At 60.3% G+C, this 224,726-nt stretch carries 190 protein-coding genes, 7 tRNA genes, 1 pseudogene and 2 riboswitches (1 of these 200 only partly in view); of the genes and pseudogenes, 55 read left to right on the forward strand and 143 right to left on the reverse strand.

The window, feature by feature from the left end:
* Window positions 1-1,575, reverse strand: partial view of a phosphogluconate dehydratase gene (edd, locus tag CLH61_RS04550; RefSeq protein ID WP_099613519.1) — the 5' portion only. The gene continues 246 nt to the left of window position 1, outside the view; 1,575 of the gene's 1,821 nt are visible here — the first part of the coding sequence; it begins with the start codon at window positions 1,573-1,575; the stop codon falls past the left edge of the window.
* Window positions 1,576-1,880: 305 nt separating this feature from the next.
* On the opposite strand from edd, the gene pyk reads away from it, so the two are divergent.
* The gene (gene pyk, locus CLH61_RS04555) at window positions 1,881-3,329 is read left to right on the forward strand and encodes a pyruvate kinase (protein WP_099613520.1); all 1,449 of its coding nucleotides are present in this window, start codon (window positions 1,881-1,883) and stop codon (window positions 3,327-3,329) included.
* 52 nt (window positions 3,330-3,381) lie between these two features.
* Here pyk and CLH61_RS04560 read toward each other — a convergent pair whose 3' ends face one another.
* From CLH61_RS04560 to zwf, 3 genes are read right to left on the reverse strand one after another with little or no spacing between them, the layout of a single operon-like run.
* Entirely contained in the window at window positions 3,382-4,029 is a 648-nt protein-coding gene (locus tag CLH61_RS04560; protein ID WP_099613521.1) for a bifunctional 4-hydroxy-2-oxoglutarate aldolase/2-dehydro-3-deoxy-phosphogluconate aldolase, read from the reverse strand.
* A 22-nt stretch (window positions 4,030-4,051) separates the two neighbouring features.
* On the reverse strand, window positions 4,052-4,771 hold the full coding sequence (gene pgl / locus CLH61_RS04565) for a 6-phosphogluconolactonase (protein WP_170003601.1): 720 nt from the start codon (window positions 4,769-4,771) through the stop codon (window positions 4,052-4,054).
* Entirely contained in the window at window positions 4,758-6,233 is a 1,476-nt protein-coding gene (zwf, locus tag CLH61_RS04570) for a glucose-6-phosphate dehydrogenase (RefSeq protein ID WP_099613523.1), read from the reverse strand. Before zwf ends, pgl begins: the two co-directional genes overlap by 14 nt.
* Window positions 6,234-6,444: 211 nt before the next feature.
* Between zwf and CLH61_RS04575 the strand changes: the two genes are divergently transcribed.
* Window positions 6,445-7,320: a MurR/RpiR family transcriptional regulator gene (locus tag CLH61_RS04575; RefSeq protein ID WP_099613524.1), complete on the forward strand. Its 876-nt coding sequence runs from the start codon at window positions 6,445-6,447 to the stop codon at window positions 7,318-7,320.
* Window positions 7,321-7,407: 87 nt separating this feature from the next.
* Here CLH61_RS04575 and CLH61_RS04580 read toward each other — a convergent pair whose 3' ends face one another.
* From CLH61_RS04580 to CLH61_RS04625, 10 genes are all read right to left on the reverse strand, one after another.
* Complete coding sequence (locus CLH61_RS04580) at window positions 7,408-9,267, reverse strand: SurA N-terminal domain-containing protein (protein ID WP_099613525.1); 1,860 nt, start codon at window positions 9,265-9,267, stop codon at window positions 7,408-7,410.
* 192 nt (window positions 9,268-9,459) lie between these two features.
* On the reverse strand, window positions 9,460-9,732 hold the full coding sequence (locus CLH61_RS04585; RefSeq protein ID WP_012135993.1) for an HU family DNA-binding protein: 273 nt from the start codon (window positions 9,730-9,732) through the stop codon (window positions 9,460-9,462).
* A gap of 237 nt (window positions 9,733-9,969) precedes the next feature.
* Entirely contained in the window at window positions 9,970-12,387 is a 2,418-nt protein-coding gene (lon, locus tag CLH61_RS04590; protein WP_099613526.1) for an endopeptidase La, read from the reverse strand.
* A gap of 174 nt (window positions 12,388-12,561) precedes the next feature.
* Entirely contained in the window at window positions 12,562-13,845 is a 1,284-nt protein-coding gene (gene clpX, locus CLH61_RS04595) for an ATP-dependent Clp protease ATP-binding subunit ClpX (protein WP_099613527.1), read from the reverse strand.
* A gap of 82 nt (window positions 13,846-13,927) precedes the next feature.
* On the reverse strand, window positions 13,928-14,563 hold the full coding sequence (gene clpP / locus CLH61_RS04600; protein WP_099613528.1) for an ATP-dependent Clp endopeptidase proteolytic subunit ClpP: 636 nt from the start codon (window positions 14,561-14,563) through the stop codon (window positions 13,928-13,930).
* A gap of 158 nt (window positions 14,564-14,721) precedes the next feature.
* Window positions 14,722-16,026 carry a trigger factor gene (tig, locus tag CLH61_RS04605; protein ID WP_099613529.1) on the reverse strand — a complete coding sequence of 435 codons (1,305 nt, stop codon included), beginning with the start codon at window positions 16,024-16,026 and terminating at the stop codon, window positions 14,722-14,724.
* Between the two features lie 214 nt (window positions 16,027-16,240).
* Window positions 16,241-16,325, reverse strand: a tRNA-Leu gene (locus tag CLH61_RS04610).
* Window positions 16,326-16,429: 104 nt separating this feature from the next.
* Window positions 16,430-16,505: transfer RNA gene (locus CLH61_RS04615), tRNA-His, on the reverse strand.
* A gap of 89 nt (window positions 16,506-16,594) precedes the next feature.
* A tRNA-Arg gene (locus tag CLH61_RS04620) sits at window positions 16,595-16,671 on the reverse strand.
* A 33-nt stretch (window positions 16,672-16,704) separates the two neighbouring features.
* A tRNA-Pro gene (locus CLH61_RS04625) sits at window positions 16,705-16,781 on the reverse strand.
* Window positions 16,782-16,950: 169 nt separating this feature from the next.
* On the opposite strand from CLH61_RS04625, the gene folD reads away from it, so the two are divergent.
* Window positions 16,951-17,808, forward strand: coding sequence for a bifunctional methylenetetrahydrofolate dehydrogenase/methenyltetrahydrofolate cyclohydrolase FolD (gene folD / locus CLH61_RS04630; RefSeq protein WP_099613530.1), 858 nt, complete (start codon window positions 16,951-16,953; stop codon window positions 17,806-17,808).
* Between the two features lie 91 nt (window positions 17,809-17,899).
* Here the strand turns inward: folD and CLH61_RS04635 are convergent, their stop codons facing one another.
* From CLH61_RS04635 to CLH61_RS04645, 3 genes are all read right to left on the reverse strand, one after another.
* Entirely contained in the window at window positions 17,900-20,080 is a 2,181-nt protein-coding gene (locus tag CLH61_RS04635) for a malate synthase G (protein WP_099613531.1), read from the reverse strand.
* Window positions 20,081-20,262: 182 nt separating this feature from the next.
* Window positions 20,263-21,645: a cysteine--tRNA ligase gene (gene cysS, locus CLH61_RS04640; protein ID WP_099613532.1), complete on the reverse strand. Its 1,383-nt coding sequence runs from the start codon at window positions 21,643-21,645 to the stop codon at window positions 20,263-20,265.
* Window positions 21,646-21,708: 63 nt separating this feature from the next.
* Window positions 21,709-23,388, reverse strand: coding sequence for a glutamine--tRNA ligase/YqeY domain fusion protein (locus tag CLH61_RS04645; RefSeq protein ID WP_099613533.1), 1,680 nt, complete (start codon window positions 23,386-23,388; stop codon window positions 21,709-21,711).
* A 147-nt stretch (window positions 23,389-23,535) separates the two neighbouring features.
* Between CLH61_RS04645 and CLH61_RS04650 the strand changes: the two genes are divergently transcribed.
* Both CLH61_RS04650 and lpxH read left to right on the forward strand, forming a co-directional pair.
* Window positions 23,536-24,045 carry a peptidylprolyl isomerase gene (locus tag CLH61_RS04650; protein WP_099613534.1) on the forward strand — a complete coding sequence of 170 codons (510 nt, stop codon included), beginning with the start codon at window positions 23,536-23,538 and terminating at the stop codon, window positions 24,043-24,045.
* Window positions 24,042-24,770, forward strand: a complete 729-nt coding sequence (gene lpxH, locus CLH61_RS04655; protein WP_099613535.1) for a UDP-2,3-diacylglucosamine diphosphatase — start codon at window positions 24,042-24,044, stop codon at window positions 24,768-24,770. Before CLH61_RS04650 ends, lpxH begins: the two co-directional genes overlap by 4 nt.
* Window positions 24,771-24,787: 17 nt before the next feature.
* On the opposite strand, the gene CLH61_RS04660 is transcribed toward lpxH, so the two are convergent.
* The 5 genes from CLH61_RS04660 to CLH61_RS04680 all read right to left on the reverse strand — a co-directional run bounded on the left by CLH61_RS04660 (window position 24,788) and on the right by CLH61_RS04680 (window position 30,440).
* A complete protein-coding gene (locus CLH61_RS04660) occupies window positions 24,788-25,663 on the reverse strand; it encodes a hypothetical protein (protein ID WP_228152528.1) in 876 nt (291 codons plus the stop codon).
* Window positions 25,660-27,153 carry a helicase HerA-like domain-containing protein gene (locus CLH61_RS04665; RefSeq protein ID WP_099613536.1) on the reverse strand — a complete coding sequence of 498 codons (1,494 nt, stop codon included), beginning with the start codon at window positions 27,151-27,153 and terminating at the stop codon, window positions 25,660-25,662. Before CLH61_RS04665 ends, CLH61_RS04660 begins: the two co-directional genes overlap by 4 nt.
* Before the next feature lie 88 nt (window positions 27,154-27,241).
* Window positions 27,242-28,450, reverse strand: a complete 1,209-nt coding sequence (locus CLH61_RS04670; RefSeq protein WP_099613537.1) for an ABC transporter permease — start codon at window positions 28,448-28,450, stop codon at window positions 27,242-27,244.
* Entirely contained in the window at window positions 28,447-29,193 is a 747-nt protein-coding gene (locus tag CLH61_RS04675; protein ID WP_228152529.1) for an ABC transporter ATP-binding protein, read from the reverse strand. The genes CLH61_RS04670 and CLH61_RS04675 overlap by 4 nt, the downstream gene beginning before the upstream one ends.
* Entirely contained in the window at window positions 29,190-30,440 is a 1,251-nt protein-coding gene (locus CLH61_RS04680; protein ID WP_170003604.1) for an efflux RND transporter periplasmic adaptor subunit, read from the reverse strand. The genes CLH61_RS04675 and CLH61_RS04680 overlap by 4 nt, the downstream gene beginning before the upstream one ends.
* Window positions 30,441-30,637: 197 nt before the next feature.
* On the opposite strand from CLH61_RS04680, the gene CLH61_RS04685 reads away from it, so the two are divergent.
* Window positions 30,638-33,661, forward strand: coding sequence for an LVIVD repeat-containing protein (locus CLH61_RS04685; RefSeq protein ID WP_143752082.1), 3,024 nt, complete (start codon window positions 30,638-30,640; stop codon window positions 33,659-33,661).
* 70 nt (window positions 33,662-33,731) lie between these two features.
* On the opposite strand, the gene CLH61_RS04690 is transcribed toward CLH61_RS04685, so the two are convergent.
* Window positions 33,732-34,385 carry an OmpW/AlkL family protein gene (locus tag CLH61_RS04690; protein ID WP_099613540.1) on the reverse strand — a complete coding sequence of 218 codons (654 nt, stop codon included), beginning with the start codon at window positions 34,383-34,385 and terminating at the stop codon, window positions 33,732-33,734.
* Window positions 34,386-34,484: 99 nt separating this feature from the next.
* On the opposite strand from CLH61_RS04690, the gene CLH61_RS04695 reads away from it, so the two are divergent.
* A complete protein-coding gene (locus CLH61_RS04695) occupies window positions 34,485-35,357 on the forward strand; it encodes an ion transporter (RefSeq protein WP_099613541.1) in 873 nt (290 codons plus the stop codon).
* Window positions 35,358-35,405: 48 nt separating this feature from the next.
* Here the strand turns inward: CLH61_RS04695 and CLH61_RS04700 are convergent, their stop codons facing one another.
* The gene (locus CLH61_RS04700; protein WP_099613542.1) at window positions 35,406-36,176 is read right to left on the reverse strand and encodes a ferredoxin--NADP reductase; all 771 of its coding nucleotides are present in this window, start codon (window positions 36,174-36,176) and stop codon (window positions 35,406-35,408) included.
* A gap of 125 nt (window positions 36,177-36,301) precedes the next feature.
* Here CLH61_RS04700 and CLH61_RS04705 point away from each other — a divergent pair, with 125 nt between their 5' ends.
* On the forward strand, window positions 36,302-37,183 hold the full coding sequence (locus CLH61_RS04705; RefSeq protein ID WP_099613714.1) for a LysR family transcriptional regulator: 882 nt from the start codon (window positions 36,302-36,304) through the stop codon (window positions 37,181-37,183).
* Window positions 37,184-37,193: 10 nt separating this feature from the next.
* Here the strand turns inward: CLH61_RS04705 and miaE are convergent, their stop codons facing one another.
* Window positions 37,194-37,799: a MiaE family protein gene (miaE, locus tag CLH61_RS04710; RefSeq protein ID WP_099613543.1), complete on the reverse strand. Its 606-nt coding sequence runs from the start codon at window positions 37,797-37,799 to the stop codon at window positions 37,194-37,196.
* A 256-nt stretch (window positions 37,800-38,055) separates the two neighbouring features.
* Between miaE and CLH61_RS04715 the strand changes: the two genes are divergently transcribed.
* Complete coding sequence (locus CLH61_RS04715; RefSeq protein ID WP_099613715.1) at window positions 38,056-40,650, forward strand: bifunctional aconitate hydratase 2/2-methylisocitrate dehydratase; 2,595 nt, start codon at window positions 38,056-38,058, stop codon at window positions 40,648-40,650.
* A 134-nt stretch (window positions 40,651-40,784) separates the two neighbouring features.
* Here the strand turns inward: CLH61_RS04715 and CLH61_RS04720 are convergent, their stop codons facing one another.
* From CLH61_RS04720 to CLH61_RS04790, 15 genes are all read right to left on the reverse strand, one after another.
* The gene (locus CLH61_RS04720; protein ID WP_099613544.1) at window positions 40,785-41,531 is read right to left on the reverse strand and encodes a sulfite exporter TauE/SafE family protein; all 747 of its coding nucleotides are present in this window, start codon (window positions 41,529-41,531) and stop codon (window positions 40,785-40,787) included.
* A gap of 13 nt (window positions 41,532-41,544) precedes the next feature.
* Complete coding sequence (locus tag CLH61_RS04725) at window positions 41,545-43,707, reverse strand: TRAP transporter permease (RefSeq protein ID WP_099613545.1); 2,163 nt, start codon at window positions 43,705-43,707, stop codon at window positions 41,545-41,547.
* Window positions 43,708-43,803: 96 nt separating this feature from the next.
* Window positions 43,804-44,811 carry a TAXI family TRAP transporter solute-binding subunit gene (locus CLH61_RS04730; RefSeq protein WP_099613546.1) on the reverse strand — a complete coding sequence of 336 codons (1,008 nt, stop codon included), beginning with the start codon at window positions 44,809-44,811 and terminating at the stop codon, window positions 43,804-43,806.
* Between the two features lie 232 nt (window positions 44,812-45,043).
* Entirely contained in the window at window positions 45,044-46,534 is a 1,491-nt protein-coding gene (gene putP, locus CLH61_RS04735; RefSeq protein ID WP_099613547.1) for a sodium/proline symporter PutP, read from the reverse strand.
* A gap of 411 nt (window positions 46,535-46,945) precedes the next feature.
* Window positions 46,946-47,734 carry a helix-turn-helix transcriptional regulator gene (locus CLH61_RS04740; RefSeq protein WP_099613548.1) on the reverse strand — a complete coding sequence of 263 codons (789 nt, stop codon included), beginning with the start codon at window positions 47,732-47,734 and terminating at the stop codon, window positions 46,946-46,948.
* A gap of 85 nt (window positions 47,735-47,819) precedes the next feature.
* Window positions 47,820-48,470 carry a dTMP kinase gene (gene tmk / locus CLH61_RS04745; protein ID WP_099613549.1) on the reverse strand — a complete coding sequence of 217 codons (651 nt, stop codon included), beginning with the start codon at window positions 48,468-48,470 and terminating at the stop codon, window positions 47,820-47,822.
* Window positions 48,467-49,522 carry an endolytic transglycosylase MltG gene (gene mltG / locus CLH61_RS04750; protein ID WP_170003607.1) on the reverse strand — a complete coding sequence of 352 codons (1,056 nt, stop codon included), beginning with the start codon at window positions 49,520-49,522 and terminating at the stop codon, window positions 48,467-48,469. The genes tmk and mltG overlap by 4 nt, the downstream gene beginning before the upstream one ends.
* Window positions 49,523-49,527: 5 nt before the next feature.
* Window positions 49,528-50,337: an aminotransferase class IV gene (locus tag CLH61_RS04755; protein ID WP_099613551.1), complete on the reverse strand. Its 810-nt coding sequence runs from the start codon at window positions 50,335-50,337 to the stop codon at window positions 49,528-49,530.
* A gap of 8 nt (window positions 50,338-50,345) precedes the next feature.
* Window positions 50,346-51,593, reverse strand: coding sequence for a beta-ketoacyl-ACP synthase II (fabF, locus tag CLH61_RS04760; RefSeq protein ID WP_099613552.1), 1,248 nt, complete (start codon window positions 51,591-51,593; stop codon window positions 50,346-50,348).
* A 118-nt stretch (window positions 51,594-51,711) separates the two neighbouring features.
* Window positions 51,712-51,945, reverse strand: a complete 234-nt coding sequence (acpP, locus tag CLH61_RS04765) for an acyl carrier protein (protein WP_008174976.1) — start codon at window positions 51,943-51,945, stop codon at window positions 51,712-51,714.
* A 155-nt stretch (window positions 51,946-52,100) separates the two neighbouring features.
* Complete coding sequence (fabG, locus tag CLH61_RS04770) at window positions 52,101-52,844, reverse strand: 3-oxoacyl-ACP reductase FabG (protein ID WP_099613553.1); 744 nt, start codon at window positions 52,842-52,844, stop codon at window positions 52,101-52,103.
* Window positions 52,845-52,858: 14 nt separating this feature from the next.
* Window positions 52,859-53,797: an ACP S-malonyltransferase gene (gene fabD, locus CLH61_RS04775; RefSeq protein ID WP_099613554.1), complete on the reverse strand. Its 939-nt coding sequence runs from the start codon at window positions 53,795-53,797 to the stop codon at window positions 52,859-52,861.
* A gap of 122 nt (window positions 53,798-53,919) precedes the next feature.
* Complete coding sequence (plsX, locus tag CLH61_RS04780; RefSeq protein ID WP_099613555.1) at window positions 53,920-54,921, reverse strand: phosphate acyltransferase PlsX; 1,002 nt, start codon at window positions 54,919-54,921, stop codon at window positions 53,920-53,922.
* 42 nt (window positions 54,922-54,963) lie between these two features.
* The gene (gene rpmF / locus CLH61_RS04785) at window positions 54,964-55,143 is read right to left on the reverse strand and encodes a 50S ribosomal protein L32 (protein ID WP_008174968.1); all 180 of its coding nucleotides are present in this window, start codon (window positions 55,141-55,143) and stop codon (window positions 54,964-54,966) included.
* A 60-nt stretch (window positions 55,144-55,203) separates the two neighbouring features.
* On the reverse strand, window positions 55,204-55,749 hold the full coding sequence (locus tag CLH61_RS04790) for a YceD family protein (protein ID WP_099613556.1): 546 nt from the start codon (window positions 55,747-55,749) through the stop codon (window positions 55,204-55,206).
* A gap of 162 nt (window positions 55,750-55,911) precedes the next feature.
* Here CLH61_RS04790 and CLH61_RS04795 point away from each other — a divergent pair, with 162 nt between their 5' ends.
* The gene (locus CLH61_RS04795) at window positions 55,912-56,520 is read left to right on the forward strand and encodes a Maf family protein (RefSeq protein ID WP_322868213.1); all 609 of its coding nucleotides are present in this window, start codon (window positions 55,912-55,914) and stop codon (window positions 56,518-56,520) included.
* On the opposite strand, the gene CLH61_RS04800 is transcribed toward CLH61_RS04795, so the two are convergent.
* The 3 genes from CLH61_RS04800 to rluC form a co-directional block, all read right to left on the reverse strand.
* Window positions 56,517-57,536, reverse strand: a complete 1,020-nt coding sequence (locus CLH61_RS04800; RefSeq protein WP_099613558.1) for a S49 family peptidase — start codon at window positions 57,534-57,536, stop codon at window positions 56,517-56,519. The genes CLH61_RS04795 and CLH61_RS04800 overlap by 4 nt on opposite strands.
* 103 nt (window positions 57,537-57,639) lie before the next feature.
* Window positions 57,640-58,287 carry an HAD family hydrolase gene (locus tag CLH61_RS04805; protein WP_099613559.1) on the reverse strand — a complete coding sequence of 216 codons (648 nt, stop codon included), beginning with the start codon at window positions 58,285-58,287 and terminating at the stop codon, window positions 57,640-57,642.
* Window positions 58,288-58,329: 42 nt separating this feature from the next.
* The gene (rluC, locus tag CLH61_RS04810) at window positions 58,330-59,379 is read right to left on the reverse strand and encodes a 23S rRNA pseudouridine(955/2504/2580) synthase RluC (RefSeq protein WP_099613560.1); all 1,050 of its coding nucleotides are present in this window, start codon (window positions 59,377-59,379) and stop codon (window positions 58,330-58,332) included.
* A 594-nt stretch (window positions 59,380-59,973) separates the two neighbouring features.
* On the opposite strand from rluC, the gene CLH61_RS04815 reads away from it, so the two are divergent.
* Together CLH61_RS04815 and CLH61_RS04820 are read left to right on the forward strand one after the other, a co-directional pair.
* A complete protein-coding gene (locus CLH61_RS04815) occupies window positions 59,974-63,195 on the forward strand; it encodes an Rne/Rng family ribonuclease (RefSeq protein ID WP_099613561.1) in 3,222 nt (1,073 codons plus the stop codon).
* On the forward strand, window positions 63,195-63,734 hold the full coding sequence (locus tag CLH61_RS04820; RefSeq protein ID WP_099613716.1) for a YecA/YgfB family protein: 540 nt from the start codon (window positions 63,195-63,197) through the stop codon (window positions 63,732-63,734). The genes CLH61_RS04815 and CLH61_RS04820 overlap by 1 nt, the downstream gene beginning before the upstream one ends.
* 14 nt (window positions 63,735-63,748) lie before the next feature.
* Here the strand turns inward: CLH61_RS04820 and CLH61_RS04825 are convergent, their stop codons facing one another.
* On the reverse strand, window positions 63,749-64,618 hold the full coding sequence (locus tag CLH61_RS04825; RefSeq protein WP_099613562.1) for a PHP domain-containing protein: 870 nt from the start codon (window positions 64,616-64,618) through the stop codon (window positions 63,749-63,751).
* A gap of 118 nt (window positions 64,619-64,736) precedes the next feature.
* On the opposite strand from CLH61_RS04825, the gene CLH61_RS04830 reads away from it, so the two are divergent.
* Complete coding sequence (locus CLH61_RS04830) at window positions 64,737-65,036, forward strand: YciI family protein (protein WP_099613563.1); 300 nt, start codon at window positions 64,737-64,739, stop codon at window positions 65,034-65,036.
* A gap of 97 nt (window positions 65,037-65,133) precedes the next feature.
* Entirely contained in the window at window positions 65,134-65,805 is a 672-nt protein-coding gene (locus CLH61_RS04835; protein WP_099613564.1) for a TIGR04211 family SH3 domain-containing protein, read from the forward strand.
* Between the two features lie 70 nt (window positions 65,806-65,875).
* Here the strand turns inward: CLH61_RS04835 and rraA are convergent, their stop codons facing one another.
* Window positions 65,876-66,358, reverse strand: coding sequence for a ribonuclease E activity regulator RraA (gene rraA, locus CLH61_RS04840; protein WP_099613565.1), 483 nt, complete (start codon window positions 66,356-66,358; stop codon window positions 65,876-65,878).
* 32 nt (window positions 66,359-66,390) lie between these two features.
* Window positions 66,391-68,763, reverse strand: a complete 2,373-nt coding sequence (ppsA, locus tag CLH61_RS04845; RefSeq protein WP_099613566.1) for a phosphoenolpyruvate synthase — start codon at window positions 68,761-68,763, stop codon at window positions 66,391-66,393.
* 167 nt (window positions 68,764-68,930) lie between these two features.
* On the opposite strand from ppsA, the gene ppsR reads away from it, so the two are divergent.
* Window positions 68,931-69,746, forward strand: coding sequence for a posphoenolpyruvate synthetase regulatory kinase/phosphorylase PpsR (ppsR, locus tag CLH61_RS04850; RefSeq protein WP_099613567.1), 816 nt, complete (start codon window positions 68,931-68,933; stop codon window positions 69,744-69,746).
* 29 nt (window positions 69,747-69,775) lie between these two features.
* Here the strand turns inward: ppsR and CLH61_RS04855 are convergent, their stop codons facing one another.
* Entirely contained in the window at window positions 69,776-72,700 is a 2,925-nt protein-coding gene (locus CLH61_RS04855) for an insulinase family protein (protein ID WP_099613568.1), read from the reverse strand.
* Between the two features lie 160 nt (window positions 72,701-72,860).
* Between CLH61_RS04855 and CLH61_RS04860 the strand changes: the two genes are divergently transcribed.
* The 3 genes from CLH61_RS04860 to CLH61_RS04870 all read left to right on the forward strand — a co-directional run bounded on the left by CLH61_RS04860 (window position 72,861) and on the right by CLH61_RS04870 (window position 75,825).
* On the forward strand, window positions 72,861-73,388 hold the full coding sequence (locus tag CLH61_RS04860) for a hypothetical protein (RefSeq protein ID WP_228152531.1): 528 nt from the start codon (window positions 72,861-72,863) through the stop codon (window positions 73,386-73,388).
* 98 nt (window positions 73,389-73,486) lie between these two features.
* Window positions 73,487-74,689, forward strand: a complete 1,203-nt coding sequence (locus CLH61_RS04865; protein ID WP_099613569.1) for an MORN repeat-containing protein — start codon at window positions 73,487-73,489, stop codon at window positions 74,687-74,689.
* 41 nt (window positions 74,690-74,730) lie between these two features.
* Window positions 74,731-75,825 (forward strand): response regulator, encoded by a 1,095-nt coding sequence (locus CLH61_RS04870; RefSeq protein WP_099613570.1) that lies wholly within the window; start codon window positions 74,731-74,733, stop codon window positions 75,823-75,825.
* On the opposite strand, the gene CLH61_RS04875 is transcribed toward CLH61_RS04870, so the two are convergent.
* Window positions 75,808-76,422: a nucleotidyltransferase family protein gene (locus CLH61_RS04875; protein ID WP_228152532.1), complete on the reverse strand. Its 615-nt coding sequence runs from the start codon at window positions 76,420-76,422 to the stop codon at window positions 75,808-75,810. The genes CLH61_RS04870 and CLH61_RS04875 overlap by 18 nt on opposite strands.
* A gap of 129 nt (window positions 76,423-76,551) precedes the next feature.
* Between CLH61_RS04875 and CLH61_RS04880 the strand changes: the two genes are divergently transcribed.
* Entirely contained in the window at window positions 76,552-77,403 is an 852-nt protein-coding gene (locus tag CLH61_RS04880) for a 6-pyruvoyl trahydropterin synthase family protein (RefSeq protein WP_099613572.1), read from the forward strand.
* A 126-nt stretch (window positions 77,404-77,529) separates the two neighbouring features.
* On the opposite strand, the gene CLH61_RS04885 is transcribed toward CLH61_RS04880, so the two are convergent.
* From CLH61_RS04885 to gltX, 3 genes are all read right to left on the reverse strand, one after another.
* Window positions 77,530-77,605 (reverse strand) — tRNA-Glu (locus CLH61_RS04885).
* Window positions 77,606-77,612: 7 nt separating this feature from the next.
* Window positions 77,613-77,688 (reverse strand) — tRNA-Ala (locus tag CLH61_RS04890).
* 112 nt (window positions 77,689-77,800) lie between these two features.
* The gene (gene gltX, locus CLH61_RS04895) at window positions 77,801-79,285 is read right to left on the reverse strand and encodes a glutamate--tRNA ligase (protein WP_099613573.1); all 1,485 of its coding nucleotides are present in this window, start codon (window positions 79,283-79,285) and stop codon (window positions 77,801-77,803) included.
* Between the two features lie 164 nt (window positions 79,286-79,449).
* On the opposite strand from gltX, the gene CLH61_RS04900 reads away from it, so the two are divergent.
* A complete protein-coding gene (locus CLH61_RS04900) occupies window positions 79,450-80,400 on the forward strand; it encodes a zinc ABC transporter substrate-binding protein (protein ID WP_099613574.1) in 951 nt (316 codons plus the stop codon).
* A gap of 25 nt (window positions 80,401-80,425) precedes the next feature.
* Here CLH61_RS04900 and CLH61_RS04905 read toward each other — a convergent pair whose 3' ends face one another.
* The 5 genes from CLH61_RS04905 to CLH61_RS04925 form a co-directional block, all read right to left on the reverse strand.
* On the reverse strand, window positions 80,426-81,454 hold the full coding sequence (locus CLH61_RS04905) for a response regulator (RefSeq protein WP_099613575.1): 1,029 nt from the start codon (window positions 81,452-81,454) through the stop codon (window positions 80,426-80,428).
* Window positions 81,444-86,954, reverse strand: coding sequence for a response regulator (locus CLH61_RS04910; protein WP_143752083.1), 5,511 nt, complete (start codon window positions 86,952-86,954; stop codon window positions 81,444-81,446). The genes CLH61_RS04905 and CLH61_RS04910 overlap by 11 nt, the downstream gene beginning before the upstream one ends.
* Before the next feature lie 108 nt (window positions 86,955-87,062).
* On the reverse strand, window positions 87,063-89,165 hold the full coding sequence (locus tag CLH61_RS04915; RefSeq protein ID WP_099613577.1) for a GGDEF domain-containing phosphodiesterase: 2,103 nt from the start codon (window positions 89,163-89,165) through the stop codon (window positions 87,063-87,065).
* Window positions 89,166-89,223: 58 nt separating this feature from the next.
* Window positions 89,224-89,856, reverse strand: a complete 633-nt coding sequence (locus CLH61_RS04920) for a hypothetical protein (protein ID WP_143752085.1) — start codon at window positions 89,854-89,856, stop codon at window positions 89,224-89,226.
* 295 nt (window positions 89,857-90,151) lie between these two features.
* Window positions 90,152-91,066 (reverse strand): AEC family transporter, encoded by a 915-nt coding sequence (locus CLH61_RS04925; RefSeq protein ID WP_099613579.1) that lies wholly within the window; start codon window positions 91,064-91,066, stop codon window positions 90,152-90,154.
* 439 nt (window positions 91,067-91,505) lie between these two features.
* Here CLH61_RS04925 and rnk point away from each other — a divergent pair, with 439 nt between their 5' ends.
* The 6 genes from rnk to CLH61_RS04955 all read left to right on the forward strand — a co-directional run bounded on the left by rnk (window position 91,506) and on the right by CLH61_RS04955 (window position 96,608).
* Window positions 91,506-91,904 carry a nucleoside diphosphate kinase regulator gene (gene rnk, locus CLH61_RS04930; RefSeq protein WP_099613580.1) on the forward strand — a complete coding sequence of 133 codons (399 nt, stop codon included), beginning with the start codon at window positions 91,506-91,508 and terminating at the stop codon, window positions 91,902-91,904.
* A gap of 120 nt (window positions 91,905-92,024) precedes the next feature.
* Window positions 92,025-93,071, forward strand: a complete 1,047-nt coding sequence (dusA, locus tag CLH61_RS04935; protein ID WP_099613581.1) for a tRNA dihydrouridine(20/20a) synthase DusA — start codon at window positions 92,025-92,027, stop codon at window positions 93,069-93,071.
* A 120-nt stretch (window positions 93,072-93,191) separates the two neighbouring features.
* On the forward strand, window positions 93,192-94,157 hold the full coding sequence (tal, locus tag CLH61_RS04940) for a transaldolase (RefSeq protein WP_099613582.1): 966 nt from the start codon (window positions 93,192-93,194) through the stop codon (window positions 94,155-94,157).
* Between the two features lie 42 nt (window positions 94,158-94,199).
* Window positions 94,200-94,649, forward strand: a complete 450-nt coding sequence (locus tag CLH61_RS04945) for a tellurite resistance TerB family protein (RefSeq protein ID WP_099613583.1) — start codon at window positions 94,200-94,202, stop codon at window positions 94,647-94,649.
* A gap of 31 nt (window positions 94,650-94,680) precedes the next feature.
* Window positions 94,681-95,808, forward strand: coding sequence for a 3-deoxy-7-phosphoheptulonate synthase (locus CLH61_RS04950; protein ID WP_099613584.1), 1,128 nt, complete (start codon window positions 94,681-94,683; stop codon window positions 95,806-95,808).
* Complete coding sequence (locus tag CLH61_RS04955; RefSeq protein ID WP_099613585.1) at window positions 95,805-96,608, forward strand: glycerophosphodiester phosphodiesterase; 804 nt, start codon at window positions 95,805-95,807, stop codon at window positions 96,606-96,608. Before CLH61_RS04950 ends, CLH61_RS04955 begins: the two co-directional genes overlap by 4 nt.
* Before the next feature lie 90 nt (window positions 96,609-96,698).
* Here CLH61_RS04955 and sthA read toward each other — a convergent pair whose 3' ends face one another.
* The 10 genes from sthA to CLH61_RS05005 form a co-directional block, all read right to left on the reverse strand.
* Window positions 96,699-98,090, reverse strand: a complete 1,392-nt coding sequence (gene sthA / locus CLH61_RS04960; protein WP_099613586.1) for a Si-specific NAD(P)(+) transhydrogenase — start codon at window positions 98,088-98,090, stop codon at window positions 96,699-96,701.
* A gap of 113 nt (window positions 98,091-98,203) precedes the next feature.
* Entirely contained in the window at window positions 98,204-98,452 is a 249-nt protein-coding gene (nqrM, locus tag CLH61_RS04965; protein ID WP_099613587.1) for a (Na+)-NQR maturation NqrM, read from the reverse strand.
* 11 nt (window positions 98,453-98,463) lie between these two features.
* Complete coding sequence (locus CLH61_RS04970; protein WP_099613588.1) at window positions 98,464-99,513, reverse strand: FAD:protein FMN transferase; 1,050 nt, start codon at window positions 99,511-99,513, stop codon at window positions 98,464-98,466.
* 9 nt (window positions 99,514-99,522) lie between these two features.
* Window positions 99,523-100,749: an NADH:ubiquinone reductase (Na(+)-transporting) subunit F gene (nqrF, locus tag CLH61_RS04975; protein ID WP_099613589.1), complete on the reverse strand. Its 1,227-nt coding sequence runs from the start codon at window positions 100,747-100,749 to the stop codon at window positions 99,523-99,525.
* Window positions 100,750-100,786: 37 nt separating this feature from the next.
* Window positions 100,787-101,395: an NADH:ubiquinone reductase (Na(+)-transporting) subunit E gene (nqrE, locus tag CLH61_RS04980; protein ID WP_099613590.1), complete on the reverse strand. Its 609-nt coding sequence runs from the start codon at window positions 101,393-101,395 to the stop codon at window positions 100,787-100,789.
* Window positions 101,395-102,060 carry an NADH:ubiquinone reductase (Na(+)-transporting) subunit D gene (locus CLH61_RS04985; protein WP_099613591.1) on the reverse strand — a complete coding sequence of 222 codons (666 nt, stop codon included), beginning with the start codon at window positions 102,058-102,060 and terminating at the stop codon, window positions 101,395-101,397. Before CLH61_RS04985 ends, nqrE begins: the two co-directional genes overlap by 1 nt.
* Before the next feature lie 2 nt (window positions 102,061-102,062).
* Window positions 102,063-102,863 carry a Na(+)-translocating NADH-quinone reductase subunit C gene (locus CLH61_RS04990; RefSeq protein ID WP_099613592.1) on the reverse strand — a complete coding sequence of 267 codons (801 nt, stop codon included), beginning with the start codon at window positions 102,861-102,863 and terminating at the stop codon, window positions 102,063-102,065.
* Window positions 102,856-104,064, reverse strand: coding sequence for an NADH:ubiquinone reductase (Na(+)-transporting) subunit B (locus CLH61_RS04995; RefSeq protein ID WP_099613593.1), 1,209 nt, complete (start codon window positions 104,062-104,064; stop codon window positions 102,856-102,858). The genes CLH61_RS04990 and CLH61_RS04995 overlap by 8 nt, the downstream gene beginning before the upstream one ends.
* Window positions 104,065-104,068: 4 nt before the next feature.
* Window positions 104,069-105,415: a Na(+)-translocating NADH-quinone reductase subunit A gene (locus tag CLH61_RS05000; RefSeq protein ID WP_099613594.1), complete on the reverse strand. Its 1,347-nt coding sequence runs from the start codon at window positions 105,413-105,415 to the stop codon at window positions 104,069-104,071.
* Between the two features lie 372 nt (window positions 105,416-105,787).
* Window positions 105,788-107,242, reverse strand: coding sequence for a glyceraldehyde-3-phosphate dehydrogenase (locus tag CLH61_RS05005; protein WP_456085551.1), 1,455 nt, complete (start codon window positions 107,240-107,242; stop codon window positions 105,788-105,790).
* A gap of 251 nt (window positions 107,243-107,493) precedes the next feature.
* On the opposite strand from CLH61_RS05005, the gene mfd reads away from it, so the two are divergent.
* Both mfd and CLH61_RS05015 read left to right on the forward strand, forming a co-directional pair.
* A complete protein-coding gene (gene mfd, locus CLH61_RS05010) occupies window positions 107,494-111,003 on the forward strand; it encodes a transcription-repair coupling factor (protein WP_099613596.1) in 3,510 nt (1,169 codons plus the stop codon).
* Between the two features lie 98 nt (window positions 111,004-111,101).
* Window positions 111,102-111,743, forward strand: a complete 642-nt coding sequence (locus tag CLH61_RS05015; RefSeq protein WP_099613597.1) for a CsiV family protein — start codon at window positions 111,102-111,104, stop codon at window positions 111,741-111,743.
* On the opposite strand, the gene CLH61_RS05020 is transcribed toward CLH61_RS05015, so the two are convergent.
* The 4 genes from CLH61_RS05020 to CLH61_RS05035 form a co-directional block, all read right to left on the reverse strand.
* The gene (locus CLH61_RS05020) at window positions 111,724-112,500 is read right to left on the reverse strand and encodes an S-methyl-5'-thioinosine phosphorylase (protein WP_099613598.1); all 777 of its coding nucleotides are present in this window, start codon (window positions 112,498-112,500) and stop codon (window positions 111,724-111,726) included. The two genes, CLH61_RS05015 and CLH61_RS05020, sit on opposite strands and share 20 nt — an antisense overlap.
* Window positions 112,497-113,672 carry a mechanosensitive ion channel family protein gene (locus CLH61_RS05025; RefSeq protein WP_099613599.1) on the reverse strand — a complete coding sequence of 392 codons (1,176 nt, stop codon included), beginning with the start codon at window positions 113,670-113,672 and terminating at the stop codon, window positions 112,497-112,499. Before CLH61_RS05025 ends, CLH61_RS05020 begins: the two co-directional genes overlap by 4 nt.
* A gap of 52 nt (window positions 113,673-113,724) precedes the next feature.
* Window positions 113,725-114,225: a L,D-transpeptidase gene (locus CLH61_RS05030; RefSeq protein ID WP_099613600.1), complete on the reverse strand. Its 501-nt coding sequence runs from the start codon at window positions 114,223-114,225 to the stop codon at window positions 113,725-113,727.
* Between the two features lie 75 nt (window positions 114,226-114,300).
* Window positions 114,301-114,975, reverse strand: a complete 675-nt coding sequence (locus CLH61_RS05035; RefSeq protein ID WP_099613601.1) for a TetR/AcrR family transcriptional regulator — start codon at window positions 114,973-114,975, stop codon at window positions 114,301-114,303.
* Window positions 114,976-115,172: 197 nt separating this feature from the next.
* On the opposite strand from CLH61_RS05035, the gene CLH61_RS05040 reads away from it, so the two are divergent.
* Window positions 115,173-115,787 (forward strand): riboflavin synthase subunit alpha, encoded by a 615-nt coding sequence (locus CLH61_RS05040; RefSeq protein WP_099613602.1) that lies wholly within the window; start codon window positions 115,173-115,175, stop codon window positions 115,785-115,787.
* Here CLH61_RS05040 and CLH61_RS05045 read toward each other — a convergent pair.
* Window positions 115,766-116,926, reverse strand: a complete 1,161-nt coding sequence (locus tag CLH61_RS05045; protein ID WP_099613603.1) for a class I SAM-dependent methyltransferase — start codon at window positions 116,924-116,926, stop codon at window positions 115,766-115,768. The two genes, CLH61_RS05040 and CLH61_RS05045, sit on opposite strands and share 22 nt — an antisense overlap.
* Window positions 116,927-117,080: 154 nt before the next feature.
* Between CLH61_RS05045 and CLH61_RS05050 the strand changes: the two genes are divergently transcribed.
* Complete coding sequence (locus CLH61_RS05050; protein WP_143752087.1) at window positions 117,081-117,533, forward strand: hypothetical protein; 453 nt, start codon at window positions 117,081-117,083, stop codon at window positions 117,531-117,533.
* A gap of 82 nt (window positions 117,534-117,615) precedes the next feature.
* Here CLH61_RS05050 and CLH61_RS05055 read toward each other — a convergent pair whose 3' ends face one another.
* The 4 genes from CLH61_RS05055 to CLH61_RS05070 form a co-directional block, all read right to left on the reverse strand.
* Window positions 117,616-118,467 (reverse strand): UDP-2,3-diacylglucosamine diphosphatase, encoded by an 852-nt coding sequence (locus CLH61_RS05055; protein ID WP_099613718.1) that lies wholly within the window; start codon window positions 118,465-118,467, stop codon window positions 117,616-117,618.
* Between the two features lie 84 nt (window positions 118,468-118,551).
* On the reverse strand, window positions 118,552-119,592 hold the full coding sequence (locus CLH61_RS05060) for a class I SAM-dependent methyltransferase (protein WP_099613605.1): 1,041 nt from the start codon (window positions 119,590-119,592) through the stop codon (window positions 118,552-118,554).
* Window positions 119,592-120,269, reverse strand: coding sequence for a carbonate dehydratase (can, locus tag CLH61_RS05065; protein ID WP_099613606.1), 678 nt, complete (start codon window positions 120,267-120,269; stop codon window positions 119,592-119,594). The genes CLH61_RS05060 and can overlap by 1 nt, the downstream gene beginning before the upstream one ends.
* Window positions 120,270-120,343: 74 nt before the next feature.
* Complete coding sequence (locus tag CLH61_RS05070) at window positions 120,344-125,230, reverse strand: NAD-glutamate dehydrogenase (RefSeq protein ID WP_099613607.1); 4,887 nt, start codon at window positions 125,228-125,230, stop codon at window positions 120,344-120,346.
* Between the two features lie 144 nt (window positions 125,231-125,374).
* On the opposite strand from CLH61_RS05070, the gene CLH61_RS05075 reads away from it, so the two are divergent.
* The 6 genes from CLH61_RS05075 to CLH61_RS05100 are packed head-to-tail and all read left to right on the forward strand — an operon-like array spanning window position 125,375 to window position 132,347.
* On the forward strand, window positions 125,375-126,337 hold the full coding sequence (locus CLH61_RS05075; RefSeq protein ID WP_099613608.1) for an AAA family ATPase: 963 nt from the start codon (window positions 125,375-125,377) through the stop codon (window positions 126,335-126,337).
* Between the two features lie 13 nt (window positions 126,338-126,350).
* On the forward strand, window positions 126,351-127,301 hold the full coding sequence (locus CLH61_RS05080; RefSeq protein ID WP_099613609.1) for a DUF58 domain-containing protein: 951 nt from the start codon (window positions 126,351-126,353) through the stop codon (window positions 127,299-127,301).
* Between the two features lie 13 nt (window positions 127,302-127,314).
* On the forward strand, window positions 127,315-127,785 hold the full coding sequence (locus CLH61_RS05085) for a DUF4381 domain-containing protein (RefSeq protein ID WP_099613610.1): 471 nt from the start codon (window positions 127,315-127,317) through the stop codon (window positions 127,783-127,785).
* The gene (locus tag CLH61_RS05090) at window positions 127,779-128,786 is read left to right on the forward strand and encodes a vWA domain-containing protein (protein WP_099613611.1); all 1,008 of its coding nucleotides are present in this window, start codon (window positions 127,779-127,781) and stop codon (window positions 128,784-128,786) included. The genes CLH61_RS05085 and CLH61_RS05090 overlap by 7 nt, the downstream gene beginning before the upstream one ends.
* A complete protein-coding gene (locus CLH61_RS05095) occupies window positions 128,779-130,608 on the forward strand; it encodes a VWA domain-containing protein (protein WP_228152533.1) in 1,830 nt (609 codons plus the stop codon). The genes CLH61_RS05090 and CLH61_RS05095 overlap by 8 nt, the downstream gene beginning before the upstream one ends.
* Window positions 130,602-132,347: a BatD family protein gene (locus tag CLH61_RS05100; protein ID WP_099613613.1), complete on the forward strand. Its 1,746-nt coding sequence runs from the start codon at window positions 130,602-130,604 to the stop codon at window positions 132,345-132,347. Before CLH61_RS05095 ends, CLH61_RS05100 begins: the two co-directional genes overlap by 7 nt.
* Window positions 132,348-132,362: 15 nt before the next feature.
* Here CLH61_RS05100 and ccmI read toward each other — a convergent pair whose 3' ends face one another.
* The 12 genes from ccmI to CLH61_RS05160 form a co-directional block, all read right to left on the reverse strand.
* Complete coding sequence (ccmI, locus tag CLH61_RS05105) at window positions 132,363-133,652, reverse strand: c-type cytochrome biogenesis protein CcmI (protein ID WP_099613614.1); 1,290 nt, start codon at window positions 133,650-133,652, stop codon at window positions 132,363-132,365.
* A 39-nt stretch (window positions 133,653-133,691) separates the two neighbouring features.
* Window positions 133,692-134,162, reverse strand: a complete 471-nt coding sequence (locus CLH61_RS05110) for a cytochrome c-type biogenesis protein (RefSeq protein ID WP_099613615.1) — start codon at window positions 134,160-134,162, stop codon at window positions 133,692-133,694.
* Window positions 134,162-134,698, reverse strand: a complete 537-nt coding sequence (locus tag CLH61_RS05115) for a DsbE family thiol:disulfide interchange protein (protein ID WP_099613616.1) — start codon at window positions 134,696-134,698, stop codon at window positions 134,162-134,164. Before CLH61_RS05115 ends, CLH61_RS05110 begins: the two co-directional genes overlap by 1 nt.
* Complete coding sequence (locus CLH61_RS05120) at window positions 134,695-136,704, reverse strand: heme lyase CcmF/NrfE family subunit (RefSeq protein WP_099613617.1); 2,010 nt, start codon at window positions 136,702-136,704, stop codon at window positions 134,695-134,697. The genes CLH61_RS05115 and CLH61_RS05120 overlap by 4 nt, the downstream gene beginning before the upstream one ends.
* A 38-nt stretch (window positions 136,705-136,742) precedes the next feature.
* Complete coding sequence (gene ccmE / locus CLH61_RS05125; RefSeq protein ID WP_099613719.1) at window positions 136,743-137,216, reverse strand: cytochrome c maturation protein CcmE; 474 nt, start codon at window positions 137,214-137,216, stop codon at window positions 136,743-136,745.
* A 21-nt stretch (window positions 137,217-137,237) separates the two neighbouring features.
* Entirely contained in the window at window positions 137,238-137,471 is a 234-nt protein-coding gene (ccmD, locus tag CLH61_RS05130) for a heme exporter protein CcmD (protein WP_228152534.1), read from the reverse strand.
* Window position 137,472: 1 nt separating this feature from the next.
* The gene (gene ccmC / locus CLH61_RS05135) at window positions 137,473-138,216 is read right to left on the reverse strand and encodes a heme ABC transporter permease CcmC (protein ID WP_099613618.1); all 744 of its coding nucleotides are present in this window, start codon (window positions 138,214-138,216) and stop codon (window positions 137,473-137,475) included.
* 24 nt (window positions 138,217-138,240) lie between these two features.
* Window positions 138,241-138,966 carry a heme exporter protein CcmB gene (gene ccmB / locus CLH61_RS05140; RefSeq protein WP_099613619.1) on the reverse strand — a complete coding sequence of 242 codons (726 nt, stop codon included), beginning with the start codon at window positions 138,964-138,966 and terminating at the stop codon, window positions 138,241-138,243.
* Complete coding sequence (ccmA, locus tag CLH61_RS05145) at window positions 138,956-139,636, reverse strand: cytochrome c biogenesis heme-transporting ATPase CcmA (RefSeq protein ID WP_099613620.1); 681 nt, start codon at window positions 139,634-139,636, stop codon at window positions 138,956-138,958. The genes ccmB and ccmA overlap by 11 nt, the downstream gene beginning before the upstream one ends.
* A gap of 147 nt (window positions 139,637-139,783) precedes the next feature.
* The gene (locus CLH61_RS05150; protein ID WP_099613621.1) at window positions 139,784-140,914 is read right to left on the reverse strand and encodes an ATP-binding protein; all 1,131 of its coding nucleotides are present in this window, start codon (window positions 140,912-140,914) and stop codon (window positions 139,784-139,786) included.
* On the reverse strand, window positions 140,911-143,175 hold the full coding sequence (locus CLH61_RS05155; RefSeq protein WP_099613622.1) for an ATPase, T2SS/T4P/T4SS family: 2,265 nt from the start codon (window positions 143,173-143,175) through the stop codon (window positions 140,911-140,913). The genes CLH61_RS05150 and CLH61_RS05155 overlap by 4 nt, the downstream gene beginning before the upstream one ends.
* A gap of 70 nt (window positions 143,176-143,245) precedes the next feature.
* Window positions 143,246-144,058: a MinD/ParA family protein gene (locus CLH61_RS05160; RefSeq protein WP_099613623.1), complete on the reverse strand. Its 813-nt coding sequence runs from the start codon at window positions 144,056-144,058 to the stop codon at window positions 143,246-143,248.
* A 212-nt stretch (window positions 144,059-144,270) separates the two neighbouring features.
* Between CLH61_RS05160 and upp the strand changes: the two genes are divergently transcribed.
* Genes upp through CLH61_RS05175 form a run of 3 tightly spaced genes read left to right on the forward strand, consistent with a single transcriptional unit; the run spans window position 144,271 to window position 147,009 of the window.
* On the forward strand, window positions 144,271-144,909 hold the full coding sequence (gene upp, locus CLH61_RS05165) for a uracil phosphoribosyltransferase (protein ID WP_099613624.1): 639 nt from the start codon (window positions 144,271-144,273) through the stop codon (window positions 144,907-144,909).
* Between the two features lie 2 nt (window positions 144,910-144,911).
* A complete protein-coding gene (locus CLH61_RS05170; protein ID WP_099613625.1) occupies window positions 144,912-146,168 on the forward strand; it encodes a uracil-xanthine permease family protein in 1,257 nt (418 codons plus the stop codon).
* Entirely contained in the window at window positions 146,149-147,009 is an 861-nt protein-coding gene (locus CLH61_RS05175) for a class I SAM-dependent methyltransferase (RefSeq protein WP_099613626.1), read from the forward strand. Before CLH61_RS05170 ends, CLH61_RS05175 begins: the two co-directional genes overlap by 20 nt.
* Here CLH61_RS05175 and CLH61_RS05180 read toward each other — a convergent pair.
* From CLH61_RS05180 to CLH61_RS05200, 5 genes are all read right to left on the reverse strand, one after another.
* Window positions 146,997-147,350, reverse strand: a complete 354-nt coding sequence (locus tag CLH61_RS05180) for an Hpt domain-containing protein (RefSeq protein WP_099613627.1) — start codon at window positions 147,348-147,350, stop codon at window positions 146,997-146,999. The genes CLH61_RS05175 and CLH61_RS05180 overlap by 13 nt on opposite strands.
* A gap of 26 nt (window positions 147,351-147,376) precedes the next feature.
* Entirely contained in the window at window positions 147,377-149,119 is a 1,743-nt protein-coding gene (locus CLH61_RS05185) for an ATP-binding SpoIIE family protein phosphatase (RefSeq protein WP_228152535.1), read from the reverse strand.
* Between the two features lie 37 nt (window positions 149,120-149,156).
* Window positions 149,157-149,462: an STAS domain-containing protein gene (locus CLH61_RS05190; protein WP_099613629.1), complete on the reverse strand. Its 306-nt coding sequence runs from the start codon at window positions 149,460-149,462 to the stop codon at window positions 149,157-149,159.
* Between the two features lie 111 nt (window positions 149,463-149,573).
* Entirely contained in the window at window positions 149,574-151,022 is a 1,449-nt protein-coding gene (locus tag CLH61_RS05195; protein WP_099613630.1) for a sigma-54 dependent transcriptional regulator, read from the reverse strand.
* A 216-nt stretch (window positions 151,023-151,238) separates the two neighbouring features.
* On the reverse strand, window positions 151,239-152,567 hold the full coding sequence (locus CLH61_RS05200) for a DUF1329 domain-containing protein (RefSeq protein ID WP_228152545.1): 1,329 nt from the start codon (window positions 152,565-152,567) through the stop codon (window positions 151,239-151,241).
* A 414-nt stretch (window positions 152,568-152,981) separates the two neighbouring features.
* Between CLH61_RS05200 and CLH61_RS05205 the strand changes: the two genes are divergently transcribed.
* Window positions 152,982-153,458 (forward strand): DUF6586 family protein, encoded by a 477-nt coding sequence (locus CLH61_RS05205; RefSeq protein ID WP_099613632.1) that lies wholly within the window; start codon window positions 152,982-152,984, stop codon window positions 153,456-153,458.
* 43 nt (window positions 153,459-153,501) lie between these two features.
* Entirely contained in the window at window positions 153,502-153,762 is a 261-nt protein-coding gene (locus tag CLH61_RS05210; RefSeq protein WP_099613633.1) for a hypothetical protein, read from the forward strand.
* Window positions 153,763-153,769: 7 nt separating this feature from the next.
* Here CLH61_RS05210 and CLH61_RS05215 read toward each other — a convergent pair whose 3' ends face one another.
* Both CLH61_RS05215 and lexA read right to left on the reverse strand, forming a co-directional pair.
* Window positions 153,770-154,273 carry a cell division inhibitor SulA gene (locus CLH61_RS05215; RefSeq protein ID WP_099613721.1) on the reverse strand — a complete coding sequence of 168 codons (504 nt, stop codon included), beginning with the start codon at window positions 154,271-154,273 and terminating at the stop codon, window positions 153,770-153,772.
* A gap of 95 nt (window positions 154,274-154,368) precedes the next feature.
* Window positions 154,369-154,980: a transcriptional repressor LexA gene (lexA, locus tag CLH61_RS05220; RefSeq protein WP_211289064.1), complete on the reverse strand. Its 612-nt coding sequence runs from the start codon at window positions 154,978-154,980 to the stop codon at window positions 154,369-154,371.
* A 113-nt stretch (window positions 154,981-155,093) separates the two neighbouring features.
* Here lexA and CLH61_RS05225 point away from each other — a divergent pair, with 113 nt between their 5' ends.
* On the forward strand, window positions 155,094-156,110 hold the full coding sequence (locus CLH61_RS05225) for an amidoligase family protein (protein WP_099613634.1): 1,017 nt from the start codon (window positions 155,094-155,096) through the stop codon (window positions 156,108-156,110).
* A 3-nt stretch (window positions 156,111-156,113) separates the two neighbouring features.
* On the forward strand, window positions 156,114-156,884 hold the full coding sequence (locus CLH61_RS05230; protein ID WP_099613635.1) for a gamma-glutamyl-gamma-aminobutyrate hydrolase family protein: 771 nt from the start codon (window positions 156,114-156,116) through the stop codon (window positions 156,882-156,884).
* On the opposite strand, the gene CLH61_RS18295 is transcribed toward CLH61_RS05230, so the two are convergent.
* Window positions 156,850-157,050 (reverse strand): hypothetical protein, encoded by a 201-nt coding sequence (locus CLH61_RS18295; RefSeq protein WP_143752089.1) that lies wholly within the window; start codon window positions 157,048-157,050, stop codon window positions 156,850-156,852. The genes CLH61_RS05230 and CLH61_RS18295 overlap by 35 nt on opposite strands.
* A gap of 12 nt (window positions 157,051-157,062) precedes the next feature.
* On the opposite strand from CLH61_RS18295, the gene CLH61_RS05235 reads away from it, so the two are divergent.
* Entirely contained in the window at window positions 157,063-157,773 is a 711-nt protein-coding gene (locus tag CLH61_RS05235; protein WP_099613636.1) for an SIMPL domain-containing protein, read from the forward strand.
* A 6-nt stretch (window positions 157,774-157,779) separates the two neighbouring features.
* On the opposite strand, the gene CLH61_RS05240 is transcribed toward CLH61_RS05235, so the two are convergent.
* Together CLH61_RS05240 and CLH61_RS05245 are read right to left on the reverse strand one after the other, a co-directional pair.
* Window positions 157,780-161,574, reverse strand: coding sequence for a translocation/assembly module TamB domain-containing protein (locus tag CLH61_RS05240; protein ID WP_228152537.1), 3,795 nt, complete (start codon window positions 161,572-161,574; stop codon window positions 157,780-157,782).
* Window positions 161,571-163,289 (reverse strand): autotransporter assembly complex protein TamA, encoded by a 1,719-nt coding sequence (locus tag CLH61_RS05245; RefSeq protein ID WP_211289065.1) that lies wholly within the window; start codon window positions 163,287-163,289, stop codon window positions 161,571-161,573. The genes CLH61_RS05240 and CLH61_RS05245 overlap by 4 nt, the downstream gene beginning before the upstream one ends.
* 251 nt (window positions 163,290-163,540) lie before the next feature.
* On the opposite strand from CLH61_RS05245, the gene CLH61_RS05250 reads away from it, so the two are divergent.
* The 4 genes from CLH61_RS05250 to CLH61_RS05265 are packed head-to-tail and all read left to right on the forward strand — an operon-like array spanning window position 163,541 to window position 168,610.
* On the forward strand, window positions 163,541-164,848 hold the full coding sequence (locus tag CLH61_RS05250) for an acyl-CoA dehydrogenase family protein (RefSeq protein ID WP_099613637.1): 1,308 nt from the start codon (window positions 163,541-163,543) through the stop codon (window positions 164,846-164,848).
* A gap of 19 nt (window positions 164,849-164,867) precedes the next feature.
* Window positions 164,868-166,076 (forward strand): acyl-CoA dehydrogenase family protein, encoded by a 1,209-nt coding sequence (locus CLH61_RS05255; protein WP_099613638.1) that lies wholly within the window; start codon window positions 164,868-164,870, stop codon window positions 166,074-166,076.
* 51 nt (window positions 166,077-166,127) lie between these two features.
* Window positions 166,128-167,132: a hypothetical protein gene (locus CLH61_RS05260; RefSeq protein ID WP_099613639.1), complete on the forward strand. Its 1,005-nt coding sequence runs from the start codon at window positions 166,128-166,130 to the stop codon at window positions 167,130-167,132.
* Window positions 167,129-168,610: an amidase gene (locus CLH61_RS05265; RefSeq protein ID WP_228152538.1), complete on the forward strand. Its 1,482-nt coding sequence runs from the start codon at window positions 167,129-167,131 to the stop codon at window positions 168,608-168,610. The genes CLH61_RS05260 and CLH61_RS05265 overlap by 4 nt, the downstream gene beginning before the upstream one ends.
* 17 nt (window positions 168,611-168,627) lie before the next feature.
* Here CLH61_RS05265 and CLH61_RS05270 read toward each other — a convergent pair whose 3' ends face one another.
* The 21 genes from CLH61_RS05270 to rpsB all read right to left on the reverse strand — a co-directional run bounded on the left by CLH61_RS05270 (window position 168,628) and on the right by rpsB (window position 186,975).
* A complete protein-coding gene (locus tag CLH61_RS05270) occupies window positions 168,628-169,245 on the reverse strand; it encodes a trimeric intracellular cation channel family protein (RefSeq protein WP_099613640.1) in 618 nt (205 codons plus the stop codon).
* 22 nt (window positions 169,246-169,267) lie between these two features.
* Window positions 169,268-169,365: riboswitch (glycine riboswitch) on the reverse strand.
* A gap of 1 nt (window position 169,366) precedes the next feature.
* A riboswitch (glycine riboswitch) is annotated at window positions 169,367-169,455 on the reverse strand.
* Between the two features lie 73 nt (window positions 169,456-169,528).
* Window positions 169,529-170,068 carry a GTP-binding protein gene (locus CLH61_RS05275; RefSeq protein WP_099613641.1) on the reverse strand — a complete coding sequence of 180 codons (540 nt, stop codon included), beginning with the start codon at window positions 170,066-170,068 and terminating at the stop codon, window positions 169,529-169,531.
* A gap of 22 nt (window positions 170,069-170,090) precedes the next feature.
* Window positions 170,091-171,035: a hypothetical protein gene (locus CLH61_RS05280; protein ID WP_099613642.1), complete on the reverse strand. Its 945-nt coding sequence runs from the start codon at window positions 171,033-171,035 to the stop codon at window positions 170,091-170,093.
* Between the two features lie 72 nt (window positions 171,036-171,107).
* Window positions 171,108-171,464, reverse strand: a complete 357-nt coding sequence (locus CLH61_RS05285; protein ID WP_099613643.1) for a roadblock/LC7 domain-containing protein — start codon at window positions 171,462-171,464, stop codon at window positions 171,108-171,110.
* Window positions 171,465-171,503: 39 nt separating this feature from the next.
* A complete protein-coding gene (locus CLH61_RS05290; RefSeq protein ID WP_143752090.1) occupies window positions 171,504-171,926 on the reverse strand; it encodes a roadblock/LC7 domain-containing protein in 423 nt (140 codons plus the stop codon).
* Between the two features lie 326 nt (window positions 171,927-172,252).
* A tRNA-Met gene (locus CLH61_RS05295) sits at window positions 172,253-172,329 on the reverse strand.
* Between the two features lie 71 nt (window positions 172,330-172,400).
* Window positions 172,401-173,081 (reverse strand): ribonuclease HII, encoded by a 681-nt coding sequence (rnhB, locus tag CLH61_RS05300; RefSeq protein ID WP_099613645.1) that lies wholly within the window; start codon window positions 173,079-173,081, stop codon window positions 172,401-172,403.
* Window positions 173,078-174,259 carry a lipid-A-disaccharide synthase gene (gene lpxB, locus CLH61_RS05305; RefSeq protein WP_099613646.1) on the reverse strand — a complete coding sequence of 394 codons (1,182 nt, stop codon included), beginning with the start codon at window positions 174,257-174,259 and terminating at the stop codon, window positions 173,078-173,080. Before lpxB ends, rnhB begins: the two co-directional genes overlap by 4 nt.
* Before the next feature lie 9 nt (window positions 174,260-174,268).
* Window positions 174,269-175,060 carry an acyl-ACP--UDP-N-acetylglucosamine O-acyltransferase gene (gene lpxA / locus CLH61_RS05310; protein ID WP_099613647.1) on the reverse strand — a complete coding sequence of 264 codons (792 nt, stop codon included), beginning with the start codon at window positions 175,058-175,060 and terminating at the stop codon, window positions 174,269-174,271.
* Window positions 175,060-175,497 carry a 3-hydroxyacyl-ACP dehydratase FabZ gene (fabZ, locus tag CLH61_RS05315; RefSeq protein ID WP_099613648.1) on the reverse strand — a complete coding sequence of 146 codons (438 nt, stop codon included), beginning with the start codon at window positions 175,495-175,497 and terminating at the stop codon, window positions 175,060-175,062. The genes lpxA and fabZ overlap by 1 nt, the downstream gene beginning before the upstream one ends.
* A 12-nt stretch (window positions 175,498-175,509) precedes the next feature.
* A complete protein-coding gene (gene lpxD / locus CLH61_RS05320) occupies window positions 175,510-176,535 on the reverse strand; it encodes a UDP-3-O-(3-hydroxymyristoyl)glucosamine N-acyltransferase (RefSeq protein ID WP_099613649.1) in 1,026 nt (341 codons plus the stop codon).
* Between the two features lie 54 nt (window positions 176,536-176,589).
* On the reverse strand, window positions 176,590-177,087 hold the full coding sequence (locus CLH61_RS05325) for an OmpH family outer membrane protein (RefSeq protein WP_099613650.1): 498 nt from the start codon (window positions 177,085-177,087) through the stop codon (window positions 176,590-176,592).
* A 43-nt stretch (window positions 177,088-177,130) separates the two neighbouring features.
* Entirely contained in the window at window positions 177,131-179,449 is a 2,319-nt protein-coding gene (bamA, locus tag CLH61_RS05330) for an outer membrane protein assembly factor BamA (protein WP_099613651.1), read from the reverse strand.
* Window positions 179,450-179,492: 43 nt separating this feature from the next.
* Complete coding sequence (gene rseP, locus CLH61_RS05335; RefSeq protein ID WP_099613652.1) at window positions 179,493-180,842, reverse strand: RIP metalloprotease RseP; 1,350 nt, start codon at window positions 180,840-180,842, stop codon at window positions 179,493-179,495.
* A gap of 48 nt (window positions 180,843-180,890) precedes the next feature.
* Window positions 180,891-182,078, reverse strand: a complete 1,188-nt coding sequence (gene ispC, locus CLH61_RS05340; RefSeq protein ID WP_099613653.1) for a 1-deoxy-D-xylulose-5-phosphate reductoisomerase — start codon at window positions 182,076-182,078, stop codon at window positions 180,891-180,893.
* Window positions 182,078-182,917 (reverse strand): phosphatidate cytidylyltransferase, encoded by an 840-nt coding sequence (locus CLH61_RS05345; RefSeq protein ID WP_099613654.1) that lies wholly within the window; start codon window positions 182,915-182,917, stop codon window positions 182,078-182,080. Before CLH61_RS05345 ends, ispC begins: the two co-directional genes overlap by 1 nt.
* A gap of 22 nt (window positions 182,918-182,939) precedes the next feature.
* Window positions 182,940-183,710 carry a polyprenyl diphosphate synthase gene (uppS, locus tag CLH61_RS05350; protein ID WP_099613655.1) on the reverse strand — a complete coding sequence of 257 codons (771 nt, stop codon included), beginning with the start codon at window positions 183,708-183,710 and terminating at the stop codon, window positions 182,940-182,942.
* Between the two features lie 70 nt (window positions 183,711-183,780).
* Window positions 183,781-184,338, reverse strand: coding sequence for a ribosome recycling factor (gene frr, locus CLH61_RS05355; RefSeq protein WP_099613656.1), 558 nt, complete (start codon window positions 184,336-184,338; stop codon window positions 183,781-183,783).
* Between the two features lie 32 nt (window positions 184,339-184,370).
* Window positions 184,371-185,099 (reverse strand): UMP kinase, encoded by a 729-nt coding sequence (gene pyrH, locus CLH61_RS05360; RefSeq protein WP_099613657.1) that lies wholly within the window; start codon window positions 185,097-185,099, stop codon window positions 184,371-184,373.
* Window positions 185,100-185,265: 166 nt separating this feature from the next.
* Window positions 185,266-186,135 carry a translation elongation factor Ts gene (tsf, locus tag CLH61_RS05365; RefSeq protein WP_099613658.1) on the reverse strand — a complete coding sequence of 290 codons (870 nt, stop codon included), beginning with the start codon at window positions 186,133-186,135 and terminating at the stop codon, window positions 185,266-185,268.
* A 93-nt stretch (window positions 186,136-186,228) separates the two neighbouring features.
* Window positions 186,229-186,975: a 30S ribosomal protein S2 gene (gene rpsB / locus CLH61_RS05370; RefSeq protein ID WP_099613659.1), complete on the reverse strand. Its 747-nt coding sequence runs from the start codon at window positions 186,973-186,975 to the stop codon at window positions 186,229-186,231.
* A 272-nt stretch (window positions 186,976-187,247) separates the two neighbouring features.
* On the opposite strand from rpsB, the gene map reads away from it, so the two are divergent.
* The 6 genes from map to dapE all read left to right on the forward strand — a co-directional run bounded on the left by map (window position 187,248) and on the right by dapE (window position 194,493).
* Window positions 187,248-188,018: a type I methionyl aminopeptidase gene (gene map, locus CLH61_RS05375; RefSeq protein WP_099613660.1), complete on the forward strand. Its 771-nt coding sequence runs from the start codon at window positions 187,248-187,250 to the stop codon at window positions 188,016-188,018.
* Entirely contained in the window at window positions 188,019-190,664 is a 2,646-nt protein-coding gene (locus CLH61_RS05380; RefSeq protein WP_099613661.1) for a [protein-PII] uridylyltransferase, read from the forward strand.
* Window positions 190,661-191,860, forward strand: coding sequence for a succinyldiaminopimelate transaminase (dapC, locus tag CLH61_RS05385; RefSeq protein WP_099613662.1), 1,200 nt, complete (start codon window positions 190,661-190,663; stop codon window positions 191,858-191,860). Before CLH61_RS05380 ends, dapC begins: the two co-directional genes overlap by 4 nt.
* Window positions 191,861-191,864: 4 nt before the next feature.
* Complete coding sequence (locus tag CLH61_RS05390) at window positions 191,865-192,218, forward strand: ArsC family reductase (RefSeq protein WP_099613663.1); 354 nt, start codon at window positions 191,865-191,867, stop codon at window positions 192,216-192,218.
* A 25-nt stretch (window positions 192,219-192,243) separates the two neighbouring features.
* Entirely contained in the window at window positions 192,244-193,272 is a 1,029-nt protein-coding gene (gene dapD / locus CLH61_RS05395) for a 2,3,4,5-tetrahydropyridine-2,6-dicarboxylate N-succinyltransferase (protein ID WP_099613664.1), read from the forward strand.
* A gap of 90 nt (window positions 193,273-193,362) precedes the next feature.
* The gene (gene dapE, locus CLH61_RS05400; RefSeq protein ID WP_099613726.1) at window positions 193,363-194,493 is read left to right on the forward strand and encodes a succinyl-diaminopimelate desuccinylase; all 1,131 of its coding nucleotides are present in this window, start codon (window positions 193,363-193,365) and stop codon (window positions 194,491-194,493) included.
* An 11-nt stretch (window positions 194,494-194,504) separates the two neighbouring features.
* On the opposite strand, the gene CLH61_RS05405 is transcribed toward dapE, so the two are convergent.
* The gene (locus tag CLH61_RS05405) at window positions 194,505-194,723 is read right to left on the reverse strand and encodes a SlyX family protein (protein ID WP_099613665.1); all 219 of its coding nucleotides are present in this window, start codon (window positions 194,721-194,723) and stop codon (window positions 194,505-194,507) included.
* A gap of 214 nt (window positions 194,724-194,937) precedes the next feature.
* On the opposite strand from CLH61_RS05405, the gene CLH61_RS18655 reads away from it, so the two are divergent.
* The gene (locus tag CLH61_RS18655; protein WP_099613666.1) at window positions 194,938-195,489 is read left to right on the forward strand and encodes a cold-shock protein; all 552 of its coding nucleotides are present in this window, start codon (window positions 194,938-194,940) and stop codon (window positions 195,487-195,489) included.
* Between the two features lie 138 nt (window positions 195,490-195,627).
* Here CLH61_RS18655 and CLH61_RS05415 read toward each other — a convergent pair whose 3' ends face one another.
* The 24 genes and pseudogenes from CLH61_RS05415 to CLH61_RS05530 all read right to left on the reverse strand — a co-directional run.
* Window positions 195,628-196,005, reverse strand: coding sequence for a hypothetical protein (locus CLH61_RS05415; protein ID WP_099613667.1), 378 nt, complete (start codon window positions 196,003-196,005; stop codon window positions 195,628-195,630).
* A 160-nt stretch (window positions 196,006-196,165) separates the two neighbouring features.
* Window positions 196,166-197,536 carry a hypothetical protein gene (locus CLH61_RS05420; RefSeq protein ID WP_099613668.1) on the reverse strand — a complete coding sequence of 457 codons (1,371 nt, stop codon included), beginning with the start codon at window positions 197,534-197,536 and terminating at the stop codon, window positions 196,166-196,168.
* A 78-nt stretch (window positions 197,537-197,614) separates the two neighbouring features.
* Window positions 197,615-199,021, reverse strand: coding sequence for a mannose-1-phosphate guanylyltransferase/mannose-6-phosphate isomerase (locus tag CLH61_RS05425; RefSeq protein WP_099613669.1), 1,407 nt, complete (start codon window positions 199,019-199,021; stop codon window positions 197,615-197,617).
* Between the two features lie 89 nt (window positions 199,022-199,110).
* A complete protein-coding gene (locus CLH61_RS05430) occupies window positions 199,111-199,551 on the reverse strand; it encodes a VOC family protein (protein WP_099613670.1) in 441 nt (146 codons plus the stop codon).
* 230 nt (window positions 199,552-199,781) lie between these two features.
* Window positions 199,782-200,384, reverse strand: a complete 603-nt coding sequence (locus CLH61_RS05435) for a DUF2931 family protein (RefSeq protein ID WP_099613671.1) — start codon at window positions 200,382-200,384, stop codon at window positions 199,782-199,784.
* Between the two features lie 3 nt (window positions 200,385-200,387).
* Window positions 200,388-202,424 (reverse strand): phospholipase effector Tle1 domain-containing protein, encoded by a 2,037-nt coding sequence (locus CLH61_RS05440; protein WP_228152539.1) that lies wholly within the window; start codon window positions 202,422-202,424, stop codon window positions 200,388-200,390.
* Window positions 202,425-202,613: 189 nt separating this feature from the next.
* Entirely contained in the window at window positions 202,614-203,138 is a 525-nt protein-coding gene (locus CLH61_RS05445) for a hypothetical protein (RefSeq protein ID WP_143752092.1), read from the reverse strand.
* Window positions 203,139-203,240: 102 nt separating this feature from the next.
* A complete protein-coding gene (locus CLH61_RS18300) occupies window positions 203,241-204,497 on the reverse strand; it encodes a hypothetical protein (protein WP_143752094.1) in 1,257 nt (418 codons plus the stop codon).
* Window positions 204,494-207,907, reverse strand: coding sequence for a toxin VasX (locus tag CLH61_RS05455; protein ID WP_099613674.1), 3,414 nt, complete (start codon window positions 207,905-207,907; stop codon window positions 204,494-204,496). The genes CLH61_RS18300 and CLH61_RS05455 overlap by 4 nt, the downstream gene beginning before the upstream one ends.
* 26 nt (window positions 207,908-207,933) lie before the next feature.
* Complete coding sequence (locus CLH61_RS05460) at window positions 207,934-208,812, reverse strand: DUF4123 domain-containing protein (RefSeq protein WP_099613675.1); 879 nt, start codon at window positions 208,810-208,812, stop codon at window positions 207,934-207,936.
* A gap of 12 nt (window positions 208,813-208,824) precedes the next feature.
* Window positions 208,825-210,909, reverse strand: a complete 2,085-nt coding sequence (locus tag CLH61_RS05465; RefSeq protein ID WP_099613676.1) for a type VI secretion system Vgr family protein — start codon at window positions 210,907-210,909, stop codon at window positions 208,825-208,827.
* A 228-nt stretch (window positions 210,910-211,137) separates the two neighbouring features.
* On the reverse strand, window positions 211,138-211,509 hold the full coding sequence (locus tag CLH61_RS05470; protein ID WP_099613677.1) for a histone-like nucleoid-structuring protein, MvaT/MvaU family: 372 nt from the start codon (window positions 211,507-211,509) through the stop codon (window positions 211,138-211,140).
* A gap of 209 nt (window positions 211,510-211,718) precedes the next feature.
* Window positions 211,719-212,981 carry a Vi polysaccharide biosynthesis UDP-N-acetylglucosamine C-6 dehydrogenase TviB gene (gene tviB / locus CLH61_RS05475; RefSeq protein ID WP_099613678.1) on the reverse strand — a complete coding sequence of 421 codons (1,263 nt, stop codon included), beginning with the start codon at window positions 212,979-212,981 and terminating at the stop codon, window positions 211,719-211,721.
* A 73-nt stretch (window positions 212,982-213,054) separates the two neighbouring features.
* Window positions 213,055-214,476: an MBL fold metallo-hydrolase RNA specificity domain-containing protein gene (locus tag CLH61_RS05480; protein WP_099613679.1), complete on the reverse strand. Its 1,422-nt coding sequence runs from the start codon at window positions 214,474-214,476 to the stop codon at window positions 213,055-213,057.
* 90 nt (window positions 214,477-214,566) lie between these two features.
* Window positions 214,567-216,381, reverse strand: a complete 1,815-nt coding sequence (locus tag CLH61_RS05485; RefSeq protein WP_407657554.1) for a polysaccharide biosynthesis protein — start codon at window positions 216,379-216,381, stop codon at window positions 214,567-214,569.
* A 152-nt stretch (window positions 216,382-216,533) separates the two neighbouring features.
* Window positions 216,534-217,709, reverse strand: a complete 1,176-nt coding sequence (locus CLH61_RS05490) for a DegT/DnrJ/EryC1/StrS family aminotransferase (RefSeq protein ID WP_099613681.1) — start codon at window positions 217,707-217,709, stop codon at window positions 216,534-216,536.
* A gap of 6 nt (window positions 217,710-217,715) precedes the next feature.
* The gene (locus CLH61_RS05495; RefSeq protein ID WP_099613682.1) at window positions 217,716-218,342 is read right to left on the reverse strand and encodes an acetyltransferase; all 627 of its coding nucleotides are present in this window, start codon (window positions 218,340-218,342) and stop codon (window positions 217,716-217,718) included.
* The gene (locus CLH61_RS05500; RefSeq protein WP_099613683.1) at window positions 218,342-218,938 is read right to left on the reverse strand and encodes a sugar transferase; all 597 of its coding nucleotides are present in this window, start codon (window positions 218,936-218,938) and stop codon (window positions 218,342-218,344) included. The genes CLH61_RS05495 and CLH61_RS05500 overlap by 1 nt, the downstream gene beginning before the upstream one ends.
* Window positions 218,935-220,059, reverse strand: coding sequence for a glycosyltransferase family 4 protein (locus CLH61_RS05505; protein ID WP_099613684.1), 1,125 nt, complete (start codon window positions 220,057-220,059; stop codon window positions 218,935-218,937). Before CLH61_RS05505 ends, CLH61_RS05500 begins: the two co-directional genes overlap by 4 nt.
* A gap of 42 nt (window positions 220,060-220,101) precedes the next feature.
* A complete protein-coding gene (locus CLH61_RS05510) occupies window positions 220,102-221,115 on the reverse strand; it encodes an NAD-dependent epimerase/dehydratase family protein (RefSeq protein WP_099613685.1) in 1,014 nt (337 codons plus the stop codon).
* Between the two features lie 5 nt (window positions 221,116-221,120).
* The gene (locus CLH61_RS05515; RefSeq protein WP_099613686.1) at window positions 221,121-222,284 is read right to left on the reverse strand and encodes a glycosyltransferase; all 1,164 of its coding nucleotides are present in this window, start codon (window positions 222,282-222,284) and stop codon (window positions 221,121-221,123) included.
* Window positions 222,277-223,410 carry a non-hydrolyzing UDP-N-acetylglucosamine 2-epimerase gene (gene wecB / locus CLH61_RS05520; protein ID WP_099613687.1) on the reverse strand — a complete coding sequence of 378 codons (1,134 nt, stop codon included), beginning with the start codon at window positions 223,408-223,410 and terminating at the stop codon, window positions 222,277-222,279. Before wecB ends, CLH61_RS05515 begins: the two co-directional genes overlap by 8 nt.
* A gap of 17 nt (window positions 223,411-223,427) precedes the next feature.
* Entirely contained in the window at window positions 223,428-224,546 is a 1,119-nt protein-coding gene (gene wbjC, locus CLH61_RS05525; protein WP_099613688.1) for a UDP-2-acetamido-2,6-beta-L-arabino-hexul-4-ose reductase, read from the reverse strand.
* Window positions 224,547-224,549: 3 nt separating this feature from the next.
* Window positions 224,550-224,726: pseudogene (locus tag CLH61_RS05530) on the reverse strand (UDP-glucose 4-epimerase); the annotation flags it as partial.

A 224,726-nucleotide genomic window follows, 5' to 3' on the forward strand; every position in this document is an offset into this window, starting at 1 on the left:
AACATGGATGGCCGCCGGCACCTTACCGGAGGCTCCGGACATACGGCCATCGGTAACCAGGGCCACCCGGAAGCCACGATCCTGTAATACCCCCAGATAGGGCGTCAGCTTGTGCAGTTCCGGCATGCCATTGGCTTTCGGGCCCTGGAAACGCACCACCACTACGCAATCCCTGTCCAGCTCGCCGGCATTGAAGGCCACCGCCAGTTCGTTCTGATCATTGAACACCACCGCGGGTGCTTCAACCCGGTGATGCTCTTTCGCGACGGCAGAGACCTTGATCACACCCCGCCCCAGGTTGCCCTCGAGCACCTTCAGGCCACCATCCGGCGCAAAGGGCTCGCTTGCACTGCTGAGAACCGCCGGGTTTGCCGTTTGTGTGGCGGCCGGTGTCCAAACCAGCCGATCACCGCTGAGCTCCGGCATCCGGGTGTATTGCTCAAGGCCGTGGCCAACTACCGTCTCCACATCATTGTGGAGGTAGCCACCGTTGAGCAGTTCCCGAACCAGGAATGGCGTGCCGCCGGCCTCGTGAAAGTCATTCACATCCGCCTGGCCATTGGGATAAATCCGGGCCATGGAGGGGACGGCCGACGACAGCTCCGCATAATCGTTCCAGTCGATGATGATCCCCGCCGCACGGGCAATGGCGACCCAGTGGATGGTATGGTTGGTGGAGCCGCCGGTTACCAGCAGGGCCACCAGGGCATTGACGATACTCTTCTCATCCACCATGTCAGCCAGGCCGAGGGTCCCGCCATTAGGCCTGGACAAACGGATCACCTGTTCCGTGGCAGCGCGGGTCAACGCATCACGCAACGGGGTACCGGGGTTGTGGAATGCCGCGCCCGGCAGGTGCAGCCCCATCACTTCCACCAGCAACTGGTTGCTGTTGGCCGTGCCATAAAACGTACATGTGCCGGGGCTATGGTAGGACCGGCTTTCGGCGTCCAGGAGCTCGTCCCTGCCCACCTTGCCTTCAGCATAGAGCTGGCGGACCCGCTGCTTCTCCTTGTTGGGCAATCCGGAAGGCATCGGGCCAGCCGGGACAAGAACCGTCGGCAGGTAACCGAAACTCAGCGAACCGATCAGCAGGCCCGGTACGATCTTGTCGCAGATACCCAGCAACAGGATGGCATCAAACATGTTATGGCTGAGCGCCACCGCGGTACTCATCGCGATGACATCGCGGGAAAACAGACTCAGTTCCATGCCTGGCTGGCCCTGGGTCACGCCATCACACATGGCGGGTGTGCCCCCGGCAAACTGGGCTACCGAGCCCATGCCATGGGCAGCCTGGCGAATGACATCGGGGAACGTCGCATAGGGCTGATGGGCGGAAAGCATATCGTTGTAAGCGGAAACTATGGCCACATTGGCCTTGTTCATCAGCTTGAGGGTGTCTTTGTCGCTCTGCTGACACGCCGCAAAGCCATGCGCCAGATTACCGCAGGACAAGGTCGCCCGCTGTGGCGAGATGGCCTTCAGTGCATTCATCCGGTTCAGGTAATCCTCGCGGGTGGCCCGGCTGCGCTGGATAATGCGCCGTGTCACCTTGTCAACCGTGGGGTGCATAACGGTTCTCCTCAGGACGATATCAATACCTGCTTGACGATAAACGAAAGTTTACATACATTTTTCAACCAAACCACCAGAAAACATTATGCTTCCGGGCTTTAATTGATATATTTACTACATTCACACGGCAACTCCGTCAACCGCGACCCCAAATCCGGGGCGGCCCGCATTGCCAGCAAGACGACAGCAGACAATAATCCTGTACATGACTATAACAGGAAGCCGGCCACTAACCCGAGCCGCCTCCGGACCGAACAACTGCCACCATCAGACTCTCAGACACTGCACAGAAGGATACAAGCATGCTAAGGCGCACCAAGATTGTCGCCACCCTCGGCCCCGCCACCGATACTCCGGAATCCCTTGCGGCCATCATTGCCGCCGGTGTTGACGTGACACGACTCAATTTTTCCCATGGCAGCGCCGAGGATCACCTGGAGCGCGCCCGCCGGGTGCGTGACATTGCCGCCGCCCAGGGCCGGTTCGTTGCCCTCCTCGCCGACCTGCAAGGCCCGAAACTCCGGGTTGCCCGCTTTGCCGACAACAAGGTAACCCTCAGGGCTGGCCAGACATTTACCCTTGATGCCACCATGGACAAAGAGGCCGGCAACGAGCACGCCGTTGGCATCGACTACGAACAACTGATCAATGACGTAAAGCCCGGCGACATCCTTGTCCTCGATGACGGCCGGATCGAGATGGAAGTGCAGTCGGTGGATGACCACTCGATCACCTCCCGGGTGCTGATCGGCGGCCCGCTCTCGAACAACAAGGGCCTCAACAAGCGCGGCGGCGGACTGTCCGCCAACGCACTGACCGACAAGGACCGGGAAGACATCAAAACGGCTGCCCGCCTCGGCGCAGATTATGTTGCAGTGTCATTTGTCCGTACCGCCGAAGACATGCACGTGGCCCGCGCCCTGTTGCGGGAAGCAGGCTCCGAGGCTGGCCTGGTAGCCAAGATCGAGCGCGCCGAACTGGCCCACGACACCGAAGCGCTGGATGCCGTCATTGAAGCCTCCGACGCGGTCATGGTCGCCCGCGGTGACCTGGCGGTGGAAATCGGCGATGCCGAGCTGGTTGGCGTGCAGAAACACATCATCGGGCGCGCCCGCGTCCTCAACAAGGTGGTGATCACCGCCACCCAGATGATGGAATCGATGATCGACAACCCGATGCCGACCCGGGCAGAGGTCTCCGATGTTGCCAACGCCGTGATGGACTACACCGATGCGGTGATGCTGTCGGCCGAAACCGCGGTCGGCGACTACCCGAAAGAAGCGGTCGAGGCCATGGTGCGGATCTGCCTGGGAGCCGAGCGACACCCCTCCATGCACCAGTCCAAGCACCGGATCCACGAAAGCATGTCACGGGTGGACGAGGCCATCGCACTGTCAGCGATGTATGCCGCCAACCATTTGCAAGGGGTAACCGCCATCATCTGCATGACCGAAACCGGCGCGACACCCTTGCTGATGTCGCGGATCAAATCAAGCCTGCCGATCTTTGCCTACTCCCGCCACCCCGCTACCCAGCACCGGGTGGCCCTGTACAGGGGGGTACAGACCGTGCCGTTTGATACCGCCACCATTCCCGCCGAGGAGACCAATGCCCGCGGGATCGGTGAGCTGATCCGGCGCGGCGTGGTCCAGGACGGCGACCTGGTGGTGGTCACCAAGGGGGACTATGGCAATGCCCAGGGTGGCACCAACACCATGAAGATCGTGCGGGTCGGGCAGGACATTCGCTGAGTCTGCGACCACCGGTACCACGGGGCAGGAATCAGGATCACCAGGCAAGCCCTCAGAGATCCTGCAGACTGCCCCGCACTTCCTCGGTGATGGCGCCCCAGTTCTTCGCCGCGACGGCTTCTTTGGGGGTCAGCCAGGTTCCGCCCACCGCTGCGACATTAGGCAAGGCCAGGTAATCTTTCGCGGTGTTGCGACGGACGCCCCCGGTCGGGCAGAAAGTTACATCACCAAAAGGCCCTGCAAATGCGTTCAGTGCGGCAATACCACCGGATACCGCCGCCGGGAAAAACTTGAACTCTCTATAGCCCAGCGCATACCCCATCATCAGCTCGGACACTGTTGCAATACCCGGCAGCAACGGCACCTCCGACGTCAGGCCAAACTCCAGGATCGCTCCGGTGACCCCCGGCGTGACAACAAACTGGGCACCCGCCGCCTCGACGGCACGATACTGTTCAACACCGGTCACCGTTCCGGCCCCCACCCAAACCTCCGGCAACGCCTCACGGAGCTGCCGGATCGCGGGCAAACCGTGCGGGGTTCTCAGGGTAATTTCCAGCACCCTGACTCCCCCTTCCACCAGCGCCCGACACAAGGGCAATGCTTCATCAGGATGATTGAGGGTGATCACCGGCACCAGCGGGCTGGCGCTGAGCACCGCGCGCACCCGGTCTCGATGAAAATCAGATAATGTCGTCATGGCAATCCTCCAGAACTTGGGCTCAGGGGCTCCAGAAAATCCGCAGTCCCGGTTTCAGGAAGGCGCGGACAGGCATGGACGCGATGTCGCCCGGGTGCTCACAGGCGGCTCTCAGGGTATCAAGCTTATCTTCACCACGGATGTGCAGCGCCACCGAACGAGCCGCAACCAGCACCGGCAGGGTCAGGGTTACCCGGGCCTGCCGCTGGGACGGCGGATGCACCGCACACACCCGCCTGCCGCCGCCCGGCGCCAGTGCTTCTGGCAGCTCCGGGGCGTCGGGAAACAGCGACGCGGTATGACCGTCAGCGCCCATGCCGAGGACCAGCATATCCAGCGGCCAGGCCACCTGCGCCAGCGCCGCCTCCACCGCGGCCAGCCCGGCCTCCGGACTGTCGCCCGACTGCTTCAGCGAGACATAGTTCGCCGACGCAGCCTGGTGTTGCAAAAGATGCGCCCGCACCAGCCGGGTATTGCTGGCATCATCCCGGACATCCACCCAACGCTCATCCGCCAGCAACACGTCTACCCGGTGCCAGTCCAGGGCCTTGCGTGACAGCGCCTCAAAAAATGGCCGCGGCGTGGCACCTCCGGAAACCGCCAGGCTGGCACGGCCTCGCCCGGCAAGAGCCTGCTCCAGCTCGCTCGCCACAGCGGCAGCCAGCCGCCCGGCCACTTCCTGCGCCGAATCCGCCACCACCAGGTCAACCCCGCGGGGCAGCGCCAGTTCAGGCATCCTCATACCAGCTTCTCCCGTCCCGGGTGATCATCGCAATGGCGGCCACCGGCCCCCAGGTCCCCGCGGCGTAACGCTTGGGATGAAGACCGAAGTCTTCCCAGTTGCGAATCACCTGGTCCACCCAGCGCCAGGCAAACTCCACTTCGTCACGGCGCACAAACAGGTACTGGTTGCCCTTCATGACTTCCCACAGCAAACGCTCGTAGGCATCCGGGATGCGTTCAGCGTCAAAGGTTTCTGAAAAGGTCAGCTCCAGCGGTCCCTGACGCAGCCGCATACCTTTATCAAGCCCCTGCTCCTTGGTAAGAATCTGCAAAGCCATACCTTCATCCGGCTGCAAGCGGATAATCAGCTTGTTATTGGCCAGGTGCTTCTGGTCCGGATCAAAGATGTAATGGGGGGCCGGCTTGAAGTGGATAATAATCTGGGACAGTTTCTCCGGCAGTCGCTTGCCGGTACGGATGTAAAATGGCACGCCGGACCAGCGCCAGTTCTCGATTTCCGCCTTGAGCGCCACAAAGGTCTCGGTGGTACTGCCCCTGACCGCCCCGTCCTCCTCCAGGTATCCTGGCACCGGCTGGCCGGCACTGGTGCCCGCAGTGTACTGGCCACGAACCAGGTGGGTTTCCATCAGATCCGGAGTGATCGGCCGCAGCGCCTTGAGCACCTTGACCTTTTCATTGCGGATACTGTCTGCCGACAGGTCCGAGGGTGGATCCATGGCGATCAGGCATAGCAGCTGCAAGAGGTGATTCTGGATCATGTCCCGCACCTGGCCCGCCTTGTCAAAGTATCCCCAGCGGCCCTCGATACCGACACTCTCCGCGACGGTGATCTCCACGTGAGAGATGTGGTTCTGATCCCACTGGGAAGCGAACAGGTTATTCGCAAAACGCAGGGCGATAAGATTCTGGACCGTTTCCTTGCCGAGATAGTGATCAATCCGGAACAACTGGTTCTCGTTGAACACCTCGGCCAGCTGGTCATTGATAACGCGAGACGTCTCAAGATCGTGACCGATCGGCTTCTCCACCACCACCCGGGTATGCTCGGTACAGCAACTGACGTCCCGCAAATTGCGGGCGATCACACCATACATCGACGGGAGTGTCGCCATGTATACAATGAGGCTGGCCGTACTGTCCTGCCGCCAGGTATTGAGGGATCGGTAACCGTCGGTATCGGTGAAGTCGAGACACAGATAATCGACCCGCGCGAGAAAGCGTGTCAGCACTGCAGCATCGAACTCCCCGGCGGGAACGTGCTTTTTGATCCGGTCGCCCAACCGCGCTCTGATGGCTGCCGTGTCGGCGTTGTCCCGGGCCAGCGCGAGGATCCTGCTGCCTGGCGCCAGCAGCCCGGACCGTTCCAGCTGGTACAGCGCCGGGAACAGCTTGCGTTGGGCCAGATCCCCTAGGGCACCAAACATCATCAGGTCACAGCGGGTATGAGGCTGACTGGCCATGGCATCCTTCACTCTGCAGTTTACGGCAACCGTGCCGGCTAAAGGGCTTGTAGTAATTTTATGAAAATGATGTCAGGTTTCCCGAAAAAAACCAAGACCATCGCGGACAATGTGACACTTTTACTACCGCACACCCCACGAAAACAAGGTATAATCCCGCCGGGAAACGCTATCCAGATCGACACCAGGCACTATCAGGGAGTACAACTTCATGGCTGCGAACCAGACGCACCGGGACGACAATCTGCTGGAGGACATTCAGGAGCGCCTTGACAACCTGAATAAATCCGAACGCAAAGTTGCCGAGGCCATCCTGCGAGATCCCAGCGCCGCCACCCGTTACAGCATTGCCGCCCTTGCGCGGGCCGCCGACGTCAGCGAGCCGACCGTCAATCGCTTCTGCCGCGGATTCTCCGCTACCGGCTTCCCGGACTTCAAGATCCGCCTGGCGCAGAGCATTGCCACCGGAACCCCGTACGTCGGCCAGAACATCGAACCCGACGACACTGTGGCGGAATTCGCTGACAAAATCATGCTCAGCACCATCGCGAACCTGGACAAGGCCCGCCAGGCCCTCAATCCGAAAGCACTGGCGACTGCCATCGACTACCTGATCCAGGCCAAACAGATCAATTTCTTCGGGATGGGCGGATCAGCTTCCGTGGCACTCGATGCCCAGCACAAGTTCTTCCGCTTCAACATCCCGGTGATGTCCTACGATGACGCCCTGATGCAGCGGATGGTGGCGGCAGGCTGCTCGACCGGCGATGTCATCGTGGTCATTTCCTATACCGGCCGCACTCTGGAAACCATCGACATCGCCCAACTGGCCCGCGCCAACGGCGCTACCGTGATTGGCATTACCATGCCGGACTCACCACTGGCCGAGGCCTGCACGGTTGTCGTCGAAGTCACTGCCAACGAAGACACCGAGGTTTACATGCCCATGGCCTCACGCATCATCCACCTGACGGTTATCGATATCCTGGCCACAGGTGTGACCCTGAAGCGGGGTGCCGACTTCCTGGGCCACCTGAAGAAGATCAAGGAAAGCCTGAAACCCACCCGGCTGCCGCCCCCCCAGTAAGCCGGCCAGAGACCTCCCCGGTCACTTGGGAGGCAACCACAAAAAAACCCGGGAAGCTCCCGGGTTTTTTTGTTCTTCGTCTGCCACCTATGGGCGATCGACTTCTGCCCGCTCCCGGAGGTACTGCTGGTAAGCCGTGTACTCCCGTTGTCCTTCCAGGCTGGCAAGGAAGTTCTGCAACTGCTGCAGATCTTCACCACCGGCAGCAACCTCACCTTCGGTCACCTTGTCCAGCGCGATCACCACCATGTCCTCTCCGGCTGCCGACATACCGTACACCGGCTGTCCCTCAACCGGACGCTGGAGGGAGAACACATCGTTCATCACTCCGGCACCCAGCTCGGCATTGTTGCGAGACTGGCCGGAAAACTCCTGCCAGTCGCCGGTTCCGACATTCAAATCAGCCAGCTCCTTACCATCCTGCAGGCCCGCAATCAGCTGCTCTGCCCGCTCACGCTGGGCCTCACGGACCTTCTGTTCCAGCAGTGCCGCGCGGATTTCCTCCCGGACCTCGTCCAGCGGCTGCTGCTCACGCTCGAAATATTCCTTGACCCGGGCAACCACCGATACACTGTCACCCACATCAATCAGCTCGGTATTGTAACCGTCCTTCAGCACGTCATCCGAGAACAGCTGACGCACCAGCCCCGGATGGTCAAACGGCGCCTCGCCACCGTCGCGGGTCACCCCGGCCTTTTCACGAACCTCCAGACCCAGTTCGCTGGCAGGATCGGCCAGATCATTGGCCGCGTAGGCCAGATCAGACAGCTGTGAGCGAACTTCGGCAAACTGCGCGGCAGCCTTATCGCTGGCCAGTTCCCGACGCAGCTGGTCACGAATTTCCTCCAGCGCCGGAACCTCGGACTTGCGGACATCCAGCAGCTTGATCAGATGGGTACCAAAACTGGTACTGACAGGCTCGGACACCTCACCCGCCTCCATGGCAAACAATACATCTTCGAACGCGTCTCCGTAGACACCACGACCGGCAAAGCCCAGGTCGCCACCCTGCTCTGCGGACACCGTATCCGTGGAGAACTCCTTCGCCAGACTGGCGAACTCTTCCCCTTCGGCCAGCCGGCGCTGAATCTCGGCGATAGTTTCGCCGGCACTGTCGTTATCCTCGATCAGGATGTGGGCAGCACGACGCTCCTCGTCCGCCAGTTCGGCCGCGCGGCTCTCATAATATGCGGCAATCTCTTCGTCACTGATCTCGACCGTATCGGCCAGTGCCTCAAGAGACAAGGCAATATATGCCGCATCGACCCGCTCCGGCAGCATGAACAACCCGGTGTTGTCCTCATAATAGGCGGCGACCTCCTCATCGGTCACCTCCACCTGACCGGCAACATCATCAGCCGACAGCCGTACCATGCGGAAGTCCCGGGTCTGGTTCTGGATCCGCAGCAGATGGGCCGCGTTTTCCTCGGCTACCACACCACTCTGCACCAGGCCGGCGCGAATCTGGCTGACCACATACTGGCGGCGCATGGCTTCACGGAACTCACCAACACCCATACCGAGATTACGTACCGTCGCAACGAACCGGTCCCGATTGAATTTGCCGTCGACCTGGAACTGGGGCATCTGGGTGATCAGCGAGTCGATATCGGCATCGGAAAGCTCAAGCCCCTGGTTGCTGGCATCCTGGATCAGGACCTGCTCCTGGATCAGTGATTCCAGCACTTCCCTGCGAATCTGGTCATCATCCAGCAGGGAAGGGTCGGGGTTGTTCATCGCCGCAAGACGGCGCTGGGTCTCCATCTGGACCACCCGCAGGAAGTCACGCTCGGTGATGTCTTCACCATTAACGGTCGCCACCTCAGGCTCACCGGAGAAGCCTCCGATAATCGCGTCCATCCCCCAGATGGACAGTGAAACTATCAAGACGCCAATAATGATTTTGGCAATCGTGCCCTGGGCATTATCCCGAATATCCTGAAGCATATTTCTTCCAGATCGATGATTTGGCAGTAAGGGGTTTTAACGCAATTTTTAACGTCGTGGTTAACGTAAAAAGGCGCACCCTGTTCGGAATGCGCCTTGAATTCGTGCGGAGCGGTTTAACCGCGGCTGTCACCGGGGTGAGCCGCTCCGGTGACTCCTTCTGACAGGCGTCACCAGGCGAAAAATTCCGTCTTACTTGACGGAATCCTTCAGGGCCTTACCTGCCTTGAACCCAGGCACCTTGGAGGCCGGAATCTTGATCTCGGCACCAGTCTGCGGGTTACGACCGGTACGGGCAGCACGCTCCTTTACGGAGAAGGTGCCGAAGCCAATCAGAGTTACCTGATCGCCTTTTTTCAGAGCACCGGTAATGGAGTTGGTCATTGCATCAAGAGCACGACCAGCAGCGGCCTTGGAGATATCAGCTGACTCGGCAATTGCATCGATAAGTTCGGACTTGTTCACACTAAACCCCTTCGATTTCAGGTTGAAGATGTTATAGGTTGGATTCTTCTTCTCGGACGTTCTCGACTATCGCATAAGCGGTCAGAGAATTCCATTCTTCAGTTTTTTTATTCCTTTCGGCATTAAACCGGTGATCGGAATAGGCACAGACTGCGCGGGAGCCCTTGGTATTGGCTGCTTCACGGCGGAACAGTTATACCAACGGGCTCTCGCGCGTGTCAACAACGCACGCCGTGTTTAATGAGTATTTATGCGCTCTGCGGACTCGCTCTCATCATCGCGCGGACTGCCGCCGGCCGAATCCGGTGACGCGTCCTCGGCACGGGGCTCTGGCGGATACGCCAGGGCGATGTCGAGAACCTCGTCGATCCACTTCACCGGCCGGATCTCCAGGGATTCCTTGATATTCTCAGGTATCTCCTTGAGATCACGGACATTTTCATCCGGTATGATCACCGTCTTGATACCACCGCGATGGGCTGCCAGTAATTTTTCCTTGAGCCCGCCAATGGCCAGTACGCGGCCCCGCAGGGTGATTTCGCCGGTCATCGCCACGTCCGCCCGTACCGGAATATGGGTCAGTGCGGACACCAGGGCCGTACACATCCCGATACCGGCACTGGGACCATCTTTCGGGGTTGCACCTTCCGGAACATGGATGTGCAGGTCGTGCTTTTCGTGGAAATCATCCGCCACACCCAGGCCCTTGGCCCGACTGCGAACCACCGTAAGTGCGGTCTGGATGGATTCCTGCATGACATCACCGAGTGAACCGGTCTTGACCACCCGCCCCTTACCCGGAGTCAGTGCGCACTCGATGGTCAGCAGTTCGCCGCCGACCTGGGTCCAGGCCAGACCGGTAACCTGACCCACCTGGTTCTTTTCTTCCGCCAGGCCGTACTTGAACTTCTGCACGCCCGAGTAGTCCTCGAGCATCTCGGCGGTAATGGTCACAGAGGCCTTTGAGCCGGCCTCCACGTGGTCCCTGACCACCTTGCGGCAGATCTTCGCAATCTCCCGCTCAAGACCCCGTACGCCCGCCTCACGGGTGTAGTAGCGAATCAGTGCCCGCAAGGTCTCTTCCGGCATTGCCAGCTCGTCCTTGCGCAGGCCGTTGGCCTTGATCTGCTTGGGCAGCAGGTAACGCAGCGCAATATTGACCTTCTCGTCTTCGGTGTATCCCGGGATACGGATGATTTCCATCCGGTCCAGCAGCGCCGGCGGGATGTTCATCGAGTTGGAGGTACACACGAACATCACGTCAGACAGATCGTAATCCACCTCGAGATAGTGGTCGTTGAAGGTATGGTTCTGTTCCGGATCGAGTACCTCGAGCAGCGCGGAGGCAGGGTCGCCCCTGTGGTCCATGCCCATCTTGTCGATTTCATCAAACAGGAACAGCGGGTTCTTCACGCCCACCTTGGCCAGCTTCTGCAGCAACTTGCCCGGCAGAGCGCCAATGTAGGTTTTACGATGGCCACGAATCTCGGCTTCGTCCCGCACTCCGCCGAGGGCCATCCGGGTGTACTTGCGGTTGGTCGCCCGCGCAATCGACTGACCAAGGGACGTCTTGCCGACCCCGGGAGGCCCTACCAGGCAGAGCACCGGCCCCTTGACCTTCTTCACCCGGCTCTGGACTGCCAGATATTCAAGAATACGCTTCTTCACCTCTTCCAGGCCGTAATGGTCACGGTCAAGGATCTCACGGGCCTTTTCAAGGTCGTGGCGAACCCGGCTACGCTGCTTCCAGGGCACCGCCAGCATCCAGTCGATATAGCCACGTACCACGGTCGCTTCCGCGGACATTGGCGACATCATCTTCAGCTTGTTGAGCTCGGCTTCGGTCTTCTTGCGGGCCTCTTCCGGCAGGCCGGCTTCCTCGAGCTTCTGCTCCAGCTCTTCAAAATCGTTATTGCCTTCCCCGAGCTGACCCATTTCTTTCTGGATCGCCTTCATTTGCTCGTTGAGGTAATACTCCCGCTGGCTCCGCTCCATCTGTTTCTTGACCCGGCCACGGATCCGCTTCTCCACCTCGATAAGGTCGATTTCGTTGTCCAGCTTACCCAGCAACAGGTCGACCCGTTTGCGGATGTCCAGAGCCTCGAGCAGTTCCTGCTTCTGCGGAATCTGCAATTCCAGGTGGGCGGCCATGGTGTCTGCAAGCCGCTCAAGATCGGTAATCCCGGCCAGTGCATTGGACACTTCAGAAGGCACCTTCTTGGAGAGTTTGACGTATTTCTCAAACTCTTCCGTCAGGGTCTTCACCAGCACCTCCTCCTCGCGGTCCGGCAGGCGCTGCTCATCGACCGGCTCCGCCGAACCGGTAAGGTACTCACCCTCGTTAATGGATTCGATGCGAACCCGGGCGTTACCTTCCACCAGCACTTTGACCGTGCCATCCGGCAGGCGCAGCATCTGCAGCACGGTCGCCAGAGTACCCATGTCAAAGACATCGACTGCACCAGGCTCATCGGTGGAGGCATCACGTTGTGCGACCAGCAGGATTTCCTTACTGCCCTCCATAGCGGCTTCAAGGGCCTGGATTGATCTTTCCCGCCCGACAAAGAGCGGAACCACCATGTGGGGGAACACCACGACATCCCGCAGCGGGAGCATGGGGTATTCGTTCATGGCTTCTTCAGGTATCAGGGTCATAAGGAATCCTCTGACGATGTTTTTTTCAGCATACCACCGTTAATTGGGGTGCTTTGGGAAATTGCAATCTTTTTACGAAATGAAACCGGAAAGGCCCCCAGGGCAATCTCCAGAGGAAAAAAAAGGGCGTTTCCGCCCTTTTTTGTAACCGTATCGCTCACCGCCCTGCCCGATTCAGTCCTCGGGCACGGCCTTGGCGTGATCACTGCTGGCGTAGATCTTGAACGGCTCGGAATCGCCGCGGATCACGCTCTCGTCTATCACCACCTTGGTTACGTCGTGCTCGGACGGAATCTGGTACATGGTGTCGAGCAGGGTCGCCTCCATGATGGACCGCAATCCCCGGGCACCGGTCTTGCGCTCCATCGCCTTGCGGGCAACGGCACGCAGCGCATCTTCACGGAAGTCGAGATCCACGCCTTCCATGTCAAACAGCTTCTGGTACTGCTTGGTCAGCGCATTCTTCGGCTCGGTGAGAATCTGTACCAGCGCCTCTTCGTCCAGCTCGGTCAGGGTCGCCACCACCGGCAAGCGGCCGACAAACTCCGGAATCAGGCCATACTTCACCAGGTCTTCAGTCTCGACATCCTTGATGATGTCACCGGTATTTTTGCTGTTGTCCTGGCTCACTACCGAAGCCGAGAAGCCTATGCTGCTGCGCTCGGAGCGATCCTGAATCACCTTGTCCAGGCCGGCAAAAGCGCCACCACAGATAAACAGGATATTACCGGTGTCCACCTGCAGAAACTCCTGCTGGGGATGCTTGCGGCCGCCCTGGGGCGGGACCGATGCCACGGTACCCTCAATCAGCTTGAGCAACGCCTGCTGCACACCCTCACCGGAAACATCACGGGTTATGGACGGGTTGTCAGACTTACGGGAAATCTTGTCGATCTCATCGATGTAAACAATGCCCCGCTGAGCCTTCTCCACATCGTAATCGCACTTCTGCAGCAGTTTCTGGATGATGTTCTCGACGTCCTCACCCACATAACCGGCTTCGGTCAGGGTGGTGGCATCGGCAATGGTAAACGGCACATTGAGCATCCGGGCCAGGGTTTCCGCGAGCAGGGTCTTACCGCTACCGGTAGGACCGATCAGCAGAATGTTACTCTTGCCCAGCTCCACATCACCCTTGCCCTCGCCATAGCGAAGACGCTTGTAGTGGTTATAGACCGCAACCGACAGAACCACCTTGGCCCGATCCTGGCCAATGACGTATTCGTTGAGGGTCTCGCGGATCTCTGCAGGCGTCGGCAGGCGATCGCTTGCTTCTTCCTGGGCATTTTCCTGGATCTCTTCCCGGATAATGTCGTTGCACAGGTCGACGCACTCGTCGCAGATGAACACCGAGGGCCCTGCAATGAGCTTCCGGACTTCATGCTGGCTCTTTCCGCAAAACGAGCAGTACAGCAACTTGCCGTTATCGTCGCCTCTGCCGTTTCTTTCATCTGCCATTGAAATACCTCTGTTCTTGGTTCACCGGCGCTCCAGATCAAAAGGGATACGCCGGCCATAGGTGATGCGATTGCAATCAGTATTATTTATTCGATACGCGCTTATCAAGTACAGAATCAATGAGGCCGTATTCCTTGGCCTGCAGCGGATCCATGAAGTAATCGCGATCGGTGTCCCTGGCAATGGTCTCGAGGTCCTGGCCGGTGTGGTGCGCCAGGATCGTATTCAGGGTGTTGCGGATCTTGAGAATCTCACGGGTGTGGATCTCGATATCACTCGCCTGACCCTGATAACCGCCGAGGGGCTGGTGAATCATGACCCGGGAGTTCGGCAGACACGCCCGCTTGCCCGCAGCACCTCCGGCCAGCAGAAATGCCCCCATGCTGGCAGCCTGACCAATACAGAGGGTGGCGACGTCCGGCTTGATAAACTGCATGGTGTCGTAGATTGACATGCCTGCAGTTACCGAGCCGCCCGGGCTGTTGATGTACAGGTGAATATCCTTGTCCGGGTTTTCGGACTCGAGAAACAGCAGCTGGGCAACAATCAGGTTGGCCATGTGATCCTCAACCTGACCCACCATGAAAATCACCCGCTCCTTGAGCAGCCGGGAGTAGATGTCAAACGAACGCTCGCCGCGCGCAGTCTGCTCAATAACAATCGGCACCAGACCTGAGCTGGTTACCATTGCGGGACCATCAATCGGTTTCTGCATCATGATGCGCCTGAACTCCTTGTAGACATTGTGGTGGCATGGGCCACTGTTTATCGGTTCTTACACGCCCTACTTTGCCAGCCCGGGGCCAAGATGAAAACAGCCGGACTTGCCGGCTGCTTTCACGGATCGGCTGACGGGGCCACAAGGCCCCTCAGGTATCAGCGCTGGGGCTGACCGGCCTGCACAGCCTCTTCGTACTTCACTTGCTTCTCTGTTACCTTAGCCTGTGACAGCACGAAGTCCACAACGGCATCTTCCAGAACGGAAGATTCGATCTGGGCCTTCTGCTCCGGGTTGCTGTTGAAGTGGGCAACCACTTCTTCCGGCTGTTCATACGTAGAAGCGATCTCCTGGATCTTTTCCTCTACCTTGGCCGCATCGGCTTTCAGGTCGTTCTTCTTGACCACTTCCTGGAACAGCAGGCCAGTCTTCACGCGGCGCTTGGCCTGCTCTTCGAAGATTTCCTTGGGCAGCTGCTTGAAATCAACCTGGCCACCGAAACGCTGTACCGCGTCCTGGCGCAGACGGTCGATTTCCTGGTCAATCAGGGCAGTCGGGATTTCCAGCTCGGTGTTGGCCAGCAGACCGTCAACCACGTCGTTCTTGACCTTGTTGGACAGCGCCTGCTTCAGCTCGCGCTCCATGTTCTTCTTCACTTCCTCACGGAAGGCGGCTTCGTCTTCGGCATCGATACCGAATTTCTTGAAGAACTCGGCATCCAGCTCAGGCAGCTGCGGCTCTTCAACGTCACTTACCTTGATCTCGAACTTGGCCGGCTTACCCTTCAGATCTTCGTTGTGGTAGTCCTCGGGGAAAGTCACCTCGATTTCAAGCTCTTCGCCAGCCTTGGCGCCAACGATGCCTTTTTCAAAGCCCGGAATCATCTGACCGGAACCGAGGGTCAGCTTGTGACCTTCAGCCGCACCACCTTCAAACTCTTCACCATCGATGAAGCCCTTGAAGTCGATAGTCACAACGTCCTTGTTCTTGGACTTGCGCTTGACGGACTTCATGGTGGCCTGCTGGCGACGCAGGTTATCGATCATGGTGTCGATATCCTTGTCGGTCACTTCCGAAGCCAGCTTCTCGACTTCGATCTTGCTCAGGTCGCCCAGCTCGATTTCCGGCAACACTTCGAAGGTGGCCACGAACTCGAGGTCCTTGCCCTCTTCCATGGTCTTCGGCTCGAAACTCGGCCAGCCAGCCGGATTGACGTCCTGCTCCTGCAGTGCCTTGATGTAGTTATCACGCATAACCTCGCCAACCACTTCCTGGCGGATGCTGGCACCGAAACGACGCTTCACCACGCTCATGGGCACCTTGCCAGGACGGAAGCCGTTCAGACGCACGGTACGCGCGGTTTCCTGCAGGCGTTTCTGGACCGCCTGGTCGATTTCCTGGGCGGGCACACCAATCGTCATGCGACGCTCGATGTTGGAGGTCGTTTCAACAGACACTTGCATGGAAGATCCTCAAATTACAGGTTCGGTATGTGAATGAAAAATCTACAAAAAGCCTTGAAAGGAGATTCTGCCCCCAAAGGCCCGAAAATTAAAAGCCGGTAGTTTATCACGGTTTCCCCCGCCGAGAGAATCACCTGACCGGACGAGACGCGACCAACGGGCAAAGTAAACGGAACACGGGACAGTCAGGAGGATAAAACCGGGAAGGGAAAGGTGGTGCGAAAGGAGAGACTCGAACTCTCACGGGTTACCCCACTGGAACCTAAATCCAGCGCGTCTACCAGTTCCGCCACTTTCGCACATCAGCCACAAAATGTCCGACAACCTTTTGCTTCTGACTGCCTCGGCAGCCAGCGGTCATCATAGAATCCTGCAACAGCGGAAATCAACCGGGAAAGAAAAGTGGGGTGGACGAAGGGGCTCGAACCCTCGACCGCAGGAGTCACAATCCTGAGCTCTACCAACTGAGCTACGTCCACCACATAGAGACGTACTTTCGTACTTCTGACAACTTTCGACAACTTTGCTGATTACGGTGGTGCGGGAACCTGTCTTACCGACGGCTGCATGGCACGCCCGGCAGGACTCGAACCTGCGACCCACGGCTTAGAAGGCCGTTGCTCTATCCAGCTGAGCTACGGGCGCATAACCTTTCGCCCACCTGAACATCCAGATTAATGGTCGGGGTAGAGAGATTCGAACTCCCGACATCCTGCTCCCAAAGCAGGCGCGCTACCAGACTGCGCTATACCCCGAATTCTGAACAACAAGTGCCTCAGCAAAGTTGGCGCGCATATTACCGGCGGCGACCGCGCCCGTCAATAACAGATTACGGTTTTTGTCCTCGGGGCGGCTAATTGGAGTTAACACGGAACCGTGAGACAATGCCGACCTCTTTGATGCCCAACCGAAATAAGTGAAGACATGACCGCCAAACTGATCAACGGAAAAGAGATTGCAGCCCGGGTTCGCCAGCAGGTCGCCGCGGGTGTCGAGGCCCGTCGCCAGAAGGGCCTCAGAGCCCCCGGGCTTGCGGTGGTACTGGTAGGAAACGACCCTGCATCCCAGGTATATGTCGGCAACAAGCGCAAGGCGTGCGAGGAAGCCGGCATTGTCTCCCTGTCCTACGACCTGCCGCAGGACACCTCCCAGCAAGCGCTCGAAGCCCTGGTGGATGAACTGAACGCAAATCCGGACGTTGACGGCATCCTGGTTCAGCTGCCGCTGCCCGCGCACCTCGATGCCGACCCCATCCTGGTCAAGATTCGCCCGGACAAGGACGTCGATGGCTTCCACCCCTATAACATCGGCCGCCTGATGCAACGCAAACCCGCGCTGCGGCCGTGCACGCCCGCCGGAGTCATCACCCTGCTCGACAGCGTTGACACCCCCTACAAGGGCCAGCACGCCGTCATCGTGGGCGCCTCCAACATTGTGGGCCGCCCGATGTCCATGGAACTGCTGCTCAAGGGCGCCACCACCACCGTGTGTCATCGCTTCACGCCGGATCTCGAGAAATTTGTCCGCGAAGCCGACATCCTGGTCGCCGCCGTTGGCAAACCCGGCCTGATCCGGGGCGAGTGGGTCAAACCCGGCGCCACGGTCATTGATGTGGGCATCAACCGGATGGCCGACGGCAAACTACGGGGCGACGTAGACTTTGAAGCAGCGGCAGAGCGCGCCGCCTTTATCACACCGGTACCGGGCGGCGTCGGACCGATGACCATCGCCACCCTGCTCCAGAACACCCTGTACGCCGCGGACGTCCTGCACGCCGGCTAACGCCCCGCGCGGACGGCCACCGCCATCGCAGGCGTGCCGTAACAACAAAAAACCCCGCTCGCGAGCGGGGTTTTTTATGCACTTCCGGCGCTTACTGGCCGTACTTGGCCTTCGCCTTCTGACGGTAGGCATGCAGCAGCGGCTCGGTGTAGCCGTTGGGCTGCTCACAACCCTTCAGAACCAGATCCAGGGCCGCCTGGAAGGCAACACTGTCATCAAAGTTCGGCGCCATGTTGCGGTACGCGGCATCACCGGCGTTCTGCTTGTCCACCACGGCGGCCATCCGCTCCATGGTTTCACGCACCTGGGCCTCAGTGCAGATGCCGTGACGCAGCCAGTTGGCCAGCAACTGGGAGGAAATCCGCAGGGTCGCCCGGTCTTCCATCAGGCCGATATCATTGATATCCGGTACCTTGGAGCAGCCCACACCCTGGTCAATCCAGCGGACCACGTAGCCGAGAATACCCTGGGCATTGTTGTCCAGCTCTTCCTGGATATCGGTGGCGGTCAGCGCGGAGGGATCCGCCATCACCGGAACCGTCAGGATGTCATCCAGGCTCGCCCGCGCGCGGCTTTCCAGCTGCTGCTGGATTTCCGCCACATTGACCTGGTGATAATGGGTCGCGTGGAGCGTTGCGGCCGTCGGTGACGGAACCCAGGCGGTATTCGCCCCGGCCTTCGGATGGCCGATCTTCTGCTCCAGCATGCCTGCCATCAGGTCAGGCATTGCCCACATACCCTTACCAATCTGGGCAACGCCGCGGAAACCGGTCTCCAGACCGATATCCACGTTCCAGTTCTCATACGCCTGGATCCAGGCGGCCTGCTTCATCGCACCCTTGCGAATGAACGGACCAAACTCCATAGAGGTGTGGATCTCGTCTCCGGTGCGGTCGAGGAAGCCGGTATTGATGAACACCGCACGGTCCTTCGCTGCGTGGATACACGCTTTCAGGTTAACGGTGGTGCGACGCTCCTCGTCCATGATGCCGACTTTCAGAGTAAAGCGCGGCAGACCCAGCAGATCTTCAACCCGGTTGAAGAACTCGTTGGTGAAGGCGACTTCTTCCGGGCCATGCATCTTTGGCTTGACGATATAAACAGAGCCGGTGGTGCTGTTCTGGACCTTGCTGTTGCCTTTCAGGTCGTGGATGGCAATCAGTGACGTCATCACCCCATCCATCAGGCCTTCCGGAATCTCACTGCCGTCGTTCAGCAGGATGGCCGGGTTGGTCATCAGGTGACCCACGTTACGCACGAACATCAGGCTGCGGCCCTTCAGTACGACTTCGCCACCATCGGGAGCCGTGTAAGAGCGATCAGCGTGCATCTTGCGCGTAATCATCTGGCCACCCTTCTCGAAGGATTCTTCCAGATTGCCCTGCATCAGGCCCAGCCAGTTGCGGTAAGCCAGCGCCTTGTCGTCCGCGTCAACCGCGGCAACCGAGTCTTCACAGTCCATGATGGTGGTCAGCGCGGACTCCATCAGCACGTCCTTGACGTTGGCACCATCGTCCTTGCCGATCGGATGGCCGGCATCGATCTGGATTTCGAAGTGCATGCCGTTCTTGACCAGCAGGATACCGGCAGGCGCGTCCGCGGCACCGGTATAACCCACAAAGCCGGCTTCGTCTTTCAGGCCAGTGGTTTCACCATTCTGCAGTTTGACGACCAGCTTGCCACCTTCAACCAGGTAGCGGGCCGCATCCTTGTGACTGCCGGAGGCCAACGGAGCGGAGTTGTCCAGCAGGTTGCGGGCGAACTCGATGACCCTGGCACCGCGAACCGGGTTGTAGCCCGGCCCCTTCTGGGCACCACCCTCTTCGGAAATGGCATCAGTGCCGTAGAGCGCGTCGTACAGGCTTCCCCAGCGCGCATTGGCAGCGTTCAGCGCAAAACGGGCATTCATGATCGGCACGACCAGCTGGGGGCCGGCCATGGTCGCGATTTCCGGATCCACATTGGAGGTGGAGATCTTGAACTCGCCGGGCTCCTGCACCAGGTAACCGATATCTGTCAGGAACGACTTGTACTCGTTCATGTCCAGCGGCTGGCCCTTGTGGTCACGGTACCAGCTATCCATCTTCTCCTGGATCGCATCGCGCTTGGCGAGCAGCTCCTTGTTGCGAGGTGCCAGCTCGTGGATGACCTTGTCAAATTCCGCCCAGAATTTGTCGGCATCAATGCCGGTTCCCGGAATGGCTTCATTGTTTACGAAATCAAACAGATTCTTTGCGACCTGAAGGCCGCCGACTTGTACGCGTTCTGTCATCGTTGTTTGCCTCAGTGGATTATCAACCCCTGCTCTCCGGCGGTTTGCGGCCAGTCAACAGGCCGCAGCCGGGAGTCGTTATAATTCGAGCGCGCTAGTTTACGGGAAATTGCTTATAAGGTCATTCCCCAACAAACAACACGCCTTTAGTCGGAGTGCCCGGAGAGGGGCACGCCATGCGCCTAGCCCCGGCGCCACGTGGTCCCTTCACGCGAATCATCCAGAATGATCCCTTTTGCCGCCAGCTCGTCGCGGATGCGGTCACCCTCGGCGAAATCCCGATTCTTGCGCGCCTCCGCCCGGGCCTGAATCAACGCCTCGATGTCTTCTGCGGTCAGCTCGCCGCCGGTGTCCGCCTGAAAGTAGGCTTCGGGGTCCTGCTGCAACAGGCCCAGAACCTTGCCAAGCCGCACCAGGACCGCCGCACTTTCCCGCGCCTCGGCATCCCGGCCGTCACGGCGATGCTGGTTGATCTCGTTTGCCACCGCATGCAACACGGCGATTGCCCCCGCAGTGTTGAAGTCGTCGTCCATCGCATCGGCAAAGCGCCGGTCGTAGTCGGTTTCCGCCACGTTCTTCGCCGGCACCAGGCCCCGCAAGGCGTGGTAGAGCCGGGTCAGGGTGCGACCAGCCTCTACCAGGTTATCCTCGGAATAATCCACCTGGCTGCGGTAATGGCTGGATACCAGGAAATAGCGCACCACTTCGGCCGGATAATTCTCCAGAATTTCCCGAATGGTGAAGAAGTTGCCCAGGGACTTGGACATCTTTTCCTTGTTGACCCGAATGGCACCGGCATGCATCCAGACATTGACGAACTTGTGTCCGGTGGCACACTCGGACTGGGCGATCTCGTTCTCATGGTGCGGGAACAGCAGGTCCGGCCCGCCGCCATGGATATCAAAGGTATCGCCAAGGCAACGGGTGGACATGGCTGAACACTCGATGTGCCAGCCCGGACGCCCCTCACCCCAGGGCGATGGCCAGCTCACCTCACCCGGTTTGGCAGCTTTCCAGAGTGCAAAATCGGCCGGGCTGCGCTTGGCTTCCTGAACATCGACACGGGCACCGGCCACCAGGTCTTCCAGCTTCTTTTTGCTGAGCTTGCCGTAATCCGCAAAGGAATCCACTGCAAAATAGACATCACCATTGTCGGCGGCATAGGCGTGCCCACCGGAAATCAGCCGGCGGATCATCGCGATGATCTCATCGATGTACGCGGTTGCACGCGGCTCCTCATTGGGCGAAAGCACCCCGAGGCGAGCCTCGTCCTCGTGCATGGCCTGGATCATGCGACCGGTCAGATCGGTATAGACCTCGCCGTTCTCGTCAGCGCGGCGCAGAATCTTGTCGTCGATATCGGTGATATTGCGCACGTAGTGCACATCGTAACCGCAATGCCGCAGATAGCGGGTGATCACATCAAAGGCCACCAGCACCCGGGCATGGCCCAGGTGACAGTAGTCATACACCGTCATGCCGCACACGTACATGCGCACTTTGCCCGGCTCGATGGGTTTGAACTCTTCCTTTTGCTGGCTGAGAGTGTTGTAGATTCTGATCACGCTGCGCTCGTTTGCCTGTGGGTTAACTGAAACGGCTAACTGAAAAGGGTTAGCAGAAAAAATTCAGCCGTTGCCCCCGGTCCAGGAGTCCCGGAGGGTGACGGTACGATTGAACACCGGGTGACCGGCGGCGTCAGACTGGCCCTGGTCACAGAAGAAGTAACCTTCCCGCTCGAACTGGTACGGCAGGTCGGTACGCGGCTGCGCCAGGCTCTTCTCCACCCGGGCACCTTCCAGGCGCACCAGGGAATCCGGGTTCAGGTGATCGATGAAATCACCTTCCTTGTCGCTGTCCGGGGACTCATGGTTGAACAGCCGGTCATACAGGTTGATATCCGCTTCTACGCTGTCGACCGCGGACACCCAGTGAATCACGCCATTCGCCTTGTAACCCTCCGGGTTGACACCCAGGGTCCGGGGATCGTATTCACACCGCAGCTCAACGATCTCGCCACTCTCATCACGAACAACTTCGCGACAGGTCATCACGTAGCCGCCACGCAGACGCACAGCCTGCGCCGGCGCCAGCCGCTTCCACTTGCGGGGAGGTTCTTCCACGAAGTCCTCGCGGTCGATGTACAGCACCTGGCTCCAGGTCACTTCGCGCTCGCCCATTTCCGGGTTCTGCGGATGAACCGGCAACGTGAGGGTTTCAGTCTGGTCCGCCGGATAGTTGGTCAGTGTCACACGCAGCGGACGCATCACACACATGGCACGCGGCGCACGCACGTTGAGGTCTTCGCGTATGGCGTGTTCCAGCATGCCCACGTCCACGGTACCACCGGCCTTGTTAACGCCGATCATGTCGCAGAAGTTGCGGATGGACTCGGGGGTGTAGCCGCGATGCCGCATGCCGGAAATTGTCGGCATCCGCGGATCATTCCAGCCGTCCACGTAGCCCTCGTCTACCAGGCGCTTGAGTTTGCGCTTGGACGTGATGGTGTAGTTCAGGTTCAACCGGGCGAATTCGATCTGGCGCGGGTGGCAGGGTGCCGAGATGTTGTCCAGCACCCAGTCGTACAACGGCCGGTGATCCTCGAACTCCAGGGTGCACAGGGAGTGGGTAATCCCCTCCATGGCATCGGAAATCGGGTGGGTGAAATCGTACATCGGGTAGATGCACCATTTGTCACCGGTCTGATGGTGCTCGGCATAGCGGATGCGATACAGAATCGGATCCCGCAGGTTGATATTGGGAGACGCCATATCAATTTTCGCCCGCAGCACCAGCTCGCCGTTCTGGTATTTGCCATCACGCATATCGCGAAACAGCTGCAGGTTCTCTTCCACCGGACGATCCCGGTATGGGCTGTTCCGACCCGGGGCTTTCAGCGAGCCACGGTACTCCGCCATCTGGTCGGCGGTCAGGGCACACACGTAAGCCTTGCCCTTCTCGATCAGCTCCACGGCAAAGTCATAAATGGCATCGAAATAGTCGGAGGCGTAGCGCACCTCGTCAGCCCACTCGTAGCCCAGCCACTCGACGTCCTGCTTGATTGCGTCGATATACTCCTGGGATTCCTTCTCCGGGTTGGTGTCATCAAACCGCAGGTTGCACTCGCCGCCGAAGGTCCGGGCAATGCCGAAGTTGAGGCAGATCGACTTGGCGTGGCCGACGTGCAGGTAACCGTTAGGCTCCGGCGGAAAACGGGTCACCACCTTGCCGGTGTGCTCACCCTTGGCGATGGCGTCTTCGATCAGGCTCTGGATAAAGTTATGGGCTTTCTTCGACTCGGCGCTCATACAGTCTCTTAAAAGGGAGTGAATCTGAAACCGCCTATTATACTCACAAATCTTTGCCGGACTCATGCACAGCGGGAAACTCTTCAGTACAATAGCGCTGTTTTCAACTCTGTTTTTGCACCCAAACTCTTCTGACAGGTAAACCGAATGATTCTGCTGAAAACCAATCACGGCGACATCAAGATTGAGCTGGACTACGACAAGGCGCCGGAAACCGCCAAAAACTTCGAACAGTACGTCCGTGACGGCTTCTTCGACGGCCTGATCTTTCACCGTGTGATCAGCAACTTCATGATCCAGGGCGGCGGCTTCGAGCCGGGCATGCAGCCCCGCAAAACCCGCGAGCCGATCAAGAACGAAGCCGATAACGGCCTCAGCAACATGCGCGGCACTGTTGCCATGGCCCGCACCATGGACCCGCACTCTGCCACTGCACAGTTCTTCATCAACGTCGAGGACAACGGATTTCTCGATCACTCCGCCAAGAATACCGAGGGCTGGGGTTACTGTGTTTTCGGCAAGGTAGTGGACGGCATGGACACGGTTAACAGCATTCGCGCCGTACGCACGACCATGCGCGCCGGCCATCAGGACGTTCCGGCTGACGACGTCATCATCGAGAAAGCGGAAGTGGTTGAGGATGGAGGCGCAGCGTGACCACGCTGTTCATCTCCGACCTGCACCTCGAGGAATCGCGTCCCGACATCACCCGGGCCTTGCTGACATTCCTCAAGGAGCGGGCGACGGGGGTCGACGCGCTCTACATCCTCGGTGACTTCTTTGAAGCCTGGATCGGAGACGACGAACGCACCCCTCTGCAGGAGGACGTTGCCAGCGCCCTGAAAGCCCTGAGCGACAGCGGGACAGCCGTGTACCTGATGCACGGCAACCGGGATTTCCTGATCGGAGAGGATTTCTGCAGTCGCGCCGGCGCCACCTTACTGGACGACCCGACCGTTGTGGATCTCTACGGTACTCCCACCCTGCTGATGCACGGTGACAGCCTGTGTACCGCAGACGTGGAATACCAGAAGTTCCGTGCCAACATGCGCAATCCCCAGTGGCAGCAGATGATCCTGCAACGCTCGCTGGCGGACCGCCAGCAGATGGCCCGCCAGTTGCGGGAAATCAGCATGGCGAAGAACCAGGGTAAGGCGGAGTCGATCATGGACGTCACCCCGGAAGAGGTGGTGAAGGCACTGGAGGCGCACGGCGTACAGCGTCTTATCCATGGCCACACGCATCGTCCGGCGATCCACGAACTCGAGGCCAACGGCGAGCCGGCCCGGCGCATCGTCCTGGGGGACTGGGACACCCATGTCTGGTGGCTGGAAGTGGCACCGGGCAAGACTCCGGATCTGAGCAAACTCGCCCTGGACTGATCCGGGGCGCACTCGGATCAGGCCGGTGGCTGACTGCTCCCGGCCAGAGTCCGCGGCGGCTCACGGTAGGTCTCCAACCGCTTGAGCCAGCCCGGCAACCAGCGTTCCCGCTCAATCGGATTGGCGGCATTTTCCGCCCGCCGGGTCAGCACCTCAGCGGCGGCCGCGCGGAACCGTGCCAGCGCCGGCAACTGGTCGTCAGCGGACATCGCCAGCAGCACCTGTAACAATCCCCAGCCTTCACCATTGTAGCGCTCGGTCGCCGCCAGGCCCTCGCCCTTGAAATTGACATAGTCCATCAGGGCATACACGCCTCCCGGGGTGGCACTGAGAGCCTGCAGACGGCTGCCCAGCGCAGCCCTTTCGGCTTGCGGCGCCGCGTCAATGATCTGCCGGAGCGAATCTGCCGCCCTGCGATAGATGAATTCCGCCTGGAGCCCCCGGGTTTGCTCGAGAAACCGCCGCAGTTCCTCGACTTCTGTCGAGCCCTCTGCCAGCAGAAAAGCGGCCTTATCCGGCCAGGGCGCCGCAAATGGTCTCAGGGTACGCAGCCAGGCCGGCACGTCGGCACCGCGCTCAATCAGGAAGGCCATCAGGGAAGGAAAGCTCTCAACAAAGCGCCCCTGCACATCCTGCGGATACCAGATGAAATGCCCGATGCCCAGCGACGGAAAGGCCTCGCCGTCGTTCCAGTGCACCAGGCAGTGCCGCCGTCCGGAACATTCGTTGTTGAAAACCTGTTCACCAACCCAGTCCAGTTCGGCCGACGTCAGGGTCAGCTGCGGCTCAGGTCGCGCACCCGGTTGTGAATCCGCGGCCACCCCTGGACGGGCGGAGTCGTCACAGCCGGTCAGCGCCAGCAGAACAAAAACCAGCAGTGCCAGGAACCTCAACGGCGGGAACCTCCCAGAATGCCACCAAGAATGCCCCGCAGGATCTGCCGGCCAAGCTGGCTCCCTGCGGTGCGCGCTGCCTGCTTGGCCAGGGTTTCCACCATGCCCTGGCGGCGCTTGGTGCCCCACAGCAGATCGCCGATGACACTGCGCTCCTGCTCTGCCACCTTCGCTCCCTGCTTGCCACCCACCGCCTCAGGAGTCGCCGCTGCCAGCTCTTGCGCCCGCCTGGTCAGGATTTCATGGGCGGATTCCCGGTTGACCGGGGTGTCATACTTGCCACTCAGCGGACTGCGGGATCTCACCATGGCCGACTCCTCGGGAGTTATCGGCCCCATGCGGCAGCGGGGTGGACAGATGAGCGTGCGTTCAACGGGAGCGGGCACGCCTTTCTCCTGCAGGGTGGACACCAGCGCCTCGCCGACGGCCAGCCGGGAAATTACCTCGGCAACATTGAGCTTCGGGTTGCTGGCAAAGGTTTCAGCCGCAGTCCGGACTGCTTTCTGATCCCGCGGGGTATAGGCGCGCAGCGCGTGCTGGATTCGATTACCCAGCTGACCGAGGATTTCATTGGGGACGTCGTCGGGAAACTGGGAACAGAAATAGATACCAACCCCCTTGGAACGGATCAGCCGTACCGCTTGCTCGACCTTGTCCCGCAGCGCCTTGGGGGCATCGTCAAACAGCAGATGGGCCTCATCAATAAACAGCACCAGCTTCGGCCGGGTCAGATCCCCCACTTCAGGCAGGTTCTCGAACAGCTCCGACACCAGCCACAGCAGCAGGGTGGAATACAGACGGGGGCTGAGAATCAGTTGATCAGCAGCCAGGATGCTGATGATGCCGCGGCCACTGAGATCGGTGCGCATCAGATCCCCCAGCTCCAGTGCCGGCTCACCAAAAAACGCCGCCGCACCGGCGTTTTCCAGGCCCAGCACCGCTCGCTGGATGGCGCCCACCGACTGCGCGCTGACCAGGCCATAACGGGCTGATACTTCCTTGCGACTCTCGGCAATGAACGCGAGCAACGAACGAAGATCCTCCAGATCCAGCAACAGCAGGCCCTGATCGTCGGCCACGCGGAATGCAATCTCCAGCACCCCGGACTGGGTGTCATTCAGTTCCAGCAACCGACCCATCAGGGTCGGGCCAACCTCGCTCACCGTGGTCCGGACCGGGTGCCCCAACTTGCCGAAAAGGTCCCAGAAGATCACCGGATTAGCCTCAGCCACATAATCCGTCATACCGATCTCGGCCACCCGCTGGTGGACCTTATCTGACGGCGCACCCGGCATGGCCAGGCCGGACACATCGCCCTTGACATCCGCCATGAACACCGGCACACCCATCCGGGAGAAACCTTCCGCCAGTACCATCAGTGACACCGTCTTGCCAGTTCCGGTGGCCCCCGCCACCAGGCCATGGCGGTTACCGTAGCGTGCCAGCAGATTGACCTGTGCCTCACCCTTGCCAATCAGTATCTGTTCCACCCAATCTCCCCCCAATTTCCCTTTGCCGGAGCGCACCTGCGCTTTAAGCCACCATAGCCCATGGCAACCCGCTTGTCACAGCCGGCGACTACTCATGGCGCAAGGCATCAATAGGGTTGAGCAGCGCGGCCTTGCGGGCCGGGAAGAAACCGAAAATGATCCCGATGGCTACGGAAAACGAAAAACCGGTCAGCATGACCGGCGGCGAAATCACCAAGGGCATATCCAGCTTCCAGGTCACCAGCCAGGTCCCACCCACCCCGAGGATCAGGCCAATAAAGCCGCCCAGGGTCGACAAGGCAATGGACTCCACCAGAAACTGGGTCAGCACATCCCGGGCCCGGGCACCAATGGCCAGCCGAATGCCGATTTCCCGGGTACGTTCGGTCACCGACACCAGCATGATGTTCATGATGCCAATGCCCCCTACCAGCAGGCTCACGGCGGCAATGGCACCCAGCAGGATGGTGAGGGTATTGGTGGTACTCTCCAGGGCCTGGGCAATGTCCTGGGTATCGCGGACATAAAAGTCATCGGCGGCACCCGTGGAGGCGCCCCGTCGCTGGCGCAGCAGGGATTCAATCTGGGCCTGCACGGTGCCGGTGGTCCCATCGGCGAGGGCGGACACGTAGATGGCGCTGACATCCAGCTCCCCCACCAACCTGCGCTGGACCGCCTTCACGGGCATGAGGATGGTTTTATCCCGGTCCTGGCCCATGGACTCGCCCTTTTCCTCCAGTACACCGATGACCCGGCAGGCTGTTCGCCCTACCCGGATGCTCGAACCCAACGGCTCCTGCCCCAGGAACATCTCGTCGATCAGGGTCTTGCCGATGATGCACACGGCCGCGCCGGAACTGAGTTCGGTGGCCTCGAACTCCCGCCCGTAAGCCAGATAATGATTGCGTACCGCAAAATACTGGTTGGTCGTGCCGATCACCGGAATCGTGTCGTTGGCGTTACCGATCACCACCGTAGCACTGGTAGTGAGCGCGGGGGCCACCAGGATGCCGTCGACCTCATTGCGGATTGCCTCCACATCGGCCAGTTCGAAATTCTCCGCATTGGTTCGGACGCCACCGGGACCGCGCTGGGCCGTGCCCGGCATAACGAACAGCAGATTCGAACCGATGCTGGCAATCTGCTCGGTCACACTACGGGTGGCGGACTGTCCCAGATGCACCATCGCCACCACGCTCGCCACCCCGATTATGATGCCGAGGGTAGTCAGGAACGAACGCAGCTTGTTTCGGGCAATGGCCTGCACCGACATCCCCATAGTATCCAGCGCCCTCATGGGATCACCTCCGCCGGCGTCCCGTCCCTGACCAGCTTGCCATCGGTAAAAAACAGCACCCGGTCGGCATACCTGGCGATATCGGGCTCATGGGTCACCATCAGAATCGTAATGCCCCGCTGCTCACGGATGGAGACCAGCTCCTTCATGATCTCCCCCGCCATTGCCGTATCAAGGTTCCCGGTGGGCTCGTCCGCCAGCAGCACTGGTGGTTCGGTCACCAGGGCGCGGGCAATCGCGATCCGCTGCTGCTGGCCGCCGGAGAGCTGGGCCGAGGTCGCATGGGCCCGCCCGGCAAGGCCAACCGTTGCCAGCGCCTGCATGGCCAGCTGATGGCGCCGGGCTGGCTTCACCCCTTCATAAATCAGGGGCAATTCGACATTACCCAGGGCACTGATTCGGGGTAGCAGATTGAAGCTCTGGAACACGAAACCCATGAAATTGCGGCGCAGCAGGGCCAGCTCATCCCGGTCCAGGCCACCCACTTCCACCCCCCGGAACCGGTATGCGCCGGAAGACGGCACATCGAGGCAACCGAGAATGTTCATGCAGGTGGATTTGCCGGAGCCGGATGGCCCCATGATGGCGACGAACTCGCCGGCTCGGATGGTCAGGCTCACACCGTCGAGCGCGCGTACCTCGGTCGCACCACTGCCATAAATCTTGTAGATGTCCTGCATCTCAACCACAGCGGGCGGGAGGTGCATCCGGTCCGGCGTAGCGGTGTTACCAGCTTCGTTCATTGGCTGACCGCCGTCTGTATGCCGGTAATCACCGCATCGCCCTCGGCCAACTCGTCGCCGGGCAGCTCGGTGTAGCGGCCATCGGAGGCCCCCGTCTGCACCACCACCCGGGCCGGCGCACCGTCACGCAGGACCCAGACCGTATTGCCGGGACCGGACCGGCTGCCACCGACCCGCGCACCAGGATGACCGAACAGCCCGCCACCACCGGTATCGCTCGCCGGTGGAGTGAAACGAAACGCCATGTTCGGCACCCGCAGCGCATCCTCGCGCCGGCCGGTTTCGATGGTGGCGGTGGCGGTCATCCCCGGTTTGAGCAAACCTTCGCTGTTGTCCACGGCCAGCACCGTGGTGTAGGTAACCACGTTGTTCTCGACTGCGGGGTAAAGATGAACCTTGAGCACTTCGGCGGAAAACTCCCGCCCGGACCAGGCATCGACGGTAAACGTCGCGGTCTGCCCGGCCTCTACCATGCCAACATCCGCCTCATCCATGGAGACATGAAGCTCCATCGCTGTCAGATCCTCTGCCAACAGGAACAGCACCGGCGTCTGGAAGCTGGCCGCCACCGTATTGCCGGGTTCGATGCTGCGCTGCAGAACCACGCCGTTGATCGGTGAGCTGATCACCGCCTTCTCCAATCGGGTCCGGGCCTGGGAAACCGAGGCCCCGGCCTGCCGCACCGACGCCCGCGCATAGGCCAGCTTGGCTTCCGCCCGCTTGCGGGCCGCCACGGCGGCATCCAGCTCCGCCTGGGCGGCGGTGCGTCGCTCGCGCAACTCGCTGACCCGCCGCTCATCGACCCGGGCTTCCTGCAAGGTAGCCTCGGCCTCCGCCACAGATGCCAGGGCCAGCGCACGTTGGGCCTCGGCCTGTTCCAGGGCTACTTCCAGCTCATCGGTTGCGAACAGCGCAAGCACCTGACCTTCGGTCACCTGGTCGTTCTCCTCCACCATCACCCGGGTAATCAACCCGGAGATCTCCGCGCCTACGGACACTTCGCTCTTTGGCTCCAGACTACCAGTGGCAGTAGCCGTCAGCACCATGTCACCCCGGTCCAGCAGGTGGGTCTGCCACTGCACCGCTCTGTTATCCGGCCACAGCCACCAGCCCGGGACGGCCACCGCGATCACCACAACCAACAGCCAGGCCAGCCTGCCAGTCATGCCGCGCTTGCGCTCCGAGCGGATCACACGGTTGACCTCGGCCGCCATGGCCTGCCGGGACCTTTCGTTCTCATCTTGCATCAACTTCTCCATGCGGGCCGGGGTTACATACGCCTCGAACTTGAGACACATCAATACCTGAATCGCTGTCCAGCTTCTATATTGGCTGTACAGAGCGTGTATTTCTTGGCCAATCTGCCGGTGCCACTAACGCATCTGCCCACAATATTTATCAAGGCTTGGCCACATGGCCAACAAAAGCCAGGGAGATTTGAATTATGGGTAGTAGATTTCCTGGATCCGTCATACCAGGCATCCTGGCTGCGGGCCTGCTAACAACATTGGCCGGCTGCAGTGGCAGCGACAACGACGCCTCGCTGGGTACGCCCCAGGGTGAGGCCATCGTCGAGGCATTCCTGACCGAAAAAGTCATCCAGATTGGCGGTGCCACTACGGCAGCAGCCCGCGCCGAGATGGGTGAGACTGACTGGGCGGTGTACAACATGGCCAATCGGTTGGCGATCACCCCCATCCAGACCACCGCCGGAGCGGTGCACGAGATTGAACTCGAGAGCTTCATCCAGGACGTTCTGGTAGTTCCCTATGGGGGGCGATTTTATGCGCTGGCTGCGGTCCGCGAATCAGGCATAGCCGTGGTGGACATCACCGATCCGGCTGCCATGCAGGTGTTGCACACCACCCCCGTCAATTATTACCAGGACAACATTGTTTACGCCGAGGGCGGCGGCGACCTGGTAACCGACGTGATCATCGAAGGTCACGGCTTCATCAAGTCTCTGGAAACCGACGGCACTGACCTGTGGATTGCCAACGAGAGTTACGGGATCCATCGGGTGCCGTTGGCAAACGTGATTACGGCCGCTCCCGTTCTCGAAGCGGACGGCACGCTCCAGATCGACCCCGCGGCGGAGGTTTATACCCTGCAGTACGCCGGCGAACATCCGTGGGGCGCACCGGCCGATCTACAACTGCATACAGACGTTGATGGCAATGTCCGATTGTATGCCGCCATCGGCTTCCTGGGGCTTGGCATCTACAACCCGGCCACTCTGGAGCGCGTGGGGTATTACAACCTGTATACCGACACCAGCGTTACCGAGGACTGGTTCCTCGCCATGGACGTGACAACAGAAGTGGTGGATCCGGCAACGCATATCGATCCCTTTACCGGCATGCCCAACTATAACCAGGCTTCCTTTGAAATCCAGGACGTCTGGCACGGCGGACTCGATGCACCCACCCCCTGGGCGGATTTTGACCGCTACGGCAAGTATTACTACAAGGCCAACAAGCTGGATGTTGAAACCTACACCTCCGGCAGCGGCGAGCGGACCACGGTTTACCTGGCCTATGGTCTTGGCGGCCTGGTCGCCGTTGATGTGGCCGCTCCGGACACGACCACGGGCCAAGTGGCCACCAGCTATCTGGGTTATGCCCCGGCAGTACCGGCCCATGGTCCGGACGAACCCACCGGCGAGCAATCGCAAAGCCTGTTCCCCTATTTCGGGGTGGGCATGCTCAAGGAGGCGGGTGTCATTGACGTTGAGGTCGATACCGCCAACAACCGGGTGTTCTACGCGGACCATTTCGCGGGCCTGGTCGCCCTGGACGGTGCCCAGACTCCGGAAGCCAGCTGGCAGCAAGGCGCCGGTGGTTTCGATAACGACCTTTTCCCCGACCGGCTGCACTGGCCAGACTACGAGTTCGTCACATCCTACGACATGGGCGCCTGGGATCCCGATGACAACGAATCCCTGCCCCTCTGGATGTACCAGGCGCCCAGCCTGCTGGTCACCGGTGAGGTCAGCGGCCACGGTAACGCCCTGTTTCTGATGCCCACACTCAGCGACACTACCGGCGCTGTGGATGTGGTCCAGGCCACCGGTGCCGGCGGACTCAATTTCATGGACCTGGGCGTTCTGGACCCGGCCGAGACTGATATGAGCACCAAGTTCACGGTTCCGGCCTATTTCGCCAGCACCAGTGAAACCTATGCCGCACCGGATGGCACGCCAACCAGCCCCCTGGCGGTGGGCCACACCCAGGGTGTGGCCACATCCCCGCAATATCTCTACATGGCTGACGGCCCCCACGGCATGAGCGTCTGGCAGATTGCGGACGCCGACGGAAATGCCCTGGATGAACCTCACGTGGTAGCCAACACCGTGGTGGACGAATACGCCGTGGATAATCCCGATGGCACCACCATTTACCCGACCCCTCACGCCTACAACGTGATCCTCGACGGCGAAGCTGGCCTGGCCTACGTCATGTCCCAGAGCCTGGGTCTGCGACGGGTGGATATCAGTGGTGCTGAGACCGGCCAGGGTGCCCCGGGTACCCCGCTGCTGCTGACACCGCAGCCGGCGGACTTCTTCGAACACAATCTGGATTCCGGTTCCTACGGCGGCATCAGCCGGCAGGATCACGCCTATGACGTGGACTTCCATGGCAACTACGCGGTGGTCGCCGATGGCAGTAACGGACTGACCGTGTACGACACAACCATGAATCCCGCCGATGGCAGCGGCGCCCACATGGTTGCCAACCTGGGTTCCGCAACCGGCAACCCGTTGCTGGGGCGGGCTTCCGGCGTCGAACTCTGGACCAACCCCGGAGGCGACAAGGTGTATGCGTTCGTCGCAGCCGGCCATTCCGGCATCGCGGTGGTCGACATGACCGGGCTACTGGTGGATGGCGTGACCCCGGGCATGGAACTGGTCAAGATCTTCCAGCCGATCAAGATTGAGGAGGAGCTGGACGGCAGCGTGCACATCGGCAAGGCGGACAGCCGCAGCGTGGATGTTGACGTGGTGGGCGAGCATGCCTATTTCAGCTACGGAGGCTTTGGTTTGCTTGCCTACCGCATTGACGACCTGCTGGCCCCCCTCCCCGCAGGTGTTGAGGCCAACAAAATCTGGACCATGGGCGGCGGCGGGTACGACTACCGCCCCGAGGCGGTCGCCCAGTACCGCCTTCAGGCCGAACCCGGCCTGGAAGATTCCGACCCGGAAGCACTGTACATGACGCCCCAGTATTTCCCGGCAGATACCCTGCTGGTCGACGGTGACGGCCAATGGTACACCCTCGACGAACCACGGCTGTTGTTCTACGTGGCCTACGGTGAAGCGGGGGTTGCCAAGCTGGACTGGAGCGAACCGGCCAACCCGGTGCTGATGGAGCACCAGCAAACCGTCGGCGAAGCGACAGGAACCGCAATTGCCCATGGCCGGGTCTATGTGGCTGACGGCGGCGGTGGCCTGGTGATCTTCCGCCAATAAATCCCCAACACAAGAATCAAGAAGGCCGGAGATTTCCGGCCTTCTTCATAGCAACTCCGGCAACTCCGGCTCAGAATCGGTAACCAACTCCCAGCGAGAAGACGACCGGATCAATCTCCATTTCGACGGTCTCATTTATGGCTCCGGAGAATTGGGCGTCCGTGTCCAGCAGGGTATAGCGAATATCGAAATTGACCAGCACCGGCGTACCGAAGTCCAGCTCCACACCCGCAAGGAAGGTGGGGTCGAACGTGCTGTCGAGATTGACGTCCAGGCCGGATAGCCGGGCGTTCTCATCATAGAACTTGTTGAACGCAACCCCGGCGCCCAGATAGGGCGTAACCGCCGAGGGATCCTGAATGTACAGGTTCAGGGTCAGGTAGGTGGGAACATATTTGACGTCGCCTATGTTGCCGATACCCAGATCTTTCAGCCGGGCGTTACCCTCAAGATTCGGTGAGTACGGCAGCGACGAACTGATTTCAGCCGCCGCATAATCCGTGAAAAACCAGGCCACCGAACCACTCAGGGTCACGTCGCTGTCCAGCCGGACAGCGCTGCGCGATATGCTGGAGAAGCTTTCACTCCCGGTGTCCGGGTCCATGGCACTGACGCCCGCCCGCACCAGCAGGTCACCCGCAGCCCCATGGGTCTGCGTGGCCAGCACCATGCCCAGCATAGAAATCCCGACGCGGAACACACCTTTTACTGAATATCCCTTCATAATGCCTCTCCAGGAGAAGGTCGGTTGACGGGTAAACACGCCGCTCTCTAGAGTTTAGACGAGTTCAGACCAACAACAGTGCAACGGAGACTTCGACGGATGCCAAACCTTGAGCCCGCACAGGTGGGGCTGCGGACCCGGCTGTTCAAACTGCTTTTTGAATCCGACAGCCGCGCGGCCAAGGCCTTCGATATTGGTCTGGTGACATTAATTTTCCTCAGCGTTGGCATCGTCATGCTGGACAGCATCGAACGTTACCACCAACGCTTTAGTGACCTGTTTTTCTATACGGAATGGGCCATCACCGTTCTTTTCACCATCGAGCTGGTCCTGCGGATTTACTGCCTGCAGAAGCCCTGGCTCTACCTGAAAAGCTTTTACGGCATCATCGATCTGCTGGCCATCCTGCCATCGTGGCTGACCTTGATCGTACCCGGCTCCCAGACACTGATCGTCGTCCGGTTGCTGCGGGCGTTGCGGCTGTTCCGGGTGCTGGACATGATGATTCTGGAGGGCGAGAAAAGGCTGCTGCTGGATGCCCTCATCAGGAGCCGACACCAGATACTGCTGTTTTTGTTCACGGTGCTGATGGTCGTAACCATCTTTTCCTCTGTCCTTTATCTGATTGAGCCGGCAGAAGCCGGCTTTACCAGTATCCCGACGGCCATTTACTGGGGCATTGTCACCCTGACAACCGTCGGTTACGGCGACATAACACCTGTCACCCCACTCGGCCAGTTTATCTCGGTAGCGATCATGCTGACCGGCTACTCGATCATCGCGCTACCCGTCGGTGTCTTCTCCGCGGAGGTCATCCGTGCCCTGCGTGAAGAGCGCTATTCCCGTGAAGCCTGTCCCGGCTGCGGCAGGGATCACCACGAACGGGATGCACGCTACTGCAAATTCTGCGGAACCTGGCTGGATGAAGACACCCTTGATCCCCGCCATAAAACAAAAAGCCCCGAAGCCTGAGGCTCCGGGGCTTTTTTGCCGGGCTATCCAGTGGCCCAAGAGCAATAATTACTGCTCGACAAACGCCCGCTCGATCACATAGTGCCCCATCTCGCCACCGCGGGCTTCCTTGAAACCGAACTTGTTGAGAATGGCGCAGGTATCCTTCAGCATGCTGGGACTGCCACAGATCATGAACCGGTCGTTGTCCAGGTCAAACTCCGGCAGGCCGAGGTCCCGGGTGATCTTGCCGCTTTCCATGGCATCCGTCAGACGACCCTGGTTGCGGAACGGCTCACGGGTCACAGTCGGGTAGTACAACAGCTTGCCATCGACCATTTCACCGAAAAACTCGTTATTGGGCAGCTCTTCAATGTCCTTCTGATAGGCCAGCTCGGACACGTAGCGCACACCGTGGGTCAGGATTACCTTGTCAAACGCTTCGTAGACTTCCGGATCCTTGATGATGCTCATGAACGGCGCCAGGCCGGTGCCGGTACTGATCAGCCACAGGTTCTTGCCGGGCAGCAGGTTGTCCAGCACCAGGGTGCCGGTGGGTTTGCGGCTCACCAGAATCTCGTCACCCACCTGGATTTTCTGCAGCCGGGAGGTCAGCGGGCCGTCGGGAACCTTGATGGAGAAGAACTCCAGCTCCTCCTCGTAATTGGCGCTGGCGATGCTGTAGGCGCGCATCAGCGGCTTGCCATCGGTTTCGAGGCCAATCATCACAAAATGACCGTTCTTGAAGCGCAGCCCCGGATCGCGGCTGGTCTTGAAGCTGAACAGGGTATCGTTCCAGTGGTGAACGCTGGTGACTTTTTCTTTGATCAGATTGCTCATGCCGTGCTCTCGCCTGTTCTGAAAACGTGTTTCAAGTTGCAGTAATGAATTGAATAAATTCTAACCCGCAGCTAACCTATCGACAAAATGGGATATTCTCATAACCTTATTCGGTTGGATCGATGATGAAATACAGCTTCCGTCAGCTGGAGGTCTTTCTCGCCGCGGCCCACTTCCAGAACATCACCCGTGCCGCCGAATCCCTCAGCATGTCCCAGTCCGCCGCCAGCAGCGCTCTTAAGGAGCTTGAAAACCAGTTTGACATCCAGTTGTTCGACCGCGTCGGCAAGCGTCTGCAGCTCAATGAGCTGGGCCGGTTGTACCGCCCCAAAGTCGAGTCACTGCTCGCCCAGGCCGGAGAACTGGAGCAGGCCTTCAGCAAACATTCCGAAATCGGTGCGCTGAAAGTCGGTGCCACGCTGACTATTGGTAACTATCTGGCCGTTGGCGTCATGGCCCAATACATGAATACCCCTACCCACCCCCGGGTGTCGCTGGAGGTGGCCAACACCAGCACCATCGCCAGGCGGGTACGGGACTTCGAGCTGGACATCGGGCTGATTGAAGGAGAGATCCAGGCCGCGGAGCTGGAGATGATTCCCTGGCGCGAGGACAACCTGGTGGCGTTCTGTGCGCCGCAACACCCGTTGGCCAAGCAGCGCTCGCTTACCGATGACGATCTGCGCGCGGCTACCTGGATCATGCGGGAGGAAGGTTCCGGCACCCGTCAGAGCTTTGAGCGGGGCATGCATGGCCTGCTGCCAGACCTCAACATCCTGCTGGAACTGGAGCACACCGAAGCGATCAAGCGGGCGGTGGAAGCCGGTCTGGGCATTGGCTGCCTGTCACAGGTCTGTCTTGCCGACGCCTTCAAACGGGGCAGCCTGGTACCCCTGACCGTACCGGAACACCGCAAGTTCGACCGGCAATTCTACTTTATCCTGCACAAACAGAAGTACCGCAGTGCCGGCATTGATCGCTGGATGGAACTGTGCCGGGCGTTATAACAACGGTTCGCTACAACAGTGGTCCACTGTGGAAGCGAAATTCCGCGTCCAGCGTTTCAACAAGTTGCTGTTCGATCGCGAGGAACTGTGCAACACGATCCGCCACCGGCCCACCGTTGGCCTGCTCAGCCAGGGTCAGGTAATCCTGGTAATGACGGGCCTCGGATTTCAGCAGGCTGCGATAGAAATCCGCCAACCCATCGTCGAGAAACGGCGCCAGTGCCGCAAAGCGTTCGCAGGAACGGGCTTCGATAATCGCACCCACGATCAGTACATCCACCAGCCGGCCCGGGTCATCTCCCCTCACCGGCTCCCGCAGGCCCGCAGCGTAACGGGCCGGAGTCAGGTGACGGTACTGCACGCCACGCTTTTTCATAATTGCCAGTACCTGCTCGAAGTGGCGCAACTCCTCCCGTGCCAGCCGGGACATCTTGTTCAGCAGATCGCTGTTGTCTACATAGCGGTACATCAGACTGAGTGCGGTCGACGCGGCTTTCTTCTCGCAGTGGGCATGATCGATCAGCATCAGATCCTGGTTATCGAGGGCGTTCTCGATCCAGCGTTGCGGCGTGCGGCAGGGCAGAAACTGGTGAATCTCTTGCAGGGCGTCAGTCATGGCTTTGTTCAGGTCAGAATCACGGGCCCGGCAGTATACACGACATAACAGAACCCTCCGACCTCTGTCCAACTTAACTTTATAAGGGCTTTCCTATAGAATGCAGCGCCAGATCAAGGAGTCTCTGAATAAATCCTGAAACCTCGTCAGTGATTTGAGGCGTTATTCAGAGGCTCCTGCGGCCTTTTCGCCACAAAACTCCCGCCAGGCATGATGCCGCATGCGCGGGACATTCCAACTGATGAGGGTCCATATCGTGTTAGAAGCCTATCGTGAACACGTTGCAGAACGCGCGGCTCTGGGAATCCCCCCCAAGCCCCTGAACGCTGAGCAGACAGCCGGACTGGTTGAACTGCTGAAGAACCCGCCGGCAGGTGAAGAAGAAACCCTGGTTGACCTGCTGGAAAACCGCATTCCGCCGGGCGTCGATGAAGCCGCTTACGTCAAGGCCGCTTTTCTCACTGCCATCATCAAGGGCGAAGCCAGCTCTCCGCTGGTTGACAGCAAAAAGGCCGTCCAGCTGCTGGGTATGATGCAGGGTGGCTACAACATTGCCACTCTCGTTGAGCTGCTGGATAACCCTGAACTGGCCGAGCTGGCCGGCAAAGAACTGAAGCACACCCTGCTGATGTTTGACGCGTTCAACGACGTGAAAGAAAAAATGGATGCCGGCAATGCCGTCGCCCGTGACGTCATGGAATCCTGGGCCAACGCCGAGTGGTTCACCAACCGCAACAAGGTAGCCGAAAGCACCAAGATGGTGGTGTTCAAGGTAACCGGCGAAACCAACACCGACGACCTGTCCCCGGCTCCCGACGCCTGGTCCCGCCCGGACATCCCGCTGCACGCCCGCGCTGCCTACAAAATGGAGCGTGACGGCCTGAAGCCGGAAGAGCCCGGCGTTACCGGCCCGATGAGCCAGATCGACGAAATCAAGGCCAAGGGCCTGCCGGTTGCCTTCGTGGGTGACGTGGTTGGAACCGGTTCTTCCCGTAAGTCGGCCACCAACTCGGTACTTTGGTTCTTCGGTGACGACATCCCCGGCGTGCCGAACAAGCGCGGCGGCGGTGTCTGCATCGGCAACAAGGTTGCTCCGATCTTCTTCAACACCATGGAAGACGCTGGCGCCCTGGTATTCGAAGCCCCGGTAGACAACATGAACATGGGCGACGTAATCGACATTCGTCCGTACGAAGGCAAGATCCTGAACGAAGCCGGCGACGTCATCTCCGAGTTCAAGTTCAAGTCCGACGTGATTCTGGACGAAGTGCAGGCCGGCGGCCGTATTCCGCTGATCATCGGTCGCGGCCTGACCAACAAGGCCCGCACTGCACTGGGTCTGGGCGCAACCGACCTGTTCCGTCTGCCGAAAGATCCGGAAGCGGGCACCAAGGGCTTCACCCTGGCCCAGAAGATGGTTGGCAAGGCCTGCGGCCTGGAAGAAGGCAAAGGCGTTCGTCCGGGTACCTACTGCGAGCCGCACATGACCACCGTGGGCTCCCAGGACACCACCGGCCCGATGACCCGTGATGAGCTGAAAGACCTGGCGTGCCTGGGCTTCCAGGCGGATCTGGTTATGCAGTCTTTCTGTCACACCGCGGCTTATCCGAAGCCGGTTGACGTCGAAATGCAGCACACCATGCCGGACTTCATCCGCACCCGTGGCGGTGTTTCCCTGCGTCCGGGCGACGGTATCATCCACTCCTGGCTGAACCGCATGCTGCTGCCGGACACCGTTGGTACCGGTGGTGACTCCCACACCCGCTTCCCGATGGGCATCTCCTTCCCGGCCGGTTCCGGTCTGGTTGCATTTGCCGCGGCCACTGGCGTTATGCCGCTGGATATGCCGGAATCTGTTCTGGTCCGCTTCAAGGGCGAAATGCAGCCGGGCATCACCCTGCGCGACCTGGTACATGCCATCCCGCTGTACGGCATCAAGCAGGGCATGCTGACCGTTGAGAAGAAGGGCAAGATCAACGAATTCTCCGGTCGTATCCTGGAAATCGAAGGCCTTGAGCACCTGACTGTCGAGCAGGCGTTTGAACTGTCCGACGCCTCTGCCGAGCGCTCTGCTGCCGGTTGTACCATCAACCTGTCTGAAGAGTCCGTGGCCGAGTACCTGCGCTCCAACATCGTGATGCTGCGCTGGATGATTGCCGAAGGCTATGGCGATCCGCGCACCCTGGAGCGTCGCGCCCAGCAAATGGAAGCGTGGCTGAAAGATCCGAAGCTGATGCGTGCCGACAAGGACGCCGAATACGCCCACGTGATCGAGATCGACCTGGCCGATATCAAAGAGCCGATCGTGTGCTGCCCGAACGACCCGGACGACGCCAAGTTCCTGTCCGAGGTGGCTGGCGACAAGGTGGACGAAGTGTTCATCGGTTCCTGCATGACCAACATCGGTCACTTCCGTGCCGCCGGCAAGCTGCTTGAGCAGCATAAAGGCGCCCTGACCACCCGTCTGTGGATGTCTCCACCCACCAAGATGGACCAGGCCCAGCTGATGGAAGAAGGCTACTTCAACACTTACGGTACCGCCGGTGTACGCACCGAGATGCCGGGCTGCTCCCTGTGCATGGGTAACCAGGCACGCGTGGCCGCCAAGTCGACCGTTCTGTCCACCTCAACCCGTAACTTCCCGAACCGCCTCGGCGATGGTGCCAACGTGTACCTGACCTCTGCGGAACTGGCAGCTGTGGGCGCGGTACTGGGCAAACTGCCGACTCCGGCGGAGTACATGGAGTACGCCAAGAACCTGAACAGCATGTCGAAAGAGATCTACAAGTATCTCAACTTCGACCAGATGGAGAACTACACCAAGAAGGCTGCCGAGGCGAACGTCGCCTAAGCACGAGCCTTCCGGGTTCAGCTCCACAAAAAACGCCAGCCTCCGGGCTGGCGTTTTTTTATTGCTTGCCGACGCTAGCTACAGTGATTCCGTGCCAGCCCTCCCTTCCCTTATCTGGGCCGCCAGCAGTGCTCTCAGTAGACGATCAGCCGGACCAGGATCGCCGCCACCATTACCAGGGTTATCCACTTCACCCACTGGGCACCGCGCTCGCTCAGGTTGACGCGAACGGCGAGGAATGCCCCGGTGATGTTACCGAGCGCCAGCACCAGGCCCATTCCCCAGCGAACCTGGTCATTGATGGCGAAGATCAGCAGCGCCGGCAAGGTGTAGATAAGCACGATTGCCACCTTGAAGACGTTCACCTGGGGCAGGTCGATTTTAAGCATGCGATAAAGCACGACAATGAACAGCGCACCGACGCCGACCTGAATGAAACCGCCATAAATGCCGATAGCAAACATCGCCAGGTAGATTACCGGTCCAAGGCGATCGGTGGTCAGCGGCCGGGTATCCAGTTTCGGCTGCGGCAACAGCATGAACACCGATGCGCCGATCATGGCGGTCACCAGCACCACTTCGAACACCGCATCGGCCACCCGGGTTGCCATCCAGGCTCCCAGCAGAGAGCCCAAAACGGCCGGTACCGCCAGATGCAGGCTGACCAGCAGGCTGCCATGCCCCATGCGGTGGAAGCTGCCCACCGCGGTGATGCTTTGCAGGGTGATGGCCACCCGGTTGGTGCCGTTAGCGACCTGGGGCGGTAGCCCGAGGAACATCAGCAGCGGCAGCGTCAGCATGGAGCCGCCCGCCGACAGCACGTTGATGAATCCGGCCACACCGCCGATCCCGACCAGCACCAGCAGTTCGATCACACTCATGGGCAGCAACCGCTCATGCGACAACCCGCGGGGTCAGGCGGGGCGCCTTGCGACTGCTCCAGATGAAGAAGCCGATAAAGATCACCAGGCCTGCCAGATCCAGCAAAAGCATCTGGTGTGGCCAAAGCATCAGGGCACCCACCGGGAACATCACCAGGCGGACAAACCAGCCCAGGCGATGCTCCAGAAAACCCTCCATACCGGCCACGATGGCGTAAATTCCGAACAGCGCAAAGGCGAACACCATGAGCATCTCGGTCAGGTCACCGCCAATCAATGGTGAGTAGGCAAACAGCAGCGGTACGATGTACAGCCCCTTCGCCAGTTTCCAGGCGGTAAAGCCGGTTCGCATCTGCGGTGTTCCGGCAATAGCGGCGGCGGCAAAAGCAGTCAGACACACCGGCGGCGTTACGTTGGAGTCCTGGGACAGCCAGAAGATGATCATGTGGGCCGCAACCAGGGCCATGGTCAGCGCCTGGGCTGACAGCGCCTGCTCCAGCAACTGCGAGCTGAAGGCTTCCGGCACCAGTGCCAGCATTTGTTGCGCGGTGGCCTTGTCCATGGGGGCATTGAGCAACTCGAACTTGTCCGGCGCCGCCAGCATGAAGATCGCCCTCGCCTGCTCCGGCAGATTGCCCGACATTAACAGGTCGAGCAACTGGCTCTGGGCGATCAGCCCGTAAAGCGCAGGCGCCGACAGGGTGGCCAGCACAATGTAGGCGGCGGTCACCGGCAGGCCCATACCGAGAATCAGCGACGCCAGGGCGACCAGCAGGATGGTAATGAGCAGACTGCCACCGGCCCAGTCGGTGATCATCAGTGAGAAGGTATTACCGATTCCGGTGGTGGAGACCACCATGACGATCAGGCCGACGGTAATCAGCAGGATCGCGGTGCTCATGATATTGCGGGTGCCCATCTCCAGGGCCTCCAGAATATCGCGGAAGCCCATGGGTTTCTTCGACAACCAGGAGGCCGCAATCACCGAAACAATCGCCAGACCCGCCGCGTAAGTGGGTGTAAAGCCATAGATCAGCGCCGCCACCAGGATCACCAATGGCAAAAGGTAGTGCCAGCCGTCCTTGAGGACCTCTTTCAGCGACGGCGTAGTGTCATCGTCCAGTCGGGTTGCATGGCTTCGCTTGGCCTCGATACGGACAAACATCGCCACAGAGAGGAAGTAAAGCAGGGCCGGAAGGGCCGCCACGCCAATGATCGTGAGGTAGGATACCTGGGTGTACGACGCCATGATGAAGGCCCCGGCCCCCATGACCGGAGGCATCAACTGGCCTCCGGTGGATGCCGCCGCTTCCACCCCTGCGGCAAACCGGGCCGGGAATCCCGCCTTGCGCATCAGCGGGATGGTAATCACCCCGGTAGACACGGTGTTGGCAACGCTGGAGCCGGACACAGACCCCATCAGCCCGGATGAAAAAACCGCTACAAACCCGGGACCACCGACAAAGCGCCCTGCGGCACAACGCGCCAGTTCGATAATGAAGTCTCCGGCGCCGGACTTGACCAGAAAGGCGCCGAACAGGATGAACATGAACACATAGGTCCAGGAGATCCGTGCAATCGAACCAAGCATGCCCTGCCCGCCAATGAACGCCCGATAGAGCACGGTTTCCCAGGACAACCCGGGGAAATTGAAAATACCGTCAACGTACTGGCCCCACCAGGCTACGTAGGTTAACGCGAAAATACACAGGGCCGGGATGAACCAGCCCACGGTGCGGCGGGCAAATTCCAGCACCAGGACCACAGCAGTAACCGAGACCACCCAGTCAGCGGTGGAGAAATTCACACCCCGCTGGTACAGGGCATCCTCGAAAAGAATCAGGTAGCACGCACAAGCCAGTGCCGCCAGGCCGAGAAAGATGTCCACGCCGAGGACCAGCCGCTTACTCCCTGCAGAACCGCCACGAAACAGCGGTGTAGTTAACGCACACAGCAACCCGAACATGCCAAAGTGCAAGGCCGAGATCCACAACTCCGACAGGGTGGACAGGGTATTGAAATAAAGGTGGCTCAGCGAAGTAATGATGGCGAGGGCGAAGATCACACGTCCGAGCAGCGGGTGGTCCAGCCGCTCACTGGCCTCACTGGCGCTTTCATCACGTATTTCATCCAGGGGAGCACCCGCGGGTGCAGGTTTGGGATCAGGCGTGGTCATAGATAATACCGATAAGACGGAAGCCGGACGAACCCGGCTTCCTCGTTGTTCCGCCCGCCGGCAGGGTTGCCGGCAGGACACCACCGTTGACAGGCGTTACTTTGCAACCAGGCGATCCGGAATGGTCAGGCCCTGCTCACGGAAAAACCGCTCCGCTCCGGGATGCAGTGGCATTGGCAGCCCGGCAATGGCCTTTTCCAGCGCCATTGCTTTGGTCGCCGGATGGATGTTGTTCAGGAATGGCAGGTTTTCATAGACGGTTTTGGTAATCTGGTAGACGTCTTCCTCGGGCACATCCGCACGTACTGCCAGAATGTTCGGCTGGGCAATGGTGTTGATGTCTTTCTCCTGGCTCGGGTAAGTGCCAGCCGGAATGGTGTACGGCGACCAGAGTTCGAACTCACTGTTGACCTTGGCCAGTTGCTCGGCGGTGAAATCCAGGGTGGTAATATCCTTGCCCATGTTGGCATAGGCGCGGGTGACCGCAGACGCCGGCACACCGGCAGGAATATTCATACCCTCGATGTTGTTGTTCTGCATGGCATCGGCGCTCGGGCCATAACCAAGGTAGGCCATTTCCAGCTTGTCGAGGTCGATCCCGGCATTACCGAGGATGTAGCGTCCCGAACCTTCGGTACCCGAGTTGCGGGCTCCGATGGAGAAGCTTTCACCATACAAGTTGGTCATGTCGTCTATGGTGCCGGTCTTCACGTACTTACTGTCCACCACGAAATGCTCTACGTTCTGCCACAGCATGGTGACGGAACGCATATCCTTGTAGGCCTTCGGCACGGGACCGCTGCCATTCCAGGCGTAAGCGCCATACAGGCCCTGCAGGATACCGAACTGGATCTGCCCCTCATCCATCAGTTTGAGGTTCTCACCGGAACCCGCGGAGCTGATGGCCGAGACAGAGATGTTGCTGGTGGGTTCCAGTTTGACCTTGACCAGAGTGGAGATGGCAACCCCGACAGGGTAGTAGGTGCCCCCGGTGGTCGCCGTACCCATCACGTAGTTACCCTCGGCGTGCACACCGGCAGAGAAGGTAAATACCGTCGCAGCCAGCGCACCGGTCACTGCTGTCAAAATTCGGTTCTTTTTCATAACCCGTTGTCCTCGCATCATTATTATGATTCGTTATCTGATATATGACTTTACTAAAGTAGCGGCTCGATCGACAACTTGCCAGCCCAAACGGCACACTGTCGATCCGGCTGGAGGTCTTACAACCTGAACGCCCCCGAAAAAAAACAAACCCCCACCCATAGGGTGAGGGTTTGTGCCAGCCTGTCCCGGAGCCCTGCTGGCTCAGATCGGGCAATACAGGCTCTCCGGATTACCGGCTAATTGCCTGGTACTCGCCCGCATCCGCCGTCGCGAGGCTCACGACCACGATGGCAATCCAGGATGCGATGAAGCCAGGAATGATTTCATAAACGCCAGGGCCACCCATGAACTCACCGTTCCAGCCCAGCGCGATCCATACCATGACCGTAAGCGCACCCACAATCAGGCCAGCAACCGCACCGGCACCATTGGTACGCGACCACATCAGGGACAGAATGATCAGCGGGCCAAATGCAGCGCCGAAGCCCGCCCAGGCGTTACTCACCAGCCCCAGAACCTGGGAGTTCGGGTCAGAAGCAATCAAGGCGGCGACCAGACCAACCAGCACAACACATACCCGACCGACGTTGACGCACTCACGGTCAGTTGCTTCCTTACGCAGGAACAGACGATAGAAATCCTCGGTCAGCGACGAGGAAGATACCAGCAACTGGCTGGAGATGGTGCTCATCACGGCTGCCAGCAACGCGGCATAGAGGAAGCCGGTGATCAACGGATGGAACAGCAGCTCGGACAGGATGATGAAGATGGTTTCCGGATCAGCGACGTCCATACCGTTGCGCACCGCATAGGCCCGGCCAAAAACCCCCAGCGAAATCGCACCAATCAGCGAGATTGCCATCCAGGACATACCGATGTTCCGGGCAGTCGGAACATCCTTGATGGAACGAATGGCCATAAAGCGCACGATAATGTGCGGCTGACCAAAATAGCCAAGCCCCCAGGTTACCGCCGACAGCCAGCCGATGAAGGTGAGCCCTTCGGTCCACGACAACAGAGTAGGATCAACTTCGTTAAGAGTCTGTGAGGCCTGCGCAAAGCCGCCGCCGCCTTCGCCAAAGAGCACCACCGCCGGCATGATCACCAGGGCCAGCATCATGATGCAGCCCTGGACAAAGTCGGTCATGCTCACCGCCAGGAAGCCACCCACAACGGTGTAGGCCAGCACCACACCCAGGGTGATGACGATACCGACAGCATAATCACTCATCCCGCCAACATTGATAATCTCGGCGAAGGCGCTTTCAAACAGCTTGCCGCCGGCGACCAGACCGGACGCCGTATAAACCGCGAAGAAGATGACAATGACAACCGCCGACACCGTTCGCAGGGACAACGCCTGTGTCGGGAAGCGGTTTGCCAGGAAGGAAGGGATAGTAATTGCATTACCGTAGTGAACGGTTTGCTCGCGGAGCCTGGGGGCAACCAGCACCCAGTTGAAAAAGGCCCCAACAAACAGACCGATACCAATCCAGGCGGAAGCCAGACCGGAAACGTAAAGCGCCCCCGGAAGACCCAGCAGCAACCACCCGCTCATGTCCGAGGCCCCGGCCGAAAGGGCCGCCACCTTTGGACTGAGCGCCCGCCCACCCAACATGTAGTCTTCAGATGAGGACGTGGATCTGCGCATCGCATAGATGCCGATGGCAATCATGAGCGCGAAGTAAGCAAAGAGACTGATCCAAACACCAATAGCCATGAAAATCCTCCAGTTCAACAGGGCGAAACCCGCTCCGCCCGTTCAGTGCGTTAACCGGGGTGATATCCGGTCGACGCACTCTTTATTGTTGTGTGTCTTAGCTGATACGAGTCCCTGCCCTGCTGCAAACCATTGATCAACCGGGCAACGTCATCCTGCTCAGGAACCTTTCCGTTAAGGTTAGTGGCAATATCAGTTACCGCAAGGTGCGTTGAAACATGATCCCGGATGCGGGGCATCAGCGCTTTCAGGCAGGCAGTCGCGTCGTCATCCCGCAGGCGTCGCTGTCAAATGCTCCTCAAACACCCGCGCAGGCGACCTTTGACCGACTCTGTAAGTTAGTATTACTACGGATCCGGCGCTTGCAGAATTCTACGATTATTTTGCAAATTCGTATTAAAGAGCGGGCTTTCAGACAATTTCGGCGGCATTTTGCCCCGAACGGAGCTGGGTCGGTGTCACCTTGCGGTGTTTGCGCAGGGCGTTGGTCAGGGCACTCTGGGAGGAGAACCCGGTCCGGTAGCTGATCTCCGCCACCGAGAGTGACGTCGCAGAAAGCAGGTGCGCGGCCTGCTCCAGACGGGTCTGCAAGAGGAACTGGTGGGGCGTTACCCCTGTCACCTTGCGGAACAACTCATGAAAGCGGCTCACACTCAGGCAGGCCAGGCCGGCAAGGTCATTGACGGTGATCTTGCGGTGGAGATGCGCCAGGATGTAGCGACGGATCGCATCCGGGCTGATGCTGTTCCGGCCAGAGGCAGCCGGTTGGCCATCATGGAGCCTTTCTGCCATGCAATGGAGAATGCCGGCTGCCAGGTGCCGCTTCAGGCCATCATTCCGCGGAGACCGGTCAAACTCCCCCGCTGCAAACTGCACCAGCCCCTGGAGCCGGCTATCCAGCGCCAGAGTACGGGGCCGCTCAAACATCGGCGCCAGCCGTTCATAATCGGCGTGCTCCGGGGTATTGAGGGCGGGAATATACGGATCCAGGTTGATGACCAGAACATGATTCTGCCGATCACCGCAGTAGTCATGACGCGCCTCGGTGGGCACCAGACAAGCGCGCCAGGTATCGAGGTGGGATCCGGCGCCTTCCACATTGAGGTCTGCTTCTCCCTGCACCCCGATCACGATCTGGTGATGTTCGTGTCGGTGCTGATGGGAGGCGTGTGGCAGCTTCAGCAGGCGCGCATTCAGCATACAGGCAACGGCTTGGTAATTGAGAATGAGCCTTAATTAAACCAGATAGCGGGTGAAAAAGCACCACCGCAAGCAAAAACCGGGCTTACCCTGCGCCGACCAAACCCCTGACCAGTGCGCTCACTTCAGCACTCACCACATCCAGCGGCCGGCCGGCATCGATGATGTGATAGCGTTCCGGGGCCAGGGCAGCTCGCTCGCGATAGCAGTGCCGAACCCGCTCGAAGAAGGCAACTGTCTCCTGCTCGAAGCGGTCCAGCGCGCCGCGCTTGCGCGCCCTTGCCATACCGGTTTCTACCGGGGCGTCCAGCAAAATCACATGATCCGGACGCACGTCGCCCTGCACCAGGTTCTCCAGCAAGGCGACACGCTCTGCCGGCACGCCGCGGCCGCCCCCCTGGTAAGCAAACGTGGCATCGGTAAAGCGATCGCACAATACCCAACGGCCCGCTGCCAGTTCCGGGAGGATGCGGGTATGCAGGTGCTGCGCCCGGGCGGCAAACATCAGCAACAGCTCGGTCATTTCGTGAACCGGTTCGTCGCGGGGTGTCAGCAGGAGGTCACGGATGGCCTCTGCCATTGGCGTCCCGCCAGGCTCCCGGGTCACCACGACCTCGAGCCCGCTTGACCTCAGGGTTTCTGCCACATTCGCCAACTGGGTGGACTTGCCTACACCTTCAGTACCCTCAAGTGTAATGAACTGGCCACGAACCACGAACGCGCCGCCGGCACTCATTGCGCAGCCTCCGCTTCCGCCGGCGCCGGTGAGGACCGGTAATCGGCGCGCCGGTTAAGCTGGAATTCCCGTACCGCGCGCTGATGCTCGGCCAGCGTGCGGGAAAACTTGTGGGAACCGTCACCCCGGGCGACAAAGTACAGGGCGTCACCGTCGTCGGGATGCAATGCCGCATGAATCGCCTCGCGCCCCGGCAGGGCAATCGGTGTCGGCGGCAATCCATCAATCCGGTAGGTGTTGTAGGGGGTGTACGCACGCAAGTCGCGACTGCCAATCTTACCCTTGTAGCGGTCACCCATTCCGTAGATCACCGTCGGATCCGTCTGCAGGCGCATGCCCTTTTGCAGGCGACGGACAAACACGCCGGCAACCTGCTCCCGCTCATAAGCCACGCCCGTCTCCCGTTCAACAATCGACGCCATGATCAGCGCTTCATAAGCGTTGGCGTACGGCAGGTTTTCGGCGCGATTTTCCCATTCTTCCGCGAGGGTTGTTTCCATCTTGCGGAACGCCCGCTTCAGCAGATCCAGGTCTGACTCTTTGCTGTTAAACAGGTAGGTGTCGGGAAAGAAGCGCCCTTCCGGGTGTTCTCCGGCCGCGCCCAGTTCCGTCATGATCTGCTCCGCGCTCCAGTCTGCGGTCACCTGCTCCAGCCTGGGGCTGGCAGCGAGCGCGGTTCGCATGTCGTTGAAGGTCCAGCCCTCGATGAACTGGATTGACCAGTGCTTGGTCTCACCCGCCACCATCCTGGCAATCATTTCCCGGGGACTCATGCCATCCGTAAACTCGTAGGTACCGGCCTTGATCGCAGTCTGCTCCGGATAGAGGCGACCCTGAAGGCGCACCCAAAGGCTGCGTTCCACCAGACCGGACGTCTCCATCTGCTGCGCAACGCTGCCGAATGCCGTGCCACGGGGCACTTCAAAAAGCATCGGCTCCTCCAGCGCCACCGGATTGGCCAGACTGGCCACACCCTGCCACAACCAGAGAGCGGTGCCCGCTGCCGCAAGCACACCCACACAGACAACAGCAATCAACAGAGATCTCAACAAACGAATTATTCCAGCTCTTCCAATGGACCGCAGATTGTCGCAAGCCCGTCATCCAGAGGCAAATCCCTTTCCCCAAGACTGCGAACCGCGACGTGGCCAACCACACTGTTCAGCAGATACAGGCCGCGGCAGTGCGGTGATGTCAGGAGGGACGGCACCAGCGGCCGCTCAACGACCGTCTCACCGCAGGCAATGAGCCTGTCGGTCACCCAGCCCAGCATGACACCGGCTACCGCCAGGCAGGACCGCGGCGGTACCAGCCACTGATCACCGTAACGCAGCAGCAGATTGGTACGGGTGCCCTCCACCAGATTGCCTGCGGGATCCGCCATGATGACTTCGTACAGGGAGTCGTCGAGGTCGCGACTGGCCATTACCTGGTCGAGTCGATTGAGGGTTTTCAGGCCTGCCAGCCGCGGATTGACCACAAGGGGGTAGTCCGTCATCCCGGCAGAGACACCGCTCTCCGGCAGCGCTGCTGGCAACGGATGGGCAGAAATGATCAGGCGGGGTCGACAGGATTCCGGCGGCCGGTATCCGCGGCCACCACTGCCACGGGTAAGTTGGAGCTTGAGCACCCACGCACCGGCGCGGCCATGGCGGACCAGGGCCTCCTCAAGCGCACCGCCCAGCGCCGCCTGATCGAGGGGAATGTCCAGGACCTCCGCGCCCCGGACCAGTCGTGCCAGATGGCGGGCCAGCAGCAGTGGGCGCCGGCCCTCGATCCGGATGGTCTCGAACAGGCCGTCACCATAGGCCAGCCCGCGGTCATCCGCCGGCACCGGCTCCTGATCCGCCCACAGCACGGTCAGCACGACAGACCTCAGGCTTCGTAACGGCGGAAAATAAGAGTTCCGTTGGTTCCGCCAAAGCCGAAGGAGTTGGACAAGGCGTAACGCAGGTCAGCGGAACGGCTCTGGTTGGCGACAAAGTCCAGGTCGCAGCCATCGTCCGGGTTATCCAGGTTGATGGTCGGCGGCAAGATGCCATCCCGTACCGCCAGTACCGAGAAAATGGCCTCAACCGCACCGGCCGCCCCGAGCAGATGCCCGGTCATGGACTTGGTACTGCTCATGGCCAGTTTGTAGGCGTGGTCACCGAACACCGCTTTCGCCGCGGCCACTTCCGCCACGTCACCGACCTGGGTAGAGGTGCCATGGGCGTTAATGTAATCAATGTCCTCAGGGCGGATACCGGCATCACGTATGGCATTCACCATGGCACGCTGGGCACCTTCGCCAGACTCGGGAGGCGCAGTGATGTGGTGGGCATCATCACTCATGCCAAAGCCTGCGACTTCGCCGTAGATCACAGCGCCACGGCGGCGGGCATGTTCGAGCTCTTCAAGGACCACCACGCCGGCGCCGTCGCTGAGCACAAAACCGTCACGGTCGCGATCCCAGGGCCGGCTGGCCTTTTCGGGTTCGTCGTTACGGGTGGACAAGGCCCGGGCCGCCGAGAACGCGGCAATTCCGGTGCGGGTGGTGGCCATCTCTGAACCGCCAGCCAGCATCACATCCGCATCGCCATAGGCAATGGTGCGGGCGGCATAGCCGATGTTATGGGTACCGGTGGTACAGGCGGTGGTGATGGCGATATTGGGCCCCTGGAAACCGAACCGGATAGCGACGTTGCCAGCGATCATATTAATCACCGATGCCGGCACAAAAAACGGAGAAACCTTGCGCGGGCCGCCCTTCTCCATCGTGATCACACTTTTCTCGATGAATTCCAGGCCCCCGATACCGGAACCGATGGCCACTCCCACACGGGTCCGGTCCAGCGCGTCATAACTTTCCAGCCCGCTGTCAGCCACGGCCTGGCAGGACGCGATCAGACCATAGTGGATAAAGGCATCGGTCTTGCGAGCATCCTTCGATGAAAGCCATGGCTCCATATCCAGATTACGGATAGCACCCCCGATCCGGGTATTGTATTCCGACGCATCAAAGCGGTCGATGGGACCGATGCCACTCTGCCCGCTCCGGATAGCTTGCCACGAGGAAGCCACATCATTTCCTAACGGGGAAAGCATACCCAGACCCGTGATCACAACACGTCGTTTAGCCATAACGTCCTTCGCTCAATCCTTTACTGTCTTTCAGAAACCAAAAACCGGCCAATAAAAAAGCCGCCCTTCTGCTACCAGCAAGGACGGCTTCTGCTTGGCCTTTCAGTCGAGCAGAGTATCAGGTGTGCGCGACGATGTAGTCGATCGCGTCCTGAACGCTTGTCAGCTTCTCGGCTTCTTCGTCAGGAATCTCTGTCTCGAATTCTTCTTCGAGTGCCATGACCAGCTCAACGGTGTCCAGTGAGTCAGCGCCAAGGTCCTCTACAAAAGAAGATGAGTTCTGAACTTCTGACTCTTTAACGCCGAGCTGTTCACAAACGATCTTCTTCACGCGCTCTTCAACTGTACTCATAATGTCCTCACTTTTGTGTCAACCAAGCAACTATTCGATTGCGATTGGGTTGCCAGTTTAGTTTAAACCCTACTTTCAGACAAGCAGGATATCTGTCTAACATCTTGTGCAACAAGGGCTTGCGCAAATGTTGCCCACGGGGTTAACCGAAACGGTTATCCCATGTACATGCCACCGTTAACGTGGATGGTATCGCCCGTCACATATCCTGCAGCATCCGAGGCCAGGAAGGCCACCACGGCTGCGACTTCCTTCGGGTCACCAAAGCGGCCAGCGGGTATGATTTCCATCATAGCGTTACGTTGGGCTTCGTCCAGTTTTCGGGTCATATCTGTGTCAATAAATCCGGGCGCAACACAGTTTGCCGTGATGCCCCGGTTTGACATTTCTTTAGCCAGGCTACGGGTAAAGCCTTCAACCCCGGCCTTGGCCGCGCAGTAGTTCGCCTGGCCCGGGTTACCCATGCCAGCCACGACTGAGCTGATGTTGATGATACGTCCCCAGCGGGCCTTCGCCATACCACGGAGTACCGCCTTGCTGGTGCGGTAAACACTGGCAAGATTGGTCTCGATCACATCTGCCCAGTCATCATCCTTCAGACGCATCAGAAGGTTATCACGGGTGATACCGGCATTGTTGACCAGAATCAACGGAGCGCCTGCCTTTTCGGTAACCTGCTTGAGGCCGGCATCGATACTGGCAGCCTCTGACACATTCATCACCAGACCAAAACCCTTCAGGCCGGCTTCTGCGAACATTGCGGAGATGGCTTCCGCGCCTTCGGCACTGGTGGCCGTGCCGGCAACCTCAGCACCCTGCTCAGCCAGAGCCAGCGCGATTGCCTTGCCAATACCACGTGTGGCCCCGGTCACCAGGGCAGTTTTACCTTCAAAAGACATGGAACGCTTCCTTTTTATGACTGCCCGAACGCGTCGATGGCCTTTGCCAGCGCATCCGGATCTTCAATTCCGTAGACCGTCAGCCCACGCTCAATTCGCTTGACCAGCCCCGCCAGCACTTTGCCGGCACCGCACTCAACGGCAACCGTGACACCCGCAGCGGAAAGCGCGCGAACCGAATCTGTCCACAATACCGGCGAGTACAACTGCTTGACGAGATTCGCCTTCAGAACATCGCGATCCTGTTCCGCGGTTGCCGACACATTCTGTACCACCGGGATGACAGCATCATTAAAGCTGACTTCATCCAGCGCCTTCGCCAGCTCCTCGGCAGCCCCCTTCATCAAGGCACAGTGGGACGGCACGCTGACCGGCAGCGGCATGGCCTTGCGCGCTCCCCTGGCCTTACAGGCCTCAATGGCGCGTTCAACGGCAGTCGTCGCACCGGCAATGACCACCTGCCCGGGAGCATTGAAATTGACCGCCGACACGACCTCGTCCTGACCGGCTTCGGCACAGGCGTCAATCACGTCCTGATCTTCGAGCCCGAGAATGGCTGCCATACTGCCCTGGCCGGCAGGAACCGCGTCCTGCATCAGCTCACCCCGCAGGCGCACCAGCTTAACGGCGTCAAAGAAGTTCAGGCTTTCCGCGGCAACCAGGGCACTGTACTCACCAAGACTGTGGCCGGCAAGAAAGTCTGGCCGGGTACCACCCGCCACAAACCACTGGCGCCACAGGGCAACACTGGCGGTCAGCAGGGCCGGTTGGGTCACGGTGGTCTGGTTCAGCTCTTCCGCAGGGCCTTTCTGGCACAGGTGCCAGAGATCATACCCCAGCACAGCGGAGGCCTCGGAGAAGGTCTGCTCAATGATGGGCCAATGGGTTGCCGCTTCTGCCAGCATGCCAACTGACTGGGAACCCTGACCTGGAAAAATAAACGCTGATTTCATAGTAGGAATCTTATCGTCATTGGGGATTACGGGAGATTAGCCAATAGTACAAGTTAACCCGAAGCAGTGTTCGTTTACCCGTTATTTACTGGCCGACTTTAGTCTCAGGAGGATAGCAGAGACTAAACCATAAGGTCGTCAAGGCGCTCATTGATACGACGGGGCACTTCCAGCTCAACCTCGCGGACCGCCTGCCGAATGGCCGACAGCATAGCGCGTTCATTGGCATTGCCATGACTTTTGATGACAACGCCCTGCAAACCGAGCAGGCTGGCGCCGTTATGGCGGGAAGGGTCCATCAGTGCCAGCAAGCGACCGACGATAGGCCGCGCCAGGAAGCCAACGAAGCGGCCGTAAAGACTGCGGGTGAAGGCCTGCTCGAGCACCTCAATCAGCATGCCGGCAACACCCTCGCCGGTCTTGAGGGCGATATTGCCCACAAATCCGTCACAAACCACCACATCCGCCACATCCCGGAACAGGTCACTGCCTTCCACATAGCCGATGTAGTTAAGGGTTTCGCACTGGGCCAGCATGTGCGATGCCAGGCGGACCTGCTCATTACCCTTGATCTCTTCCTCACCCACGTTGAGCAGCGCCACCCGCGGCTCGGACAAACTGCAGATCGCAGATGCCATCAGGGAGCCCATCAGGGCGTATTGATAGAGATTTTCGGCACTGGAATCGACATTGGCACCGAGATCAAGGACGTGACAACGACCGCGCAGGGACGGAATCAGCTTGGTGATGGCGGGTCGTTCGATCCCCGGGTACATGCGAATAATGGACCGACCGAAGGCCATCAGCGCACCGGTATTACCAGCGCTGACACACCCCTGGGCTTCACCATCGCGAACCAGGGTCAGCGCCACCGCCATCGAGGAATTCTGCTTATGCCGCAAGGCATGGGAGGGTCGCTCGTTCATCCGCACGACGTCGGCGGCTTCCATCACCCGGATCCGCGGATGCCCCGAATGCAACAAGGCCTCGAGCTCACTCCGGATTCCCACCAGAATGATACTCAAGGCCTCGTTTTCGCGTACCGCATCCAGCGCAGCAGCAACCACAACGGACGCGCCGCGGTCACCGCTCATGGCATCGATTGCTATGGTGACAGAGTTCACCGCTGCATCGCCCGCCAGGTTCTGGTGCTCAGGCGCAGCAACTTACTCGTCGCGCGCTTCGATTACCTGCTTGCCACGGTAGAAACCGTCCGGAGACACGTGGTGACGACGATGAACTTCACCGGTAGTCGCGTCGGTGGAGAGTGCTGCGGCGCTCAGGGCGTCGTGTGAACGGCGCATGCCGCGCTTAGAGCGGGTCTTACGATTCTGCTGTACAGCCATGATTATGCTCCTGACCTTTTTAAAACAATGTTCGTGTAATGTACCGGCAAGGGCACATCGTTAGTGCTTTTTCGTCTTCAGATCCGCCAGAACACTGAACGGGTTCTCGCGAGGCTCTGCTTCCGGCCGGGCTGACGCCTGCGTGCCCTCAAGGGCTTCAAGGGCCTCCCTGGCCGGACACTGGTCACGCTCATGCAGCGGGAACGGCGGAACCACGAGCAGCAACTCGTCCTCGACCATCGCCCACAGATCGGCATTAAAGCCTTCCGTCAGATAGGGCTCCAGGTCGCGTGGCAACTGCTGCGCCTGCGCATCACTGGTGACCAGTCCGAGACGGAACTCCGACACCAGCGTGGCCGCTTTCGGCCCCATGCACCGCTGACACTGCAACTCCACGTTCGCAGACAGCTTGCCAACAACAATGCGTCGACGCTCACCATCCATCGAAAACGACAGCGTAACCTGACAAACCCCGCCTTCTTCAAAGCCCGAGATGCATTCGTTAAAACGAGCCATGGCGCTGAGGGGAACGAATCCCTCCAGCACAGTGTTCTGCTCCGCGAGCCGGTAAGGATCGACGGACTTGGGCAATTCGGCGTTTGACATAGGCGCGCAATTTTAGGGACACCACCACCGTCTGTCAAAGACTTCGTCACGAATTCACGAAGGTTTGCCAGCAGCATAGGTGTATTTCACAATAAGGCCAGCGCATTCCGGACCGATTGCCGGCTTGCTGACCCGTTATCTGCAGGTTACGAGAGACTCCTGATGCCTTCTTTGCCACTGCCCGCCCCGCTCGTTCTCGCCTCCTCCTCACCTTATCGGCAGGAACTGCTTGCCCGCCTGGGACTGCCTTTCGAAACGGCCAGCCCGGAGATTGATGAGTCGCCTCGACACGGCGAAGCGCCGCAGGACCTCGCCCGCCGCCTCGCCGAGGAGAAAGCCCGCGCCCTGGCAAACCGCTTCCCGGCCCACTGGATCATCGGCTCAGACCAGGTGGCCGCACTGCCGGACGGCACCCGGCTCAACAAACCGGGATCCCACCAGCGCGCCCTGCAGCAATTACAGCTCAGCAGCGGCAAGACAGTCACGTTCCACACCGGATTGGCGCTTTACGATAGCCGCAATGATACCTGCGCCTGCGTGTGCGAGCCTTTCCGGGCCCACTTCCGCGAGCTGACCGAAACCGAGATCCGGCACTATCTGCTGACCGAGCAGCCCTACGACTGCGCTGGCAGCTTCAAGATGGAGGGGCTCGGCATCGCCCTGTTCAACCGCCTGGAGGGACGCGATCCCAACAGCCTGGTCGGCCTGCCCCTGATCGCCCTGAACGATCTGTTCAGGCAATGGGGCTTCAACCCCCTCACTGATCGCTAGCGCAATTCCAGGCGGGACTCGATCAGCTGACTGGCAAATCCGCTGCCTACGGACACACCCAACTGGTCAATCAGGTTCTCAAACGGGGAACGACGGCTGCTGTAATCCACCAACTCCTTGTAGCCGACAATTTCCCGGGCCACATAGGATGAACTGCCGAGACCATCCACCAACCCCAGCTCCAGAGCCTGCTCGCCGGTCCAGACCAGCCCGGAGAACAGGCGCTCGTCATCGGCCAGCCGGTCACCGCGGCCCGCGCGCACCTGTTCGATGAACTGCCGGTGCGTCGTCTCGAGAACATCCTGCCAGAAGGTCACCTCTTCAGGATTCTCGGGAGAAAAGGGGTCCAGAAAGGCCTTGTTTTCCCCGGCCGTATACAGCCGCCGCTCAACCCCCAGTTTGTCCATGGTTCCGGTAAAACCGAAACCACCCGCCACCACACCGATGGACCCCACCAGACTGGCCTTGTCCGCATAGATCTCGTCCGCCGCTGCGGCGATATAGTAGGCACCGGACGCGCCGATGTCTGAAATCACCGCATAGACCTTCTTGTCGGGGTATTCATTGCGCAGCCGGACAATCTCATCATACACATAGCCCGACTGCACCGGGCTGCCACCACCGCTGTTGATCCGCAGAATCACCGCCTTCGCTTCCGGATCCTCGAACGCCCGGCGCAGGGAACCCACGATATTGTCTGCACTCGCCAGCTCGTCGGCCGCGATGGTGCCGGTGATTTCGATCAGCGCGGTATGATCACCCACCGCGGACTGCAAACTTTCCCCCAAAGGGAACTTGAGCAGCAACAGAATCGCGAACAGATAGATAAAGGTCAGCAGCTTGAAAAAAATCCCCCAGCGCCTGCTCTTGCGCTGCTCGGACTGCAGGGACATCACCAGTTTCTCGATCAGCTTCCAGTCGCGACTGCTTTCCGGCCGGTCGCCGGCGTTGCGCGACGCAGCAGATACCGGTTCAGCGCCCCACCCCGGATTCTTGTCAGATTCCCAATCTGTCATCTGTTCTTCCTGTTTAGCGAATTAAATCCACAGCGCAGGCCCGGACCTCATCGACCAGTGCCGGTCACAGGCCGGTCGAAGCCCGATCCCAATCAAAGCCCAATCAAAGCCCGAGCACGTCCCGCAAATCTGCCACCGATTCGACAATGGCGTGGGGATCATACCGGCCAAGCACGTCGCGCTTGTGGACACCCCACTCCACGCCAATGGCCGGCATGCCGATCCGCTGCGCCATTTCCAGGTCATAGCGGGTATCGCCAATCATTACGGCCTCCTCGGGCCGGATCCCATAGACCCCGATCAACTCCTGCAACATGGCCGGATCCGGCTTGGAACGGGTCTCATCGGCACACCGGGTATGATCGAAATGCGCAGCCAGGCCACTGGAATGCAACGCGCCATCCAGGCCCCGCCGACTCTTGCCGGTTGCCACCGCACAGCCGCGACCGGCACGACGGAGGTCCGCCAGCACGTCCGCCATGCCATCGAAGACATTCTGGGGCGTCGTCACCTTGGCAAAGAAGTAGCGGGCGTAGCCATCGCGGATCGCATTCATCTCTTCGCGGCTGAGCCCCGGATAAAGTGCCTCCAGCGCCTCAACCATGCCAAGCCCGATAATATCCCGGTAGGCTTCCCGCTCCAGAGCCGGATACCCCAATTCGGTCGCCGCCTGGTGAAGGCTGTCGGCGATATGGTCCACCGAGTCAACCAGCGTTCCGTCCCAGTCAAAAATGACTACTTTAACCTGCATAGGATTATCCTGTTTCTGATCTGTTTCGGCCTCGCTACTGAACTACTGACCGCCGCCGGCACTGCTGCCTTTCACAGCGTCAAGCTTCGCAAGAAAGCCCCCGAACGCCTCATCATAGGGCGCCTCGAGACGAATACGCTCTCCGGGATTACCGTCACCGGCCGGCAAGGTAATTTCCAGCGCCCGGGCATGCAGCATCAGGCGCTGACCGCCCGCCGCGCGGAACGCCCGCAGACTGGCATCATCCATATACTTGTCGTCACCGGCGATAGGGTGCCCGGCCCACACACTGTGAACCCGGATCTGGTGGGTACGGCCAGTCACCGGTGACGCCTCAACCAGACTGTACCCCGGCCAGGAATCCAGCAGCCGGAAGGTTGTCAGCGACGCCTTGCCCTCGTTGTCCACCCGGACCCGGCGCTCACCGGATTTGAGTTCGAAACGCTGCAACGGCACATCCACCCGGTCGAGACCGGCGGGCCAGCTACCCACCACCAGGGCATGGTAATACTTACGCATACGGCGATGCCTCAGCTCATCCTGCAGGAACCGCAACGCCGAACGCTTTTTGGCCACCATCACCAGACCGGAAGTATCACGGTCGAGGCGGTGGACCAGCTCAAGAAATCTCTGCTCCGGACGGGCCGCCCGCAACACCTCGATCAGGCCGAAATCCAGCCCGCTACCACCGTGTACCGCAATACCCGATGGTTTGTTGACCACCAGCATCTGCTCATTCTCGAATACGATGGCTCCCTCCATCACACTCTGCACCCGCGAGCCCGGCACCACCGGCGCCTCCCTGACCTTCTGGGTGATCGGCGGAATACGCACTTCATCCCCCTGGCGCAGGCGGGTATCAGGCTTTACCCGCCCCTTGTTCACCCTTACCTCGCCTTTGCGGACAACGCGGTAGATCACACTTTTCGGGACTCCCCGCAACTGCGCCAGCAGGAAATTATCCACCCGCTGACCGTCATTATCCTCTCCCACAACCACCCGCTGCACACCCTTGCGCTCAGCGGCCGCGGCAGACGGCGCAGGAGACGCTTGCGAACCCGGGCGGCGGGGTTGTTTTCTGGTGACTGGCATAGGGTACGTCCGATAGGGAAGTGTGCGGGATTGATGGCCCCGATGATAACTGTTATATTCCGGCGTGCTTTACCGTTTGTCCACGGCATGGTAGGAACACCACAGGCCGGAGCGGCAGAAGTATACAGACACTACAAGCGAGTTTGAACGCCAGTTATCCGATCATTAAAGGACCTGGCGCTTGAAATGCTTCCGGAGAGAGCCCGCGGTGCCGAAACAGAAGGCACCTGCACAGCCCCCGGAAGAGAAGATGATAACCGTACGGAAAACCGACGGACGACATCACCGAAGAATCATTACCAGCACGCAGGGCCGGGCCGTCCAGCATACGAATACGACGTGAGACCCAGGTACCAGCGTGAACTTGAAAACGGATAACATGCGTCACCAGACAGTAACCCCAACCGACCTCCCCCTGCCCTCAGGCAGCCGGTACGTCTGCGGTTTGTTCAGGCCTACGGAAGCTGTATCCGTACTGATCTGATTCGTCTGGCCGCCGGCGACTCTATCGCCCGCGGAACGCCCGTTCTGCTTCGCTGATGCACTTCCCTCAGGTTTTCTGTCTCATTTACATGACAGGAAACAATTCTTTCCATGAAAAGAATGCTGATCAATGCAACTCACCCCGAAGAGTTGCGCGTTGCACTTGTTGACGGACAACGTCTGTTTGACCTTGATATCGAATCCAGCAGCCGGGAACAGAAAAAGGCCAACATCTACAAAGGCCGGATTACCCGCGTAGAACCCAGCCTGGAAGCCGCCTTTGTCGACTTCGGCGCCGAGCGTCACGGCTTCCTTCCGCTGAAAGAAATCTCCAAGGAATACTTCAAGAAATCCCCGGGCCAGATCGAAGGCAAGATCAACATCCGCGATGTGCTCTCCGAGGGCCAGGAAGTCATTGTCCAGGTCGACAAGGAAGAACGTGGCAACAAGGGCGCCGCCCTGACCACGTTCATCTCCCTGGCCGGCCGCTACCTTGTTCTGATGCCAAATAACGCCCGCGCCGGCGGCATTTCCCGCCGCATCGAGGGTGAGGAACGGGCCCAGCTCAAGGAAGCGATGAACCAGGTTCAGGTGCCCAAGACCATGGGCATCATCGTGCGTACTGCCGGCATCGGCCGTACCTCCGAGGAACTGCAGTGGGACCTGGACTACCTCGTCCAGTTCTGGGAAGCCATCACCCAGGCTGCCGGCGAGCGCAAGGCGCCGTTCCTGATCCACCAGGAAAGCAACGTCATTATCCGCGCCGTTCGCGACTACCTCCGCCAGGACATCGGTGAGGTGCTGATCGACTCCGAGGTGGTGTACGAGGACGTCCTCAACTTTGTTCGCGCCGTGATGCCCACCTTCGAGAACAAGATCAAGCTGTACAAGGACGAAATCCCCCTGTTCAGCCGTTATCAGATCGAAGGTCAGATCGAGACTGCATTCCAGCGGGAAGTGAAACTGCCATCCGGCGGCTCCATCGTCATCGACCCGACCGAAGCACTGGTATCCATCGACATCAACTCCTCGCGCGCCACCAAGGGCCATGACATCGAGGAAACCGCACTGCAGACCAACCTTGAAGCAGCGGACGAAATCGCCCGCCAGCTGCGTTTGCGGGATATGGGCGGCCTGATTGTCATCGATTTCATCGACATGACCCCGGCCAAGCACCAGCGCGAAGTGGAACAGCGTGTCCGCGAAGCACTGGAACTCGACCGGGCCCGCGTCCAGGTTGGCAAGATCTCCCGCTTCGGTTTGCTGGAAATGTCACGCCAGCGTCTGCGTCCCTCGCTGGGCGAGACCCGCAGCGAGGTGTGCCCACGCTGTAATGGCCAGGGCACCATCCGTGGCATCGAATCCCTCGCCCTGAGCATCATGCGCCTGATCTACGAGGAATCCTCGAAAGACAAGACCGGCGAAGTGCGCGCCATCGTACCGGTTACGGTTGCCACTTTCCTGCTCAACGAGAAACGCAAGGAACTGGCGGATATTGAAGCCCGCCAGGAAGTCAGTGTGGTGGTGGTACCCCAGCCGCACATGGAAACGCCCCAGTTCGAGATTCTTCGCCTCCGCGACGACGAGGCGGGCCAGGAGAAAGTCTCCAGCTACCAGGTAGCCCGCGAATACAGCGAGCGCGAGGAGGAAGCCCAGGAGCTGCTGCCAACCCAGGCACCGGTTCGCCAGGAAGCCGCGGTCAAGGCCATTCGTCCGGTTGCACCTGCGCCCAGCGCCGAACCGACCGAAGCCGCAGCCCCCGCCGAAATCCAGGAAGAAGGTGTTTTCCGTCGCATTGGCCGCAAGATTGCGTGCTTCTTCGGCGGCGGCACCGAGCAGGAAAGCGAGAGCACTGCCCGCAAGCAACAGGGTGACCGTCGTGGCCAACCGCGCCAGGACCGCCGCAAATCGCGGGTTGCCCGTGATGAGAGCCGCCCGGAGAACCGCGCGGGTGGCGATCGCCGCCAGCAAGGCGAACAGGGCCGCAGCGATACCGGCCGTAGTGACGATGCCCGCAGCCGCGGTGGACGGGGCGGTCGTGACAGCGCCCGGTCCGGTGGCCGCGGCCGTCAGGGCGAAAGCCAGGGGCGCCAGCAGCAGGGCGGAGAAGGCCGCAAGGACACCGGACGTAAGGAAGCAGACGAGCGCAGCCAACAGGCCCGTGGCCAGGGCGGACGCAACAAACCCCAGGAAACCCGGGACCAGCGCGAGCCGAAGGCCGAGCGCGAACCCCGTGGTGATCGCGAGCCGAAAGCCGATCGTCCGGAACGAGGTGATCGCCCGGAGCGCAGCGGCGGTGATGAAAAACGCCGCAAGCCACGCCGGCCGCGGAACCGTGACGGCTCGCCAGCCGAGGCACCGGCATCGACGCCGGCAGACCGCAAGGCCGCTCGTACCGAGCGACATCAGCAGGACACCCAGGTTGAAGCGGTAGCTGAGACGGCCAAGCCGGCTGCACAGCCGGCAGCCGGTCAGAAGGCGGCAGAACCGAAGGTAACAGAGCAGAAAGCCCAGGAGCAAAAGGCCCCCGAGCAGAAAGCAACTGCACCCAAGCCTGAAACGGCACCCTCTGCAGAACCAAAGACCGCCGAGCAGAAGACCGCTGAGCCGAAGACCGGGCAACCGAAAGAAGATGAGGCCAAGCCGGTCAGCAAGTCGGCAGGCACGCCGGAAGCCAGTGCGGCTCCCGAGAAGAAAGCAGCGGCTGATGAGCCGGCAAAGAAACCTGCCGACAAGCCTGAGAGCCAGGCCCGGCCAGAAGCAGCCGCAGCGACGGAAGCCGCTGACAAGCCAGCCACCAGCCGGGTGGTAAAGGCTGCCGAGTCCAAGCCAGCAGAAAAGGCACCGGCGGAATCCACCCGGGAGGCCGCAGCCAAATCCGAAGGCAAGACCGAAGGCAAGGCGCAGGCAAAAGCCGAGCCGAAAGCCGAAGGCCGGCCCGGGGACAAAGCTGCTGAGGGCCGGACCGCGGAAAAGTCGACAGCAAAAGTCGATGACAAATCGGAAGCCCGGGCCGAAGCAACGCCTGGCAAACAAGCCGGCGATGCGACGGAGGCAAAAACTGCCAAACCCGCGGAGACCAAGGCGGCAGCAACAACCGACGCGACAACGGATGCGAAGCCTGCCGAGAAACCGGCCAACGCAGTGAAAACTGAGAAACCGGCTGAGACCAAACCAGCGGCCGCCCCCGAAGCAGCCAAGGCAGCGGAAACCAGGCCAGCAACCGAGCCTCTGCCCCCGGTTACCCCCGGCAGGGCCTACAATGACCCGAGAGAAGTCCGCAAACGCCAGCGGGCTGCCGAAGCGGCGAAAAAAGCCGAGGGGAATGAATGATGCTGTCCAATGCGGATATTGAAGCGCTCGAAGACATTCTGTTTGCGGAGCCCTGGGGCGAGGACGCAGTAGACTTTTTCGGTCTTCACGGCGTGGTGTGTGCCAGCGTGGTTGGCCCGACCGAATTGAGCAGGGAGGATATCTTCCTGCTGGCGACTGGCCTCGACCAGTTGCCGGCAGAAGGCGTCCCCCTCGCCTTCAGTTCGGCAGTGGAGAAGCTGGCCAAAGGCATGGCTCACTCACTGGATATGGGGCAGGCGCTCGAGTTGCCGGAACCGGAGGACGGGGATCCAATGAATGCCCTGGAAAACTGGTGTGCCGGTTTTGTTGACACTTTCCTCGAGCACGAAGACGAGTGGCTTGGAGACAACGAGGACGAGGCAGCAGACCTGCTGGTGCCGATGTTGACCCTGTCGGGACTGTTTGATGACGAGGATTTCCGCAAGGTGCGGGAAAACGAGAAGTTGAGCCGGCAAATGGCGGAAGCCATTCCTGACTCACTGACAGACCTCTACCTGCTGTTTCACGCCCCTGACTGAACCGGTGAGGTGACTTACCCGGTCACCACCGGCTTACGAAAATGATGCCAGACCGGCTCCAGCCCGTCTGGCATTTTCATGATGTGCCCCAACTCACACCAGGGAGCCCCGGGAAAGTGAAAATCGCTACCCTGGGATGCCAGCAACTGTTCCCGCCGGCACAACTCGGCCAGGAACCCAAGATCACCACTGGACTGGCCGGACGTTGACACCTCGATGGCCCTGCCACCGGCACGGCGGAAATCACTGACCAACTGGCGCAGTCTGGTTGCCGTCATCTTGTATTTGCGGGGGTGGGCCAGCACGGCTATGCCGCCAGCCTGTACGATCCATGCCACCACCTCGTCCAGCTCCGGCCAGAACGCCCTGACGTCACCGGGCTTGCCTGCGCCCAGATGGCGGCGGAATGCCTGCCCGCTGTCCCGGACCACACCTTCATCGACCAGCACCCGGGCAAAATGCGGACGCCCAGGCACATCACCACCAGCCACGCTGGTTGCCTTCGTGAGCAGATCATCGACTTTCAGCCGCTCCAGCCGTTCTGCAATCATCCGGGCCCGGCGCCAGCGGTTATCAAGTTGAGTCGCCAGCGCAGCCCGGAACCCAGGGTCATCAACATCAAAATCCAGCGCCACGATATGAATGGTCTGGGTGCGCCAGAGGCAGGACAGCTCAACGCCATTGATCAGTTCAAGACCAACCTGACCGGCGGCCTGGCGCGCCTGCTCAAGGCCGGCAATGGTGTCATGGTCGGTGAGTGCCAGATGGGTCACCCCCTTGTCCCGGGCCCGTGCAATGAGGTCAGAGGGCGTCAGGGCGCCGTCTGAAACTGTACTGTGACAGTGCAGATCGATGCACAGGGACGTTGCTTGGGGTATAGTCACGGAATTACTCTTTTGCGTCAGTCGGGTAGCCTACCCGGCCAGTTTATCAGCCATCCGGGTCGATGTATCGTCAACCGGCAGGATGGGTCATTGTCTGATCTTTTCAAGGAGTCAAGCCATGCTCTACGCCGTCATCAGTGAAGATGTCGAAAACAGCCTGCCGATGCGCAAGGAAACCCGCCCTGCCCACCTGGCAAGGCTCGAAGCACTGAAAGCCGAAGGCCGTCTGCTGGTTGCCGGCCCCCACCCCGCCATCGACAGCCCCGATCCGGGTGAGGCAGGTTTCAGTGGTAGCCTGGTGGTGGCCGAATTCGATTCCCTCGAGGAAGCGAAAGCCTGGGCGGACGCCGACCCCTACATGGCGGCAGGCGTGTACCGCAAAGTTACGGTCAAGCCGTTCAAAGCTGTCCTGCCCTGATCCGGACACATGAGCATTTTGTAACCCGTGCCGCCTTGCATAGCCACACAGCTATGCCAAAATTGCGGCCTTCATCGTTCTTGTAGGGGCCTAATCAGTGACACCGTCTCGTCTTTTTATCAGCGTGCTGCTTTTGATGGCAGTGGGCATCTCCGCCCATGCCAAAACAGTGTATGTTGACGATACGTTCTATGCGCCGATTCGCAGTGGCGAGGGAACCCAGTTCCGCATCCTTCATCAGGGACTGCGCAGCGGGACGCCCATCGAACTGCTGGAACAGAAAGAGTCCGGTTACAGCCGTATTCGCACCCGCGACGGTATTGAGGGTTATATCCTCACCCGCTACCTGAGCAACACCCCCATCGCCCGTGATCGCCTGGAAGCCGCCAACAAAGACCTGGAACGCGCCCGCAGCGAGCTGGCCGAGGTTCGCCAGCAACTCCAGACCGTCACCCAGGAGCGCAGCAACCTGGCCTCGTCCGAGCAGAATCTGGAACAGCGTTCCAGCCAGCTTGCCGCGGAACTGGCCAGGGTCAAGGAAGTCTCTGCCAACGCCCTCAGCCTGGAGCGCCGCAACGATGAGCTGCAGGAAGAAAACCAGAAACTGCGCAACGACCTGGAAGTGCTGACGGCGGAAAAAGAGCGCCTGGAAGCCAAGAGCGAGTCCGATTTCATGCTGCTGGGCGCAGGCCTGGTGCTCGGAGGCGTGCTGCTGGCACTGGTCATCCCCATGCTTAAACCGAGTCGCAAAACCGACAACTGGGCCTGACGGGTCAACGCAAACAAAAAAGCCCGGAAGGGGTCACCTTCCGGACTTTTTTTGTTCTTCCTGCCGCAGTTCAGCCGAGCGCCAGTTCTTTCTCAGAGACCACAATGCCATTGTTGTCAGCGTAGACATAATGGCCCGGGTGGAAGGTCACACCACCAAAGGTCACCGGTACGTTCAGGTCACCAACACCGCGCTTCTCAGTCTTGCGCGGATGGGTCGCCAGAGCCTGAACCCCGAGCGCGGTCTCGCCGATAACGTCCACATCCCGGATGCAACCGTTAATCACCAGACCTGCCCAGCCGTTGCTGGCGGCCTGCTCGGCGAGCATGTCACCGAGCAGCGCAGCACGCCTGGAACCACCACCGTCTACCACCATAACGCGGCCGTTTCCGGGCTGGGCCACCTGCTCCTTGACGACCGAATTGTCTTCAAAGCACTTTACAGTGACGATTTCGCCACCAAAGGCCTTGATGGCGCCATAGTTACGAAAGCCGGGCTCAACCACCAGCACTTCCGGGTAATCATCACAAATGTCCGGGGTTACGATAGGCACTCAGTCATCCTCCTTGTCGTTGGATCAGCGAATCAGTCAATCTTCTCGTCAGCGAGGAAGAACCAGGTGTCGAGTACCGAATCCGGGTTCAGGGATACCGTGTCGATGCCCTCATCCATCAGCCACTTGGCGAGGTCCGGATGGTCCGATGGCCCCTGGCCGCAGATACCGATGTACTTGCCCGCCCTCTTGCACGCCTGGATAGCATTGGACAACAGCACCTTTACCGCATCGTTGCGCTCATCAAACAAGTGGGCAATGATGCCGGAATCACGATCCAGACCCAGAGTAAGCTGGGTCAGGTCGTTGGAGCCGATCGAGAAGCCGTCGAAATGCTCGAGGAACTGGTCCGCCAGCAGAGCGTTGGCGGGCAGCTCGCACATCATGATGACCCGCAGACCGTTCTCACCGCGCACCAGTCCGTTCTCCGCCAGCAGCTCCACCACCTGCTTGGCCTCTCCCACGGTGCGTACGAAAGGCACCATCACCTCAACGTTGGTCAGCCCCATTTCATTACGGACTTTCTTCAGCGCCCGACACTCCAGCTCGAAACAGTCACGGAAGGTTTCGGAGATGTACCGGGATGCGCCACGGAATCCCAGCATCGGGTTCTCTTCGTCCGGCTCGTACAGGGTACCGCCGATCAGGTTGGCGTATTCGTTGGATTTGAAATCCGACAGCCGCACAATCACCTTTTTGGGTGCAAAGGCCGCCGCCAGGGTGGAGATACCTTCCACCAGTTTCTCGACGTAGAAGTCCACCGGTGAGCTGTAACCCGAGATACGTTTTTCGACCGTCTGCTTGATGTCCCGCGGCAACCCGTCGAAGTTCAGCAGGGCCTTGGGATGAACACCGATCATCCGGTTGATGATGAACTCCAGACGGGCCAGGCCGACGCCTTCGTTGGGCAGGGCCTGGAAGTCAAAGGCGCGGTCCGGGTTACCCACGTTCATCATGATCTTGAACGGGATGTTGGGCATGGAGTCGACCGTGTTCTCCCGCAGCTCGAAATCGAGGGCGCCCTCATAGATCATGCCGGTATCGCCTTCCGCGCAGGATACCGTGACTTCCTGGCCGTCCTTCAGCACTTCGGTTGCGTCACCACAACCGACGACTGCCGGAATACCCAGCTCGCGGGCGATAATTGCCGCATGGCAAGTCCGGCCGCCGCGATCGGTTACGATGGCGGACGCACGCTTCATGACCGGCTCCCAGTCCGGGTCGGTCATGTCGGTTACCAGCACGTCACCTGGCTGGACCTTGTCCATTTCCTTGATGCTGGTGATCACCTTGACCGGACCACTACCGATCTTGTGGCCGATACTGCGCCCTTCCACCAGCACCTTGCCGGTTTCCTTGAGCAGGTACCGCTCCATCACATTGGCGGAGGCGCGGCTCTTTACGGTTTCCGGACGGGCCTGAACGATATAGATCCGGCCGTCATCGCCATCTTTCGCCCACTCGATGTCCATCGGACGCTGGTAGTGCTTTTCGATAATCATGGCCTGGCGGGCCAGCTCTTCCACTTCCGCATCGGAGATACAGAAGCGGCCACGGTCTTCAGCCTCGACCTTGATGGTCTGGACAAAATGCTCGCTGCTGTGATCGTCGGAGTAGACCATCTTGATGGCCTTGCTGCCGAGATTTCGACGCAGCACTGCCGGACGACCCGCTTCAAGGGTCGGTTTGTGAACGTAGAACTCATCCGGGTTGACCGCACCCTGCACCACGGTCTCACCCAGACCGTAGGAGCCGGTTACAAACACCACGTCACGGAAGCCGGATTCGGTATCGAGGGTGAACATGACGCCGCTGGCGGCCGTCTCACTGCGCACCATCTTCTGGATACCGGCGGACAAGGCAACCAGTTTGTGGTCGAAGCCGTGATGCACGCGGTAGGAAATGGCACGGTCATTGAACAGGGAAGCAAACACATCCTTGACGGACCGCTTGACCTGATCAAGGCCAACCACGTTGAGGAAGGTTTCCTGCTGGCCGGCAAAGGACGCGTCCGGCAGGTCTTCCGCCGTTGCCGAGGAGCGCACCGCCACCGCCATATGTTCGTTGCCATCACGCAGCTGGTTGTAGGCCTTTTCCAGCTCTTCCTCGAGTTTCGCCGGGAACGGTGTTTCGATGACCCACTGGCGGATCTGCGAGCCGACCCGTGCCAGCTCGTTGACGTCGTTAACGTCGAGGGCATCAAGGGCATTATCGATACGGTCGCGGAGGCCGTCTTTTGCGAGGAATTCATGGTAAGCATGGGCAGTCGTTGCAAAACCACCCGGAACGGTAACACCTGCGTTGGCGAGATTACTGATCATTTCACCGAGGGATGCGTTCTTGCCTCCCACCCGGTCTACATCAGACATTCCCAGGTTTTCAAACCAGATAATGTAATCTTCCAAAACGCGTCTCCCTTGAGTCTGAAAAGCGAAGAGCCAAAGCGGGCGAGTGGATTCGGGGGTACCAACCGCAGAAACTGCACCCAAGGCTCTCGAACTTGGCGTGTATGATACTGTAACCTGCGAGGATTACCTAGGGAACCTGCCAACACGGAGGCAGACAGTACACCATGAAAAGAACCGCCTTTTTTATTTCCGACGGCACCGGCCTGACCGCCGAGGGGCTTGGAAACGCGCTGCTCGCGCAGTTCGAGAAAATCGATTTCGAGCGGATTACCGTTCCGTATATCGATGACAGCGACAAGGCCAGGGAACTTGTGACCCGAATTAACAAGGCCGCAGAAACCGATGACGAGAAGCCGCTGGTGTTTGACACCATCGTCGACAGCGACATCCGCGAGATCATCTCCGAGGCCAATGGCTTCATGGTGGATATCTTCGGGACGTTTCTGCAACCCCTGGAACAGGAGCTGAAGGCGTCGTCCTCCTACTCGGTCGGCAAATCCCACGCCATCAATAACGAAGGCAGCTACGAGCGGCGGATCCACGCGGTGAACTTTGCCCTCGACAACGACGACGGCGCGCGCACCCGGCAATATGACGAGGCGGACCTTATCCTGGTCGGGGCCTCACGGAGCGGCAAGACGCCAACCTGCCTGTATCTGGCACTGCAGTATGGCATCAAGGCTGCCAACTACCCGATCACCGAGGAAGACCTCAACGACCAGCAGTTGCCGGAAGCGCTGCGACCGCACCGGGAGAAGATTTTCGGCCTGACCATCGAGCCGGAACGGCTGGCCACCATCCGCAACGAACGGCGCCCCAACTCGCGCTACTCGTCGCTCAAACAGTGCATGCATGAAATCGAGGAAATTGAACTGATGTATCGCCGGGAACGGATTCCCTACCTCAACACCACCGCCTACTCCGTCGAGGAGATCTCCACGCGGATCATGGTGGCTACAGGGCTCCGGCGCCACCGCTGATGCGGCAGCGCCGGAATTGCCGGCGTTTCTTAAAGCTCTTCGATGGCCAGCCCCAGGCCTTCGGCATCCTTGCGGTTGTCATGACTGGTGATGACCGCGGTGCTGGCGTTTTCCGGCACCAGCCAGCGGTCGGCAACCCGCTTCAGATCGTCCAGGGTGACGGCCAGCACCCGCTCCCGGAAACGGGCCTGCTGTTCGGGACTGCGACCAAATAGCCGGTTGTGGAAGGCATGGCGGGCAGCGCCTGCCGGTGACCGGGGCCGGTCAAGCTGGCCGATAACACCGAGGATGGATTCCTCCAGTGCCTGCGGATCGTGCTCGGCCTGGCGCAACCACGTCAGCGAGTTATCGAAGTCCTCCAGGGTTTCCCCCAGCCGCGGATCACGGTAGGAGAAGAAGCGGAAGCAACCGTTGACACTGTCCTGGCCGGCACCGCCGCCGTAGGCGCCGCCCTTCTCGCGGATGGCACGATGGAGGAACCCGTTGCGCAGGAAACCGCCCAACACCGTGAGCGCAGCGGCATCCGGATGGTCCACCGCCACCGTGCTGAAGGCCCGGGCACAGAAGTTAACCTGGGTGGACGTCAGCCACGCCTGACGGGTCTGGTAACTCACCGGCTGCAGTTTCCACGGCTCTCCGGTTGCATCCTGCACTGCCGGCCAGCACGCTTTCAGGCTGTCGACCATGGGATCCAGCTGGTCTTCTTCACCAATAACCAGATACTCCCGCGCCTGCTGCTGCATCCGCTCATGCAGCGCGGTCAACCGCTGGCACAACTGTGCCAGCTCATCAGGGCTCGCCAGTGCGTCATCCAGCGCCTTGATGCCCCGAATCGCCTCCAGGCCTCCAAGCCGGAACGCCAGCCAGGCACCACTGCTCAGTCCCTGGGACGCCGCTCCCATCGCCAGCGCGTGGCCGGCACCGGTTACCGACTGCTCGCGACGGGACCGCACCTGGGCGACCAGTTCGCGAATGCGACCCTGCTCATCAAAACGGGCGCCGGTGAACACATCTTTCAGCAACCGCGTCAGGGCATCCCGGTTACGGGCCAGCGCCTTGCCATTGACAATCAGGTAACCCGACAGGTCCTGCGCATCGTCAATTCGTCCCCGGGCGGATGAGAATGAAGAAATACCACCGGATTCGGCCGAGATCCGGTCCTGCATCTGCAGATAGTCCAGATCACCGCAACCCACCTCGGTCATGAAGGTGGTGTACAGCGGCAACAGCAGCAGTTCTTCCTCCGACATTGCCGGCAATGGCAGTACCAGCTGCTCATACACCAGCCCGTTGGTGCCGCGGGCGTACAGGGTCGCCGCAAAGTCCCCGGCAAAGCGGGCTTCCGGCTCCGGCAACTGCAGCGGCACATCGGTCAAGTCCACCTTGGGCAGGATCGAGTCGTCGTCCTTGCGCTGCTGCCGCTCCTCAAGGGCCGCCGCCCGGTCGATAATCTGCCGCTTCTCGTCGTCGCTCAAGGATGCCTTGCGGCGGGCCAGCGCCTCGCGGATGGCCTCCTGGCGACGATTTTCCAGATCGCTGTCCGGGCGCAGCGTCAGTGTCACCCGATGCGGGTTGTCGAGCAAGTGGCGACGGATCAGGCTGCGGATGTAGTCCGGGTCACGGATTTTTTCCCGCAGGTCCGCCAAAACCGGCTCCAGATCCAGCAGGGCAACCGGATCCCCTCCGTGTACCATCGGCGGGATAGCGCTCATGATCAGCTGCAGCCCGTAGGGGAACTGGTCACCGGCAATTTCACGCTGATGGAGCTCAAGCTGGTGCAGCACCGCTTCCAGGCGCTCCTGGCTGACCCCATCCTCAACCACCTTCTGCAGGGTTTGCTCGATCAGGGCTTCAAGTTCAGCCTGCCGCTCCGGCTCGCTGCCCTCAATACCACAGACAAAAGTCATTTCCCGGTTGGAATCCTCGAGCCCGCACACCGGTGACGGGGAATGCCCCAGATCGGTGGTTTCCAGGGCACGCATCAGCGGTGAGGCGCTGTTCTCCAAAAGCACATTGGCCAGCAGCTGGCATTCGAGGTTTTCCTGCAGGTCGAAACTGTGACCGAGCAGCCAGCCCATCACGATGTGGGTCTTCTGCGCGGTGCCCTCGCCTTCACTGACCGCATAGCTCTGGTCCACCCGCAACGGCGCAAACATGCGCTTCTCGTCCTTCACCGGCAGCTCGATGTCCAGTCGCTCAAACCGCTTGAGGGCCAGCTCCTCGAACCGCTCATGGTGTTCACGGGCCGGGATGTCACCGTAGGTGGCAAAAAACGCATTGCTGGGGTGGTAATGATGGCGGTAGAAACGCACCAGGTCGTCGTAGCTGAGGTCGACGATATGGTCCGGCTCACCTCCACTGTTGTAGTGGTAGGTGGTCGTCGGGAACAGATGGCTGGTGAGGTTTTGCCACAACTGGGACGTGGGCGCGCTCATGGCCCCCTTCATCTCGTTATACACCACCCCGCGATAAACCAGCTCGGACTCGGGATCGTCCGGCTTGTCAAACTCCAGGCGGTGACCTTCCTGGGCAAAATCCAGCGGATCCAGCTTCGAGAAGAATACCGAGTCCAGGTAGACAGACAGCAGGTTGTCGAAATCCTTGCGGTTTTTACTGGCGAACGGATAGGCGGTCCAGTCGCTGCTGGTGAACGCGTTCATGAAGGTGTTCAGGGAACGCCGGATCATCATGAAGAACGGATCGCGAACCGGGTATTTCTCGCTGCCGCACAGGGCCGTGTGCTCGAGAATGTGGGCGACCCCGGTGGAGTCCATCGGGAAGGTACGCAGGGCAACAAAAAACACATTCTCATCGTTGTCCGCCGCAAGGTGGAGATGGCTGGCACCGGTTTTGATGTGACGATACTCCTCAACCGTCAGGTTGAGGGTGTCAATCCGGTGACTGCGGAGCTTCTCAAAAGCCGGATGTGTCGCGCTTACGCTGGCTGCAGTCATTCAACTATCCTGTCATTAACATATTAAGACTTGTAGGGTATCACGTTGTATCGATTATCATGCACCTGTCAGGGCAAGCGCCACTGCCAGTCGCACCGGCCCGGCCCTGGATGGCCACGCACCCTGTAATTTACCGCACAGGAAGGAAAAACCGATCACCATGACCACCGATATCCGGCCTGATAACGCAGTACAGGTCCACGCCTCCCATGACGGCGACGATCCGACCGGTCCGGCGCCAGCCGATGCAGACCGGATCGCCGCCGCTGACGTTGCCGCCTACTGGGCCGAGCGCCGCCGTTACCTGGCCCAGCTTCGCAAAACCCCGGAGCTTCGTCAGCAATACTGGAAGGCCCTCGGCATCTACCTGCTGCGACGGGCCCTGTGGTCCTTCGGTTTCTTTCCGATACTGGTCGGCTTCTGGTTGCCGCTGGTGCTGGCCAGCTTCAATCCCGTTGTGATGGCCGCCGACCTGCTGCCGCTGCTGGAGGAGTTCGTGAACTCGAACCCCGAGATTCAGGCCAATACGATCAGCAGTCTGTTTATGGCATGGCTGTCCGTTGGCTTCTTTTTCCTGGTCTTCGACATGGTTCTGACGCCATTCCGGTCCCCCTACCAGTACGAAGCCGATGTGTACATGAAGGCGTGGGAGCAGCTCAATCATGACCAGCTTCCGGACAAAATGTGACCTGACCGGCAATCTCGTAAACTTCTGTCACGCTCTGTTACATAACCCTCACACAACTCGCTAAGATAAATTCGCTTAAGCAGGTGTGAGGTTTGCCCATGGTCGATGTGAGACCGCTACTTTTTGTCAATGCCCTGGCCGCCATGCTGTTGGTGACCGCCGGCTTTGCCTCTATGCGGGGCCAGGATTTGCCGGCCTCGGCGCCTCCGGCAGTGGCAGCGCGCAGTCCGGTATTTGCCGACGAATTGCCGGCACCGGAGCCTGCTCCCGCGCCACAACTGGCCAGGCTGGCTCCGACTGTGCCCGTTATCGTCAGCGAGAGCCCCGAGCCGGAAACCGCGCCCGTTCCTGAGCCGCCACCACCACCGACCACCGGACAGCTCACCCTGCGCTCGAACGTGGTGGGCGACACCGTCACCATCAACGGCAAGGCCTACGGTGCCACCCGCCTGGACGTTGAACTCGATCCGGGCCAGTACGACATTACCATCAGCAAAGACGGATTCAGGCCCTGGTCTCGCGCCGTCACCGTCCAGGCGGGTAACGAGCTGACGCTGATGGCGCGACTGGAAGCCTATACCCGGGTGAATTACCGCGACGGCCAATGGCTTGGCGGCGTCAAAACCGGCGATGGCCAGTATCAGGACAGCAACGGCCTGCGCTATGAAGGTCACTTCGTGAACGGCCGGTTCCACGGCGATGGCAAGGCCTGGTATGCCGAAGGCAGCCGCTATGAAGGCGAGTGGCACGAAGGCGCCCGCCAGGGCGAGGGCACCCTTCGCGGCCCGGATGGCTCCCGTTACACCGGCCAGTTCCATGCCGGCGAGTTTCATGGCCAGGGCACCCTGACCCGAGCCAACGGCGACATCCTGACCGGGCTGTGGGACGCCGGCCAACTCAACGGCCACGGCTCCCTTTCCACCACCACTGGCCTGCTTTACGTCGGAGGCTTCCGCAATAACCGATTTCATGGCGAAGGCACCCTCACCGAGCCGGACGGGCGCCATTATGAGGGCGGCTTCTCGAACGGGGACTTCCATGGCAAGGGGGCGGAAACCCTCGCCAGTGGCAAGCAATACCGCGGCCAATACATCGAGGGCAAATACCACGGCCAGGGGCTGCTGCTGAACCCCAACGGCAGCTCCATTGAGGCCACCTTCCGTCACGGCGAACCCTACGGCCAGGTACGGCTGACAACCGCCAGCGGCGAGGTATTTACCGCAAGAACCACCGAGCCCGGTGTCTGTTACCGGGAAAAAAGCTACCGGGCCACCCAGTGCCCTGCCCTCGAAGGCTGGTAAACCCGAAGAATAACAACGCAGTAACAGGATGAGGTTGGGACATGACGATCAAGAACGCACTGCTGGTGGACGACTCCAAGGTGGCCCGGTTTGCCCTGAGCAAACTGCTTGAAGGTCGCGACATGGAAGTGAACATGGCCGGCTCGGCCGAAGAGGCGCTGGACTTTCTCCGCTCCCACCAGCGTCCCGACGTCATCTTCATGGACCACCTGATGCCGGGCATGAATGGCGTCGAGGCCACCAAGGCAATCAAGGGCAACCCCGAGACCGCAGGCATCCCGATCATCATGTGCACCTCCCGCAAATCCCCGTCGTTTGTCGAGGAGGCCCGTAATTTCGGGGTTTACAACATCCTTACCAAACCTGCCCATACCGAGAAGCTGAACCTGGTGCTGGACCAGCTGGCCACAGATGTCAGCACAGGTACCCTGCCGGTCGAAGCCCTCAATGACGCCAGCCATACCCATGATGAAGAGGCGGAGGACCGCCCGGCGCTGCCGGATAATGCCGTTCTGGCGCCCACCAGCGGTAGCGCCACCGACAGCCAGCCGGATTCCTCGCAGGTGGTGCCACTGACCGCCGAACTGATCGAGCAGATTGCCCGCTCCGCGGTCAAGACCCACATCAACAACCGCCTGCACGAACTGCTCAGCTCATTGTTTGACGAACAGTTTGACCACCTCAAGCGCGCCCTCGACGAAGCCGGCAAGAAACAGGCAACGGCGCTGGAGGAGCGAATGGAGCAGATTGCCACCCTGGTAAGCGAGAGCACCATCGGGTTGCGGGATGACGTCGCCGCCGAGGTTAACCTGCACCTGGTGCGGGAACTGACCGATATCCGCAAGGAACTGGCCCGCCAGAAGGGCTTCACCAGCGAGCAAATGACCGAGTTGCAGGACCACATCACCAGCGTACAGACCATTGATACCGAATTCTGGCAAACACTGCAGGCCGAGGCGGTCCAGCAGGCTCACGACATTTCCCGCGAGGCGGCCGAGGAGATTGCCCAGCGCACCATCGAGCTGTATGTGGCGCGCCAGCGCGCGGCCAGCACCCGGGCCTACAGCCTGGCGCTGGCAGTCAGTCTGGGCGTGTTCGCTGCCGGCATTGCCTGGCTGTCAGGGGTGTTTGCCTGAATCCCTGAGCAGCGCCTGCCAGTCCTCTGGCGTGTCGATATCCCGGCTCGCCCCGCGAATCTCAATGCGCTCCGCACCTGCGCGGGCAAGTACCGGGGCCGCCCCGCGATCACCGTCCAGCGCCATGATAGCGGGCCACAGGCTGCGGGGAAGATAGGCCGGCACCCCCGGCCGGCCGGCATGATCAGCGGCAACGGCATGCCACGGCGCGGCCCTGGCATGCTGCCCCAGCAACCTCAGATCAGCCTCCCACAGAGCGGGCTGGTCCGCGAGCAAGACAAAACACCCCCTGACGCCGGGACCAAGGCTCGCCAAGCCCGCCTGCAGGGATGCCGACAGCCCCTGTTGCCAGTTTTCCGCCAGCAACCAGCGTACTGGCTGCCGGCGGGTCCGGAACCGCACTAACGGGTAGTGGCCACCCGCGACGACCGTCACCGGACCACCCAGCACCGCCGCCAGCTCCAACGCGCGATCAAGCAGGTTGCCGCCACCATACCGCAGCAGGGCCTTGGGCCGCCCCATTCGCCGCGATGCGCCGGCCGCCATTACCAGCACCGGGTAGCCCCCACCATCCGGGTTTCGTTCTGCTGTTGTCACCGCTCATACTCTCCGGAAGATGCCGCCAGGCCGGTCATTACAGGGCGACGTGTTTATACAGATTCCTGAGTTTGGCGGATTTTTGCTAGAATTTGCCAGTCATTCAAGCCCATCCCACCGGACGCCCCGATGAATCACCTGTTTGTAGACAACCTGACTGTTATCGACTTCGCCTACCTCGACGCCGACCGCGGCCTGGTCGGAGAAAGCTGGATCGTCGATGTCGTCCTTGGCGGCGAACTCGATGAACAGGGCATGGTATTCGACTTCAGCAATGTCAAACGCACCATCAAGCGGGTGATCGATGAGCGGGTGGACCATCGCCTGGTGGTTCCGGAGGACTATCCCGGGGTGAGCGTCGATGACGCCCAGCCGGACACCTTCACCTGGACCCTCCGGGATGGCTCATTCATCATCCATCGCTCGCCGGAAGAGGCCCTGGTGTGGATCCCGGGCTCACGGGTCATGCCATCTGCCGTTGCCGCCCTGCTCGAACACGAATTGCGAGCGGTGCTGCCGCCCAACGTCACCAGTATCGACATCGGGTTGCGGGAAGAAGTCATTGAAGGGGCTTACTACCACTACGTTCACGGCCTGAAGAAACATCTCGGCAACTGCCAGCGAATTGCCCACGGCCACCGCTCCCCCATCCGTATTGATCGCAACGGTTACCGGGACTACGAATTGGAAAGCCAGTGGGCAAAACGGTGGCAGGATATCTACGTGGGCTCGGAAGAGGATGTGTCTGACCGCTGGGTAACAGAAGACGGCACCCTGTATGTGCGCTTTGATTACGAGGCAAACCAGGGTGAATTCAGCCTGACCCTGCCGGAGTCCCGGGTTTACATGATGGAGACGGACACCACGGTGGAGCTGATTGCAGCCCATATCGCCGACCGGATCAAGGCCGCCCACCCCGATGACACCATCCGGGTCAAGGCCTACGAAGGGGTGGGCAAAGGCGCCATCGCTTCTCGCTAGACCCGCCTGCCCACAGCCGGCACCGTGCCCGGCTGTGGCGCCCGGCATTTTCCTGCAGACACAAAAAAACCGCCCGAAGGCGGTTTTTTTGATGGCTTTCCGGTGGACTAAACCGTCAAGCCGTATTGGCGTCCCCTAGGGGGTTCGAACCCCTGTTGCCGCCGTGAAAGGGCGGAGTCCTAGGCCACTAGACGAAGGGGACTAGAAATTGGTGGAGCCAAGCGGGATCGAACCGCTGACCTCAACACTGCCAGTGTTGCGCTCTCCCAGCTGAGCTATGGCCCCTCAACGGCTGCGTATATTAAGGATCCGACCCTGGGTCGTCAACAACTAATATTCATTTTTTTCAATTTTCTGAACATCCCTGTCCAGATCGGTCACTTCACAACCAAAGCGGTTATTCCGCGAACAATTCGGCGTACTCTTTCTCCACCCGCTTGGTTTCCTTCTTGGAAAAACCACCGAGAACCTCGAGGGCGTGGCGCAAACGGGAGCGGGTCATGTCCGGACCGAGCAGTGCCATGGAGTCCATCACCGACCAGGAGTTCGGCGTACCGGCAACGGCAACGAAGATGGCGAACATGAAGTCCCCCATCTTCATGTCCATGGCCTTGGCCAGGGCCTTGATGTCAGCAAAGATATTGTCCTTGCTCCAGTGCCGCTGGGCCTCCAGACGCCACAGGGTAAACTGCAGCACGCGCTTGACCTGGTCCTCGGCCACCTTGTTGTGGTGGAAGTGCTCCGGAGTCAGGTTAAGCATGCCGGAAAACATGAAGGCCGCCATCGGCGCAATGTCACTGAACACTTCCGCCCGGCCCTTGATATGGGGAATCAGCTCGCGCAGGGCATCTTCATTGAACCACCACTGCTTCAGACGCTCGATAAACTGGTCGTCCGAAACATCTTCCCGCAGCCACTGGCCGTTCAGCCAGCGCAGCTTCTCCACGTCAAACACCGGACCACCCAGTGATACCCGCTGGATATCGAAACTGGCAATCATTTCGTCGAGGCTGAACTTCTCGCGCTCATCCGGCATCGACCAGCCCATTCTTCCGAGGTAGTTGGTTACGGCCTCCGGCAGAAACCCCATGCGCTCATAGAAGGTGATGCTGGTGGGGTTCTTGCGCTTGGACAGCTTGCTCTTGTCCGGGTTGCGCAGCAGCGGCAGATGGCAGAGCACCGGCATTTCCCATCCGAAATACTGGTACAGCAGCTTGTGCTTGGGCGCCGAGTTGATCCACTCCTCCCCCCGCAGGACGTGGGTGATCCCCATGAGGTGATCGTCCACCACGTTGGCCAGGTGGTAGGTGGGCATGCCATCGGACTTCAGCAGGATCTGGCAGTCCACCTGCGCCCAGTCAATTTCAATGGTACCGCGCAGCATGTCGTCAATCTCGCAGATACCCTCGTCCGGCACCTTCATGCGGATAACATAGGGCTCGCCTGCGGCCAGACGACGCTGAACTTCCGCCTCCGGCAACTCCAGGTCGCCCTTGATGCCGGGGTTCAGGCCCTGGGCCTTGCGCTCCTCCCGGATCGCATCCAGCTCCTCCGGAGTCCGGAAGCAGTAATAGGCATGGCCTTTGTCCACCAGATCCAACGCATACTGGCGATAGGAATCCTTGCGCTCGGACTGGCGATAGGGGCCGAACGGGCCTCCCACGTCGGGGCCTTCGTCCCAGTTCAGCCCCAGCCAGCGCAGTGCCCGCAGGATATCCTGCTCGGATTCCGGGGTGCTGCGCGCCTGGTCGGTGTCTTCAATCCGGAGAATAAACTGGCCACCGTGCTGGCGGGCGAAACACAGGTTGAACAGGGCCACGTAGGCGGTGCCGACGTGTGGGTCACCGGTCGGTGATGGCGCAATTCGGGTACGTACAGTCATTGAAGAATCCTGTCAGAAAGCGACTTGGGTAGCCTGTGGCTGGAAAGCTCCGCATTATACCGGCCCGCGCGCCTTTTCGCATAAGCGTCGACACGGACCTTCTCCCCCGCTTTGTTTTGTTATATTATAACGTTTCAATTAAGTTGCTACAGGTCACTCACACCATGATCCTATCCCGCCTCGCCCGCAGGCTGGCACCGGCCACCCTGGTACTGTTCGCCGGCGCCACCCAGGCAGCACCGGAGGTTGTTGCATCCATCAAGCCCGTTGAACTGCTGGTGCGAGCCGTGGCTCCGGACAATGCCACCATTACGACCCTGGTGCCGCCTGGCGCCAGCCCCCATAACTATCAGCTCAAACCTTCCCAGCGACAGGACCTGGAAGGCGCGGACGCCATTTTCTGGATTGGTCCGGACATGGAAACGTTCCTCACCCGCCTGCTGTCCGGTCGGGACTTCTCAGAGCGCAGCCATGCCCTGACCCCAACCGACGACCAGGGCCATCACGAAGAGCACGACGGGCACGACGAACCTGACACGGAGCCGACACGGGCGGCTACCGGCCATGACGGTCACGATCACGGCGAAGGCGAGGACCCTCACCTGTGGCTGGACCCCATGCTGGCACTGGACATGGCCCGGGAGATTCACCGCCAACTGTCAGGCCTGCCGGACGTCGACCAGACCGCCCTGGATAACAACCTGGACCATTTTGAACAGCGCCTGCTGAGCACGGAAGTCGAGATCCGTACACGGCTGGAGGCGGCCCGCAGCATCAGCCTGTTTACCTATCACGATGCCTTCAGCCGGTTTGCCGAACATTACGGACTGCAGATAGCGGGCGTACTTACATTGAGCCCCGAGCGCTCCCCTGGTGCCCGCCACGTAGCGGAAGTCCAGCGGAAGCTCCGGCAGTCGGAGAATGCCTGCCTGCTGACAGAGCCCCAGTTTGAACGCCAGTGGTGGCGCTCGATCACCGAAGGTATCCCGGTGACCTTCAGCACCTGGGATCCGCTGGCCACGGATATCGTGGCCAACGCGGACGGCTATCTTGCGTTTCAGAGTGGGCTGGCAGACGCGGTACTGCGCTGCCTGGCGAACGGTACCGGAAACTGATTTCGGCTAATGGCAGACTTGTGGGTCAGGGCTCAGCATAGCGGGCCCTGATCTCCAGGACCTCAGGAAGCGAATCGACAAACCGCTGCACGAGGTCGGGGTCAAAATGCTCCCCGGCTTCATTTTCAATGTAGTGAACAGCGTCCTTAACCGTCCATGCTTTCTTGTAAGGGCGCTCGGAAGTCAACGCATCAAAGACATCGGCGATGGCAACGATCCGTCCCACTCGTGGGATCTCATCCCCCTTGAGGCCACAGGGGTAACCCTGTCCATTCCATTTCTCATGGTGCGTCATCGCAACGGTGCGGGCCAACCGCAACAGGTCAGAGTCATCGTCCCCGATGATCTCTGCGCCAATCTCACAATGCCGCTTCATCACCGACATTTCCTCGTCCGTCAGACGGCCGGGTTTCTGCAGGATCTGATCGGGAATGCCGATCTTGCCAATGTCATGCATGGGTGCTGCATTCATCAGCAGATCCGCTTCGGTTTCACCCATCCCCGCAGCCAATCCGAGGATGCGGGAGTAATGACTCATCCGGATAACATGAAGGCCGGTTTCGTTATCCTTGTATTCCGCTGCCCGGCCGAGCCGCTGAATGACCTGGAGCCGGGTTTCATGCAACAGGCGGGTCTGGTCTCGCACTTTCTGATCCAGCTCCCGGTTCTGGTCATGAAGCGCCATCTGCGTTCTGACCCGGGCCATCACGATCGGCGGATTGACGGGCTTGGTGATGTAGTCCACACCTCCGACCTCCAGCCCCCTCAGCTCATCATCAGCGCCAACTCTGGCGGTAACGAAAATAACCGGAATGTGGCGTGTGGTGTAATCGGCCTTGAGACGGCGACAGACTTCATAGCCGTCCATCCCCGGCATCATTACATCGAGCAGAATGAGGTCAGGCACTGACCGGGCAACAATTTTCAGCGCTGTTTCACCACTCGTCGCCGCCTGCACCCGGTAATAGGGTTTGAGGGTTTCCACCAGCACATCGATGTTATCGGTCCTGTCATCGACCACCAAGATGACTTTCCGGCTATCCTCAATGGCCATTCCTGCCCCCTACCCTGTGACTACCCGCAAGCTCGCGGCATAACTGTTCAACAACCCGCTCAGCGCCCTCGAAATCGTAAGCCTTCAGGGCTTGCTCCAATTGCTTGATCTCATCGCCGTAGCCGCGGCGCAGAAGCGCTTCCTGGAGGCCGGAAAACTGATCGACTGCTGCGACGTCGAAGGTCTGCAGCTGACCTAGCATTAGCTCCAGAGCCTCCTGCAGACCATCCTCCCCGCCACCGGGCTCCCGGTTCGCTCCCCGGTGTTCAGTAAGGCCCTGAATAAAACCAGATACACTGTCCAATACGGTCGCAAACTCCCATCGAAGGTTATCTAATGATCGCGGTTCCAAACGGTGTTCCTCCGCTACCGCAGCTTCAAGCATGGCGCATGTCTCCGCAAGTGCATCCGCTCCGATCGTGGCAGATATGCCTTTCATGGAATGAAGCAGGGCCTGCACCTTTGCCCATGCCGCCCGATGGGTCGCCGATGTGAGTTCCCGTGCAAAGTCTCGCTGGCCATCCGCAAACTTGCGCAACAGTCGAAGATATAACTCACTGTTACCCTGTAACCGGGCAAGGGCGGCAGCTGTATCGACGCCAACCAATTCCGGGATGGCAAGCCCCTCACTATCTGCTGTATTGGCTGACTCACTCGGTTCCGTAAAAACATCGGCATGCTCGCCGGAGGTAATCCACTTCGCCATCACCTGAAGCAGTTCATCGACTTTGATGGGCTTCGGTATGTGGTCATTCATACCGGCTCTAAGTACCTTTTCCCGGTCACCGGCCATCACATTAGCCGTCAGGGCTATGACCGGCAGGGATCTGAACCGTTCCTGCTGACGCAGTTTCCTGGTCGCAGTGTAGCCGTCCATGACCGGCATCTGACAATCCATCAGGATGCCATCAAAGGACTGCTCATCAAGCCGGTCAAGGGCCTCCTGGCCATTACCGGCCACCACAACCGCCATTCCGAAACCGGAAAGAAGCTCCACCGCCAGCTCTTGGTTAATGTCGTTGTCTTCAACCAGGAGAATCCGCGCGCCCTTCAGCCGCTGCAGGTTCCGATTTCGCTGCAAGGTGTGGGCCGCGCCCTGGTTTTCGCTAATCAAATTACGCCCAAGCGCCGAAGAGATCCCATCAAACAGTGACGACGGCGTCATGGGTTTGGCGATGACCGAGCGGATCGGTAATGTCTGGCGAAAATCCGCGGTCTCATCCCTGCCGAACGCCGTCATCATTATTACCAGTGGCATCGCCCTGATACCCAGACACCGGGTCATCGCGTGAACCATCTCCAGGCCGTCCTGGCCCGGCATTTTCCAGTCCACTAACACCAAACGAAAGCGATCATCACCGCTGGTGCGGGTCAGCAGATCCAGGCCAGCGGCAGCCGAAGCTACCGCCGACACACGCATCCCCATCGCAGTCAGCATTGAGACAATAGCCTCCCGCGCCGGCTCGCTGTCATCAACCACCAGAACCCGCAGTCCGTCAAAATCTGCTTCCGCGGCACCCGGCAACGGGCCACTCACCACTTGTTTTCGCAACTCAACGGAAAAATGAAAGGTACTACCCATCCTGGGTTCACTTACCAGCCAGATCTCGCCGCCCATCATCGCCGTAAGATCTTTCGAGATAGCCAACCCCAGTCCTGTGCCACCGTATTTACGAGTGGTGGAGGAGTCTGCCTGACTGAAGGGGCGGAACAACCGTTTCTGCTCCTCCGGAGTCATCCCGATACCGGTGTCTTTCACTGCAAAATGTAGCCGGCAGTGATCCCCAGACTCCTCAACAACCGCTGCGGAAACAATGATCGACCCGGTATCGGTGAATTTGACCGCATTGCTACTCAGGTTCAGCAAGATCTGTCCGAGCCTCAGCGGATCCCCTATCAGCGCAACAGGCAGGCCGGGAGCGAAGTCGAAAATCAGCTCGAGCCCCTTCTCTTCCGCCTTGAAGCCGATGACCGCAGAAAGGTGATTCAACACATGCTCAAGATTGAACGGCACTTCCTCTATCAGCAGCTTGCCCGCCTCAATTTTTGAAAAATCGAGAATATCGTTGACGAGCCCCAATAATGCGTCTGCCGATTTACCCGCCTTTTCGAGGTAATTGCGCTGACGGTTGTCGAGATCAGTCTGCAGGGCGAGATGGGTCATACCGATAATCGCGTTCATCGGCGTACGGAGTTCGTGTGACATATTAGCCAAAAAATCAGACTTCGCCCGCGTCGCCTCCTCTGCAGAATCACGAGCGGCAATAAGCTCACGTTGCATCTCTTTCTGCTGATGGACGTCGGAATGTATCCCCACTAAACGGATAGCCGATCCCTCAACGGTCCGTTCAATGGCCTGCCCGGCGGCCATAACCCATTTCCAGGAGCCATCCGCACACATCATTCGGTACTCAGCCCTGTACTGATCGCTTACGCCGTCCCGATGTTCATTGAAACGTTCTGTCACCGTTGCCAGGTCGTCAGGGTGAACCAGATTTTTCCACCCCTGAATACCGTTATTGAGCCGGAACCAGCTACCGCGCGGCTCCAGCAGCTCTTCCGGTCGATAGCCCAGCATGGATGCCCATCCGGCATTGACCAGTACCTCGTCAGATTCCGGGGAGTATTCCCACAGACCCAGTTTCGCAGCTTCTGCCGCGGCATGGAGGCGGGCCTCACTTTCCCGGACCCGCTCCTCGGCGCGCTTACGATCGGTGATGTCAGACAACCAGCCCAGGACGCCGTCCTCACCGTAGTAACGGATCGGAACATAACTGACAAAGATGTCGCGAACCTTGCGCTGACGGTCGAATACCTCGATTTCGTGGTTATCAACCCGGCCCGCAGACTGCAGCAATCGCAGCATCTCGGCACGTTGTTCCTGTTTGACGTAGATCTGATCCGCCGGATCTCCAATTCCGGCATTCACCATTGCAAGGAAGCGCGGGTTGGCGAATCGGAAGACGCCGCCCGCTGAGAACGCCACACCAATCGGGCTGGCGTCGAGAATCAACTGTAATTGCTCCCGTTCAAGGCTGATTGTGGATTGCATTTGCCTACGATCGTGGATATCCGTCAGCGATCCGGCTATACGATACGCCTTCCCAGCATCACCACGGAGCGATTTACCGCGAGCATTAAACCAGCGCCACTTCCCTCCCCGGGGTTTTAGCCGGAATTCCACATCGAACGGCTCGTCGTTTCCCAGATGCGCCTTCAATGCCTTGAGTACGCCCGGTTTGTCTTCAGGGTGAAGCCGATCCAGCCATTCACTGGCATCATGGGGGCCGCCCTGGTCGACTTCGAAACCAAGCAGTTCGCTGCACCTGGACGAAAACCAGGGCTTCCCGGTAATCAGATCCACGTCCCAGAGCCCATCCCCGCTCCCTGAGGTCGTCAGGGCAAATCGCTCCTCGCTGCGTCGGAGGTCCTCGGTCCGGGCGTCAACCAGATCCTCTAGCCGACCATTCGCGCGCTCCCCTAGCCTTATGATGATTAGCGTCAGCAACAGCACCAGGGCCATGGTTGCGGCCCCGCCGACAAGCACCTGGTTTCGGGTCACAAAGTAGGACGCGAGCGCTTCAGACACATCCATCTCGGTAAGTACTCCAATGCCAAACGCATCTGACCAGCTCCAGGCCCCCAAAACAGGCACGCCCCGGTAATCTGGATATCCCTGCCAATCGACGCCGGCTTCTTGCCGGAACAAGCCCAAAGCCATCGCGGAGACCGCGGCATCTTTCCCGTCACCGCCGGCCTGTGCTTCAAGCCCCTGTACCATTGGCGGCACAACAACCTGCCGCCCCGTTCGCAGAACATCCTTGAAGTCACCAAAGCGGGATTCGGAAATCATCCTGCCCTGAGTGTCCACGGCGTAAGTTTCACCACTTTCGGCTATCCGACCACTGGTCAGGTATGGTGCAAACAGGACTGCCGGATCGACGGCCAGAATCAGCGCAGTGCGGCCTCTACCATCACCACCCGCGATCGGCGTTCCCGCGAACATCCGGCTTGCACCCGATTCGGTCAGGTAAACGTGGGACCGAAACGAGCTGCCACCCATCTCCTGAACATCACGGAACACGTCGCTGACCACAGACAATTCAAATACCGGAACACCGGAGTCAGTTCCGGCGGCTGATGCCAGCACCGTGCCATCCGGAGTTACTACTGCAAGATCCATTGCACCCATCTCAGTCGCATGCAAACGCAGCACCGCCGTCAGGGCATTGCGGATGGTTTCAGGACCACTGGACTCGCCTCCCCGATCCAGGGCAACGACAAGGTCGTTCACCAGGGTATGAATCTCGCGGATATCGGCAAGGTGACGCAGATGTTGCGTCAGGTTATCTTCCAGCACTGTCAGGGACTGATTGACGGATCGATTGATGGCCTGCAGTACCTGCACACTCTCGATGCGCAGCTGGCTTTCCATGCGCTGGAGCACATACCAGACGGAAAGCGACATCGCGAGCATGACAAAAACCAGGAATCCGTAGCCGGCACGGCGCTGGCCTCTGCGCCCGATAAGAAGCCGCTCCATCGCAAACAACTTTAGCCGCGGAACCACCACAAACGTTACCGCGAGCACCAGAACCCCCAGAATGAAGCCGGTGATTATCCAGCCCTGCAACGTAGCCAATTCCTGGGAACGGGAAACGTCCAGACCATCCTTGGGGGCCGCAAACCAGCGTTCACGTAACGCGGCCATTTCGGCCTCCGTTACCGAGCCCATCGCCTTCGTTAGCGCGGAATGCAGCAGAGGCAAATCCTTGCGAATACCTAGGCGCAGATCAATAACGTCGCTGACTCCAGCGGTACCAGGTTCGCCGATCCGAAGGTTGGTCAGAAAATTCCGATTAATGAGGTATTGCATCAAGGTATGTTCACCAAGCGTCGCATCAGCCTTTCCTGAGGCGACGGCCCGCAACGCCCCCAGGGAATCCTCATAGAACGTGACACGGATTCCCGGGTACTGCCTCTCCAGCAGTTCCTTGTATGCACTACCTGCTGGACCCGCTGGCAAAGCCAGGTGGTAATTGCGAAGTTCATCCCCGGAGACAAACGATCGCTGCAGCGAACTCACCACTACGATCGGTGTCGACTCATAAGGTGGAGTAAACAGCAGGTAGTCTTGCCTGCCTGACAAACTCTCGATGTTCGGCAATACATCAAGCCGTCCGTGCTTTGCTTCACTAAGCAGTGATGGCAAATCAAGACCGGACAGATACGTTACTTCCAGCCCCAGCTTGCCGGCCAGCAGATTTACATAATCGACGGACAAGCCCCGAGGTTGGCGCGCATAGAAATTCAGGGGCGGCCAATCCATCCGGCTTCCCACCTGAATTACGGGATTTTCAGCCAACCAGGCCCGTTCCTCGACTGAAAGGCCAGCCACTCCCTGAGCGGCCGCCGCGGGAATGCCCAAGGGCGCAATCAATCCAATGACCAACGCACTCAAAAGCGCGAAAACGGGTGAAGAAAATTTTGAATGCGCCACGATTAGAGGGCTCCGCTGCCAGCTCGCCCAAGCATGACAAGCCTTCGGTTAGAGTTCTACACCAGCGGCGCCCGATTGGATCGCAGCGGTGTAAAACCTTGTCATATTTCAGCAGGCGGGATGCCGAAAACTATCGACCGTGCTGATTAGCTCGCTCAGCAGAAGGGCGCTCGCTTTCAGAAGATCAGGGTTGGGCGTACCGGCCCGCGGGCCGCCATCCACCTGCCGCTGGAGATCCTGCAGGCTCTCGTTTTGCTCCCGCAGACTGACTGGTCGCCGAGGCTGGCTCGGTGAAACGCCTTGGGCACTTTGGTAGCAGTGCAACAATTCTTGCAACATTCGAACACTATCCTGGTCACCGGGAAGTATCGTCTGACCGCAGACCGTTTCATCCAGCATCTTGCTGAACATCGTCCTGTGCTCGCTCAAGGTGCGGCCTAGTGCCACAAAACGGTGGTTTTCGTGCCGGGCAGTGTCGCCCGAGTTTCGTAACCGATGCTCCCGGCAGAATTCGATCAACGCCAACTCGCCCAAAGGTTCCGATATAAGGTTGCCCTGGACCTCGACACACCCAAGAGCTTGCAGTAGCTTCAGCTGGTCCTGCCGTTCCACGCCTTTGGCAGCTACCGGCAAGCCAAGTTCATTAGCCAGAACAATTATCCTCCGGACGATGAACATACTGGCCAGATCCTCCTCGAGATTTTCTACCAAATCGCTTTCGACCTTTACCCGGTCGAGCTCGGCACTGAAACGCTGCAAGGTGTCGAAACTGCCGTCGCCGGCATCGACCAGCGTCACCCTGACACCCAGTTTGCGCAGCGAACGGAGCGGCCCGCCAAGCGCCAGAACCTCGTCTGCCAGGCGCGATTCGACGATCTCCAGCTCCAGTCGGCTGACCACCTCCGCGTTGTGACGAGACAACATCGTTGTCAGTCGTTCGATGCAACCCGGTGTGGCCAGATGATCACCTGTAATATTGACACTCAGTGACAGCGGGATACCCCGGGCGGCCCAGCGCTCAAGGGTGACCAGGGCCCGGTTGACCAGCCATTCGCCTGCCTCTTCGTACAAGGCGGTGCCTTTGATGGCGTCAAGAAACTCAACCGGTTTCAGCACGTCCGATTCCGGATGCTGCCAGCGCAGAACCGCCTCTACCCGGTTAACTCTGTCATCCTGGAGCGAGACCACGGGCTGGAAGTGCAGGGAGAACTCCCCCTCATAGAAGGCGCGGCGGATCGTCTGGAGGTAGAGGTCCGCAAGGTCGGCTTTCCGGACACCCAGTTCACTGAAAAACAAGTAATGCCCGCCCCCTTCCAGGCGGGCGCGATCCAGCGCCTTACGGGCCTTGGACACCAGTACTTCAGGGGACAGGTCATCGCCTGGGCGCGACACATAGATGCCACCACTGACGGCAACCGAGAACAGCAGATCGTGAATGACAATCTTCGAGGACAACGCCTGGAACGCCAACTCCATTGCGTCATCCAGGCCCCGGGTGTTCTCGAACACCAACAGGTACTCATCCCTGGAATAGCGAAATACTGCGACATTGCCCGGAAGTGCAGCGTCTAGCCGGTCCGTGAGCGCCGTCAGCAAGCTGGTGGTCAACTGCTCGCCAAAGCCCGTCAGTTTGGCACGGCAGTCGTCAAGACTGAACATCGCCACCGCGAAATACTCGCCATCCCGCAACCGGGCTTTCGCAACTGTTTCCAGATTACGCCAGCAGGCACCGGCACCCGCCTGGTAGTCACCCGGGGCATATCCCGGGAATGCGGACAACCGGACAGGCTCGTGGTTCGCAGCCAGCACCAGCACGAGATAGCCACGGCCATCCTGGTCAACACGGAACCGGCCATCGACACAAAACATCTTGCTCCTGCCTGCCGGCTCGAACAGGAGCGAGAACGCTGCCGGGTTATCGGGATCAAACACATCCGCTAAAGCCAGCCCCGGGGCACGGCAGGTTTCAGCAAGTCCGAACAGGTCGTAAAAGTCAGCGCCCGAAACCTCCGACGGGAAACAATCGAGGGCTTCAAGGGCTCGATCGTTAACGTCCGCAACTTCCCTGGAAGCCAGGTCAATCACCAACGCCGGGTATGGGAGTGCGCAGAAAATCTTCGCATAGAGAAAGCTGCCGGAGGTCGGTAAACGATGGCAGGGCCGAGGCTCACCCGTTGCTGACTCACTCTTACCACCCTGAATCAATTTCATAAAACGACTTCCCGATAATTCAGACGACAAAAATAACTGACAGGCATCACGATGCCCCTCAGGCCGAAACCCTCAGTAACGTAAGATCTGCCGGTCCACCATGGAGTGTGAAGGGTAATGAGGCCAGGAAATTCATGTGCCATTCAGACGCAACACCGTCGAACATCAGGCAGGCCGCATTTTCATGGGCCAACCGCCGCAACTGCCGCGAGCGCGCCAGATAAAGCGGACGGTCGAAGTATGCTTCCGTGTCACCAATACCCAACCATTCCGGCGTTACGGCAATGATGGACGCCGCCCTGCGGATCATCCGTACGCCCAAGTGAACGCTGGCCAGGTCTTCAACAGGGTCGGAGATTACCGGCACGACTCCGGCATCAGACAACCGGAACAGAGCCCGCCGCAATTGCCGCAGACAACCGCTGTCGCCGAGTTCCCGGTCGCTCAAGAACACCGCAAGCCGGTAGCCGGAACGGCCCAGCGTCGAAGCAGTATCGATAATTTCGGCAAGGCTGAGTTCATTCAGTAACCGGATGGCCGCCACCCTGACCAGCAAGATTGTGTCACTGCCATGGCAGGATTTTGGCAACCGGGAAGCACTCAATGCGGGTGTGCTACAGGCACTCTGCGATAGCCACCCCAACTGAGCTAGCAGACTGGAATCCACGCCAGCGTTGGCCAGCGGTGCCATGAAATACCCGGCCACAGCGCCATAACGAGAAAACAAAGGCAACCAGTCAAACACCGGTTGCGAGTCCGGCTTTGTCGGTCTGCCTGCTGGCACCAATCCACTGTCACCGGAAAAAAAACCCACACCGAACATGACTTACTCCGAATGATGAAAACGGCAACCTCAAGGTGAAGCTTTGACGAAATTCTTAAACCGGATGGTAAGTGAGCGTCGGGGGGAGTCAATGGACCTATAGGGAGCCTTCCCTATGGCATTGCGAGGATTTCGTATGTTCAGGAGTGGCGGGGGTCACCTGTTACCAGAGCACTCCCAGCATCAACGGGATGGTGATCATCGCCAGCAGGGTCTGCCCACTGATGATGCCGGCCATCAGTGGTGCGTCGCCACCCAGTTGACGGGCCAGGATGTATGCGGATGTCGCCGTCGGCAAAGCCGCCAACAACACCACCACCTGCACCAGCAGGCCGTCGCCGCCCAGGCTCACCGCCAGGCCGAGGGCAACCAGCGGAAACAGCAGCAGCTTGATCACTGACGACACCAGGAACGGCATCGAACCACCCCGCAAGGCCCGGAGCTGGAGACCGGCGCCAACCGTCATCAGGCCAAGTGGTAACGCCAGATTGCTCAACGGTGCGAGGATACCGGCCAGCAGCGGGTGGAAACCGATCTGGAAATAACTCCAGACCACGCCCATCACCGAACCGACGATCAACGGGTTGGTAATGATGGCGCGCAGCAGGGGCATCAGGCGGAAGTTGCCGCGGCCGGCGACGAGCGAAAACATCAGGATACAGAGCAGGTTCAGCAGCGGCACCATCACCGCCACCGCTATGGCCGCCAGAGACAACCCTTCGTCACCCAGCATCATGCCGGCCGCAGCCAGCCCGACATAGGAATTGAAGCGCATCCCGCCCTGATAGACCGAGGAGAACACCGGCCCTGGCCAGCGCCAGACCAGCTGCACCAGAACCAGCACCAGGCTCATAACCAGCAGCAGGCTGGCAATGACCAGCGCGATCTCGCCATAAGCCGAGGGTGGCAACCGCGCCTGTCCAAGCTTGAACACCAGCATCACCGGGAACAACACGTAGTAGGTAAAGCGCTCCGCCTGGCCCCAGAAGTCCTCACTGGGGAAATTCCAGCGCCGGAACAGGTGACCCAGCACAATCAGTGCGAACACAGGCACCAGCGCCTGAACCATTACCGGCATGGACTCCAACTCCCCTGCAATCCTGGCATCGCAACCCCTGGACAACTCCAGGGGCCAAGTTTAGCAAGCTACAGAGGATAGCAAAGATGAGGAGAGCACGTCCCTGCGACCTCCGGACTATCTGCGCCATAAGCCCCGACAGCCACGTCCCGACAAAAGCCATTTGCGAGTTTCCCCGACACAAGGTAGATTCCATCAGGTACTGCCGGATATTTCCGCCTGTGCGGCTCACGCATGCACAGGCCAGACTCCTGGATGCTGTGTGACTCTGATTCCTCTTGAAAGCTTGCTCGTACCGAGCCGTTCTGCACTGCGGTCTTCTCCCCGGGAGATCACCGGCAGCGCGACCGCCTTTCTTTCTTCCCGCTGAATCCGCGCTGAGTAGCCCGCCGGGTTCAGCGAAAAATACCAATCCTTTAATCATTTCACGGAGATAGTTATGTCTGCGTTGCCTGCAATTACCGTTGCACAAGAAGACTACAACCGCCTGAGCACCCTGCTGGAGAAAGCCGCAGGCACCTCCGAAGTCGCCGAAGGGCTGGAAGAGGAACTCAGCCGGGCGAACCTGGTGGCCCTGACAGACATGCCCGCGGGCGTTGTCACCATGAACTCGGTGGTCCGGTTTCTGGACGAAGATTCCGGCAAGGAACACGAACTTGAACTGGTCTATCCCCACGAAGCAGCGGCCGGTGACAACCGGGTGTCCATTCTGGCGCCTGCCGGTGCCGCCCTGCTGGGACTCAGTATCGGCGATAGCATCGAATGGCCGGTTAAGGGCCGCAAGAGTCTGCACCTGAAAATCGTCATGGTGACTCGCAAGGACCAGCCCGCGGCGTGATCCTGCTTATGACCGCGCCGGCCCGAGGCCGGGACCGGCGCCGGCTTCGCCAACCCCTTACAACCTGCCCGCTGCTTTTTTGCTAAACTGGCGGGCCATTTTCAGCAGCCATCGTAAGCCATGACCAGCACAAGCCCCGCCCCAGCCAGCATCCGCAGTTACACTGTCAAACCCAGTCTTTCGCGGCGTTTCTGTGTGGCCCCGATGATGGACTGGACGACCAGCCACTACCGCTACCTGGCCCGCCTGCTGAGTCGCCACACCCTGCTCTACACGGAAATGGTCACCACCGGTGCGCTGATCCACGGCGACACCGACCGCTTTCTGCGTCACGATCCGGCGGAATACCCGCTGGCACTGCAGCTCGGTGGCAGCGATGCCGGCGAACTGGCCCATTGTGCAAAGCTGGCCGAGCAGTTCGGTTTCGATGAGGTCAACCTGAATGTGGGCTGTCCCAGTGACCGGGTACAGAACAACATGATCGGCGCCTGCCTGATGGCCCATCCGGACCGGGTGGCTGAGGGCGTGCGGGCGATGGCGGACGCCACCAGCCTGCCGGTTACCGTGAAGCACCGGATCGGCATTGATGGCAGGGACTCCTGGGATCAGCTGTGTGAATTTGTCGAGAAGGTCGCCGGGGCCGGTTGCCGGACGTTCATCGTGCATGCCCGGATTGCCATCCTGGAGGGCCTGAGCCCGAAGGAGAACCGCGAGATTCCGCCGCTGAAATACGACTGGGTGTACCAGCTGAAGCAGCGCTACCCCCACCTGGAAATCATCATCAACGGCGGCATCAAGACCTTTGCCGAGGTTCACCAGCACCTGGCGCACACCGATGGCGTGATGCTGGGCCGCGAAGCCTACCACAACCCCTGGCTGCTGGCCGGCGTTGACCCGGAGTTCTTTGGTGCGCCCGCGCCTTTCCATACCCCTCACGAGGCTTTACGGGCCATGTTGCCGTTTATTCGCAGCGAGCTCGAACGTGGCGTCTATCTTGGCCACATCTCCCGCCACCTGCTGGGGCTGTTTCACGGCATGCCCGGTGGCCGCCAGTTCCGCCGTTACATCAGTGAGAATGCCCACAAAGCGGGTGCCGGCCTCGAGGTCATCGAAGAGGCCCTGGCCCGGGTCCGGGAGCCTGAGGCATCCCCGATAGTCACTGCCTGAACAGATCATAACCTTTGGTTGTCTTGTTCCTGTCAGAGCGGGCCGTTATTGTAGGCGAATGACCTTCAGCACCCGCGGACCGGGTGCCGCAATAACAAACTGACCGGGACGACAGGACGAATGACCAGCAAGCTCGACCAACTCAAGACCATGACCACGGTAGTTGCCGACACCGGCGACCTGGATGCCATTGCCCAGTGGCGACCACAGGATGCCACGACCAATCCCTCCCTGCTGCTGAAGGCCGCTGCCTCCGATGCCTACCGTCCTATGCTGGACCGGGCGGTGGATGAAGCCCGCAGACAGGGTGGTTCGGATGCCGAGCAGCTGAACTATGCCACCGACATGCTGGCAGTGCTCGCCGGCAGGGAAATCCTCCAGCTGATTCCCGGTGTGGTATCCACCGAGGTGGACGCCCGCCTGTCGTTTGATACCCAGGCAACCCTGGAGCGTGCCCGCCGCCTGGTCGGGCTCTATGAAGAGCAAGGCGTGGATACCGGGCGGGTGCTGATCAAGATTGCCTCAACCTGGGAAGGTATCCGCGCGGCCGAACAGCTCGAGAAGGAAGGCATTCACTGCAACCTGACCCTGCTGTTCTCCTTCATCCAGGCAGCTGCCTGCGCCGATGCCGGCGCCTTCCTGATCTCGCCCTTCGTCGGCCGCATCCTGGACTGGCACCTGGCCAACAGCGGACGGGACGCCTTTGCGCCGGCAGAAGATCCGGGCGTACAATCGGTCACCCGCATCTATAATTACTACAAGGCCAACGGCTTCAACACCGTGGTGATGGGCGCGAGCTTCCGCAATGCGGGGGAGATCGAAATGCTCGCCGGCTGCGACCGTCTGACCATCAGCCCAGCCCTGCTGCAGGAACTGCGGGACGACCACCGTCCCCTCGACCGCCGCCTTTCGAAGGATAACGCGAAAAGCAGCGACCGCTTTGGCCAGATAGACGAAGGCCTGTTCCGTTGGGAGTCCAACGAAGATGCCATGGCCACCGAGAAGCTGGCCGATGGCATTCGCCGGTTTGCCGCCGACCAGGTGGAGCTGGAGTCCCGGGTCAGACGCCTGGCCAGCGCTGCCTGATACCGGATAATCGTAATCCGGGAACACCAGAGAGCCCGCACCATGATAGAACGCCTGAAGAAACTTTTTGCTGCACCCGGTGAGCACCGGGCCAGGCCCGCCCCCCACGAACTGGCTGTGGCGGCCACCGCACTCATGGTGCAGCTTTCCAGGGTGGACCACGACGAAGACGAACAGGAATTGCGCACCATCGTGGACTGCGCCGTGAAAGCCCATGCGGTCACCCATGAGGAAGCGCAGGAGATCCTGCAGGATGCCCTGGCCCATGCGGACGATGCGACGTCCCTGTACCAGTTTACCGGCCAGCTCAATGACAGTCTTGACCAGCCCCAGAAACAACAACTGCTGGAACACATCTGGCAGGTAGCCTTTGCCGACGGCCGTATCGACAAATACGAGGAACACCTTATTCGCCGCATGGCCGACCTGCTGCATCTTAACCACCGTGAATACATGCAGGCCCGCCACCGCGCCGAAGCAAGCCGGGACTGACGAACGATTCAGCGAATGAAAGGAGCTCACCATGCTTGCCATTCTTCATCCGGATACCTCGCTGGACAGCGAGGCGTGCCGCCAGACCCTGAACTTCCTTGAAAACCTTCCCGGGGTTTCTGTACGGGTCCACGAAATTCAGGGTTCGGCCCAGCGGCTGACCGAGATCTACCTGCTGGGCGACACCAAGTCACTCGACAAGGATGAAATTGAGGCGCTGCCCGCGGTGGAACGGGTTATCCGTATTTCCGACGACTACCGTATCCTCGGCCGCCATCACGACGACCGGCGCCAGAACGGCTTCACCTACAACGGCGTCACCTTCGACCAGAGCAACCTGAACATATTCGCCGGCCTGTGTGCAGTCGACGTACCCGAGCACGTCGAAATGATGCTGAAGGCACTGGAGGACAATGGCGAGGTCTGTACCCGCATGGGCGCCTACAAGCCCCGCACCAACCCCTACTCGTTTCAGGGCCACGGGGCCGGCTGCCTGCCGTGGGTATTCGAGAAGGCCGGCAAACACGGCATCCGGGTGGTTGCCATGGAGATCACCCATGAAAGCCACATCGAGGAAATCGACACCTGCCTTGAGAAACTGGGCCGCCCCACTGGCGTCATGCTCCAGGTGGGCACCCGCAACACCCAGAATTTTGAATTGCTGAAAGCCATCGGGCGCCAGAGCACCTACCCGGTCCTGCTGAAGCGCGGCTTTGGAATTACCCTGAATGAATCCCTCAACGCCGCGGAATACCTGGCCAGCGAGGGCAATGCCAATGTGATTTTCTGTCTGCGGGGAATGAAAACCGAGGCGGGCCAGCCCCATCGCAACATGGTGGATTTCGCCCATGTGCCAGCGGTCAAACGCCTCACCCGCATGCCGGTGTGCGTGGACCCCTCCCATTCCGTCGGCAGTCGCGACCAGGCCCCTGACGGCATCCTTGACGTCATGCATGCCACGGCGCAGGGAGTGATTGCCGGCGCCAACATGGTGCTGGTGGACTTCCATCCGAAACCGGAGAAAGCACTGGTGGACGGCCCGCAGGCCCTGCTGATGCACGAACTGCCTGCTTACCTGGAGGATATCCGCCTCTGCCATGAAACCTGGAAGAAGCGCCAGGAGATCTACCGCCGGATTCCGGGGCACAGTGCAGCATGATCATCTACGGACACCGCGGGGCCAAGGGAGAAGCCCCTGAGAACACCCTGGCGGGCTTCGATCACGCCTACCGGCATGGCATCCGCCACTTCGAGTTTGACCTGGTGCTGGCCAGCGATGGCGTTCCGGTCATCATCCACGACCTGACCGTCGATCGCACCACCGGACACAGCGGCAATGTTGCCAGCTTCACCGCCGGCGAGCTGGCCGTCATGGACGCCCGCCGCAATACGCCGCCGTGGTCAAAGGCGACCGGGGTACCAACCCTGGAGGAAGTACTGGCGATCATCCCGGACTTTGAACATCTCCAGCTTGAAGTGAAGTCCGACAACCGCCATCGGCTGAACATCCTGTGCAACCGCCTCACTGAAATCATTCAGCGGCGGGACCTGTTCCAGCGGGTGGCCATCACCTCATCGGACACCTGGTTCCTGCAGGAAACCCGCAGGCGCAATCGCAAGATTCGCATCGGGCTGGTCGCCGAGCGGCGCTTTCCCCGGCCCACCAGCACTGCGGCGCGCCTGGAGTGCGATTACCTGTGTCTGAACTGGAAGCTATGCACCAGGGAGCTGGTCGAGGAAGCCCACCGCCGGGACATGCACGTCTCTACCTGGACGGTCAACCGCATTCACGACATGCTGATGCTGGAGGAACTGGGGGTGGACAGCATTATCACCGACTTCCCGACCAGTACCCGGATGTACTTTGACAACCGGGCGGCCGCCGTACCCCAGCTGCCGCGGAGCACCCCTGGCCCGGAGGGCGAAGCACTCGGGCAGCGCTCCCTGCCGGCAGGATAACCGACCTGGACGGTACGGTACCATGCCGTCCCGTCACTGGCAGCCGGCAAGCAACGCGAATCGCATTACTCGCCGCCAGCAACCGGTCCATCAGAAGATCCGGTTCAGACCGTTGAGCGCAGCTACCCGGTAGGCCTCAGCCATGGTCGGGTAGTTGAAGGTGGTATTGATGAAGTAGTTCAGGGAGTTGGCTTCCCCGGGCTGGTTCATGATGGCCTGGCCGATGTGCACGATTTCGGCCGCCTGGTCACCAAAACAGTGGATACCCAGGATTTGACGGGTTTCCCGGTGGAACAGGATTTTCAGCATGCCCACTGCTTCACCGGTGATCTGGGCGCGGGCCAGATCCTTGAAGAACGCTTGGCCAACCTCGTAGGGCACCCTGGCTTCGGTAAGCTCACGCTCGGTCTTGCCGACCGAGCTGATTTCCGGAATGGTGTAGATGCCGGTCGGCACATCCGAGACATAACGGAAGTAATCATCCTGTACGATGTCCGACGACGCCGACCGCCCCTGGTCGTAGGCTGCACTGGCCAGACTCGGCCAGCCAATCACGTCACCCGCGGCATAGATGTGGGGAACGTCGGTACGGTAATGATCGTCCACCGCCAACTGACCGCGGCCGTTCGGCTCCAGGCCGACATTCTCCAAACCGAGACGGTCCGTGTTGCCGGTACGGCCATTGCACCACAGGAACGCATCGGCACGGATCTTCTTGCCGGACTGCAGGCTGAGCACCACGCCGTGATCATCACCTTCCACCGACTCATACTGCTCGTTGTGGCGAACCAGCACGCCGTTATTGCGCAGGTGGTAACTCAGGGCGTCGGAAATTTCATCGTCAAGAAACGACAGCAGCCGGTTACCCGGGTTGATCAGGTCCACTTTCACACCCAGCCCGGCAAAGATCGAGGCATACTCGGAACCGATTACACCGGCACCGTAGATAATCAGGGTACGCGGGGTGTGTGACAGATTCAGGATGGTATCGCTGTTGTAGATACGACGGTGACGGAAATTCACATCCGGCGGCAGGTACGGACGGGAACCGGTCGCAATGATCGCCTGTTTGAAGTGAAGCACTTCCGCGGTCTTGTTGCCACGAACCTCGATCCGGTTCGGGTCCAGGAAAAAAGCACGGCCATTGATCAGGTCGACCCGGTTACGGGAGTAGAACTGGGTCCGCAACTTGACCTGCTTGCCAATCACCTTCTGGGCGTTCTGCAACACCCGCGGAAACGAGAACCAGCGTGGTTCGCCGATATCACGGAACATCTGGTTGGTGTTGAAGGTGATGATCTGCTTGACGGAGTGTCGAAGAGCCTTGGAAGGAATGGTGCCCCAGTGGGTGCAGTTGCCGCCGACTGTGGGCTTGTCCTCGATGATCGCGACCCGCTTGCCGTGTTTCGTCGCATTCATAGCCGCGCCTTCACCGGAAGGACCAGCGCCGATAACGACGACGTCGTAATGATGTTCTGCCATGAGTGCAGTGACCCCTTATCTACGTCGCAAAATTTATAGTTATAAAATCAACCGCCTACCACTCTCTCACCGTGGAGATCAATCAGCAGCCGGGAAAACGGACAGTCCGGCGGTTATTGGCCGGACTTGTCGGTGGCATCGTACGCCAGTGCCTCGGCACTCTTGCCTTCGCTGGCCAGGCGCTCATTCTCTTCCGCACACTTGCGGGTATTGCCACCACAGATCTCGCAAGAACTGTCGATACCGAGCGCACCAATGCCGCCACAGGTTCCGCTGATCGGCTTGCGACCGAAGATCACCCCGACTGACATACCGGCAACCAGCAGGCCAACGATCAGTAACACCAACAGAAAGGTACCCATAACTCCTCCCCTTACCTGGTCAGGAACGACGAGAACGCGGGCGTATAGAACGACTCAAACCCGTTTTCTCCCCGCACGATAAAATAGGCGGCGATATTCTCACGCGTCGCCAACGCCTGAGCTTTGTCGTAGCCCATCACGTTGAAGGCTGTCGCCAGGGCGTCCGCCTTCATGCAGTTTTCGGCAATGACCGAGACCGAAGCCAGGTTGTGGCCAATCGGTCGTCCGGTTTCAGGGTCAATTGTATGTGAATAGCGCTGACCTTCCGATTCGTAATAGTTACGATAGTCGCCGGAGGTCGCCATGGCCTGGCCGTCCAGCGCCACTACACGGTTCACCTGGCGGCGTTCGGATACCGGTTCTTCGATGGCCAGGCGCCACGCATCACCGCCGGGTTTGCGACCCTTGACCCGGACCTCCCCACCAATTTCCACCAGGTAGGCTCTCACCCCCGCGGTATCGAGGTAACGGGCGACCGCATCCACTCCGTAACCCTTGGCAATGGCGGACAGGTCAATGTACTGCCGGCCGTTGGCACGCAATGCGGGAGGATTGGCACGGAGCTCCAGGTTTTCGTAACCGGTGGCATCCAGCACCTGCTGCAGCACTACCTGGTCAGGCACCGTGTCAGGACGGGCCTGCGGGCCAAACCCCCACAGGTTGACTACCGGTCCTACGGTAACGTCGAAGGCACCGGCACTTAACTCGGAAACCTCGACCGCGGCGGCCATGACCTCATAGAGGGGCGCGGAAATCGCCACCCACTCCGACTGATCTTCCCGCTGGTTGAAGCTGGACAACTCCGAATCCGGACGCCAGGTCGACATGGACGCATCCACATCATCGAGCACATCACGGATGCCGGCCGCCAGATTCTCCAGCTGCTGCGGATCCTCCGTCAATACCACGTTGATATGATAACTGGTGCCGAAAACCGGCCCGGCTATCTCCCAGATTTTTTCCTCGGACTGAAACGAACAACCCGCCAGCGCGGCAAGTGCCAGCGTCCAGAGGACGCTGGCAAGAACCACCCTGGCGGGTCGTAGCATGCGGGATGTCATGTGAGCTGATTAACCCCCAAAGTCATCCAGCATGATGTTTTCATCTTCGACACCCAGATCCTTCAGCATCTTGATGACCGAGGCGTTCATGATGGGTGGCCCACACATATAGAACTCACAGTCTTCCGGAGCCGGATGGTCCTTCAGGTAGTTCTCGTAGAGAACGTTGTGAATGAACCCGGTATAGCCGGTCCAGTTATCGGATGGCAGCGCATCCGACAAGGCCACGTGCCACTGGAAGTTCTCGTTTTCCTCGGCGAGGCCGTCGAAGTCTTCCACGTAGAACATCTCGCGGACACTCCGGGCACCGTACCAGAAGCTGATCTTGCGCTTGGAGTTCAGGCGCTTGAGCTGGTCGAAGATATGGGAGCGCATGGGCGCCATACCGGCACCACCGCCGATGAATACCATTTCGGCGTCGGTCTTCTTGGCGAAGAATTCGCCGAACGGTCCCATCACAGTAACCTTGTCACCCGGCTTCAGGTTGAACACGAAGCTGGACATGATGCCCGGCGGGTAATCGGTACCGGGAGGCGGCGTTGCGATCCGGATGTTGAACTTCAGCAGGCCTTTCTCCTCGGGATAGTTGGCCATGGAGTATGCCCGGATGGTGTTCTCCTTGTTCACCGCCTTGTAGCGCCAGATGTCGTGCTTGTCCCAGTCTTCGTGGAACTCTTCCTCGATTGCGAAATCCTTGAAGTTGATTTCGTAGGGCGGGCACTCCAGCTGAACATAACCACCAGCGCGGAAGTCCACTTCCTCGCCTTCCGGCAGCTTAAGGACCAGTTCTTTGATGAAGGTGGCAACGTTGTGGTTGGAAATAACCTCACACTCCCACTTCTTCACCCCGAAGAACTCTTCGGGAACCTCGATCTTCATGTCCTGCTTGACCGGAACCTGACAGGAAAGGCGCCAGCCTTCCTTTTCTTCCCGGTTGGTGAAGTGGGTCTTTTCCGTCGGCAGCATGGCGCCGCCGCCTTCGAGGACCTTGCACTTGCACTGGGCACAGGTACCGCCGCCGCCACAGGCGGAGGACAGGAAAATACCGCTGTTGGCCAGGGTGCCCAACAGCTTGCCACCGGCCTCGGTTTTCACCGTATGCTCGGGGTCATCATTGATTTCAATAGTCACATCACCGGTGCTAACCAGCTTCGAGCGTGCCACAAGTATGACTGCTACCAGGGACAGCACGATAACGGTGAACATGACCACGCCGAGAATAATTTCTGTATTCATGGTCTCGCCTTTTCGTTAAACCGAATCACCGGGTTGATTACAGTGAAATACCTGAGAACGACATGAAGCCCAGGGACATCAGACCAACCGTGACGAAGGTGATGCCCAGGCCCCGCAGGCCTTCCGGAACGTCGCTGTACTTCAGCTTCTCACGGATACCCGCCAGCGCCACGATGGCCAGGGCCCAGCCCAGACCGGCACCAAAGCCGTACACCACACTCTCGCCAAAGGTGTAGTCCCGCTCAACCATGAACAGGGCCGCACCCATGATGGCGCAGTTCACGGTGATCAGCGGCAGGAAAACCCCCAGCGCGGAGTAGAGGGCCGGAATGTACTTGTCCAGCACCATCTCCATGATCTGTACGATCGCGGCGATAACTCCGATGTAGGTAATCAGGCCGAGGAAGCTCAGGTCGGTGTTCGGCAGTCCCGCCCAGTCCAGCGCACCTTCACGCAGGATATTGTTGTAGATCAGGTTGTTCACCGGCACGGTGAGGGTCAAAACTACAACAACCGCAATACCCAGACCAATGGCCGCCTCGATCTTCTTGGAGATGGCCAGGAAGGTACACATACCGAGGAAGAACGCCAGCGCCATGTTCTCAACAAACACGGCCTTCAGCAGCAGACTGATATAGTGTTCCATCAGAACGCCTCCTTGGTCTTGTGACGGGACATTTTGTAATCAGGCTCTTCAACCTGCTCCGGTTTCCACACGCGCAGACCCCAGATGGCCAGACCGATAATGAAGAACGCGCTCGGCGGCAACAGCAGCAGACCGTTCGGGATGTACCAGCCACCTTCATTGACGGTCGGCAGCAGGGTGACACCGAACAGTGAGCCAGCGCCCAGCAGCTCGCGGAAGAACGCCACGAACAGCAGCATTACCGAGTAGCCCAGACCATTACCGATACCGTCAAGGAAGCTGAGCCAGGGGCCGTTCTTCATGGCGAAACCTTCGGCACGGCCCATAACGATACAGTTGGTGATAATCAGGCCAACGAATACCGAGAGCTGCTTGCTGATTTCATAGGCATAGGCCTTGAGGATCTGGTCAACCACGATAACCAGGGACGCAATGATGGTCATCTGCACGATGATCCGGATACTGCCCGGAATCTGGGTGCGCACCAGGGATACAGCCAGGTTGGAGAAGGCTGTTACCGCGATAACCGACAGACACATGACGATCGTCACGTTCAGGCTGGTGGTTACCGCCAGGGCGGAGCAGATCCCGAGGATCTGCAGCCCGATCGGGTTGTTACTGAAAATCGGTTCGAAGAGAACCTGCTTGGCGGTTACGTCTGACATGATCAGACCTCCCCTTGACGAAGTTTGTTCAGGAACGGCGCATAACCACGGTCACCCATCCAGTAGTTGACCAGGTTTTCCACACCGCGGCTTGTCAGGGTAGCACCGGACAGGGCATCCACTTTATGCTCCCTGCCTTCTGCATTGGCATCGACGCCGCCCTTGATCAGCCGGATTTGCGGCTCGCCCTGCTCACCGTAAACTTCCTTGCCAACCCACTGCTGTTTCCAGCGCGGGTTATCCACCTCACCACCCAGGCCGGGGGTCTCGGCGTGGGCATAGAAACCCAGGCCTTCGATGGTATTGGCATCGCCTTCCAGGGACACAAAGCCGTAGAGCGTCGACCACAGGCCATAACCGTGAACCGGCAGCACAACGCGCTTGAGTTCACCGTTTTCGCTCAGGGTATAGATCTTGGCAATGTTGGGCCGACGCTTGATACCGGCGCGGTCCTCACCGGAAGGGATCGACTCGGACATGGCCGGGTCGGAGGCCGCCTTGTACATGTCGTACTTCATCGGATCTTCAACACCGACAGCCGACGGCTCCACGTAGTCACCGGAGTCCAGGTCGAGCAGGCGGACGTCAAAACGGCCGAACGCTTCCTCGATTTCGGCGGCACTGGCGCCCTGCTGCAACATGCCGGCGGCTGCCAGGATGTTGGTCTTGATGTCGAGGTTCTGGTTCTTGATCTGCGCCGGACGGAGCATGACCGCCGCCGTGGAGACCACGACCGAGAACACAACACTCAATACCGCGGCGACGATCAGGGTTCTGGAGACAGTTTCTTTAGCTTTAGCCACGAGCGAGCCTCCGTTTGATGTTGGCCTGAACCACGTAGTGGTCCATCAGCGGGGCAAACAGGTTGGCGAACAGGATGGCCAGCATGATGCCTTCCGGAAACGCCGGGTTGATAACGCGGATCAGTACGGTCATGACGCCGACCAGGATACCGAAACACCAACGACCGGTGTTGGTCATCGAGGCGGATACCGGATCCGTGGCCATGAACATCATACCGAAGGCGAAGCCGCCCATGACCAGGTGCCAGTGGGCCGGCACGCCGAACATCGGGTTGGTGTCGGAGCCGACAACGTTCAGCAGCACCGACATGCCGATCATGCCGATCATCACACCACCGACAATCCGGTAGCTGGCGATCTTCATGCCCAGCAGGATCAGCCCGCCAATAAGCACCGCAATGGTGGAGGTCTCACCCATGGAACCCTGGATGTTACCGACAAAGGCGTTCATCCAGCCGATCTGGGCTTCGAGCGCTTCCAGGCCACCGCTGGCGGCCCAGCTCAGGGCTGTAGCGCCACTGAAGCCATCGACGGCGGTCCACACGGTGTCACCGGAGATCTGCGCCGGGTAGGCGAAGTACAGGAACGCGCGGCCGGTCAGGGCCGGGTTAAGGAAGTTCTTGCCGGTACCGCCAAACACTTCCTTACCGATCACCACACCGAAGCTGATACCCAGAGCCACCTGCCACAACGGGATGGTGGGCGGGCAGATCAGGGCGAACAGCACAGAGGTGACGAAGAAACCTTCGTTCACTTCGTGACGGCGCACGGTGGCAAACAACACTTCCCAGAAACCACCCACCACAAAGGTGACGAAGTACACGGGGACGAAGTAGGCCATGCCGTAGACAAAGTTGTCCCACCAGCCAGCACCGGCACCAGTCACCGCCAGCGCCTGGATGAAGGCTGCACGCAGGCCACCGTCGGCAATCATGGCGCCGGGATTGTCCGCCAGGAAGCTGTTGGCCTGGAAGCCGATGTTCCACATGCCGAAGAACATGGCCGGGAAGGTACACAACCACACCGTGATCATGATGCGCTTGAGGTCTACCCCGTCGCGAACATGGGACGTAGTGGATGCAACCTTGCCGGGCGTATAGAAAATCGTATCAACGGCTTCGTACAGCGCGTACCAGCGCTCGTACTTGCCGCCTTTTTCAAAATGATGCTCGATACCGTCGAGAAACTGTCGGATTGCCATCGTATTAGCCCTCGATCTCGATTCGGGTCAGGTTCTCACGGAGAATCGGACCGTATTCGTATTTACCCGGGCACACGAAGGTACACAGCGCCAGATCTTCTTCATCCAGTTCCAGTGCACCCAGTTTCTGTGCCATTTCAGTGTCACCGACAATCAGCGAACGCAGCAGCTGGGTAGGCAGGATATCCAGCGGCATGACCTGCTCATAGGCACCGACCGGTACCATGGCACGCTCACTGCCGTTGGTGGTGGTGGTGAAGTTGAACAGCTTGCCACCGGCGAGCTTGGACAGATAGATGTTCAGCACCGAGAACTTGTTGGCGCCCGGAGACAGCCAGCCCATGAACTCGCGCTTGTAGCCTTCTTCAAGCACAGATACCTGGTTGGCAAAACGACCGAGGTAGGCACAGGGGCCGGCACCACGACGACCGCCAAACACCGAACCGGAAATCATCCGGACCTCGCAGTCAGTGGCGACTTCGCCATCGAGCAGTTCGGTCAGGCTGGCACCGAGGCGCGTGCGCAACAGGCGCGGCTTCAGCGCCTTCGGACCAGCTACGGCAACAACCCGCTCCACCGGAAGTTCACCGGTTTCAAACAGGGTGCCGATGTCGATCACATCCTGGTAGCCAATGGTCCACACGGTTTTGCTGACGGAGACCGGATCCAGGTGATGGATATGGGTACCAACGTTACCGGCCGGGTGAACACCGTCAAACTGGTGCACTTCCACGGCATCGGACCGGGGTACCGGAACGTCTGCCCCCGGCTTGCCACATACGAAGACCTTGCCGTTGGTCAGGCGGGTCAGCAACTGCAGGCCCTGCTCGAAAGCCGCACGTTTCTCACCAATGATCACCATTGGATCCGCGGCAAGCGGGTTGGTGTCCATGACAGAAACAAAGATGGAGTGCGGGGCAGTATCGATGGCGGGGACTTTGCTGTAGGGGCGCGTGCGGAACGCAGTCCAGAGACCGGATTCAACCAGGTTGTCGACAACCTGTTGACGCTCCAGGCCGACAAAATCAGATACATTGTAGCGAGCAAAGGTCTCAGCCTCATCACCATCCACTTCGATGACGACTGACTGGAACACACGGCGCTCACCGCGATTGACTTCTTTCACCGTGCCGGCGGCAGGTGACGTATAGCGTACGCCTTCGGTCTTCTTGTCCGTAAACAGCAGCGTGCCGCGCTTGACGCGGTCCCCTTCTTTCACAGCCATGGTCGGCTTCATGCCGTTGTAGTCAAAACCGATCAACGCCACGTGGCGAACGGGTTTGCCGTCAGTAATGGTCTGTTCGGGAGCGCCGCTGATGGGAAGATCCAGGCCTTTTTTGATCTTGATCATTAGCCTCGTCCAATCATCAGAAACTTTTCGATGGATTTGCCACGCCCGACTCCAGCGACCCAGCCTCCCGCTTCGGCGACCCACCGGACGGTGATGCCAAAGTAACCAAGCCCGGCCCGCGCGGGGATCCGGAAGCTCTGCTAGCAGGAAAGGATTGAGAAACGGGTGCCAGACGTACCCAAAATCGCGCCAATTATAGAGACTCGGGGGCGGCATTTCCACCAGAACCGCGGAGACTTTAATACCCTTAGCAAAGCGACACGCCGGATTAACAGGCACAAAAAACCCCGGCGGACCAACCAACCGGGGTTTTCAGCAATCGCAGGCGAGGCCACGGCGTACCGCACCCTCACCGGCGATGGCCCGCAGCAATCAGTCGCGGGCGCGCTTCGGGAAGATCGGATAAGTCACACCAGCCATCTGGTTGACACAACGAACCACCTGGGCGCTGTAGCCGAACTCGTTGTCGTACCACACGTACAGGATCAGGCGCTTGCCATTGGCGATGGTGGCCTGGGCGTCGACGATACCGGCATGGCGGGAGCCCACGAAGTCGGTGGACACCACTTCCGGCGAGTTGACGAAATCGATCTGCTTCTGCAGCTCGGAATGCAGCGCCATATCCCGCAGGTATTCGTTGACGGACTCCGCATCAACCTCACTCTTCAAGTTCAGGTTGAGGATTGCCATGGACACGTTCGGTGTCGGCACCCGAATGGCATTACCGCTCAGCTTGCCCTTCAGCTCCGGCAGCGCCTTGGCCACCGCCTTGGCTGCACCGGTTTCGGTGATCACCATGTTCAGCGGCGCACTGCGGCCACGACGACTGCCCTTGTGGTAGTTGTCGATCAGGTTCTGGTCGTTGGTGTAGGAGTGAACTGTCTCGACGTGGCCGTCTTCGATGCCATATTCGTCGTTGATGGCCTTCAGCACCGGGGTAATGGCATTGGTGGTACAGGATGCTGCCGACAGGATCTTGTCCTCGTCAGTGATCCAGTCGTTGTTGATGCCATAAACGATGTTCTTGATGTCGCCCTTGCCCGGCGCCGTAAGGATGACCCGGCTGACGCCCTTGGACTTCAGGTGCAGACCCAGGCCGGCTTCATCACGCCACTTACCGGTGTTGTCGATCACGATGGCATTGTTGATACCGTACTCGGTGTAGTCCACCTTGTCCGGGCCGTCGGAATAGATCACCTTGATAAAATTACCGTTGGCGATCAGTGCCGAGTTTTCCTCATCAACGGTGATGGTGCCGTCAAACGGTCCATGCACGGAATCCCGACGCAGCAGGCTGGCACGCTTTTCCAGATCGTTGTCGGCGCCGCCCTGGCGAACCACGATGGCACGCAGGCGCAGGTTGTTACCACCGCCGGCCTTTTCGATCAGGATACGGGCCAGCAGACGACCGATACGGCCGAAGCCGTAGAGCACGATATCCTTGGTGCCGCCATTGGCGTTTTCTTCAGACTGCGCGGCATACTGCCCGACGATGGGGCCGATTTCACGCTTCAGGAACTCGGTCAGGTCGCCACCTTCGGCCTTGAACTTGACCGCCAGCTTGCCGATGTCTACATGAGCCCGCCCCAGGTCGAGTTCATCCATGGCCTGCAGGATCGGCAGGGTGTCATGAACGGACAGCTCGCTGTCCTCGACCTGACGAACAAACCGGTGCGCACGGATAATATCGATAACCGACTGGTTGATGATGGCGCGACCATAAACAGAAGTAACAACGTTGTTCTTCCGGTAGAGGCGACCGATAAGCGGAATCATGGCTTCCGCAGTGGATTCTCTGTCCGTCCAGTTAGACAGGTGCTGGTTGATCTGTTCGTGACTCACGCTTGAACCTCTGCAGTTGGCTCTGGGAATTTTGGGCGCATATTATCCAACGTAAAGCACGGGATCGCAAATACAGACGCCCCCTCCGTTCGTAGACACCGGCTTATCTGACGACATGGTAATACCGCGGCCATCATTTCCGGCCCGGGACAGCGCCATGACAGCGTCACAGCCGACCGGTAGAATAGCCGACCTCCCCGTCTCCGGACCCCTAACGCAGGAGAGCACTGACAGCCATGACCCAAGGCGCACCAACCCGCCAGCCCGCAACGGTGCTGCTGGCCCCGTCGTTCCCCGGCACCGCTCCGGACCACCGCATCTGGGGCCAGTTACACGGCAGCAGCGACGCCCTCGCCATTTGCGAGAGTACCCGCCAGCACCCGGGATTGACCCTGGTTGTCACCCGCAGCACCGATGAAGCCATCCGCCTGGAGCAGGCCATGCGCTTCTACCTGGGGCTGCCGGCGGAAGAAGATGGCCCGGCCATCAGTGCCGACGGCCTGGAACTGCTGTCGCTGCCGGACTGGGAAACCCTGCCCTATGACCTGTTTTCACCACACCAGGACATTACTTCGCGGCGAATCCGCACCCTGCACCGGTTACCCGCCACCCGCCACGGCGTGCTGGTGGTGCCGGCGCGGACGCTGATGCACCGGCTGCCTCCGGTGAGTTATCTGCAGGGCAACACCCTGTTACTGGAAACCGGCCAGGCCCTGGACATCGACAGCTGGCGCATGCATCTGGAAGCCGCTGGCTACCGTCATGCAGAGAATGTTTACGAGCACGGGGAATACGCCGTGCGGGGAGCGATTCTTGACATCTACCCCATGGGTGCCACGCTGCCCTATCGCATCGACCTGTTCGATGACGAAATAGAAACCCTGCGCACCTTCGATCCGGAGACCCAGCGCTCCATTGACCGGATCGAACGCATCGAACTGCTGCCCGCCAACGAATTCCCCTGGCACAAGGAAGCCCGCTCCGGCTTCCGTAACCGCTGGTTCGAACAGTTCCCCAATGCAGACAAAGATGCTCCGGTCTACCAGGACGTGAGCCACGGCATAACTCCACCGGGTATCGAGTACTACCTGCCGCTGTTTTTCGACGACACCGCCACCCTGTTCGATTATCTGCCGGCAACAACCCACGTGGTCACCGCTGCCGGCCTTAACGACGCCGTCGAACTGTTCGATGCCGATACCCGGGCCCGCTACGAGGAGCGACGCCATGACCGCCTGCGGCCCATCCTGCCGCCGGCCAGGCTATTTCTCCAGCAGGACGAACTGTTCGGCCAGCTCAAGCGCTTTCCGCGGGTCACCACCACCGCCGAAACCGCCAGTTCCGCGGGCGCCGTCAATTGTGCCACCGGCCAGCTGCCAGATGTTGCGATGGATGGCCGGGCCGCCGATCCGGCTGCGCGCCTCAAGCGCTTTCTCAACGAGTTCGGCGGCCGGGTGCTGATCTGCGCCGAGTCGTCCGGTCGTCGCGAGGCACTGCTTGAAAACCTGGCCGACCACAAGCTCCTGCCCCACACCTTCGACAGCTGGCACGCCTTCCTGGCCGACACCGACTGCTCACTTGGCATCACCATCGCGCCCATGGAACAGGGCCTGCTGCTGCCCGACCAGCACCTGGCGCTGATTACCGAAACGGCGCTGTTTGGTGAGCGGGTTCTGCAACGGCGCCGGCGGGAGAAGCCCACCGAAGTGGACGATTCCGGCTATCGCGACCTGTCCGAGCTGCGGATTGGTGCTCCAGTGGTGCATATTGACCACGGCGTGGGCCGCTACCAGGGTCTGGAAACCATCACCGTGGAAGGTGAAGCGAGTGAATTCCTGATGCTGGAATATGCCGGCGGCGCCAAGCTCTACGTGCCGGTCTCCAGCCTCCACCTGATTTCCCGTTACGCCGGTTCGGACCTGGAGCACGCCCCGCTGCACAAGCTCGGCACCGACCGCTGGAGCAACGCCAAGCAGAAGGCCCTGGAGAAGATCCGCGACACCGCGGCGGAGCTGCTGGACGTCTACGCCCGCCGCGAGGCAAAGAAGGGATTTGCCTTTGACGACCCGAAAGAGGCCTATCGCGCCTTCGCCGCGGGCTTCCCGTTCGAGGAAACCGCCGACCAGGAGGCCGCGATCGAGGCGGTTTTCGATGACATGACCAGCGACCGCCCGATGGACAGGCTAGTGTGTGGCGACGTCGGCTTCGGCAAGACCGAAGTGGCCATGCGCGCTGCATTCCTCGCATCCTGGTCCGGCAAACAGGTCGCGGTACTGGTGCCCACGACCCTGCTTGCCCAGCAGCACTATGAGTCCTTCCGCGACCGGTTCTCCGATACCCCGGTCACGGTCGAGCTGCTGAGCCGGTTCCGCAGCACCAGCCAGAGCAACAAGACCCTGGCCAATATCGAAAGCGGCAAGGCCGATATCGTCATCGGCACCCACAAACTGCTGCAGGGCGACATCCGCTTCAAGAACCTGGGCCTGGTCATCATTGACGAAGAGCACCGCTTCGGCGTCCAGCAGAAGGAACGACTGAAAACCCTGCGCGCCGAAGTCGACATGCTGACCCTGACCGCAACGCCGATTCCGCGAACCCTCAACATGGCCATGGGGCACCTGCGGGACCTGTCGATCATTGCCACGCCTCCGGCCCGCCGGCTGTCGGTCAAGACCTTCGTCCGCCAGCGCGACGACGCCATGGTCAAGGAAGCGATCCTGCGGGAGATCCTGCGGGGCGGCCAGGTATATTTCCTGCACAACGACGTGGCGACAATCCAGAAGACCGCCGAGGACCTGCGCCGGCTGATTCCGGAAGCCCGGGTCGGGGTGGCCCACGGTCAGATGCGGGAGCGGGAACTGGAGCAGATCATGTCGGACTTCTACCACAAACGGTTCAATGTGCTGGTCTGCACCACCATTATCGAGACCGGCATCGACATTCCGAGCGCCAACACCATCATCATAGAGCGCGCCGACAAGTTCGGCCTGGCACAGCTGCATCAGCTGCGCGGCCGGGTCGGTCGCTCCCATCACCAGGCATACGCCTACCTGCTGACGCCACCGCCCAAAACCATCACCGCCGATGCCAGAAAACGGCTCGACGCCATCTCCGAGGCCCAGGACCTGGGCGCCGGTTTCATGCTGGCCACCCACGACCTGGAAATCCGCGGTGCCGGTGAACTGCTTGGCGAGGAACAGAGCGGCCAGATCGAAAGCATCGGCTTCACCCTGTACATGCAACTGCTGGATGAAGCAGTCAAGGCTATCCGTGAGGGCCGCACCCCCAATGCCGACCTGCCCCTGAGCCATGGCACCGAGATCAACCTGCGCATTCCGGCCCTGATCCCGGACGACTACCTGCCGGACGTGCACAACCGGCTGATGCTTTACAAGCGCATCGCCAGTGTCCGATCGAAGGACGCATTAAAAGAACTTCAGGTGGAAATGATCGACCGCTTCGGTTTGTTACCGGAGCCCGCGAAGAACCTGGTCCGGCAAACCGAACTGCGGCTGCGGGCCGAAGCGCTCGGCATTACCAAGATCGATGCCGGCAAGGACTGGGCGCGCCTGGAGTTCGGCAGCTCCACCCCGGTGGACCCGCTGATCCTGGTTAAAAAAGTGCAACAGTCACCGGACCGCTTCCGCCTGGAGGGGGCCAACAGCTTCAGGTTCAGGCTGAAGGATGCCTCAACCGGTGGTAAACTCGACTGCGTTTCAGACATGCTCGGCGAACTGACGCCGTGAGGACACCGGCAACTGCCGGTTTGAATCAACCATTGTTGTACCTGGCGCCGCCGTGGCGTTGTGGCCAGGGATGACCCGGGACCTTGTGGAGAAGACTTTTGGGACTGCCAGCAATCAAGTCGTTGCCCGGGGCGTTAATCGCCTCTGCGCTGCTCGTTATCACTGCCCTGCCGGCATTGGCACAACAGGCCGGGGGCGCCCGGGAAGATTTCTACCGGGCCGAGATCGTGATTGTCGAACGCAAGGTCGACCCGCAATCGGTCAACGAACACATGGCCAGCCGTGACGTGGCGCCGGTGGCCGGGCTGGCAAAACAGATGTGGGTAGTGGACGCCGCCGGTAACCGGATCAGCTCACTCAACCTCACCCCCCGCAGCGAGCTCACCCTGAACACCGCTGCCAGCCGCCTCGAAAACAGTGGCCGCTTCCGGGTCGTGGCTGCCGCCGGCTGGTACCAGTCGTTCCCGCCGAACTACAACGGCGAAGCCATGCAGGTTGCGGTTGGCGACTGGCTCGCCGAAGCCGGCCACCGGGACATTGAAGGCCAGATCACCATCAACCGCCAGCGTTACCTGCACGTGGACGTGGAGCTCAACCACTGGCGGCCGTCAACTACGGCGGAAGGCGCGGAACTGATTACCTGGATCCGGGAAAACCGCCGCATGCGCAGCGAGGAAGTCCACTACCTGGACTCCCCCACCATCGGCGTGCTGGTGTTCTTCAACAAGGTTGGCGAGTAAACGCCCCGAGCTCGCGCACGGTGCGGCCAAGGATGGCCTTGACCCCTGACATACCCTGCTCGATGGCGGCGTCAATTTCCGCCATGGTAATGATGTGGTCGGACTTGCCAGCTGCCCAGTTCACCACCAGGCCAAGGCACACGTAATTCATCTCCAGCTCCGCAGCGAGCACCGCTTCCGGCATTCCGGTCATGCCCACCAGGTCACAGCCATCCCGCTCCATCCGGCTGATTTCCGCGGCCGTTTCCAGTCGCGGCCCCTGGGTGGCCCCGTAGACACCGAAACCGGAGAACGGAACCTGCTCCGCCTGTGCACCCCGAATCAGCACCTCACGGGCAGCTTCGGTGTAGGGGAAGGTGAAGTCGATATGGGTAACATGATCCAGCTCCCCTTCGAAGAACGTGCTGGCACGCCCCCAGGTGTAATCGATCAACTGGTGCGGAATCACGATGTGGGCCGGGCCCATGTCGGAATGAATCCCGCCAACCGCATTGACGCCGACAACCGTACGCACACCGGAAGCATGCAGAGCCCAGAGATTGGCGCGGTAATTGACCTGGTGGGGCGGAATCCGGTGCGGATTGCCATGGCGGGCGAGGAAAAAGACCTGCTGGCCATCGAGCTCGCCTTCCACCAGGGGCGCCGAGGGCTGCCCCCAGGGGGTTTCCACGTCCCGCTCGCCGATGATCTTCAGGCCCGACAGGGTTGTCAGGCCGGTGCCTCCGATAATGCCTACCGGTGCGGTCGTATGGGTCACTTGTCCTGGTCTCCGGATTCGGTTGTGGATTCGGTTGTGGATTCAGCTGCCGGCTCATCACTTCGGCCCGCCAACTGGATACCGTCGGGCAGATGGAGGGTACGGGTCGGGAATGCCACTTCAGCACCGTGATCCTCGATGATCTGGCTGATCTTCAGCAGCACATCCTGTTTGATTTCATGAAACTTCACCCACTCCGTAGTCTTGGTAAAGGTGTAGATCATGATGTCCAGCGAGGACGCATTGAACGCCAGGAAGTTCACGATCAGCGTCTGCTTGCTGTCAATCTCGTCGTGATTCTCCAGCATGCTGCGAATATCAGCGACAATGGTCGCCATCTGGCTGACATCGGCATAGCGGATGCCGACGGTCTCGGATATCCGCCGGTTACTCATCCGGGAGGGGTTTTCCACGGCAATCGTGGTGAACGCGGCATTGGGTACGTAGAGCGGGCGCTTGTCGAAGGTGCGAATGGTGGTCAGTCGCCAGCCAATGTGCTCAACCGTGCCTTCGATGTTGCGATCCGGCGAGCGGATCCAGTCCCCCACCTTGAACGGCCGGTCCAGATGGATGATGAAACCGCCGAAGAAGTTGGCAAGCAGATCCTTGGCGGCAAAACCAACGGCAATACCGCCGACGCCACCAAAGGCCAGCACACCGGAAATGCTGTAACCCAGGGACTGCAGCATGATCAGCACGGCGGTGATGATTACTACGGCCCGCGACAACTTGCTTACCGCATTGACCGTGGTGTAATCCATCGGTTTTTTCATCTTCAGGGGTGAAGTGAAGATTGCCTCCGCCCCTTTGATCAGCCCGAGCACCGTCCATACGATGACCCAGACAAATCCCACCTGCAGCAAGGTGTCGTTAACCGAGAAGATTTCCGCGTCGGAAAAATGATGGGCAACCTCGGCCGCCCAGTAGATGCCCTGCAACCAGACAAAGGCCACCAGCGGGCGGCGGGCCGCATGCAGCAGGGTGTCATCCCACAGGTTGCGGGTCGCCTCGAAGCGCTTCTCCAGGCCCACCACCACGCGACTGGCGATGTAGGCCACCGTTGCCGTGGCACACACCAGGGCAAAGATAATGATGCCTGCCCGCCAGCCACCCGACAGCAATCCCCAGCTATCAATCCAGCGGTTCAGCAGGCCCAGCCCTTGTTCGATCATCGGAGTCCTCAGCGTTAAGGTCGTTGTCAGCTGCCTTGCGGGCAGGGATTTGTCAGCGGATCAATACCGGGGTGCCGGGCCCGACCCGGGCAAACAGGTCAATGACGTCGGCGTTTCTCATGCGGACACAGCCATGAGATCGGGGGATCCCCATGGGCTCGCTGTCCGGGGTGCCGTGAATGTATATGAAGCGGCGGAAACTATCGACCCCCGGACCGCGGTTTCTGCCCCATTCGCGGCCACACAACCAGAGAATTCGAGAGAGGATCCAGTCCCGATCGGGATACTGCGCGGCCAGCGCGGGGGAGTAGATTTCACCGGTGGGTCGGCGCCCCCGGAATACCGCGTTTTCCGGCTCGCCGGCACCAATACAGGCGCGGATAAAATGCTGCCCCCGAGGTGTGCAGCCAGAGTCCTGGCGCTCGCCAGGGCCATGCAGGGCAGAGGAAATGGGGTATTGCAGCGGGGATTCATCGCCACCAGGGAACAACCACAGGGTCTGTTCCGCCAGGTCAATCTCTAGGCTTGGCGCCACAACCGCCTGTTTTCCCATAGCCGGACTCGCTCCCCGAAGGCTCGCTCACAATTGGTGGTGTGAAGAGCGGGAAGCGTAACCGACCGGACAGGGTCAGGCAACCGGGGCTTTGCGCTGGCCCGGCACCAGCAGGGTCTGTTCCGCCTGCATGCCGGCAGCGAGGAAGGGCACCAGACGCGCGGCGATCTCCTGCACCGAGGTTTCCACGCCGAGCTTGTTCTGCAGAATATCCCGCAACGCATCACTGCTGGACATGGTAAACGCGGTCGCCCCGAGCATGAACTGGATACGCCAGTAGCGGTCTACCGCCGACAATTGCGGGGTCGCCTCTTTCAGCAGCCGCATGAAGCGCCCGAACGGCTCGCTGTACTCCTGCTCGAGAAACTTGCGCAGGTGTCCCTGGGACTGGGTGTAGGCAAGGCCGAGCAGTCGCATGAAGATGGAGATGCCCTTGTCACTGCGCTGGGGCATCCGCGCGGCACTCTCGGTCAGCACCGCCAGGATATCCTGCAACTCGGGCCGCCGGCCGGCGTTTCGCGCTTCAAGATCATCAAACGATTTTCCGAGGGTGACGGAGAACGGTGTCAAAAAGCGGGCGAACACGGCCTGGATCAACGCGTTCTTGGAACCGAAGTGATAATTTACGGCCGCCAGATTCACCTTGGCCTTGCCGGTAATCATCCGCAGGGATGTTTCGGAAAATCCCCGTTCTGCGAACAATTCTTCGGCAGCATCGAGAATGCGGTCTACGGTATCGGATTGAGCCATGGAAATTATCGGAGCCTCTAGCAAACGTCTGTTTGAAACATACGTTTGAGATCCGGCTATGTCAAGTTTACTGCGTTGTGCCGGTCTTGGCCATGGCGCAACGCTTGGCAGCACCGCCCTGCCCCGCTATTCTTGCCACTGCCAGCCCGCCAGTCCGGGCTCCCTGGTTTATCGTCGTTCAGTTATGGGGTTCATGCATGTTTACCGGAATTGTTCAGGGTGTTGCCACCATCGAAGAAGCGCTGGCCCAACCGGGCCTGACGACGTTCAGGGTTCGTTTTCCTGCAGAAAACCTGGATGCCGTCACCATCGGTGCCTCCGTAGCCCTCAACGGTACCTGCCTGACCGTCACCCGCCAGCAGGATGACTGCCTGTTCTTTGATGCTATGCAGGAAACCCTGCGTCTTACCACCCTTGGCGACCTCAAGCCCGGCGACAAGGTCAACTTCGAGCGGGCTGCCCGTATCGGCGATGAGATCGGCGGCCACCTGCTGTCGGGTCACATCCACACCACCGCCACCATCGTCGAGATCGAGCGACCGGAAAACAATTGCACGCTGCACTTCGAAGTTCCGCAGGCCTGGGCCCGCTATATTTTTCCGAAGGGATACATCGCCATCAATGGCGCCAGCCTGACTATTGGCGATGTCCTAGGCAACCGCTTCAATGTGCATCTGATTCCGGAAACCCTGCGGGCTACCATTTTTTCCGCGGCCCGGGTCGGTGACCGGGTCAATATCGAGATCGACAGCCAGACCCAGACCATTGTCGACACCCTGGCCCGCCTGGGTTACGACCGACCGGCAGGCTGATTCGCCACCTCGAAGACCACAAACTTCGGATCCGCCGCCAGTTGCCGTACCTGCCCGAAGTAGCGCCGGAGACTGCGGTGGTAGCCGAGGTGACGGTTTCCCACCATCAGCATCCTGCCCCCCGGCGCCAGGTGGCGGGACGCTTCGGCGAACAGACGCAGGGCAATATGATCCCCGACCACACCACCTTCATGGAACGGCGGGTTAAGCAGGATCAGCTCGAATTGCCCGGCATCCCCGGGTATACCGTCGCTGTGACAGAAGCGGGCCTTGCCACCCGCAAACTGGCCTTCGACGTTGTGACGGGCGCTGGCCACCGCCTGGCTCGACACATCAGTAAATAACACTTCGCCGCCAAATCCTGCCGCCAGCGCAGTCAGCCCCAGCACGCCATTGCCGCAGGCCAGATCCAGCACCCGCGCCCGCTCGTCCAGCGCGGCCACGGCCCTGGCCACTTCCGGTAACAGCAGGCGGGTGCCGATATCCAGACTTTCCCGCGAAAATACGGCTGGCAGCGCGTCCACAGCGAGATCGTAATCGGCCAGCCGGTAGCCTTTCCAGTCGGCAGCCCCGGTTTCTTCCGTACCCGGACGACAGACAATCACCCGCGCCTTCTTGCGGGCCGGACTGACTTCGTCGGTCTGCACCAGTTGACCGAACACCGCCGCACTGCGATCGGGCAGGTGCTTGATCATTCCCCCCGCAAGCAGCAGCCCGTCCGGTTTCAGCACCCGGTTTACCCAGCGCAGCAGGCAGGCGAGATAATCCAGCTGACGGGGAATCCGCAGGACAATGGCGTCGAAGGGCTGCTCCCCGGCGGTCGGGGCGTTCAGCCAGCTGTACGGTGATACCGACTCGGCCCCGGACGGCGCATTGAGTGCCAGCGCTCCGGCCAGGGTGGCACTGTCTGCCACCGACACCGGCGCCAGCTTTCCCAAACCCAGGGTCAGGGCTCCGAACTGGTCATCCACCACGGCAACCCGCTGCCCCGGCGTCAACCGTGCCGCCGCCATTTCCAGCAGCAGCTCATCGGCGGCATCCCACGCCCGCAGGTTCTCGCCGCGGGCACCCGGGCGCTGCAGCCGGAGCGGGCCGGCAGGTGACTGAAGAAACTGGGGATTGGCATCCGTTTTTTTCATGGCGAATAAAGGCGTCCGTCTGGTCCGTTCTGTTTCAGCTCGCCATTCTAGGCTGATTACTCTAGAAATTAACCCTAAAGTGCTTGCCAACAGTGCAGAAAGTGCCTGCCAGGGCCCTTATCCGGCACGTATTGATGATTATCGGGAGTACCTCATGAACCAGCAAACACTCAAGCAGCGTCTTGAATCCGTCCAGGCCGCCAGCAAGCGCCTCGAAGAACAACTGCGCCCCGGCTTCGACCGGGCCTCGGTGGAGCTGAAGAAAGTCCTGCAGGAGCTTGGTGCAGACCTCAGCGAGCCCCGCAGCATGGCGGAAGTCGTATCCCAGATCCGCAGCCGCAACCCGTCCCTGCGCGCCTTTGCCCTGCACCTGGACGCGGCCACTTACGACCTGCGCAAAAAGCTGTGGTGGGATGCCAATATGATGACGGCCTACGTCACCGACAAGGCGGGCAAGACTTACCAGGCCGACGTCAGGCCCAGGCTCGCCCAGGCTCGCAGCCGTGCGGAGGCCGAAGCAAGGAAGGTCATGGTGCAGTTCCGTGAACTGACAGCCCGCCGCGCAGGCGCGGACGAGGCCTCTACGGAAGACCGCCCGCAAAACTGATTTCAGGTTGGCTCCCGTCTCTTGGAGCGCAAACCTTTTGCCCCTTACCCCAGGGGCTTTTTTATTCTCTGACTGGCCGCGGCTATTTTGGCGCGGCATTCACCTGTTCGATGAAGGAAGGACTGAGGACGTCGGCCACCGGCCGCACGCCCGCGCCAAACTCGGGCGAAGGAACCGCCGGCTCCTGGTGAATCACCCGCGGCTGCTCGGACCAGTGCAGGATTTCCAGCTTGCCGTCCTGACGTTCGACCAGGGCGGTGCAATGCTCCACCCAGTCACCATCATTGCAGTACAGTCCCTCTTCGCTGCGCAGAAAGCCCGCAGAGTGAATGTGACCGCAGATAAAACCGTCATAGTGGCCACGCTCGGCAGCCGTCAGGGCGGCCAACTCAAAGCGGCGGATAAAAGAGCGGGCCTTGCCAATGCGGGTCTTGATCCAGGCCGCCAGGGACCAGTAAGGCTTGCGGCGCACCCGCCGCCAGGCATTGAACCAGCGGTTCAGCCTGAGCAACAGACCGTGGGCCCGGTCACCCACCAGCAGCATCAGCGGACTGCACCTCACCACCTGGTCGAACTGGTCACCATGACAGACCACGAAACGGCGACCATCGGCGGTGGTATGAATGGCTTTCTGGCGCAATTCGATGCCAGCAAGGGTCTGGCCACAGAAATGGCGGAGGAACTCGTCATGGTTGCCCGGAACATAGATCACCCGGGTACCGTTGCGGGCAAGCTCCAGCAGTTTGCGGACCACCGCCTGGTGGGATTCAGGAAAATGGACCCGGCGTTGCATCGCGATAAGGTCGACAATATCACCCACCAGGTACAGCGTCTCGCACTGCACATGGGTCAGGAAATCCATCAGATATCCCGCCTGGCAGTCAGCTGACCCCAGGTGGACATCGGAAATGAACACACTCCGGTATTGATGCATCAGCTGTGCCTCCGCCCGCAATCCACAGAATTAACTGTAAGTTGGCGGAAACCTGTGACCGGTTTGTGACAGCGGCAGGACAGTTCAGTGACGTTTGGCGCTGTAAATCGTAAAGCGCTTGTCGCGGTGCAACACAGCAACCGGACCGACAAAGCGTTTCATGGGCTCCTCGTAAGGCAGGAAGGTGTTCGCTACCAGCCTCAGCTCGCCGCCGGGCAGCAGGTGGCGGGCGGCGTCCTGCAGAAAACGCGCCGTAATACCGGTATCGGTCCGCACGCCGGTATGGAAGGGCGGATTGGACAGGATGGTTCGGTAATGGCCTGTCACACCGGCGAGGCCGTCGGAGGCCCGGATGTCCCCTTCCACCCCCGCTTCCCGGTAGGTTTCCCGCGCGCACCAGACCGCCTGGGCCTGGACATCAACCCCGTCAACCGGAGCCGGCGTCTCACCCCGCTGGCGCTGCCACAGCTGCAGCCAGGTGCCAATAACGCCAGCACCACAAGCGAAATCCAGCACCGGTCCGCGAACCGGCGACCGGGCCAACGAATCCAGCAGCAGCGCAGTGCCGTCATCCAGCCGGCCGTCACTGAAGATTCCAGGCAACCCGCAGACCCGGAAACCCACACCGGCCCGTTCAACCGGGTGCCACTGGTGCCAGTCGGCCAGATCAAACGTGGTGGCAGGCTGCGGATGGCCGAGCCAGACCTGGCAGTGCCGTGCACTGTCCACCTTCACCGGGTCGTCAGCGATGTTCTTTAACAGGGTAACCGCACCGGCAATCCCTTCTTTTTTCTCGCCGACCACCACCACTTTGCCGCCCGGGGCCAGCAACCAGCGTGCCAGGCCAAGGCGCAGGGCAAGCTCCGCCTTGGCCTTGGGCATAAAAATCACCACCGTGTCTGCGATACCGGCCGCGAGGGCGTCGGCCGCGTAGCCGAACACCGGCTGCCAGTGGGGGTTACCGTCCAGCTGCTGGTAATCGCCCCAGCGTTCACTGACCGCGATACCGCCGGCAGGCAGCCGGGCGATCAATGCCGGTGACGACACCCCGAGCAACACCAGCCGGCCGGTGAGCAGGTCACGGTTACGTAACAGCGCTTCATGGGAATTGGGGAGGTCAGTCATCAGCGTTTCTTGCGTCCTGAGCGCACCGGACGGAGAATCAGCTCCTCGACACTGTTGCGGCGGATGCTTTCGACTTCGGCTTCGCCGGAAATGCTGAGGCCCATGTCCCGCAGGATACCGTCCGCCACATCGTAGACAAAGCCATGAACCGTCAGCGGCTGGTTGCGCCGCCAGGCTTCCTGCACGATGTTGTTCTGACAGACATGGCCAACCTGCTCCACGACGTTGAGCTCGCAAAGCCGGTCAACGCGGTCCGACACACCGGGAATCGCCGCCAGCACCTCGGTGTACTTGTCCCGCACATCCTGGACGTGGCGCAGCCAGTTGCTGATCAGGCCAAAGCCTTCGTTCAGCAGCGCCGCCTTGACCCCGCCGCAGCCATAATGGCCAACCACCAGGATATGTTTGACCCTGAGTACCTCGATGGCGAACTGCAGGACCGACAGGCAGTTGAAGTCGGTGTGAACCACCACGTTGGCCACATTTCGGTGCACGAACAGCTCGCCGGGCAGCAGGTCGACAATCTGGTTGGCCGGCACCCGGCTGTCGGCGCAACCAATCCACAGGTACTCCGGCGCCTGCTGGTTTGAGAGTCGGTGAAAGAAATCCGGGTCTTGCTGCTTGATACCATCGGCCCAAGCCTGGTTTTTCTCCAGCAAATGATCCAGCTCACTCATCAACTCTCTCCCGCTATTGAACACATCACCAAAGCCCGCGGAATTGAACGGGAAAAGCCGCCTGAAGGCAATACTCAGTTGGTCTGAGCGGAGCCTTCTTCGACCGGTGAATGCAGCGTCGCCTGGGCCAGATCCAGCAACTCCCGCAAGGCCACCGAGAACATCGCATACTCGGGCTCGCGAACCCCTTTAAGCTCCGCCAGCATCGCTTTCCAGCGACTGATCATCGGCTCATAACGCGCCATCCAGCTGTCGACGCAGGCATCAATCCGCGCCGGCTGCCCGGCGAGCTGAAGCACACCGGTGGTCAGCGCACGCTGCTGCCAGTCGAGATCTTCACGGAAGCTTTCCCGCGCCAGCGCCTGCCAGTGGGAGGCTGGCAGCAGGTCGGCAATCGCCGAGGCAAACCAGTTGAGGTCCAGCTTGTCGCCCAGGTTGTAGTACAGGTTAGCCACAACTTTCAGCGGCATGCCTGTGGTCTCATGGGCCTCGATAATTCCCAGGGCGGAATACAGGTAATCGGTTCCGGCAACCACCTGGGCCAGGTCTTGCGGCAGGCCGGCCACCACCAGCTCGTCATGACGCTTCTGCCAGCGTTCCCGGGCCTGGTCGCCGAGATACTGCGGCAGATTGTTGGTGATTTCGGCAATGCTGTCAGCAAACCGTTCCATATGGGACTGAATGTTCAGCTCGCTGCGGCGGTTGCGGAGCAACCAGCGGACCGCGCGGCGGATCAGCCGCATCAGATCGTTCATCAGCCCCATCTGCAATTGCGCCGGCACGGTGTAATCCAGCGCTTCGATGCGGTCCCACCACAGGTCGAGACGGAACACCTCGCGGGCGATAATCCATGCCAGTGCAATGGAGCTGGCATCCGCACCGGTGGATTGCATCAATCGCTCCACAAAGGTGATCCCCATGTGGTTGACCATGTCATTGGCAATCTGGGTTGCGATGATTTCCCGCCGCAACTGATGGGCATTCAGTTCGTTGCCGAACTTGCGGACCAGGGCCGCCGGGAACACCTTGTGCATTTCGCTGGCCAGCAGCGGTTCGTCCGGCAGGTCACTGTCAATCAGTGTCTGCTTGAGATCACCCTTGACGTAGGAGATCAGCACCGAGAGCTCGGGCCGGGTCAGCCCTTTGCCGTCGAGTTTACGCTCCGACAGGGTTTCATCGTCCGGCAGGAATTCCAGCGCCCGGTTCAGCTTGTCCTCGCTTTCCAGTGTATTCATCAGGCGACGGTATTCCTCAAGCCGGGTGGCCGCCTCGACACTGGCAATACTGAGCGCCTGGGTCTGCCGGTAATTGTTCTTGAGCACCAGCGCGGAGACATCATCGGTCATCTTCTCCAGCATCACGTTGCGCTGCTTCTCGGTCAGGTCACCGAGGGCAACCGCCCGGTTGAGCAGGATCTTCATGTTGACTTCATGGTCCGAGCAGTCAACACCACCGGAATTGTCGATGAAGTCGGTGTTCAGGCGGCCGCCGTTGAGCGCAAACTCGATGCGGCCAAGCTGGGTCATACCCAGGTTGCCGCCCTCACCAACCACCTTGCAGCGCAACTCGCCGCCGTCAACCCGCAGGCCGTCGTTGGCCTTGTCACCCACATCACCATGGGTCTCGCTCTTCGCCTTGACGTAAGTGCCGATGCCGCCAAACCACAGCAGGTCCACCGGCGCCTTCAGGATATGACTGATCAGCATGTTGGGCGGAACCCGGTCAGCCTTGATGCCCAGCAGCTTCTTCATTTCCGGACTGACCGGAATCGACTTGGCCGTGCGGCTGAATACTCCGCCACCTTTGGAGATCAGGCTGCTGTCGTAATCCGACCAGGCCGAGCGGGGCAACTCGAACAGCCGCTGGCGTTCAGCAAAGCTCTTTGCCGGATCCGGATCGGGATCAACGAAGATATGCAGGTGGTTGAACGCCGCCACCAACCGCGTCTTGTCCGAACGCAGCAGGCCGTTACCAAACACATCCCCCGCCATGTCGCCGATCCCGATGGCGGTAAACTCGTCGGTGACCGGGTTGATACCCATCTCGCGGAAGTGCCGTTCCACCGACACCCAGGCCCCCTTCGCGGTGATACCCATTTTCTTGTGGTCATAACCATGGCTGCCTCCGGATGCGAAGGCATCCCCCATCCAGAAACCGTATTCGGCCGCCAGGCCATTGGCGATGTCCGAGAAGGTAGCGGTGCCCTTGTCGGCCGCCACCACCAGGTAGTGATCGTCTTCGTCATGACGGACCACCCGCGCGGGTGGCTGTATCGCCGAATCCACCAGGTTATCGGTGATATCGAGCAGGCCACGGATAAACGTCTTGTACGCCTCCACGCCCTCCTTCTGGAACGCTTCACGGTCCGCAGGGTCCGGAAGCTGCTTGGCAACGAAGCCGCCCTTGGCACCGACCGGTACAATCACCGCGTTCTTCACCTGCTGGGCTTTGACCAGACCAAGAATCTCGGTGCGGTAGTCCTCGAAGCGATCGGACCAGCGCAGACCGCCGCGGGCCACCTTCCCACCACGCAAGTGGACACCTTCCACCCGGGCCGAATAGACGAAGATCTCGAACATCGGCAGCGGCAGCGGCATGTCCGGAATGCTACGCGGATCGAACTTGACGCTGATGTAGGATTTGCTCCTGCCCTCATCGTCCAGCTGGTAATAGTTGGTGCGCAGGGTGCACTGCATCAGCTCCAGGTACAGCCGCAGGACCCGGTCTTCACTGAGATTGTCCACCTGGTCAAGGCCGGCACTGAACTCGATTTCCAGTTTCTGCTGCGCGGCCTGGCTCTTGCCCTGGCTCTGGCTGCGGTCCGGGTTGAACCGCACATCGAAGAAATCAAGCAGCAACCGGGCCAGCTCAACGTGGTTCACCAGGGTATTGGAAATAAACGTCTGGCTGTTGGAGAAGCGGATTTGGCGCATGTAGCGGGCGTACGTCCGCAACAGGGCAATCTGTCGCCAGCTCATGTAGGACGTCAGCAGCAACCGGTTGAAGGCATCGTTCTCGGCTTCGCCGTACCATACCCGCCGGAACAGTTCCTCGAAGATCGGCTTGATGCGGTGGATATCCACCACGGTGCCGGAGTAAGCCTGCAGGCTGAAGTCATGAATCCAGGTCACCCGGCCATTGCGATCTGTCACTTCAAAGGGGTGCTCGCCGATCACCCGGAACCCCAGGTTATCGAAGATCGGCATTACATCCGACAACGGCAATGGCTCGTCCGGGTAAAACAGCTTGATGTGGAGGGTGCTTTCATCTTCTTCCAGCGCCCGGTAAAAACTCATGCACAGCCGGTTGTTGGTCGTCGCATCGCTGATATGGTCAAGATCGATTGCGGCCCGGCGCCCGGAAAACATGTCCTGGTAGCTGGGCGGGAAGGCAGCGCTGAACAGCCGGAACAGCTCGTTACCCCGCTCCTCGCCATAGGCCTCGGTCAATGACTCGGCAAGTCCGTCCCGCCAGGACTGGGCCAGCCCGATTACCTGGTCGCGGATCTCTGTCACCGGCAGCTGACGATTCTCCACCTGGGGCACCCGGATGGTGAACTGCACCCGGGCCAGCACTGACTCCGAAAAATGGGTGACAAACTCGATGTCCTCCGCTCCCAGCTTGTCCAGCAGCACCTGCTCTACCTTCAGCCGCAGCTCGGTGTTGTAGATATCCCTGGGGAAAAACGCTAGGCAGGTCACGAACTGGCCATAGACATCCTCCCGCATGAACAGCTGGATGCGGCGACGTTCCTGAATGTAGAGAATGTCCAGCGCGGTACGCAGCAGATCGTCACTTTCGATCTGGAACAGCTCGTCCCGGGGATACAGAATCAGGATCTGTTCAAGCTCCTTGCCGGCATAGTCCTCCCGCAGGAAGCCGGAGCGCTTCATCACCTTCTCAAACTTGCGGCGCAGCAACGGAATCTCGTCCGGGCGTTCGTTATAAGCCCGGGCGGTGTACAGGCCAAGGAAACGGCGCTCGCCGATCACCTCGCCCTTGTCATTGAATTTCTTCACCGCGATGTAGTCCGGATAGGCCGGGCGGTGTACCCGCGAACGCTGGGCAGACTTGGCGAAGATGAAGATATCGTCGGTCCGGGTCATTTCGTGACGGGTACGCTTGGGCAATTCATTGAGCCGCACCCGGTCCGGACGCTCGTTGTTGACCCGCAGGATACCCAGCTCCGAATCCGGCACCCGCCGCACCACCATCCCGCTCTTGTCACGGGCAAAGTCGTATTCATCGTAACCGAGGAAGGTAAAGTGATCCCTCGCCAGCCAGTTGAGAAACGCCCTGGCTTCGTCCTTGTCGCCGTTCTCCAGGTGACTGAAAGTGGTGTCCAGCTCGTCGATAATGGCATTGACCTTGTCGGTCACCCGGGGAAAGTCGGAGACCGCGATTCGCACCTCATGCAAGACCGTCTGTAATACGCTCTCGAGGTTTTCCAGGTCTGCCGGGGCGCTGTGACGGTCGATCTCCAGCACGATGAATGCCTCGAACTCCGCCTTGGCCGACTTGCCACCCGGCGCATGGAGCTTTTTCAGTTTACCGTTACGGTCCCGCTCCACCTGCAGAATGGAATGCTGGATCGAGTGGGTTCCGATTTCCCGCTGGTTGAAGGCAATACGAACCGAATCGATGAGGAACGGGATGTTTGGATGCAGAATGTAGATAACGGTATGGGTGGATTGCCAGCCATCACTCTCGAGATCCGGATTGAATACCGTTACCGGAGTGGCGTCCGCCTTGCGTTTCTGGAGGAACTGCCAGGCCGCAAGGATGGCGCCGTAGGTGTCCGAGAAGCGCCGGCTTACCAGCTCCTCCAGGGGCACATGGGCACAATGCTGCACCGCGAACTCGATGATTTTCTTTGCTTCTGACTTCTCGATCTTCTGCTCGAAGGCGTGTGCCAGCTGATCAAAAAACTGTTCTTTGCTGGCCACCGTCAGCGCATTCATAGTCAACCTCTCGGCAAGTTAAGTAAACGTAATTCAGGTAATGTCGTATAAGCATAGTCAAGCCCTTGATTTTTGCCCCGCAGAGACAAAAACTGGCGGTCCTGAATTTCCACAATTGACGCAAGCAGGGGACTCTGATCGGCCATGGACCTACAGCGCAGTTTTGCTGAACTGAAAGCTCAGCTCACCACACGCATCATCGGTCAGGAAACCCTGGTTGAACGCCTGCTGATTGCCCTGCTCGCCGATGGCCACCTGCTGGTGGAGGGCGCGCCAGGACTGGCCAAGACAACGGCGATCAAAGCCCTTGCCGATCACCTCGAGGGTGATTTCCACCGCATCCAGTTCACCCCGGACCTGCTGCCGTCAGACGTCACCGGCAGCGAAATCTACCGCCCCGAGACCGGCCAGTTCGAGTTCCAGGCCGGCCCGATCTTCCATAACCTGGTGCTGGCAGACGAAATCAACCGGGCACCGGCCAAGGTTCAGTCGGCCCTGCTGGAGGCCATGGGGGAGCGGCAGGTCAGTGTCGGTATGCGCACCTTTCCCCTTGACCGCCTGTTCATGGTGATGGCCACCCAGAACCCCATAGAGCAGGAAGGCACCTACCCATTGCCGGAGGCCCAGCTTGACCGCTTCCTGATGCACGTGAAGATCGGTTACCCCACCGCCAGTGCCGAGCGGGAGATCCTTCACCTTGCCCGCAACGATTACCGCCAGGGCCAGCCTGCCGCGGCGGTCCGCATTTCCGCCGACGAGGTTTTCACCGCGCGCCACGCACTCAGCGATATCTACATGGCCGAACCGGTCGAGCAATACCTGCTGGCGCTGGTACTGGCCAGTCGTGATCCGGCCGCGGTCGACCCCGGGCTGGAACGCTGGGTGGCCTTTGGCGCCAGCCCGCGCGGCACCATTGCCCTCGACCGCTGTGCGCGGGCGCTGGCCTGGCTGGATGGCCGCGACTATGTCAGCCCCGACGATGTCCGCAACGTCGCTTTTGATGTCCTGCGCCACCGCCTGCTACTGACCTTCGAAGCAGAGGCAGAGGGTGTCACCACCGACGCCGTTATCCAGCATCTTATCGACGCCGTTCCGGTCAGCGCCTGACCCGCCCGGACCCATGAGCGAAACCATCGAAGCCAGCATCCACGTCACCCTGCCGGAACTGATCCGGCTGCAGGCCGATGCCCGGGCCTTGCGGCTTCCCGGCGCACGACCGGTGCGCAGTCGTCAGCCCGGCTTCCAGCGCTCTGCCCGCCGTGGTCGTGGCATGGCCTTTGCCGAAGTGCGTCTGTACCAGCCCGGGGACGATATCCGCAGCATCGACTGGCGGGTTACCGCCAGGCGCCAGACACCTCACACCAAACTCTACGAGGAGGAGCGGGAGCGCCCGATCCTGTTGGTCTGCGACCTTGGTCCCTCGCTGTTTTTTGCCAGCCAGGGCGCCTACAAGCAGGTCCGCTGCGCCCAACTGGCAGCGATTCTCGCGTGGCTCGCGCTCGGGGCCGGCGACCAGGTCGGCGGCATTGTGTGTGACGGCCTGCAGGTGGTGGTACAGCGGCCAGCCCGCCGCAAAAAGGCCGTACTGCAACTGCTCGACACCCTGGCCCGACTGCAACGCCAGGCGCCGGGCCCTGTCGGAGTGGGCCCGGTTACCGATCAGCAGTCGGGCGGCCTGGATCAGGCGTTGCAGGAGGCCCGGCGCGTGGCTCATACCGGCAGCCGGATCTTTGTCATCAGCGATTTCATGACCACCAGCCCGGAGACCACCACCCTGCTGGGCGCGCTCAGCCGTCACAATAACGTACATGCCCTGCGCATCGTCGATCCGCTTGAGCAACACCTGCCGGACAGTGGCCGGTTTGCCGTCGCTGGTCCGGAAGGCCCGATCTGGTTCAACGCCGGCGATCGCCAGTTCCGTGAGGCCTGGGCCGGGCGGCTCGACCGCCACGAACAGGCCCTGGCAACCTGTTTCCGCACGGCTGGCGTGCTGCCAGCGGTGGTCAGTACCATTGACGCACCTGCCCATAGCCTGCAGGGATTGCTTGGCCCCCGGGGGCGTATCGATTAATGATGGTTACACGATGATGGACCAGGACCCTCTCAGCCAGCTCAGAGACATTCACCTGCCCGACCCCGGCGGCTTCTGGCCGCCCGCACCGGGCTGGTGGATACTGGCCGCGGCCGCGCTGGTGCTGGTTTGCCTTGCGGTGTGGCTACTGGTGCGCAACCGTCGCCGCAACCGCTGGCTCCGTCTGGCCCGGGCTGAACTGCAAGGGCTGGAACAGCGGGCCAGCCAGGACCCCGCCTGGTTCAGCGAACTCAACGGCTTGCTCAAACGCTGCGCCCGCATCCGCTATCCCGAGCGGCGGCCCGAAGCGCTGTCCGGTGACGACTGGATCGAGTTCCTGCTGGAAACCGGCCCCGCCGAGAACAGGACAGCGCGCCCTGCCCTGGAGGCCATGGTCAGCTGCTGCTGGCGACCGGACGCCCACTGCGACCCGGGCGAGGCCGCACGGCTCGGCCGTGCCTGGCTCGGGAGGCAGCAATGCTGAACCTGGCCTATCCCTGGGTACTGATCCTCGCCGTGTTACCACTTGTGCTTCTGCTGGCCCGGCGGCGGCCTCCCCAGCAGGTCGAAGCTCCGGTGATTCCCGTTGGCCACTGGCTGGCCGGTATGCCCGGCGTGAGCCGCAGCGGCAACCGTCGTTCCCGCTGGCAGCAGTTTGTCCTGCTGTTGCTGTGGCTGCTGCTGGTGCTTGCCCTCGCCCGCCCCCAGCACCTCGGCGAATCAATCCGCATGCCCATGACAGGTCGGGACCTGCTGCTGGCGGTGGACATTTCACCGAGCATGGACGAGCGCGATATGATCTACCAGGACCGCAGTATCAACCGGCTACAGGCGGTCAAACGGGTCCTCGACGAGTTCATCCATAACCGCAAGGGCGACCGCCTCGGCCTGTTGCTGTTCGGCACCGAGCCCTACATCCAGGCACCGCTGACCTTTGATACCGAAACTGTCCGCACCCTGCTCCACGAAGCCGGCATTGGTATGGCGGGGCGCGCCACCGCCATCGGCGATGCCATCGGCCTGGCTGTCAAGCGGCTGAGAGACCGGCCCCAGGACCAGCGGGTGGTCATCCTGCTGACCGACGGTGCCAATACGGCCGGTGAGATCAGCCCGGACACCGCCACCGGGATCGCGCGCTCCGCGGGGGTGCGGCTCTACACCATAGGCATCGGCGCCGAATCGATCCTGCAACGGGGGCTGCTGGGCTCACAGCGGGTCAATCCGTCGCGGGATCTCGACGAGGCCCTGCTCACCCGGATGGCCGAGCAGACCGGCGGCCGCTATTTCCGCGCCCGCAGCCTGCCAGAGCTGGAGCTGATCTACGACAGCATTAACCAGCTCGAGCCCATCGAACTGGATGGCCGCTTCTATCGTCCGGTAACCGAACTCTATGTCTGGCCAGCCGGCACCGCGGTACTGCTGTGGCTGCTGGTCCGGATTGCCGGCGTTGTCCGGGTTCGCCGAAGGAGGACTGAGTTTGGCTGACTTCCATTTTCTGCGTCCACTCTGGTTGCTGCTGATACTGGCAATCCCGTTGCTGCCTTTCATGTTGCGGTTCCGCCATGCCGGTGACAGTGGCTGGCATAACATCATCCCGCAGCGGTTGCTGGCGCCCCTGCTGCCGGCGGATGCCGGGCGGCCAGGGCCGGCGACCACCGGCGTAACGCACCGTTTGCCACAATGGCTGCCCGCCGGCCTTGCCCTGCTGGTACTCGCCCTTGCCCTCGCCGGTCCGTCCTGGCGCCAGGCTCCAACCCCGCTCCAACAGCAGGATGACAGCCTGGTCATCGTGCTCGACCTGTCGCTGTCCATGCTGGCCAACGACGTTCAGCCTGACCGCCTGACCCGCGCCAAACGCAAGATCCGCGATATCCTGGCGGCCCGTGAGGGCAGCCTGACCGCACTGGTGGTGTACTCCGCCGATGGCCATGTTGTCAGCCCGCTGACCGATGACCGGCGCACCATCGAAGGTATGCTCGAGGCACTGGATCCGGTGATGATGCCCGCGCAGGGCAACCGCGCCGACCTGGGGGTGGCCCGGGCGCAGGAGCTGCTTGCACAGGGAGCCCCCGCCCGGGGCCGCATCCTGCTGATCAGCGACGAGGTTTACGTGCGTTACCGCACGGCTATCCGCAGTCAGCTGTCCGGAACTCCCTGGTCGCTCAGCGCCATCGTCACCGGCACCACCGACGGCGGCCCGATCCCCCTCGCCAAGCGTGGTTTCCTGCGGGACAGCGCCGGCACCATCGTCATTACCCGGGCCAACCCCGACAGCCTCGCCGACCTCGCCGCGGCAACGGGTGGCAGCAGCCGGCCCCTGACCCTCAACGACGACGACATCCGCGCGCTGGCGTTGGGCACCGCAGACGCCGGTAACGGTCAGCAAGGCGCCCGCGAACTGGCGATCGAGCGCAGGCAGGACGACGGTTACTGGTTGCTGTGGCTGGCGGCCCTGCTGGTCCTACCGCTGTGGCGGCGTGGCGCCCTGCTGACGCTACTGCTGCTGGTCAGCCCGCTGGCACCACAGCCGGCCATGGCCCTGGAATGGGAGGATCTCTGGTTGCGCCCGGACCAACGGGCTGAAGACCTGATCCGGCAGGATCCCCGCGCCGCCGCCAGCCGCCTGGACGATCCGCAATGGCAGGGAACCGCGCTGTATCGCAGTGGCGACTTTGAGGCGTCAGCGGAAGCTTTTGGTCGCAGCGAAACTGCGGATGCGCTGTACAATCGCGGCAATGCCCTCGCCCGCAGCGGCGAGCTCAGCCAGGCCCTTGCCGCCTACGACGCAGCGCTGGCCGCCCACCCCGGTCACGAGGACGCCACCTTCAACAGGGCCCTGGTGGAGCGCCTGCTCGAGCAACAGCAGCAGGACGGCGGCCAACAGCAATCCGGCGCCGACAGCGAGCCTGACCAGCAGCAACAGGAGGGCGACCAGCAGGGCCAGCAGGACGGTGAGGGACAAAGGGATGGCAGGCGCCAGCAAAAGCCCGGTGGCGAAGGCGAGACCGGCCAGCAGAACGATAGCAGCGCGCAGCAAAGCGGGCCAGGGGAGCAGGGCCCAACTCCGGAGAACCGCCCGCAGCCCGCGGAATCCGGCGAGGACGGCGCACAGGACCGCAACGATTCCCAGCCGACCGAAACTCCCGGTAATGCGCCCGGGGCCCTGCAACCCGGCGAGCTCAGCCAGGGCCAGGAGCAGGCCCTGCGCCGGATACCGGATGATCCCGGGGGCCTGCTCAGGCGCAAGTTCCTGCAACAGTTCCAGGAACGCAACACACAACCTGACAAGGGTGACACACCATGGTGAAGCCGTTAACCGCGATCTTCGCGCTGATGGCGCTGCTGGCCACGCTGGTCCTCGTGCCGGGCCACGCCAGTGCGAACAACCTCTCGGTCGAGCCTGACCGGACCGAGCTGTATGAGGGCGAGGTGCTGACCCTGACCATCAAGGGCAGCATGGAAATCTCGATCAACTTCGACAACCTGTTCGACCTCGGTGCCGCCAACCTGCCGGCACCGGACGTGGAGAAACTGGAACAGGATTTCGAGGTTCTCGCCAACAACCAGCGCTACAGTATCCGCACCATCAACAGCAAAATGGTGGGCGAAATAACGTGGACCTATCAGCTGGCCCCCAAATCCACCGGCGACATTACCATTCCATCGCTCAGTTTCCGGGGTGCGCAATCCGACCCCGTCACTGTTTCGGTGTTGCCCGGAAACGCGCCGGCACAGGGCACTGCAGAATCCAAATCCGCCTTTATCGAGCTTGCGGCTGATAAAGACGAGCTCTACGTCCAGGAACAACTGGTCCTGACGGTCCGCCTGTTCTTTACCGGCAACCTGATCCGCGGGGAACTGTCCGAACCAAGCCATCCTGATGCCCTGGTGGAATCCCTCGGCCGGCAGCAGGAATACAGCCGCTACCGCGATGGCCAGCGCTACCGGGTGGTGGAACGGCGCTACGCCATCTTCCCCCAGCAGCCAGGTACCCTGGCGCTGGAAGCCATCCGCTTTGAAGGCCAGAGCCGCGACGCGGGAGGCCAGCTCCGCTTCCTGCGGGACAGCGCAACCCTGTTCGAACTGCCAGTCAAACCCGTGCCGGCGTCGTTCAGTGGTGATACCTGGTTGCCGGCCAGCACACTGGAACTGACCGAAACCGGTATTCCAGGACACGGTAGCCTGACCGAAGGCGACAACCTGGCCCGGACCCTGGTGATGACCGCCCGCGGCCTGCCGTCAGAAACCTTGCCGCCGTTCCCCGACCGCTACCCTGACAGCATCCGCAGTTACCCGGAATCGCCGGAACGCAGCACCGAACCGGGACCGGATGGCCTCACTGCCACCCTGACCCGGACCCATGCCCTGATAGCGATTCGCGCCGGCGAGGTTACCCTGCCGGAAATTCGCATTCCCTGGTGGGACACCACCACAGACACCGAGCAGGTGGCGGTGATACCGGCTCGGCAACTGACCGTCGCTGCCAGCGGTGCCGCACCTGCCCGGTTGACAGGTTCCGATGCAGCGCCAGTGATCGATTCCCCGACCACCACCAGCAGTTCCGGCGCCGAAGCTGCCACCAGCAGCTTCTGGCCCTGGCTGAGTGCTGTGCTGGCCGCCGGCTGGGCGGTGACCTTACTGGCCAGTGTAATGCTCTGGAAACGCCGTAGTCCGACTGCCTTCGCGAGCAGGGTAAGCGCCGGCTCGCCGGTGGAGCGAGAGTTGTTTGAACGGCTGCGCAAGGCCGCAGGTGCAGGCAGCCCGCAGACACTGGACCTGCTGCCGCGCTGGCTGCGCAGTTATCGGCCGGACCTGCCCGCCTATACCCTTGCCGACGTGGAACGTTACGTTGCGGACGAAAAGCTGGCAGAAGCACTGACATCACTGCAGGCACGACTGTTTGGCCAGCAACAGCCGGAGGATGGTGAGGGGTGGGACGGGGAAAATCTGGTGACGGCCCTCGACAGCGCCCGGGCAGCATTGGCGTCGGCGGCACCGGCGAGCGGTTTGCCTCCGCTCTATCCGGAGCAATTGGCCAGCCGCTGAGCGGCTGGCCAGCACTCAGTTATGAAGCTGCTGGTCGATAACCAGTACCACCGGCTGGCCCGCCTCGGCGGTCACCGGTAGCGGGTTATCGAGCCCTCCCTGCCAGTCACCAGCCTGGGGCATGGCACTGCCAGAAGGTGACAGTCGCGCCGTTACCAGCACTTCACCGGCCTCGGAGATCCGGGCGGTCGGCGCCATGGCATAGCTGTCGTCAAGACGGATATCCGCCGGCAGATCAGCGGCGGTCAGGCGTGCCACCGCGACCGGCGGGCCACTGCGGTTCCCGGGTTTGCGGGCAAAGATGAACAGGGTGGTATCTGCCGGTACCTCCTCGCGGAATGCGTCCGCCAGCTCCACCCGCACGGAAACTCCTTGCGGGCTGACGGTCTGGCCGGCAACTGCCGGGCCGGATTCGGGCATCGGCGCTTCCCGTCCCAGGCGCTGGTAAGCCTGGGCAATACCTTCGCGGATCGCGGGCAGTTGCGGATGGTCCGGGGCCACCTCGACAATACGCTCCCAGTGGCCGATGGCCTCTTCGAACGCCTGGCGGCTGAAGGCATTGATACCCAGCAGCCCCAGCGCATTCACTTCATCGGGGTTGAGCGCACGGGCCCTGGTAATGGCGCGGGTGACCTGTTCGTCCATTGCCCCCTGGCTGGCAAAGAACCACGCCTGGGCCGATAATCCCCAGGCCACGGCCCGGGATCCGTCCTCGTCGACCACTCCGGCCAGACGCTCAAAGGCCCGGGCAGCCTCGGGATACTTTTCCAGCCGCATGTAACTGCGGGCCAGCATGGCCCAGCCATCCGGGTTATCCGGGCTGGCCTCCAACTGCGCCCGGAGCTGCGCGGTCAGCGCCAGCATCTGCGCGGCCCGGTCGCCGTCCGCGGCCACCATCGCCTGCATGGCCTGGAACTGCTCGACGTCGTCCAGCGCGCCCCACTGCTGATACAGCATGACCGCAGCCACCGGCACCGCCACCACGCTCGCCAGCACCACCAACGCCGGTGCACCACGACGCGGGCTCACAGCAGCAGCCGCAGGCGCTTCATCCGGGTCGCCCACGTCATCCAGCATGCTGCCCGCAAGCTCTTCCTTGAGCTGGCGAAAGTTTTCTTCATCGATAACGCCGGCGGCAAATTCGGCGTCCAGTTCGGCCATCCGGGTGCGGTAGGCCATCAGGTTCTGGTTGCGGATATCGGATTCCGCCCGCTGGCGGGCCCGGTTGAAAAACAGTGGGTAGGCAATAAAAGCAAGCGCCAGGGCAATCAGCAGCCCGGCCATGACCCAGAAAGTGGTTGTCATAAAGTGACCGTTACTCGTTCATGAATTCGACTGGAAATCTCAGTGGCTGCCGCTGTCCTTGCCGAGAATGCGTTCGGCGCGGGCCTTCTCCTCCGCAGACAGTCCCGGGCTGCCGGCGGCGGCCCGGCGCGAACGCAGCACAATGCCGGCAACCACCAGCAGACCGGCCAGCACCGCCAGCACCGGGGTGGCCCACAACAGCCAGGTACGTTGCTCAAGCCGGGGCTTGTAGCGGACAAACTCGCCAAACCGTGACACCAGGGCGTTGGTCACCTCCTCGTTGGTGGCACCATCCTGCATCATCCGGTACACCTCATCACGCATGTCTTTGGAGATCGGCGAATTGGAGTCGGCGATATTCTGGTTCTGGCACTTGGGGCAGCGCAGCTCGGTGATCAGGTTGTTGAAGCGCTCCTGCTCAGCGGCACTGTCAAAGGGGTAGACATCACTGGTGCTGGCCCAGAGCGGGGTCGCCGCCAGCACCGCGAGCATCAACCATACCCGGCGCATCAGCTATCCTCCCGGAACTTACGGACCACCGGCTCGAGGTCTTCGCGCCAGACTTTCTCGTTCACCACACCGACATGGCGGTAACGGACGATCCCGTCCGGGTCGATGACGTAGGTTTCGGGCGCACCATAAACACCCAGATCAAAACCCAGTTCGCCCCGGGGGTCATACAGGCTCACCTGGTACGGATCCCCCAGACGGTCCAGCCACTGCAACGCCAGCTCCCGTTCATCCTTGTAGTTCAGGCCGACGATGCGGATACCCTGCTGCTCCGCCAGCCATACCAGGTCGCCATGCTCATCGCGGCAAGCCGGGCACCAGGTTCCCCATACGTTAAGCAGGGAGACCTGGCCACGAAACACCTCCGGCCCCAGCTGCACCTCCGGATTATGCAGGTCGGCCAGCACAAACTCCGGCACCGGCTTGCCAATCAGCGCGGATTCCAGTTTGTTGGGATCCTTGCCAATTCCGGCAAACAGCACAATACCCAGGGTGACCGCCAGCAGAACGGGAATAAACAGCAGCACGCGCCTCACGACAGCACCTCCCGGGTACCCGCGGTTGCCGCCGGGTTCGCTGCAGAGGGAGCAGCCGGCTCACTCACTGCCACCTTGTCGCGGATCCGGTAACGGCGGTCAGCAATCGCCAGGAACCCGCCCGCGGCCATGAACAAGGCGCCCAGCCACAGCCAGCGGATCAACGGCTTGTATTGCAGACGGACCGCCCAGGCATCACCGGATACCTCTTCTCCCAGGGCGACAAACAGGTCACGGAACAGGCCGGCATCGATACCCGCCTCGGTCATCATGTTGCGCTGTACCACGTACTGGCGTTTTTCCGGAAACAACGTGGCAATGGGCTCGCCGTCGCTGGTGATCTCGAAACGACCGTAGGTGGCGGTAAAATTCGCGCCCTGCCGGCTACCAATTTCGGCAAAATAAAACCGCAATTCACCGATTTCCGCCGTATCGCCCGGCGCCATCCGCACATCCCGTTCCACGCCGTAGTTGGATACCACGGTGGCCCCGGCCATGGTCAATGCCAGGCCAAGATGCCCCAGCACCATACCGTAGTAGCTACGGGACTGGCGGCGAAGGCCATGCCAGCGACCTTTTTTCGACGATGATTTGAGCCAAAGATCGCGCAGGGTGGCGACCGTCACCCAGGTCGCCGATAGCAGGCCGGCGAAAGCCCAGGGTGTAAAGCTGCCGTAATAGCTCAGCGCCGCCGCAGTAATTACCAGGCTGGTGGCCGCCGGCCACAACAGCTGCCGCGCCAGCCAGCCGCCGTCGGTTTTCTTCCAGCGGGAGAAAATACCGGCGCCCAGCAGCAGCCCCACAGCCACCGCCAGCGGGCTGAATGTCAGGTTGAAGAACGGCTCGCCAATGGACAACCGGCCCATATCCAGGTAATCGAGGACCAACGGATAAAGGGTTCCCACCAGCACCAGCAGGGTCGCCGCCACCAGCAGAACGTTATTCAGCAGCAGGAAAATCTCCCGTGACAGCCCGCCGTAGCTGGACCGGGCGTGCACCACCGGCGCCCGGAACGCATACAGGGTCAGGCTGGAAACGATGGTAAACGCCAGCAAGCCCAACAGGAACGCGCCGCGGGTCGGGTCCGAGGCAAAGGCATGGACCGACGTCAGCACGCCGGAACGCACCAGGAAGGTGCCCAGCAGGCTCAGGGCAAAGGTAACGATGGCCAGCAGCACGGTCCAGCTTTTGAACACCCCGCGTTTTTCCGTGACGGCGAGGGAATGCATCAATGCTGTTCCCGCCAGCCAGGGCAACAGGGAGGCGTTCTCCACCGGATCCCAGAACCACCAACCGCCCCAGCCGAGCTCGTAGTAAGCCCACCAGCTGCCGAGCGCAATGCCCACCGACAGGAACGACCAGGCCACCGTGGTCCAGGGCCGCGACCAGCGCGCCCAGGCGGCATCCAGCCGGCCGTTGATCAGCGCGGCAATCGCAAAGGCAAAGGCCACCGAGAAGCCGACATAGCCCATGTAGAGCATGGGCGGATGGACAATCAGGCCGAAATCCTGCAACAGCGGATTAAGGTCCGCGCCATCTGCCGGTACGTTGGGCAACAGCCGGTCAAAGGGGTTGGAGGTCAGCACGATGAACAGCAGAAAGCCCACGCTGACCATGCCCAGCACCGACAGCACCTGGGACACCATGACCGTTGGCAGGCGACGACTGAACACGGCGACCGCCAGGGTCCAGCCTGCCAGCATCAGGATCCACAACAGCAGCGAGCCTTCGTGGCCGCCCCACACCGCACTGAACTTGTAGTACCAGGGCAGCAGGCTGTTGCTGTTGTTGGCCACATAGGCCACCGAGAAGTCATCCACCAGGAAAGCCTGGGTCAGTAGCGCAAACGCCAGTGCAATAAACACAAACTGGCCGGTCGCCAGCGGTCGGGCGAACGCCTGCAGGTTGTCACGCCCAGTTATTGCACCGACCAGCGGTACTACGGAAAGCAGCACTGCCAGCAACAGCGCAAGAATCAGCGCAAACTGTCCGAGTTCCGGATACATCTGTTATCCCCCGTTGATCATTGGTGACGCACTGGCGCTCAGTAACTGGCGTCTTTGGTCTGGGTAGTAGCGGGTTTACCATTGGCAGCGGACGCCTTTTCCAGGGCATCAGACACTTCCGGCGGCATATAGTTCTCGTCGTGCTTGGCCAGCACTTGGTCGGCTACAAAACGGCCATCCGGCTGTAACCGGCCCATGGCAACCACGCCCTGCCCTTCCGCAAACAGATCCGGCAGGATACCGGTGTATTCCACGGTGACGGACTGGTTGAAATCGGTGACGTTGAAAACCACCTTCAGACTCTCCGGGTCGCGGGCGACCGAGCCCTCCTCGACCATGCCGCCGGCGCGAATGCGTACGTCCACCGGAGCCTCACCGGCCGCAATCTGGGTCGGGTCGTAGAACAGGTTGATGTTCTGCCGTAAGGCATAGGTCGTCAGTCCTACGGCAACGGCAACGCCGGCCAGCAGGAACAGGACGATGGTTAACCGTTTTTTGCGAATCGGATGCATGGTGTTTTCAGCCACTCATTCTCAGGAAGGGTTAATTCGGGTAAAACTGGCTGCCGGCTGCGCCTCGCGTCCGGCGCGGGCTGTGCTATCACGCTCCAGCTCGCGCAACTGGCTGCGCATGACGTCACGGCGCTGGCGAATTGACCAGGCCATCAGCCCGCCGACAAACAGAAAGAAAACCCCGTAACAGGTCCACACGTACGGGCCATGCCCTTCCATGGCGATAAAGGCAGCAAGGGAGTCAAACGCCATCATCTCAGTGTCCTCCCGTCCTGACCAGTTCCTGCACCCACCGGGTGCGTTTTTCCCGCACCAGGATACCGGTTTGCATACGCAGGCAGGCCAGCCAGCCAAAAATCAGGTAAAGCCCCAGCACCGCCAGCAATAACGGTACCCACATCTCTGCCGGCATGGTCGGGCGCTCGGTCAGTTTGAACGTCGCCGGCTGGTGGAGAGTATTCCACCACTCCACGGAATACTTGATGATGGGAATGTTCACCACCCCCACCAGTACCAGCACCGCGACCGCACGGGCCGAGGATTTTTCGTCGGCAATCGCCGCCGCGAGCGCAATTACGCCAAAGTACAGGAACAGCAGGATCAGCATCGACGTTAACCGGGCATCCCAGATCCACCAGGTTCCCCACGTCGGCTTGCCCCACACTGCCCCGGTGAACAGGGCCAGGAACGTGAGTACCGCTCCCACCGGCGCCACTGAACGCACGAACAGGTCGGCCAGCTTCATCCGCCAGACCAGGGTAACCACCGCCGCTACCGCCATCATGATATAGATGGACTGGGCCAGGAACGCGGTCGGTACGTGAATGAAGATGATCCGGTAGCTGTTACCCTGCAGGTAATCCTTCGGCGCAAACGCCAACCCCCACACCACCCCCGCCAGCAGCAGGGCGATACCGCCCACCAGCAGCCACGGCATCAGCCGGGTGGCAATGCCGTAAAACCACTTGGGCGACCCCAGCTTGTGAAAAAACTGCCACATCAGGTTGTTACCTTCTTGACCTTGTTAACTGTTCGACATGCTGATGCGCAACGCAGCTGCCGAGGCAAAGGGTGCCAGGGTCAGCGCCAGCACCAGGAAAGCCCCCATCAACGCGATATACGCGCTTACCGGCGCACCCTCAGCTGCGGCCGCGACGGTTCCGGTGCCAAAAATGAGCACGGGAATATACAGCGGGATGATCAGCAATGACAAAAGCACACCTCCGGATCGCAGCCCGAGGGTCAGCGCGGCGCCAATCGAACCGATCAGGCTCAGCACCGGAGTCCCGATCAGCAGCGTTAGACACAAAATGCCGATGGAGTTCCCCTCCAGGTGCACCATAACTCCCAGTAAAGGCGCCAACAGCACCAGCGGGAGTCCCGTCACCAGCCAGTGCGCCAGCACTTTGGCGAGAATCAGCAGGTACAGCGGCTGCGGCTGCAGCATCAACTGTTCCAGGGTGCCATCATCAAAATCATGGCGGTACAGGTGATCCAGGGACAGCAACGTTGCCAGTAATGCCGCCACCCACAGGATACCGGTACCGGCCTGCTGCAGGAAGGATACTTCCGGGCTAACCCCAAGGGGGAACAGGGTTACCACCATGATGAAGAACAGCAACGGATTGAGCAGGTCCTGACGCTGGCGGAAACTGGCCTGCAGATCCCGCCGGACCACCGCCACCATGGCCGCCATCACCCCAGGACCGGCGGTTAGCGGGCGCACCCGCACCGAGCTGTCAGTGGGCATGGGCTTCTCCCGCTTGCTGGCAAGTGGCACCGTGATCGCCGGCCACTGCCGTCGCACCCAGCACGATACGATGAATATCCGGCAGCCGCAGGTCGTGGTGAGTCGTTACTACCACCGCGCCGCCATTGGCCGCGCGTTCCACCAGCAGGCGTTCGAGCCCCTCGACGCCGTGAAAATCCAGTGCCGTAAAGGCTTCATCAAGGATCCACAACGGCTCGTCAGAGATCAGCAGCCGGGCCAGTGCCACCCGGCGCTGCTGGCCGGCCGACAGGTTGCGGCAAGGTACATCCTGGTATCCGGCCAGCCCGGTGCCCTCCAGGGCCTGCCTGAGCACCGTGTCTGCCACCTGCTGACGGCCGGCAAGCAGGCCGCGAAGGTTCTCGATGGGGGTCAGCAGGGGTTTGATACCGGGCCGGTGGCCGATATAAAGAAGATTGCGCAAAAATTCCTCGCGCCGGGCATCACGGGGCTCCCCCTGCCACAACAGGCGGCCACTGAAACTGTCGTTCAGCCCTGCGAGGATCCGCAGCAAGGTCGTCTTGCCGGAACCATTGGGACCTTCGACACGGGTCAGCGTACCGGCGGCAATGGTGAAATTCAGTGCCCGGAACAACTCACGGTCGTCACGCTCACATTGCAGATCGACAGCCTGTAGTAACGGCTCAGACATCAGGGCCCCGAAACAGAAAATTAGCGCGGAGCATTATAACGAAACCGTCACAGGAATACTCTTGTCCGACATCAATTGGACCGCCACCACATTACCAAACCGTAACCAGCGAACACCGGATGGCGAACCCGCCATCCGGCAACCACGCTACTGGATCAGGTGACGGAGATCGTAGACCCGTTGCCAGTGTCTACCCTGCTTGACCGCCACCTCGGTATCAAAATAGTGCCGCAGGCGACGGCGGTCGTCGGGCTGGTCTTTCAGGGCCGAACCGACCACATGATTCATCAGCTGCTCCAGGGTCATCGTGCCCTCGCCGTAATACCAGGCGCTCAGACTGGTCGCGTGGGCCACCGACACGGCCTCCGCGGTAGACAGCGCGGAGCCGGCCAGGCGATCGGTGCTGCGGCCATTCAGTGACTGGCCGTTACGCAGCTCATGGAACATGGTCACCAGTACCTCGATCACCTCGGCATCCACCTCTACCTCGACACCGGCCTTGCGGTTCTCCTTGCGGACCTCCCGCGTCACCACATCAAGCTCGTCGGAGAGATTACGGATCGGCCGGATCTCCTCGAAATCCAGCCGGCGCTTGAGCGCTGCGCTCATGGCGTGCACGCCCTCATCGACGCTGTTGGAGGTGGCCACCACGTTGAAGCCGTCACGGGCAAACACCACCCCGCTCTCTCCCGCCAGTTCGGGAATCACCACCACCCGGTCCGACAGCACCGAGAGCAGCGCATCCTGCAAGGCCTGGGGACAGCGGGCTATTTCTTCAAAACGGACCAGGCGACCTTCCTGCATGCCCCGCAGCAGCGGGCTCGGCACCAAGGCATTGAGCGTGGGGCCTTCCTTCTGGATGACGGCTTCGTTCCAGCTGTAAAGCAACTGGCCAACATGGGTAACGGCACCGCCCTGCAGGGTCAGCGTGGAATCACCGGAGATGGCCGCTGCCAGCAGTTCCGACAGCCAGGATTTGGCGGTACCCGGCTCACCAACAAGGAGGCAGCCGCGGGAGGTACACAGGGAAATGATAATCCGCGTCACCATCGCCCGCTCGGCGACAAACTTGCGCTCGATGCCCAGGGCATCATCCCCCATGATGAACTTCTCCACGGCAATCGGGGACATCAGCCAACCCGGCGGCACCGGACTGCGATCCTGGTCCCGCAACCGTGCCAGTTCTTCGGCGTAGGCAAACTCGACGGCCTGGCGCTGGACGCCCTTGACGGCCGGTGCTGGCGCTGCGGCGGACGATTTGCTGGAATGACGACTCATGATGCTCTCCTGCGGCCACCGCGTACCTCTGGAGCCATACGCTCCCGCGGCAGGATCCGGGGCAATTCTGATAACGGAATGAGACCTTCGATCACATGATCCAGGGCGCTGTCCCGCATGGTGACCAGCCCGGCATCCAGCGCCCGCCAGCGCAACTCGCCGACCGGGGGCTGGCTGGAAATGGCGTTGCGGATATCGGCATCCACTTCCATGTATTCGATGATGGCGACCCGGCCATGGGTACCACGACCGTTGCAGGCCTGGCAGCCAGCACCTTCAAAGCACTGGAAATTGGCGGGCGGACCGTCGGGGAATAATTCCCGCAGGATGGCCGGATCCGGCTCGGCCGGCTGCTTGCAGTGTTTGCAGATGCGCTTGGCCAGGCGCTGGGCGATCACCGCCAGCAACTCACCGGCAATGGAGTTGGGATGGACGCCCAGGTCATAGAGCCGCTGCAGGGAGTCCACCGCGTCGTTACAGTGCAGGGTGGACAACACCACGTGGCCGGTCTGGGACGCTCGAATGGCTTCCAGCGCTGTCTCGCCGTCGCGGATTTCACCCACCAGGATCACATCCGGGTCCTGGCGCACAAAGGACCGCATGGCGTCGGCAAAGCTGAAGCCGATTTCACCGCGTACCCGGGTTTGCTGGATGTTATCGATGGAATACTCGATCGGATCCTCCACGGTGATGACCTTGCGACGACCGTCATCCGCCAGGGTCTGCAAGCCCGCATACAGCGTGGTGGATTTACCCGAACCTGTGGGCCCCACCACCAGCACCAGGCCGGCGGGGTTGTCCAGTAGGCGCGTGTAGCAGGCGCCAATGGCCGGCGACATCCCCAGCTCGGAAATGGTCATGGCACGGCCGGTCTGGGGTAGCATCCGGATTACCGCATGCTCTCCATGGAGCGAGGGCTGGGTCTGGATCCGCAGATCGTAGCTGCTTTCTCCCAGCCGCAAGCGGGAGCGCCCGCCCTGGGGCAGCCGACGCTCGGCAATATTGAGCTCCGCCCGCAACTTGATCACGTTGATGACCCCTTTGAGCTCCCGCGGCGTGAGCTGGTACTGGGGCAAGTCATGGAGGTCGCCATCCACCCGCAGGCGCACCCGCACCCGCTCGCCATACTGCTCAATGTGGATGTCGCTGGCTTTTTCGCTGACGGCATCCAGCAGGATGGCCTCATAGACGGACACCAGGTAAGGACTGATGTGGTCTTCGGACTTCGCCAGCAGGTCATTGCTTTGCCGCACAGGCTCGCCCGGTGACGTATTGTCCGCCACAAACCGGTTGCCCTTTACCGCCAGCTCCAGCACCGACCACAACCGGCGAAAGTCGGTGGGTGTCACCAGCAGACACTCAATGTCCTGGGTCGGACTCATCCGTTCCAGCTGGTCGGTACGGGCATCGGGGTCGTCGGTGACCACCACCATGTGCTGGTTCAGCAGCGACACCGGGATCAGCCGCGACAGATCGAGGAATGTCCGCGAAAAGCGGCTGTACAGGGAGAAATCAAGCTGCTCCATCAGGTCGTCGACCTCGACGAACTTCATCCCCCGTTGCCGGGCAATCGAGCGGAAGAGATCGGCCTCCTCAAGATTGAGCTTCTTGCGCAACACATCAAGCACCCGGCAATTACCGGCGATGGCTTCGGCCCGTGCGGCAGCCAGGGTTTTGTCGTCCACCACCCCCAGATCGATCAGGATCTGCTCGGAGTTGCGATTGAAATCCACCCAGCCCAGTGTGCGCTCCCGCACCAGGCCCTCGCCATGGCGACGGTACAGCGCAAGACTCGGCACCGGCCCGGCGTGGCCCTCGAGGCAAATCAACTGTCCGTCGGGGCGGAGGTGGGGCAGCAGGGCTTCCTGGTTGTCCACAAACGAGGTGCACAGCACCATATCGCACGGTTCATCCAGCTCAAACGGGTTGCGGGCATCCGCAATAATCACGTCGATGTTATGGAGCCCGAGCCGGAAGAACCGCTCCCTGGCCGCCTCCGCCACCACCGGATCCCGCTCCACGCAGATTACCCGGCGCGCCAGCCGGGACAATACCGCCGCGACATAGCCGGAACCGCCGCCGACATGCATCACCAGCTGACCGGGCGCAACCTCGGGAATCAGCCCGAGAATATGGGCGAGGGTTTCTTCCCTGGGAATGGAGTGGCCGGAGATCGAGTCCTTCAGATCGGCAGACGCAACAAAGTCATGACGGGATATGGCATTCAGGGCCTGACGGGCCCGCTGATCGATACGTTTCATCCACAACTTCCAAAGGTTCGGTTCAGGCTGGTTTCATTCCGGCCGTCAATCAAATCAGTCAGTGATCGGATCAGGCACCGACCAGCCGCTCGACAAAAAACTCCAGGTGGCCCCGCGGCGATGACGGCAACGGCCAGTTGTCTGCCCGCTCGGCGAGGGTACGGACGGCCTGTGACGCCCGCGCCCGCGGGTAGACATCCACAAAGGCCCGCTGCCGCTGGACCGCTTTTTTCACGTTGTCATCATATGGCACCGCGCCTTCATACTGCAGCGCAACATCCAGAAATCGTTCGGTGACCCGGGTCAGTTTCTCAAACAGGTGCTGGCCCTCCTGATCGTTGCGGACCTGGTTGGCAACCACCCGAAACCGGTTCACCCCGAAGTTACGGTTCATCAGCTTGATCAACCCGTAGGCATCGGCAATCGAGGTGGGCTCGTCACAGATGACCAGCAGAACTTCCTGGGCGGCCAGCAGGAACGTCACCACAGGCTCTGAAATGCCCGGCGCGGTGTCAACAATCAGCACATCCAGCTCGTCGGCAAGGTCACTGAAAGCGTTGATCAGGCCGGTCAACCCGGCACCGGACAGGCTCGCCATGCGCAGGCTGCCGGATGCCGCCGGCACCACCCGGATGCCCGCCGGTCCTTCCACCAGGATGTCCGCCAGCGCACATTCCCCGGCCACCACGTCCTCGAGATTACGCTGGATGGCCAGGCCCAGCAAAACGTCCACGTTGGCCAGCCCCAGGTCGCCATCCAGCACCGCCACCCGACGCCCCATGCCGGCCATGGCCACCGCAAGGTTGACCGCAATATTGCTCTTGCCGACACCGCCTTTGCCGCCGGAAACTGCAATCACCTGCACCGGACCTCTTGCACTCATGTCGAATCCTTTCCTCTGGCCAGTGATAATCTGGCGGAATCATCTCACAGCCATGGCACGGGGAAAACACACCGCAGACCACAGCGACGCGAGATCCCCTTCAGCCCTGACAGGATTTCACCTTCCGTCGCCTGACGACTAATCTCAGATACGGTATCCTTGCGCCATTTAGACCTTTTAAAGCCAAAACGCTACGACACACAGGTGACCCCATGCCAATCCACGAAGTCAGACACCCCCTGATCCGACACAAACTGGGCCTGATGCGCCGCGCCGACATCAGCACCAAGAACTTTCGTGAGCTGGCCCAGGAAGTCGGCGCCCTGCTGACCTACGAAGCAACCAAGGACTTCACCCTGCAGGAAAAGACCATCGATGGCTGGGCGGGCCCGGTCAGCGTGGAACAGATCCACGGCAAGAAAGTCACCATCGTGCCTATCCTGCGTGCCGGGCTGGGCATGCTCGATGGTGTACTGAGCCTGATTCCGGTGGCCCGGGTCAGTGTGGTCGGCCAGATCCGCAACGAGGAAACCCTTGAAGCCAGCACCTACCTGGAGAAACTGGTGGGCGAACTGGACCAGCGCATGGCGCTGATCGTTGATCCCATGCTGGCCACCGGCGGCTCGCTGATTTCTACCATCGACCTGCTGAAAAAAGCCGGCAGCACCGAAATCCGCGCCCTGGTTCTGGTCGCCGCACCGGAAGGCATCGAGCGGGTACTCGAGCAACATCCCGATGTATCCATCTTTACGGCCTCTATTGACCAGCGGCTGAACGAGAAAGGCTATATCCTTCCCGGTCTTGGGGATGCCGGAGACAAGATCTTCGGCACCAAGCAGAAGGACGTCTGAGCATGCAGGATCATACGAACGACCCGGTCTGGAAGCAGGTGATTGCCGGCTCCCAGATGCTGCTGGTAGCGTTTGGCGCGCTGGTTCTCATGCCGCTGATTACCGGCATGGACCCTAACGTTGCCCTGTTCACCGCCGGCATTGGCACGCTGATTTTCCACCTGGTGACCGGCGGCCAGATTCCCATCTTCCTGGCCTCCTCGTTCGCCTTTATTGCCCCGGTCATTGCGTCCAAGGGCAAGTTCGGCATGGCCGAAACCCTCGGTGGCCTGATGGCCGCCGGCATCCTCTACATGATTCTCAGCGGGGCGGTACGGTTGCGGGGTACCGGGTTTGTCACCCGCCTGCTGCCCCCGGTGGTGATCGCCCCGGTGATCATGTCGATCGGCCTGGGTCTGGCTCCGGTGGCGGTGCACATGGCATCCGGCCGGACCGGTGACGGCGCCGCGGTACTGGTACCCTATGACACCGCGATCTGGATTGCCATGGCCTCCCTGCTGGTCACCATCGTGATGTCGGTCTGGGCGACCGGTTTCCTGCGCCTGCTGCCAATCCTGTTCGGCGTGATAACCGGCTACATCCTCTCCGCGTTCGCCGGCATCGTCGACCTCACACCGATCCGCGAGGCCCCGTGGCTTGCCATGCCGGATTTCGTGGCGCCGGCATTCAGCTGGGGCGCCATCCTGTTCATGATTCCGGTGGCCCTGGCCCCGGCCATCGAGCACATTGGCGACATCATCACCATCGGCAGCGTCACCCGCAAGAACTACCTGGACAAGCCGGGGCTGCATCGCACCCTGCTCGGCGACGGCCTGGCCACCAGTGCCGCCGCCGCCTTTGGCGGACCGCCCAACACCACCTACTCTGAAGTCACCGGCGCCGTAGTCCTGACCCGCAACTTCAACCCGAAAATCATGTGGTGGGCCGCCATTGTGGCGGTGATCCTGGCGTTCGTGGGCAAGTTCGGCGCGGCCCTGCAAACCATTCCGGTGCCGGTAATGGGCGGCATTCTCTGCCTGCTGTTCGGCTCCATTGCGGTGGTGGGCCTGAACACCCTGATCCGCAACCAGGTTGACCTGTCGGAATCCCGCAACCTGGTAATCGTTGCGGTGACCCTGGTGTTCGGTATCGGCGGCATGGTCATTGGCCACCTGGAAGGCATCGCCCTGAGTGCGGTGATTGCCATCCTGCTTAACCTCCTCCTGCCGGGTAGTCGCGAAGCCTGGGGCAAGGCGATCTATGAGCAAAAAGCCGACTGACAGCTCGGGCATCAGCTTTACCGCCCTGTATACCGGTGCCGTCTGGCACCGGTTCGGGCTGTCCGACGACGCTCTGACGACCCGCCAGGGCGACCTGCTCTATCACCTGATGACGCCGTTTGAAGTCGCCAGCAAGGCCATCGTTGGCGGCAATATCCGAACCTTCCTGCTGCAGCGCCACCTCATTATCGACGAACTCATCGAGCGGGCGGTTACCGAACGCGGTATCACCCGGGTGCTGGAAGTCGCCTGTGGCATGTCACCGCGGGGCATCCGCCTGCGCCAGCGTCATCCCCACCTCCACATGGTGGAAGCCGACCTGCCCGGCATGGCCAGTCGGAAAGCCGCCCACCTGCTGGCCGCCGGCCGGCTTGGCCCCCATCACCAGGTTATGCCGGTCGATATCCTCGCTGAAACGGGGGACAATTCCCTGGAGGCTGTGATCGGGCGGGCATTCCCCGGCCCGGAACCGGTCATCGTGGTCACCGAGGGCCTGACCAGTTACTTCTCCCTGGCGGTGATTGCGCACTTCTGGCAACGGCTGGCGGGGGCCCTGGCCGCCCGGCCGGGCTCCGTTTACCTGACCGAGAGCTACCTGATGCCCCGGCAGCCGCTGCTACGGGGCAGCCTGCGCACGCTCGGCGGCATGCTGGGCAAACTTACCCGCAGCCAGGTCAGCTTTCACTTTCACGATGACGGGGAAGCCCGGCAGACCTTCCTCCGGGCTGGGTTTGAGGACGTCCGGATTCACAACCCGGAAACCTTCTACGACCGACTGGCGATCCCGCGGAGCCGGCAGGCACCGATGATCCGGATTATCGAGGCGGGTCAGCCGGACTGAACCAGCAGGGTTTCCAAGCGGGCCTGAATGACCCGGAATTCTTCTTCAATCCGCGCCACCAATGCGCCGGCCTGCGCCAGATCACCGGATTTGCCAGCAAGTTCTGCATCACGGCACAGCGCGCCCAGCCGGGGCACCCCAATGTTGATGGAACTGCCCTTGAAACTGTGGGCGCAGCGCGAAAAGCCTTCCATGTCGCCGGCCTCAAGCGTGGTTTTCAGCGTCGCCAACCGGTCGGACGAATCGCTGATGTAGGTCTGGATGAGTACGTCGAATTCGTCCTCCATGACATCCTGCAGCTCGGCCAGGGCCTCTTCATCCAGATGTGGTTGGTCGGTCATGACAACCCCCTTGCGTATCAATCAGTTCAGCCCCGGGGAAGTTCCCCGGAGCCCTCGGAAAACCGCCAATGGTATACGATTTCAACGTGGTTTCCCTGTTTGTGAAAGGTCAGCGAGTGGCTCAGTTGTCTTAACAGAGTAAGGCCACGGCCGGCATACCTGGGTTTGCGCTCATCGCCCGCCAGATAGCGCCGGAAATCAAAGCCCGGCCCGGTATCCTCGCAGCTTACCCGGAGCTCACCGCCAAACCCGGTCTGCCGGTGCTCCAGAGTGAAGCGGATCCGGTGACCGCTGACGTCGTTCAGTCGTCGCTCCTTTTCAGCATAGTACCGTCCGAAGCCTTCGGGGGAATTTTTCCAGTCCGAAGGCAGCGCCAGCACCCCGTGTTCAAGGGCGTTGGTGTAAAGCTCCGACAGCAGGGTGTAAACCTCGCCGCTGCGCCGGCGTAATCCGGGTACCTCCATGCAGATGTGCAACAGAAGCGGCAATGGGCTGAAGTGGGCCAGGGTGTGGTCGCTGATGACGTATTCACACCGCCAGTTTTCCGGCCCCTGCAAGGCTGACTGCAGCTGGTGCCCGGCGACATCCGCCAACTGCGCGCCCCCGACCATTTCCAGGGAAAGCAGGGTCAGATCATCCTGCTCCGGCCCGCTTTCGATAAATCCGATTGCCCCCGCCATCACGGCATCGAACGGATGCAGGCCGGTGGCCACCCGCTCCAGGGACTTGAGCAGGCGGCGCTCGCCATAAAACTCCCCGGCCGCATTCTCCGCTTCCAGAACGCCGTCGGTCATCATCAGCAGGATGTCTCCCGGCTCGGTCTGGATGACATCCACGGCGGAAGAAAACTGGGCCGGCTCCAGCACCCCGAGCGGCAAATGGGTAGAGGGCAGCGCTATCCGCTTGCCGTTACGCCGGACCAGAAAGCCATCGGGCAGGCCACCGTTCCAGACCCTCAGCTGATTGTGGTGGAAATCCGCCTGGATCAACGCCGCACAACAGAACATGCCCGTGGGCAAGATGCGCTTCAGCTTCTGGTTGATCTCCCGCAGCACGTCCTCACAGCCGAAGCCCTTGCTGGTCATGCCGTAGAAAATCTCGGCCACCGGCATGGCGCCAATGGCGGCGGGCAGCCCGTGCCCGGTGAAATCCCCGATCAGGATCTGCATGCCACCGGCAGGACGTGGGCAGGCAAACAGCACATCGCCGTTGAAAATGGACAGGGGGGACGCGTGATAGCGGATGTTCGGCGCATCAAGACAGCCCGTATGAGCCACGTTATCGAACACCCGCTTGGCGACATTCTGCTCTTCCAGCAGGGTGCGATTGTGTTCGTGGATCAGGTCCCGTTGCTCGGACAGGGTCTGGTGCATCATCCGCATGCGGTTGAAGGCGTTGATCTTGGCGCGGATGATGACCCGGTTATAGGGTTTGGAAAGAAAATCGTCGCCACCGCTCTCCAGGCACTGGGCCAGGGCATCCGCATCGGACAGGGAGGTGAGGAAAATCACCGGCACCAGGGTTTCGCCAGCGAGCGCCTTGATCTCACGGGCCGCTTCCATGCCATCCAGTCGCGGCATCATGACATCGAGCAACACCAGCTGGGGACGGGCCTCGCGAAACCGTTCCACTGCCTGCAGGCCATCCCGGGCCTCGAGTACCTCGTGCCCCTCACGGCTCAGCAGTTTTTTGAGAATCAGCCGGTCGCTGTCGCTGTCGTCAGCGATCAGGATGCGGAGGGCGGGAGTACCGGAAAGAGGCTGCTCCAAAACAGAAGACCCCGGGAAGAGTGATCCGGACGGCGGTTCAGTGGATCGCAAACAACTGCTCGAAGTTGGAGATGGCGAGAATGCGGCGGACATCGCTGTTGCAGTTCTCGATGCGAATCCGGGCGGCATCGCCACCGGCATAGTCCCGCAGCAACAGCAACATGCCAAGGGCGGAGCTGTCGAGGTAGGTGGTGTCGGTCATGTCCACCACGTACAGGTTCACCGAATCGCCACCCTGCTCGTAGGCATCACGAAATGCCTGGTGGGTACTGAAGTCAAACCGTCCATCGACCCTGATGGTGAGTGTGCGCCCGTCGTCACTGCAAGATGTCTGAATAGGCATTCGCGATCCTCCACCAAGCCCCATAGTACGCCTAATACCGCGCTGATTCTCTGTCACAGGATAGTCCAGTGCCAGCAATTTGCATCCGTTTTTTGAGCGGGTAAGCGGCGCTCAGGCGTCTTCGGACTCGTTTTCCCGCAAGCCGTACTTGCGCACTTTCTCCACCAGCGTGGTGCGGCGGATGCGAAGTTTTTCCGCTGCCCGCGCCACCACGCCACCAGTCTCATCAAGGGCTTGCTGGATCAGTTGTTTCTCCAGGTTGGCCAGGTATTCCTTGAGGTCTATCCCGTTCACCGGCAACAGCGCGGGCGCATCCAGGCCGACCAATCCGGGTATCCCCGCCGGCAATCCCGCCTCCTCGCCCCCGCGATTCTCGTCAAAGTCATCCACGTAACGGAACTTCTTGGGCAGTTCCTGAACACCAATCACGCCGTAGGGATGCATGATGGCCAGGCGCTCAACCAGATTGGCCAGCTCCCGGACATTCCCCGGCCAGTCGTGCCGGCACAGGCTCATGATAGCGCCGGAATTGATCCGCAGGGATCCGCGCCGCTCTTTCTCCATCCGTGCAATCAGCTCGTTGACCAGCAGCGGGATATCTTCCACCCGGTCGCGCAGCGCTGGCATGTCGATGGGAAAGACATTCAGCGCATAATACAGCTCCTCACGGAACCGCCCGGTGGCGACCCGCTCTTCGAGGTCGTGGTTACTGGCCGCAATGATCCGCAGGTTCGCCGCCTGGGTCCGGTTGCTGCCAACCCGCTCGTAGACGCCATCCTGCAACAGCCGCAGCAGTTTGACCTGCAGCCCCGGGGGCAGTTCGCTGATTTCATCGATAAACAGGGTGCCCCCCTCCGCCAGCTCGATGCGGCCAATACGGGAGGTAATCGCGCCACTGAAGGCGCCCTTCTCATAACCAAACAGCTCACTTTCCAGCAGATCTGGAGGGATGGCCCCGCAGTTGACCGGCACGAAGGGCTGCTCCCGCCGGGGCGAATGGTAGTGCAGGTTGCGGGCAACCACTTCCTTGCCGGTACCCGCCTCACCGGTGACCAGTACCGTAACCTCCTTGTCCGCCACCTGCTGCATCAGCTGCCGGACCGCCTGAATGCCGCGACTGGTACCGACCAGGCTGCGAAACAGCTGGAGACCGCGCTGCATACCGCGCTGGTCCCGCGACCGGCTGTACTGGTCGCGGAACACCTGGGCACGATGCAGGGAATCGATAAACTTGGTGTAGTTGAGGGGCCACTCCATGCGGGCAATAATGCGGCCCGAATCCTCGGCCGACAGCCCCTTGAGCGCGGGGTCACCGATCATCAGGATGGGCAGGCCCCGGTCAGCCCGGCACACCTCCCGAACCAGCGCGACCACGCCACGGATGTCACCATCAATGATTGCCACATCCGCGGCCACACCGGTCGCGGGCGACCCGATCAGCTCCCGGGCAGCGGTGCCGGACAGCACCCGCTCTTCGCCGATAAATTCGAGAATTGTCGAGATATCATGGCTCCTTGCCTCATCATCACTCAGCACCAGCACTGCGTTGTTAGTGACCATCCGGTTACTTCCTTGAGTTTTCTGCAGAATTTATAACCTTAATCCCGGACCCGTCAATTTTGGCAGGCAGGCATGAGAAGCAGTTCCCGTGCGTCCCTGCACCGGAGCGCGAGCAAGAAGGGTGCCACCCGGGGCTCTCCCCCGGGGCAAAATCCATCATCCATAAGGATTCTGCCCCATCCGGGAAAGGAATGGGATGTCGCGTTTATCAACAGGTCAGCGACGGGCAGCGCGACGGGCCGAGGATGCAGTGAACTCACTTTCCCGGAAACCGGGATTGAAGTTATAGGCGGCCTGGCCGTCATCGAGGCCATCCACGTAATAGCGGCCTGCCTTGAGGTCATAAGTGGCTTCGAGAGTCGTCCAGAACACCGGCTCGCCGTAGTAGTTGATGTTGTGAGCCTCCGAAACGCGCCACAGCTTCCCGTCCTGGTCATATTCCTCGGACGCCAGGATCTGCCAGCTGTCTTCATCCACGTAGAACACACGGCGGGTGTAGACATGGCTGATGCCGGTGCGCAAGGTGGCTTCCACTACCCACACCCGGTGCAACTCATAACGAGTCAGCTCCTGGTTGATATGGTTAGGACGGATGATGTCATCGGCGCTGTTGTCCCGCGAATGCAGGCGATAGGCGTTATAGGGCATGTACAGCTCGCGCTTGCCCTTCAGTTCCCAGTCATACTGGTTGGGCGCCCCGTTATACATATCCTTCTGGTCCACGGTGCGCAGGGACGAGGTGTTGGGCAGGTCGGTCTCGTACGCCAGGTTTGGGGAGCGGCGCAAACGACGGGAGCCGGGCTCATAGCGCCAGGCCAGCCGCGGCGAACGTACCTGGTCCAGGGTTTCATGGACCAGGGTAATAGTGCCCGCCAGCGCTGACGGCGACAGGATCTCGGTCCTCAGATAGAAGATCTTGTTGTCAATGTCTGCCAGCTTCGCGCCCGGGCGTGAGTAGGCGAAGTAGTAGTTATACTCGGTCATCACCGGGTTGTAGGAGCCGCCAGTCGTCGGCGTGGCGTAAGCGGACCGGTAGGATACCTCTTCGCCACGATAGCGCAGGATGTGATTCCAGATCACTTCCAGGCCGTCACGGGGGATGGGAAACGGACTGGTGGTAATGGTATTGCGCACGCCGTTGCCATTCTCCAGCAACTCGGCCGTCAACGCGTTCTCGCGGAGCTGATCATAGACGCGCTCAGGGTACGAGGCGGTACGGCGGGTCTGGAACACGGGCATGGTGTACGCTCCGCCGTATTGCTCCAGCATGGCAACGTGGCCATCAGTGAGGTACCGCCGGTGCTCCCCCAGGTTGTCGCTGGTGATGACAAACAACGGCTTGTCACCCGGAAACGGATCGATCTCCACGTCACCCGGCTGCCAGCCGGCCGGCGGTGTCGTCAGCCCTCCGGTCCAGGGGGGAATGGTACCGGCGTCATTGCCGGCCCGCTCTGCGCCAACGGGCGTCAGATCCGCCCCGAGCCTGGCCGCCTCGACCGGCGGCACCTTCGCAGCCACTTCCCCGGCCACCAACAAGCCCGCCATGATGAATCCGGTAATTACCAATTTAGCCATACAGATTGCCTCCACTGGACACCCGACTGCCAGTTGACGTTCGCGTCATTTTCGCCAAAACAGTACGAAAGGTGCGGTAACATTCAAAAACCGGGTGCTTATTTGCCTGAACCGGTATTCATAGACAAGAAACTTTTTGTAGTTTCTTGTGAGGAGGCTCCTCTGGGACAGACCCAAGGTCAGTCCCTGCCGGTCCTCCGGACCATATGGCAGAATCTCAGGACCTCAGGCTGAAATCCCGGGGACTGACCTCGGGTCTGTCCCCTTTTTCTCCGGAGGTCAGGGGCGAGGTAGTCGAAGAATGCAGCATGGGGGGCGAATTTACGGAGGCGAAATGGTAGAATGCCGAATCATTGCACAGCAACATTTCCGTCAAGGTCCTCCATGTCCTCACCGTGGCATACGCTGGTATCGCAAAAGCTTTTTCTGGCCAGAACCTTAGTGCAGCTCCAGCAACGCTGCGAACACGCCAGCGAGCGGGAAGCCACGTGTCAGGGCGCGATTGAGCTGGGGCTGCGAAGCCGGCAACTGATGCTGACCATGATCGCCGATCTGTACCAGCACCGTAAGGTGTACCCGGCGACGCTGGAGCAGTTGACCTCCCTGATCGGTGACGCCATGCCGGAAGTGGAGGAACTGCGGGGGCTTGCCGACAGCAGCGACTCCTGGTGGAGTCATCTGGCGCAACTTGAGCAGGCCCAGGCCAATCCGCCGGCCCGCAAGAAGACTGTTTCGGAAGACAATATCATCGCGGTTTCCGTGGACACTGGCCCCGACCGGTCTGCCCCGGCACTTGAGCGGACATTAAGCGCGATGAAAATGTTTGCTGATTCGCTAATGGAGCGGCATGGGGAGTGGTAATACCCTTCCCTGTCACGACACAGCTACGAACAAAGGTTAAAACATGTCACCGTCTTTTTTTGAGATTGTACAACTGAGTAACGGCGACTACGCTCTGCGCCGCATCGATGACGACAGCGCCCCACTGGTCCGGATTTCGTTTTCTTCGGAAGCCCGGGACATGATGGATGACCGCGAACTCAACGTTGCCAAGGCCATGATTGCCGCCGGTATCGAAGCCGTCGGTAACGTCGCCCATGATATTGACTGGGAAGATGACGACGCCGAGCCCATCGACCTGCAGCCATCCTACACTCTGCACTGACGCTCAGTTAGCGCTGGCGCAACACCACACCGTGGCTGTTGCCCCTCGCCGAGGCCCGTTGCAGGGCCTCGAATGCGCCCCGCCCAAGTTTCGACGTCCACATCACCACCGCATGGCAGGTTCCGGCACTGAGCGCCCGCTCAGCGAGTTCCTGGGCCGGGTATTCGTCCGATGACCGCAGTACGAGAATCTCGCCGGCGATAATGCCGTGCATCTTCTGCCACTTGCTGACCAGCGCCTGGGGCGGATCAATCCACGCCAGCCAGCGCTTCTCCTGGTTCAGCTGGGTTAGCATGGGCAACAACAACTGGAAGTTCTCCACCTGACCTTCAGGCAGTATGATCTCTGTGACGTTGCCTTCCGACAAGGGCTCTGCAACCTGCCTTTGCGCCCCGGCATCACGGACACGGACTGAACCCAGCACACGGTCCCCGACAGACAGGGCCGGCTCTGCCTGGCCAAGACCAAAGGATGAATGCACCAGGTTCTGGTTAAAGCTGAGTTGTTCCATCATTGCCTCCCAATCTTATCCCGTAAGCGCCCTGCCCGATCCGCATACCCGCCGGCCAGACCGGCAGGCAGGCAGGCACCGTCACCGCCGACCGTTCAGTGGAGTTCCGACCGCCGGATGACCCCGACGCCCAACCCTTCGATATGCAACTCCTGCTCCCGCAGATCCACCTCGATGGGGGCGAAGTCTTCGTTTTCTGCGATCAGTAACACCTTGCTACCCTCACGACGGAATCGCTTCACCGTCACCTCATCACCGACCCGTGCCACCACCACCTGGCCATTGTGAACGTCCTGGGTGCTGTGAACGGCCAGCAGATCGCCGTCCAGAATGCCGATGTTCTTCATACTCATGCCACGAACACGTAACAGATAATCTGCTGACGGCGAGAAAAAGTCCGGCTGCAGGGTGCAGTGGTCCTCGATGTGTTCCTGGGCCAGAATCGGGCTACCCGCCGCAACCTGGCCGATGACCGGCAGACCGAGATCGGCTTCCGCCTCGGGCAGGCGGATACCGCGGCTGGCGCCGGGCACCATTTCTATCGCACCCTTGCGCGCCAACGCCCGGAGATGCTCCTCTGCCGCGTTGGCAGAACGGAAGCCCAGCTCGGTGGCGATTTCGGCGCGGGTGGGCGGGTACCCGGTTTCGTCGACGTAACGACGGATAACGTCCAGTACCTGGCTTTGGCGAGCGGTTAGTTTCATCATTCCTGATCCTGTTTTTTTATACAGTGATTTGACTATATACAGTGTTTTATCCAGTGTAAAGCAGACAACCACTTTTTCTGGTAGGGTTAGTCAGACACCTCAGGAGGGCATGGATGACATCAGCCAGACGATGCCGGCTGCCGGATATCAGCCGAACCCGGGATACCACTACCGGAACCAGCCGCGAGCGGCGGGTGGGCGTGGAAATCGAGCTGTCCGGATTGGGCTACGATGAACTGGTGACGCTGTGTGCGCAGTTACTGGAAGGCGAGCCCCGCCTGACATCCCGTTACGTGACCTCGCTGAAAACCGCGCTGGGCGAATTCACGGTTGAGCTGGACTCCGACCCGGTCAAGGAGCTCGACCTGCAGGACGAACGCCTGCCGGAGTCCATCCGCGAGCTGGGCGGTCATGCCATGACCGTCATTGACGCCGCCGCCGAGAAACTGGTTCCTCTGGAAATCGTCTCACCCCCCATTCCGCTGTCCCGACTCGAGCAGATTGAAACGCTCTGCGACAGTCTCCGTGAGGCGGGCGCCCTGGGCAGCCGAGAAGCCGTCTATTACGCCTTCGGGCTGCAACTGAACCCCGAGTTACCGGATCTCGACCCGGCAACCCTGGTGCGCTACCTGCAGGGTTTTGCGGCGCTTTACGACTGGCTCAAGGCGCGCCACCAGCTGGATATCAGCCGCAAGCTGACCAGCTACATCGAACCCTGGGACAGCCAGTACACCGATCGGCTGGTGGCAAAGGACTATTCTCCGGACATGGCTCGGCTGATGTCCGACTACCTGACCGCGAATCCCTCCCGCAATCACGCCCTCGACCTGTTGCCGCTGTTCGCGCATCTCGACAGCGATCTGCTGGCCCGCCATGTCCGGGATTCCCGGGTCAAACCCCGTCCAACCCTGCACTACCGGCTGCCGGACTGCGACATTGACAATCCCCGGTGGCACTTTTCACAGGTCTGGAATGACTGGGTCGTACTGGAGCAACTGGTCAGCCGCCCCGACGATCTGCAGGCTTTGCTGGAACGGTTCCGGGCAAGCCGCAAACTCAGCTTCCACAACCTGACCCACAGCTGGACAGACGAGTGTCAGCAATGGCTTCGCAGCAAAGGTTATATCTGAGGCATGTCGACTTCCGAGGGCTACCCTGACCGGAATGCCAGCCCGAGCCCCGACCCGGGCGTCAACGAGGCTCCCGGGCTCACCATCGGGATCAGCGGCCCGTCGCGACGCAGCCTGCCACACCGGCTGATTGCGCTGGCCCTGCATCTGTATGGCGCGCGCACCTTCTATATCTCTCCGGGCAGCCATACCGACGTCTCCCTGCTAGACGGTATTGTTTTGTCCGGCGGCAGCCACGTACACCCACAACTCTATGGTGAGCAACCCCGGGTTACCGCCAGCTACGACCAGCAACGGGACGAAACTGACTGGCAACTGCTGGCGCAAGCGGAAGTATACGGGCTGCCGGTACTGGGAATCTGCCGCGGCGCCCAGCTGATCAACGTGTTCCGGGGCGGCTCGCTGTGCCAGAACGTGACACCATTGCGGGTGCATACCCGCCATCGCCCCCTGCTACTGCCATTACAGACCGTGCGGCTGGTACAGACCAGCCGACTGGGGCGACTGATGGCCGCGAGGTCGATCGGCGCAAACCGGATTCACAGCCAGGCAATCAGGCTACTGGGGCGGCATCTTCAGGTGGTGGCACTGGATAACGACCTGTTTGTCCAGGCCGTGGAGAACACCCGGGGACAATGGCTCCTGGGCGTCCAGTGGCACCCGGAGTACCTGCTCTACCACCGCGGCCACCGGCGGATATTCCGCGGCTTTGTGCAGGCCGCCAGCGCCCGCAAACGGATCAGACTGGCAGGTGACGACGCAACACCGCCTTGATCAGCTGGACCTCGCGGGCATCGTCCGGCAGCGACTGCAGGTATCGCTCACTCCAGTCTTTAAGTTGCTGGCGAGTTGTCACATTATGGGGCTCCACCCCGGTCAGGCGGCGAAGGATATCCCGCTCCCGGGTGGTTAATCGGACTTGTTCATCGTATATCAGCATGGAGACCTGCAAATGCCCGGCACCCTCACAAAATCCCTGCGCGCAGCCCACACGCTCGCTATCGTAGCAGCGGCCGCCGCCCTCACCTTCCCGGTAGCTGCCCAGGCCGGAGAAGTCAGCCTGAACGGAGAAGGTTCGGTGCAGTATACGCCAGACAGCGCCAGGCTGCAGTTTACCGCCACGGCCGAGCACCCGCTGGCGGCACGGGCCACCGAACAGGTCAATGACCTGATGGCGCGCTGGCGCCAGGCCACCACCGACCTGCGCCCGCAACTGAATGACTACAGCGACGCCATGCTGAACCTGTACAGTCGCAATCTGCCGGCACCGGAGCGGGGGCAGCCCGGTACCAGCGTGGCGGTCGCCTCCCAGACCGTGAGCTTTTCCATCAGTGACCTCGCCCTGCTCAACCCGTTGCTGGAACAGGCCCAGGCGCTGGGGCTGAATTATCATCTCGGGCCGCAGCAGTTCTATCACTCCGACGAGCAGGCCTTGCAGCAGCAAGCCCTGGCCCGAGCCATCGCTGACGCCCGCACTCGCTGCCAGTTCGTTGCCGAACAGCTGGAGATGAGCTGTGGCGACGTCAAGACCATCAACATCAATGGCGGCTTCCGTCCGGTTCCGATGATGATGGCCGAAGCCAAGGCCGCCGGAGATGCGGTCTCCAGTGTCGGCCCACGGGAACTGACCGCCAGCGTCAGTGCCACCTTCGAGCTGAACTGATCCCGGTCAGAAGTCCCGGGTGTAGAAAATATCCAGGGAGGCCGCCAGCCCGCTGGCCGCCTCCAGGTAAAAGTACCGGCCCAGGTCATAGCGAATGGCGATGGTGGTGATTGGCTCAAACACTCCGACCCCGTAGCGGACACTGAGGTCTTCAGTGATGTAGCCACTGGCAACCACCGACGTCTGCTCTCCCGAGCCCTCTGCCTCCAGGATCAGGTTCTGGATGCCGAACTCCTCGCCGATACCCTGGGTTATCTTGCTGGTCTGGGTCAGGCCGAGGGACAGCGCTGCGCGGCTCATCTGCCCCTGGTCGCCCTGGCTGCGTAACGGCCGGCCCAGGATTACGTAAGCCAACGCCTCACTCTGGGGCATCGGTGGCTCGGAAAACACCTCGGTCTCCGGCGCCGTGGCTGGCCCGCTGAGCCGGATACCGGCGGTGACCGTATCCACCTTGCGCACCGCCTCGATATCGAGATAGGGCAGATCCACCGCGCCGACAAACACCAGCCGCGCCCGCCGCAGCTCCAGTTCCTGGCCATACGCCTCGTAATGGCCATTGACCAGCTGCAACGAACCCCGGGTATCCATGTCGTTGCCGATTCGCAGGGTCCCCTCAAGTTCACCGGTGACACCGAAACCGGAAAACGTTACCTCATCCTCGCCGACTACCACGGTGACATCCATTTTCAGGGCACGCACCGCCGGTTCCTCCCGCTCGACCCCGACAATCACTTCATCCTCGGATACCGCAACCGCCTGCTCCGGAAGTTCGCGAATTTCAATACTGCCCCGCGGCACATCGACCCGCCCGGACACACTCAGGTCACCATCGGCAAACAGAATGGTCAGGTCCGGCGCCATCTCCAGCCTCGCATAGGGTTCGTAGGCAAAGGGAACGCGGGCACCCTTCAGCTTGACCTCTGCAGTGGGAGACTGCTGCCAGTCAAAGGTGCCGCCGAGGGTGCCGCCACCACGCTCGTTACTCTTCCAGCGACCGCTCAGGTCGGCGCGGTAACCCTGCAGCTCGAGCTCCAGGACCAGCTCTTCGAAAGGCACCGGCACCCGCGGATCCATCACCCGGCCATCCGCAAGCACCAGCTCGCCATATACCGCGGGCTTCATCAGTGGCCCGGTAATTCGACCCTGGCCACTGATCGTCCCCGTCAACTCGTCCAACCCCACGAAGGCATTGGCCACCGCCAGGTCGAGGCCATCAAGGCGGAAGCTGCCATCCAGCTCCCGGGTTTGCGAGCGGGGATCCAGGCTGACGGTCGTTTCAAAATCACCCAGTTCCGGCCCCGCGAGATTGACCATCAGGGTCGCCAGTTCCGGTTCAAGCCGTACCCGGGTTTCCAGCCGGTCGTAAGCAAGGGCCTGCCAGTCGCCCTGCACCAGCACCTCGACCTCGCCGGCGCCGGTACTCAGCACCAGTTCGCCATCCGGCCCCTGCGGTGTCATGGCAAGGCTGAACTCCCCGTTAATCAGTGCCTGCCAGCGCAATCCGGGAGGCATCAGCGGCGCCAGCGCCTCCGTGGGGAACTGGTCAAGCCGATAGGCCAGGGTTTGTTGCGGCAGCAGAATCTGGTCATCGGCACACAACGAACTCTGCTGCCATCGCCAGCAATGGGCGCCGAAGGTAAGTGACGGACCGGCACCTTCCGGACCGTCCGTTGCACCCTCCTTTGCACCCTCCATCACAAAATCCAGGTTCGCCGGCGCCACCAACCGCCACTGCTGATCCTGCTCGGGCACGACCAGTTCGCCACGGGCCAGCGCGCCGGACCAGGCCGTCATGGCGTCGTTCAGAGCCCCGGCAAAGCCCAGTTCGACACGGGCGTCGTCGTGAAGCGCCCGGATGTCCAGCGTGTGATCTGCCGGGTTGCCCGCGAGCTTGACGGCCAGTTCGGCAAGCTGCTGGCCGGCGCTCTCGATTTGCCGGGCCCGGACGTCCACCTCAACGGTCCGGTTATTGGCCAGGCTGCCAGTAACGTCCAGGTCGGTGATCGCCAGGCTGTCCTGCCACTCAAGCCCGCGCCCCTGCAGACGAACCTCACCATTGGGCTGTTGCGGTGTGCCGGATAGCTGCAGCGACCCGTTCATCCGGCCGCCCAGGCCTGCCAGGAACAGTTGCGGAGAAGGCAGGTCCAGTTCCAGTGCCGCCGCCAGCTGCTCCCCCCAACGCCCGCTACCGGTCACGCGGTTATCTGCCACGGTGACCTCTGCGCCCGCCAGCTGCCAGCTGCCGTCAGCGGCTACCAGCTCACCCTTGGCCGCCGCGGGCTTGCCTTGCCAGGTTCCGTCAATGGCCCAGCTCGCGGTCAGCTCCGGACTTGCCGGATCGGTAAGCCGGCCTTCGGAGCGGATCTCGCCACTGAGCTTCGACTCCAGCACCGGCAACCAGAAACCGGGATTAAAGTCATCAAGGCCCAACTGCGCCTGCCAGCTCAGCGGCCCGGCAAAGCCAAGTTCGCCCTGCCCGCTGAGCTCACCGGCTCCGGAACTTATGGTCAGTTGCGACAGCGTGACCGACGCCATGTCTCCGGTCAGCTCGGACGCCAGGCTGGCATCGCCCAGTGGCCCGCTGACACCGGCCTGCAGGCTGGCGTCATAGCGGCCGTCCCGGTAGCGGGCATTGCCCGTTAACGTCTCCAGCACGACCGGCGGAGCAGCGAGGTCCGGCAGCAGGCCGTACCAGGGAAACCCCGTCATTGCCACACGGGCATCTGCCTGCAGGCCAGCGCTCCAGCTGATGTCCCCGGCAACCCGGAGCTCACCCGGCCCGGAGGCACCATCTTCGCCAGCGGCTGCCGCAGCGGTCCTGTCGGCCGCCAGTTGCAGCGTCAGGTCGGTAACCCCCGACGTGGTAAGGTGGCCGGTCAAGGTGGTGGCCACCGGCCCGGTAGTGGCCGGCAAACGGGCGGTACTGCGAGTACGGAAACCGCTGTCGAGATTACCCTGCAGGGCGATCTGCCAGTCCTGCAGGGTCAGGGTGACGGGCACAGACTCATGGGGCAGGAACCCGGCGGACGCCAACTCAAGGCGCAGCGGTACTGCAGGTTCCAGGGGCTGGACCTCGCCGCGGAGCGTTGCAGCCAGGTAGCCCTCACTGCGGGCCTGTACCCGCAGATCCCGGACACTGCCGGAAAGATCGGCCACGACTTGCCAGAAATCCCCCGACGGTGGCGGCAGATCGACGGTCAGCGCCAGGTTCACCGGCCAATCCCGACGGGTTTCCAGGGTACCCGAGGCGGCCACGGTCACGCCCTGCCCCTGGTAGTCCAGGGCGTGAATGGTCCAATCGGCACCCGAGCCAGTGGCGGCAAGGTGCGCCTGGTCCCAGACCGGCGACCCGTTGACAGTGAACGGGCCAAGCCGGACATTCCCGATGGTGACCGCCAGCGGCAGAATCAGCGACGGCAGATCGATGGCCGACCGGGGCGTGTCATCTGGCTCGCCCGGCTGCAGCGTCAGGTCAATGGTGCCAGCCTGGACCTCATCGAGGCAGACTTCGAGACTGAACAGGCAGCTCGGCGACCAGTCCAGCACCGGTTGTGTCACCTGCAAGCCCACACCATAGCCCTGCCAGCGCAGACTGCCGGCCTGCCAGTGATCCAGCAACGAACCACGGCCATCGGTAACGTCCAGGCCCGGTACCTGCTCGATCACCCAGGCGGTGCCCGTCTCCGAGCGCAAGGCCAGCAGCGCCCCGGCAATTAGCAGCAGCGGCAACACCACCAGCACCGCCAGGGTCGCCAGCAGCCACAACTTTATGCGTCCCGCCTGGTTCAGACCCCTGGTCATAGTTCGGGTCCCATGGAAAAGTGCAGGCGCCAGTCCCCACCGAACTGCGGGTCCAGGCCCTTGGCGATGTCCAGCCGTAACGGACCGACCGGGCTGACCCAGCGGATACCGGCACCGGCGCCGGACGCCAGCGGATCCAGCAGGTCATCAATTGCATTCCCTTCGTCGTAAAACAGCGCCACCCGCCACTGGTCGGCGAACTGGTACTGGTATTCGGCGCTGCCCACCATCAGGTAGCGGCCACCGACGGTATTGCCCTCGTCGTCCCGGGGTGACAGGGTTTCGTAGCCGTAACCCCGCACGCTCTGGTCACCACCGGCAAAAAAGCGCAGCGATGGCGGCACGTCTGCGAAACGGTTGGTGGCCACGCCGCCCAACTGGAAACGGGCGAGGAAACGGTGATTGTCCGCCAGGGTGTACAACCCCCGGGCAATGAAGTTCACATGGAGAATGTCGGCTTTCGACAACAGACTGCGATGGGCGCCGGTCACATCCACCTGCAGGCGGTATCCGCGGGACGGGTCCAGGGGGGAGTCGGAGTGCAGCCGGGAATAACCCGCGCCGGGCAACAACAGGCTGCTGGTTTCGGTGGGTTCGGTGCCGATCCGGTAGCGTTCACCCTCCCAACGCAACGACAACACCTGTAGCCAGCCATTGGACAGCTGGTGCTGCCATTGCTGGCCCAGGGTCAGCAATTCCGATTCCACATCCTCGATGTCTTCCCGCTGATAACCCGCAGTCAGGCGAATGGCATCGGTCATCGGCGGATCCAGTGGCAATTCATACCAGGTACTGAGATTCTGGCGCGGGCCGGAAATTTCGGTTTCTGCACCACGACGATGGCCCATGGGATTGATCCAGTGTTCCCGCCAGGTCCCACGGAACCGGGGTCCGACGTCGGTGGAAAAACCCACGCCGGCAGACACCGAACGGGGGTCGCGGGCACGAAGCGTGATGTTCAGCGGAATAACGCCACCCTCTGCCGAAGCTGGCCGGGCATCCAGGTCAACGCTGGCAAAATACCCGCTGTTGGACAGATCATTGTTGAGCCGGGCGACCTTGTCGGCGTGGTACAGCGTACCGGGCTCAAACGTCACGAAACTGTAGAGCAATTGTGGTTCGAAGCCGGCCGTGCCGGTGAACGTCACCATACCCAGGCGATAACGCTCGCCGCTGCGAAACACCAGTAGAATGTCCGCGGTACCCGCGGCCGGATCGACTTTCAATTCCCGGGTAACAAACTCGCCATCGAAATAACCCAGCCGCAGGGCGCTGGAGCGGATGGCCTGACGCAGGCTGTTGTACTGGCCATGATGCAGGATATCGCCCTGTGCCGGCTGCTCCGGCAACTCCGGAAGAAAGTCAGGATCGGAGTCGGCCGCGCCTTCGATACGAACTTCACGGGAACGGATACGTACCGGATCACCGGGCTGCACGGTCAGCACCAGCTGCGGCAAGTCGTCGGATTCATCGACCTGCCAGTCGATTCCGGGATTGTAATAGCCCAGGGCCCGCAATGCCTGGCGCACCTGATCCTCGGCGGTGGCGGCGTAGCGTCTCAGGCTGTCGGCACTGCGGCCTTCAACCTTGCCCACAAAGGCTTCGGCATTGTCCTGCAACTGGGGAAAATCCCCTTCCACACGCACCTCCACCTGCTGCGCCAGGCACAGCGCGGACAAGCTCCAGGCCAGCAGCAACCCGCCAATACGGCTCATCCGGACAGGCAATGCGCCAAACCCGTGGTGGGATTTGCCGCCCCTCATTAAACATCACTCGCTTTCAATGGCTCGCTATCCTTTTTACCGACCGTCCCCGCAGCCCTGTTCCCGGGTCACGGAGTGTACCGGTTGACCCATTCGCCCGCACCTGTTGCCGGCCTTGCCAATGGCTCCGGTTGCCATCACACCCATGATCATCACAACCCTCCCGAGCAACCTGCCTCTGCGAACACGAAAGGAGTGTACCCATGACCCGGGACCCCATCGGCCTGGCATTGTCCCTGATGAACCGTGTTGCCGGCCAAGCCTGGCTGGACCGCCTCGGCCTGCGGCCCGTCGTCGAGAAAACCGCCTACCAGGGCACCCGTGCCGGCTTCCGCACCCTGGCCCTGGCGGGACGCGAGTTCCGTCGGGTCAACGAATGGCTACCCAAACAACGACTGCCCGCCAAAGCGCCCGCCGACCTGTTCAACCTTACGCTGGACGAAGACCAGCAGATGATTGTCGACAGTCTGCATCGGTTCGCCCGTGATACCCTGCGCCCTGCCGCAGCCGCGGCGGACGAGGCGGCCACCATTCCGGCCGGCTTGTTTGCAGCGGCCGCTGAGCTGGGGCTGACCCTGTACGCCGTGCCCGAGGCATTTGGCGGTGTCGCAGAGACCGCCTCACCGGTTACCAGCGTACTGATCGCCGAACAACTGGCCTGGGGCGACATGGGCCTGGCCTCCGCCCTGCTCGCTCCCTTTAGCGTAGCTCAGGCGATTACCCGGTGGGGCAGCGGCGAACAACAATCCCGCTACCTGCCGGCATTCTGCGAGGAATCCCCGCCACTGGCCACCATCGCCATTGATGAGCCCACCCCGCTGTTTGATCCGCTGAAACCTGCGACCTCCGCCACCGTGACAGGTTCCGGCTATTGCCTCAACGGCTTCAAGTCCGGAGTAGTCCTCGGGGCGGAGAGCGATCTGATCCTGGTGGCCGCCGAACTCCACGGCCGGCCACGGCTGTTCCTGGTGGAAACGGCGGGCACCGATGGCATCCGGGTCAAGCCCGACCCGGCCATGGGCCTGCGGGCCGCCAAACTGGCCCGACTGGAGTTCAAAGACCTCCGGTTACCGGCCGATGCATTACTGGGCGGTGACGATTTCGATTATCAGGCCATGCTCGACCTCGGAACATTGCTGCGGTGTGGTCTCGCCATCGGTAGCGCCCAGGCGGTGCTGGACTACGTCATTCCCTACTGTAATGAACGGGAAGCCTTTGGCGAACCCATCAGTCATCGCCAGTCCGTCGCCTTCATGATCAGCGACCTGGCGATCGAAACCGACAGCATGCGACTGCTGACCTGGCGGGCCGCAGCCCGCGCCGAAACCGGCCAGTCCTTCCACCGGGAAGCCTGCCTGGCCCACCTGCTGTGCAGCGAGAAGGCGGTGGCGGCAGGCAGTCATGGCGTCCAGCTGCTGGGCGGCCATGGATTTGTCCGGGAACACCCGGTAGAGCGCTGGTACCGGGACCTGCGATCGGTCGCCACCCTTTACGGCGGCGTCCACGCCTGAGCCCCGAGGAGAAACCATCATGTATCTGGAAATCCCCCGCAAGTTCGGTGCCATTGTCCACCAGGCACAACAGGTTGCCCGGTCGGTGTTCCGGCCCATCTCCCGAAAATATGACCTGGCGGAACATGCCTACCCGCAGGAACTGGACATGTTCGCCGCCATCATGGACGGCATGAACGACGGCGCCGCCGACGGTGGTGCCGGCGCCGGCAAACTGGCCCGCTCCGGTGGCAAGCCCAGTGAAGGCAACGTCAACGGCACCAACATGAAAACCGTACTCGGGCTGACCGAGCTTTGCTGGGGCGACGTCGGCCTGGCACTGTCCATTCCCCGCCAGGGGCTGGGGAACAGCGCCATTGCCGCCGTCGCCAGTGAAGCGCAGCTGGCACGGCTTGGCAACACCTGGGCGGCCATGGCCATCACCGAACCCGGCGCCGGTTCCGACTCCGCCGCCATCCGCACCACGGCGACCCTGGACGGCGATCACTACGTGATCAACGGTGAGAAAATCTATGTCACCGCCGGTGAGCGCGCCAACGCAGTGGTGGTCTGGGCGACTCTCGACCGGAGCAAGGGCCGGGCCGCCATCAAATCCTTTGTGGTCGAAAAAGGCACGCCGGGAATGGCCGTAGTACGGCTCGAGAAGAAACTCGGCATTCGTGCGTCAGACACCGCGGCCATCCGCTTCGACAACTGCCGTGTACCGAAGGAAAATCTGCTCGGAGACCCGGAAATCAGCGTCGACAAGGGCTTCGCCGGGGCGATGCAAACCTTTGACAATACCCGCCCGGTGGTTGCGGGCATGGCCATTGGCCTGGCCCGTGCAGCACTGGAGAAAACCCGTGAGCTGCTGGCCCCCGTGGGCCTCGAACCGGACTATCAGCTTCAGACTTGGCAACAGCCCGCCGTGATACGCGAACTCCAGTTGCTGGAAGCGGAACTCGAAGCCGCCCGCCTGCTCACGCTGCGGGCAGCCTGGATGGCAGACAACGGCCAGCCCAACTCGAAGGAAGCCTCCATGGCCAAGGCCAAAGCGGGCCGGGTCGGTAACGCCATAACCCTGCGCTGCGTCGAGCTGTGCGGCAGCCTGGGTTACGGCGAAACCGAGTTGCTGGAGAAATGGGCACGGGATTCGAAGATCCTCGATATTTTTGAGGGTACCCAGCAGATCCAGCTCCTGATCATTGCCCGCAGGCTCCTGGGCAAGTCGTCGTCAGAGCTCAAATAAGCTACTCTGTCAGGGACTTACATAGCCCCTGACAGGTAACTGGGTAACCGAATGCTGCACATCAACCGCGAAAACCTGAGAAAAAGCCATCAGCTGATCTGGTTCACTATCGACTTCGTGATGCTGGGCCTGCTGATGATCAACATGGCCCTCATCATTTTCGATTCGATCTACAGTTTTGCCGCGGTCGAGAACCTGCTGGCCGAGCATGCCGGCGCCCTGCGGGACTTCTATCACCCGATCCATGAAAATTTCATCTTCTACGACCTGATCTTCGTCAGCATCTTCCTCGCCGAGTTCGTGCTGCGCTGGGGCTATGCCATCAAAGCCAGCATCTACGACCGCTGGTACTTCTACCCGTTTATTCACTGGTATGACCTGGTGGGCTGCATCCCGGTCGGCAGCCTGCGCTTCCTGCGGATCCTGCGGGTCATTTCCATCATCTATCGCCTGCACCAGTACAAGATCATCGACGTTACCCAGACCCGGCTCTACCGGTTTTTCAACTTCTACTACGAAGCCTTTATGGAGGAGCTGTCAGACCGCATCGTGCTCAAGGTATTGTCCGGGGTTCAGCAAGAGGTCAGGCGTGGTTCACCGCTGTTTGAACGCATCCAGAATGACATCCTGCACCCCCGCCGGGCGATGCTCACCGACTGGATATCCGAACGGGTGGCCCAGGCCGCGCGGCAAGGCTATGTCCCGAAACGGGGCGCCTTGCGCAGTTACCTGGAAGACCGGGTCGACGTCGCCCTCAAGGAAAATCTCGAATTGTCACGCCTGCGCCTGCTACCGGTAGTCGGCCCCACCATCCAGGAGACGCTGGAGGAAGCGGTCGGCGACATTGTTGCCAACGTGATCCATCAGATTCTGGAAGACCTGGCCTCGGCGTCCAACCATGCCTTTATTGAAGATATCGTCGATGTCTTCCTGCCAACACCGACCGCCGAAGGCGAACCCGAAGAACAGAACGAAGCCCTGATCCAGCTGATCATCGAAGTCATCGATGCCATCAAGGGACAGGTACGGGTCAAATACTGGAGAGAACAACTGTGACCGATCAACCTCTGCATTACCGTTCTGCCCGCCAATTGCTGACGGCTCTGGCGAGCGGCGAACTTACCAGTGAAGCCCTGGTAGCCACCCTGTTCGAACGGTTTGACCGGCACAACGGTGACGTCAACGCAGTCGTGACTCTGGACCGGGACGGCGCGCTGGCCAGGGCCCGGCGGGCAGACGAACTGAGGGCCGCCGGTGACCTGATCGGCCCGCTCCACGGCCTGCCACTGACCCTGAAAGACACCTGGGAAGTGGCGGGCATGGCCTGTACCGCCGGCGCCCCGGCGATGGCAGACTACCATCCACACCACCATGCCGATATCGCGCAGTGGCTGGAAGACGCCGGCGCCATCATCATCGGCAAGACCAACGTGCCGCTGTACGCCATGGATATCCAGAGCTACAACAAGCTGTTTGGCGTCACCACCAACCCCTACAACCGCGATCACACCTCCGGCGGCTCCTCTGGCGGTGCCGCTGCCGCCCTGGCCGCGGGCCTGACACCACTGGAAGTGGGCAGTGACCTGGCAGGTTCAATACGCACACCTGCCCACTTTTGCGGGGTGTTCGGCCATAAGCCGACCCGGGACCTGGTCTCGATGCGTGGTCACATTCCCGGCCCGCCCGGTACCCTGAGCCAGCCTGACCTGGTGGAAGGCGGCCCGCTCGCCCGGACAGCGGACGATCTGGAACTGCTGCTCAACGTCATCGCCGGGCCCCGGCCACTGGAAAGCCGCAGCTGGCAGCTGGCCATGGCACCGTCCAGGCTGGGCGCCCTTAACGAAGCCCGGGTTGGCCTCTGGCTGGAAGACCCGCTGTGCCCGGTCGACCATGAACTGGTCGAGGGTTACCGGAACTTCGCCGCCAAACTGGAACAACAGGGCGCCCTGGTGGCGGAGGCCCGCCACCCGTTACTCGACATGGCGCATATTCTGCCGGCGTACTTCAACCTGCTGGGCAGCCTGATCAGTGCCTCGCTGACTCCGGCCCAGCGGCGCCAGATGGCCTGGATCGGTCGCCTTGAACCCCTGCTCCGCCGCCTCGCCCCGATGACCCACGGTGTCCGCGACTACGCCCGTGCCGTCAACCAGCCGGTGCACCAGTGGCTGAGCTGGAACGAAACCCGGGAGAAAATGCGCGGGCAGATTGACGAGCTGTTCCAGGAATTCGACGTCCTGCTGACCCCGATTACCCCGACAACCGCGATCCGCCATGACCACAGTCATCCTCCCACCAAGCGGACCATCATGGTCAACGGCCGGAAGCGCGCCTATATGGATCAGTTCTGCTGGATTGCCCTGGCCACCCTGCTGGGACTGCCGGCGACTTCGGTGCCGGTGGGCCGCAGCCGGGAGGGCCTGCCCTACAGTATCCAGGTAATCGGCGCACCCGGCATGGACCTGACTACGATCGGCTTCGCCAGCTTACTCGAAAAGGCAGGACTGGCCGGATTCCACCCGCCGGAAGGCTTCTGAACGGCCTACTCCCGGGATCACTGCCAGCGGGCCTGGGAGTAACTGAACACCGGTAACGACACCTTCCAGCGAATGGCACACATCCGCAGCAGCAGGCCGAGGCTGAACGCCGCCAACAGGGTGATGTCGTCATCGATACCCTCGCGCAGCAGGAACAGGTACACCAGGGCGACCACCAGCGACACACTGGCATAGAGCTCATGGCGCAGTACCTGGGGGGTGCGGTTACACATCAGATCCCGCAGGATACCGCCAAAGATGCCGGTGGTGATGCCGGACATCACAATTACCGGTGTCTGGTAGCCGAGATTGAGCGCCACGTTGCAGCCGATTACCGTGAAGGCCACCAGGCCAATGGCATCCAGCACCAGAAACAGCTGGTGCAGGTGTCGCATGAAGCGCGCAATAACAATGGTCACCAGGCCACCGGTGATGGTGAGGTAGATATAGCTGGAATGCTGAGTCCAGGTTACCGGGAAGTTACCCAGTAGAATATCCCGTACGGTACCGCCACCAAGGGCGGTCAGAAAGGCGATAACAGCGACCCCGAAGAGATCCATGTTGCGTCGCCCGGCAGCAAGCGCTCCGGACATGGCTTCGGCCGTAATGGCAATCAGATAGATAGAGGTCAGCACACAGGACTCCTGCGTTCATGCGGCCTCTCCCCCTGTCCCTGATACCTGAGAGTTTACAGGGAAACCCCTGCTTGCCCCTTCGGTGGACTGCGCGGGCAGTCTCTCTCCAGTCGGCTGTTGATGATAGGTCGCAGTACATGAGCCTGAGCGTTTATGGGAGTTTGCGCCTTCGGCGGGGTGCACGGGCACCCTCTCTCCTGCGAGGTGGCGGATTATAAGGCCCGGACCTCCCTGCGTCGAGTGCGCCGAGCCATGAGCCTGGCTCGATGCCGGGCGTCCCGCGCTACGCCATGGTTGCAAGCAAGGCCCGGATCACATGGTTTGCCTGCTCCCTGTTCCTGGCATCAAATGTGAACACCGGCAAGACAATGCCTTTCGAGGCCAGGGCGGATCGCAGAGATCTCAGGCTGGGGGCTTCAAGCGTGTCGGTTTTGGTAACACCAATTACCACCGGTAACCCCGGCACGATCTCGTCAAGCACACCGAGCCACTCCTGGCAGGTCCCTTCCAGCGCTTCATCCCTGGCATCCAGCACCAGAACCACCCCGAACGCCCCTTCCAGAATGATCGGCCACATGTGCTGAAAACGGCTTTGGCCCGGCAGTCCGTAGATGAAGAGCGGCACCTCCTCATCCAGCATAACGGTGGAGAAATCAAAGGCGACAGTCGTCGTTGTCTTGTCCCCCATGGCAGCTTCAGTCATCGGCATTTCCGTCGACAGCGGCTCGGTCTCGGACAGACTGCGTATGGTCGTGGTTTTACCGGCACCGACCGGCCCGGCAATCACCAGCTTCACGGCAGCCGAATCAGGATTTTCCATCATTTACTCTCCGGAACAGGGCGACCTACCAGGACTTCTGGAACAGTCCGAATCTTGAGGCCAGTTTTTGAAACACATTGGCGTATGGCATCCGGGCTTTTGATTCGGGCCGACTGGCCAGGGTGTCCCGCCGCCCTTCCGGAACCAGCAGCGACGCCGCCCGGAATCCCCAGAGAATGCCCGAAACCTGTGACTGATCAATGCCGGTCAGGCCGGCCAGCTCATCCAGACTACGGTGGCCCTTGGCAACCAGGCTGGCAATGCGTAGCGGATCCACAAGATCCGGTGCCGTACCAAGATCCGGCCAACATCCCAACCGGTACTCCGCAACCGGGAACGCCGGCAGCATCCCGCCGTATCGGATTCCTGCCCGGATCATGAAGATATCGAGACTTTCGAAATAACAGCTGTCACAAGGCTTGCCGTTGCTGTCCCTGAATTGCCAGCCCGGTGAGCCCAGCTGATCCTTGGCTTGCTCGAGGTCCTGCTGCGATCGTGCCGCAACGTGCCCGGAGGATTGCAAAATATGCACTTCAATACCGTCCACCATCGCAAGCAGATCGCCCTCGCGATCCGCCAATGCCCGGGACAGGGCAAGCAATCCGATCCGGTCTTCGCCGGAGGCGACCGGCGCGCGGGCCCGTGACAGCGCATCGCCCGCCTGCAGAATGGCCAGAAACGCCCGCACATACAGGTTCAGCGGCGCGCCGTCTCCGATGGTGTTGGTTGCCGGATCAAAGGTGTCATTGGCCCGGGTAATAGTCAGTACCGGGATCTGCTTGAGGGCGGCGTAGGCTCTGACCCGCTGACCGAACAGATCATCGCCGGTTACAACCACGCAATCGCATCGGGTCCCATCCCAGTCCCGGACCGTACTGCGAATCTTGTGCGCCAGCAGGAGGCCCGAAGCGAGCCGGAGCCTTTTCTGCAGGTCTTCACCCGTACCCGCAACACGTATGTCAATATTCAATGGAATAGCCTCCCGTCAGTGAATCTCTACAGCAAAGGGCCTGGTCTCCAGGTCCTCCCCCGAAACAGCCGGTTACGAGAAATCCTGCTCTTTCTCGAAGCGTTTCAGGTCGTGGCGCGCCATGGCCAGGTTCGCCCTGGACCTATCCAGAATCACATACAGAAACAATTGCTGATTACTCTCCAGCGGACGGATCAGGTGGTACTGCTTGGTCAGGCTGATCAGGACATCTTCGATGTTGTCGTTGAGCTGCAGGCTGCTGGCCACTTTCCGCTTGGCCTTCAGTACTTCGGAGTTACCGGCCGCAGCGAGTTCGAGGTCAACCCCCGCACCATCGCCGGACATCAGCATTCCGCTGTCCAGGTCGACCAGAGCCGATGCCACATAGCCGTCCATTTCACGAAGGGTTTCGAGGTTTATCTTTGCCATTGTGAGTACTGCCTTCTTCAGTTTGGTTGGTATTTCGTGTTACGCGTCAATGACCTGGGCCAGTGCCTTGGCTGAGTCCAGCGTCATGCGCAACGCCATAGCCATGTTCTCGCCGTGGTCCACGCATACAGACAGCGCAAACCGGGGGGTCTCGCAGGGAATCCGAACCGTTACAATGGAACCGTGATTGGTGGCGATCACGTTGTATGAACACTGGCTCTTGAGAATCTCCCGCCCGAATGCCTCACTCAGAGACATCACCGAGCAGCCCAGAGCCGCAATACGGGTGTGCTGTATAGAATCGTTGGCGGCGATAAAAGCTACGGACCTGCCGTCCAGCGTTGTGACAGACGCAAAGACACAGGAGGCATGACCGCCCAACTGGCGTTCCAGCACCAACTGGCACGGACCACCGAACCGCTCCACGGCATTCATCTTTGGTTGCTTGTCGATAACTTGCACTGCCAGAACCTATCATAAGGGAGAAGGTAATAGTCACCATGAATTGTGACCGGTGGCAGAATTACGGCCTGGGCAATTATCCGGATCTGTTTATGTCGCTGGAATATTCAGTTTTTTAGCCGCAAGAGAAAACGCCAGGAAGCCGTGACCGGAAATATCGAGGTCAGAATGCCGAAAAGAGAGCGTCGAGGAGAGGAAGGTTCAGAGCTCGTGCGAAATGCGGGAGTTTTGAGTGGGTCAAAACGCAAAAAGGCCAACGATCGCTGGCCTTTTTTCAATGGTGCTACAAGCAATAAAGCCCGCATAAGCGGGCTTTATTTCAATAGTGGTAGCGGGGGCAGGATTCGAACCTACGACCTTCGGGTTATGAGCCCGACGAGCTACCAGACTGCTCCACCCCGCATCAAACTGGTTGTCTTTCGGGGGTAACCCCGATCAACGTGGCGCGTATATTAAGGATGTTTTCCGGGCCTGTCAACGTAAATCTTCGAACAGGTCGCAGGGGAAGGATTCAGCGGTCGCTTCGACGGCGTTGTTCATGCCGGCCCTCTCAATGGCTTCGCGAACCGGACGGAAGGAACGGCGGTGCAGTGGGGTCGCACCGAGGCGGTAGAGCGCTTCGAGGTGGTCCGGGGTCGGGTAGCCCTTGTGCCTGGCCAGTCCGTAGCCGGGATAGCGGGCCTCAAGTTCGGCCATTTCCCGGTCCCGGGTAACCTTGGCGATGATGGAGGCAGCACTGATAGCGGCAACCCGGCCATCGCCTTTGACCACCGGCTCGGAGGGCCAGCGCCACTTCGGGCAGCGGTTACCGTCCACCAGGACGTATTCCGGCGCGATCGCCAGCCCGTCAACGGCGCGGGTCATAGCGATCATCGTTGCCTGGTAGATGTTGTGGCGATCGATTTCATCGGGCTCGCAGCGACCGACACTCCAGGCCGCCGCCTTGTCGAGGATCTCCTCGTAGAGGGCGTCGCGACGTTTCTCGCTGAGCTTTTTGGAGTCTGCCAGGCCCGCAATGGGTCTGGCCGGATCGAGGATAACGGCAGCCGTCACCACGGCACCAATCAACGGACCGCGCCCCACCTCGTCCACGCCGGCCAGGCGCCAGCCGGTATAGTCACAGGTGAACGGCGGCAGCGACGGCTTTTTGCTCATGCCAGCTCCCGCTCCAGCAGGCCGGCAATCGCACTGGCAGCCTTTTCATCAGCATCCTGCCGCAATTGCAGGTGCAGCGCGGTGAACGCTTCCGCCAGCCGGCGGCGCTCCGCTTCATTTTCCAGCCGCTCCAGTACCGCTTCACCCAATGCCTGGGGTGTCGCATCATCCTGCAGCAGTTCCGGCACCAGCTGTTCCCGGGCCAACAGATTGGGCAGCGCCACATAAGGCACCTTGACCAGGCGGGACAACAGCGCGTAGCTGAACCCGCTCAGGCGGTACCCCACCACCATCGGCTTTTTCAGCAGCATGGCTTCCAGGGTGGCAGTACCGGACGCCAGCAACACCACGTCGGCCGATGCCATCACCTCCCGCGAGCGACCGCGAATGATGGTGACCGGCAATTGCACGCCGAGGCTTTCCACCAGTGCCCTCACCTGCTTCTCCCGTTCCCGGTTGACGCAGGGAATCACCAGCTGCAGGTCCTGGCGGCGCTGCTGAAGCCAGCGCGCCGCCTCCAGGAACAGGCCACCGAGACGCTCAACCTCGCCGGCCCGGCTGCCCGGCAGAATCGCCAGCACCGGAGCCGCCTTATCCAGCCCCAATGCCTCACGGGCAGCCATGGTATCCGGTTCCAGGGGAATCCGGTCCGCCAGCGGATGACCGACAAACGACACCGGCACCCGGTGCTCTTCATAGAACCGGGCTTCAAAGGGAAACAGCGTCAGCATCAGGTCAACGGCACGGGCAATCTTGAAGATCCGCTTCTGCCGCCAGGCCCACACCGAGGGACTGACATAATGGGCGGTACGGATGCCCGCCTGCCGGCACCGCAACTCAACGCCGAGGGTAAAGTCCGGAGAATCAATGCCGATGACCACGTCCGGCGGCGTGGCGAGGAAGTAATCCATCAGCCGGTCGCGGATGCTGAACAGCTCGCGGATGCGCCCCAGCACCTCGACCAGCCCCATTACCGACAGCCGCTCCATCGGCACGAGGGAATGGAAACCTTCGGCAACCATCTCGTCACCACCGATGCCGACAAAGCGGGCCTTGGGGTATCGGGCGCGGAGAGAGCGGATCAGGCCGGCGCCAAGGATATCCCCTGACGCCTCCCCGGCAACGATGCCGACGGTGATCCTGCGATTGCTGACAACCCCGGAAAGCTGACTGGTCACCGGGCCATCCTAGCGAATGATGCCGCGGTCGGTACCACGCAATGACTCGATCAGCGGAACCAGCTCCGGCAGGTCGGCAAAGTTCTGTTCGAGTTCTGCCAGCGCCTGCTCGGTGGTCAGGCCCTGGCGATAGATCACTTTGTAGGCACGGCGCAGGTTGAGCAGGGCGTCCTTGCTGAAACCGCGACGTCTTAGACCTTCCACGTTCATACCGTGGGGCTCGGCGGACTGTCCGCTCGCCATCACATAGGCCGGAATGTCCTTGAGTACGATACTGCCACCGGCGGCCATACTGTGGGGCCCGATGTGACAGAACTGGTGCACCATGGTGCCGCCACCCAGAATCGCCCAGTCACCCACGGTGACATGGCCAGCCAGGGTCGCACAGTTGGCCAGAATGGTGTTATCGCCAACGATGCAGTCATGGGCGACGTGCACATAGGCCATCAGCAGGTTACCGCTGCCAATGCGGGTCTCGCCGCGATCCTGGACGGTTCCACGATGAATGGTGCAGTTTTCACGGATGACGTTGTGGTCACCGATCACCAGAGTGGTGGGCTCGCCCGCGTATTTCTTGTCCTGGCACTCCTCACCGATGCTGGAGAACTGGAAGATGCGGTTGTTGCGACCGATGACCGTGGGCCCCTTGATCACCACGTGGGACATGATTTCGGTGCCTTCACCGATTTCCACACCGGGACCGATGTAGCTCCAGGGGCCAACAGTTACGTTGTCTGCCAGCTTGGCCGACTCATCTACAATTGCCTGCGGATGGACTCCCGACCAGTTATTCGTCGCCATTAAACGTCTCTCTCAGCACTCATCACTTCTGCTACGCAGGCAACCTCGTCACCGACCAGTGCGCGGCAGTCGAATTTCCAGATTCCGTGCTTGCCGGAGATCAGCCTGGACTCAAGGCGCAGCTGGTCTCCCGGCACCACCGGGCGCTTGAAGCGCGCCTTGTTGGAACCCGCGAGGTAGTGTATCACGCCGTCAGAAGGTTTCTTGTCAGCGGTCACAAAGCCGAGGATTCCGGACAGCTGGGCCATGGCTTCGATAATCAGCACCCCGGGCATCACCGGCTTGCCGGGAAAATGCCCGTTAAAGAACGGCTCATTGATGGTCACGTTCTTGTAGCCGGTAATCAATACCCCCTTCTCCACCTCTGTCACCCGGTCCACCAGCAGGAACGGATAGCGGTGGGGCAGGTACTCCATGATTTCTTCAACTTTCATCATCAGCAAACGGCCTCAGCCTTCCAATTTCTTTTCCAGTTCGCGCAGCCGGCGAGCCATGTCGTCGAGCTGACGGAAACGAACCGCGTTCTTTCGCCACTGGCGGTTTTTATCTGCGTTGGTACCCGAGGAGTACACCCCTGGTTCATCAATGTTGCCGCTGACCATGGTCATCCCGGTGAGATGGACCTGATCGGCAATTTCCAGGTGCCCCGCAATACCAGCGGCACCTCCGAATACACAATGCCGCCCGACTTTGGTGCTGCCGGCAATACCAACCATGGAGGCCATGGCGGAGTGGTCACCGATGCGCACGTTGTGGGCAATCTGCACCAGGTTATCCAGTTTCACGCCGTTGCCGATCACGGTGTCTTCGAGGGCACCGCGATCGATGGTGGTGTTGGCGCCCACTTCCACGTCGTCCCCCAGCACCACACGACCGATCTGGGCAATCCGGTTCCAGACCCCCTTGTCGTTGGCAAAACCGAAGCCGTCGGAACCGATCACCGCACCACTCAGGATGTGGCAGCGCCGACCCAGAATGACGTCGTGGGCAAGCACGGCGCGGGGCTTCAGCACTGAACCGGCGCCAATACGGCAACGGGCACCCACGACGCAACCGGCGCCGACAACCACCTGCTCACCAATTTCAACACCCTCCTCCAGCACCGCCAGCGGACCGATACTGGCACTGTCCGGAATGGCAACGCCCGCAGCAATTACCGCGCTGGGGTGAATTCCCGGCGCGGGCACCGGGGCCGGATCAAACCAGTGGCTGAGGCGGGCATAGCCCAGATAGGGATTATCCAGCACCAGCACATCGCCGGTTGCCTGGTCCGCCATAGCCGGTGCCAGAATCACCGCCGATGCCCGGGTGTCAGCAAGGTAACGGGCATAGGCCGGATTGGCCAGAAACGACAACTGACCAGGTTGGGCGGCCTGCAACGTGGCAATACCACTGATGCGGGTGTCCTCATTACCCCGCAGTTCAGCACCCAGCGCTTCGGCAATCTCGCCAAGCCGGTAACTCTCAGAGCTCATGTCTTACTCCGTCGCAACCCGGCGACCACCCTCCGGTGATCCCCGGCCATACTATCAGCGGTTCAGCTTGTTCAGCAGCTCGTCCGTCAGGTTCAGCTCCGGCTTGACGTACACCACCGCCTCGGCCGGCAGGATCAGGTCCAGGTTATGCTCTTCAAGCAGCGCTTTGACTGCGGCATCCACTTCCGGCCGGGCCTCTTCCAGGAACGCCTGCTTGCGGTTGGCCACCGTGGAGTCCAGCCGTTGTTTGAGGAAGTTGAACTCCTTCACCTTTTCCTGGAATTCACCGGCCAGCTTGGTGCGCTCGGATTCGTTCATCATCGCACCATCCTTTTCCAGCCGCTCCTTCAGTTTGCGGGCCGCTTCCTGGGCCTGGCGTACCTCGGACTCATCCCCGGAAAAATCCTTCTGCAGCTGTTCGCTGAAGGCCTTGGCATCGTTGGATGAGAACAGCGCCTGACGCAGATCCACTACGCCGATCCGCGTTTCCGCAGCCGCGGGTACGGCTACCAGCAGGGCCAGCAGGCCGGCTAACAGGGGCATCCTGAACATGTTTCTTCTCCTCATTGTTGTCAATCTGTCCCGCCACTGACCGTCAGAAGGTCTGGCCGAGCGAGAACTGGAAGATCTGGGTATCGTCACCCGGCTTGTCATTCAGCGGCTTGGCAAGGCTGAACGCCAGCGGACCAACCGCGGTTATCCACTGGAAGCCGACACCCGCCGACACCCGGATCTCGTTGAACGCGGGATCGTAATCCCGGTCCGCATCAAACACCTGGCCGGCATCCAGGAAGAACGACGTCCGCATGGAACGGGAATCCCCGGCAAACGGCGTCGGGAAAATCAGCTCCAGGCTGCCCTCGGTCAGCAAGCTGCCGCCGAACGGGTCGGGATCCGAGAAATCATTGGGGCTGTTGGTGGCCAGCGGACCAAGGGAGTTGGCCTCGAAACCCCGTACCGAGCCATAGCCGCCGGCGTAGAAGTGCTCGTAGAACGGCATGACATTGCGATCGCCATAGCCATCGCCATAACCGATCTCACTGCGTGCCCGCAGCACCCAGCTCTGGGCATTGTTCAACGGCTGATAGAAATCGGTGCGGTGGCTGAGCTTGTAGTAGGTCAGGTCGCTGCCCGGCACCGCCACGTCTGCCGACACCGAGTGGCTATAACCGTCGGTGGGCAGCACCCCCCGGTTCAGGGTGCTGCGACGCCAGGAACCGAACAGGAAGTAATTGTTGAAGGAATCGCCTTCCTCCACGATGAAGTCCCGCACCTCCTCGGAGGTGAAGCTGCCGGCCTGGATTTTCGACAGGGTATAGCCCAGGCCAAAGTTCAGCCGGGTGATGTTATCAATGGGATATCCGAAGCTCAGGCGACCGCCATACTCGTCCAGCAGGTAGGATGAGATATCCTCTTCCTCGTAATCGGTTTCCCGGGCGAACACACTGAAACCGCGGCTGACCCCATCCACCGTGTAGTAGGGGTTGGTGTAGCCGAAATTGGCACTCTTCACCGAGTCACTGACGTTGACCCCGAAGGACACTCGCTTGCCGCTGCCGAAGAAATTGTTCTCGGCCACATTGGCGCCGAGGATTACCCCGGAGGTCTGGGAAAAACCGACCGACGCAGACAGGCTGCCGGTGGGTTGCTCTTCCACACTGTAGTTCACATCGACCATGTCGTCGGTGCCCGGCACCGGCACGGTTTCCACGTCCACGGTCTTGAAGAAGCCGAGACGCTCGAGGCGGGTCTTGGAGAATTCAATCCGGTCAGAGGAGGCAACACCGCCTTCCATCTGGGTCATTTCCTGGCGCAGCACCTCGTCGCGGGTGGAAACGTTACCTTCGAAATTGATCCGGCGTACGTAGGCCCGTTTGCCCGGCTCCACATAGAAGGTCACCACCGCGGTGTTGTCGTCGCTGGTTTCCGGCACCGCGTTGACATTGGCAAAGGCGTAGCCTTCACGACCGAGACGGCGGGACAGCAGCTCGGAGGTGGCTGTCATGCGCGCCCGCGAGAACACGTCCCCTTCCTTGATATTGATGAGCTTGCGGAGTTCTTCTTCGCCGACAATCAGGTCACCCCGCAGGCGCACCTCGGACACCGTGTACTGGGGGCCTTCATCCAGCGCAATGGCAATGAACACCTGCTGTTTGTCCGGCGAGATGGAAACCTGGCTGGACTCCACGGTGAAGTCGATGTGACCGCGGTCAAGGTAGAACGAACGCAGGGACTCCAGATCGCCGGCGAGGCGTTCGCGGGCGTATTTGTCGGAATTGGTCAGCGAATTCCACCAGCTGGTGGTTTCCAGCTCGAACAGGCCCAACAGCTCCTCGTCGCTGAAGGCCTCGTTGCCGACGATGTTCATGTGGTGGATGGCCGCCACCGAACCTTCATTGATATCCAGGCGGATGGCCACCCGGTTACGGGGCAGCTCCTCGGCAGTGGCCTTGACCCGCGCGTTGTAACGGCCCTGGCTGACGTAGGAACGGAGAATTTCCAGTTCCAGGCGCTCCAGGGTGGCACGACGGAACACCTGGCCTTCATCGAGGCCGGCCCCGCTGAGGGCATCCCGCAACATCTCGGTCTCGATGTTCTTGTTGCCTTCAATTTCAATGGAGCTGATGGAGGGACGCTCCTGCACAGTCAGGATCAGAACCTCGCCGTCGCGGCTGGCCTCGATATCGGTAAACAGTCCGGTACGGAACAGGTCGCGGATGGCAGCGGCCAGTTCAAGCTCGTCAAGCTGTTCACCGATGGTGACCGGAAAGGCAGAAAAGACAGTTCCCGCAGAAACCCTCTGCAGGCCCTCTACTTCGATGTCCGAAACCGTGAATTCGTCGGCATGCGCCGGGTTTGCGCCGAGGGATACTGCCACAAGGCTCAAAGCTGCGCCGAAAAGAGAACGTCTCATTCAGTTAATTCGCCTGTAATTGCGCGTAAGGAGGTCGCAATTCTCACAACCGCATCAGGTCGTTGTAAAGTGCAAACACCATTAATGTAAGAATCAATGCCATACCGATTCGTAACCCGATGGCCTGGGCCTGCTCGGACAGCGGCTTCCGGCGGATGGCTTCGATGGTGTAATACACGATATGGCCACCATCCAGCACCGGTACCGGCAACAGGTTCAGCACGCCCAGGCTGACACTGAGATAGGCCAGAAAACGGACAAAATCCTCAAAACCGGAGCTCACACTCGCTTCCGCTACCCGGGCAATGGTAATCGGGCCACTCAGGTTAGAGGGTGACAGCAGCCCTGTCACCATTTTCCCGATCGCTACCAGGGTCAGCCGGGTATCGTTCCAGGTTTCACCGATGGCGTTGGGAATGGCAGCCAGCGGCCCGTAGCTCACCTCCCGCAACACCTCTTCCGGCCAGTCGACCGGTCGCACGCCGGCACCGACAAAGCCGGTGACACTGCCATCCTCGTTGGTACGGGCGGCCGGCCGAACCGCCAGCTCAAGGGACTCGCCGTCCCGCAGGACCGTCAGGGTCAGGGTTTGTTCCGGTGCATCGCGGATATGATCGACCAGTTCAAACCAGTCGGCTACCGGCTCGCCGTCCACCGCCGTCACCTGGTCACCGGTCCGCAGGCCCGCGGCCTCGGCACGTTCACCGGCCGCAATCTGCTCCAGCACCGCGGGAATCTCCGGGCGCCATGGCCGTATCCCGAACTCGCCCACCGGATCCGGGGTATCCTCGCTTAACCGCCAGCCACCCAGTGCCGTTTGCAGGGTACCGCTGGCACCGCCGTCTGCCACCCGGAACGAAATGTCGCCCTGTTCGCCGGCACGCTCCAACAGGCGCATGCTGATATCCTGCCAGGAGGACACCCGGCGGCCATCCACCGCCTCAATCTCCATGCCTTCCACCAGGCCGATGCGCTCGGCAACGGAGCCCGGCTGCACCTGCCCGACAATGGGCGCCACTGAGGTCACCCCCACCACGCTCAGCACCCAGTAGGCAAGGATGGCGAACGCAAAATTGGCAACAGGGCCGGCCGCGGCTATCGCAATGCGCTGCCCGGGCGACTTGGTATTGAAGGCGAGGTGGCGTTCTTCCGGCGCGACCGGTGCTTCCCGCTCGTCGAGCATTTTCACGTAACCGCCCAGCGGAATGGCAGCAACGGCAAATTCGGTACCATGACGGTCGTACCAGGAGTACAGCGGTTTGCCAAACCCCACGGAAAAGCGCAACACCTTGACGCCGCAACGGCGGGCCACCCAGAAGTGGCCATACTCGTGCAGGGTCACCAGGATGCCCAGGGTCAGCGCCAGCGCCAGTATGGTTTGGACGATCTGCATATCACTCTCGGTTCAGTGCATGGTCGGGGTAAGAGTACCCCAGCCGGTTCAGACAGTCAGCCGGCGAATCTGTTCCCGTGCCCGCTGCCTGGCCTCGCGGTCCCGGGCAAAGATAACATCAAAGCTGCTGGCCGGCCCCACCGCAATCGCCGCCAGCGTGCGCTCGATCACCCGCGGAATGTCGGTAAAGCCAAGGCGGTTATCCAGGAAGGCAGCCACCGCCTCCTCGTTAGCGGCGTTGAGTACGGCCGGGGCGGTACCTCCGGCACAGAAAGCCTCCGCAGCCAGGCGCAGGCAGGGAAAGCGTTCCAGGTCCGGACGCTCGAAGTGGAACCGACCCAGGGCGAACAGGTCCAGCGCCGGCACACCGGCATCGATACGTTCAGGCCAGGCCAGACCATTGGCAATGGGCGTACGCATGTCGGGACTGCCCAGCTGGGCCAGCACCGAGCCGTCGAGGTACTCCACCATGGAATGGATAATACTTTCCGGATGAACGTGTACCTCGATGGTGTCCGGCGTGGTATTGAACAGCCAGCACGCCTCGATCAGTTCCAGCCCCTTGTTCATCAGGGTGGCGGAGTCGACCGAAATCTTCTGCCCCATGGACCAGTTGGGGTGGGCACAGGCCTGTGCCGGCGATACCGAACGCAGGGCTTCCGCACTGTGATTGCGGAACGGACCACCGGACGCAGTCAGCAGGATCCGCCGCACGCCCGCCGCCGGAAGGTCACGAACCCGGGCCGGCGGCAGGCACTGGAAAATCGCATTATGTTCGCTATCGATGGGCAACAGTTCGGCGCCGGACTCCGCCACCGCATCCATGAACAGCTGGCCGGACATGACCAGCGCTTCCTTGTTGGCCAGCAGCACCCGCTTGCCGGCCCGCACCGCGGTCAGTGTCGGCATCAGGCCGGCGGCACCCACAATCGCCGCCATCACGGTATCGGCTTCCGCCGCCGCGGCCACCTCACACAAACCCTGCTCACCTGCCAGTACTTCGGTGTGCGGCAGATCGGCCAACTCCGCGACCAGCTCCGCCGCAGCCGCCTCGCTCGCCATCACCGCAAACCGGGGGCGGAACTCTCGACACAGGGCCGCCATCTCGGCCACCCGGGTACTGGCGGTCAGGGCATAAACACCAAAACGGTCGGGGTGGCGACGGATTACGTCGAGGGTGCTCAGACCGATAGAACCCGTGGCTCCGAGCAGGGTAACCTGATGCACTGCGGGCATTACCACTGTCCCGCCGCCAGCCAGCCGAGCTGGGTGATGATCAGCGCGAACACCGGTATCGCTGCGGTGAGGCTGTCGATCCGATCCATAATGCCGCCATGGCCGGGCAGCAGCTGACTGCTGTCCTTGATACCGCGGAAACGCTTGAGCATGCTTTCGAGAAGGTCGCCCAATACCGAGACCGCACCGGTCACCAGGGTCGCCAGCACCAGCAGGAGCGTTTCACTGCCGCTGGCAGCCGCCAGCTGGCTGACAATCAGGGCAAAAACAGCGACAGCGGCGAGACCACCCCAAACCCCGGCCCAGGATTTGCCGGGGCTGACCCGGGGCGCCAGCTTGGCCTTGCCGAAGGCACGGCCGGCAAAATAGGCACCGATGTCCGCCACCCACACCACACAGAACACATAGAGGATAACCAGCAGGTTGTTGTCCACCTCCCCGAAACTCAGCCCCCCGGTACGCAGGTGGTTGAGGCCGACCCAGGCCGGCACCAGCACCGGCAGCCCCATCAGGGCGCGAACCGGCACCGACCCCCAGCCCTCCGAACCCGCCGGGTAACGGCGCACCAGCTGGAGGCAGACCACCCACCACACCAGCGCCAGCCAGAACACTGCCAGCGCCGGCACATGCAACAGGGCAAACAGCACTGCAGCGATCGCAGCGGCATAGCCGATCCGGGCGGCCTGACTGGTCAGCCCCGCCATATTGGCCCACTCCCAGGCCCCCAGGGTGATAATGGCGCCGGTAAACAGCGCAAACCCCAGCGGCGGCAGGAAAAAGATGCCGCCAATGGCTATCGGGGCAAGAATCAGGGCAGTAATAATGCGGGTTTTAAGCACGGTGCAGTTCGCTTATCCGTCGTTATTGTTGTGACTGGCGCCGGGCGATCTGGTCGTCGGTCTGACCAAACCTGCGCTGCCGCCCGGCATAGGACTGCAACGCCTCACGCATCTGCGCCTCGTGGAAATCAGGCCAGAACACCGGTGAGAAGTACAGTTCGGTATAGGCCAGATGCCACAACAGGAAATTGCTGATGCGCTGCTCGCCCGCGGTACGGATCATCAGGTCCGGCATCGGCAGGTCGCCGATGCTCAGGTGCTGCTGTATCAGGTCGTCGGTGATATCCGAGGGCGCCAGTTGCCCGGCACGCACCTTCTCCGCCACCTGGCGGGTCGCCTGGGCAATGTCCCAGTGGCCACCGTAGTTGGCGGCAATAACCAGGGTCATCAGGGTGTTATTGCAGGTGAGTTCTTCCGCTTCCGCCATCAGTTCCTGCAAACGCGGGGTGAACGCGCTGCGGTCGCCAATAATGCGAAGGCGGATATTGTTCCGGTGCAGCTTCTTCACTTCCCGCTCGAGGGCGAACAGGAACAGCCGCATGAGTGCAGATACCTCGTCTTCCGGCCGGCGCCAGTTCTCGCTGGAGAAAGCGAACAACGTCAGCACCTCCACCCCTTCCCGGGCGCAGGTTTCAACCACGGCCTTCACCGCTTTTACGCCGGCTTTGTGTCCGGACACGCCGGTGAGCCGGTGCGCCTTGGCCCACCGGTTGTTACCGTCCATGATAATCGCAACGTGCCGGGGCCGGCTGTCTGCCTGCACCGGGATCTGTGCGGATACGCTTTCCGTCATGCAATCCCCTGTTCAGCCGGCAAGCCCCGGGGCCGCCGGCTGATCGTCAACAATGAAAGAGCCCGGAGGGTCAGACCTCCATCAGGTCCTCTTCCTTGGCTTTCAGCATTTTCTCCACTTCCGCGATGTAGCGATCCGTCAGCTTCTGGATCTCGTCTTCACCGCGGCGCTGGTCGTCTTCGCTGATCTCCTTTTCTTTCTGGAGCTCTTTCAGGTCGTTGTTGGCATCACGACGGGCGTTGCGAATGGAAACCCGGCCATGCTCGGCATCGGCCTTGGCCTGCTTGACCATTTCCTTGCGGGTTTCTTCGGTCAGCATGGGCATCGGCACACGAATGATCTCGCCGTTGCTAGAGGGGTTCAGCCCCAGGTCGGACATCATGATGGCCTTTTCGACCGCACCGATCAGGTTCTTTTCCCAGGGTGCAACCGACAGCGTCCGGTTGTCTTCGACGTTGACGTTGGCCACCTGCCTGAGCGGGGTTTCCTGGCCGTAGTAGTTCACCATCACGCTGTCCAGGATCGCCGGGTGGGCGCGACCGGTGCGGATCTTGTTGAACGCCGCCGCCAGAGCCTCCAGGCTCTTCTTCATCCGTTGTTCGGCATCTTGCTTGATTTCGTTAATCACTGCAGTTTCCTCAATTCGTTGTCGGCTCTGTCTTACTCAATGAGCGTGCCTTCCGGCTCACCGGTTACGATCCGGGTCAGCGCGCCCGGCTTGTTCATATCGAACACCCGCACCGGCATGCCATGGTCGCGGGCAAGGCAGATGGCGGTCAGGTCCATCACACCGAGTTTCTTGTCCAGTACTTCATCGTAGCCCAAGTGGTCATATTTGACGGCCGTGGGATCCTTGACCGGATCTGCAGAGTATACACCGTCCACCTTGGTTGCCTTGAGCACGGCATCCGCCTCGATCTCGATACCCCGCAGGCAGGCCGCGGAATCGGTGGTGAAGAAGGGGTTGCCGGTGCCGGCACAGAAAATCACCACGTCGCCGTCTTTCAGATCCCGCACGGCACGACGGCGATCATAGTGTTCCACGATACCACTCATGGGAATGGCTGACATGACGCGGGTGCGGATGTTGGAGCGCTCGAGGGCATCACGCATCGCCAGGCCATTCATCACGGTGGCCAGCATACCCATGTGATCGCCGGTTACCCGGTCCATGCCGGCGGCATTCAGTGCAGCACCGCGGAACAGGTTGCCGCCGCCGATCACCAGGCCCACCTGGACGCCGATACCGATCAGCGCACCGATTTCCAGTGCCATGCGGTCAAGAACTTTGGGATCAATACCGAAATCGTGCTCACCCATCAGGGCTTCGCCACTGAGCTTGAGCAGTACTCGCTTGTATCTGGGCTGGGTGTGTGATGATTTCGGCATGATGCTCCCCTTTGTCATGGTTTGGCCGATACAGACTTGTATCTGACATACCCCTCGCAAAAAGGGGTATCTCAGATACAAGCCCGCCACGAGGGCCGGGTTACCCCGACCAACGTGGCAGACTCAGGAGACCCGCACCGAAGACCGGCACAGGTCACAGGAAGGATCAGGCCTTGCCAGTACCTGCAGCAGCAGCTACTTCAGCAGCAAAGTCGACAACTTCCTTCTCGATGCCTTCGCCCACTTCCAGGCGAACGAAACCAACCAGGTCGCCGCCGGCAGCCTTGATCAGCTGACCCACGGTCTGGTCCGGGTTCTTGACGAACGGCTGTTCAACCAGGCTGTTCTCGGCCAGGAACTTCTTGATACGGCCGCCCATCATCTTCTCGACGATTTCAGCAGGCTTGCCTTCCATATCCGGCTGGGCCTTGATGATTTCCTTTTCTTTTTCCAGCTCTTCGGCCGGCATATCTTCCGGCTTGCCAATGCGCGGGTTTACCGCAGCGACGTGCATGGCAACATCGCGGGCAATTTCAGCGTCGCCGGCAGTCAGGGCAACTACGGAAGCGATCTTGCTGTTGCTGTGGACATAGCCACCAACAACCGGACCCTCAACCTTGACCACACGACGAACCGTGATGTTCTCGCCGATCTTCTGAACCAGCGCTTCGCGCTTGGATTCCAGATCGCCTTCCATCAGCTTGGCAACGTCGGTCTCGCCTTTTTCGAAGGCAACGTTCAGAACGTCGTTGGCGAAGTTCATGAAGTTGTCGTCGCGGGCAACGAAGTCAGTTTCGGAGTTCACTTCCAGAATGAAAGCAACGGTGTTGTCGTCAGACACCTTGATCAGGGAAACACCTTCAGCGGCGGTACGGCCGGCTTTCTTGGCAGCCTTCAGACCGGAAGACTTGCGCAGCTCCTCGATTGCAGCTTCGACACTGCCGTCAGCCTCAACCAGCGCCTTCTTGCACTCCATCATGCCAAGGCCGGTACGCTCACGCAGCTCTTTGACCATTGCAGCGGTAATTGCAGCCATGTTCAATCCTCTTAACTGTTTCGAATTCGGTGGGGAGGCTCACCCGGGGGATCACCCCGGGCAACCTTACATCTCAAACGTGAAGGAAAAGCATCACTCGGCGGACGGAGCGGCGCCTTCAACGTCTTCGCTGATTTCGACAAACTCGTCAGCGCCGCCAGCCTGAGAGGCTTCCAGGCAGGTATCTGCCACGGCTTTAACGTAGATCTGGATGGCACGGATGGCGTCATCGTTACCCGGGATCACGAAATCAACGCCGTCGGGATCGCTGTTGGTATCAACCACACCGATAACAGGAATGCCCAGCTTGTTGGCTTCCTTGATGGCGATACGCTCGTGGTCCACGTCGATGACGAACAGTGCGTCCGGCAGGCCGCCCATGTCCTTGATCCCGCCGATGGAACGCTCAAGCTTCTCCATCTCACGGGTACGCTCGAGAGCTTCTTTCTTGGTCAGCTTGTCGAACGTGCCGTCCTTGCTCTCGGTTTCCAGGTCACGGTAGCGACGGATGGACTGACGGATGGTCTTGTAGTTGGTCAGCATGCCACCGAGCCAGCGGTGGTTAACAAACGGCTGACCGGAACGCTCTGCTTCTTCCTTGATGATCTTGGCAGCAGCGCGCTTGGTACCTACGAACAGAACCTTGTTCTTGTTCTCTGCCAGCTGCTGAACAAAGTTCAGAGCTTCGTTCATGGCAGGAACAGTCTGCTCCAGGTTGATGATATGAATCTTGTTGCGGGCACCGAAAATGTACTTACCCATTTTCGGGTTCCAGTAACGGGTCTGGTGACCAAAGTGAGCACCTGCCTTGAGCAGGTCACGCATATTTACCTGAGCCATGATATTTACCTTTTAGCTTCGGGTTAGTCCTCCACGCGTCCGATTGCCCCAACCTTCCTCCCGCAAACGGGAGAAGGCACCCTGGGACAACGTGCCGACACGTGTGTGAATTTGCCGGATTCGTTTCCGGCGGGCGCGTTTATACCATAAACGGCAAGCGCGATTCCATCACTTTTGGCCCTGACCGGCATCGGGGTTAGTACTGCCCTTCCTTGTGCCTTGGACCCGCGCCCCTTAAAATGCCGGTTTGATTCTTATTAACAGGAACCCCAATGCAGGTATCGATCAAGACTCCGGAAGAAATCGAAAAGATGCGCGTTGCCGGCCGGCTGGCGGCCGAAGTTCTCGAGATGATCGACGAGCATATCAAGCCGGGCATCAGCACCGAGGAAATCAACACCCTCTGCCACGACTATATTGTCAACGTCCAGCAGGCGATTCCCGCACCGCTCAACTACAAGGGTTTCCCGAAGTCAGTCTGCACCTCGGTCAACCACGTCATCTGCCACGGCATCCCGTCGGACAAGAAAATCCTCAAGGACGGCGACATCCTCAACATCGATGTCACGATCATCAAGGACGAATACCACGGTGATACCAGCAAGATGTGGATCGTCGGCAAGCCCAAGCCCGGTAGCGAGCGACTGATCCGGATTACCCAGGAGTGCCTATATAAAGGCATTGAACTGGTCCGCCCCGGAACCCGCCTCGGCGACATCGGCCACGTCATCCAGCAGCATGCCGAGAAACACCATTACTCGGTGGTGCGTGATTACTGCGGCCACGGCATCGGCAAGGTGTTCCACGAAGAGCCCCAGGTGATGCACTACGGCAAGCCCGGAACCGGCATGGAACTGGTCGAAGGCATGACGTTCACCATCGAGCCGATGATCAACCAGGGCAAGTACCAGACCAAACTGCTGCCGGACGGCTGGACCGTGGTCACCAAGGACCACAAGCTGTCAGCCCAGTGGGAGCACACCATCCTGGTCACCGCGGATGGCTGTGAAGTCCTGACCAAACGATCGGAAGAGTCATTCTAGGTGGACCTTAGCGAACTGGAGTCCCGCATCAGTAACGATCCGTCGCCCGTCGTGGCGGCCCGCGAGCTTTTAAAGCAACGCTATCAGGCTGATGCGGAGGCCTTCCGCAACGGTGCCGATGTCCGGGCACTGGTGCAATCCCGGGCCGACACCGTCGACCGGGTTCTCGGCCTGATCTGGAATCGCTATCCGTTTGCCAGCTCCGCCGACATCGCCCTGGTGGCGGTCGGCGGCTACGGCCGGGGTGAACTTCACCCCCACTCGGACATCGACCTGCTGCTGCTGACCCGAAACGGCGTCCACGATGAGTGGCAGGAAGACCTCGGCGCTTTCATTACCCTGCTGTGGGACCTCAAGCTCGACATCGGCCACAGCGTACGCAGTATTGACGAAAGCCGCGAGGCCGCCCGGGGCGACGTCACTATCCTCACCAACCTGCTGGAAACCCGTACCATCGCAGGCCCCGACGAGCTGCGAGCCACCCTGAGCGAGCAGGTTTACTCCGACGACGTCTGCACCGACCGGGAGTACTTCATCGCCAAGCGTGATGAACAGCAACAACGGCACCAGAAATACGGCGACACCGAATACAACCTGGAGCCCAACGTCAAAGGCTCCCCCGGCGCCCTGCGGGACATCCAGACCATCGGCTGGATCACCAAACGGCATTTTGGCCTGCACAGCATTACCGACCTGACCCGCTTCAGCATCCTGACCGAGGGCGAACACCGGGTCCTGCTCAAGGGCGAAACCTTCCTCTGGCAACTGCGCTACGGCCTGCAGCTGATTGCCGACCGCAATGAGAACCGGCTGCTGTTTGACCACCAGCGGGCACTGGCCCAGATGCTCGGCTATAAGGACGAAGGCAAGCGCCTCGGCGTCGAGATCATGATGCAGCGCTACTACCGCACGGTACTGGCGCTCAATGAGCTGGCCGACGTGATCCTGCAGCACTACGACGAAGCCATCCTCACCAACGCCGGTGAAGAGGAAATCTACCCGCTGAACAAGCGCTTCCAGGTGCGCAACCGCTACATCGAAGCCATCAACAACCAGGTCTTCGCCTACGCCCCCTACGCCATCATGGAAATCTTTGTGCTGATGGCACAGCACCCGGAAATCAAGGGCATCCGGGCCACCACCATCCGCTCCCTGCGAGCCCACCGCCACCTGGTTGACGATGCCTTCCGCTCGGACCTGGCGGTGACCTCGCTGTTCATGGAACTGATGCGCACGCCCCACGCCCTGGACCAGACTCTGTCCTACATGAAGAAGTACAACGTGCTGGGGCGCTACCTGCCGGAATTTGGCGAGATTATCGGCCAGATGCAGCACGACCTGTTCCACATCTATACCGTGGACGCCCACACCCTGCGGGTGATCCGCAACATGGTACGGCTCAACAGCACGGAAGCCCGCAAAGATTACCCGCTGGCGTCCCGCCTGATCCACCGGCTACCCAAGGTGGAAGACCTGTACATCGCCGGGCTCTACCACGACGTTGCCAAGGGCCGCGGCGGCGACCATTCCGAACTGGGCGCCATCGATGCCGAAAACTTCTGCCGCCGTCACCACCTGAGCGACCGGGATACCCAGCTGATCTCCTGGCTGGTGGAAAATCACCTGCTGATGTCGATGACCGCCCAGCGCAAGGACATCTCGGACCCGGACATCATCCACGCCTTCGCCCGCTCGATGCCCAGCCAGGTGCACCTGGACTACCTGTACGTGATGACGGTGTGCGACATCAGCGCCACCAACCCCAAACTGTGGAACACCTGGCGGGCCTCCCTGCTGCGTCAGCTCTATATCGAGACCCGCCGCGCCCTGCGCCGCGGCACCGAAACCCCGGTGGACCGCCATGAGTGGGTGGAAGCCACCCAGTCGGAGGCGCGGGAAATCCTCCACGCCCAGAACTTCTCCGACGACCAGATCAATGCCCTGTGGGACACCCTTGACGAGGACTACTTCCTGCAGGACTCCACGGTGGATATCGCCTGGCAGACCGCCGCGATTATCCGCCACGGCGACAACCCGGACCCGCTGGTGCTGATCCGCGACACCCGCGGCGGCCCTACCGACGGCTACTCCCAGATCATCATCTACATGAAGGACCGGGTCGCCCTGTTTGCCGCCACCACCGCGGTACTGGAACAACTCAACCTCAACATCGTCGACGCCCGCATCAGCGCCAGCGAGGGCCCCTACTCCATCAGCTCCTACGTGGTGCTGGACGACAAGGGCCAGCCCCTGGGCCTCGACCCGGCCCGCAAGGACCGGGTGCGGAAGCGGCTGATCGAGGAACTGGACGACCCGGATGACTACCCGGAGATCATCCACCGGCGCACACCGCGCCAGCTCAAACACTTTGCGTTCCCGACCGAAGTCACCCTGTCCAATGACACCATCAACCAGCGCACCGTGCTGGAGGTGGTGACACCCGACCGCCCCGGCCTGCTGGCCCGGGTCGGCCAGGTGCTGCTGGACCACCGGGTACGCCTTACCAACGCCAAGATCGCCACCTTGGGCGAGCGGGTCGAGGACGTGTTCTTTGTGACCGACGAACACGGCGACCCCATCCGCGACCCGGGCGTTTGCCTGGCCCTGCGGGACGATCTCTGTCAAATGCTGGACGACACCCAATGAACCCGAATTTGTCCCGATTGCATCCCTACCCCTTCGAGAAACTGGCCAAACTGAAAGCGAGGGTTGTGCCACCGGCCGACCTGCGGCCCATCTCCCTGGGGATCGGCGAACCCAAGCACCCGTCGCCCGACTTTGTAAAACAGGTGATTGCAGACAACCTGGACAAGCTGGCCAATTACCCCACCACCAAGGGCATGGACGAACTGCGCGAGGCCATCAGTGCCTGGGCAACCCGGCGTTTCCAGCTCCGCCCCGGCTCGCTGACCGCCAGCGACCATGTGGTGCCGGTGAACGGTACCCGCGAGGCCATTTTTTCCCTGGTCCAGGCGGTGGTGGATGCCAGCAAGCCCGCCAAGGTGGTCAGCCCCAATCCGTTTTACCAGGTTTACGAAGGCGCGGCCTTTCTCGCCGGCGCCGAACCCCACTACCTGCCTTGCGACGGCAGCAACGGCTTTATCCCGGACTTTGACGCGGTACCGGAGGCAGTCTGGCAGGACTGCCAGGTGCTGTTCCTGTGCTCGCCGGGCAATCCCAGTGGCGCGGTCATTCCCCGCGAGACCCTGATCAAGGTCATCGAACTGGCCGATCGCCACGACTTCATCGTGGCATCCGACGAGTGCTACTCCGAGCTGTACCCGGACGAATCCAACCCGCCGGAAGGGTTGCTGCAGACCTGTGCCGCCATTGGCCGCGACGATTACGCCCGGTGCGTGGTGTTTCACAGCCTGTCCAAGCGCAGCAACCTGCCAGGCCTGCGCTCCGGCTTCGTCGCCGGCGACGCCGGCATCCTCAAGGGCTACCTGCAGTACCGCACCTATCACGGCTGCGCCATGCCGATTCACAACCAGCTCGCCAGCATTGCGGCCTGGCAGGACGAGGACCACGTGCGGGAAAACCGCGCCGCCTACCGCGCCAAGTTCGAGGCGGTGGTGCCCATCCTGCGGGACGTGATGGACGTGGACTTCCCCGACGCCGGCTTCTACCTGTGGCCACAAACTCCCATCGACGACGAGACCTTCGCCCGCGAACTGTCCGCCGAACAAAACGTCCACGTGCTTCCCGGCCGCTATCTGTCCCGGGCGGTGGCTGGCTACAACCCGGGCGAGAACCGGGTGCGCATGGCCCTGGTGGCCCCGCTGGAAGAGTGCGTGGAAGCGGCCGAACGCATCGTTCGATTTGTGAAAAACCGGAACTGACCGAATGAAACTCTACGGCATCAAGAACTGCGACACCGTCAAGAAAGCCCGCAAATGGCTGGATGACAACGGCATCACCTACGACTTCCACGACTTCAAGAAAGACGGTCTGGACGACGCTCTGTTGACCCGCTGGGAAAACGCCATCGGCTGGGACGCTCTGCTCAACCGCCGCGGCACCACCTGGCGCAAACTTCCCGACGAGGTTCGTGATACCATTAACGCCCAAAGTGCCCACCAGATCATGCTCGACAACCCGTCCATCATCAAACGCCCCGTCGTTGAAAGCGGCCGGGAGCAGGGCGGAAACGTGAGTGTCGGCTTCAATGCCGACGACTGGGCCACCCAATTCAAGTAAACAGCTGACAGGAGCAACCGCGACAATGAGCTTCGCATTCGGAATCGGTATCGGAACCCAGAACCAGCAAGGCGAGTGGCTGGAGGTGTATTACCAGCAGCCACTGCTGATGCCAGACGCCACCCTGGTAGAGGTCGTCCGCAACACCCTGAACTGCGCCGCCGGTAACCAGGCGGTCGAAGCCAGTGCCGAGCAACTGCACCTGCTGGCCGAGGCCCTGCGCCAGGCCGGCCAGGTCGAACAGGCCAACCTGGCCGAAAAAGCCGCCAACAGCACCCGTCCGGTCGTGGTTACCGTTCTGGATGCGGACAACACCGCGGCCAGCACCCCCGAGGTCTACCTCAAGCTGCACCTGATATCCCACCGCCTGGTGAAGCCTCACGGCGTCAAGCTGGACGGCATCTTCGGCCTGCTGCCGAACCTGGCGTGGACCAACGAAGGCGCCATCGACCTGAACGAACTGCCGGAGCGCCAGCTGCAGGCCCGCATTGAAGGCCGCACCCTGGAAGTGAAATCCGTCGACAAGTTCCCGCAGATGACCGACTACGTGGTCCCCAAGGGTGTGCGCATTGCCGATACCGCCCGGGTCCGTCTCGGCGCCTATGTGGGCGAAGGCACCACCGTGATGCACGAAGGCTTCATCAACTTCAACGCCGGCACCGAAGGCACCAGCATGATCGAAGGCCGCATCTCGGCCGGCGTCATGGTCGGCAAAGGCTCCGACCTGGGTGGCGGCTGCTCCACCATGGGCACCCTGTCCGGTGGCGGCAACATCATCATCTCGGTGGGCGAAAACTGCCTGATCGGCGCCAACGCCGGCATCGGCATCCCGCTGGGCGACCGTTGCAAGGTGGAAGCCGGCCTGTACATCACCGCCGGCACCAAGGTGGCGCTGCTGGATGACCACAACAAGCTGGTGGAAATCATCAAGGCCCGTGACCTGGCCAACAAGCCGGACCTGCTGTTCCGCCGCAACAGCCAGACCGGTGCCGTGGAGTGCAAGACCAACAAGTCAGCCATCGAGCTGAATGAAGAGCTGCACGCCAACAACTGAGTGAACTGACCGATGCAGCCCGGCCTGGCCGGGCTGCCGTTTTATAACAACCCCGATCTCTTCCAACCCCCAAAGCCCGGAACCGCTTACATGGCCAACTCCCCCACTCTGGACCTCGCCATCGATCTCATTCGCCGCCCGTCGGTAACCCCCGATGACGCCGGTTGCCAGGACCTGATGATGTCCCGCCTGGCACCGCTGGGCTTCAAGGGCGAAGGCATGCGCTTTGGCGATACCGACAACCTGTGGGCACGACGGGGCAGCGAAGGCCCGGTGCTGGCGTTTGCCGGCCATACCGATGTGGTTCCAACCGGACCGGAGAAGAACTGGGCGCACCCGCCCTTTGAGCCGGTAATCCACGAAGGCTACCTGTATGGCCGCGGGGCGGCTGACATGAAAGGCAGCCTCGCCGCCTTCGTGACCGCCTGCGAACGGTTTGTGGCGCAACATCCCGACCACCGCGGCTCAATTGCCCTGCTGATCACCAGTGACGAGGAAGGTCCGGCCCAGCATGGCACCGTGAAAGTGGTGGAAACCCTGGAGGCCCGCAAGGAAAAGATCGACTGGTGCCTGATCGGCGAACCGTCCAGCACCCACCAGGTGGGTGACGTTATCAAGAACGGCCGCCGGGGCTCGCTGCACGGTTACCTGACCGTCCACGGCGTGCAGGGCCATGTGGCCTACCCGCACCTGGCAGAGAACCCGGTGCACACCGCCGCGCCGGCGCTGGATGCGCTGGCCAACGAATTCTGGGATAACGGCAACGACTTCTTCCCGCCGACCACCTTCCAGATCACCCGCGTCGAGGCAGGTACCGGCAGCAACATCATTCCGGGCGAGTTGCTGGTGCACTTCAACTTCCGTTACTGCACCGAGAACACTGCAGAAAGCCTGGAAGAGCGGGTGGTGGCGATTCTCGACCGCCATCAGCTGAAGTATGACCTGCAGTGGCACCTCAGCGGACGCCCGTTCCTCACCGACAAGGGCGCCCTGGTAACCGCCAGCCAGAACGCCATCCGCAGCGTCACCGGCATCGAAACCGAGCTGTCCACCTCCGGGGGCACCTCGGACGGCCGCTTTATTGCGCCTACCGGCGCCCAGGTGGTGGAACTCGGCCCCATCAACGCCACCATCCACAAAATCGATGAGTGTGTGAAGGCCGAGGATCTGGATACGCTGTCGGAGATTTACGAGCAGATCCTGGTCGAGCTGCTGGCCTGAGAACTCCCGATTTAATAATGCGGAGGAGGCGTCTCGTCCTCCTCCCGGCGGATATTCGAGGGTGACACCTCCTTGAGTTGCTTGTGCAGTAACTGCTTGGCAGCCCACAATTCGCGGATATCCAGCTCCTGGCGGGCAACCTGTTCACTCAAGGTGTTGATCAGGTCGTCCTGGAAAGCCAGCCGGGTTTCCAGCTCGTCCAGCCGTGCTTCGAGGTCTCTGTTACTCATCGGGTGTGCTGCTGCTCCGTAAATTCTGTGATCCGGTTTGCCCCTCTGGCCACAGGCTTGGTCAGAGTTCCGGGTTATCTGGTATCATGCCGCTTTTACCCGCCCCGATGTCGCAATTTCGTTCATCAGGCGGTCTTCACCGACCGGTTATCCAAGTTTACCTGATAACCGGTTTTTTATGGTTAGTGTTTGAATAATGGAGAAACCCGAATCAATGCGTAATCCAGTCAAAGCGATCCTCCTTGCCATCCTGATCGCGATTCCCGCACCGTTCGTCCTGGCCTTCGTGCTGGCCACCTTTACACCGGAAGTCTTCCAGATCCTGTCCCAGTCCGGTTCCAGCGAAGAGGCGTCCAGCGTTCCGTTCATTCTCGGCGGCGGACAGAGCATCGCGGCCTACATCATCAGCGTGGTGCTGTTTGGCCTCGCCGGCTTCCTGGCCATCACCTTCGCCCAGCGCCAGTCCCAGGGCAGCCGCCAGAGCGCTCCGCGCCGGCAGTCCCGCCCGCAGGACGAGTATGACGACGACGAAGGCATGGACGATGAAGGCCCCGAAGGGGACGAGGAAGGCACCGTCAAATGGTTCAACGTGAAGAAAGGCTTTGGCTTCATCGTCCGTGACAGCGGCGACGAAGTGTTTGTTCACTTCCGTGCCATCCGCGGCCGTGGCCGTCGCGTCCTTCGCCAGGGCCAGCTGGTCCGCTTCAACGTAGTGGATGCCGACAAAGGCCTGCAGGCCGACAACGTGTCGATCCTGAGCGAGTGAGGCCACCCATGCGGCCAGCAACCCAGGCCGCATCAGCCTCCTGAATAGAAAAGGGGCGGTCCATCTGACATGGACCGCCCCTTTTTTATCCAAGCCCTTTGTCAGAGGACAGACCGAAGGTCAGTCCCCGATTACCCCTCAGTTCCACACCACCAGCTGCTCACCCCGGTCATCCAGCCGCCACCATTTCTCTTCTTCAACCGGCTCGCCTTCCTGCCACTCACCCTGACTGCAGCGGATCTCACCATCCATCGCGCGCCAGGCACTGCGGGCACACTCCAGATCGGTATTCCAGGGTAATTCATCGGCTTCCAGTACCAGAGAGGTATAACGCTTGCCCGAGGCACCGGGATAGGCGCTGATACGCACCCGGTGGCCGCGGTAATCGCCAGCACCCTTGATCGCAGCGGTGGCCGATGCCGGCTCGCTGAGCACCAGGTTATCAAGCTGGTTACCCAGCCACTCGGTCAGCTTGGCCAGCTCCAGATCACGAATGTAGATTTCCAGGTCCTGCAACGCTCATTACTCCCGCTCGGTTCAAGGTGTCCGCTGAGAAAAACAGTCGTCATAGTGTACCGGACGGCGCCAGGCTGCAAGGCTCACGACGCAAAATTCACCACGCAAGAGCGGGGGACAGAAGGGGACTGACCTCGGGTCTGTCCCCTGAACCACGGCATCAGCAAACCACCTCCAGCGTCGGCACCGCCGCCCCCTGACCCTCCGCGCCACTCTCAAACCGCTCCAACTCATAACGCAGATCATTTACCGTCAGCCGGCGCAGCGTGCCGGCTGCCTTGCGCTCGTGCCAATCCACCTCCGCGGCCGCGCGCTCGATCGCCAGCTGCTCCAGCGCCTGCTCATAGTCCGCCAGCGGATGCTGTCTGGCCATGGCCACCAGGGTCTGGCGCCGCAGCGTATCGACCTTGCCGGCAATCGCCTGGCCGGCCAGAGACCCCCGGCTGGCATACAGTGACAAACGGGCCGCCGCCCGCTCCACCCAGCGCAACATCAGACCGGGCGACCCCCCGAACGGTCGCCTCGCCCCCGCCGCATAACCGATGGCGGTACCGGTAAGCTCCACATTCCAGCGTTTCTCGATGGCTGCCTGATGGGCGGTCAGAATTGCCAGGTTCTGACCGGCACTGGAGCCCGGCATGTTCACCACCTCGAGGGTTCGCCCCAGCAACCGTTCAAGATGCCTCCCTGCCGCTCCCTGCTCCGGCCCATCCGGGCCGAGCAACAGGATCGGCCCCTGATGTCCCGGTAACAGGTGACTGGCCAGATGGGAATCGCGGGACATCAAGGCGACCAGGTCTGCCGGGGTGGTGTTATCCAGCACCAGCACCGGATACCGCTGGCGCTCGCACGCTTCACCGGGAAAGACCGGGCGGTCACAGGCCATCACCTCATCCTCCCGACGCAGATCCAGCACCAGGAACCCGATGTCCAGCGACGGCAGCAGCGCCTGCAGCCACGAGGACTTGCCCGACCCCCTCGCCCCACGCACCCAGACCAGCGAGTCAGCCACGGCAGACAGCGTCACGCTGACATCTTCGGCCAGCCCCAACCAAGTTGAGTCGGTGATCACAATGGGCGATTCTCCAGGCAGGTCCGGATCCGGTGCAGTTCCGCCGGATTCCGCAATCTCCGGCCACTGCGCAACCTGCTCCAGCACGGCGACATAGGCCTTGCCCTGAAACCGCTCTGCCCCGGCCACCAGCACCCGCAACAAAAACGGCCAGTCCAGCCACGGCGCTTCGGATAACTCCCGGGCGCGGGCAAACCAGTACTGCAGCTGGGCCGACAGCAGGCCCTCACCACCAACTTCCGTCACAATGGGCTGTTCACACTGGACTGTACGAACCAGCTCATCCAGATCCACGCCGCGACCGCGCAGAAAACCCGCAATCGCAGGTTCCGCGTCCAGCAAGGCCAGCAGGAAATCTTCAACCGTAATCGCATAACCACCGCGCCGGGCAATACTGTCCCGGGCACGCTGCAGCGCATTCTGACATTGGGGGGCCAGGCATCCTTGCCAGTCGTCCATCAACTTCTCCCTGTTGGTTGACGCATCGTCCTGATGCTGTCCAAGATGCAGTAGTTCAAAAAATAAAGGGACAGGTCCTCACACCCGGTTATAAGTATCCTCAAACCGGACAATATCATCCTCACCCAGGTAACTGCCGGTCTGCACCTCGATCAGCTCCAACGGAATCACTCCCGGATTGACCAGGCGGTGGGTTACGCCCAGCGGAATGTAGGTGGACTGGTCCTCAGTCAGCAGCAGGGTCTCCTCGCCACGGTTCACCGTTGCGGTCCCCTTGACCACAACCCAGTGCTCCGCCCGATGATGATGCTTTTGCAGCGACAGCGAAGCCCCGGGATTAACGGTAATGCGCTTGACCTGGAAGCGCTCACCCATGGCAATGCCTTCGTAGGTGCCCCAGGGTCGATGCACCTTCTTGTGGAAGCGGTGCTCCATGCGCCCACGCTCCTTCACCTTGGCCACCAGTTTCTTGACCTCCTGAACCCGCGAGCGGTCGGCAACCAGCACCACGTCATCGGTTTCCACAATCACGTGATCGCTGATGCCGAGCGCAGCAATCAGCCGGCCCTCGGAGTGGATATAGGAACCGGTCACATCCTCGGTAATCACATCACCACGACAGACATTACCGTGCTCATCCTGCGGCTGGATCTCCCACAAGGCCGACCAGGAACCCACGTCCGACCAGCCGGCATCCAGCGGCACCACCACCGCGTCCCGGGTCTTCTCCATCACCGCGTAGTCAATGGAATCGTCGGGACAATCCTCAAAAGCCTTACGACCGACCCGGACAAAGTCCAGGTCCGCCTGCTTCTCGCCCCAGGCAGCGCGGCAGGCGTCCAGCATGGCCGGATTATGGGCCTGCAGTTCTTCCAGGTACCGGTCTGCCCGGAACAGGAACATTCCGCTGTTCCAGAAATAATCACCCTCATCCAGATACCGCTGCGCGGTGGCTTCGTCCGGCTTTTCCACAAACGCCGCCACCTCATTGCAACCGCCGAGCTCCGCACCCGCCTTGATGTAGCCGTAACCGGTGTGCGGTGCATTCGGCACAATCCCGAAGGTCACCAGCTTGCCCGAATTGGCTGCCGCGGCGCCAACTGCCACTGCTGCACGAAATGCCGCGAGGTCCCGCAGTACATGATCCGACGGCATCACCAGCAGCAGCTCCTCCGGGTTCTCCTCCGCCGCCGCCAGTGCCGCCAGCGCAATAGCCGGCGCGGTGTTACGACCCACCGGCTCCAGAATAATCCCCGCCGTGCGCCCTTTGGCCTGCGCCTGCAATTGGGCCGCCACCACAAAACGGTGATCCTCGTTGGTAATCGCCAGCACCCGTGCCGTCTCATCCAACGCCAGGCCACGATCAATCGTCTCCGCCAGCAGGGAGTCGTCCGACACCACCGGCAAAAACTGCTTGGGATAGGCTTCGCGAGAAAGCGGCCATAACCGGGTACCGGAACCGCCTGAAAGGATCACTGCCAGCATGAGACTTCCTTGGTGAAAAATTTTGCGAATTCTAACCCAAACCCGCGCTAAATGCCCGCCCGCACCCGGCCGGGGACAGACCCAACAACCTACCAGCTACCTGTATTTTCCATACTCACCCACGGCTCCTGCGGCGGCAACGCCTCGCCCTTCTGCAATAACTCAATGGAGATGTTGTCCGGGGTACGGATAAACGCCATATAACCATCCCGCGGCGGACGGTTGATGGTTACTCCATTGGCCTGCAGGTGCGCGCACAGGGCATAGATATCATCCACCGCATACGCCAGGTGCCCGAAGTTGCGTCCGCCGGTGTACTCCTCGGGATCCCAGTTGTAGGTAAGCTCAACCATCGGCGCCTTGTCCTCCCTCGCCCGCGCCTCATCGTCCGGTGCCGCCAGGAACACCAGTGTAAACCGGCCCTTCTCACTGTCCTTCCGACTGATCTCCTTCATCCCCAGCAAATCGCAGAAAAAATGCAGCGTCTGCTTGAGGTCGGTAACACGGATCATGGTGTGGAGATATTGCATGGTATGAAGTCCTCTCAATTCTGACGACCGGTACGGCAGGCCCGTGCCTAGCACGCCCTGCCCGCCCAATAATTGTGCAAACAAACGGAAGCAGGCCCTGTCGATGTCACGCCCGCCACCACAATCTTCACTGGTAAATTACCAGCTTTTACCCCGGGGGTCTCGACGTCGACGCGCAGTCACCGGATGATTTCTGGACTGGCCATTGTCTATCTTCGAAAAGCGGGAGCCTACCAACCGCTTAACTGCACTCCGTGTTTTTTAAGGTAGTCGCCGTTTTCTTCCCAATACTCCTGCGTATTAGCCCTATAGATGTTTGGGTCCCGCTCCATTTCGTTTGCTCGTAAGCGAGCCAGTTCAATTTCGTTGCCCACCTGGTTCATGATCCAGACGACAATTTCTCCGCCGGGGGCGAGGCCGAAGGTCAGGAAATTTCGAGGCCTATAAACGACACCGTAAAGTTGAGTGTTTCGGGGCGCGGGCACCTTCATCAGGTCTTGCCATTCGCGCGGGATCTCTATCAACCGTTGATAGAATTTCTGTTCTGCGAAGGAAAACCATTGAATTGCAATAAAGTTCGGAAACGGCTCCATTCGCCCAGAAATGCCACCAGGACCGTAGGGCCCCTTCCAGCAACAACTCATGCTTCCAGCCGGGTGAAACCAATGTCGCACCCCGGACAATTCAAACTCCAGATGCTCAACCCAGACGTCGTAGTGCCTGGGCGTAGCAAGCTGGAAATACCAGGTCGTTTCCTCTTTCGCATCAGAGAAGACACTGCATCCTGATAAAACAAGAGTAATGGCCATGATCAATCCATGAAATTCTCGCATGATCTATCCTTGGCTTCTGTTAGGGTAAACGGCCCGATCTCCAGAAACGTTCGGCCGCAGCGGATGGAAAAATTCTGGCGATGGCACTTCCGTTCCGACAACCATCCCGGCTTTAAAGGACTCAATGAGATTGTAATGATTGGAGTGGTGGATATAGCGTTGCCGGAGCAAAGCAGATTGAGCGAGATCCAATTGCGGACTGTCATTACCCTCGACCACTGCGGAAAAAACCTTCTCCTTCGTTGCCTGCAACTCTGTGGGAATACTAAGATCTCGACGATCTGGGATCGTTTTCAGAGGAACTCCAGCATCCCTAGCCAGGCTATGCATCAAATGCAACCCAATCCTTGAGTATTCTCCTCTGACCCGCCGCTTCATCCGTAGCGACAGCTCTACGCGACCGTCCGGCAAGGGATGGTCATCTTGTTTTGATTCTAACTTCAACGTTGGGGGGTTACCGTCTGGGCACGGCAAGCTGTGCTTGCCGATCCAGCCCTCGGATTCCACCTGCACTCGCAAACTTTCAAGGTTATCCCATTCCATGGTCTGCCTGAACGAGCGGGTCTTGCTTCCAGTGATAGTCAGTGTCGGGTGGAGCAACACCGCCTCTGTTTCCAAATCGTGGTACCCGCCTCCTATATCCGAGTGCGCTCCCGGCAACGTGATTTCCCTATAGTTCGCCGGAAGGCTCCCATCCGGATTTCGGACACTGTTGAGCGCGAAATTTGCACGCTTTTCATCTGCGGCAACCAGATGTACAACCTTTTCAACCTTGGCCGGATCCAGATAAAGCTCAACCGGGCTGTTGCGAGGATTTCCGGCTGAAAAATCAACATTTCCCGGATTTATAATGCCTGCAACCGTATCGAATAAGCCAACAAAACGGACCTGCACCTTTTCGGGCCAAGCAAGACCAAACTTTGAAAAAGCCTCGGCCAAGCCTCCTTCCCGGCCTTTCAGAATTTGCCTTGTGGCATGACGCGCAGCAGCTGCACCACGGCTAAACCCGAACAGATCCACAGATAGCTCAGAGACATTCTGACCATTCAACTGATTTGCCGCTCTATCGGCTATTGCCAGAAAAAGCCTTGAGACCTGCTCAATAACGCCCGTCTCACCCAGGCCCGTCACCATGCCAATGTAGGAATCATCGTCCCCGCTTTTTGTCCCTGCGCCAGCCTCATAAGCTTTTACAGTGAGCACTTTACGGCCCATCTCACTACTGAATTTTTCTTTGTATAGATCGAACAGCTTCACCACATTCGTCAGCCCATTGGCATAACTCGCGCCCAACCGCATGGCCAACCGTTCTCGGCACTCCTCCAATCTGGACGGATCCATTTTTAAAGGCTCCACACACTCTTCAACCAGACGCTCCTGGAATCGCTTGATGTTTTCAACATTGTTCAGGGTGCCATCGGTGAATAGCCCAGCAACGAGGTGAACTCCAGAGGGTGGTTGAGCAGATTGCTCCGGTGCGTTTTGGGAAGCCAAAGGCGCAACATTCGCCGCGACCCCCAATGGCAACGACAGCCTGTGATCCTGATCCCGGGTGGAAGCAAAGCCAGGAGCATCACTGCGGGAGACTCCTTGAGGTTGGGACGATGACGCCCCCATGCCTGCACCCGCCCTTAGATCAGCCGGCGTCATCCCTCTTCTATTCAACTCCGCGACAGCGCCCACCAGCCCGGCAATCTGCTGCCCCTCCGCCTCGCAGCGCCACTGACTACCATCAGGCCTGCCCCTTTCTACTTGCCGGGGTTCAGACCATGACACGACCGGTTGCAGGGGAACATCCGTGCCAATGCCGCTATGGACCAGGCACAGCTCACCGACGGCGATTCGGGCAATCAGGGTTTGGTGAAGGGTTTCTTGTGGGGTACCCGGATGAATTCCGGGTAAATCCGACTGGTTCGGCATCAGCCAACGACCCGCGGAAGGACCGGAAAGCTCCCGCCGGACCGTGCGCGCGGCAGCAGACGGGCTCTCCGTCAGCGGCAGCTCCGCCGGCTGGAGCCGGTAAGAAGGTTTGATTCGCATAACGTTCCCTGTAAAGCGACAGCATCCCGTCCTGGTGGGATGCGAACTACTGGCAGGCCAAGTCCGTGGCTTGCCGAGATCAAAGAAACTACGCAAATTCCCCGACGGTCACTATGCACAACGTCACAAAATCAGGTATCAGAGGAAAGACCGGGGACAGACCAAAGGTCAGTCCCCACACAGCGCAGCCTACTCCAGAATATATCGCCCCCGGCCATCTTTACGAACATCCAACATTCCCATATGGGGATAAATCAAAACTTTCAGGTAATAGGTTAGTGCGCCATTCATCAGCGCCAACAAGAGTCCCATCAGCGAAATAACCGGAAAGAACTGAAATGCGTACATATAGTTGGCCGCGACAGTAAAACAGAATAATAAAAACGCGGTATATCCAATAAAAGCCATACGAGCCAGGCCGATCAGATACAACACAGTCAACACGGAGATCACAAAGATGCCAAGCAGCACAATAACCTGATCGAGCGGAATCCAGACACTTTGCAGTACCCAGACGGCAAACAATGCCTGGATAATCGACAAGCAAAGGAGAATCCGATTCAGGGTTACAGGCACACCGGTTTCACATTGAACCCGAACAGTCGCAATTCGGTTGGCCAGCCGCAACTCATTACCCACCTGACCTCGCAGTTGCTCAAATACCGCATTGCGGGAGTATCCCTGGTCAAGTAACTTTTCTATGGTTTCACGCACCGCCTGATTCTCCAATCTCAACCCTCGACGAAATATCCGTTTTCTTGATTACCGGGCGGGGACAGACCTGAGGGCATCCCCCATGCTCCGGCTTCCAGGTACTCAAGCCAGCAGAACATCGCCCTCCTTGGCTTCCTTGTGCAGCATTTCCAGTACCGCCTGCGGCGATATTCCGCGGTTTTTCCTGCGCAGTGCCTGGGCCCTGCGGTTTGCTTCGAGCAAGGCCGCCGAGGGTTTGGAGTGTTGCTCATCGGAGAGCGGCTGGGACCACGCCTGCAGCTCGGCGGGCAGGGATTTCGGAATCAGATGATTAACACGCCGCTCCGTCAGCCGGTGGGCCAGGTTGCGCTGGAAGAACCAGTCGCCGACTTTCTTCCAGAGCCAGGCCACCAGCGGCATTTCCGCGCGGGCTTTGCGGCAACTTTCCCGGTAGTGAGCCAAGGTGCCGTAATCCCGGGGGCCGGGGCAGGCTTCCGGGCCGTCTTCCATGAATCGGCGAATGCTTTCCCACTGAGCCAGGCCGGCAGTTTCGTGGCCCACGGCAATCGACGCTGCCGCCAAGGCGGTTTCCGGGTTGTCGGGATCCGGTATCGCCAGCGTCAGCAGGGTGCGTTCAGTGAAGATAGATGGGCCGATGTCCTGTTGTTTCTGGACATAGGCCACCAGTTGTTCCCAGGGATAATAGACATATTGGAGGCGGGGTTTGTGTTTTTTGTGGAGATGTAAGCCGATAGCGATGTAAGGGATGAAGATGAGACTTTCGATGAAAAAGGCCAGAAGTCCACCCTTAAAGAAAGCCCAACCCCGATCATCCACGGGCCCTTCTACCATGAAGGCGCTGATCACAAAGAAAAAGGTGATGAGGTAAACCAAATAAATAAATACAGACGCCTGTTCACCCCAAAAAGGAAACTTGACCTCCCTACCCGCTAACCAGCGTGGCACGGCGACCTCACGTTTCTGCCGGTTTAATCGAACAGGGGGGCCTTCCTTGATGGCTTTATTGGTGTTGTAGTGGAAAACCAGAGCAAAAGGCAGACTGCAAAGTACATTTCCAACAATCAGGGCCCCCGGTAACCACCAGTCAAAATGCGAGTTATTCCTCCACGCAGACTCCGCCGACAAGAAGAATCCTATCCCTATCGTTATCAGGCTGAGGCTCAAAAACATCAACGACAACTCAGCAGCAAACACCAGATTCCCGCCCTGCAAGTCCATCCAGACGGCATTCTTGCGACGAATCCAGTCCGCCGGATCCGCAGGGCGGGCTCCTGTCGACACCGGCAGCGGACTCAGTGCCAGCAAATCGCCATCCGCAGCCGTTCGGCGCTCGCCCGCTCGCAGGGATTGTTCTGTCATACGTTATCCTTCCATGGAGTCAGGGGCAGATAGTTTATTAGCAATGGCCGCAGGCGTTCGTCGGCTTTGTCACGAAATGGGATCAACTGCCAGGCTTTCTCTTCATTGGCAGCCACATGTGGCACATTACCTTGCTCACGCAGATCGATAAGGTAGTGGAAGGACTCAGACTCTCCCGGCAACCAGCGGTTTGCTCCATCGGGCATGTAACGAATGGCAATGTACAACCCGCTGAACGTTTCGAGCTCATCAAACAGCAAGGGCACTCGAAGCGATACATTGGATTCATTATCCGCCTCGACAAAGATCCGATCTTGCCAATCTTCAGAAGCCGCAGACCACTCCACCCCCCGTTGCTCCAGCACAACCCACTTCGCATTGTCAGCTGTCAAACCGGAAAGGCCTGGCAGGCTCAATCTGAGAGCGCAATAACGGAAACGGCCGTCCAGCGCTTCCCGTTCCGCCATCACCTTCAATTCCGGACGGTAGATCAGCTTCCCTAACTGGTAACGCTGTTCATCCGGCGACCACTCCTTCGATGCCAAGCCCCACGCACTACTCTCACACCACAGTTGCAGCTCGGTTCGCTTGAAACGGTTGTAGACGTATTGGCCAGTCAAAACAACGAGGGTACCAACCCAGAGCCAGAGGTTCATGCCACGAAGAATTGCAGTACCTCCCAGATGTAACATGCCTCTGTGAACAGATGCCCAGGTCACACCCGGCGTTTGTTTAACCAGCATATGATAAATGCCGGAGGAGCCAGTCCAGGCAATTCGCCCGCTGCCATAAACGATCATGGCATCACCCGTCAGCGTTACTGAGGCTCCCACCTGCTCTCCTATGCTAGCCGTCCCGCGCCTTATCAATTGAATCTGCCTTACTAGATCCGCACCTGCCGCAAAAAAACCACCCCAAGCCGCAACCGTTCCCCCCCAAACATTGGCCCGGGCAAGTCTCGACAGCACAGCGTCGGCTTTACTCACATTCTGGTAGTAATAGTTAAGTTGGGCACTGGCTACGATGGTACTCACACTAGCCACAGCACCGACGGTTCCAAAACCGCCGCTGATAACACTGAGCGCGCCAGATAGCGTCTTGTCCCTATCCCACTGAAGGTAAGCCTCCACTGTCCCCCAGAAGCTCACCAACCCAACAAAAGAAACAACCCCCAACCCACCAATTCGATTGGTGATTTCCATGGCATCCCCGCCATCAATCAAGCCACGGGCGTAATCGAAAACCTTCTTCATGCCCGAGCGGTCCCGCAGCGCTTTGAGCTCCTCAAGCTCGGCGGCAACCGCCCTGGTCTCGGCGGTGTTCCCAAGCCCGCCGACCTTCAGAATGCCCTGATACTTGTTGTCTTCGGATGGAAGCAGCCTTTCCAATGCCTTGCGGGCAGCAACGACCTTCCGCTTCTCGACCTTTCGCGCTGCCCGGAGTCGGGCGACTTCGGCATCGTAGGTACGCTTCTGGCTGCGAGTCAGTGCGCGTCGTGATTGTTTCCGGCCACTATCAAGACTCCTCTCCCGGCTTCTCAAGTCCTCGTACCGCAGGGCGTGATGTTCAACCTCGCGAATCAGCGAGTCCGCCTTATTCAGCGTGGCCTCATCTGCAATGTCCAGGTCCAGCTGATAGATCAGTTGGCTATCCAGTAGGTGGACACGCAAGCCGGGGTTCATTCGTTGGAACACTTGCTTCAAACGCTCATGCAATCTCGCGCCACTGGCCTTCTCAACCAGACGAAACAATTCCTGCCTTGCAATGGGGGTCCACTGGGCCAGGCGATGGCTCAGTTCGGCACTGATTACGGGCGTAAGGGTCGCAAAGCGCAGTTGCGGGTTATCAGACAAGGTCTGAACCCAGTCGTTATAAGCCGTAGCGTTATCGTGGGCGTTCAGGATCGTCTTGAGGCCATTGACTACTGCGGCAGCCGACCGGGTATAGGCAGTGACATCAATATCAAATCCCACCAGGTGCTGATGCCCCAGGTCCCCAAAATAATAGGAACGGATAAACTCGTAGTCGCCCGTTGCCAGTGCGTCGTCGTTCAGGATGTTGAGCAGCGCATTGTCGACCCGGAGGAACGCCAGGTAAGCATCCTCTTCCATCCGATCATACAGATGCCCCACCAGATGGTAATGCGGCAACAAAGTCTTCAGGGACGCAACGACGGCAGTTTTCTCCCGCTGAAAACGCGCCTCCTGTTCCCCGGCAACCGCCAGATACTGATTCATGGCGTCAACCCGGACGAAATCCCGGATGCCACGCTCGCCGGTCAGACTGCCGTGCTCCGCTTGATTCTGGTTTTTGCGGAGAGCTTCGAGGACTTGCGCCAGTATGTCCTGCTCAACGGCCAGCTCTTGCGCCAGCTCTGCCAGCGTCTCATTCTGCTGGCGCCGCGCCTTGACCACTTCAAACGACGCGTTACGCACATCCAGAGGACCGGCCTGAAACTCTTTGGCAAACTCGGCCACCCGTGCCCGCTGTTGTGGTGACGCGTGGGCAATGCGCTGCAGGGCCAGAATCTCCGAGGGATCCCCGGTTTGCGTGAGGGCCGCATCCACATAGGTGGCAACGGTTTTCTCATCCAGCTTGATCAGTTCCTGGATGAAACTGGCGGAGTAGTACCGGGCATCCTCCCGGGCCAGCCAGTCGCCCTGAGCCGCATCGAGATGGGTCCATGCGTCCAACAGGTCACCGATTTGGCCGGTCAGATCGTCCAGAACCAGATAAGCATGGTCTTTATCATAGAATCGCAGACGATGCGTGAATGGCTCCGGTTTTCCCGCTTCGGATTCCACGACCCAGTACCATGGCGAGAAAGCCTCCTCGTCCGGATCGGCGCCGGGCTCCGGACTGGAAAGGTTCTCCTCGAGGACCCCTTTCGGCAACAGGTGCCTCGTCCCAGCTTCTACACAGTACCCTCCCAGGCTGACCTTGCGCATCACCTGCCGTCGATAATCCTTCCAGCTGATCAGCATGCTGCATTTCTTCGCAGTCAACTGGGTTTCACAGAAGAGAACCTCAATCTCGCCCCGCCTCGGAACCACGATGGCGGCTTCCGCCGAGATCCCCTGCCGTTGATCCCGTGTGGCATCCTCACCTTCCCAGAGCCGTTTTTCGACCGCTCCGCCCTCGGTTATGACAAACTCCTGGAGAATATCGGGAGCGCTGGAATGGAACAGGTACAGATAACCGTCCCGAACCGGGCGCACACCCAACGGCCGGAATCCGGTGGCAAAGCGCGGATCCAGTGCCTTGAGCGACGGCGCTTGATCAACGTACGCATAGCGCACAGGTATCAGCTGGATATCCGGAAGTGTCAGCGGGCAACTGCCAATGGCCGTGGTATCGGCCATGCTCTTGCGATCCGCAGCGACAATCGGGTCTGTCATGGAAACCGTCATGGGAATAGCTCAGTCCTTGAGTCTTGTTAATCAGGTACTGCCGAAATTGCGCGCGCCAGGATTGCGGCGTCACGGGCATGCAGGTCGATTCTCGAAAGTTCAGGGGGCGCGTCGAGCAATGACAACAGCGCTGGCGGAAGCTCTGCGGCGCTGGCCGGCGCCCCACCGTAGCCAAACACATTGGCCCACTGGGTGAGCGATCGCTCTGAGGTGTACCCCGCGGTTTTGGCACGGCTGATCAGTCCGCCCAGGTTAACCACACCGGCCGCCCGACCCGAACCCGAATCCCAACCGAGGAAAAAGCGGTCCAGATGCGCAACCAGCCGTTTCAACAACGAGCGTTCGTCCACCTGTGACAGCCGCGCGACGTCCTGCTCCGACAAAGTCACAGGCAACGCCGGCACAGTCTCCGCGATACTGGCAATGGCAATATGCTGCCATTGCCAATTCAGAGCATCCGGCACCAGCAACGCCTCAAGAGCCGGTCGCCAACGCCGAAACGCGTCCAGTTCTGTGAACATCGCGGTTGCCACCTCAGGCTCGCCAAACCGGAGAACAAGATCGCTCCCGCTGGCATGACGAACCGTGATGCACTGCCGAAACTGTGCCGCCAGCGTGGGCAGATCCTGCGGGCTTTGAATCAGGTAACCCCACTCAGCCGCAAAGCCTTCCTCAAGAAACCGCTGAATGAAGGGGTTCTGATCCGTCACCGCAATCAATAACGGACCAAGATCAGCAATCGCTTCCCAATGGGTTCCAGCGTACAGATTGAGATAGTGCGGAAACTCATCCGCCTGATAGAGCTGGCGCTCGGCGTTCGGCAGAGCCATGCCATCAATCAGCAGGTAGTTCCAGCACCACCGGCCAGTGGCCAACAATTCATGAGCCGGCACAGGTTTCATCATCACACCTCCTGATTACTCACCGGCTTTACAAAGGCCCGTCAGGGCCCTGCCTTCCAACATGGCCACACGCTGTGCCGAGGGCGAAAAATTCGCTCGTTGATCCACCTCTGCCAGCCGTGACGGAGGCGCCACCACACGGTCACCCTCGATGGTCCGGGGCAATCCCGCCCCGAGCGCCTGTACACTACACCCACTCCCCGCACTCCCCCCGGAGTTAATCTTTATCCCCGGCCCACTCAGGGTCACGCCGCTGGGGTCGAGTTTGATAAAACTGCCGCCACCGGCGATGGTGAGTTCTACGCCGGCGTCGAGAACGACTTTGGCGCCGGCCTTATGATGGATTTCGGTACCAGCTTCGCTGGCGGTGGTGGTGGCGGTTTTCTGGTGGTAGCTACCGGCGATCACCTGGCTGCAGTCGGCGCCAATGGCGGTGCGGCGGTCACCGTTTGTGGTGCAGTGCTCTGCGCCGTGAACGTGGCTGAACTGATGGTTCGCTACCGTGCAGTGGCTGTCGCCGCGGATGACTTCCGTGCGGTTGTGTTCGGTCAGCAGGTCCAGGTCTTTCTGGGCGTGGACAAAGATCTGCTCACGGTCGCCTTCATCCTCAAAACGCAGTTCGTTACTGCCTTCACCCTTGTGAGTGCTGGTTTTCAGTACGGTCCGGGTTTTGTGCTGAGGGAGCGGATACGGAGGGCGGTTGACGCCGTGATAGGTACGGCCGGTGATCAGTGGCTGGTCAGGGTCGCCATCCAGAAAGCTGACGATGACTTCATGCCCCACCCGGGGTAACGCGAGAACGCCGTACTGGCCGCCCGCCCAGTCCTGACTGACCCGCAACCAGGCGCTGCCGAGGTCGTCGTTCGTCGCACTGATCGTCCCGGCCGCGCCCAGACGCCGGTCCCAGGGAAATCGCACCTGAACCCGGCCGTATTCGTCGCAATGGATCTCCTCCCCCGGGGGGCCGATCACGATGGCAATCTGGGGGCCATCGATCAAGGGACGACGTTTGCGGGGCAGCCGGGGTCGCCATCCATCGCCGGCAGGCACCGCAGCAAACTCGTTGTGATAGGCCGTCACGCCCTCACCGCCCTCCTCTTGAAGAGCCTGAGGCTGGGTACCGGTATGACGTACATGAGTGAGCAACCAGGATGAGGCAGCCTCGTCGTCGGCTACCGGGGTGATAGTCAGCCGTGCCCCGGGGGCAAAGTCCGGCCGGTTGCCGACCCCTTCCGCGGTGCTGGCGTCATTGCGCAAGGCCTCCAGCCTGGCGGTGGTAAACGCCTCACCACTGGCATCGAGCTTGAATCGGCCGGGGTAATCGAAGTGCTGATAATCCGGGCGCTGGCCCGTCCCACGGTCGCCGTCGCTTTGGCGTTCATGCATCAGCGCATAGGCGGGATTGCGGAAAGTGTAATCCTTCAGCACCACCGAGGCCGGGCGCACCCGGTGGGTCTGGCTGAAACGGAACACGCCGGGCTGGCCATGGCTGGCACTGGCCGCCGGGTTGAGCAGGACATCCGGCAGTGTCGCCCCGTTGCCGTGATGATCGGCAAACACCAGCGCGGGCCCGTCACTCTCGTGCCCCGGCCGGTAATGCCAGCCCTCCTCGGCCGCCAGCCGCTCCACGAACGCCAGGTCGCTCTCACGGTACTGCACGCAGTATTCCCGCTCGGCGGCCGGCCGTCGCAGGTCGAACCCCACATCGACGATGCCCCGCTCTTCCAGCAAGGTACGGATGATCTGGTCCGGCGTCCGGGACTGGAAGATGCGACTGTTATGCATCAGCCCCAGACGCCACATCGGTGGCTCCATCACCACCTCATAACGGGTCCGGTGGTGACCGGTACCCAGCACCGCAAACCCGGACACCACGCCCTGGAACCGCCGCAATGGCTGGCCGTCCTGCCAAACTGTCAGGGCAACCGACTGCTCCAGAACATCTGCTGCGCCAATGCCGAAATCCGGGCTCGCCAGCTCCAGCCGCCCGTGAAAGAGACACGACAAACCTTCGAAAAGCTCGAAACCAACTACCGAGAAAAGATCATGAGAAAGGCCGCCAACCACGGCGGTAAACTGCAATCCGTTTGCCTGGGGCATGTCTTCGGTCCCTGAAGATCTGCTGAGAGAAATTAGCCTTCAACGCCAAGCTCATCCTGAGCCAGCGGGATAATACCGGAAAATGAAGGGGAATTTGAAGGTCCGAGGGGATATTCCGGGGGTGTGTCACGTTTTGGGCAGGGAAATAATAATCGGGGACAGACCCAAGGTCAGTCCCCGAAATATAGACCAGCAGGGACGGACCAGAGGTCAGTCCCTGTTAATCTCTTAGTCCTGCTGCCAGCTCTGCACGGTTTCTTTACCGTACTTCTCACGCCACTCGTTCAGAGTCTTGTGATTGCCACCACGGGTTTTGACAACTTCGCCGGTGTTCGGGTTCTTGTAGGTTTTCATCGGGCGCTTCGGGCGGGAGGCCGCGGCCGGGGCTTCGGCTTTGGTACCGCCGATGGACGGATCGATGGCGCCGAGAATCTGCAGTACGTCTTTCGGGGACTTGTCATACTCCTTCATCAGGCTGCGAACTTTTTCTTCAAACTCCAGTTCACGCTTGAGTGCGGTGTCCTGCTCCAGTTTACGCAGTTCCTCGGAGAGCTTTTCCATAAGCTGTTTTTTCTGGTAGTAATCGTTGATTTTCGCCATGGATATAAAACCTTATTCAATGGAAAAACAAAGGGAGATGACAAAACGTCATGCCGGAATAATAAATGAACAAATAGTATTTGGCAAAGTAAACTCTTTACAGCTTGGTAAGAATATTATTCCCAACACCAAATTTGACAATTAACCGGCCAATCCCGGGCATAAAAAAACCAGCCCGAAGGCTGGTTTCAAAAACATACAACGCAAGCTTACAAACGCAAATCCGCCTCGCCAAGGGGCAATATACCCTTGAGGTCAAACAATACTCCGCGCTCTTTTAAAAAGCCGCGGAAATCGGTTACCGACATTTGTGCGTATTTATCGTGGGGCACGGCGATCAGAACCGCATCGTATTGCGCCTGCTGCGGATTATCGATCAGATCAATACCATATTCATGGCGGGCTTCCACATTGTCTGCCCAGCAGTCCGTCACATCGACCTGACAACCAAAATCCGCCAGCTCTTTAACCACATCAATAACCCGGGTATTACGCAAATCAGGACAGTTTTCTTTGAACGTCAGGCCCATCACCAGCACCCGGGCATTGGCCACGGTTTGACCGGCCTTGATCATGCATTTAACCAGCTCCGCCGCGGCATAAGGGCCCATATTGTCATTTACCCGGCGGCCCGCCAGGATAATCTCCGGATGATAGCCGATGGCCTGGGCCTTGTGGGTCAGGTAATACGGATCCACCCCGATACAATGGCCGCCTACGAGGCCGGGCTTGAACGGCAGGAAGTTCCACTTGGTACCCGCCGCAGCCAGTACTTCGTGAGTATCAATGCCCAGACGGGCAAAGATCATCGACAGCTCATTCATCAGCGCAATATTCAGATCCCGCTGGGTGTTTTCAATCACCTTGGCCGCTTCCGCCACTTTGATGGAACTGGCCTTGTGGGTACCGGCGGTAATAATACCGGCATAAAGGGCATCCACTTCGTCGGCGATTTGCGGGGTAGAACCGGAGGTGACCTTTTTAATGGTGGTCACCCGGTGCTCTTTATCGCCCGGATTAATCCGTTCCGGACTGTAACCGGCAAAGAAATCCTGGTTAAACTTTAACCCGGACACTTTCTCCAGTACCGGCACACAGACTTCCTCCGTGGCCCCCGGATACACAGTGGACTCATAAATAACAATATCGCCCTGCTTGAGCACCTTGCCCACGCTCTCACTGGCCTTGACCAGCGGCGTCAAGTCCGGGGATTTGAACTCATCAATGGGCGTTGGCACCGTGACAATATAAATCTGGCAGTCCCGAACCTCTTCCAGGGCGTCGGTAAACGACAAACCGGTAGACGCCGCCAACTCCTCGCGGGAGACTTCACGGGTAAAATCGACGCCGTCTTTCAGTTCCGCAATGCGCTTTGCATTGATATCAAAGCCGACAATCTCCCGCTTTTCACCAAACGCAGCGGCCAAAGGCAGGCCCACATATCCCAGGCCAATCACGGCAATCTTTTTCATAAATCATCCATCGATATTAATTGAAGCGCAGGATACAGCGGGTAAATAGACACCACACCCTGCCTGAATAGAATTAAGTGGGGATCATTATCCCGGTATAACCCGCCGCCGCCAACTCCCGTTGCAGCGCCGTCTTCGCCTCCTGCTCACCATGCACAATACGAATCTCCGCCGGCTTGACCGGAATCCCACGGATAAACCGCAGCAAATCCGACTGCCCGGCGTGGGCCGAATAACCACCCACCTGATGAACCCGTGCACGGATGTCGTAACGCTTGCCATCGAGCTCCACCCAGCCGCCACGGGGACCGTAGGTCAGAATGTCCCGCCCTGGCGTGCCTGCCGCCTGGTAGCCGACAAACAGCACGTCGTTGCGGGCATCCCCCAGCATCGCCTGCAGGTAATTGACGATCCGCCCGCCGGCGCACATTCCGGAGCCCGCCAGCACCACACAGGGGCGATGGGAGCTGGCCAGATAATCCACGGCCTTGAGGTGATCGTCGTGGGAATCTATCACCGTCAACTGCTCGAACGACAACGGATGACGACCGGCGCTGACCAGTTCCCGGGCTTCCTCATCCCAGTAGGGTTTCAAATCCCGGTACAACCGGGTGAACCCGGCCGCCAGCGGCGAATCCACCACAATTTCCAGGTCCTTCCAGGGCAGCGGTTTGCCGGCAACCTGCGCAATGCCCTCGTTACCAAACTCCGCGATCAGGCTCTCAATCTCGTACAACAGTTCCTGGGTACGCCCAAGGCTGAACGCCGGCACCAGCACGGTGCCCCGGTCAGCCAGGGCACGCTCCAGAATGGCCTTGAGACGGAAGCGCCGGGTTTGCCGGTCTTCGTGATCCTTGTCGCCATAGGTACTCTCAATCACCAGGCGATCGGCCCGCTCCGGTGGACGAGCCTCGGGCAGCAGCGGCGCATGGGGTGCGCCCAGGTCCCCACTGAATACAATCCGCTCCGCCGTCTCACCAACCCTGGCCTCACACTCCACATAGGCGGAGCCCAGAATATGCCCTGCACGTTGCAGGCGAATGGCAAGGCTCGCCGTTACCTCGCCAGCCTCACCCCGCTCCTCAAACACCGGGTGCCACTGCCCGTATGGCACCGCCACAATACGGGAGCGGATCAGCCCCAGCACCCGCCCGATCAGTTCCCGATCCCGGGTGAAGCCGATTTTCAGGGCATCTTCCAGCATCTCCGGCAACAGCAGGGCCGACGGCTCGGAACAGAGGATCGGCCCGGTGAATCCAGCGGCCAGCAAATAGGGAATCCGCCCGACATGGTCAATATGAACATGGGTGACCACCAGGGCACGGATATGGGCGATGGGGAAATCAATGGAAAGGTCGGTGGCGGTCGCGCCGTTGCCCTCTTCCTGGCCCTGGAACAGGCCACAATCAATCAGAATGCCGGCATGGCCGACAACCAGCTCATGACAGGAGCCGGTGACGCCGGAGGTGGCGCCGTGGTGTTTAACATCGATCATTCATACCATCCCTGTAATTCGTAATGCCAGCCCGCACACCGGGTCGGTTCGCAATCCATGCACTCGACTCTGCATTCACTCAGCGTCCACTCAGGGATTCAGCCGATGAACCTTTCCGTCTACCGCTACAGCGGGCGCGCTCAGCGCTTCGCCATTACACCAAACCAGATCCACCACCTCGCCATTGGGGGCGTAACCGGTGGGTGCACTGCGCAGCAACTCCACCACCTTGCCGCAATCGAAGGTATGACTGGCCGAGGACAGGCGCTCCAGCAACTGTGCCACCTCATCCCAGGGCATTGACACCTCCCGGGCCATCATGATCCGCGGATGGGCCGTACCCTGCGGGTCGTCGCCAATCAGCAACTCCTCATACAGCTTTTCGCCGGGGCGCAGGCCGGTGTAGACCACCTCGATATCCCCCGCCGGGTTGTCATCCGTCTTCTCTTCCAGGCCCATCAGGTGAATCATCTTGCGCGCCAGGTCGGCAATCTTTACCGGCTCGCCCATGTCCAGCACAAACACTTCGCCGCCCCGCCCCATGCTGCCGGCCTGCAGCACCAGCTGACTGGCCTCGGGAATGGTCATGAAGTAGCGAATGATGTCCTGATGGGTCACCGTCACCGGGCCGCCATCGCGGATCTGATCACGGAACAGCGGCACCACGGAGCCGGACGAACCCAGCACGTTGCCAAACCGCACCATGGAGAACACCGTCTTGCTCTGGCGCTGGGCCAGCCCCTGCAGCACCAACTCCGCCAGGCGCTTGCTCGCGCCCATCACATTGGTGGGGCGCACCGCCTTGTCGGTGGAAATCAGCACAAACCGCTCAACCCCCGCCGCAATGGCCGCTTCCGCAGTGTGCCAGGTACCAAATACGTTGTTCTGCACACCCTCGATGACGTTGTGCTCCACCAGCGGCACATGCTTGTAGGCCGCCGCGTGATACACCGTCTGAATACCAAACGCCCGCATCACCGCCTCGCCCCGGCGGCGGTGGGCCACACTGCCAAGCACCGGATGCAGGGAAACCCCCAGCCCTTCCACCTCATTGATCGAGTGCAGCTCACGCTCAATGGAATACAGGGAGAACTCCGACTGCTCAAACAGCACCAGGGTACTGGGCTTGTGGCGGAGAATCTGACGACACAACTCGGAACCGATGGAACCACCCGCACCAGTCACCATCACCGACTTCTGATACAGACTGTCCGCAACAATGGCGGTGTCCGGGCGGACCGGATCCCGGCCCAGCAAGTCTTCGATTTCCAGGTCACGGATGTCGTTGATGCGGGCCACACCGGCGACAAGCTCGGACATGGAAGGTACCGTCTGGACGGGCACCGAGAGACCCTCGAGTATTCGCATGAGTTCTTTGCGGTTTACCGGCTCGTCATCTTCAACGGCAAGCAACACACGTGACACATCCAGATCCCGTACCGCTTTTTCGATGTGATCGATCGCGTACACCGGCAGATTGCCAATCATGGACTTATGATTGGCATTCAGCATCGATACAAAACCAAGCGGGCGGTACTCCACGCCCTGAGCCAGAGCCGAAGCCAACTGCATCCCCTTCGGCCCGGCACCCACAATCAAAACACCGTCTTTGGAGCGATCATTACGGCGCCGGACAATTGTACGCACCCCAAATCGGGTACCCGCCACCAACATAAATGCGAAAGCACCATAGATAACGGGCACGGAACGGGGAACCAGAGTCTGGAACAAAAAGCCGAGAACAATCAGGGCTACACTTGAAAATACAACCCCCATAAAAATGGCCAGAAGCGCATGCTCACTGATGTAGCGAATCACCGCCCGATAAAGCCCAAGCTTTACAAACGCCCCAATAGTGACCACCACCGTAACAAACGACACCCAGAGCTGTTTGTCTGAAGGCATCCAGCCGTAATTCTCGAAGCGCAAAGCAAATGCCGCCCAGATGGCCAGAGACAGCAACACAAAATCCGAAACCACGGAAATTGCACGCTTCGTTGGTCGGGACAAACGCAAAATGCGATTAATGACTTTGTTTCTCACCACCAATCCCTGTCTCAGAAGGATACCTCTGTCATAACCTGAGAAAGCACGTCGACCGTTTTAGCCATTTCCGCTTCGGTCAATGTAGGATGTACCAGAAACATCAGGCTTGTTTCGCCCAGCTCACGGGCTACCGGCAAGCGCTCATCCGGTGCCAACCCTGCGTCCTGAAAACACCTCTCCAGATAAACCTCGGAACAAGACCCCGAAAAACAAGGCACACCATGTTCAGTCACCGCTGACATAATCCTGTCCCGGCTCCAGCCTGGCTTCAAACCCTCAGGGTCCACAAATACATAACACTTGTAGCCGGCGTGACCAATGTCGTCAGGGACGACAGGAACTCTCAAACCCTTGTACTTAGCCGCTGCGGCCCAGATTAAATGACAGTTAGCCCGCCTTGCACGGGTCCAGTCTGCCATTCTGGTCAGCTGGATCCGGCCGATTACCGCCTGAATCTCTGTCATCCTCCAGTTGGTGCCAATACTTTCATGCAACCAACGGAACCCCGGCGGGTGCTCACGCTCATACACCGCCTCCCAGCTCTTGCCATGATCCTTGAACGACCACATCCGCGACCACAACTCGCGGTTATTGGTGGTCACCATGCCACCTTCCCCGCCAGTGGTCATAATCTTGTCCTGGCAAAAAGACCAGGCCGCAACATCCCCCAAACCACCTACCGGCCGGCCCTTATAAGTCGCCCCATGCGCCTGGGCGCAATCCTCAATCACGAACAGATCATGCTCCCGGGCCAGCGCATTTAAGCTGTCCATATCGCACGGCCATCCGGCCAGGTGCACCGCAATAATCGCCCGGGTTCGCTCAGTTACCAACGGGCGTACCGTTTCAGCGGTAATATTCTGGGAATCCCGATCCACATCCGCGAACACCGGTGTCGCACCGGCATTCACAATGGACGACGCGGACGCCAGGAAAGTTCGGGACGTAACAATCACCTCATCCCCGACGCCAACACCCAGGCCTTTGAGCGCCAAATCCAACGCCACGGTGCCATTGGCAACCGCTACCGCATGTTCAGTACCGGCAAAGCCCGCAAACTCCTTCTCAAACTCGCGGGTTTCAGTACCAGTCCAGTAATTCACCTTGTTTGATAGCAAAACTGCAGAAACAGCATCGGCCTCTTCCTGAGTAAAAGACGGCCAGGGCGAAAACGCAGTATTCAACATAAAAAATCAATCCTGAATATTAACGGGACGAGCCGGAACGCCTACAACCGTTTTACCGGCTGGGACATCTCGCAACACCACACTACCGATGCCAACCGTAACTTCATCACCTATAATCACTAATTGTTTTACCGAAGCACCAGCTCCCACCCAAACCTGCTGCCCCACCGAGACGCCACCGGCAAGCACAACATTCGGGCTAAGATGGGAAAAATCACCAACCACGCAGTCGTGTTCCACTATGGCACCCGTATTCACAATGCATCCGGCTCCCACAGAAGCACAGGCGTTAACCACCGAATTTGCAAACACTACGCTACCGGCACCAACCACAGCATGGCGACTGATAACGGCCGAAGGGTGAACCACAGAAACCATATTCAGACCCGCATCCACCAATTCCTGCTGCCTGGCCATCCGAATACGATTATTGCCAATAGCAACAACCACACCATCAAATCCTGTAGCCTGAGCTAACAAATCCGCACTTCTGCCAACGACTTCCCAAGGGCCGTTCTTAGCAACGGCCGGCCAAGCGTCATCGAAAAAAGCCACTTCGTCCCAACCACTCAGACAAGCCGCATCGGCCACCACCTTTCCGTGACCACTGGCACCAAGAATCGCCAGCCGCATCAATCTTTCGACCCGGTGAACTTAGACATAGTCACCTCACCCTCTCCGCTGATGCCATCACGCACCAATACTTTCTTCACCGTGAGAAACAGTATCTTCACATCCAGCCAGAAAGACTGGTTGTCTACGTACCACACATCGAGCTTGAACTTATCTTCCCATGAAATCGCGTTCCGGCCATTTATTTGAGCCCAGCCGGTCACTCCTGGACGAACTTCATGGCGACGGATCTGCTCCCTGGAATATAGGGGAAGATACTCCATCAGCAACGGGCGTGGACCCACCAAACTCATATCGCCTTTTAAAACATTCCAGAGTTCCGGCAACTCATCCAGACTGGTTGAACGCAAAAAATGTCCGAAAGGCGTCATCCGCTGATTGTCTGGCAACGGATTGCCGTCTTTGTCTGTGGCGTCCAGCATGGTGCGGAATTTTACCATTTGGAAAGGCTTGCTGTTTTTGCCCGGGCGGGTTTGCCGGAAAAAAACGGGAGAGCCGAGCTTTCGGTGAATCAGAAGCGAAACCACAGCTATAACCGGCAGTAGCAACACCAACGCAAAGGAAGCGGCCACAACATCAAAGCTACGCTTAATCACTTAATCCCCATTTCTTTCAACATAAATTTATTCACCTTATGTACATCATACTTCTCTTCTGCAATCTGACGTGAACGCTCACCCATGCGCGCAGTAAGTTCGGGAGTCTCAATAAACCGAACCATCACCTCGACCAATTCATCAACCGCCTGAACCGGCACCAGAAAACCATTTTTGCCGTCCTCGACGGTCTCCCTACAGCCAGGCGCATCCGTGGTAATCACAGGACGCCCCATAGCCATCGACTCGAGTACAGTTCGTGGCGTACCCTCCCGATACGACGGAAGCACGTACACACTGCATTCCGCGATTGCAGGGCGAACGTCTGACACTTTACCGACGAACTCCAGAGCGCCAGACTCCGTCCAATCATCCAGTTCCTGCTGAGCTATGGCATCGGGGTTATCGTCTATCCAGCCCACCAGTTGGAAACGGACCGCAGGGAAACGCGCCCTTATTTCCTGAGCGGCCCGAGCGTATTCACGAACACCCTTGTCACCCAACAAGCGGGCAATCAGCAGGAACGCAGGATTTTCTGGCAGCGGGGCCACGGCATAATCCGCTACATCCACACCGGAACCATTGACCACACGGGAAGAAATGCTCGCAGGCAATAAGTGCAAATTCCGAAACAATGCTTCGTCATCCGGGTTCTGGAAGAACACTTTATGTGTTCTGGAGAGGCCGAAACGGTACAACCGCTGAATCAACTTGCGCAATAACCCGCGCTTCCCGGACGCCTCGCCGGTAAAGGCATAACCAAGCCCTGTTACCAAGGCAAAGCGATAGGGCACCCTCGCCAGCCAAGCTGCAATCGAACCGTAAATCACAGGCTTGATTGTATAGCCAAGCACGTAATCGGGCTTAATACGCACCATGAGACGTCGCAACTCCGCAACCGTGCGCAGGTCTGCCAATGGGTTGGTTCCAGTTCGGCGCAACCCGATCTCATGTACCTGTACGCCCATAGCCGCCAACTCATCACTAATGGCGGTAGCACTGGAGAGGTCCGGAGCAGCAACATGCACCCTCAGCCCCTTCGCAACAAGGGCTCGCAGTAAAGGCCCCCGAAACTTGATCAGCGAATCAGGAAAACTGGCTATCAATAGAAACGTATTCAATGCCGAAAACACTCCAGGCCCGGATTGATGATTGCGAGACTCTTAACCAAGGTACCAAGGCATAGCCTTGGCAATCCCATCAACAATCCGAAACTCAGGGGTATATCCGAGATTTCGGGCGGCCTTCCCAATATCTGCCTGAGAATGCCGCACATCTCCCGGCCGGAAATCGCGATATACCGGTTCCTTGTCATACTCCACACCATTTTCGGCCAACGCGCTCTTCAGCGCAGCGAAAAGGTCATTCAATGTAGTGCGGTCCCCTACTGCTACATTGTAAACCTCGTTCTTTGCACCATCTTCGGCCGTCGCCGCCAATAGATTGGCCTGCACTGCATTCTCAATGAAACAGAAGTCGCGACTGGTTTTGCCGTCTCCATTGATGAATACCTCTTCGCCCCTCACCATCGCAGCAGTCCATTTCGGGATCACCGCGGCGTAGGCACCGCCCGGGTCTTGTCGTTTGCCGAACACATTGAAATAACGTAAACCAATCGCCTTGAAGCCGTAACTGCGGGCAAAGACCTCGGCGTAAAGTTCGTTCACATATTTGGTGACAGCATAGGGCGAAAGCGGCTTGCCTATGTTTTCTTCTACTTTCGGCAGCGCTGGGTGGTCACCGTATGTGGAGCTGGAGGCCGCATAAGTAAAGCTCCCCACTCCCGCATCCTTCGCGGCCACCAACATATTCAGAAACCCGGAGATATTAGCAGCATTGGTGGTGATGGGGTCATTCAAGGATCGCGGCACCGAGCCTAAAGCGGCCTGATGCAGCACATAGTCCACACCCTCACAGGCCTGTTGGCAGTGTTCCAGATTACGGATATCGCCTTCGATAAACTTAAAGCGTCGCCACTGCTCAGTGGTGACCAGAGACTTAACCTCATCCAGATTGCGCTGATAGCCGGTAGCGAAGTTATCCAGGCCTACTACTGTCTGATTCAGCTTTAGCAGATGCTCCAGTAAATTAGATCCGATAAATCCTGCAACGCCGGTAATAAGCCATGCTCTAGGATTACGCTTGAGATGTTCCAGTAATTCCGGATATACAATCATTTTATCTAACCAATAAGCTTGATGAATTCTTCAGAATAATTATCTGGCGAAAAGTATACGTCAGCGGTTTCCTTCGCCCTTTTTCTCATTATTTGATCTTGTGCAAGATCCACACTTCGCGCGATAACCTTAACAAGACTTTCAACATCAAAATTTGGACAAATGAGCCCATTGACTCCGTCTTTCAGGTAAACACCAAGATCGCTTGTGAGATTGGCAATTACGGGCGTTCCAACTGCCATGCTTTCAACAAATTTGGTGGGAAAGCCGGCTTGAACGCTCCGAATATTGGGGCGAAGGATAATCGAATAATCCGAGCTTCGAACGAGACTTATAGTATCCCGATGACTCAATATACCGTGACACTTTATCACTTTATCTATTTCAGACTGACTGAAACCAGAAACAGGAATGAAATCACCCAGATTATTCCTGGAAACTCCGGCTATGTGCAATTCGACATTCTGCCCTGATGCACCTGCGCGTAGTATAGCCAGAATAATTGACGATAATGCATCCTTCTTCCCTGGAGTACCCGCATATACGAACTTCACAGCATTATCGGAACTATCCCGCTCAACCACATCGCCGCATGCCAAGTTCGCGGTTGGAGGGACTTTAATTATATTTTTAACTTGATGGGCGTAGTATTTCTTCAAATACTCACTAATAACAATCAAGCCATCACACTTCTTAATAAAAAATCGCATCGCCAACTCAATATTAAGAAAGTACGGCGACATAAATCTGGAGAGCCAATTCGGAGGGTCGTACCACTCAACAACATCAAATATTAGCTTGACGTTATTTTTACGCGCCCAAGGTAGCAAGCGAATCAAGTATGGAGAATAACCACTGTAAAGAATAATCGCGTCTGGCTTTCTCTCGAGAGAATCCAGCCAACTAATCGTATTCTTGCCTGCCGAAAAATACATTAAGTGCTTTAACAAAGTTGGCAGATGTTCGTGGCGTCGCTCGTTCAGCGAAACTACTGGAATTCCATTGAACATCTCCTCTTGGGAATCAGCGAGCTGACCTGAGCTAACAACCACATCGTAACCTGCACTCCGAAGTGACAGGCAATTACCGTAAATCCTTCTTGCAGCCGCTCCCCCATCGGGGAAGCTATACGGCCCAACGTAGGCTACGAGTTTCCTACCCTTATTCATACTGCTTCCAAACCGTCTGCATCACATAATCCCGGTAACTGTGGATGAGCCGCACCACCTTTTCCGCCACGTTCGGCATGCTGTAGTCTGCCACCAGCCGCAGAGAGCGTTCATCACCCCGGCCCTGGTTCTCCAGAATGGCCAGGCCCTGCAGTACCCGTTCGGTGCCCAGACCCACCATCATGGCGGCGGCTTCTTCCATGCCTTCGGGGCGCTCGTGCGCTTCGCGGATGTTCAGCGCCGGGAAGTTGAGGATGGAGGCTTCTTCGTTAATGGTGCCGCTGTCCGACAACACCGCCCTAGCGCTCAGCTGCAACTTGTTGTAGTCCTTGAAACCCAGCGGTTTCAACAAGCGGACGTTCTGGTGGAACTGTACCCCCAGGGCATCCACCCGCTTCTGGGTGCGGGGGTGGGTGGAGACAATCACCGGGTAGCCGTATTGTTCCGCCACCGCGTTCAGGGTGTCGACCAGGGCCAGGAAGTTCCTGTCCGAATCCACGTTCTCTTCCCGATGGGCGCTCACCACAAAGAACTTGCCCGCTTCCAGTCCCAGGCGCTCCAGCACATCAGACGCCTCAATGCCGTCACGGAAGTGGTTCAGCACTTCAAACATGGGGCTGCCGGTTTTAATTACCCGGTCTGGCAGCAGGCCTTCGCGCAGCAGGTAATCCCGGGCGATGGTGCTGTAGGTCAGGTTGATGTCCGCCGTGTGGTCCACAATGCGGCGGTTGATTTCTTCCGGCACCCGCATATCAAAGCAGCGGTTGCCAGCTTCCATGTGGAAGGTGGGAATCTTGCGGCGCTTGGCGGGAATCACCGCCATGCAGCTGTTGGTATCGCCCAGCACCAGCAGGGCTTCCGGCTGCACGTCGACCAGCACCTTGTCCACGGCGATGATCACGTTGCCGATGGTTTCAGCTCCGCTGGCGCCGGCGGCGCTCAGGAAGTGGTCCGGCTTGCGGATGCCCAGGTCCTGGAAGAAAATTTCATTGAGCTCGAAATCGTAGTTCTGGCCGGTATGCACCAGAATGTGTTCGCAATACTCGTCCAGCTTGGCCATCACCCGGGACAGACGAATAATCTCCGGCCGGGTGCCGACCACGGTCATGACTTTCAGTTTCTTCATGGCAGTTCCAGATTCGGTCAGGCTTCGGTACCCACGGGGCACGCGAAGGTATCCGGGTTGTCCCGGTCAAAAATTTCATTGGCCCAGAGCATACACACCAGCTCGTCTTCGCCCACGTTGGTGATGTCGTGGGTCCAGCCCGGTACGGTTTCCACAATCTCCGGCTTGGCGCCGTCAGTGAACAACTCGTAGAACTCCCCGGTGATCATGTGGCGAAAGCGGAAGCAGGCCTTGCCCTTGATCACCAGAAACTTCTCGGTTTTCGAGTGGTGGTAATGGCCGCCACGGGTGATGCCCGAGTGGGCGGTGAAGAAAGAGAACTGGCCGGCATCCAGGGTTTTCAGCATTTCCACAAACACCCCGCGCTCGTCGCCGTGCTGGGGCACGGTGTAGGTGAAGCGCTCCGGCGGCAGATAGCTGACGTAGGTGGAATACAGCGCCCGCACCAGTCCGGTGCCCACCGGCTCGGTGATCAGGTTATCCCGGGTGGCTTTGAAGCGGTTCAGCTGGCTGGCCAGCTCGCCTACGGTAATCTGATAAACCGGCTCCACCTCTACAAAGGGGCCGTTCTGAGGCTCGCCTCCCAGCTGGGAGAGGAAACAGGCGATGACGTCGTCCACATAGACCAGGTTGATCACCGCATCCGGGTCGTTGATCTGGACCGGTAAATCCCGGGCGATGTTGTGACAGAAGGTGGCCACCGCCGAGTTGTAATTGGGCCGTGCCCATTTGCCGAACACGTTGGCCAGGCGGTAGATGTACACCGGGTTGCCGGTGGCTTCATGCAGCGCCAGCAGGGCTTCTTCCGCTTCGCGCTTGCTGGTGCCGTAGTCGTTATCCCGCTCCGCCTGAATCGACGAGCTGTAGATGATGGGAATGCTCCGGCCCGCGGCCTGAACTGCATTGCATAAAGCCTGGGTCAGTCCGGCGTTGCCGGTGGTGAACTCGGCCGGGTCCTGCGGGCGGTTGATTCCGGCCAGGTGCACAATCCAGTCCACGCCTTCCAGCAGGCCGGGCAGGTCTTGCTCGGTGTGTTTCCGGGTGAAGGGCACCAACTCAAAGCCGCCCTTCTCCTGCAGATGCATTTGCAGGTTCTTGCCGATAAAACCGTTGGCGCCGGTTACCAGTACCTTCATCACTCAGTCCTCCGGGCTCTGGTACTCACCCCGTTCCAGGGCACGAATGAATTCCAGCTTACGCAGCAAGGCTTGCATGCCGGCCACATCCAGGCGTTCGGTGTTGTGGGAGTTGTAATCCTCGGTATGGGAGATCTTCTCCTCCCCCTGCTCCACAAACTTGCCGTAGTTCAGATCCCG

It is taken from the genome of Marinobacter profundi (genome assembly GCF_002744715.1).
Lineage (GTDB): Bacteria > Pseudomonadota > Gammaproteobacteria > Pseudomonadales > Oleiphilaceae > Marinobacter > Marinobacter profundi.

Bases quoted from the DNA above. Each gene is read 5' to 3' on its own strand.
- pyk (WP_099613520.1), top strand. From the start codon at position 1,881: ATGCTAAGGCGCACCAAGATTGTCGCCACCCTCGGCCCCGCCACCGAT.
- CLH61_RS04560 (WP_099613521.1), bottom strand. From the start codon at position 4,029: ATGACGACATTATCTGATTTTCATCGAGACCGGGTGCGCGCGGTGCTC.
- pgl (WP_170003601.1), bottom strand. From the start codon at position 4,771: ATGAGGATGCCTGAACTGGCGCTGCCCCGCGGGGTTGACCTGGTGGTG.
- zwf (WP_099613523.1), bottom strand. From the start codon at position 6,233: ATGGCCAGTCAGCCTCATACCCGCTGTGACCTGATGATGTTTGGTGCC.
- CLH61_RS04575 (WP_099613524.1), top strand. From the start codon at position 6,445: ATGGCTGCGAACCAGACGCACCGGGACGACAATCTGCTGGAGGACATT.
- CLH61_RS04580 (WP_099613525.1), bottom strand. From the start codon at position 9,267: ATGCTTCAGGATATTCGGGATAATGCCCAGGGCACGATTGCCAAAATC.
- lon (WP_099613526.1), bottom strand. From the start codon at position 12,387: ATGACCCTGATACCTGAAGAAGCCATGAACGAATACCCCATGCTCCCG.
- clpX (WP_099613527.1), bottom strand. From the start codon at position 13,845: ATGGCAGATGAAAGAAACGGCAGAGGCGACGATAACGGCAAGTTGCTG.
- clpP (WP_099613528.1), bottom strand. From the start codon at position 14,563: ATGATGCAGAAACCGATTGATGGTCCCGCAATGGTAACCAGCTCAGGT.
- tig (WP_099613529.1), bottom strand. From the start codon at position 16,026: ATGCAAGTGTCTGTTGAAACGACCTCCAACATCGAGCGTCGCATGACG.
- folD (WP_099613530.1), top strand. From the start codon at position 16,951: ATGACCGCCAAACTGATCAACGGAAAAGAGATTGCAGCCCGGGTTCGC.
- CLH61_RS04635 (WP_099613531.1), bottom strand. From the start codon at position 20,080: ATGACAGAACGCGTACAAGTCGGCGGCCTTCAGGTCGCAAAGAATCTG.
- CLH61_RS04645 (WP_099613533.1), bottom strand. From the start codon at position 23,388: ATGAGCGCCGAGTCGAAGAAAGCCCATAACTTTATCCAGAGCCTGATC.
- CLH61_RS04650 (WP_099613534.1), top strand. From the start codon at position 23,536: ATGATTCTGCTGAAAACCAATCACGGCGACATCAAGATTGAGCTGGAC.
- CLH61_RS04670 (WP_099613537.1), bottom strand. From the start codon at position 28,450: ATGAGGGCGCTGGATACTATGGGGATGTCGGTGCAGGCCATTGCCCGA.
- CLH61_RS04675 (WP_228152529.1), bottom strand. From the start codon at position 29,193: ATGAACGAAGCTGGTAACACCGCTACGCCGGACCGGATGCACCTCCCG.
- CLH61_RS04680 (WP_170003604.1), bottom strand. From the start codon at position 30,440: ATGCAAGATGAGAACGAAAGGTCCCGGCAGGCCATGGCGGCCGAGGTC.
- CLH61_RS04685 (WP_143752082.1), top strand. From the start codon at position 30,638: ATGGGTAGTAGATTTCCTGGATCCGTCATACCAGGCATCCTGGCTGCG.
- CLH61_RS04690 (WP_099613540.1), bottom strand. From the start codon at position 34,385: ATGAAGGGATATTCAGTAAAAGGTGTGTTCCGCGTCGGGATTTCTATG.
- CLH61_RS04695 (WP_099613541.1), top strand. From the start codon at position 34,485: ATGCCAAACCTTGAGCCCGCACAGGTGGGGCTGCGGACCCGGCTGTTC.
- CLH61_RS04700 (WP_099613542.1), bottom strand. From the start codon at position 36,176: ATGAGCAATCTGATCAAAGAAAAAGTCACCAGCGTTCACCACTGGAAC.
- CLH61_RS04705 (WP_099613714.1), top strand. From the start codon at position 36,302: ATGAAATACAGCTTCCGTCAGCTGGAGGTCTTTCTCGCCGCGGCCCAC.
- miaE (WP_099613543.1), bottom strand. From the start codon at position 37,799: ATGACTGACGCCCTGCAAGAGATTCACCAGTTTCTGCCCTGCCGCACG.
- CLH61_RS04720 (WP_099613544.1), bottom strand. From the start codon at position 41,531: ATGAGTGTGATCGAACTGCTGGTGCTGGTCGGGATCGGCGGTGTGGCC.
- CLH61_RS04725 (WP_099613545.1), bottom strand. From the start codon at position 43,707: ATGACCACGCCTGATCCCAAACCTGCACCCGCGGGTGCTCCCCTGGAT.
- CLH61_RS04730 (WP_099613546.1), bottom strand. From the start codon at position 44,811: ATGAAAAAGAACCGAATTTTGACAGCAGTGACCGGTGCGCTGGCTGCG.
- putP (WP_099613547.1), bottom strand. From the start codon at position 46,534: ATGGCTATTGGTGTTTGGATCAGTCTCTTTGCTTACTTCGCGCTCATG.
- CLH61_RS04740 (WP_099613548.1), bottom strand. From the start codon at position 47,734: ATGCTGAATGCGCGCCTGCTGAAGCTGCCACACGCCTCCCATCAGCAC.
- tmk (WP_099613549.1), bottom strand. From the start codon at position 48,470: ATGAGTGCCGGCGGCGCGTTCGTGGTTCGTGGCCAGTTCATTACACTT.
- fabF (WP_099613552.1), bottom strand. From the start codon at position 51,593: ATGGCTAAACGACGTGTTGTGATCACGGGTCTGGGTATGCTTTCCCCG.
- acpP (WP_008174976.1), bottom strand. From the start codon at position 51,945: ATGAGTACAGTTGAAGAGCGCGTGAAGAAGATCGTTTGTGAACAGCTC.
- fabG (WP_099613553.1), bottom strand. From the start codon at position 52,844: ATGTCTTTTGAAGGTAAAACTGCCCTGGTGACCGGGGCCACACGTGGT.
- fabD (WP_099613554.1), bottom strand. From the start codon at position 53,797: ATGAAATCAGCGTTTATTTTTCCAGGTCAGGGTTCCCAGTCAGTTGGC.
- rpmF (WP_008174968.1), bottom strand. From the start codon at position 55,143: ATGGCTGTACAGCAGAATCGTAAGACCCGCTCTAAGCGCGGCATGCGC.
- CLH61_RS04790 (WP_099613556.1), bottom strand. From the start codon at position 55,749: ATGTCAAACGCCGAATTGCCCAAGTCCGTCGATCCTTACCGGCTCGCG.
- CLH61_RS04795 (WP_322868213.1), top strand. From the start codon at position 55,912: ATGCCTTCTTTGCCACTGCCCGCCCCGCTCGTTCTCGCCTCCTCCTCA.
- CLH61_RS04800 (WP_099613558.1), bottom strand. From the start codon at position 57,536: ATGACAGATTGGGAATCTGACAAGAATCCGGGGTGGGGCGCTGAACCG.
- CLH61_RS04805 (WP_099613559.1), bottom strand. From the start codon at position 58,287: ATGCAGGTTAAAGTAGTCATTTTTGACTGGGACGGAACGCTGGTTGAC.
- rluC (WP_099613560.1), bottom strand. From the start codon at position 59,379: ATGCCAGTCACCAGAAAACAACCCCGCCGCCCGGGTTCGCAAGCGTCT.
- CLH61_RS04815 (WP_099613561.1), top strand. From the start codon at position 59,974: ATGAAAAGAATGCTGATCAATGCAACTCACCCCGAAGAGTTGCGCGTT.
- CLH61_RS04820 (WP_099613716.1), top strand. From the start codon at position 63,195: ATGCTGTCCAATGCGGATATTGAAGCGCTCGAAGACATTCTGTTTGCG.
- CLH61_RS04830 (WP_099613563.1), top strand. From the start codon at position 64,737: ATGCTCTACGCCGTCATCAGTGAAGATGTCGAAAACAGCCTGCCGATG.
- ppsR (WP_099613567.1), top strand. From the start codon at position 68,931: ATGAAAAGAACCGCCTTTTTTATTTCCGACGGCACCGGCCTGACCGCC.
- CLH61_RS04855 (WP_099613568.1), bottom strand. From the start codon at position 72,700: ATGACTGCAGCCAGCGTAAGCGCGACACATCCGGCTTTTGAGAAGCTC.
- CLH61_RS04860 (WP_228152531.1), top strand. From the start codon at position 72,861: ATGACCACCGATATCCGGCCTGATAACGCAGTACAGGTCCACGCCTCC.
- CLH61_RS04865 (WP_099613569.1), top strand. From the start codon at position 73,487: ATGGTCGATGTGAGACCGCTACTTTTTGTCAATGCCCTGGCCGCCATG.
- CLH61_RS04870 (WP_099613570.1), top strand. From the start codon at position 74,731: ATGACGATCAAGAACGCACTGCTGGTGGACGACTCCAAGGTGGCCCGG.
- CLH61_RS04880 (WP_099613572.1), top strand. From the start codon at position 76,552: ATGAATCACCTGTTTGTAGACAACCTGACTGTTATCGACTTCGCCTAC.
- gltX (WP_099613573.1), bottom strand. From the start codon at position 79,285: ATGACTGTACGTACCCGAATTGCGCCATCACCGACCGGTGACCCACAC.
- CLH61_RS04900 (WP_099613574.1), top strand. From the start codon at position 79,450: ATGATCCTATCCCGCCTCGCCCGCAGGCTGGCACCGGCCACCCTGGTA.
- CLH61_RS04905 (WP_099613575.1), bottom strand. From the start codon at position 81,454: ATGGCCATTGAGGATAGCCGGAAAGTCATCTTGGTGGTCGATGACAGG.
- CLH61_RS04915 (WP_099613577.1), bottom strand. From the start codon at position 89,165: ATGAAATTGATTCAGGGTGGTAAGAGTGAGTCAGCAACGGGTGAGCCT.
- CLH61_RS04920 (WP_143752085.1), bottom strand. From the start codon at position 89,856: ATGGCACCGCTGGCCAACGCTGGCGTGGATTCCAGTCTGCTAGCTCAG.
- CLH61_RS04925 (WP_099613579.1), bottom strand. From the start codon at position 91,066: ATGCCGGTAATGGTTCAGGCGCTGGTGCCTGTGTTCGCACTGATTGTG.
- rnk (WP_099613580.1), top strand. From the start codon at position 91,506: ATGTCTGCGTTGCCTGCAATTACCGTTGCACAAGAAGACTACAACCGC.
- dusA (WP_099613581.1), top strand. From the start codon at position 92,025: ATGACCAGCACAAGCCCCGCCCCAGCCAGCATCCGCAGTTACACTGTC.
- tal (WP_099613582.1), top strand. From the start codon at position 93,192: ATGACCAGCAAGCTCGACCAACTCAAGACCATGACCACGGTAGTTGCC.
- CLH61_RS04945 (WP_099613583.1), top strand. From the start codon at position 94,200: ATGATAGAACGCCTGAAGAAACTTTTTGCTGCACCCGGTGAGCACCGG.
- CLH61_RS04950 (WP_099613584.1), top strand. From the start codon at position 94,681: ATGCTTGCCATTCTTCATCCGGATACCTCGCTGGACAGCGAGGCGTGC.
- CLH61_RS04955 (WP_099613585.1), top strand. From the start codon at position 95,805: ATGATCATCTACGGACACCGCGGGGCCAAGGGAGAAGCCCCTGAGAAC.
- sthA (WP_099613586.1), bottom strand. From the start codon at position 98,090: ATGGCAGAACATCATTACGACGTCGTCGTTATCGGCGCTGGTCCTTCC.
- nqrM (WP_099613587.1), bottom strand. From the start codon at position 98,452: ATGGGTACCTTTCTGTTGGTGTTACTGATCGTTGGCCTGCTGGTTGCC.
- CLH61_RS04970 (WP_099613588.1), bottom strand. From the start codon at position 99,513: ATGACATCCCGCATGCTACGACCCGCCAGGGTGGTTCTTGCCAGCGTC.
- nqrF (WP_099613589.1), bottom strand. From the start codon at position 100,749: ATGAATACAGAAATTATTCTCGGCGTGGTCATGTTCACCGTTATCGTG.
- nqrE (WP_099613590.1), bottom strand. From the start codon at position 101,395: ATGGAACACTATATCAGTCTGCTGCTGAAGGCCGTGTTTGTTGAGAAC.
- CLH61_RS04985 (WP_099613591.1), bottom strand. From the start codon at position 102,060: ATGTCAGACGTAACCGCCAAGCAGGTTCTCTTCGAACCGATTTTCAGT.
- CLH61_RS04995 (WP_099613593.1), bottom strand. From the start codon at position 104,064: ATGGCAATCCGACAGTTTCTCGACGGTATCGAGCATCATTTTGAAAAA.
- CLH61_RS05000 (WP_099613594.1), bottom strand. From the start codon at position 105,415: ATGATCAAGATCAAAAAAGGCCTGGATCTTCCCATCAGCGGCGCTCCC.
- mfd (WP_099613596.1), top strand. From the start codon at position 107,494: ATGACCCAAGGCGCACCAACCCGCCAGCCCGCAACGGTGCTGCTGGCC.
- CLH61_RS05025 (WP_099613599.1), bottom strand. From the start codon at position 113,672: ATGATCGAACAAGGGCTGGGCCTGCTGAACCGCTGGATTGATAGCTGG.
- CLH61_RS05030 (WP_099613600.1), bottom strand. From the start codon at position 114,225: ATGGGAAAACAGGCGGTTGTGGCGCCAAGCCTAGAGATTGACCTGGCG.
- CLH61_RS05035 (WP_099613601.1), bottom strand. From the start codon at position 114,975: ATGGCTCAATCCGATACCGTAGACCGCATTCTCGATGCTGCCGAAGAA.
- CLH61_RS05040 (WP_099613602.1), top strand. From the start codon at position 115,173: ATGTTTACCGGAATTGTTCAGGGTGTTGCCACCATCGAAGAAGCGCTG.
- CLH61_RS05045 (WP_099613603.1), bottom strand. From the start codon at position 116,926: ATGAAAAAAACGGATGCCAATCCCCAGTTTCTTCAGTCACCTGCCGGC.
- CLH61_RS05050 (WP_143752087.1), top strand. From the start codon at position 117,081: ATGAACCAGCAAACACTCAAGCAGCGTCTTGAATCCGTCCAGGCCGCC.
- CLH61_RS05055 (WP_099613718.1), bottom strand. From the start codon at position 118,467: ATGCATCAATACCGGAGTGTGTTCATTTCCGATGTCCACCTGGGGTCA.
- CLH61_RS05060 (WP_099613605.1), bottom strand. From the start codon at position 119,592: ATGACTGACCTCCCCAATTCCCATGAAGCGCTGTTACGTAACCGTGAC.
- can (WP_099613606.1), bottom strand. From the start codon at position 120,269: ATGAGTGAGCTGGATCATTTGCTGGAGAAAAACCAGGCTTGGGCCGAT.
- CLH61_RS05070 (WP_099613607.1), bottom strand. From the start codon at position 125,230: ATGAATGCGCTGACGGTGGCCAGCAAAGAACAGTTTTTTGATCAGCTG.
- CLH61_RS05075 (WP_099613608.1), top strand. From the start codon at position 125,375: ATGGACCTACAGCGCAGTTTTGCTGAACTGAAAGCTCAGCTCACCACA.
- CLH61_RS05080 (WP_099613609.1), top strand. From the start codon at position 126,351: ATGAGCGAAACCATCGAAGCCAGCATCCACGTCACCCTGCCGGAACTG.
- CLH61_RS05085 (WP_099613610.1), top strand. From the start codon at position 127,315: ATGATGGACCAGGACCCTCTCAGCCAGCTCAGAGACATTCACCTGCCC.
- CLH61_RS05090 (WP_099613611.1), top strand. From the start codon at position 127,779: ATGCTGAACCTGGCCTATCCCTGGGTACTGATCCTCGCCGTGTTACCA.
- CLH61_RS05100 (WP_099613613.1), top strand. From the start codon at position 130,602: ATGGTGAAGCCGTTAACCGCGATCTTCGCGCTGATGGCGCTGCTGGCC.
- ccmI (WP_099613614.1), bottom strand. From the start codon at position 133,652: ATGACAACCACTTTCTGGGTCATGGCCGGGCTGCTGATTGCCCTGGCG.
- CLH61_RS05110 (WP_099613615.1), bottom strand. From the start codon at position 134,162: ATGCGCCGGGTATGGTTGATGCTCGCGGTGCTGGCGGCGACCCCGCTC.
- CLH61_RS05120 (WP_099613617.1), bottom strand. From the start codon at position 136,704: ATGTATCCGGAACTCGGACAGTTTGCGCTGATTCTTGCGCTGTTGCTG.
- ccmE (WP_099613719.1), bottom strand. From the start codon at position 137,216: ATGCATCCGATTCGCAAAAAACGGTTAACCATCGTCCTGTTCCTGCTG.
- ccmD (WP_228152534.1), bottom strand. From the start codon at position 137,471: ATGATGGCGTTTGACTCCCTTGCTGCCTTTATCGCCATGGAAGGGCAT.
- ccmC (WP_099613618.1), bottom strand. From the start codon at position 138,216: ATGTGGCAGTTTTTTCACAAGCTGGGGTCGCCCAAGTGGTTTTACGGC.
- ccmB (WP_099613619.1), bottom strand. From the start codon at position 138,966: ATGCCCACTGACAGCTCGGTGCGGGTGCGCCCGCTAACCGCCGGTCCT.
- ccmA (WP_099613620.1), bottom strand. From the start codon at position 139,636: ATGTCTGAGCCGTTACTACAGGCTGTCGATCTGCAATGTGAGCGTGAC.
- CLH61_RS05150 (WP_099613621.1), bottom strand. From the start codon at position 140,914: ATGAGTCGTCATTCCAGCAAATCGTCCGCCGCAGCGCCAGCACCGGCC.
- CLH61_RS05155 (WP_099613622.1), bottom strand. From the start codon at position 143,175: ATGAAACGTATCGATCAGCGGGCCCGTCAGGCCCTGAATGCCATATCC.
- CLH61_RS05160 (WP_099613623.1), bottom strand. From the start codon at position 144,058: ATGAGTGCAAGAGGTCCGGTGCAGGTGATTGCAGTTTCCGGCGGCAAA.
- upp (WP_099613624.1), top strand. From the start codon at position 144,271: ATGCCAATCCACGAAGTCAGACACCCCCTGATCCGACACAAACTGGGC.
- CLH61_RS05170 (WP_099613625.1), top strand. From the start codon at position 144,912: ATGCAGGATCATACGAACGACCCGGTCTGGAAGCAGGTGATTGCCGGC.
- CLH61_RS05175 (WP_099613626.1), top strand. From the start codon at position 146,149: ATGAGCAAAAAGCCGACTGACAGCTCGGGCATCAGCTTTACCGCCCTG.
- CLH61_RS05180 (WP_099613627.1), bottom strand. From the start codon at position 147,350: ATGACCGACCAACCACATCTGGATGAAGAGGCCCTGGCCGAGCTGCAG.
- CLH61_RS05190 (WP_099613629.1), bottom strand. From the start codon at position 149,462: ATGCCTATTCAGACATCTTGCAGTGACGACGGGCGCACACTCACCATC.
- CLH61_RS05195 (WP_099613630.1), bottom strand. From the start codon at position 151,022: ATGGTCACTAACAACGCAGTGCTGGTGCTGAGTGATGATGAGGCAAGG.
- CLH61_RS05200 (WP_228152545.1), bottom strand. From the start codon at position 152,567: ATGGCGGGCTTGTTGGTGGCCGGGGAAGTGGCTGCGAAGGTGCCGCCG.
- CLH61_RS05205 (WP_099613632.1), top strand. From the start codon at position 152,982: ATGTCCTCACCGTGGCATACGCTGGTATCGCAAAAGCTTTTTCTGGCC.
- CLH61_RS05210 (WP_099613633.1), top strand. From the start codon at position 153,502: ATGTCACCGTCTTTTTTTGAGATTGTACAACTGAGTAACGGCGACTAC.
- CLH61_RS05215 (WP_099613721.1), bottom strand. From the start codon at position 154,273: ATGGAACAACTCAGCTTTAACCAGAACCTGGTGCATTCATCCTTTGGT.
- lexA (WP_211289064.1), bottom strand. From the start codon at position 154,980: ATGATGAAACTAACCGCTCGCCAAAGCCAGGTACTGGACGTTATCCGT.
- CLH61_RS05225 (WP_099613634.1), top strand. From the start codon at position 155,094: ATGACATCAGCCAGACGATGCCGGCTGCCGGATATCAGCCGAACCCGG.
- CLH61_RS05230 (WP_099613635.1), top strand. From the start codon at position 156,114: ATGTCGACTTCCGAGGGCTACCCTGACCGGAATGCCAGCCCGAGCCCC.
- CLH61_RS18295 (WP_143752089.1), bottom strand. From the start codon at position 157,050: ATGCTGATATACGATGAACAAGTCCGATTAACCACCCGGGAGCGGGAT.
- CLH61_RS05235 (WP_099613636.1), top strand. From the start codon at position 157,063: ATGCCCGGCACCCTCACAAAATCCCTGCGCGCAGCCCACACGCTCGCT.
- CLH61_RS05240 (WP_228152537.1), bottom strand. From the start codon at position 161,574: ATGACCAGGGGTCTGAACCAGGCGGGACGCATAAAGTTGTGGCTGCTG.
- CLH61_RS05245 (WP_211289065.1), bottom strand. From the start codon at position 163,289: ATGAGCCGTATTGGCGGGTTGCTGCTGGCCTGGAGCTTGTCCGCGCTG.
- CLH61_RS05250 (WP_099613637.1), top strand. From the start codon at position 163,541: ATGACCCGGGACCCCATCGGCCTGGCATTGTCCCTGATGAACCGTGTT.
- CLH61_RS05255 (WP_099613638.1), top strand. From the start codon at position 164,868: ATGTATCTGGAAATCCCCCGCAAGTTCGGTGCCATTGTCCACCAGGCA.
- CLH61_RS05260 (WP_099613639.1), top strand. From the start codon at position 166,128: ATGCTGCACATCAACCGCGAAAACCTGAGAAAAAGCCATCAGCTGATC.
- CLH61_RS05275 (WP_099613641.1), bottom strand. From the start codon at position 170,068: ATGATGGAAAATCCTGATTCGGCTGCCGTGAAGCTGGTGATTGCCGGG.
- CLH61_RS05285 (WP_099613643.1), bottom strand. From the start codon at position 171,464: ATGGCAAAGATAAACCTCGAAACCCTTCGTGAAATGGACGGCTATGTG.
- rnhB (WP_099613645.1), bottom strand. From the start codon at position 173,081: ATGAGCAAAAAGCCGTCGCTGCCGCCGTTCACCTGTGACTATACCGGC.
- lpxA (WP_099613647.1), bottom strand. From the start codon at position 175,060: ATGGCGACGAATAACTGGTCGGGAGTCCATCCGCAGGCAATTGTAGAT.
- fabZ (WP_099613648.1), bottom strand. From the start codon at position 175,497: ATGATGAAAGTTGAAGAAATCATGGAGTACCTGCCCCACCGCTATCCG.
- lpxD (WP_099613649.1), bottom strand. From the start codon at position 176,535: ATGAGCTCTGAGAGTTACCGGCTTGGCGAGATTGCCGAAGCGCTGGGT.
- CLH61_RS05325 (WP_099613650.1), bottom strand. From the start codon at position 177,087: ATGTTCAGGATGCCCCTGTTAGCCGGCCTGCTGGCCCTGCTGGTAGCC.
- bamA (WP_099613651.1), bottom strand. From the start codon at position 179,449: ATGAGACGTTCTCTTTTCGGCGCAGCTTTGAGCCTTGTGGCAGTATCC.
- rseP (WP_099613652.1), bottom strand. From the start codon at position 180,842: ATGCAGATCGTCCAAACCATACTGGCGCTGGCGCTGACCCTGGGCATC.
- ispC (WP_099613653.1), bottom strand. From the start codon at position 182,078: ATGCCCGCAGTGCATCAGGTTACCCTGCTCGGAGCCACGGGTTCTATC.
- uppS (WP_099613655.1), bottom strand. From the start codon at position 183,710: ATGACGGAAAGCGTATCCGCACAGATCCCGGTGCAGGCAGACAGCCGG.
- pyrH (WP_099613657.1), bottom strand. From the start codon at position 185,099: ATGCCGAAATCATCACACACCCAGCCCAGATACAAGCGAGTACTGCTC.
- tsf (WP_099613658.1), bottom strand. From the start codon at position 186,135: ATGGCTGCAATTACCGCTGCAATGGTCAAAGAGCTGCGTGAGCGTACC.
- rpsB (WP_099613659.1), bottom strand. From the start codon at position 186,975: ATGGCTCAGGTAAATATGCGTGACCTGCTCAAGGCAGGTGCTCACTTT.
- map (WP_099613660.1), top strand. From the start codon at position 187,248: ATGCAGGTATCGATCAAGACTCCGGAAGAAATCGAAAAGATGCGCGTT.
- dapC (WP_099613662.1), top strand. From the start codon at position 190,661: ATGAACCCGAATTTGTCCCGATTGCATCCCTACCCCTTCGAGAAACTG.
- CLH61_RS05390 (WP_099613663.1), top strand. From the start codon at position 191,865: ATGAAACTCTACGGCATCAAGAACTGCGACACCGTCAAGAAAGCCCGC.
- dapD (WP_099613664.1), top strand. From the start codon at position 192,244: ATGAGCTTCGCATTCGGAATCGGTATCGGAACCCAGAACCAGCAAGGC.
- dapE (WP_099613726.1), top strand. From the start codon at position 193,363: ATGGCCAACTCCCCCACTCTGGACCTCGCCATCGATCTCATTCGCCGC.
- CLH61_RS05405 (WP_099613665.1), bottom strand. From the start codon at position 194,723: ATGAGTAACAGAGACCTCGAAGCACGGCTGGACGAGCTGGAAACCCGG.
- CLH61_RS18655 (WP_099613666.1), top strand. From the start codon at position 194,938: ATGCGTAATCCAGTCAAAGCGATCCTCCTTGCCATCCTGATCGCGATT.
- CLH61_RS05420 (WP_099613668.1), bottom strand. From the start codon at position 197,536: ATGGACGACTGGCAAGGATGCCTGGCCCCCCAATGTCAGAATGCGCTG.
- CLH61_RS05425 (WP_099613669.1), bottom strand. From the start codon at position 199,021: ATGCTGGCAGTGATCCTTTCAGGCGGTTCCGGTACCCGGTTATGGCCG.
- CLH61_RS05430 (WP_099613670.1), bottom strand. From the start codon at position 199,551: ATGCAATATCTCCACACCATGATCCGTGTTACCGACCTCAAGCAGACG.
- CLH61_RS05435 (WP_099613671.1), bottom strand. From the start codon at position 200,384: ATGCGAGAATTTCATGGATTGATCATGGCCATTACTCTTGTTTTATCA.
- CLH61_RS05440 (WP_228152539.1), bottom strand. From the start codon at position 202,424: ATGCGAATCAAACCTTCTTACCGGCTCCAGCCGGCGGAGCTGCCGCTG.
- CLH61_RS18300 (WP_143752094.1), bottom strand. From the start codon at position 204,497: ATGACAGAACAATCCCTGCGAGCGGGCGAGCGCCGAACGGCTGCGGAT.
- CLH61_RS05455 (WP_099613674.1), bottom strand. From the start codon at position 207,907: ATGACGGTTTCCATGACAGACCCGATTGTCGCTGCGGATCGCAAGAGC.
- CLH61_RS05460 (WP_099613675.1), bottom strand. From the start codon at position 208,812: ATGATGAAACCTGTGCCGGCTCATGAATTGTTGGCCACTGGCCGGTGG.
- CLH61_RS05465 (WP_099613676.1), bottom strand. From the start codon at position 210,909: ATGCCCCAGGCAAACGGATTGCAGTTTACCGCCGTGGTTGGCGGCCTT.
- CLH61_RS05470 (WP_099613677.1), bottom strand. From the start codon at position 211,509: ATGGCGAAAATCAACGATTACTACCAGAAAAAACAGCTTATGGAAAAG.
- tviB (WP_099613678.1), bottom strand. From the start codon at position 212,981: ATGAAAAAGATTGCCGTGATTGGCCTGGGATATGTGGGCCTGCCTTTG.
- CLH61_RS05480 (WP_099613679.1), bottom strand. From the start codon at position 214,476: ATGATCGATGTTAAACACCACGGCGCCACCTCCGGCGTCACCGGCTCC.
- CLH61_RS05485 (WP_407657554.1), bottom strand. From the start codon at position 216,381: ATGCCTTCAGACAAACAGCTCTGGGTGTCGTTTGTTACGGTGGTGGTC.
- CLH61_RS05490 (WP_099613681.1), bottom strand. From the start codon at position 217,709: ATGTTGAATACTGCGTTTTCGCCCTGGCCGTCTTTTACTCAGGAAGAG.
- CLH61_RS05495 (WP_099613682.1), bottom strand. From the start codon at position 218,342: ATGCGGCTGGCGATTCTTGGTGCCAGTGGTCACGGAAAGGTGGTGGCC.
- CLH61_RS05510 (WP_099613685.1), bottom strand. From the start codon at position 221,115: ATGATTGTATATCCGGAATTACTGGAACATCTCAAGCGTAATCCTAGA.
- CLH61_RS05515 (WP_099613686.1), bottom strand. From the start codon at position 222,284: ATGAATAAGGGTAGGAAACTCGTAGCCTACGTTGGGCCGTATAGCTTC.
- wecB (WP_099613687.1), bottom strand. From the start codon at position 223,410: ATGAAGAAACTGAAAGTCATGACCGTGGTCGGCACCCGGCCGGAGATT.
- wbjC (WP_099613688.1), bottom strand. From the start codon at position 224,546: ATGAAGGTACTGGTAACCGGCGCCAACGGTTTTATCGGCAAGAACCTG.